Annotated in this window: 242 protein-coding genes, 3 tRNA genes, 1 other RNA gene and 2 pseudogenes (2 of these 248 only partly in view); 113 read left to right on the top strand and 135 right to left on the bottom strand. The window is 61.4% G+C overall.

Going from position 1 to position 220260, the window contains the following annotated elements; translation table 11 throughout:
• Together KBY49_RS03115 and KBY49_RS03110 are read right to left on the bottom strand one after the other, a co-directional pair.
• A protein-coding gene (locus KBY49_RS03115) for a hypothetical protein (RefSeq protein WP_254933296.1) crosses the window boundary here: on the bottom strand, window positions 1–255 show its 5' portion. It extends 69 nt beyond the left edge of the window; the window shows 255 of its 324 coding nt (coding positions 1–255); it begins with the start codon at window positions 253–255; its stop codon lies off the left edge, out of view.
• A 42-nt stretch (window positions 256–297) separates the two neighbouring features.
• Window positions 298–945, bottom strand: a complete 648-nt coding sequence (locus tag KBY49_RS03110; RefSeq protein WP_254933295.1) for a uracil phosphoribosyltransferase — start codon at window positions 943–945, stop codon at window positions 298–300.
• Window positions 946–1020: 75 nt separating this feature from the next.
• On the opposite strand from KBY49_RS03110, the gene KBY49_RS03105 reads away from it, so the two are divergent.
• Genes KBY49_RS03105 through purQ form a run of 4 tightly spaced genes read left to right on the top strand, consistent with a single transcriptional unit; the run spans window position 1021 to window position 3617 of the window.
• Window positions 1021–1515, top strand: a complete 495-nt coding sequence (locus tag KBY49_RS03105; RefSeq protein WP_254933996.1) for a pentapeptide repeat-containing protein — start codon at window positions 1021–1023, stop codon at window positions 1513–1515.
• Window positions 1516–1555: 40 nt separating this feature from the next.
• The gene (cobW, locus tag KBY49_RS03100) at window positions 1556–2680 is read left to right on the top strand and encodes a cobalamin biosynthesis protein CobW (protein ID WP_254933294.1); all 1125 of its coding nucleotides are present in this window, start codon (window positions 1556–1558) and stop codon (window positions 2678–2680) included.
• Window positions 2681–2697: 17 nt separating this feature from the next.
• Complete coding sequence (gene purS, locus KBY49_RS03095; protein ID WP_254933293.1) at window positions 2698–2967, top strand: phosphoribosylformylglycinamidine synthase subunit PurS; 270 nt, start codon at window positions 2698–2700, stop codon at window positions 2965–2967.
• A complete protein-coding gene (purQ, locus tag KBY49_RS03090) occupies window positions 2964–3617 on the top strand; it encodes a phosphoribosylformylglycinamidine synthase subunit PurQ (RefSeq protein ID WP_254933292.1) in 654 nt (217 codons plus the stop codon). The genes purS and purQ overlap by 4 nt, the downstream gene beginning before the upstream one ends.
• A gap of 54 nt (window positions 3618–3671) precedes the next feature.
• On the opposite strand, the gene KBY49_RS03085 is transcribed toward purQ, so the two are convergent.
• The 7 genes from KBY49_RS03085 to psb32 all read right to left on the bottom strand — a co-directional run bounded on the left by KBY49_RS03085 (window position 3672) and on the right by psb32 (window position 8948).
• Window positions 3672–4262 (bottom strand): peroxiredoxin, encoded by a 591-nt coding sequence (locus tag KBY49_RS03085; protein ID WP_254933291.1) that lies wholly within the window; start codon window positions 4260–4262, stop codon window positions 3672–3674.
• Between the two features lie 566 nt (window positions 4263–4828).
• Window positions 4829–4902: transfer RNA gene (locus KBY49_RS03080), tRNA-Met, on the bottom strand.
• A gap of 17 nt (window positions 4903–4919) precedes the next feature.
• Window positions 4920–5882 (bottom strand): peptidoglycan DD-metalloendopeptidase family protein, encoded by a 963-nt coding sequence (locus tag KBY49_RS03075; protein ID WP_254933290.1) that lies wholly within the window; start codon window positions 5880–5882, stop codon window positions 4920–4922.
• Between the two features lie 203 nt (window positions 5883–6085).
• Window positions 6086–6568, bottom strand: a complete 483-nt coding sequence (locus tag KBY49_RS03070; protein WP_254933289.1) for a tRNA (cytidine(34)-2'-O)-methyltransferase — start codon at window positions 6566–6568, stop codon at window positions 6086–6088.
• Window positions 6569–6572: 4 nt separating this feature from the next.
• Window positions 6573–7103: a bifunctional adenosylcobinamide kinase/adenosylcobinamide-phosphate guanylyltransferase gene (gene cobU / locus KBY49_RS03065; protein ID WP_254933288.1), complete on the bottom strand. Its 531-nt coding sequence runs from the start codon at window positions 7101–7103 to the stop codon at window positions 6573–6575.
• Window positions 7104–7118: 15 nt separating this feature from the next.
• The gene (gene pxcA / locus KBY49_RS03060; RefSeq protein ID WP_254933287.1) at window positions 7119–8264 is read right to left on the bottom strand and encodes a proton extrusion protein PcxA; all 1146 of its coding nucleotides are present in this window, start codon (window positions 8262–8264) and stop codon (window positions 7119–7121) included.
• A gap of 6 nt (window positions 8265–8270) precedes the next feature.
• The gene (gene psb32 / locus KBY49_RS03055) at window positions 8271–8948 is read right to left on the bottom strand and encodes a photosystem II repair protein Psb32 (RefSeq protein WP_254933286.1); all 678 of its coding nucleotides are present in this window, start codon (window positions 8946–8948) and stop codon (window positions 8271–8273) included.
• 73 nt (window positions 8949–9021) lie between these two features.
• Between psb32 and KBY49_RS03050 the strand changes: the two genes are divergently transcribed.
• Complete coding sequence (locus KBY49_RS03050; RefSeq protein WP_254933285.1) at window positions 9022–9654, top strand: cofactor assembly of complex C subunit B; 633 nt, start codon at window positions 9022–9024, stop codon at window positions 9652–9654.
• Here the strand turns inward: KBY49_RS03050 and lptC are convergent.
• Entirely contained in the window at window positions 9623–10783 is a 1161-nt protein-coding gene (gene lptC / locus KBY49_RS03045) for an LPS export ABC transporter periplasmic protein LptC (RefSeq protein ID WP_254933284.1), read from the bottom strand. The two genes, KBY49_RS03050 and lptC, sit on opposite strands and share 32 nt — an antisense overlap.
• Window positions 10780–12375 carry a methionine--tRNA ligase gene (locus KBY49_RS03040; protein ID WP_254933283.1) on the bottom strand — a complete coding sequence of 532 codons (1596 nt, stop codon included), beginning with the start codon at window positions 12373–12375 and terminating at the stop codon, window positions 10780–10782. The genes lptC and KBY49_RS03040 overlap by 4 nt, the downstream gene beginning before the upstream one ends.
• A 104-nt stretch (window positions 12376–12479) precedes the next feature.
• Between KBY49_RS03040 and KBY49_RS03035 the strand changes: the two genes are divergently transcribed.
• Window positions 12480–14318, top strand: a complete 1839-nt coding sequence (locus tag KBY49_RS03035; RefSeq protein WP_254933282.1) for an FAD-dependent oxidoreductase — start codon at window positions 12480–12482, stop codon at window positions 14316–14318.
• Window positions 14319–14339: 21 nt separating this feature from the next.
• Here KBY49_RS03035 and KBY49_RS03030 read toward each other — a convergent pair whose 3' ends face one another.
• The 3 genes from KBY49_RS03030 to rpmG form a co-directional block, all read right to left on the bottom strand.
• Complete coding sequence (locus KBY49_RS03030) at window positions 14340–16238, bottom strand: ribonuclease catalytic domain-containing protein (protein ID WP_254933281.1); 1899 nt, start codon at window positions 16236–16238, stop codon at window positions 14340–14342.
• A 146-nt stretch (window positions 16239–16384) separates the two neighbouring features.
• Window positions 16385–16606: a 30S ribosomal protein S18 gene (rpsR, locus tag KBY49_RS03025; RefSeq protein WP_106501788.1), complete on the bottom strand. Its 222-nt coding sequence runs from the start codon at window positions 16604–16606 to the stop codon at window positions 16385–16387.
• 64 nt (window positions 16607–16670) lie between these two features.
• Window positions 16671–16865, bottom strand: coding sequence for a 50S ribosomal protein L33 (gene rpmG / locus KBY49_RS03020; protein ID WP_254933995.1), 195 nt, complete (start codon window positions 16863–16865; stop codon window positions 16671–16673).
• Between the two features lie 112 nt (window positions 16866–16977).
• On the opposite strand from rpmG, the gene pheT reads away from it, so the two are divergent.
• Window positions 16978–19416, top strand: coding sequence for a phenylalanine--tRNA ligase subunit beta (pheT, locus tag KBY49_RS03015; protein WP_254933280.1), 2439 nt, complete (start codon window positions 16978–16980; stop codon window positions 19414–19416).
• Window positions 19417–19435: 19 nt separating this feature from the next.
• Here pheT and rlmD read toward each other — a convergent pair whose 3' ends face one another.
• The gene (gene rlmD / locus KBY49_RS03010) at window positions 19436–20791 is read right to left on the bottom strand and encodes a 23S rRNA (uracil(1939)-C(5))-methyltransferase RlmD (protein WP_254933279.1); all 1356 of its coding nucleotides are present in this window, start codon (window positions 20789–20791) and stop codon (window positions 19436–19438) included.
• A gap of 123 nt (window positions 20792–20914) precedes the next feature.
• Between rlmD and apcD the strand changes: the two genes are divergently transcribed.
• Window positions 20915–21409 (top strand): allophycocyanin subunit alpha-B, encoded by a 495-nt coding sequence (gene apcD / locus KBY49_RS03005; RefSeq protein WP_254933278.1) that lies wholly within the window; start codon window positions 20915–20917, stop codon window positions 21407–21409.
• A gap of 853 nt (window positions 21410–22262) precedes the next feature.
• Here apcD and KBY49_RS03000 read toward each other — a convergent pair.
• Window positions 22263–22835 (bottom strand): DnaJ domain-containing protein, encoded by a 573-nt coding sequence (locus KBY49_RS03000; protein ID WP_254933277.1) that lies wholly within the window; start codon window positions 22833–22835, stop codon window positions 22263–22265.
• Window positions 22836–23311: 476 nt separating this feature from the next.
• Window positions 23312–24790 (bottom strand): DUF3370 family protein, encoded by a 1479-nt coding sequence (locus tag KBY49_RS02995; protein WP_315857004.1) that lies wholly within the window; start codon window positions 24788–24790, stop codon window positions 23312–23314.
• Between the two features lie 293 nt (window positions 24791–25083).
• Here KBY49_RS02995 and KBY49_RS02990 point away from each other — a divergent pair, with 293 nt between their 5' ends.
• Complete coding sequence (locus KBY49_RS02990) at window positions 25084–25275, top strand: sigma factor SigF (RefSeq protein WP_254933276.1); 192 nt, start codon at window positions 25084–25086, stop codon at window positions 25273–25275.
• Here the strand turns inward: KBY49_RS02990 and KBY49_RS02985 are convergent.
• From KBY49_RS02985 to KBY49_RS02960, 6 genes are all read right to left on the bottom strand, one after another.
• Window positions 25223–25912, bottom strand: a complete 690-nt coding sequence (locus KBY49_RS02985; protein ID WP_254933275.1) for a sigma-70 family RNA polymerase sigma factor — start codon at window positions 25910–25912, stop codon at window positions 25223–25225. The genes KBY49_RS02990 and KBY49_RS02985 overlap by 53 nt on opposite strands.
• 141 nt (window positions 25913–26053) lie before the next feature.
• Window positions 26054–26881 carry an ATP adenylyltransferase gene (locus KBY49_RS02980; protein ID WP_254933274.1) on the bottom strand — a complete coding sequence of 276 codons (828 nt, stop codon included), beginning with the start codon at window positions 26879–26881 and terminating at the stop codon, window positions 26054–26056.
• A 3-nt stretch (window positions 26882–26884) separates the two neighbouring features.
• Window positions 26885–27823 (bottom strand): SpoIID/LytB domain-containing protein, encoded by a 939-nt coding sequence (locus KBY49_RS02975; RefSeq protein ID WP_254933273.1) that lies wholly within the window; start codon window positions 27821–27823, stop codon window positions 26885–26887.
• Window positions 27820–28713: a PhzF family phenazine biosynthesis protein gene (locus KBY49_RS02970; RefSeq protein WP_254933272.1), complete on the bottom strand. Its 894-nt coding sequence runs from the start codon at window positions 28711–28713 to the stop codon at window positions 27820–27822. The genes KBY49_RS02975 and KBY49_RS02970 overlap by 4 nt, the downstream gene beginning before the upstream one ends.
• Window positions 28710–29630, bottom strand: a complete 921-nt coding sequence (locus KBY49_RS02965; RefSeq protein WP_254933271.1) for an NAD(P)H-dependent glycerol-3-phosphate dehydrogenase — start codon at window positions 29628–29630, stop codon at window positions 28710–28712. Before KBY49_RS02965 ends, KBY49_RS02970 begins: the two co-directional genes overlap by 4 nt.
• A gap of 33 nt (window positions 29631–29663) precedes the next feature.
• Window positions 29664–30047 (bottom strand): DUF2237 family protein, encoded by a 384-nt coding sequence (locus tag KBY49_RS02960; RefSeq protein WP_254933270.1) that lies wholly within the window; start codon window positions 30045–30047, stop codon window positions 29664–29666.
• A gap of 204 nt (window positions 30048–30251) precedes the next feature.
• On the opposite strand from KBY49_RS02960, the gene KBY49_RS02955 reads away from it, so the two are divergent.
• Window positions 30252–30479 carry a hypothetical protein gene (locus KBY49_RS02955; RefSeq protein WP_254933269.1) on the top strand — a complete coding sequence of 76 codons (228 nt, stop codon included), beginning with the start codon at window positions 30252–30254 and terminating at the stop codon, window positions 30477–30479.
• A gap of 19 nt (window positions 30480–30498) precedes the next feature.
• Here KBY49_RS02955 and KBY49_RS02950 read toward each other — a convergent pair whose 3' ends face one another.
• From KBY49_RS02950 to KBY49_RS02940, 3 genes are read right to left on the bottom strand one after another with little or no spacing between them, the layout of a single operon-like run.
• Window positions 30499–30771: a DUF4090 family protein gene (locus KBY49_RS02950; protein WP_254933268.1), complete on the bottom strand. Its 273-nt coding sequence runs from the start codon at window positions 30769–30771 to the stop codon at window positions 30499–30501.
• A gap of 26 nt (window positions 30772–30797) precedes the next feature.
• Window positions 30798–34433 carry a methionine synthase gene (gene metH, locus KBY49_RS02945; RefSeq protein ID WP_254933267.1) on the bottom strand — a complete coding sequence of 1212 codons (3636 nt, stop codon included), beginning with the start codon at window positions 34431–34433 and terminating at the stop codon, window positions 30798–30800.
• Between the two features lie 3 nt (window positions 34434–34436).
• Window positions 34437–35354: a branched-chain amino acid transaminase gene (locus KBY49_RS02940; RefSeq protein ID WP_254933266.1), complete on the bottom strand. Its 918-nt coding sequence runs from the start codon at window positions 35352–35354 to the stop codon at window positions 34437–34439.
• Window positions 35355–35406: 52 nt separating this feature from the next.
• On the opposite strand from KBY49_RS02940, the gene cobN reads away from it, so the two are divergent.
• Window positions 35407–39150: a cobaltochelatase subunit CobN gene (gene cobN / locus KBY49_RS02935; RefSeq protein ID WP_254933265.1), complete on the top strand. Its 3744-nt coding sequence runs from the start codon at window positions 35407–35409 to the stop codon at window positions 39148–39150.
• 18 nt (window positions 39151–39168) lie between these two features.
• Here cobN and KBY49_RS02930 read toward each other — a convergent pair whose 3' ends face one another.
• The 6 genes from KBY49_RS02930 to KBY49_RS02905 are packed head-to-tail and all read right to left on the bottom strand — an operon-like array spanning window position 39169 to window position 43790.
• Window positions 39169–39708 (bottom strand): hypothetical protein, encoded by a 540-nt coding sequence (locus KBY49_RS02930; RefSeq protein WP_254933264.1) that lies wholly within the window; start codon window positions 39706–39708, stop codon window positions 39169–39171.
• A 29-nt stretch (window positions 39709–39737) separates the two neighbouring features.
• Window positions 39738–40421, bottom strand: a complete 684-nt coding sequence (locus tag KBY49_RS02925) for a PHP domain-containing protein (protein ID WP_254933263.1) — start codon at window positions 40419–40421, stop codon at window positions 39738–39740.
• Window positions 40418–41011 carry a protoporphyrinogen oxidase HemJ gene (gene hemJ / locus KBY49_RS02920; protein ID WP_254933993.1) on the bottom strand — a complete coding sequence of 198 codons (594 nt, stop codon included), beginning with the start codon at window positions 41009–41011 and terminating at the stop codon, window positions 40418–40420. The genes KBY49_RS02925 and hemJ overlap by 4 nt, the downstream gene beginning before the upstream one ends.
• 25 nt (window positions 41012–41036) lie before the next feature.
• Window positions 41037–41315, bottom strand: coding sequence for a hypothetical protein (locus KBY49_RS02915; RefSeq protein WP_254933262.1), 279 nt, complete (start codon window positions 41313–41315; stop codon window positions 41037–41039).
• A complete protein-coding gene (gene uvrC / locus KBY49_RS02910; protein WP_254933261.1) occupies window positions 41312–43285 on the bottom strand; it encodes an excinuclease ABC subunit UvrC in 1974 nt (657 codons plus the stop codon). Before uvrC ends, KBY49_RS02915 begins: the two co-directional genes overlap by 4 nt.
• Window positions 43286–43295: 10 nt before the next feature.
• Window positions 43296–43790: a flavin reductase family protein gene (locus KBY49_RS02905; RefSeq protein ID WP_254933260.1), complete on the bottom strand. Its 495-nt coding sequence runs from the start codon at window positions 43788–43790 to the stop codon at window positions 43296–43298.
• Between the two features lie 72 nt (window positions 43791–43862).
• Here KBY49_RS02905 and coaD point away from each other — a divergent pair, with 72 nt between their 5' ends.
• Window positions 43863–44345: a pantetheine-phosphate adenylyltransferase gene (coaD, locus tag KBY49_RS02900; RefSeq protein WP_254933259.1), complete on the top strand. Its 483-nt coding sequence runs from the start codon at window positions 43863–43865 to the stop codon at window positions 44343–44345.
• Window positions 44346–44355: 10 nt separating this feature from the next.
• On the top strand, window positions 44356–45225 hold the full coding sequence (locus tag KBY49_RS02895; protein ID WP_254933258.1) for a hypothetical protein: 870 nt from the start codon (window positions 44356–44358) through the stop codon (window positions 45223–45225).
• Here the strand turns inward: KBY49_RS02895 and KBY49_RS02890 are convergent.
• The 5 genes from KBY49_RS02890 to dapF are packed head-to-tail and all read right to left on the bottom strand — an operon-like array spanning window position 45222 to window position 50075.
• On the bottom strand, window positions 45222–46478 hold the full coding sequence (locus tag KBY49_RS02890) for a D-alanyl-D-alanine carboxypeptidase/D-alanyl-D-alanine-endopeptidase (RefSeq protein ID WP_254933257.1): 1257 nt from the start codon (window positions 46476–46478) through the stop codon (window positions 45222–45224). The two genes, KBY49_RS02895 and KBY49_RS02890, sit on opposite strands and share 4 nt — an antisense overlap.
• 1 nt (window position 46479) lies before the next feature.
• Window positions 46480–47019 carry a DUF4330 domain-containing protein gene (locus KBY49_RS02885; protein WP_254933256.1) on the bottom strand — a complete coding sequence of 180 codons (540 nt, stop codon included), beginning with the start codon at window positions 47017–47019 and terminating at the stop codon, window positions 46480–46482.
• A gap of 57 nt (window positions 47020–47076) precedes the next feature.
• Window positions 47077–47766: a DUF1995 family protein gene (locus KBY49_RS02880; RefSeq protein ID WP_254933255.1), complete on the bottom strand. Its 690-nt coding sequence runs from the start codon at window positions 47764–47766 to the stop codon at window positions 47077–47079.
• A 25-nt stretch (window positions 47767–47791) separates the two neighbouring features.
• The gene (locus tag KBY49_RS02875; protein ID WP_254933254.1) at window positions 47792–48973 is read right to left on the bottom strand and encodes a cysteine desulfurase family protein; all 1182 of its coding nucleotides are present in this window, start codon (window positions 48971–48973) and stop codon (window positions 47792–47794) included.
• Window positions 48951–50075, bottom strand: a complete 1125-nt coding sequence (gene dapF / locus KBY49_RS02870) for a diaminopimelate epimerase (protein WP_254933253.1) — start codon at window positions 50073–50075, stop codon at window positions 48951–48953. Before dapF ends, KBY49_RS02875 begins: the two co-directional genes overlap by 23 nt.
• A 23-nt stretch (window positions 50076–50098) precedes the next feature.
• Between dapF and KBY49_RS02865 the strand changes: the two genes are divergently transcribed.
• Window positions 50099–50347 (top strand): Hfq-related RNA-binding protein, encoded by a 249-nt coding sequence (locus KBY49_RS02865; RefSeq protein ID WP_254933252.1) that lies wholly within the window; start codon window positions 50099–50101, stop codon window positions 50345–50347.
• Window positions 50348–50380: 33 nt separating this feature from the next.
• Window positions 50381–53035 carry a leucine--tRNA ligase gene (leuS, locus tag KBY49_RS02860; protein ID WP_396099265.1) on the top strand — a complete coding sequence of 885 codons (2655 nt, stop codon included), beginning with the start codon at window positions 50381–50383 and terminating at the stop codon, window positions 53033–53035.
• A gap of 12 nt (window positions 53036–53047) precedes the next feature.
• Here leuS and KBY49_RS02855 read toward each other — a convergent pair whose 3' ends face one another.
• Window positions 53048–53251, bottom strand: coding sequence for a hypothetical protein (locus KBY49_RS02855; protein WP_254933250.1), 204 nt, complete (start codon window positions 53249–53251; stop codon window positions 53048–53050).
• 93 nt (window positions 53252–53344) lie between these two features.
• Window positions 53345–54943 (bottom strand): glucose-6-phosphate isomerase, encoded by a 1599-nt coding sequence (locus tag KBY49_RS02850; RefSeq protein ID WP_254933249.1) that lies wholly within the window; start codon window positions 54941–54943, stop codon window positions 53345–53347.
• 252 nt (window positions 54944–55195) lie between these two features.
• Between KBY49_RS02850 and KBY49_RS02845 the strand changes: the two genes are divergently transcribed.
• Window positions 55196–55894 carry a helicase DnaB gene (locus tag KBY49_RS02845; RefSeq protein WP_254933248.1) on the top strand — a complete coding sequence of 233 codons (699 nt, stop codon included), beginning with the start codon at window positions 55196–55198 and terminating at the stop codon, window positions 55892–55894.
• 19 nt (window positions 55895–55913) lie between these two features.
• Here the strand turns inward: KBY49_RS02845 and KBY49_RS02840 are convergent, their stop codons facing one another.
• The 3 genes from KBY49_RS02840 to KBY49_RS02830 are packed head-to-tail and all read right to left on the bottom strand — an operon-like array spanning window position 55914 to window position 58838.
• Complete coding sequence (locus KBY49_RS02840; RefSeq protein ID WP_254933247.1) at window positions 55914–56750, bottom strand: N-acetylmuramoyl-L-alanine amidase; 837 nt, start codon at window positions 56748–56750, stop codon at window positions 55914–55916.
• Window positions 56747–58480, bottom strand: coding sequence for a PDZ domain-containing protein (locus tag KBY49_RS02835; RefSeq protein WP_254933246.1), 1734 nt, complete (start codon window positions 58478–58480; stop codon window positions 56747–56749). The genes KBY49_RS02840 and KBY49_RS02835 overlap by 4 nt, the downstream gene beginning before the upstream one ends.
• A 13-nt stretch (window positions 58481–58493) precedes the next feature.
• Window positions 58494–58838, bottom strand: a complete 345-nt coding sequence (locus KBY49_RS02830) for a DUF1257 domain-containing protein (RefSeq protein WP_254933245.1) — start codon at window positions 58836–58838, stop codon at window positions 58494–58496.
• Between the two features lie 6 nt (window positions 58839–58844).
• On the opposite strand from KBY49_RS02830, the gene purN reads away from it, so the two are divergent.
• The gene (purN, locus tag KBY49_RS02825) at window positions 58845–59495 is read left to right on the top strand and encodes a phosphoribosylglycinamide formyltransferase (RefSeq protein WP_396099261.1); all 651 of its coding nucleotides are present in this window, start codon (window positions 58845–58847) and stop codon (window positions 59493–59495) included.
• Between the two features lie 8 nt (window positions 59496–59503).
• On the opposite strand, the gene argC is transcribed toward purN, so the two are convergent.
• On the bottom strand, window positions 59504–60568 hold the full coding sequence (argC, locus tag KBY49_RS02820; protein WP_254933244.1) for an N-acetyl-gamma-glutamyl-phosphate reductase: 1065 nt from the start codon (window positions 60566–60568) through the stop codon (window positions 59504–59506).
• A gap of 129 nt (window positions 60569–60697) precedes the next feature.
• Here argC and ribBA point away from each other — a divergent pair, with 129 nt between their 5' ends.
• The gene (gene ribBA / locus KBY49_RS02815; protein ID WP_396099538.1) at window positions 60698–62317 is read left to right on the top strand and encodes a bifunctional 3,4-dihydroxy-2-butanone-4-phosphate synthase/GTP cyclohydrolase II; all 1620 of its coding nucleotides are present in this window, start codon (window positions 60698–60700) and stop codon (window positions 62315–62317) included.
• Here the strand turns inward: ribBA and KBY49_RS02810 are convergent.
• Window positions 62304–62744 (bottom strand): peptidylprolyl isomerase, encoded by a 441-nt coding sequence (locus KBY49_RS02810; protein WP_254933242.1) that lies wholly within the window; start codon window positions 62742–62744, stop codon window positions 62304–62306. The genes ribBA and KBY49_RS02810 overlap by 14 nt on opposite strands.
• Before the next feature lie 84 nt (window positions 62745–62828).
• Between KBY49_RS02810 and mtnP the strand changes: the two genes are divergently transcribed.
• A complete protein-coding gene (gene mtnP, locus KBY49_RS02805) occupies window positions 62829–63749 on the top strand; it encodes an S-methyl-5'-thioadenosine phosphorylase (RefSeq protein WP_254933241.1) in 921 nt (306 codons plus the stop codon).
• Here mtnP and murQ read toward each other — a convergent pair.
• Genes murQ through dnaK form a run of 4 tightly spaced genes read right to left on the bottom strand, consistent with a single transcriptional unit; the run spans window position 63728 to window position 68184 of the window.
• Window positions 63728–64654, bottom strand: coding sequence for an N-acetylmuramic acid 6-phosphate etherase (gene murQ / locus KBY49_RS02800; RefSeq protein ID WP_254933240.1), 927 nt, complete (start codon window positions 64652–64654; stop codon window positions 63728–63730). The genes mtnP and murQ overlap by 22 nt on opposite strands.
• On the bottom strand, window positions 64651–65070 hold the full coding sequence (locus KBY49_RS02795) for a DUF3110 domain-containing protein (RefSeq protein WP_254933239.1): 420 nt from the start codon (window positions 65068–65070) through the stop codon (window positions 64651–64653). Before KBY49_RS02795 ends, murQ begins: the two co-directional genes overlap by 4 nt.
• Before the next feature lie 34 nt (window positions 65071–65104).
• Window positions 65105–66022, bottom strand: a complete 918-nt coding sequence (locus KBY49_RS02790; RefSeq protein ID WP_254933238.1) for a DnaJ C-terminal domain-containing protein — start codon at window positions 66020–66022, stop codon at window positions 65105–65107.
• A gap of 5 nt (window positions 66023–66027) precedes the next feature.
• A complete protein-coding gene (dnaK, locus tag KBY49_RS02785) occupies window positions 66028–68184 on the bottom strand; it encodes a molecular chaperone DnaK (protein ID WP_254933991.1) in 2157 nt (718 codons plus the stop codon).
• A 167-nt stretch (window positions 68185–68351) separates the two neighbouring features.
• On the opposite strand from dnaK, the gene pstC reads away from it, so the two are divergent.
• The 3 genes from pstC to pstB all read left to right on the top strand — a co-directional run bounded on the left by pstC (window position 68352) and on the right by pstB (window position 71155).
• Window positions 68352–69317 (top strand): phosphate ABC transporter permease subunit PstC, encoded by a 966-nt coding sequence (gene pstC / locus KBY49_RS02780; RefSeq protein ID WP_254933237.1) that lies wholly within the window; start codon window positions 68352–68354, stop codon window positions 69315–69317.
• Window positions 69318–69335: 18 nt separating this feature from the next.
• Entirely contained in the window at window positions 69336–70250 is a 915-nt protein-coding gene (gene pstA, locus KBY49_RS02775; RefSeq protein ID WP_254933236.1) for a phosphate ABC transporter permease PstA, read from the top strand.
• 89 nt (window positions 70251–70339) lie between these two features.
• The gene (gene pstB, locus KBY49_RS02770) at window positions 70340–71155 is read left to right on the top strand and encodes a phosphate ABC transporter ATP-binding protein PstB (protein WP_254933235.1); all 816 of its coding nucleotides are present in this window, start codon (window positions 70340–70342) and stop codon (window positions 71153–71155) included.
• A gap of 57 nt (window positions 71156–71212) precedes the next feature.
• Here pstB and KBY49_RS02765 read toward each other — a convergent pair.
• A tRNA-Ser gene (locus KBY49_RS02765) sits at window positions 71213–71299 on the bottom strand.
• A gap of 34 nt (window positions 71300–71333) precedes the next feature.
• Between KBY49_RS02765 and KBY49_RS02760 the strand changes: the two genes are divergently transcribed.
• The 8 genes from KBY49_RS02760 to KBY49_RS02725 all read left to right on the top strand — a co-directional run bounded on the left by KBY49_RS02760 (window position 71334) and on the right by KBY49_RS02725 (window position 77970).
• A complete protein-coding gene (locus KBY49_RS02760; RefSeq protein ID WP_254933234.1) occupies window positions 71334–71702 on the top strand; it encodes a 2Fe-2S iron-sulfur cluster-binding protein in 369 nt (122 codons plus the stop codon).
• Window positions 71702–72607, top strand: coding sequence for an inositol monophosphatase family protein (locus tag KBY49_RS02755; protein ID WP_254933233.1), 906 nt, complete (start codon window positions 71702–71704; stop codon window positions 72605–72607). The genes KBY49_RS02760 and KBY49_RS02755 overlap by 1 nt, the downstream gene beginning before the upstream one ends.
• 37 nt (window positions 72608–72644) lie before the next feature.
• Window positions 72645–73823, top strand: a complete 1179-nt coding sequence (locus tag KBY49_RS02750) for an ATP phosphoribosyltransferase regulatory subunit (RefSeq protein ID WP_254933232.1) — start codon at window positions 72645–72647, stop codon at window positions 73821–73823.
• A 42-nt stretch (window positions 73824–73865) separates the two neighbouring features.
• Window positions 73866–74090 (top strand): ferredoxin family protein, encoded by a 225-nt coding sequence (locus tag KBY49_RS02745; RefSeq protein WP_254933231.1) that lies wholly within the window; start codon window positions 73866–73868, stop codon window positions 74088–74090.
• Window positions 74091–74187: 97 nt separating this feature from the next.
• Window positions 74188–76140, top strand: coding sequence for a molecular chaperone HtpG (gene htpG, locus KBY49_RS02740; protein ID WP_254933230.1), 1953 nt, complete (start codon window positions 74188–74190; stop codon window positions 76138–76140).
• Window positions 76141–76184: 44 nt separating this feature from the next.
• Window positions 76185–76421, top strand: a complete 237-nt coding sequence (gene rpmB / locus KBY49_RS02735) for a 50S ribosomal protein L28 (protein ID WP_254933229.1) — start codon at window positions 76185–76187, stop codon at window positions 76419–76421.
• 93 nt (window positions 76422–76514) lie between these two features.
• Window positions 76515–77048, top strand: coding sequence for a peroxiredoxin (locus KBY49_RS02730; protein ID WP_396099254.1), 534 nt, complete (start codon window positions 76515–76517; stop codon window positions 77046–77048).
• 91 nt (window positions 77049–77139) lie between these two features.
• Window positions 77140–77970, top strand: a complete 831-nt coding sequence (locus KBY49_RS02725) for a metallophosphoesterase (protein WP_254933227.1) — start codon at window positions 77140–77142, stop codon at window positions 77968–77970.
• A gap of 41 nt (window positions 77971–78011) precedes the next feature.
• Here KBY49_RS02725 and csaB read toward each other — a convergent pair whose 3' ends face one another.
• Window positions 78012–79103, bottom strand: coding sequence for a polysaccharide pyruvyl transferase CsaB (gene csaB, locus KBY49_RS02720; RefSeq protein WP_315856986.1), 1092 nt, complete (start codon window positions 79101–79103; stop codon window positions 78012–78014).
• 3 nt (window positions 79104–79106) lie between these two features.
• Here csaB and KBY49_RS02715 point away from each other — a divergent pair, with 3 nt between their 5' ends.
• The 3 genes from KBY49_RS02715 to psaK all read left to right on the top strand — a co-directional run bounded on the left by KBY49_RS02715 (window position 79107) and on the right by psaK (window position 80067).
• A complete protein-coding gene (locus KBY49_RS02715; RefSeq protein ID WP_254933226.1) occupies window positions 79107–79412 on the top strand; it encodes a DUF2499 domain-containing protein in 306 nt (101 codons plus the stop codon).
• Window positions 79409–79741: a DUF3593 domain-containing protein gene (locus KBY49_RS02710; protein WP_254933225.1), complete on the top strand. Its 333-nt coding sequence runs from the start codon at window positions 79409–79411 to the stop codon at window positions 79739–79741. Before KBY49_RS02715 ends, KBY49_RS02710 begins: the two co-directional genes overlap by 4 nt.
• Window positions 79742–79809: 68 nt before the next feature.
• Window positions 79810–80067 carry a photosystem I reaction center subunit PsaK gene (psaK, locus tag KBY49_RS02705; RefSeq protein ID WP_254933224.1) on the top strand — a complete coding sequence of 86 codons (258 nt, stop codon included), beginning with the start codon at window positions 79810–79812 and terminating at the stop codon, window positions 80065–80067.
• 12 nt (window positions 80068–80079) lie between these two features.
• On the opposite strand, the gene KBY49_RS02700 is transcribed toward psaK, so the two are convergent.
• A complete protein-coding gene (locus tag KBY49_RS02700; RefSeq protein ID WP_254933223.1) occupies window positions 80080–81291 on the bottom strand; it encodes an NAD(P)/FAD-dependent oxidoreductase in 1212 nt (403 codons plus the stop codon).
• A gap of 5 nt (window positions 81292–81296) precedes the next feature.
• Window positions 81297–83216 carry a 1-deoxy-D-xylulose-5-phosphate synthase gene (dxs, locus tag KBY49_RS02695; RefSeq protein ID WP_254933222.1) on the bottom strand — a complete coding sequence of 640 codons (1920 nt, stop codon included), beginning with the start codon at window positions 83214–83216 and terminating at the stop codon, window positions 81297–81299.
• Between the two features lie 74 nt (window positions 83217–83290).
• Between dxs and ilvA the strand changes: the two genes are divergently transcribed.
• The 3 genes from ilvA to KBY49_RS02680 are packed head-to-tail and all read left to right on the top strand — an operon-like array spanning window position 83291 to window position 85829.
• Window positions 83291–84889 (top strand): threonine ammonia-lyase, biosynthetic, encoded by a 1599-nt coding sequence (gene ilvA, locus KBY49_RS02690; RefSeq protein WP_254933221.1) that lies wholly within the window; start codon window positions 83291–83293, stop codon window positions 84887–84889.
• A 41-nt stretch (window positions 84890–84930) separates the two neighbouring features.
• On the top strand, window positions 84931–85506 hold the full coding sequence (scpB, locus tag KBY49_RS02685; protein ID WP_396099249.1) for an SMC-Scp complex subunit ScpB: 576 nt from the start codon (window positions 84931–84933) through the stop codon (window positions 85504–85506).
• 35 nt (window positions 85507–85541) lie between these two features.
• Entirely contained in the window at window positions 85542–85829 is a 288-nt protein-coding gene (locus tag KBY49_RS02680) for a YggT family protein (protein WP_254933220.1), read from the top strand.
• Here the strand turns inward: KBY49_RS02680 and KBY49_RS02675 are convergent.
• On the bottom strand, window positions 85826–86290 hold the full coding sequence (locus KBY49_RS02675) for a hypothetical protein (RefSeq protein WP_396099536.1): 465 nt from the start codon (window positions 86288–86290) through the stop codon (window positions 85826–85828). The genes KBY49_RS02680 and KBY49_RS02675 overlap by 4 nt on opposite strands.
• Window positions 86291–86328: 38 nt before the next feature.
• Window positions 86329–86658 (bottom strand): nucleoside triphosphate pyrophosphohydrolase family protein, encoded by a 330-nt coding sequence (locus KBY49_RS02670; protein ID WP_254933219.1) that lies wholly within the window; start codon window positions 86656–86658, stop codon window positions 86329–86331.
• A gap of 58 nt (window positions 86659–86716) precedes the next feature.
• Between KBY49_RS02670 and pyk the strand changes: the two are divergent.
• From pyk to ftsH (KBY49_RS02650), 4 genes and pseudogenes are all read left to right on the top strand, one after another.
• Window positions 86717–88168 (top strand): annotated as a pseudogene (gene pyk, locus KBY49_RS02665) (pyruvate kinase); the annotation flags it as partial.
• A 12-nt stretch (window positions 88169–88180) separates the two neighbouring features.
• Complete coding sequence (locus KBY49_RS02660) at window positions 88181–89410, top strand: ABC transporter permease (protein WP_254933217.1); 1230 nt, start codon at window positions 88181–88183, stop codon at window positions 89408–89410.
• Window positions 89411–89534: 124 nt separating this feature from the next.
• Window positions 89535–89810, top strand: a complete 276-nt coding sequence (locus KBY49_RS02655) for a DUF1830 domain-containing protein (RefSeq protein ID WP_254933216.1) — start codon at window positions 89535–89537, stop codon at window positions 89808–89810.
• Window positions 89811–89877: 67 nt separating this feature from the next.
• Window positions 89878–91815, top strand: coding sequence for an ATP-dependent zinc metalloprotease FtsH (ftsH, locus tag KBY49_RS02650; RefSeq protein WP_254933215.1), 1938 nt, complete (start codon window positions 89878–89880; stop codon window positions 91813–91815).
• On the opposite strand, the gene clpP is transcribed toward ftsH (KBY49_RS02650), so the two are convergent.
• A complete protein-coding gene (clpP, locus tag KBY49_RS02645; RefSeq protein WP_254933214.1) occupies window positions 91812–92402 on the bottom strand; it encodes an ATP-dependent Clp endopeptidase proteolytic subunit ClpP in 591 nt (196 codons plus the stop codon). The two genes, ftsH (KBY49_RS02650) and clpP, sit on opposite strands and share 4 nt — an antisense overlap.
• Window positions 92403–92477: 75 nt before the next feature.
• Here clpP and psb29 point away from each other — a divergent pair, with 75 nt between their 5' ends.
• Window positions 92478–93224: a photosystem II biogenesis protein Psp29 gene (psb29, locus tag KBY49_RS02640; protein ID WP_254933213.1), complete on the top strand. Its 747-nt coding sequence runs from the start codon at window positions 92478–92480 to the stop codon at window positions 93222–93224.
• On the opposite strand, the gene KBY49_RS02635 is transcribed toward psb29, so the two are convergent.
• From KBY49_RS02635 to petN, 3 genes are read right to left on the bottom strand one after another with little or no spacing between them, the layout of a single operon-like run.
• On the bottom strand, window positions 93181–94449 hold the full coding sequence (locus KBY49_RS02635; protein ID WP_254933212.1) for a hypothetical protein: 1269 nt from the start codon (window positions 94447–94449) through the stop codon (window positions 93181–93183). The genes psb29 and KBY49_RS02635 overlap by 44 nt on opposite strands.
• Window positions 94450–94478: 29 nt before the next feature.
• Complete coding sequence (locus KBY49_RS02630) at window positions 94479–94631, bottom strand: hypothetical protein (protein WP_254933211.1); 153 nt, start codon at window positions 94629–94631, stop codon at window positions 94479–94481.
• Window positions 94632–94678: 47 nt separating this feature from the next.
• The gene (gene petN, locus KBY49_RS02625; protein WP_254933210.1) at window positions 94679–94780 is read right to left on the bottom strand and encodes a cytochrome b6-f complex subunit PetN; all 102 of its coding nucleotides are present in this window, start codon (window positions 94778–94780) and stop codon (window positions 94679–94681) included.
• 18 nt (window positions 94781–94798) lie between these two features.
• Between petN and clpS the strand changes: the two genes are divergently transcribed.
• Both clpS and KBY49_RS02615 read left to right on the top strand, forming a co-directional pair.
• Window positions 94799–95155: an ATP-dependent Clp protease adapter ClpS gene (clpS, locus tag KBY49_RS02620; RefSeq protein WP_315856985.1), complete on the top strand. Its 357-nt coding sequence runs from the start codon at window positions 94799–94801 to the stop codon at window positions 95153–95155.
• A gap of 12 nt (window positions 95156–95167) precedes the next feature.
• Complete coding sequence (locus tag KBY49_RS02615; protein ID WP_254933209.1) at window positions 95168–95452, top strand: DUF2103 domain-containing protein; 285 nt, start codon at window positions 95168–95170, stop codon at window positions 95450–95452.
• Between the two features lie 13 nt (window positions 95453–95465).
• Here KBY49_RS02615 and KBY49_RS02610 read toward each other — a convergent pair whose 3' ends face one another.
• On the bottom strand, window positions 95466–95870 hold the full coding sequence (locus tag KBY49_RS02610) for a hypothetical protein (protein ID WP_254933208.1): 405 nt from the start codon (window positions 95868–95870) through the stop codon (window positions 95466–95468).
• Window positions 95871–95942: 72 nt separating this feature from the next.
• Between KBY49_RS02610 and KBY49_RS02605 the strand changes: the two genes are divergently transcribed.
• Window positions 95943–96590, top strand: a complete 648-nt coding sequence (locus KBY49_RS02605) for an NAD(P)H-dependent oxidoreductase (RefSeq protein ID WP_254933207.1) — start codon at window positions 95943–95945, stop codon at window positions 96588–96590.
• Here the strand turns inward: KBY49_RS02605 and KBY49_RS02600 are convergent.
• The 6 genes from KBY49_RS02600 to KBY49_RS02575 form a co-directional block, all read right to left on the bottom strand.
• Window positions 96587–96739 carry a DUF2256 domain-containing protein gene (locus KBY49_RS02600; RefSeq protein WP_254933206.1) on the bottom strand — a complete coding sequence of 51 codons (153 nt, stop codon included), beginning with the start codon at window positions 96737–96739 and terminating at the stop codon, window positions 96587–96589. The two genes, KBY49_RS02605 and KBY49_RS02600, sit on opposite strands and share 4 nt — an antisense overlap.
• Before the next feature lie 18 nt (window positions 96740–96757).
• Entirely contained in the window at window positions 96758–96994 is a 237-nt protein-coding gene (locus KBY49_RS02595; RefSeq protein WP_254933205.1) for a chlorophyll a/b-binding protein, read from the bottom strand.
• Window positions 96995–97233: 239 nt separating this feature from the next.
• A complete protein-coding gene (locus KBY49_RS02590) occupies window positions 97234–97377 on the bottom strand; it encodes a chlorophyll a/b-binding protein (RefSeq protein WP_254933204.1) in 144 nt (47 codons plus the stop codon).
• 80 nt (window positions 97378–97457) lie between these two features.
• Window positions 97458–98114: a DoxX family protein gene (locus tag KBY49_RS02585; RefSeq protein ID WP_254933203.1), complete on the bottom strand. Its 657-nt coding sequence runs from the start codon at window positions 98112–98114 to the stop codon at window positions 97458–97460.
• A 178-nt stretch (window positions 98115–98292) separates the two neighbouring features.
• A complete protein-coding gene (locus KBY49_RS02580; protein WP_254933202.1) occupies window positions 98293–99864 on the bottom strand; it encodes a cryptochrome/deoxyribodipyrimidine photo-lyase family protein in 1572 nt (523 codons plus the stop codon).
• A gap of 20 nt (window positions 99865–99884) precedes the next feature.
• Window positions 99885–100562, bottom strand: a complete 678-nt coding sequence (locus KBY49_RS02575) for a peroxiredoxin-like family protein (protein ID WP_396099534.1) — start codon at window positions 100560–100562, stop codon at window positions 99885–99887.
• Window positions 100563–100771: 209 nt separating this feature from the next.
• Here KBY49_RS02575 and KBY49_RS02570 point away from each other — a divergent pair, with 209 nt between their 5' ends.
• Entirely contained in the window at window positions 100772–102061 is a 1290-nt protein-coding gene (locus KBY49_RS02570; protein WP_254933200.1) for a cytochrome P450, read from the top strand.
• 40 nt (window positions 102062–102101) lie between these two features.
• Here KBY49_RS02570 and ssrS read toward each other — a convergent pair.
• From ssrS to KBY49_RS02540, 6 genes are all read right to left on the bottom strand, one after another.
• Window positions 102102–102284: non-coding RNA, 6S RNA (gene ssrS / locus KBY49_RS02565), on the bottom strand.
• An 18-nt stretch (window positions 102285–102302) separates the two neighbouring features.
• On the bottom strand, window positions 102303–103502 hold the full coding sequence (locus tag KBY49_RS02560) for a 5-(carboxyamino)imidazole ribonucleotide synthase (protein ID WP_254933199.1): 1200 nt from the start codon (window positions 103500–103502) through the stop codon (window positions 102303–102305).
• A gap of 47 nt (window positions 103503–103549) precedes the next feature.
• Window positions 103550–104431, bottom strand: coding sequence for a carbohydrate ABC transporter permease (locus KBY49_RS02555; RefSeq protein WP_254933198.1), 882 nt, complete (start codon window positions 104429–104431; stop codon window positions 103550–103552).
• A gap of 2 nt (window positions 104432–104433) precedes the next feature.
• Window positions 104434–105564, bottom strand: a complete 1131-nt coding sequence (locus tag KBY49_RS02550) for an alanine/ornithine racemase family PLP-dependent enzyme (RefSeq protein ID WP_254933197.1) — start codon at window positions 105562–105564, stop codon at window positions 104434–104436.
• Window positions 105561–106244 carry an NAD-dependent epimerase/dehydratase family protein gene (locus KBY49_RS02545; RefSeq protein WP_254933196.1) on the bottom strand — a complete coding sequence of 228 codons (684 nt, stop codon included), beginning with the start codon at window positions 106242–106244 and terminating at the stop codon, window positions 105561–105563. Before KBY49_RS02545 ends, KBY49_RS02550 begins: the two co-directional genes overlap by 4 nt.
• Complete coding sequence (locus KBY49_RS02540) at window positions 106214–106609, bottom strand: hypothetical protein (protein WP_254933195.1); 396 nt, start codon at window positions 106607–106609, stop codon at window positions 106214–106216. Before KBY49_RS02540 ends, KBY49_RS02545 begins: the two co-directional genes overlap by 31 nt.
• A 185-nt stretch (window positions 106610–106794) precedes the next feature.
• On the opposite strand from KBY49_RS02540, the gene aroB reads away from it, so the two are divergent.
• Window positions 106795–107928, top strand: coding sequence for a 3-dehydroquinate synthase (gene aroB, locus KBY49_RS02535; protein ID WP_254933194.1), 1134 nt, complete (start codon window positions 106795–106797; stop codon window positions 107926–107928).
• On the opposite strand, the gene KBY49_RS02530 is transcribed toward aroB, so the two are convergent.
• From KBY49_RS02530 to KBY49_RS02520, 3 genes are all read right to left on the bottom strand, one after another.
• A complete protein-coding gene (locus KBY49_RS02530) occupies window positions 107925–108620 on the bottom strand; it encodes a DUF429 domain-containing protein (RefSeq protein ID WP_254933193.1) in 696 nt (231 codons plus the stop codon). The genes aroB and KBY49_RS02530 overlap by 4 nt on opposite strands.
• 10 nt (window positions 108621–108630) lie before the next feature.
• Complete coding sequence (locus KBY49_RS02525) at window positions 108631–108972, bottom strand: hypothetical protein (RefSeq protein WP_254933192.1); 342 nt, start codon at window positions 108970–108972, stop codon at window positions 108631–108633.
• Between the two features lie 68 nt (window positions 108973–109040).
• A complete protein-coding gene (locus KBY49_RS02520; RefSeq protein ID WP_254933191.1) occupies window positions 109041–110357 on the bottom strand; it encodes a Rieske 2Fe-2S domain-containing protein in 1317 nt (438 codons plus the stop codon).
• A 64-nt stretch (window positions 110358–110421) separates the two neighbouring features.
• Between KBY49_RS02520 and KBY49_RS02515 the strand changes: the two genes are divergently transcribed.
• A complete protein-coding gene (locus tag KBY49_RS02515) occupies window positions 110422–111126 on the top strand; it encodes an SDR family oxidoreductase (RefSeq protein ID WP_254933190.1) in 705 nt (234 codons plus the stop codon).
• Here the strand turns inward: KBY49_RS02515 and KBY49_RS02510 are convergent.
• The gene (locus KBY49_RS02510) at window positions 111062–112258 is read right to left on the bottom strand and encodes an SAM-dependent methyltransferase (RefSeq protein WP_254933189.1); all 1197 of its coding nucleotides are present in this window, start codon (window positions 112256–112258) and stop codon (window positions 111062–111064) included. The genes KBY49_RS02515 and KBY49_RS02510 overlap by 65 nt on opposite strands.
• A gap of 49 nt (window positions 112259–112307) precedes the next feature.
• On the opposite strand from KBY49_RS02510, the gene KBY49_RS02505 reads away from it, so the two are divergent.
• The gene (locus tag KBY49_RS02505; RefSeq protein WP_254933188.1) at window positions 112308–113117 is read left to right on the top strand and encodes a TPM domain-containing protein; all 810 of its coding nucleotides are present in this window, start codon (window positions 112308–112310) and stop codon (window positions 113115–113117) included.
• A 6-nt stretch (window positions 113118–113123) separates the two neighbouring features.
• Here KBY49_RS02505 and KBY49_RS02500 read toward each other — a convergent pair whose 3' ends face one another.
• The 3 genes from KBY49_RS02500 to KBY49_RS02490 form a co-directional block, all read right to left on the bottom strand.
• Window positions 113124–113846: an endolysin gene (locus KBY49_RS02500; RefSeq protein ID WP_396099532.1), complete on the bottom strand. Its 723-nt coding sequence runs from the start codon at window positions 113844–113846 to the stop codon at window positions 113124–113126.
• 119 nt (window positions 113847–113965) lie between these two features.
• A complete protein-coding gene (locus tag KBY49_RS02495; RefSeq protein ID WP_254933186.1) occupies window positions 113966–115036 on the bottom strand; it encodes a hypothetical protein in 1071 nt (356 codons plus the stop codon).
• A complete protein-coding gene (locus KBY49_RS02490) occupies window positions 115030–115917 on the bottom strand; it encodes a TIGR04168 family protein (protein ID WP_254933185.1) in 888 nt (295 codons plus the stop codon). Before KBY49_RS02490 ends, KBY49_RS02495 begins: the two co-directional genes overlap by 7 nt.
• 46 nt (window positions 115918–115963) lie before the next feature.
• Here KBY49_RS02490 and nadA point away from each other — a divergent pair, with 46 nt between their 5' ends.
• Together nadA and KBY49_RS02480 are read left to right on the top strand one after the other, a co-directional pair.
• The gene (nadA, locus tag KBY49_RS02485; RefSeq protein ID WP_254933184.1) at window positions 115964–116917 is read left to right on the top strand and encodes a quinolinate synthase NadA; all 954 of its coding nucleotides are present in this window, start codon (window positions 115964–115966) and stop codon (window positions 116915–116917) included.
• Between the two features lie 316 nt (window positions 116918–117233).
• A complete protein-coding gene (locus KBY49_RS02480; RefSeq protein WP_396099236.1) occupies window positions 117234–118574 on the top strand; it encodes a hypothetical protein in 1341 nt (446 codons plus the stop codon).
• A gap of 19 nt (window positions 118575–118593) precedes the next feature.
• Here the strand turns inward: KBY49_RS02480 and KBY49_RS02475 are convergent, their stop codons facing one another.
• Window positions 118594–119031: a CBS domain-containing protein gene (locus tag KBY49_RS02475; protein WP_254933183.1), complete on the bottom strand. Its 438-nt coding sequence runs from the start codon at window positions 119029–119031 to the stop codon at window positions 118594–118596.
• 78 nt (window positions 119032–119109) lie between these two features.
• On the opposite strand from KBY49_RS02475, the gene KBY49_RS02470 reads away from it, so the two are divergent.
• Window positions 119110–119664 carry a CDP-alcohol phosphatidyltransferase family protein gene (locus KBY49_RS02470; protein ID WP_254933182.1) on the top strand — a complete coding sequence of 185 codons (555 nt, stop codon included), beginning with the start codon at window positions 119110–119112 and terminating at the stop codon, window positions 119662–119664.
• Here KBY49_RS02470 and KBY49_RS02465 read toward each other — a convergent pair.
• Complete coding sequence (locus tag KBY49_RS02465; RefSeq protein WP_254933181.1) at window positions 119633–120553, bottom strand: NAD-dependent epimerase/dehydratase family protein; 921 nt, start codon at window positions 120551–120553, stop codon at window positions 119633–119635. The genes KBY49_RS02470 and KBY49_RS02465 overlap by 32 nt on opposite strands.
• A gap of 59 nt (window positions 120554–120612) precedes the next feature.
• On the opposite strand from KBY49_RS02465, the gene hisA reads away from it, so the two are divergent.
• The 19 genes from hisA to fba all read left to right on the top strand — a co-directional run bounded on the left by hisA (window position 120613) and on the right by fba (window position 138400).
• Entirely contained in the window at window positions 120613–121380 is a 768-nt protein-coding gene (gene hisA / locus KBY49_RS02460) for a 1-(5-phosphoribosyl)-5-[(5-phosphoribosylamino)methylideneamino]imidazole-4-carboxamide isomerase (protein ID WP_254933180.1), read from the top strand.
• A gap of 136 nt (window positions 121381–121516) precedes the next feature.
• Complete coding sequence (locus KBY49_RS02455; RefSeq protein ID WP_254933985.1) at window positions 121517–121885, top strand: transcriptional repressor; 369 nt, start codon at window positions 121517–121519, stop codon at window positions 121883–121885.
• A gap of 53 nt (window positions 121886–121938) precedes the next feature.
• The gene (locus KBY49_RS02450; protein WP_254933179.1) at window positions 121939–123573 is read left to right on the top strand and encodes a DUF3685 domain-containing protein; all 1635 of its coding nucleotides are present in this window, start codon (window positions 121939–121941) and stop codon (window positions 123571–123573) included.
• 9 nt (window positions 123574–123582) lie between these two features.
• On the top strand, window positions 123583–124149 hold the full coding sequence (locus KBY49_RS02445; RefSeq protein WP_254933178.1) for a thylakoid membrane photosystem I accumulation factor: 567 nt from the start codon (window positions 123583–123585) through the stop codon (window positions 124147–124149).
• Entirely contained in the window at window positions 124149–125546 is a 1398-nt protein-coding gene (gene fumC, locus KBY49_RS02440; protein ID WP_254933177.1) for a class II fumarate hydratase, read from the top strand. The genes KBY49_RS02445 and fumC overlap by 1 nt, the downstream gene beginning before the upstream one ends.
• Window positions 125547–125600: 54 nt before the next feature.
• Entirely contained in the window at window positions 125601–126776 is a 1176-nt protein-coding gene (locus KBY49_RS02435) for a F420-0:Gamma-glutamyl ligase (RefSeq protein WP_254933984.1), read from the top strand.
• A gap of 51 nt (window positions 126777–126827) precedes the next feature.
• Window positions 126828–127883, top strand: coding sequence for a hypothetical protein (locus KBY49_RS02430; RefSeq protein ID WP_254933176.1), 1056 nt, complete (start codon window positions 126828–126830; stop codon window positions 127881–127883).
• A gap of 12 nt (window positions 127884–127895) precedes the next feature.
• Entirely contained in the window at window positions 127896–128369 is a 474-nt protein-coding gene (gene ruvX, locus KBY49_RS02425; RefSeq protein WP_254933175.1) for a Holliday junction resolvase RuvX, read from the top strand.
• 30 nt (window positions 128370–128399) lie between these two features.
• Window positions 128400–128972: a DUF3727 domain-containing protein gene (locus KBY49_RS02420; protein ID WP_254933174.1), complete on the top strand. Its 573-nt coding sequence runs from the start codon at window positions 128400–128402 to the stop codon at window positions 128970–128972.
• Entirely contained in the window at window positions 128972–129481 is a 510-nt protein-coding gene (locus KBY49_RS02415; RefSeq protein WP_254933173.1) for a YqeG family HAD IIIA-type phosphatase, read from the top strand. Before KBY49_RS02420 ends, KBY49_RS02415 begins: the two co-directional genes overlap by 1 nt.
• Window positions 129481–130569, top strand: a complete 1089-nt coding sequence (gene proB / locus KBY49_RS02410; protein WP_254933172.1) for a glutamate 5-kinase — start codon at window positions 129481–129483, stop codon at window positions 130567–130569. Before KBY49_RS02415 ends, proB begins: the two co-directional genes overlap by 1 nt.
• Window positions 130570–130614: 45 nt before the next feature.
• Window positions 130615–131652, top strand: coding sequence for a UDP-3-O-(3-hydroxymyristoyl)glucosamine N-acyltransferase (lpxD, locus tag KBY49_RS02405; RefSeq protein ID WP_254933171.1), 1038 nt, complete (start codon window positions 130615–130617; stop codon window positions 131650–131652).
• A gap of 50 nt (window positions 131653–131702) precedes the next feature.
• A complete protein-coding gene (gene leuB, locus KBY49_RS02400) occupies window positions 131703–132788 on the top strand; it encodes a 3-isopropylmalate dehydrogenase (RefSeq protein ID WP_254933170.1) in 1086 nt (361 codons plus the stop codon).
• Between the two features lie 48 nt (window positions 132789–132836).
• Window positions 132837–133739: a phosphoribulokinase gene (locus KBY49_RS02395; RefSeq protein ID WP_254933169.1), complete on the top strand. Its 903-nt coding sequence runs from the start codon at window positions 132837–132839 to the stop codon at window positions 133737–133739.
• Window positions 133740–134072: 333 nt separating this feature from the next.
• Entirely contained in the window at window positions 134073–134909 is an 837-nt protein-coding gene (locus KBY49_RS02390) for an A24 family peptidase (protein ID WP_254933168.1), read from the top strand.
• A gap of 39 nt (window positions 134910–134948) precedes the next feature.
• A complete protein-coding gene (accD, locus tag KBY49_RS02385; protein WP_254933167.1) occupies window positions 134949–135824 on the top strand; it encodes an acetyl-CoA carboxylase, carboxyltransferase subunit beta in 876 nt (291 codons plus the stop codon).
• Window positions 135824–136201 (top strand): hypothetical protein, encoded by a 378-nt coding sequence (locus tag KBY49_RS02380; protein ID WP_254933166.1) that lies wholly within the window; start codon window positions 135824–135826, stop codon window positions 136199–136201. The genes accD and KBY49_RS02380 overlap by 1 nt, the downstream gene beginning before the upstream one ends.
• Complete coding sequence (locus KBY49_RS02375) at window positions 136198–137298, top strand: Gfo/Idh/MocA family protein (protein ID WP_254933165.1); 1101 nt, start codon at window positions 136198–136200, stop codon at window positions 137296–137298. The genes KBY49_RS02380 and KBY49_RS02375 overlap by 4 nt, the downstream gene beginning before the upstream one ends.
• 52 nt (window positions 137299–137350) lie before the next feature.
• Complete coding sequence (fba, locus tag KBY49_RS02370; RefSeq protein ID WP_254933164.1) at window positions 137351–138400, top strand: class II fructose-bisphosphate aldolase; 1050 nt, start codon at window positions 137351–137353, stop codon at window positions 138398–138400.
• A 104-nt stretch (window positions 138401–138504) separates the two neighbouring features.
• Here fba and KBY49_RS02365 read toward each other — a convergent pair whose 3' ends face one another.
• Window positions 138505–141252: a UPF0182 family protein gene (locus KBY49_RS02365; RefSeq protein ID WP_254933163.1), complete on the bottom strand. Its 2748-nt coding sequence runs from the start codon at window positions 141250–141252 to the stop codon at window positions 138505–138507.
• Between the two features lie 263 nt (window positions 141253–141515).
• On the opposite strand from KBY49_RS02365, the gene thrC reads away from it, so the two are divergent.
• Genes thrC through KBY49_RS02350 form a run of 3 tightly spaced genes read left to right on the top strand, consistent with a single transcriptional unit; the run spans window position 141516 to window position 144088 of the window.
• On the top strand, window positions 141516–142775 hold the full coding sequence (gene thrC, locus KBY49_RS02360) for a threonine synthase (RefSeq protein ID WP_254933162.1): 1260 nt from the start codon (window positions 141516–141518) through the stop codon (window positions 142773–142775).
• Between the two features lie 54 nt (window positions 142776–142829).
• A complete protein-coding gene (locus KBY49_RS02355) occupies window positions 142830–143105 on the top strand; it encodes a MoaD/ThiS family protein (protein WP_254933161.1) in 276 nt (91 codons plus the stop codon).
• A gap of 14 nt (window positions 143106–143119) precedes the next feature.
• Entirely contained in the window at window positions 143120–144088 is a 969-nt protein-coding gene (locus KBY49_RS02350) for a cupin (protein ID WP_396099227.1), read from the top strand.
• 4 nt (window positions 144089–144092) lie between these two features.
• On the opposite strand, the gene ftsH (KBY49_RS02345) is transcribed toward KBY49_RS02350, so the two are convergent.
• Complete coding sequence (gene ftsH / locus KBY49_RS02345; protein ID WP_396099225.1) at window positions 144093–145916, bottom strand: ATP-dependent zinc metalloprotease FtsH; 1824 nt, start codon at window positions 145914–145916, stop codon at window positions 144093–144095.
• Window positions 145917–146003: 87 nt separating this feature from the next.
• On the opposite strand from ftsH (KBY49_RS02345), the gene rpmF reads away from it, so the two are divergent.
• Window positions 146004–146183 (top strand): 50S ribosomal protein L32, encoded by a 180-nt coding sequence (gene rpmF / locus KBY49_RS02340; protein WP_254933160.1) that lies wholly within the window; start codon window positions 146004–146006, stop codon window positions 146181–146183.
• Window positions 146184–146213: 30 nt separating this feature from the next.
• On the opposite strand, the gene KBY49_RS02335 is transcribed toward rpmF, so the two are convergent.
• Genes KBY49_RS02335 through KBY49_RS02325 form a run of 3 tightly spaced genes read right to left on the bottom strand, consistent with a single transcriptional unit; the run spans window position 146214 to window position 148204 of the window.
• Entirely contained in the window at window positions 146214–147068 is an 855-nt protein-coding gene (locus KBY49_RS02335) for a hypothetical protein (RefSeq protein ID WP_254933159.1), read from the bottom strand.
• Between the two features lie 9 nt (window positions 147069–147077).
• Window positions 147078–147455 carry a DUF565 domain-containing protein gene (locus KBY49_RS02330; RefSeq protein ID WP_254933158.1) on the bottom strand — a complete coding sequence of 126 codons (378 nt, stop codon included), beginning with the start codon at window positions 147453–147455 and terminating at the stop codon, window positions 147078–147080.
• Window positions 147452–148204 carry an HAD-IA family hydrolase gene (locus tag KBY49_RS02325; protein WP_254933157.1) on the bottom strand — a complete coding sequence of 251 codons (753 nt, stop codon included), beginning with the start codon at window positions 148202–148204 and terminating at the stop codon, window positions 147452–147454. The genes KBY49_RS02330 and KBY49_RS02325 overlap by 4 nt, the downstream gene beginning before the upstream one ends.
• A gap of 49 nt (window positions 148205–148253) precedes the next feature.
• On the opposite strand from KBY49_RS02325, the gene recJ reads away from it, so the two are divergent.
• Window positions 148254–150155, top strand: coding sequence for a single-stranded-DNA-specific exonuclease RecJ (gene recJ / locus KBY49_RS02320; RefSeq protein ID WP_396099221.1), 1902 nt, complete (start codon window positions 148254–148256; stop codon window positions 150153–150155).
• Between the two features lie 17 nt (window positions 150156–150172).
• Entirely contained in the window at window positions 150173–151534 is a 1362-nt protein-coding gene (locus tag KBY49_RS02315) for a chloride channel protein (protein WP_254933156.1), read from the top strand.
• A gap of 53 nt (window positions 151535–151587) precedes the next feature.
• Here the strand turns inward: KBY49_RS02315 and psb30 are convergent, their stop codons facing one another.
• Complete coding sequence (psb30, locus tag KBY49_RS02310; RefSeq protein WP_254933155.1) at window positions 151588–151695, bottom strand: photosystem II reaction center protein Ycf12/Psb30; 108 nt, start codon at window positions 151693–151695, stop codon at window positions 151588–151590.
• A 78-nt stretch (window positions 151696–151773) separates the two neighbouring features.
• Here psb30 and KBY49_RS02305 point away from each other — a divergent pair, with 78 nt between their 5' ends.
• The 11 genes from KBY49_RS02305 to fmt all read left to right on the top strand — a co-directional run bounded on the left by KBY49_RS02305 (window position 151774) and on the right by fmt (window position 161904).
• Window positions 151774–152142: a YkgJ family cysteine cluster protein gene (locus KBY49_RS02305; protein ID WP_254933154.1), complete on the top strand. Its 369-nt coding sequence runs from the start codon at window positions 151774–151776 to the stop codon at window positions 152140–152142.
• Window positions 152139–152477: a TMEM165/GDT1 family protein gene (locus tag KBY49_RS02300; RefSeq protein ID WP_254933153.1), complete on the top strand. Its 339-nt coding sequence runs from the start codon at window positions 152139–152141 to the stop codon at window positions 152475–152477. Before KBY49_RS02305 ends, KBY49_RS02300 begins: the two co-directional genes overlap by 4 nt.
• 35 nt (window positions 152478–152512) lie before the next feature.
• A complete protein-coding gene (locus tag KBY49_RS02295) occupies window positions 152513–152818 on the top strand; it encodes a TMEM165/GDT1 family protein (RefSeq protein ID WP_254933152.1) in 306 nt (101 codons plus the stop codon).
• A gap of 131 nt (window positions 152819–152949) precedes the next feature.
• On the top strand, window positions 152950–155244 hold the full coding sequence (locus tag KBY49_RS02290; RefSeq protein WP_254933151.1) for an RNB domain-containing ribonuclease: 2295 nt from the start codon (window positions 152950–152952) through the stop codon (window positions 155242–155244).
• Between the two features lie 4 nt (window positions 155245–155248).
• Complete coding sequence (locus tag KBY49_RS02285) at window positions 155249–155893, top strand: flavin prenyltransferase UbiX (protein ID WP_254933150.1); 645 nt, start codon at window positions 155249–155251, stop codon at window positions 155891–155893.
• Between the two features lie 22 nt (window positions 155894–155915).
• The gene (locus tag KBY49_RS02280) at window positions 155916–156392 is read left to right on the top strand and encodes a hypothetical protein (protein ID WP_254933149.1); all 477 of its coding nucleotides are present in this window, start codon (window positions 155916–155918) and stop codon (window positions 156390–156392) included.
• Window positions 156393–156433: 41 nt separating this feature from the next.
• Complete coding sequence (locus KBY49_RS02275; RefSeq protein ID WP_254933148.1) at window positions 156434–156865, top strand: DUF2996 domain-containing protein; 432 nt, start codon at window positions 156434–156436, stop codon at window positions 156863–156865.
• Window positions 156866–156956: 91 nt separating this feature from the next.
• Entirely contained in the window at window positions 156957–158054 is a 1098-nt protein-coding gene (gene acsF, locus KBY49_RS02270; protein WP_254933147.1) for a magnesium-protoporphyrin IX monomethyl ester (oxidative) cyclase, read from the top strand.
• Window positions 158055–158060: 6 nt separating this feature from the next.
• Window positions 158061–159482: a TldD/PmbA family protein gene (locus KBY49_RS02265; protein ID WP_254933146.1), complete on the top strand. Its 1422-nt coding sequence runs from the start codon at window positions 158061–158063 to the stop codon at window positions 159480–159482.
• Window positions 159483–159484: 2 nt separating this feature from the next.
• Window positions 159485–160855 carry a TldD/PmbA family protein gene (locus KBY49_RS02260; RefSeq protein ID WP_254933145.1) on the top strand — a complete coding sequence of 457 codons (1371 nt, stop codon included), beginning with the start codon at window positions 159485–159487 and terminating at the stop codon, window positions 160853–160855.
• A gap of 20 nt (window positions 160856–160875) precedes the next feature.
• Window positions 160876–161904 carry a methionyl-tRNA formyltransferase gene (gene fmt / locus KBY49_RS02255; RefSeq protein ID WP_254933144.1) on the top strand — a complete coding sequence of 343 codons (1029 nt, stop codon included), beginning with the start codon at window positions 160876–160878 and terminating at the stop codon, window positions 161902–161904.
• A 16-nt stretch (window positions 161905–161920) separates the two neighbouring features.
• On the opposite strand, the gene KBY49_RS02250 is transcribed toward fmt, so the two are convergent.
• The 4 genes from KBY49_RS02250 to KBY49_RS02235 form a co-directional block, all read right to left on the bottom strand.
• Window positions 161921–162100 (bottom strand): hypothetical protein, encoded by a 180-nt coding sequence (locus KBY49_RS02250; RefSeq protein WP_254933143.1) that lies wholly within the window; start codon window positions 162098–162100, stop codon window positions 161921–161923.
• Window positions 162101–162163: 63 nt separating this feature from the next.
• Window positions 162164–163414 carry a DEAD/DEAH box helicase gene (locus KBY49_RS02245; protein ID WP_254933980.1) on the bottom strand — a complete coding sequence of 417 codons (1251 nt, stop codon included), beginning with the start codon at window positions 163412–163414 and terminating at the stop codon, window positions 162164–162166.
• 95 nt (window positions 163415–163509) lie between these two features.
• Window positions 163510–163869 (bottom strand): DUF6464 family protein, encoded by a 360-nt coding sequence (locus KBY49_RS02240; protein ID WP_254933142.1) that lies wholly within the window; start codon window positions 163867–163869, stop codon window positions 163510–163512.
• Window positions 163870–163875: 6 nt separating this feature from the next.
• On the bottom strand, window positions 163876–164619 hold the full coding sequence (locus KBY49_RS02235; RefSeq protein WP_254933979.1) for a DUF475 domain-containing protein: 744 nt from the start codon (window positions 164617–164619) through the stop codon (window positions 163876–163878).
• A gap of 62 nt (window positions 164620–164681) precedes the next feature.
• Here KBY49_RS02235 and KBY49_RS02230 point away from each other — a divergent pair, with 62 nt between their 5' ends.
• A complete protein-coding gene (locus tag KBY49_RS02230; protein ID WP_254933141.1) occupies window positions 164682–165410 on the top strand; it encodes a hypothetical protein in 729 nt (242 codons plus the stop codon).
• Here KBY49_RS02230 and KBY49_RS02225 read toward each other — a convergent pair.
• Window positions 165407–165769, bottom strand: a complete 363-nt coding sequence (locus tag KBY49_RS02225) for a hypothetical protein (protein WP_254933140.1) — start codon at window positions 165767–165769, stop codon at window positions 165407–165409. The genes KBY49_RS02230 and KBY49_RS02225 overlap by 4 nt on opposite strands.
• A gap of 120 nt (window positions 165770–165889) precedes the next feature.
• Between KBY49_RS02225 and mfd the strand changes: the two genes are divergently transcribed.
• Window positions 165890–169459: a transcription-repair coupling factor gene (mfd, locus tag KBY49_RS02220; RefSeq protein WP_254933139.1), complete on the top strand. Its 3570-nt coding sequence runs from the start codon at window positions 165890–165892 to the stop codon at window positions 169457–169459.
• Window positions 169460–169527: 68 nt separating this feature from the next.
• Window positions 169528–169704: a hypothetical protein gene (locus KBY49_RS02215; protein ID WP_254933138.1), complete on the top strand. Its 177-nt coding sequence runs from the start codon at window positions 169528–169530 to the stop codon at window positions 169702–169704.
• A gap of 21 nt (window positions 169705–169725) precedes the next feature.
• Here KBY49_RS02215 and KBY49_RS02210 read toward each other — a convergent pair whose 3' ends face one another.
• The gene (locus tag KBY49_RS02210) at window positions 169726–169938 is read right to left on the bottom strand and encodes a DUF6737 family protein (protein ID WP_254933137.1); all 213 of its coding nucleotides are present in this window, start codon (window positions 169936–169938) and stop codon (window positions 169726–169728) included.
• Window positions 169939–169947: 9 nt separating this feature from the next.
• On the opposite strand from KBY49_RS02210, the gene KBY49_RS02205 reads away from it, so the two are divergent.
• Window positions 169948–170571, top strand: coding sequence for a hypothetical protein (locus KBY49_RS02205; RefSeq protein WP_254933136.1), 624 nt, complete (start codon window positions 169948–169950; stop codon window positions 170569–170571).
• On the opposite strand, the gene KBY49_RS02200 is transcribed toward KBY49_RS02205, so the two are convergent.
• From KBY49_RS02200 to KBY49_RS02190, 3 genes are read right to left on the bottom strand one after another with little or no spacing between them, the layout of a single operon-like run.
• Window positions 170548–171930 carry a S41 family peptidase gene (locus KBY49_RS02200; RefSeq protein ID WP_254933135.1) on the bottom strand — a complete coding sequence of 461 codons (1383 nt, stop codon included), beginning with the start codon at window positions 171928–171930 and terminating at the stop codon, window positions 170548–170550. The two genes, KBY49_RS02205 and KBY49_RS02200, sit on opposite strands and share 24 nt — an antisense overlap.
• Window positions 171931–171973: 43 nt before the next feature.
• Complete coding sequence (gene ispG / locus KBY49_RS02195) at window positions 171974–173170, bottom strand: (E)-4-hydroxy-3-methylbut-2-enyl-diphosphate synthase (protein WP_396099213.1); 1197 nt, start codon at window positions 173168–173170, stop codon at window positions 171974–171976.
• A gap of 58 nt (window positions 173171–173228) precedes the next feature.
• Window positions 173229–173933 (bottom strand): uracil-DNA glycosylase, encoded by a 705-nt coding sequence (locus tag KBY49_RS02190; RefSeq protein ID WP_254933133.1) that lies wholly within the window; start codon window positions 173931–173933, stop codon window positions 173229–173231.
• On the opposite strand from KBY49_RS02190, the gene KBY49_RS02185 reads away from it, so the two are divergent.
• From KBY49_RS02185 to KBY49_RS02160, 6 genes and pseudogenes are all read left to right on the top strand, one after another.
• Window positions 173918–175096, top strand: coding sequence for a pyridoxal phosphate-dependent aminotransferase (locus KBY49_RS02185; protein ID WP_254933132.1), 1179 nt, complete (start codon window positions 173918–173920; stop codon window positions 175094–175096). The genes KBY49_RS02190 and KBY49_RS02185 overlap by 16 nt on opposite strands.
• 25 nt (window positions 175097–175121) lie before the next feature.
• The gene (locus KBY49_RS02180) at window positions 175122–176087 is read left to right on the top strand and encodes a putative selenate ABC transporter substrate-binding protein (protein WP_254933131.1); all 966 of its coding nucleotides are present in this window, start codon (window positions 175122–175124) and stop codon (window positions 176085–176087) included.
• A 35-nt stretch (window positions 176088–176122) separates the two neighbouring features.
• On the top strand, window positions 176123–176866 hold the full coding sequence (locus KBY49_RS02175) for a phosphonate ABC transporter ATP-binding protein (protein ID WP_254933130.1): 744 nt from the start codon (window positions 176123–176125) through the stop codon (window positions 176864–176866).
• Window positions 176853–178439, top strand: a complete 1587-nt coding sequence (locus KBY49_RS02170) for a phosphonate ABC transporter (protein ID WP_254933129.1) — start codon at window positions 176853–176855, stop codon at window positions 178437–178439. Before KBY49_RS02175 ends, KBY49_RS02170 begins: the two co-directional genes overlap by 14 nt.
• Window positions 178402–179079, top strand: a complete 678-nt coding sequence (locus KBY49_RS02165) for a GDSL-type esterase/lipase family protein (RefSeq protein ID WP_254933128.1) — start codon at window positions 178402–178404, stop codon at window positions 179077–179079. Before KBY49_RS02170 ends, KBY49_RS02165 begins: the two co-directional genes overlap by 38 nt.
• A gap of 107 nt (window positions 179080–179186) precedes the next feature.
• Window positions 179187–180002, top strand: a pseudogene (locus tag KBY49_RS02160) (sigma-70 family RNA polymerase sigma factor); the annotation flags it as partial.
• Here the strand turns inward: KBY49_RS02160 and KBY49_RS02155 are convergent.
• The gene (locus KBY49_RS02155) at window positions 180003–180758 is read right to left on the bottom strand and encodes a DUF92 domain-containing protein (protein ID WP_254933978.1); all 756 of its coding nucleotides are present in this window, start codon (window positions 180756–180758) and stop codon (window positions 180003–180005) included.
• Window positions 180759–180845: 87 nt separating this feature from the next.
• Here KBY49_RS02155 and KBY49_RS02150 point away from each other — a divergent pair, with 87 nt between their 5' ends.
• Window positions 180846–181217, top strand: a complete 372-nt coding sequence (locus KBY49_RS02150) for a hypothetical protein (protein ID WP_254933127.1) — start codon at window positions 180846–180848, stop codon at window positions 181215–181217.
• On the opposite strand, the gene KBY49_RS02145 is transcribed toward KBY49_RS02150, so the two are convergent.
• Window positions 181214–181984, bottom strand: a complete 771-nt coding sequence (locus KBY49_RS02145) for a 16S rRNA (uracil(1498)-N(3))-methyltransferase (protein ID WP_254933126.1) — start codon at window positions 181982–181984, stop codon at window positions 181214–181216. The two genes, KBY49_RS02150 and KBY49_RS02145, sit on opposite strands and share 4 nt — an antisense overlap.
• Entirely contained in the window at window positions 181984–182427 is a 444-nt protein-coding gene (locus KBY49_RS02140) for a DUF3531 family protein (RefSeq protein WP_254933125.1), read from the bottom strand. Before KBY49_RS02140 ends, KBY49_RS02145 begins: the two co-directional genes overlap by 1 nt.
• Window positions 182428–182480: 53 nt before the next feature.
• Between KBY49_RS02140 and KBY49_RS02135 the strand changes: the two genes are divergently transcribed.
• Together KBY49_RS02135 and hslO are read left to right on the top strand one after the other, a co-directional pair.
• The gene (locus tag KBY49_RS02135) at window positions 182481–183128 is read left to right on the top strand and encodes an ABC transporter ATP-binding protein (protein ID WP_254933124.1); all 648 of its coding nucleotides are present in this window, start codon (window positions 182481–182483) and stop codon (window positions 183126–183128) included.
• A 2-nt stretch (window positions 183129–183130) separates the two neighbouring features.
• Window positions 183131–184051 carry an Hsp33 family molecular chaperone HslO gene (gene hslO / locus KBY49_RS02130; protein WP_254933123.1) on the top strand — a complete coding sequence of 307 codons (921 nt, stop codon included), beginning with the start codon at window positions 183131–183133 and terminating at the stop codon, window positions 184049–184051.
• A 45-nt stretch (window positions 184052–184096) separates the two neighbouring features.
• Here hslO and KBY49_RS02125 read toward each other — a convergent pair whose 3' ends face one another.
• The 7 genes from KBY49_RS02125 to KBY49_RS02095 all read right to left on the bottom strand — a co-directional run bounded on the left by KBY49_RS02125 (window position 184097) and on the right by KBY49_RS02095 (window position 190101).
• On the bottom strand, window positions 184097–184231 hold the full coding sequence (locus tag KBY49_RS02125; RefSeq protein WP_254934061.1) for a hypothetical protein: 135 nt from the start codon (window positions 184229–184231) through the stop codon (window positions 184097–184099).
• Window positions 184232–184308: 77 nt separating this feature from the next.
• Window positions 184309–185397 carry a class I fructose-bisphosphate aldolase gene (locus KBY49_RS02120; RefSeq protein WP_254933122.1) on the bottom strand — a complete coding sequence of 363 codons (1089 nt, stop codon included), beginning with the start codon at window positions 185395–185397 and terminating at the stop codon, window positions 184309–184311.
• 50 nt (window positions 185398–185447) lie between these two features.
• Entirely contained in the window at window positions 185448–186665 is a 1218-nt protein-coding gene (locus KBY49_RS02115) for a hypothetical protein (protein WP_254933121.1), read from the bottom strand.
• A 37-nt stretch (window positions 186666–186702) separates the two neighbouring features.
• A complete protein-coding gene (locus tag KBY49_RS02110) occupies window positions 186703–187446 on the bottom strand; it encodes a CPP1-like family protein (RefSeq protein ID WP_254933120.1) in 744 nt (247 codons plus the stop codon).
• A gap of 22 nt (window positions 187447–187468) precedes the next feature.
• Window positions 187469–187708 carry a hypothetical protein gene (locus KBY49_RS02105; protein ID WP_254933119.1) on the bottom strand — a complete coding sequence of 80 codons (240 nt, stop codon included), beginning with the start codon at window positions 187706–187708 and terminating at the stop codon, window positions 187469–187471.
• Between the two features lie 73 nt (window positions 187709–187781).
• Entirely contained in the window at window positions 187782–189416 is a 1635-nt protein-coding gene (locus tag KBY49_RS02100; RefSeq protein WP_254933118.1) for a peptide chain release factor 3, read from the bottom strand.
• A complete protein-coding gene (locus tag KBY49_RS02095) occupies window positions 189394–190101 on the bottom strand; it encodes a trans-aconitate 2-methyltransferase (RefSeq protein WP_254933117.1) in 708 nt (235 codons plus the stop codon). The genes KBY49_RS02100 and KBY49_RS02095 overlap by 23 nt, the downstream gene beginning before the upstream one ends.
• A 99-nt stretch (window positions 190102–190200) precedes the next feature.
• Between KBY49_RS02095 and nrdJ the strand changes: the two genes are divergently transcribed.
• From nrdJ to KBY49_RS02080, 3 genes are all read left to right on the top strand, one after another.
• Window positions 190201–192582 carry a ribonucleoside-triphosphate reductase, adenosylcobalamin-dependent gene (nrdJ, locus tag KBY49_RS02090; RefSeq protein ID WP_254933116.1) on the top strand — a complete coding sequence of 794 codons (2382 nt, stop codon included), beginning with the start codon at window positions 190201–190203 and terminating at the stop codon, window positions 192580–192582.
• A 12-nt stretch (window positions 192583–192594) separates the two neighbouring features.
• The gene (locus tag KBY49_RS02085) at window positions 192595–193053 is read left to right on the top strand and encodes a hypothetical protein (protein ID WP_254933115.1); all 459 of its coding nucleotides are present in this window, start codon (window positions 192595–192597) and stop codon (window positions 193051–193053) included.
• 91 nt (window positions 193054–193144) lie between these two features.
• Window positions 193145–193229: transfer RNA gene (locus KBY49_RS02080), tRNA-Ser, on the top strand.
• Window positions 193230–193405: 176 nt separating this feature from the next.
• Here KBY49_RS02080 and KBY49_RS02075 read toward each other — a convergent pair.
• The 5 genes from KBY49_RS02075 to KBY49_RS02055 form a co-directional block, all read right to left on the bottom strand.
• Entirely contained in the window at window positions 193406–193816 is a 411-nt protein-coding gene (locus tag KBY49_RS02075) for a HEPN domain-containing protein (RefSeq protein ID WP_254933114.1), read from the bottom strand.
• A complete protein-coding gene (locus tag KBY49_RS02070) occupies window positions 193809–194162 on the bottom strand; it encodes a nucleotidyltransferase domain-containing protein (RefSeq protein ID WP_254933113.1) in 354 nt (117 codons plus the stop codon). The genes KBY49_RS02075 and KBY49_RS02070 overlap by 8 nt, the downstream gene beginning before the upstream one ends.
• 307 nt (window positions 194163–194469) lie before the next feature.
• Complete coding sequence (locus KBY49_RS02065) at window positions 194470–194898, bottom strand: PPC domain-containing DNA-binding protein (RefSeq protein WP_254933112.1); 429 nt, start codon at window positions 194896–194898, stop codon at window positions 194470–194472.
• 72 nt (window positions 194899–194970) lie between these two features.
• Window positions 194971–195237 carry a hypothetical protein gene (locus KBY49_RS02060; protein ID WP_254933111.1) on the bottom strand — a complete coding sequence of 89 codons (267 nt, stop codon included), beginning with the start codon at window positions 195235–195237 and terminating at the stop codon, window positions 194971–194973.
• Window positions 195230–195355, bottom strand: coding sequence for a hypothetical protein (locus KBY49_RS02055; RefSeq protein ID WP_254933110.1), 126 nt, complete (start codon window positions 195353–195355; stop codon window positions 195230–195232). Before KBY49_RS02055 ends, KBY49_RS02060 begins: the two co-directional genes overlap by 8 nt.
• A 44-nt stretch (window positions 195356–195399) precedes the next feature.
• Here KBY49_RS02055 and KBY49_RS02050 point away from each other — a divergent pair, with 44 nt between their 5' ends.
• Together KBY49_RS02050 and KBY49_RS02045 are read left to right on the top strand one after the other, a co-directional pair.
• Window positions 195400–195696 carry a nucleotidyltransferase family protein gene (locus tag KBY49_RS02050; RefSeq protein WP_254933109.1) on the top strand — a complete coding sequence of 99 codons (297 nt, stop codon included), beginning with the start codon at window positions 195400–195402 and terminating at the stop codon, window positions 195694–195696.
• On the top strand, window positions 195680–196045 hold the full coding sequence (locus KBY49_RS02045) for a DUF86 domain-containing protein (RefSeq protein ID WP_254933108.1): 366 nt from the start codon (window positions 195680–195682) through the stop codon (window positions 196043–196045). Before KBY49_RS02050 ends, KBY49_RS02045 begins: the two co-directional genes overlap by 17 nt.
• Here KBY49_RS02045 and KBY49_RS02040 read toward each other — a convergent pair.
• From KBY49_RS02040 to KBY49_RS02020, 5 genes are all read right to left on the bottom strand, one after another.
• Window positions 196042–196770 (bottom strand): NAD(P)-dependent oxidoreductase, encoded by a 729-nt coding sequence (locus KBY49_RS02040; RefSeq protein WP_254933107.1) that lies wholly within the window; start codon window positions 196768–196770, stop codon window positions 196042–196044. The two genes, KBY49_RS02045 and KBY49_RS02040, sit on opposite strands and share 4 nt — an antisense overlap.
• Before the next feature lie 171 nt (window positions 196771–196941).
• Window positions 196942–197298, bottom strand: a complete 357-nt coding sequence (locus tag KBY49_RS02035; protein WP_254933106.1) for a DUF86 domain-containing protein — start codon at window positions 197296–197298, stop codon at window positions 196942–196944.
• Window positions 197288–197623: a nucleotidyltransferase family protein gene (locus KBY49_RS02030; protein WP_254933105.1), complete on the bottom strand. Its 336-nt coding sequence runs from the start codon at window positions 197621–197623 to the stop codon at window positions 197288–197290. The genes KBY49_RS02035 and KBY49_RS02030 overlap by 11 nt, the downstream gene beginning before the upstream one ends.
• Complete coding sequence (locus KBY49_RS02025) at window positions 197620–197835, bottom strand: PIN domain-containing protein (RefSeq protein ID WP_254933104.1); 216 nt, start codon at window positions 197833–197835, stop codon at window positions 197620–197622. Before KBY49_RS02025 ends, KBY49_RS02030 begins: the two co-directional genes overlap by 4 nt.
• A gap of 313 nt (window positions 197836–198148) precedes the next feature.
• The gene (locus KBY49_RS02020) at window positions 198149–198820 is read right to left on the bottom strand and encodes a ParA family protein (protein WP_254933103.1); all 672 of its coding nucleotides are present in this window, start codon (window positions 198818–198820) and stop codon (window positions 198149–198151) included.
• Between the two features lie 74 nt (window positions 198821–198894).
• Between KBY49_RS02020 and KBY49_RS02015 the strand changes: the two genes are divergently transcribed.
• Genes KBY49_RS02015 through KBY49_RS02005 form a run of 3 tightly spaced genes read left to right on the top strand, consistent with a single transcriptional unit; the run spans window position 198895 to window position 199550 of the window.
• Window positions 198895–199083: a hypothetical protein gene (locus KBY49_RS02015; RefSeq protein ID WP_254933102.1), complete on the top strand. Its 189-nt coding sequence runs from the start codon at window positions 198895–198897 to the stop codon at window positions 199081–199083.
• Window positions 199080–199319 (top strand): hypothetical protein, encoded by a 240-nt coding sequence (locus KBY49_RS02010; RefSeq protein ID WP_254933101.1) that lies wholly within the window; start codon window positions 199080–199082, stop codon window positions 199317–199319. The genes KBY49_RS02015 and KBY49_RS02010 overlap by 4 nt, the downstream gene beginning before the upstream one ends.
• Before the next feature lie 12 nt (window positions 199320–199331).
• Complete coding sequence (locus KBY49_RS02005) at window positions 199332–199550, top strand: hypothetical protein (protein ID WP_254933100.1); 219 nt, start codon at window positions 199332–199334, stop codon at window positions 199548–199550.
• On the opposite strand, the gene KBY49_RS02000 is transcribed toward KBY49_RS02005, so the two are convergent.
• The 6 genes from KBY49_RS02000 to KBY49_RS01975 all read right to left on the bottom strand — a co-directional run bounded on the left by KBY49_RS02000 (window position 199538) and on the right by KBY49_RS01975 (window position 202696).
• Entirely contained in the window at window positions 199538–199831 is a 294-nt protein-coding gene (locus tag KBY49_RS02000; RefSeq protein ID WP_254933099.1) for a hypothetical protein, read from the bottom strand. The genes KBY49_RS02005 and KBY49_RS02000 overlap by 13 nt on opposite strands.
• Window positions 199832–199958: 127 nt before the next feature.
• Window positions 199959–200588, bottom strand: coding sequence for a 2OG-Fe(II) oxygenase (locus KBY49_RS01995; protein WP_254933098.1), 630 nt, complete (start codon window positions 200586–200588; stop codon window positions 199959–199961).
• Between the two features lie 233 nt (window positions 200589–200821).
• Complete coding sequence (locus KBY49_RS01990; protein WP_254933097.1) at window positions 200822–201184, bottom strand: hypothetical protein; 363 nt, start codon at window positions 201182–201184, stop codon at window positions 200822–200824.
• Window positions 201181–201429: a hypothetical protein gene (locus KBY49_RS01985; RefSeq protein ID WP_254933096.1), complete on the bottom strand. Its 249-nt coding sequence runs from the start codon at window positions 201427–201429 to the stop codon at window positions 201181–201183. Before KBY49_RS01985 ends, KBY49_RS01990 begins: the two co-directional genes overlap by 4 nt.
• Window positions 201426–202085, bottom strand: a complete 660-nt coding sequence (locus KBY49_RS01980; RefSeq protein ID WP_254933095.1) for a DUF4335 domain-containing protein — start codon at window positions 202083–202085, stop codon at window positions 201426–201428. Before KBY49_RS01980 ends, KBY49_RS01985 begins: the two co-directional genes overlap by 4 nt.
• A gap of 53 nt (window positions 202086–202138) precedes the next feature.
• Window positions 202139–202696, bottom strand: a complete 558-nt coding sequence (locus KBY49_RS01975; RefSeq protein WP_254933094.1) for a DUF3038 domain-containing protein — start codon at window positions 202694–202696, stop codon at window positions 202139–202141.
• 41 nt (window positions 202697–202737) lie between these two features.
• On the opposite strand from KBY49_RS01975, the gene KBY49_RS01970 reads away from it, so the two are divergent.
• Complete coding sequence (locus KBY49_RS01970) at window positions 202738–203289, top strand: adenine phosphoribosyltransferase (protein ID WP_254933977.1); 552 nt, start codon at window positions 202738–202740, stop codon at window positions 203287–203289.
• Here the strand turns inward: KBY49_RS01970 and KBY49_RS01965 are convergent.
• From KBY49_RS01965 to dapB, 5 genes are all read right to left on the bottom strand, one after another.
• The gene (locus KBY49_RS01965) at window positions 203286–203501 is read right to left on the bottom strand and encodes a DUF2949 domain-containing protein (protein WP_254933093.1); all 216 of its coding nucleotides are present in this window, start codon (window positions 203499–203501) and stop codon (window positions 203286–203288) included. The genes KBY49_RS01970 and KBY49_RS01965 overlap by 4 nt on opposite strands.
• A complete protein-coding gene (locus KBY49_RS01960) occupies window positions 203495–204646 on the bottom strand; it encodes an FAD-dependent monooxygenase (protein WP_254933092.1) in 1152 nt (383 codons plus the stop codon). The genes KBY49_RS01965 and KBY49_RS01960 overlap by 7 nt, the downstream gene beginning before the upstream one ends.
• A 10-nt stretch (window positions 204647–204656) precedes the next feature.
• Window positions 204657–204902, bottom strand: a complete 246-nt coding sequence (locus KBY49_RS01955) for a high light inducible protein (RefSeq protein WP_254933091.1) — start codon at window positions 204900–204902, stop codon at window positions 204657–204659.
• Between the two features lie 72 nt (window positions 204903–204974).
• Window positions 204975–205625, bottom strand: coding sequence for a hypothetical protein (locus KBY49_RS01950; protein ID WP_254933090.1), 651 nt, complete (start codon window positions 205623–205625; stop codon window positions 204975–204977).
• Window positions 205625–206500 carry a 4-hydroxy-tetrahydrodipicolinate reductase gene (gene dapB, locus KBY49_RS01945; protein WP_254933089.1) on the bottom strand — a complete coding sequence of 292 codons (876 nt, stop codon included), beginning with the start codon at window positions 206498–206500 and terminating at the stop codon, window positions 205625–205627. The genes KBY49_RS01950 and dapB overlap by 1 nt, the downstream gene beginning before the upstream one ends.
• Before the next feature lie 98 nt (window positions 206501–206598).
• On the opposite strand from dapB, the gene KBY49_RS01940 reads away from it, so the two are divergent.
• Both KBY49_RS01940 and KBY49_RS01935 read left to right on the top strand, forming a co-directional pair.
• Window positions 206599–210612 carry a magnesium chelatase subunit H gene (locus KBY49_RS01940; protein ID WP_254933088.1) on the top strand — a complete coding sequence of 1338 codons (4014 nt, stop codon included), beginning with the start codon at window positions 206599–206601 and terminating at the stop codon, window positions 210610–210612.
• A 24-nt stretch (window positions 210613–210636) separates the two neighbouring features.
• Entirely contained in the window at window positions 210637–211857 is a 1221-nt protein-coding gene (locus KBY49_RS01935) for a cation:proton antiporter (RefSeq protein WP_254933087.1), read from the top strand.
• Here the strand turns inward: KBY49_RS01935 and folP are convergent.
• The 3 genes from folP to KBY49_RS01920 are packed head-to-tail and all read right to left on the bottom strand — an operon-like array spanning window position 211847 to window position 213640.
• Window positions 211847–212689 (bottom strand): dihydropteroate synthase, encoded by an 843-nt coding sequence (folP, locus tag KBY49_RS01930; RefSeq protein WP_254933086.1) that lies wholly within the window; start codon window positions 212687–212689, stop codon window positions 211847–211849. The two genes, KBY49_RS01935 and folP, sit on opposite strands and share 11 nt — an antisense overlap.
• A complete protein-coding gene (gene tpiA / locus KBY49_RS01925; protein ID WP_254933085.1) occupies window positions 212689–213417 on the bottom strand; it encodes a triose-phosphate isomerase in 729 nt (242 codons plus the stop codon). Before tpiA ends, folP begins: the two co-directional genes overlap by 1 nt.
• A gap of 28 nt (window positions 213418–213445) precedes the next feature.
• Window positions 213446–213640: an RNA-binding S4 domain-containing protein gene (locus tag KBY49_RS01920; RefSeq protein WP_254933084.1), complete on the bottom strand. Its 195-nt coding sequence runs from the start codon at window positions 213638–213640 to the stop codon at window positions 213446–213448.
• A 30-nt stretch (window positions 213641–213670) separates the two neighbouring features.
• Here KBY49_RS01920 and KBY49_RS01915 point away from each other — a divergent pair, with 30 nt between their 5' ends.
• Window positions 213671–215410: an ABC transporter ATP-binding protein gene (locus KBY49_RS01915; protein ID WP_254933083.1), complete on the top strand. Its 1740-nt coding sequence runs from the start codon at window positions 213671–213673 to the stop codon at window positions 215408–215410.
• A gap of 39 nt (window positions 215411–215449) precedes the next feature.
• The gene (locus tag KBY49_RS01910) at window positions 215450–215689 is read left to right on the top strand and encodes a DUF6447 family protein (protein ID WP_254933082.1); all 240 of its coding nucleotides are present in this window, start codon (window positions 215450–215452) and stop codon (window positions 215687–215689) included.
• 45 nt (window positions 215690–215734) lie between these two features.
• Here the strand turns inward: KBY49_RS01910 and KBY49_RS01905 are convergent, their stop codons facing one another.
• The 6 genes from KBY49_RS01905 to KBY49_RS01880 form a co-directional block, all read right to left on the bottom strand.
• On the bottom strand, window positions 215735–216745 hold the full coding sequence (locus KBY49_RS01905; protein ID WP_254933081.1) for an ABC transporter substrate-binding protein: 1011 nt from the start codon (window positions 216743–216745) through the stop codon (window positions 215735–215737).
• Window positions 216726–217556 (bottom strand): ABC transporter ATP-binding protein, encoded by an 831-nt coding sequence (locus tag KBY49_RS01900; protein WP_254933080.1) that lies wholly within the window; start codon window positions 217554–217556, stop codon window positions 216726–216728. The genes KBY49_RS01905 and KBY49_RS01900 overlap by 20 nt, the downstream gene beginning before the upstream one ends.
• A complete protein-coding gene (locus KBY49_RS01895; RefSeq protein ID WP_254933079.1) occupies window positions 217556–218440 on the bottom strand; it encodes an ABC transporter permease in 885 nt (294 codons plus the stop codon). Before KBY49_RS01895 ends, KBY49_RS01900 begins: the two co-directional genes overlap by 1 nt.
• A 32-nt stretch (window positions 218441–218472) precedes the next feature.
• Window positions 218473–219126 carry a DUF3386 domain-containing protein gene (locus KBY49_RS01890; protein ID WP_254933078.1) on the bottom strand — a complete coding sequence of 218 codons (654 nt, stop codon included), beginning with the start codon at window positions 219124–219126 and terminating at the stop codon, window positions 218473–218475.
• A gap of 70 nt (window positions 219127–219196) precedes the next feature.
• Complete coding sequence (locus KBY49_RS01885) at window positions 219197–219532, bottom strand: hypothetical protein (RefSeq protein WP_254933077.1); 336 nt, start codon at window positions 219530–219532, stop codon at window positions 219197–219199.
• A 56-nt stretch (window positions 219533–219588) separates the two neighbouring features.
• Window positions 219589–220260: the 3' portion of an ATP-binding protein gene (locus KBY49_RS01880; RefSeq protein ID WP_254933076.1), read on the bottom strand. It continues 366 nt past the right edge of the window; only the last 672 of its 1038 coding nucleotides appear in the window; its start codon lies beyond the right edge, outside the window — the gene reads right to left on this strand; it ends in the stop codon at window positions 219589–219591.

Here is a 220260-nt window from a genome sequence, read left to right as displayed (position 1 = left end):
GACCCTGTGGTGAAGATCGGTGCTCGGCTTGATTTGCCCCTGGGATGGTTCGCTGCCCTGGCCAACTGCCTCAACCTCCCCCAGCCTTGAAAGGCGGAGTTGGCGCCGTGTCCTAACGCCATCTCTCCGATTTTCTGCTTCCGAAAGCAACCACCAGGCAAGTCCTGCTGCACCAATTAGGGCTCCGGCAAAGCCGCTAAGAAAAGCACCTGAATTTCCAGCGCCCGTATTTGAGGTGGAGCCGCGATCGCCCATGGCCACTGATCTTTTCGGCCAGCTTAGGCAGCCATGGACCAATTAACAGCCCATCGATGGCCTGGCAGGTCCTGGCGAATTAAACAGCTGCCCGTGGACGGGGCCAATACCTGGGCTGATTCGCCCCTCCCCGTCTAGGGCGGCATCAATGCAGGCCGTGTAGATGGTCAGATTGCTAAAACGCTCACCAAGACTCTTGAGACCTGGGCTGGAGCAAAGGGCGGTTACTACCCGCAGGCGATCCCCCTCCACGCCAAGGCCTGCCAAACGATTGAGCAGGTCCAGCAATTGCTCTCCAATAGCCAGTTCAGCTGCAAACACGAGCACCCCGGCCCTGGGGTCGATTTCCTTTGGTAGATCCACCTCCATATTTGCGATATGGGCCACCTGGGCCTGGGGCAATACCCCCTGGGCTCCCTGCCAAAGCCCCAGGCCAGTGGGGAAAATGGTGAGGGCATGCAAGGGAACCTGGGGATCAACAATTTCCCCCTCGGCGTCGCCCCATGCCGTCTGCAGGGCAATGGACCGATGGGGCAGCCAATCTCGCAGGGCCTCATAGGTGAGCCAGCGGCCCAATTCGCAGGTGGCACTTGCGTAGACCGCAGGTGGGGTGTTGCGATCCCTCAACACGCTCAGCCAGTGGCCAATCAGGGGATGGGGTGGGACCACCACCCGCAGGGTCATCGCCATGCTTGGCATAACTTGAGTTACCACCGTAAAGGCTTGGCTTTGCCCACCGTTCACCGTTATTGGATGACCTGTCTTATGGGCCTAGTGCTGTGCTGGGTTCTTGGTTCTAGCTGGCTGCAACCGGCCTGGGCCATTACTGCTCCTGAATTGCGCAGTCAGCGCTCCCTCCAGGATCTGCAGCCAGACATGCATGGCCGCAACCTGCAGCAGCAGGAATTTCTGAAGGCCTCACTTGCCGGTTTTGATCTCAGTGACACGGATCTGCGCGGTGCTGTTTTCAATAGCAGCGATCTGCGCGGGGCAAATCTCTCTGGCGCCAACCTGGAGGACGCCGTGGCATTTGCGAGCCGTTTCGACGATGCGGACCTGACGGGAGCCGTGCTGCGTAACGCAATGTTGATGCAGAGCCACTTCAAGGGATCCAGCATCACCAATGCGGATTTCTCTGATGCCGTGCTGGATCTAAATGAACAAAAAGCCCTCTGCCTGAGGGCTGCCGGTACCAACTCCACCACCGGTGTAGACACCCGCGAAAGCCTGGGCTGCCCAATGCCGAAGGCTCCAGCCTGAAGCCCAGCAGATCAAAGCCAACTGAAAGCGACCCGAGCAGATGACCTCCACCTTGAATAGCCCGATCAGCTCGAAGCCGGCCAGGCGTCTGCCAGTCACCGTAGTCACTGGTTTTTTAGGTGCCGGGAAGACGACCCTGCTGCGGCACCTACTGCTGGAGAGCGGCCTGAGGTTGGCAGTGGTGGTAAATGAGTTTGGGGAGGTGGGTATCGATGGCGATTTACTCAGGAGTTGCGGGTTTTGCCCGGAGGAGGAGCTGGAGGGTCGGCTAGTGGAGCTCGCCAATGGCTGCCTCTGCTGCACCGTTCAGGACGACTTTCTGCCCACCATGGAACGCCTACTGGAACGTTCTGACCAGCTCGACGGAGTCGTAGTTGAGACAAGTGGGTTAGCCCTTCCAGTGCCGCTGCTGGCGGCCTTTGCCTGGCCAGAAATCCGCACCAGAACCTGGGTAAACGGTGTGGTGGCTGTGGTCGATGGCGAATGCCTTGCCAAGGGGTCAGTGGTGGCGGATCCCCAGGCCCTCGAGGCCCAGCGCCAGGCCGATCCAAGCCTCGACCACGCCACGGCAATTGGGGAATTGTTCAATGAGCAGCTAGAAGTCGCCGACCTTGTTCTTGTTAGTAGGGGCGATTGCCTCAATGGCGCCGATCTGCAGGCCGTACGACAACAGCTGGAAAACCGCATCAGGCCAGGTACTCCAGTGCTGCCAATGGAGCGAGGTCGGATTGATCCCGAGTTGGTGCTGGGCCTCGGGCGTGGGGCAGGTGAATCAGCCGACAGGAACCATGGCCATGAAGACCACGACCACACCCATGTGGAAATGGAATCATTTGCGTTCAATCTCCGCGCAAGTTTCGCAAGGGAAAAGCTGGAGACATGCATCAGACAAATGATTGCCAACAATTGCCTGATTAGGGCTAAGGGGCATGTCCAGCTCCCCGGAAAGGCAAGACCCTTGCAAATTCAGGCCGTCGGCCCCCGACTTGAGTCGTGGTTTGGACCTGAGCAATCGGAAAAAAACGTTGCCGATCAAGGGAACCCCCCACCTGGCCTGAAGCTCGTGGTGCTGGGTTTTGGGCTCAACCGCAACGAGATTGAGGCGGCCCTGCTGGCAGCGGCCGAGCCCCAAGCTGGTGGCTCCATGGGCTGCCAAGATTTGTGAGTCATCAGGCTGTCCAGATGCCCATCTACAGCGCACGCGTTCAAGTTTCCCTGCGGCCTTCAGTGCTTGACCCTGCGGGAGAAGCAACCCGTGCCGCCGCGGCTCGTCTCGGCGTGGAGGGGGTCAAGTCATTGCGAATCGGCAAGGCAATTGAGCTGGAGCTGGAGGCTGTGGATCGGGATACGGCCCAAAGCCAACTGGAACTGCTTAGCGATCGCCTGTTTGCCAACCCGGTGATAGAGGACTGGCAACTGGAAATCACTGAGCATGGAGATGCCAGCTCATGACCGTTGGAATTGTGGTGTTTCCTGGCTCCAATTGTGACCGGGATGTGCGCTGGGCCCTGGAGGGATGCCTGGGTATGGCAACCCGCTTCCTATGGCACGAACAACAGGATCTCACTGGCATTGAGGCCGTTGTCATTCCCGGGGGCTTCAGCTATGGCGACTACCTCCGCTGTGGCGCCATTGCCAGATTCTCTCCAGTTCTGGGGGCCGTGAAGCAATTCGCCGATGGAGGTGGGCCGGTGCTGGGCATCTGCAATGGCTTCCAGGTGCTCACAGAGATGGGCCTGTTGCCTGGAGCCCTTACCCGCAACAGGAAGCTCCATTTTCTCTGTGAACCCACCTCACTCCAAGTCCAGCCGGGAGGCTGCAGCTGGCTTTCGGGGTATGTCGACAATGAAACAATCAGTCTTCCCATCGCCCATGGGGAAGGCCGTTATCAGTGTGATCCCCAGACCCTCAAGCACCTAGAACAGGAGCAACTGGTGGTACTTCGTTACCAGGACAATCCAAATGGGTCAGTTGGGGATGTTGCCGGACTGACCAATATTGGTGGAAATGTGCTCGGATTAATGCCCCATCCAGAGCGGGCCTGTGATCCGGTAATCGGGGGCACGGGAGGTAAACGGCTACTTGAAAGTTTGCTTGGCTAACTACCCATAAAATAGGGAGGAAGCACATAGGCTCCCTCCCCTGGCGCTGGCCTATCAGTTAACGGCTGAGAAGAAATCCTTGCTCTTAACTGGATCAGGATTCATGGTCTTTTCGCCAGGTTGCCAGTTAGCGGGGCAAACCTCATCGGGATGGGACTGCACGTACTGGAATGCCTGCAGCACCCGGAGGGTTTCATCAACACTGCGACCAACGGGAAGATTGTTGATGGTGCTGTGCATGATCACACCATCGGGATCAATGATGAACAAACCCCGCAGGGCGATACCGGCATCCTCGTCGAGAACGCTGTAGGCACTGGCGATCTCCTTCTTGAGGTCGGCCACTAGTGGGTAGGCAATGTCTCCCAAGCCGCCATTTTTGCGCTCGGTCTGCACCCAGGCGAGGTGGCTGAACTGGCTGTCAACGGATACCCCCAGAACCTCCGTATTGCGGCTGCTGAAATCGGCATAACGGTCAGAGAAGGCCGTGATCTCCGTAGGACAGACGAAGGTGAAGTCAAGGGGGTAGAAGAACAACACCACGTATTTACCGCGGTATTGGGAAAGCTTAATTTCCTTGAATTCCTGGTCCACCACTGCCGTTGCGGTGAAGTCAGGGGCTTGCAAACCGACCAGTCGGGACATGCTCGTACGCGTGGGTTGGATGGATTTTGGAAAACTGGGAGCCGGTCGAATCAGCCAAGCCGAAGTCGGACTGACTACCGATTAATCCCTACACAATTTATCACAATAGGAAAACGGTGACGCGATAGCCTGATGTTGTAGCAGTGGCACGGCCATGGGTTGGGATCCTTCGGTGCTCCGGAAATACAACACAACTGGGCACTTCCGGCTGCTTAGCCAGCTCCGCTCCGAATTAAAGGGCAACCCGCTGGTGCGCCCAAAGGAGGGCCAAAGCGTTGGGGAGGTTAATCGGAGCAAGTCCCTGATTCGAGCCATCGAAGGGCGCTCGGGTGGTTACGGACGTTCAAGGCGTAGTGCCCCTGCTTCAGTTCCCCAGCAGGAGCTTCCCGTAATTCATGCAACCGATCCACAGGCCGATGATGCCGATGGTGGATCCACCAACTTTCTCTCAAGGCTAGGTTCAGTTGAGATGCGCTGAACTAAGGCTGCAGGAGAAATAGAAGCCCAAGATCAAGTCTATGTACTTAAAATCAACCAAAACACCGGATTTCGATCAAACATTTAAATGGCTCGGGGGAGACTTGAACTCCCGACCTTGGGGTTATGAATCCCACGCTCTAACCAGCTGAGCTACCGAGCCGCTGAAGTTCGATTCTATCAGGCGCGAGGTGGCAGGAATTGGAGCGGGTTCATCGCGCCTCTGCCTGGGGGATGGATTTCAAAATGCAGGTGCGGTCCAGTACTTCGCCCAGTACTGCCCATATAGGAGATAAGGGCGCCCTGCTCCACACTCTGGCCAACCCGAACCGAGATGCGGCTGTTGTGCGCGTAGAGGGAAGCACTGCCATCTTCGTGACGAAGAAGCACCTTGTAACCGTAACCACCGTCATCCCAACCCGCAAACACAACTGTTCCGGCTTTGGCAGCGACGATCGCAGTGCCTACGTTGTTTGAGATGTCAATTCCCTTGTGGATCCGCCCCCAACGCCAGCCGTAGCCGGAGCTGAACATGCCCTTGGTTGGCCATGCCCACCCAGTTTCGGAGCTCTCTGCCCCGAAGGGGCGATCAGAATTTCCAAAGGTGGGCAGCTCAGGCCAGCTGATGCCACCACTGCCGGTCGGCTGGAGGCCCAGGATCAGCCGGGGCCGGCCAGGGTAGGCCTGGGCAATCTTAATTTCGCTGCCCACCACAAGCTTTGCAGCATCAAGGCTTGGGTTGAGCTGCAGAAGTTGCTGGAGCGTTACGCCGTAGCGAATGGCAATTTTTTTTAGGTTGTCGCCAAGGCGAACTACAGGACCCTCTTCAACGGGAGGGAGTTCGGCAAGGGGGGGCGTGCGACGCAGCTCGGAGGCATCAACGGATATTAGGCGTCGGATCTGGGCAGATTGCTTTGCGGGAACGACCAGCCAATCACCAGGATTGAAGCGATGGTCAGGAAGAACTTCGTTGAGCTCGGCCAGTTTGCTGGCACTGAGTCGCAGACGGAGCGACAGGTCTTCGATACCTAGGGGCTGGGTCACCTTGACCCAGACCTTGTCAGCACTGGCAGCGGGTAGGGCCGCCAACAGAACCTCAACGGAGGCTTTGGGTGAAGCGGGAGGGGTCAGGGCTCCAACCATGGCCGGCATGGCCACGGAGACTGGAATCAAAACTGATAGACAACTTCGCCAAGGCTTCATACAAATTTCCCCAATGGACAAGACTCAAAGAGAAGCCAAACGCCCTGAGTTGGCGGAACGGTAATCCAATGAACCATATTTCGCAAGAACAAGCAGTTGTGATTGGGCTCAAAAATGGCCACAAAGCCTTTCAGGCACAGGATTTAGGCCGATCTGTTCCCAAGTTGGCGTATGGCCTCAAACAGCACGACCCCTACCGCCACAGAGAGGTTCAGACTGCGCACCCCGCCTGCCTGCACGGCCCTTGACTGGGCCATGGGGATGGTGAGGCAGCAATCGGCCTGCCCGATCAACTCCGCAGGCAGTCCCTCTGTCTCCCTTCCAAACAGAAGCCAATCATCTGGCTCGAAGCAAAAATCGCTGTAGACATCGGTTGAATGGCTGCTGAGGGCCACAAGCCGGCCGCCGCGGTTCTGGCGCACTGAATTTAGATCTCCCCAGCTGGCATGGCTTTGCAGCGACACCAGGGGCCAGTAATCAAGACCTGCCCGCTTCAGCTGGCGATCATCAATGGCAAAGCCAAGGGGCTCCACCAGGTGTAGTTCGGTGCCTGTGGCCGCACAGGTGCGGGCCACATTGCCGGTATTGGGGGGGATCTGGGGTTGAAACAGGACAACCTGGGGCATGGGCTCAGCTCCTGGGCACTACAAATGTGTGGGCATCTAGGTCCAGCGCCCGCCCAGCTACCACCAACCAGGATTGCTGAGCGCGCTCAACAAGCTGCTGCTCCAGCCCGCCCAGGCGATCTCGGAACAGGCCACCGATGGCAGTAGGGGGCACCACCCCCCAGCCCGTCTGTTCACTGACCAAAACCAGCTCCGCCCGGGAATCGGAAACGGCGTTCAGGAGCTCCTGGCAATGGCTGAGCCAGGATCCATCGTCTAATTCAAGGCCCCAGGCAACCCAACTACCTAGGGAATCAACCAGTGCACAGATCTGGGGCGGAAGGGCTAGAAGGGCTTTACTCAATTCAAATCCCACTTCTTGCACCTGCCAATGGGCTGGCCGCCTGCTGCGGTGAATATCCACCCGCTCCTGCCATTTCGGATCGGCGGATGTGGGTTGGAGGCCTGTCGCAACGTAGGTAATAGGAAGACCTGTCTGCCTGGCTAGATGCTCGGCCCACAGGCTTTTGCCACTGCGGGCAGGGCCTAGGACCATGGTCAGAGCCAACCCCTAGCCCCCTCCATTCATATTTCTGAGGGTTGCCACAGAGGATGGGGATACACGGTTGAGATAGCGGAAGATCCAGTATTTGAAAATTGTGGCCAAGACAACCGGGAATGTGGCGATGAAAAGCATGATGAAGTTCTCTTCAGCAGGCAGTCCCAGATGGTGGGCGACACCATCAAGCAAAACGGTCCAACCCTCCGGACTGTGGAATCCAACAAAGATATCGGTAAACAAGATTATTGCGAAAGCCTTGGCACTATCGCTTAAGCCATAGACCAATTCGTCTATAAAACCCCTTAGGACTTGAATATCCTTCTGCCCGAAAACACATACCAGAATAAATCCAACTAGGGCGCCCACATCAGATAACACATTCTTGATTGCATGGGTGCTCTCCTGACTGGCTTCCTGCTGAAGCTCGGCAGCCCGCTTCGTAAGTTCATGTTGCATCTGCTCTCGGGTAGGGAGCGGGTTTCCGGATAGGAGAGCCTCAAACTCCAGTTCCCCCTGGAAATCGCGCAATTTACGGACAGCCCTCTCCTCAAGGTGGGGCTTGGGATAGCTAAGGATTGGTGCGGAAGGGGCAAACTGATCAACAATTGGCGATATAATATATGTACGACTAATTTGCTGAATCAAAACTGGCACTAGGATCAGCAGTAATAATATCCTCAGGGAGACAAGTGTGGAGTCACGCCTGCGCCTGAAGCCTGCAACCACATTCGCTTCAGCTTCCGGATCCAACTGCCTTCTCACCTGATCCATCACCCCAATTAGGCTGCGGGGCAATACCTGGGGTGAGCGGCTAATGGTCGGCAGGCTGCGTGACTGGTTGTCGTACCTGCTGACTACCGCCTCAATCAGTTGGAGTTGACGCAGCTCCTGGCCTGCGAACTCCTGACGGAAAGGCTCGATGGTTACGAGGGCCTGACGGCAAAGGTCCAGGGCTGTGCGAAAGCGCCGCAGCAATTGGGCCTGGGATGCCTTAGGGATCGAGAGTTCCAACTCAGGGCGCACAGCCCGATCGTTGTAATGCTCCAATTCAATGCTTTGAATTAGAAGCGCAGCTTCATAGCCCCGTTCCAGATTATGGCTGAGGTCGCTGGTCTGGGCCCGTCCAAATGCACCTGTCCAATCAGTAAGTCCCATGGGTGGTTAGCGAGAAAAAAACCACCAAGTAAGCATTGGCACGATTGTTCCTGCCACCAACAACACAATGATCCAGGTGAAAGCATTGCTTTCGGAGGTCTCCTCCTTTGAGGGTATGTTTGTAACTTGAACCTCGTTTATGTCAGCTATCGCTGGTTCACCCGGATCCTCGGAACCCTGCAGAACAGTCAAAAGTCTGCCAATGCCATCAAGGCTGCCCTGCCTGTATCGACCACCCTCACGGATCGGTTGACCAAAGGTGGTACGGGCGGTACTGGTTAGGAGACCACTGTTCAGCTGACCCTCAAGGCCAGGAGACTCAACAACTGCAGCGGTGTTGGTTTGGGTTTCAATCAAAAATAGAAGTTGGTTGTCCTCGGCACCTGCCTGGAGCCAGGTCTGCAGTAGCTGATTGGCGAGCTTGTCCAAACTGAGCCCGTAATCCAGGCGCTTAACAGTGATCAGGTGGGCATCCACATGCTCTTCGTTAAATGCCCTCAGGGCATCCGACACATCTGCCCGGCCGGCACGGCTAAGCACATCGGCCGTGTCGATCACCCTCTCCTCGGGCACCACCGCTGGCAGGGACGACACCGACACGGCAAGGGAAGGGGTGGGCAAAAGGAGAATTCCCACAAGCAATCCCAGCAGCGGGGCTAGCCAGGGACGGAGAGAACGGAACACAGGCAGCACGGCAGGCCATTCGTGGTTCTAGTTTGCCGCCTACCGGTCTCCCTGTCTCCCCTAAGTCCTTTCCATGAGCCTGCCAACTCCCGCCAAGGTCTGTCTCGGGGTTGGTTTGGTTGGCCTTGCTCTTGCGGTTACCAACCAATTTCTGGCGCCCAGCCTTGAGCCGCCCCTCGAGCGGGCGGGGGTTCTCGCCAGCTTGCTGGCCGTTTCCCTGCTGGTGGTTTCTGGGCTATGGACAAGGGCAATCCCTGAAGCTGCGGCCAAATTTGAACTGGGTGGCGACCAGGTGTTGGAGATCAAGCCCGAGCTGCCCGACCAGCTGAGGCTCGAATTGGCCTGGGGTAGCCAAATGTTGCTCACCACCTCTGCTGCGGCCTGTCTACTGCTGCTGTGGCGTGGTGAACCCCTACTGCGGCGGGGGCTCGCCATTGATCAAACCTTTATTCCAGGCAGCATTTGTGAGCGGGCCATGGCCACAGGCAGGGCCATTTCCCTGGTGGACCTAAAGCTCTACCCAGGACGGGCTGAGTTCGACGACTTTCTCCCCGGATTGCCCGCAGTGGTTGTCCAACCCATCGGTCAGGAGGGTTTGCTGCTGCTGGGTGGCTGGTCGCCCCGCTGTTTTGGCCAAAGCGACCTGCTGTGGATTGAGGGCTGGAGTGAAAAGCTCAAAGCTCAATTGGAGGCTTTTGTTGCCTAGCAGGGGAGGGAGCAGGGGATTTTGATTTCGCCGGCAGCCTCAATTGGGTATTGACCCGTCCCCCCGGGCTGGTGAAAACCACCAGGCCATCGTCACCAAGGCGACCATCGATTTGTTTGGCCCTTGTGAGCTGCTGATTGGCCTGGCGCTTGAGGGTTACGTCGCCCCTCGCCTTGACCTGGTTGGTCTGCCAATTCCAGAAGCAGCGGTTAGCCCCTATGGAATCGGTGGGTTGCTGCAGGAAGCAAGCACTGGTGACTATGGCGGTCTGGGTGCGGGAATGCAGCTGGAAACCGCCGCCACTGATTCGGGCCTGCTTCATGCTGCCGTTGAAAGGAAGCGCACTGACAATCAGCTCCTGACCCACATCAACGGTGGTTTCCAAGGCGTTTAGTACGGCCCCCTTCTCCGTATCTACCAGGCGCACCGGAGCTGCCAACAGGAGCTTCTGGGCAATGCTGTTGCCAGTTAGGGAAGGAGATGTGAGCCGCTGCTCCTTTTTATTGGCCAGGGAACGAACTCCCACCACCGGTCCCAGGGCCATCAAGTCTCCCTTTGCCGCAAACCAATCAGCCGAGCGAACCTCCAGCTTCAAGGCATTTTCGCCACTGCGTTGCAGTTCGGGCCTGCCCCGAAGCTCCAGCTTGTCCTGGTCAATTAGGAAGCGCAGGCGATTGGCAGTTAGCTGGAGATTGCGCTGGGTGGCAATTGGTCTGTAGTCGAGCTCGAGGAGGTTGCGGTTGGGAAACCAACGGCCCCTTCGGGCCCTAATAGTGAAGGGGTTATTGCCATAGGACTCAAGCTTGATTTGGCCCTCCAGCTGCACAATCTCGCCATCGTTCAGCACGGTGCCTGCCGTGGCATTGAGGCGATAACGCAGCTGGCCGCGGTTAAAGAGCTGGCCCTGAAGATCCCTCGCCTGGGCCACTCGCCGGCCCAGGTCGTAGCGGGCCTCCGGGCTCTGAAGGGCCCAGCTCGGCTGGCCGAGCCTGTCTCGTTGTTCAAGCTTTAGGGCCCGGAAAAAGAAGGGTTGGGCTGGGGTTTCCGGGGTGGAACCAAATTGGCAACCACTAAGGAACAGGCCAGCGGCCAGGCATGTGGTTGCTAAGGAGGTGTGGGAGCTGCTCATAGGGGCCCTTCCAGCTCCAGCCTCTGCATCACCGGTTGGGGTTCCACCAAGGTCAGCTGGGGCTGCAGCAACCCCCATCGTTGGGCTGCAATCCAGGCAGGAGAGCCTTTGCTAGCAATGGGGCCAGCAGCGGCGGAGCTAACCGGGCCACTCCCAAAGGGCGATTGGCCCAGTTGGAGGAGCATGCGCTCTGACATCTCAGGCAGCAGTGGGGCCAAGAGCACCGCAACCCAGCGGGTGGCCTCCAGCACCGCATAGAGATCGTCACCAACTTGAGCCTCTTGGCCGGGCTGCTTCATCAATTTCCAAGGGGCCTGCTCATTCAGGTATCCATTGGCTGCAGTGGCCAACTGCAGAATTGCCTCGGCCGCCCGACGAAAATCCAAATCGTCCAGGGCAGCTCCAACCGTGACACCCGCTGCCAGGGCCGAGATGGCCAAGGGATGGTTTTCCTGGCGGGCGGTTACTGCCGGCGGCACCCCATCTGCAAACCAGCGTCTGGCCATCGAAGTGGTGCGGTTTAGCAAATTGCCAATGGTGTTGGCCAGGTCGTTGTTGACCAGGTCGGTGAGGCGCTGTTGCTGGAAATCGCCGTCATCTCCGAAGGGGATATCCCGCAGGAGATACCACCTCAGGGCATCGCGACCGCAACGCTCAAGCAATACCTCAGGGTCGAGCACGTTGCCCAGGGATTTGCCCATCTTCTGACCCTCCCTAGTCAGAAAACCGTGGCCGAAAACCTTTTCGGGAATTAGCAATCCGGCCGATAGGAGCATCGCCGGCCAGTAGACAGCATGAAAACGGAGGATGTCCTTACCGATCACGTGCAATTGGGCTGGCCAACCGTGGTCGATTACCTGCTCGAGGCAGGGGGTTTCTCCTGGAGCAGATAGGGCCGTGAGATAGCCCAGCAAGGCATCAAACCAGACATAGAAGGTGTGCCCCCCGTGGCCTGGCACCGGAATTCCCCAGGGAAGATTTACCCGGGAAATGGAGAAATCCCTTAGACCCTGGGCTACAAAATTTTGAATCTCCTTGCGGCGACTGGCGGGAGCAATGAAACCTGGCTTGGCAACCAACTCTTCGATCTGTTGCTGATAGCGGGAGAGGCGAAAGAACAGGTTCAGCTCATCGCGCCACTCCAGGGGCTTTTGATGGATGGTGCAGTTGGGCTCTGGCGCCTCAGCTGGATCGTCCTTGAATTCTTCGCAGGCGACGCAATACCAGCCCTGCTGGCGCCCTTCAATCACATCTCCATTGGCCTCAACCCTTGCAAAAAACTGCTCAACAACACTGCGGTGAACTTGATCTGTAGTTCTGACAAAGCGGTCGTTGCTGATCTGCCAGCGTTCCCATAGGTCGCGGTAGCCCGAACTAACCAGATCGCAATGGGCCTTGGGGGTTAGGCCAGCGGCCTCAGCAGTGCGTTGAATTTTCTGGCCATGTTCATCACAGCCGGTGATGAAGGTCACGTCTTCTCCCTTTAGCCGCTGATAACGGGCGATCGCATCACAGGCGAGGGTTGTGTAGGCACTGCCCAGATGGGCCCTGTCGTTGACGTAATAAAGGGGTGTGGTGAGTGTGAAAGACATTCGGCGGATAAGGGGGGCTCGCTGCGCCGCCGGAGCGACCCTGTGCCGGGGCCGGATCCTACCGAGCCTCCTCCTGCCAATCTTGGATGCAAACCCCAGAGACGATGGCCCCGTCCAATAGCAACCAGGAGTCGGCCCAGGTGGTGGTCTGGGGCGGGGGCACCGGCGGAGTAGCTGCGGCATTGCAGGCAGCCAGGGGAGGGGCCCGCACCTTGCTGCTCACCCCGGGGCCCTGGCTGGGCGGCATGGTCAGTGCTGCAGGGGTTTGCGCCCCCGATGGCAACGAGCTAACACCCTGGCAGACAGGCCTTTGGGGTGCATTTTTACGGGCCCTAGCCCACAACGAACCCGAGGGCCTGGATCAAAACTGGGTCAGCTGCTTTGGCTACCGGCCCGCCACCGCCGAGGCAATCCTGCGCCGCTGGTGTGGGGCGGAGGCGCTGTTGCAATGGTGGCCCCAGGTGGAGCTGCGCTCGGTGCGCTCCCAGGGAAACCGGATAAGGGCTGTTGAAATCGTGCGCGATGGCCTGGGCATCGACATAGCCCTCGATGTTCTGATCGATGGCAGTGATCAGGGCGATGTCTGGCCACTCGCCCAGGCCCCATACCGGCTGGGCTGGGAGGCAAAGGAACTCTGGGATGAACCCAGTGCCCCCAGCGCCCAGGCCCTGGCCACAGATCCTTTCTTCAAGGAGCAGCCCGTTCAATCGCCAACCTGGGTGGTGATGGGCCAATTGGCCAAGGAAGAGCCTTCTTCGGGGCTAAACCCCAAGCCCCAGCTACCTGCCCCGTTCGATTCCGCTTCAGAAAATTTCGGCCTGGAGCGCACGATTACCTATGGCCGCCTGCCCGGGGGCCTGGTAATGCTGAATTGGCCCCTGGCAGGAAATGATTGGCACCACCAACTTGGTGATCTGTTCGAATCCGATCCAGCCCAGCGTGCTGAGATCTATGGGCAGATGCGGGCCCACAGCCTCGCCTTTGCAGATGCCCTGAAGGAGGCTTCAGCTGGTTGGCTGCAACTCGCCAACTGCTTCCCCGCAGATGGGCAGGGCCCCGCTGCCGAAGCCCTGCAGGGGCCCTCTGCCCTGGCCCTGATGCCCTATTGGAGAGAGGGAAGGCGGTTGGTGGGCCAAACCTGCGTGCTCGAGCAGCACCTATTGCCGCCCAGGGCTGGATGCTTCATCGCCCCCATGCCCCTTGGTGCCGATGGAACCGTGACCTCCATCGCCGTTGGCAACTACGCCAACGACCACCACTACCCAGGTGGCGACTTTCCCTTGGCGCCGAAAAGTTGCCGCTGGGGAGGGCGCTGGAGCGGCACCCCATTCACGATCCCCTACGGGGCTTTGCTGAGCTCCGAATTCGACAATCTGATGGCGGCCGATAAGTGCTTCAGCTCCAGCCACATGGCCAACGGAGCCACCAGGCTCCAGCCCCTGATTCTCAACATCGGCCAGGCCAGCGGTGCGGCAGCCGCCCTTGCTGTGGCCAAGGGCATTCCTCCAGCCCAACTGCCGGTGCGGGAATTACAGGAGATTTTGATCAACGACCCCACGGCCCCTGCGGCGGTCGTTCCCCTCTGGGATACCCCTTGGCACCACCCCCAGTGGCGAGAAAGGCAGCGCCAGGTGCTGGAGGCCCCTGAGTTGCTGGGGGAAGATGGTCGCCTCCAAACCAGCTACTTCCCAGTTCCAAGCGAGCCTGGTGAATCCGCCTGGCAGGGGGTGATAACGGCCGATGGCTCGGGTGGCTTTGTGTTTGATTGCGATGCCAGCGGTGGCGAAGGCGGAGCTGGAGGCAAAGCCAGGTATCCCCTAATAACTCTTGAGCCCGAATTGCACGATTGGCTCAATGGTCTTGATCGGCCAACCTCAGCAAACCTGGTCGGCTGTCTCAACCCCTACGGGCCCTGGCTCAGGGCATCCCGCCTTGGGACCTAGGCAAGCGTGGTTCCCAGAAAATCAGCGCCGGGCCTCTAGACGTAGTTGATCCCGCAGCGGGTCCACGAGAGATACCTTGAGAGAAACCCCATCCCCAGGGTCACAGCCCTGGGGGCATAGGGCAGCCAGGTCCATGGCTAAGTCCTCCACGTGGACCAGGCCAAGGCCATCCTGGGGCCGCAGCCAACGTAAAAAGACCCCCTGCCATTGCTCCTTGCTGTGGGCATCAAACCAAACCTGTTGCCAGTGGCGGTGATCCTCCCGGGCGATCGATATGCCCTGGCGCACGGCACCATCCAACTCTTTCAAAAGCAGTTCCATCTCCTCGGCAGCCAGGGGTTCAGCCCCCCCCAGCTGGGCCCCTAATTGCCTCTGCACAACTAAATCGCCGTAGCGTCTGATCGGGGAAGTGGCCTGCACATAGGCCGGCAAGCCAAGGCTGAAGTGGGCAGCCGCTTCGGTGCCTGTTAGGCCCCTGCTCAGGCAACGCTTTATGGCTGCATGGCGAACGGGGCCTGGCGGCAACATGTCCAGCTCATGGTCAGGGGGCAACTCAGCAGGGAGCTGGCTTCGATAGGGCATCGCCAAACCTTTCTCCCTACCCCATTCGGCCACGGCGGCGCCGGCGAGAATCATCGCCTCGGCAACCATCGATCGGGATGCTCCCGGTTCAGTGATCTCCAACACCGGCAGGCCCTCCTGCTCGCGGATACGCCCCTCCGGCTGGTCGAGCAATAGGGCTCCCTGGTTAAGACGCCATTGCCTGCGCTTCAGCAGCAGCCCGTGGATAAGCAGTAGCTCCTGCTCCTGGGGTGGGGCCAACTCAATTAGCTCATCGGCATCTTCATAGGTGAGCCGATAGGTGGGTTTAACCCAGCTACGGTGTAATTCAAAGGCCCCAATAGCGCCATCCTCCGCCAATTCCACCGCCAGGCTCCAGGCCGCGCTGCGCTGCCCGCACCTCAGGCTGAACGGACCTGTTGAGAGCTCCAGGGGGAACATTGGCAGGTTCCCCTGTGCCAAATAAAGGCTGCTGCCCCGCCTTCTCGCCTCCAGATCGAGGGGAGAGCCCGGCGCGATCAGCCGGCCCGGATCGGCAACATGGATCCAGAGCTTTAGAGAGCCGTTTTTGCCAGTCTCCAGGGAAAGGCCATCGTCGATGTCGCGGGTTGATTCGTCATCGATGGTGAAGCTGCGCAGACCAGTGAGATCGAGGCGCTCAGCATCACCGGGCTGAACGAGGTGAGCTTGCTCGAGTATTCGGCTTGCCTCCTGCTGGAGCTCAGGGCTAAAACCCAACTCCCAGACACTGCCCTGGAGGGAAGGCAATTGGTGGGGATTCCAAGAACCCAGGTCGACTAGCAGGTGGCGAATGGCACCGCTATCAAGGGGGCAGTGGGCGGCCTTCAGGCCCTGCTTCAGGGGTGCGGGCAACTCAGGCTCCCCAACTCCAGCTGCCCACTGGTGGAGCAGGGCCAGATCAGCCAAAGCACCCGAATCAAGGCAAGCCTGCTCAACTGTTTTACGGGCTGCAAGCTGCAGGTGCCAATCCAGTAGAGCCTTCTCCCGTAGGACCTGGCGCCGGCGCTGCAGGCGCAGGTGGCGGATCTCCTCGAGGGGGATGGGCTCCACATGGCTTGCGCGGGAGCGGAAAAAAAGCTGGTTACCAATCAGCCACCGCCAACAGGCCGCAGCTGATTCAAGGGAATCCTGGCCACTAACCAGCTCGGCCCACTCCCGAAAGGGCAATGGCTCATCGCTGCCCTGGAGGAGAAGCCAGGCCGAAGCACAGTCCCTACTGGAAGGGCATGAATCTCCTGGCTGGCCAATCCATTGGCTGAGGTTGCACTCTGCGGGGAAAGCCCCCAACCGCTGCAACTGCTTGAGGGGCAACTGCTGGTCGCGGCCATCGGTTCCCAAGGCGAGCCTTGCCTTTGATCCAGCAACGGATCGGACAACAGCCAGCTGCTCTCCCTTGAAATCCCGAACGCCAACTAGATCACCAGCACCTATCTGGCTAGCAATCCCATTACCGGGTGACCCTTGCGAAGTGGCCAGGGCTAGACCTAGCCCTCTGGGTTAACGAAGGGAAGCAAGGCAACGATTCGGGCCCGCTTCACAGAGTTGGTGAGGTCCCTTTGCTGTTTCGCAGTCAGGCCCGTGAGACGACGGGGAAGGATCTTGCCGCGCTCGGTGATGAATTTTTTGAGGAGATCGACGTCCTTGTAGTCGATCGGATCACCGGGCTTGATCGGTGAAAGGCGCTTTTTGAAGAAGGAACTACTCATGGCTGAACGGATATGGGGGTATGCAGAAAGGGGTGGTCAAGGCCTGTCGGTGATGCCTGGGCGATCACTTGATCTCCTTGTGGACCGTCGACTTATTGCAGTGCGGGCAGAACTTGTTGAGCTCAAGCCGTTCAGTGGTGTTCCGGCGGTTCTTTTCCGTGGTGTACCTAGAGACACCAGGAGACCGCTTGGCGGGGTTGGACCGGCATTCGGTGCACTCGAGAGTGATCACGATCCGGACGCCCTTGTTTTTAGCCATGAAGGACGTTGCGCCGCTTGTGCGATGCGAAATAACAAGCAAACACCTTACCTCCCAGCCCGTACCCCTCCCTGCCAATCCCTAGGATTTGGAGTCGTCTAAGGCACGGCAGATGCGGGTATCGCTCCAATGGTTGAGGGAGCTGGTGTCGGGCCCGGAAGAGGCCTTTGCACCCGCAGCCCTGGCGGAGCGCCTCTCCATGGCCGGTTTTGAGGTGGAGTCCATCAGCGACCTAGCTGCCCAGGCAGAGGGGGTGGTGCTTGGTTTTGTAACGGGTCGAGAACCCCACCCAAACGCCGACAAACTCAGCGTCTGCCAGGTGGATGTGGGCGCCGAAGAGCTGCTCCAAATCGTCTGCGGTGCCACAAATGTGCGATTAGGCATCCATGTAGCTGTGGCGCTCGTGGGTGCCACCCTTCCGGCAGTAGATCTAAAAATCAAGCCAGCAGAGCTTCGGGGAGTGGCCAGCAGCGGCATGATCTGCTCGCTGACCGAACTGGGGCTGGGAGCCTCAGATGGCATCGCGATTCTCGATCAGATTTGCGAGCAGCTTCCCCCCCTTGGCTCAGCCGTTGGCCCCCTGCTGGGTCTCGACGATCAGGTGCTCGAGTTGGCGATCACAGCCAACCGGCCGGATGGGCTCTCGATGGCGGGCATTGCCCGGGAGGTGGCTGCCCTAATTGGTGGCAAGACCGAAATCCCCCAGTCCAAAAACGAGCTGGTTTCCCAACCCCTTGGCTGCTCCAGCGCCGACCTGAGCGCTATCGAAACGGGTGGCCTATTCAGCATTACTGCCCTAGGGGCAATCACTGTTGCCCCATCACCTGCCTGGATCCAGCAAAGGCTTGAAAAGGCCGGCATTCGCCCCATCAACAACGTGGTCGATGTCACCAACCTGGTGATGCTGGAAACGGGCCAACCCCTCCATGCCTTCGACAGGGCAAGCCTTGCCTCCATCAGTGGTGACACTGCCGAGCCTGGAAGCTTGGGCCTAAGGCGTGCCCAAGCGAACGAGCCCTTCACCAGCCTCGATGGGGAAGACCGCGCCCTCGAGGAGCAGGCCCTGGTGGTGACCTATGGCAATAGGCCCATCGCCCTTGCAGGGGTAATGGGTGGCCTGGCCGAGGCCGTTACCGAAACCACCACAAGCATTTGGCTTGAGGCGGCGATGTTTGATCCCCAGCAAGTACGCCAATCGGCCCGCAGCGTCGGCCTCAGAACCGAGGCCAGCAGTCGTTTTGAAAAGGGATTGCCCCTCGAAACCACCATCGCTGCCGCCGATCGGGCGGTGGAGTTAATGCAGGAAATCTGCGGCGCCAAGCCCGAGGGGAGGTGGCTGCACCGGCGGCCCATGGCCGATCCAGAGCCCCTGATACTGCGGCGAGATGCCCTCCACAACCTCCTGGGGCCGGTGGTGGTGGATGGGGAGAGCCTTGATCTGCCCGACGCCCGTGTTGAGCAGACGCTCTCAGCCCTTGGCTGCTCACTGCAAAACGATGGGGATGACGGATGGCTTGTGGCCGTGCCCCCATCCCGCTCGATGGACCTGGTTCGGGAAGTCGATTTAATCGAGGAGGTTGCCCGTCTGGTGGGCTACGACCAGTTCGCCTGCCACCTTCCCGATCCGATCGAGCCCGGTGGACTCAATTCCCTGCAGCAGGCAGAGCGCCGGCTGCGGCGGGCCCTAACAGCCGCTGGTTTACAGGAAGCCTGCAGCTTCTCCCTGGTGCCCCCCGCGGAGGGCCGCATACCCCTTGCCAACCCCCTTCTTGCTGACTACGGCTGCCTGCGCGATTCAATTCATCCGGAGCTGCTGGCAGCGGCCCGCCGCAACCTGCAAAGCGGCCAGGTCAGTTTTTGGGCATTCGAAATTGGCCAGGTATTCCATGCCGACGACAAGCGCGGCCAGCGAACCCTGCTGGTTGGCCTCATGGCTGGCTCTAGAAGATCCGAATGCTGGAGCACCAACGGCAAGATCGCCCAAAAGACCTACTCCCAGGCCCGTGGCGTGCTGGGTCAAGCCCTGACAACCCTGGCTATTCCCTGCGAGGACAAACCCCTGGCTAGCAATGAACTGCTCCATCCGGGCAGGGCGGCAGAGTTGATGGTTGAAGGCAGACCCGCGGGATGGTTTGGCCAGCTCCATCCGCACCAGGCCGAGGAGGGGGATTTACCCGATGACACCTATCTATTTGAACTGGATTTATCAACATTATTGACTGCTGCCACCAGGAAAAATCGCTGGCAACCGGGCTTCCAGAGCTTTGCCACGGTGCCTGCTTCCGAGAGGGATTTAGCTGTTGTCTTGCCGAAAACCAGCCTGTCTAGTGAACTGATAAGCGTTATTCGTAAGGCAGGCAAACCGCTGTTAGAAAATGTTGAATTGATTGATAGATATGAAGGGGCCCAGGTGGGTGATGGGCTTTGTAGCCAGGCCTTCCGCCTCCGTTACAGAAACCCGGAGAGAACGCTCACCGAGGAGGAAGTGGAAAACACCCAGGCGGCTGTGCTCAAGGCCCTCGAAAAGCATGGAGCCCAGCTCCGTTGCTAGTCAGAAAATTAATTTCCCCCTAACGCCGCCTAAGAATGGCCAACGTCTCAACATGGCTGGTCTGGGGGAAGAAATCAATCGGTTGGATAGACTCCAACAGGTAGTTTTCCTTAACCAGGGAGGCCAGATCCCTGGCCAGGGTTGCCGGATCACAGCTGAGGTAGATCAGGCTTTGGGGAGAATTATCCAAGATAGCCGCCAGTACATAGCCATCCAGACCTTTGCGGGGAGGGTCAAGGAAAAGCACATCACAGTGCACAAGATGTTCAGGTAGGCAGCGACTAACAATTCCAGCCTCATAGGTGGCCCTATCTGCCACATCATTTTCAACCGCATTTACCTTGGCCTGGGCCACGGCTTCGGCGCTTAATTCGATGCCATGGACTGTCCAGCCTGCAGCGGCAATAGGCAAGCTATAGGTGCCAATACCACAGTAGGCATCGACCATTACCCCCAAGGGCAATGGGTCTATGGCCTGGAGTAGTAGGGGGACAATTCTTTCGGCCTGGGGAGTATTGACCTGGAAAAATGTATCGGCAGCAATGCGCAATTCCAGTCCAAAAAACTGCTCACGAAGCCAGCTGCGCCCTGCTATGACCCTGGTTTCAGGACCCATCAGGGTATTGGTGGCCTTTGGCTGAAGGTTGAGGCAAACACCAACCAATTCGGGCCAACGGGCCATCCAGTGGGCAGCCTGAATAGCTAATCCATCCAGGTCATCGTGGCTTGAAACGAGGGTGAGAAGTACCTCGCCTGTGTTGATGCCAACCCTAAGGGCCAAATGCCGCAAACCACCCTCTCCAATGAGATCACAGTCGACGGGCCAGTCGCTGGTTTCGAGGTCGTGCTTTAAAGGGGCAATGAGGCAATCAATGCGCGGATCCAGCACCGGGCATTGATTCATGTTGACGATGCGATGGGTACCGCGACGGTAATAGCCGGCACGAAGTCGACCATCCTCCTGACGCTCGAGGGGAATGATCGCCCTATTGCGATAGGCCATCGAATTGTCACTGCTAAGCAGTGGTAGAACCGGCTCGTCGATGTGGGCAATTCGCTGCATGGCATCAACCACCTTCTGGTGCTTCCAGGCAACCTGCCCCCCATCACTGAGGTGCTGCATTGCGCATCCGCCGCAGTCGGCGGCCAGTATGCAGGGTGGTTTCTGTCGATCGGGCGAAGGCCCATTCACCGTGAGAAGACGGGCAAGCCAATGGCGCTTTGCCTTGTGGGTTAGCTGAACTTCAACCGATTCGCCCTGGAGGGCGTCAGCAACAAACAGGACCTGATCACCAATGCGGGCCACTCCCTGGCCATCGTGGGAAAGCCCGGTGATTTGAACGGTTGCACGGCTGCCAACCACAGGGTTTTCCACTTCGGGCAAATTCTCAGGTCAGGACCTGACCCTAGGCGTTGAAAAGCTGCGTTACACCTTGCCAATCCATCCGTGATTCCTGGGGCAGGGTCGATAGAGTCGTGATCAAGTGTGGCCGGTGCAATGAGTGTCGTTCGGGATCTGATCCTCCAGGCCGATGACCAGCTGCGTTATCCGAGTGGCGGAGAACTGCGCTCGATGGTCGACTTTCTCAGCGGCGGGGCTAGACGCCTGGCTGTGGTGAGGGTTCTCACTGAGTACGAAAAGAAAATCGTTGACGAAGCAGCCAAGCAACTCTTCACCCGCAAGCCCGACTACGTGGCTCCTGGCGGCAATGCCTTTGGCCAAAAGCAGAGAGCCCAGTGCCTCAGGGATTACAGCTGGTACCTAAGGCTTGTGACCTACGGGGTGCTGGCGGGAAGTACGGAGATGATTCAGCAGATTGGCCTTGTCGGGGCACGGGAGATGTACAACAGCCTGGGCGTGCCCATGGCAGGCATGGTGGAAGCAATGCGCACCATGAAGGAAGCAGCCCTAGCCCTATTGGGCACCGAGGAGGCTGCGTTGGCCTCGCCATATTTCGACTACCTAATCCAGGGAATGCAGACCCCCACCTAGGAACACCGCTCAACCCCAAAAGCCCCAGTCGAGCGAGTCTCAGCCGGGGCTTTTTATTGGACACGTTCCGAATCTTACCCAAGACGAATGAGTAGCAAATTGCGTCGCATGGGTCCTGCTGTTGCAGCACCGGTCGAATGTGGCGCCGATCGAATGTGGCGCTGTCCGTCGTGAATCGAACGTGACCCAGAAATGCAAATTTCGCGCAGACCGCCTGCTGCAACCATTCGCAATGTTTCTACCAAATCCAGATCTGGTCTTATTTTAGGTCTTAACTCTTGTCTTGGATAAGACAAAAGATAACAAGAAAACTCCTGAATCCGACATCGATTTCCTGGGCCCATGGATGACTCCCGCAGGCGAAATAGCAGGAAAACCACTGATTACTTGCGTACCTGCATTATCCACAGTGACGCGGCATTGAAAATCCCCTGAAAAATATGGGTCAAGATCGATTTTACTGGGCAATAGCCGCCCATATTTCGCACCCATTCGCTTTGGACAGCTGGTTGGACAATGATCTGCTTTCGCAGCCTGGCGAAACTGATGACGAAGGGGCCGAAAAGCAGGCTTAACGAGTACAGGGCCGTGCAAATGAAATCGCCGATTAATCCTGATCTCACGAGAGCAGTCTAAGACCAGCCTCGGACTACTTATTAGTCTTAACCTGGGTAACCGAGACCCACTTTCAGCCTTCTGGGCCTTGGGACCAATGCCGTCGCCCCACTCCGCGGCCGCACCTACGGAGCCCAGCCATTGATGAAAAGCGAGAAGCCCTGGGGCTCTCTCGTGAGACTTGCCTTGGTCCAATCTGAATCCCTAAGAGGGTCTCAGGAAAGACAGGCAAGCTCGCTTACTCCTTGCGGTAAAGCTCCTTAAGCAGCTGGTATGCCTCGTTCACCTTCCGCATGCCTTCCTCGCTTCCGCCTGAATCAGGATGGGTTTTTAAGGCCAGTTCCCGGTATCCCTCGCGTATTTCCGAGAGGGTGAGCCGATGGCCAGGGGCAGTTGGCAGATTCAGTAATTTCAAGGCACCGTGAAGCGTCATGGTGTGCTCCAGGGTCTGGAAAGATGTGCCCTGCCTTCGTTTTCGAAAGCGGTTCACAAATCTACGAATCAAGGTTGGAAGACGTATCTCCAGTGTTGAGGTGCTGAAGGGATCCTCCAGAACGCCAGCCATCACCATGATCCGTTCAAAGTTGGGAGGGCCCTGCAGCCAGCCAGTCGCAAGAGACTCAATCACAACTGATGCCAGGCTCCAGGTAAAGATTCGACCTTCGCTCTGATCTGATTGGGGCCAAACATCCTTGGCCAACCAGGTCATGGCGGCCTCAATCACGGCTTCATTGGCCTCGTGCCCATAGAGCTCCAGCCAGTGATTTCTTGCCTTGTCAAGGGCCCGTTCAATGGTTTCACCACTACCCATGGGCATCGGTTCGGGGGCATGGGCTGGAGATTGATCCCTTGAATAAAGACTGCGTTTTATCTGGGCAGATTGTTTTCGAACAAAACCAGGCAGGTCAATCCTTGAAGTATTGAAATTTACGTCTGAATTACCATTTGGTAGTTGATTAGAAACACCATCACCCAGGTCAAGGGAAAGGGCACCAGATGAATGGGCAACCAGCACGAGTGAGCCACCCTCATCAAATGCCGAGGATTCAATATCTTCCAGGCCAAGGGATGTTTGTTCATCAAGGGTGTTTGCACCCTGATTTAAGCCATTAGCCGGGTAGCTAAAGCCAGTGGGGCCAGGATCTTGCTCCTCATTAGGCAGTATTTCCAGCAGGAGACGTTCAACAATTGCGCCCCGGCTTCGCAGGCCCCACTCGCTTTTGAATTGATCAATTCTTGCGAGTAAGCCCTCGCTTAGTTCCAGGCTAAATCGTTTACGATCCATTGTTAACGATCTAGTGGGCTTTTTATTAGACGTTGTTGAAATTCTATCGATTCCTGGTAACTATCAATAAGGGATTGGTTAAGACCTCCCGGTACTTGATAGGGGATTTGATCACTCCGCAGCATCGGAGGGGGAGTCAGGGGGGCATCAATGACCGGCAGCCGCATAATAAAGGTCCCAAATTCAGCACTAGCAGGTGGCTGCAGATCAGGCGGAATAATCATTTTCCTCACGTTATTTGTTTCGGTAGCTCTAGCAATTGCAGCCTGCTTTTCCTGTTCCTGAAAAGTGGCAAGTTGTGAGGCTGGAACCACACTCAATAGGTGTCCAGGCGTGGCGTCAGCTGGGTAAACCATTACCACCTTGATTCGGTTAACCTGGTTCGCCCTGAGATAAAGGGATTTAAGTGGAAGACTCTCGCCAGACTTTAGGCCAACATGTATATCTTCATCGCCTTCATCGGTCTCAATTTGAATGGAACCCCGGAAAGCAACAATTGGCTTGGATTTGCCATAGACGACAGGATGGCTCAGGACCAGTTCATAGGGTCCGCTACCCGTTAGATTTAGCGTAACTTCAAATCTTACCCCATAGGTGCCAACATTATTCAGGGATGAATCGATCATTCTTGATGCTAACTGGTTAACTTGAATCTCTTTTGTTCCAAAATTAGTTCTGTCTGTACTAGTAAATGGCACATGCAATGGACCCTGAGTTTCAAGATTATGACTTAAAGAGGCTTGATAGAGATCGCCAATCGCCACTCCTCCAACTCTGGAAAATACCAATTTATTTTTTATGTCATTAACCCTATTGAGATATACCCTGCCAGGAGCCAGCATTCCCTCATCCAGTACGGCAACTATGTCATAGTCGCTGCCGGGATTCTTGGCAGCAACAACCGCCATTTGGAAGGGCCCATCACTCCTGCCTTTGAGCAGGGCATTGGCAATTCCCAGGGAGGGTAGTTCAGTCTTGAATAGGACGATTCGTGAGCGCCCTGGGATTGTAATTTCTTCTGAGAGATTAGAATCTAACTTTCCGCGAAGCATCTGAGTTGCGGTTGCATCCCCAGGCCCTGTGTTCCAGGGCCGTATCCCTAGGGGCTTAACTCCCATGAGATTATTTGCCAAGTAGGGCGCCTCGAAGCTATTGCGAACAGCCCCCGATTGAAAACGTATATGAACGGGTTCATACCCTGGGTTTATTAATATCATTCCTAGCGTCAGTTCACTTCTGCGATCACCGCTAAAACGCTTGTTCTCTGAAGGGAAATACTTGTGATGAAGGTGAATCCCAAACTCCCCATTAAAAGTGTATGCCGAATTGGTTAATGCTGCACCACCCTCGGCCGCGTAGCTAGACCCCGGGGATGTACTAATCAGAATTCCGGGGCCTTCAACCTCCTCGGGTTGGTTGGAGTGCAACACCGGTACTTTGTTGAAACTGCCATTGAGTGGCTGGGCCCTCTGACCGGCCATTAGGGCCACGTAGGCATTCGCTGGGCCTAACTGCATCAAAGGCAGAAATAGGCCGATCAGCAGCAGAAATCTGGAGGTTCTACCTAGACCCATGCGCCTTACGAGTCTCGCTTTAAGTCCGTTCGTTTGTTTGGAGCCCAAATCTCGCCAATTGCAGCGCGGGTTGAGAGCACGACATCCGAGTGCCCATGGGGCTAGGGGATGGTGCCTGGGGGCCATTGCTGGCTTGATTGCACCACCCTCGGAGCATGGCCTCAGCTCGCTAGAACCGTCCAGCATTGTTTGATTTTCCCATGCTCCCCCCATTCGCCTGCTGCAGCAACAGCGACGAAGGCTCCACCAGCTGGCGTCGTCACCAGAGTCGGAAGCTGACGATGCTTACCTTCTGGCGGGATGGCCTGGAGCGGCAATTGGCCGCCATCGATGCCTCGATCAGCACCCTGAAACGGCAAATGGAGCGGGACTCCAGTTCGACCCTGTCTTGAGCGAACCAGTGGTGAGGCCCTTCTTGAGGAGGGCCAATCCACATTTGAGTCTGCGTTGGACCGTCATCGGGCTGATTCCAAGTTTTTCGGCAGTGCGTCTGTAGCTCCATCCCGCCAGGACCACCTGACTGACCACGCTCGCCAACTTGGGCTCCAGTTGGCTAAGCAGACCTAGGGTGTCTATTTCTCCCTCCCTTAAAGGCCCGTCCTCATCACTCCCAAGGGCCTCCAGGTTGATGCCTGGATGACTGTCGAGTGAGATTGTTTTTCGCATGCCTGCCACTTCATCTAGGCGTTGCTGTTCCTTTGCTGTGAGGCGCGATGGATCCCTTTGGCGCAGCTCGACAATCGTTCTGGGGAGTCGAATGGCTGGGGCTCCATCCCGCAGATAGTGGAGCATGGCTCCACGAATGTGGGGTTTTGCAAAGGCTTCGAAGGCAATTTTTCGTTTTGGTTCATAGAGCTCGGATGCTCGCAGCAGTCCCATTAATCCAACCTGGCGGAGATCATCAATTGGTTCAGGCGAGTTGCTGGCATAGAACCTGGCAATCGGTTCTACCAGGGCGATGTATCGGCAGATTCTTTTATTACGTGCCCTGGTGGCCTTCGATGGTTTTTGTTGGGATTGGGTAGTCACTGGTCAGCAGTCCGTTGGCAGTAGTTGGTGTTCAAAAGGAGCGACAATGTTTACCTGTCGTTCCCTTTTCCAACAAGCCGCCCCAACCGCCTTCAGCACAACCGTGAAAACACTGAAGTTTTATTTACCCCGCGGTTCCAGTCACCACCCAGGCGCAACGGCCTCCAGCAGGGCCTGGGGCCCATGCAGAGCCAGCCAGTCCAGATCTGATTTTTCGGTGGCCAGTAGGTAGCCCGCATATCCGAGGGCATTGACACTGAAACCGGCGCAGTGCTCCTGACTGCGGACGACTGTTAGGTACCAGTGGTCGCAGAACAGGACGTTGTGGGAAGCCTTTGGCTGGAGGTCAGACCTGGGATCCCCCAGGCCCAATTGAGCTGCATGATCCAGGTAATGACCCTCCAGATCCCGGTGATCTATCCCCGGTTGACGCCTGCTGAGGGCATATTTCCAGGGCCAGGAAGGGGAGCTGCCCGCGAGTTGGCTGAGCAGGGCCGGCTCAAGGGGGCAGGATTGTTCCCCCCCATGGCGGGGCAGCAGCTGCAGGTGGCGGTGGGGCTGACTGGCGCCTGCCCTGGCGGCACTGTTAAAAAACCACAGCCCATCGGTGTCCCTTGCAACCTGCGCCACCGCCTGCCAGTCGAGGGTCGTAAGCCAGCCGGATTGGGGTTGCCAGTCTTGGCTGATCAGCAACACGTGGGCCTGTTGCACCGGGTACTTGTTGAGGATCAGCCCATGGGAGCTGCCAAGGCGAGCCACCTCCAAATCCTGTTCCCAGGGGAGGAAGGGATTCGGTTTCGGCCCTCCGCTGCTCAGGTGCTTGGGAGTGGGATCCGTAAGCCTGCGCAGCACAAATGGGAAAAAGCCGGGCCCGTCAATTACCTCGGTACCCAGGGGTACCAGGGCGCCGCTGTTGAGCGATCGCTCCGATTGGGAACAGGCCCGTTGCCAGAGGACATTTGCGCGCACGACTTAGCGGGATCCGGATCGCAAGCGGGCAAGGGAGGCACCCTGGTAATAGCTGCCAAGGATTGCGTTGTAGCGCATTCCCTGCTGGGCCAGCTCCTGGGCTCCATGCTGGCTCATGCTTGCCCCCAGGTGGCCATGGGCTTCCTGGGTGATGGCCCTGGTGGCCGCATAGAGGCTTTCCACAATCGCGCCCTGGTAGCTGAGGATCAGGCCAGCGGTGCTGGCGGTGGCCTGGCGGGTTCGCGGCGTGGTGGCTTCAAGGCCTCGATAGGCCTGCCAGCGGGTGTTGTCACCTAGGTGCCAATACCGGTTTGCTGGCCTGGCCATGTGGGCGAGGGCGTAGGAGCGGGCCGCCACGGCCTGGGCCTTAAGGGCTTCAATGGACCAACTGCTAGGCATTTCTGAGCCCACCACCGATTGGATGTAGGTCTCAAGCGGCAGGTGATTAATCACCGAGAGCGAGCCCCCTGAATTGACAATGCGGATTCGCCCCGCATAGGGATTGCCGTTTACAACTAGGGCTGCACCGTCGCTTTGCAACCAGGCCTCTGGGGCCGTGCGACGGAAGAGATCAAGATTCACCAGTTGCCCCGGTTGGCCCCGCTCCAGCAGCTGTCCCCCACGGCCAACTAACTGCCAGCGGCCGGTCGCGCTGAGGTTTGGTTCCTGGCTCGCCGCCAGGAGGGCCACCCGGATCTCCAGGTCGACTGGACTGCCTGCGGATGGTTCTGCCAAACCATTGGCGCTGCGCTGGGCCCGCAGTTGCCTTAATTCCTGGGCGCTTTGATGGGTGTCAGCCGCTGGAGGCGGGGCGGCCATGAAGGCCTCAAGCAGGGCCGATTCCTGGCCCACCTGGGGCCTGGAGGATAGGGACTGGGCCCCGTAGCCCAGACCCAGGGCCCCAAGGGCCAGGGGTATGGCCAGTAGGCCTTGGAGCCTCACTCTGGAGACCCATCCGGAAGGTTCAGTACGCCATCCCAGAGCACATGGCCGCTGCCCTGGATTCGCATCCATCCTGGCGCTGTGGGATTAAGCACCATGCCTCCGGGCCTGCTGGAGCATTGCCAGCCAACAACCTCATTTTCGCCAAGCAATTCCAGCCAGTAGGGAGCCACCAGGGCATGGGCGGAGCCGGTGACCGGATCCTCGGCTATTCCCAGGCCTGGGGCGAAAAAGCGAAGTTGGTAGTTGGCAGCCTTGCCACTGACCGTGGGCCTGGGCAGGGCTGAATGCTGATCCAAGGCCTGCATCAGGACCAGACCCTGGCGCTCTGGCCCGGACAGGGCACCAGCCATCAGCGCCGCCAGGCCATCCGCCTGATCTAGGGGGGCATCCGGGCTAAGTAGACCTACTGAGTAGCCGAGTTCAGATCGCCAGAAAAGTTGTACCTCCCCAGCCAATTGGGATCTGAGTAGCTGGCAAAGGTATGGGGGGCAATCGGCCTCCAGCAATTGGCCATAGGGCAGTTCAATCGCTCCGCTGGGGCTGGCACCTGGGGTTTGCTGGCTGCCTAGGGACGCCCGCAGCTCGCCGCTGAGGGTCTGCAGGGAAGTGGCTTCACCTGGCCTAAGCAGGCCCCAATGCCCCAGGGCCAGGAGTGCCGCCAGGGTGGCGTGGCCACAGAGGGGCACCTCACAGGTGGGTGTGAACCAGCGCAGCCCCCAGGCCACCCCCTTGGGCTCGAGGAAGGCCGTCTCCGATTGGTTCAGGGTGCGGGCTAATCCCTGCAGGATTCGGTCATCGAGAGGGCACTCAAGGCGCACCACCGCCGCTCCGTTGCCCGCGCAGGGCCCCGCTGCAAACGCTTCGATCAGTAGGGCTGGCAGTCTCACTTTTGGGCTTCGGGCTTGAGCTCACGCTCCATCAGGGCCCTAACCGCATCTGCGGGCCTGATCTGGGTATCGAGCACCGCCACAACCTGTTCGCATATAGGCAGCTTCCAGTGGTGGGGCCTGGCCAACTTCAGGGCAGCACGGGCGGTGCGGATGCCCTCAACGGTGGCAGCGATTTCGGCCACGGCCTCCTCCTCAGTGCGGCCCTCGGCCAGGAGCACTCCGCAGCGGTAGTTCCGGCTCAAGGGGCTATTGGCCGTGGCCAGCAAATCTCCCAGGCCGGCAAGGCCATAGAGGCTGCTGGCAGAGCCGCCCAAGCCCTCGATAACTACTCCCATTTCAGCAAGGCCCCTGCAAAGGAGCGATGCCTTGGCGTTGGCCCCTAGACGGAGTCCGTCGGAGATTCCAGCCGCCACGGCGATGACGTTCTTGAGGGCTCCGGCCGCCTCAGTGCCGATTGGATCCTGGTTGGTGTACAGGCGCAGACCTTCACCACTGAGTTGGTCCTGGAGGCGCTGGCCCAGGCTGGCGTCGCTGCAGGCGAGCACGCTGGCGGCAGGCAGGCCCTGCTTCAGTTCTGCAGCCAGGTTTGGCCCACTGAGCACAAGGCATGGCATCGAGCCAAGCGCTTGCTGCCAGAGCTGGCTGGGTGTGGCTAGTTGTTCCAGATCAATGCCCTTACTGCAGCTGATCAGGGGCAGGGATGCAGGCCAGTGGCCCTTCAGCAATTTGGCAAGGGGCTCAATTCCCACCAGGGAAACCGCCACCGCCACCAAATCGCTATTGGCCAGCAGGGGAACGGGGGAGCCCCCATCGCGCCGCGACCAGGAACAAACCTGGTGGCCTTGACGGCTCCAGATGTCGATCAGGGTTTGGCCCCAGGCCCCCCTACCGAGAACGGCAATGCGTAGTCCCATCGGCTGTACGGCCCTGGTTTTAAACCGTTTCCATCATGTCCCTGGACTGGCGGCATGGGACTTCAGGCAATCCAGGGAAATCAAAGCGAGGGCGCTGGCCTCGGTGGCTTCTAGCCGCACAGGTGGTGCCATTCCATCCTCAAATGCCTCTAGCCAGCGGGGTGCACAGACGCACCAGTTGTCTCCGGGCCTGAGGCCGGGGAAGCCGAAATCTGGCCTGGGGGTTGATAGATCGTTGCCCTGGGCCTTGCTGTAGGTCAGGAAGGCCTCCGTAACCACGCAGCAGACACTGTGCTGGCCATGGTCGGTGGGATCGGTTTTACAGAGCCCATCGCGGAACCAGCCGGTCATCGGATTGCAGCTGCAGGTCACCAGGGCGGTACCAAGGACGTTTTGCGGCTCTACTTGGGGGTTCATCAGGGCAGGGGATGGGTGGCCGGCTATGAAACCAGACAGAGACTTGATATTTGGCCCTGGCTAGGGGCTGATCAGCCGATTAAAGCGTGGACCTATCAACAGGGACAGTGGACAAATTGCGACCGGGTGGTTGACGGAATCCGGGGGGGAGGCGTTAAAGGTCAGTGTGCGTGCAACACACGTCTTTTCGCGCAGCACCCATAAATGAGCTGGGAATTCACTGAAGATGCGGCCTTTTTGGCCCTCTGCGACGCCTACAAGGAAAGCGGAGAGACCTCCGCCATGGAATTTCTGGCCCATGGGGAGGGAGCGTTCCATTTCCAGGAGCTGAGCCAGAACGCCGCAGGCGAGGGCCTGGACCTCAGTGATTCAACAGATCTGGAGAAATTCCAGCAAGAAGTGATCGAAGCCCTCGAGGAAATTTGCTCCTAAGGGCTTCTCTGATGCCTACTCAGCCGTAAAAGAAGGCGATTTCCCTTTCCTTAAGTCCGTCCCAGCCGGCAGCCTTGAGGCGCGCATCGAGGTTGGCCTGATCAAAGTGTTTGGATCCGGTCTTTACGACCCGATTGCGCATTGATTTTTTGACACCGCTCCTGGCCCGCTGGCTCTCTAGATCCATCACTTCCCTGTAGAGCTCAAGCATCTCGGCAGGGATAGGGGTGCCATCCAGGTCGAGACCTGCGGCAATGGCCCCATCAACCCCATCCGGTCCTGCGATGGCCATGGCATTTCACTGAGACAGCCCCCAGGCTACGCAGAGAAGTAGCGGGCCTTGCTGTGGAGAGCAACAAGGGCTGTGGTGCTCTGTTCGGGTTCCAGTTGGTCGCTCTCGTCCATGGCAAGACCTATGCGATCGGCCCCAAGCCACAGAAGTTGTTGGCGAGAATCGGCCACATTTGGACAGGCGGGGTAACCAAAGGAATAGCGACTACCTCTGTAGCGCTGGGCCAGAACATCGCGAAGGGCCTTTGGCTCTTCAGCCCCAAAGCCCATTTCAGCGCGAATACGGGCATGCACCCATTCCGCCAAGGCCTCGGCCATCTGGACCGCCAGGCCATGGAAATAGAGATAGTCGGTGTATTTATCCGCCTTGAACAGCTCCTTAGCAAAAAGGGTGGCGCGCTCACCCATGGTTACGGCCTGCATGGGCAATACATCAGTTGGCGTGGGCCTTCCATCTGCGGACAGGCCGGTATCGGCATAAAAATCTGAAATGCAATAGCGATTCCCAGATCGCTGGCGGGGCAATTCGAATCTGCCAAGACAAAGTGATCGATCGGAGGGATCAAATACCTGGACGGAATTTTCTAGCCGACCAGCCGGGAAGTAGCCATAGGCAACCCTTGGCGTAAGCAGCTGCTCACGGCGGCAGCGCCCGATCCATTCCTGCAGGATCGGTTCTGCTTTCTGCTCCAACATGGCCTCATATTCAGGCCGGGATTGTTGGGTTGTTTTGCGCAGTTGCCATTGGCCTGCAAACAAAGCATTTCTATCGAGATAGGCAAAAACTTCATCCAGGGGGATGGCATCTTCCAGGATTATTTTGCTACCCCAGAAGGGGGGATCTAGGGAGGGCTCTGCTGGCACCATTGCCGAACGTTGATTGTTAACAGCTGAGACCTGATCTATTTCTGCTAGAGCGTCGACCTGGGAATCATCCTCGTGCTCATCCGTAACTGTGACATGGGCTTCGATGGCTTCTCCCACCAGAGCTATTTGCTCAGCATTGGCCACAAGAAAGCCCTTTGTATCAAGCCAATTATCAACTGATTTGGCCTCCATCAAGGCATCCATAAAACGCAGGTCAGCAAAGGCGTCCCTTCCGTAAATAACCTGTCCGCCATAGACAGCCCGACAGTCGCCGTTGACAAAGCGAGGCGTTAATGCTGCTCCGCCCAGGATTACAGGAACGGAAATTCCTGCGGCATTAAATGCTTCGAGATTGTCCTTCATGAAGGCCGTAGACTTCACAAGTAGACCACTCATGGCAATACAGTCTGCCTGGTGTTCGAGCTGGGCCTCAATTATCGCCTCGCAACTTTGCTTAATGCCAAGATTGATGACCTGATAGCCATTATTGGTGAGAATAATATCGACAAGATTCTTGCCAATATCATGGACATCGCCCTTAACAGTAGCTATCAAAAACTTACCCTTACCCGAGCTTTGCCCCTCAACAACATCCATGTGCGGCTCCAGCTGGGCAACCGCTGATTTCATTGTCTCAGCGCTCTGGAGCACAAAAGGAAGCTGCATTTGGCCGGAGCCAAAAAGTTCTCCCACCACCTTCATGCCATCCAGGAGAAAGGTATTGATTATGTGTAGTGGCTGATAACTTTCAAGGGCCACATTCAGGGCAGCTTCAAGGCCTATCCGTTCCCCATCAATAATGTGCTGTTTAAGTCTTTCCTCTACGGGAAGATCGGCCAGTGATGGCCCAGAAGCCCTGGCCTCCTTAGCGCTAACCCCCTCGAACAGGGTTGTCAGTTCAGTAAGGGGGTCATAGGTGCAGATGGCCCCCTCACCGGCCTTTGCGTCACCTTCAAACCTGCGCTGGTCATAAATAAGATCGCGGCAAATCTGTTGATCACTCTCGCTGATCTTGCTGAGGGGCAGGATTTTAGCGGGGCTGATAATGGCCGCATCCATGCCGGCCTTGCAGCAGTCGTGCAGGAAAACCGAATTGAGAACAATCCGTGCTGCTGGCGAGAGGCCAAAGCTCACATTACTTACACCGAGTACCACATGAACTCCAGGAAGATGGGTTCGGATGCTCTTAATTGCTTCAATGGTGGCAGCACCATTAAGCCTGTCCTCTTCGATTCCTGTTGAAATTGGTAGGGCTAGGGGGTCATAAAAAATTTCGTGGGCCGGGATCCCAAATTCAACCGCATCTCGATAGGCCCTCTGGGCAATGGCAAATTTTCTTTCGGCAGTTCGGGCCATGCCCTCTTCATCGATGGTGCCAACGACTACACCTGCGCCGTAGGCCTTTGCAAGTTCGAGTACCTTGAAAAAGCGCTCATCACCGTCCTCGTAGTTCGTGGAATTAAGGATGCACTTACCACCTGAGACCTTTAACCCCGCCTCCATCTTCTGCCACTCAGTGGAATCAAGCATCAATGGCAAGTTGACATTAGTTACGAGACGGCTAGCCAGTGCCTCCATATCTGCTTCGCCATCACGACCCACATAGTCGACGTTCACGTCAAGAATGTGGGCATTTTCCTTTACCTGGCTGCGGGCTACCGCCACCAACCCATCCCAATCCTCTGTGTTGAGAAGTTCCCTTACTTTCTTTGAGCCACTGGCATTCAATCTCTCACCAATAATCAAAAAGGAGTTGTCCTGGAGGTAAGGAGTAGTTCCATAGATAGAGGCGGCCGAGGGTTCCACCATGAGCGGCGGCCGGGCATGCTGGGTTTCTGGGGTACGAACGCTTCGTTCTGCTGGCTTAAGCTCTGCGGCCAGTTCCACTAGGGCCCCTATATGGGCTGGGGTGGTGCCGCAGCAACCACCAATTACCTGCACGCCAAGATCTTCCACGAAGTGCATCAACTGCATCTTCATCTCCGTGGGGGTCAGCCGGTAGTGGGCGACTCCACCAACATTTTCAGGCAGACCAGCATTGGGAATACAACTTACTACAAAGGGGCTGTGCTCACTCAGGTAGCGGATGTGCTCCTTCATCTGCTCCGGCCCTGTCGCACAATTAAGGCCCAGCACATCAATGGGGAATGGCTCTAGGATCGCCACTACCGCTGCAATGTCTGAGCCGACTAACATTGTGCCAGTGGTCTCCATGGTGACACTCACCATCAACGGCCTTCTCTGGCCAGTGCGCACAAAGGCCTCTTCAATTCCCTGAAGTGCTGCCTTGATTTGCAGCACATCCTGGCAGGTTTCAACAATAAATAGATCCACATCTCCAGCGATCAAGCCCTCGGCCTGCTCGCAATAGGACGCCTTCATCGCGTCAAAACCAATGTGCCCTAGGGTCGGCAACTTTGTGGTGGGACCCATCGAGCCCGCCACATAGCGGGGCTTGGCTTCGGTGCTGTACTCAGCAGCCACCTGCTTTGCCAGCTCAGCGGCCCGCCTATTGAGCTCAAAGGCCTGATCCTCTAGTCCATATTCAGCCAAGACAATTGAAGCAGCACCAAAGGTGTCTGTCTCGATCACATCAGAACCCACCTCCAGAAACTGACGATGGACTGCCTGAACCGCATCGGGGCGCGTGAAGACAAGATTTTCATTGCAGCCTTCTAGGGACAAGCCCCCAAAATCGTCCGCAGACAGATCCATCTGCTGCAGGGAGGTGCCAGTGGCCCCATCAAAAACCAATACCGGACGCTCCTGGCTGTGGAGCCTCTCTATAAATTTCATGATCTAGTCGCGTAACCGGATTCTAGTAACCCAATGGTCATAGGCGGGATCCCTCCCTTCCGTAATTGCAGTAAGGCGATCGCGGATAGCATCCATGATCGGCCTTTTGCCAGTGAGCTCTGTGGTTTCGACCTTCCTTACGGGAGTGACCTTTGCTGCTGTGCCACTGAGGAATACTTCATCTGCAATGAAAAGTTCGGTTTTATCTACAGCCCTTTCCAACACAGTGATTCCCATTTCCTTGGCAAGCTCGATCACGCTAGCCCGTGTGATTCCCTCAAGGATATCCTGATCAACACCGGGTGTAATCAAGACGCCATCGCGAACAATAAATAGGTTCATGCCACTGGCTTCGCTAATCTTGCCACGACTATTTAGCAGAAGTGCCTCATCAAAGCCACTCATTACGGCCTCGGTCTTTGCCAGGGAACTGGTGATATAGGCGCCACTTATCTTGCCCCTCAGGGGTAGGGAGCGATCCTCTTGCCGGACCCAGGAGCTAATTCTGCAGCTAACTCCCTCGGGGGATAGGTAATCGCCTAGTTCCAGTCCATAGATCAGGAAGTCTGTCTCGATGTTGTGCAGGCGTGGGGCAATGCCCAGGTCGCTTGTGTAGACAAATGGCCGTAGGTAGACAGGGCAGCTCGGTTTATTTGCCTGCAGAAAAATCTCGATGGCGCTATGGATTTTTTCCTCGCTGAGCTCTGTCAGCAGCAGTTGGGCACTCTGGCTCAATCTGCGGGCATGGCGATCAGCCCGGAATAGCAGGATCTCCCTGGGATCGGCAGGATTGGGCAGGGCCCGCATGCCACCGAAGGCTCCCGTGCCGTAGTGGAGGGCATGGGTTGCCACCGAAATGGTGGCCTCGGCAAACGGCACGCATTTGCCACCAAACCAGGCATAGGGGAGGAATTGGTGCATTACTGGGCGCCAGATAACCCGATCTTCTCACTGCAAGAAGCAGGATGGGGGTATGCACCGTCTTGCCAGTATCCCCGGGGCGCTTGATCCGGCCGATGCCGGTGCCTTCATCGAGCAACCCCCTGCCCCGGTGCTGTTGCTCAGCAGTGCGGACACCGATCTGGTCGCCATCGACCGCTTGCTTGCCCAGGAGCCAGAGCTCCTAGCCGACCATCCGCTGAGGGGCCTGAACATCAGCGCCATCTCCCATCCAGCGGTGCTGGACCACTACATCAGCAGCACCGTCAGCCAGGCCCGGTTGGTGGTGGTGCGGCTTCTGGGGGGTAGGGGCCATTGGGGCTATGGCCTGGAGCAACTGCAGCTTTGGGCCCAGGCCAGGCAAAATCGACAGCTGGCGGTTCTTGCCGGCACCCAGGAGGAGGACCAATTCCTTGCCAGCATCGGCACCGTCTCGATTGAGCTAGCCATTGGCCTGGCGGCCTGTTTTCGGATTGGCGGCAGCAGCAACCTCAGGCAGGCCCTCACCTGTTTCAACCAACTCTTGATAGGTGGAGCAGTTGGGATACCCGTTGCCTGCCCACAGGCAGATCCACTCCCCCACGACTGGCGCGATGAGGCCAATACCCGGGTGGGGGTGCTGGCCTACCGATCCCTGCTGGAGGCCGGCGACCAGGGCTTGATGGATGCCCTCCTCGGGAGCCTTCGCCTGCAGGGCCTTTCCCCCAGGGGGCTTTGGGTAAGCGGCTTGAGGGACCCAGCTGTGCAGCGTGGGGTGGCCGACCTGCTGCAGCGCGAGGGCGTTGAGGCCGTGCTCTGCACCACCTCCTTTGCCTCAGTTCAGTTTGAAGAGGCAGCCCTGGGGGCGCCCCTTTGGGAGAGCTTGGGGGTACCGGTACTGCAGGTGCTTTGCAGTAGCCAGAGTCGGGAGCAGTGGCAGGGCAGCAGCATTGGCCTCGGGCCCATCGACTTGGGCTTGCAGGTGGCCCTACCGGAACTGGATGGGCGTGTTACCACCCGGATTGGGGCCTTCAAGGAAAGCCGGCAGACGAGCACCCGCCTGGCTACTGCCATGGTGCGCTATGAGCCCGATCTGGAGCGGCTGCAGTGGATTTCAGCCCTAACGGCAGCCTGGATCAGGCTCCGCCAAACCCCAGCTACAAAGAGGCGCGTTGCCCTGGTGCTGGCCAATTACCCAACCCGCAACAGCCGCCTGGCCAATGGGGTGGGGCTCGACACTCCGGCCTCAACAGCATTGATCCTGGATTGGTTAGGGGCTGCTGGCTACCAAATCAAGGGTCCCCTGCCGGCGGATGGCGATGCCCTGATCCACCAGCTGCTGCAGGGCCTAACCAACGATCCCGAGAGTGGCCATCGTCCGGCGATGGCTCGCTTCGATTTGCAGACCTACCTGGCCTGGTACCAGCAGCTCCCCCCGGAGGGAAGGCAGCGGCTGGAAGCGGTCTGGGGGGCGCCCGAAACGGACAGGGGCCTGGTCACGGGTCCCTTGGCCGAGCCATTTTTTCCAATTCGAGGCCTGGATTTCGGCCATGTGACCGTACTGATCCAGCCGGAGCGGGGCTACGACCGGGATCCAACCCTCAGCTATCACAGCCCCGATTTACCACCGACCCATGCCTACCTGGCCCAATACCTTTGGCTCCGCCAGAGCTTTGGTGCCCATGTGGTGGTGCATGTGGGCAAACACGGCAATTTGGAGTGGCTGCCGGGCAAGGGCCTGGGGCTTTCCAACAATTGCTTTGCGGAGTGGGCCCTAGGCCCCATGCCCCACCTCTATCCATTCATAGTCAACGATCCAGGCGAGGGTTCCCAGGCCAAGCGAAGGGCCCAGGCCGTGATCCTGGACCACCTAACCCCGCCCCTTGGCAGGGCCGGACTCCATGGCGAGTTGCAAACCCTCGAGGCCCTGCTTGACGAGTACTGGGAAGCCCAGCAGCTGGGCAGCGAGAGGGTCAAGGGCCTGCGGATTCGGCTCGATGCACTGCTGGCATCGATGGAACTGCCCCCGCCATCGCCCAGACAGAGTCCTGGGGCTGAGGCTCCTGAATACGAGCTCGACCAGCAACTGGATGCAGCCGATGGCTATCTCTGTGAACTGAAGGAAGCCCAAATCCGCCTGGGGCTACACACCTATGGCCAAACCCCGGGGGCCTCTGAGGCCGCCGAACTTTTGCTATGCCTGGCCAGGGCCCCCCAGCCCCCAGCAATTTTGGGCCTAACCCAGGCATTGGCAGGGACCCTGGGTCTTCAGCTCGATCCCTGGTGCGACCAGGACTCGGACTCCATTACGGCCTCCGATCGGCAGTTGATTGAGAGTTGCTTTGACAGATGCAGCCTCCGGCTGGTGGGGGATGCAGTAGCCCTATTGGAGGGAAGGGCCCTGGAGATTTGCCAGGCCGCCCTCAACGGCGAGACGATCGAACCTGGGGTACCCCCCAGCGCAGACCTGGCGGTAAGCATCCAGCACCTATGCGAGGTGTTGATGCCTCGCCTGCTGGCCTGCGCAGAGGCCGAGAAACAGGCACTGCTAGCTGCCCTAGCTGGGGAGAGGATTGCGGCGGGTCCCTCCGGTGCACCGACCCGGGGCAGGCCGGATGTGCTGCCCACCGGCAGAAATTTTTACAGCGTTGATCTGCGGGGCTTACCCACGGAGGCGGCCTGGGATCTCGGGCGCCGCAGTGCTGAATTGCTGCTCGAAACCCATCTGCAGGAGGAGGGGGAGCACCTCAGCCACCTGGCCCTATCGGTCTGGGGTACCGCCACCATGCGCAACGGTGGTGAGGACATTGGCCAGGCCCTGGCCCTGCTGGGGGTTCGTCCTGTGTGGGATGGCCCCACCCGGCGGATGGTGGACCTGGAACTGGTTCCCCTCTCCCTGCTCGGCCGGCCCCGGGTGGATGTGACCCTGCGAATTTCGGGACTGTTTCGTGATGCCTTTCCCCAACTGGTGGATTGGATGAACCGGGCCACCCAGCTGGTGGCCCAACAGGATGAGCCCGAGAACCAAAACCCCCTGGCGGCCTCTGCTCGCCTGGAGGGGCACAGCAGCCGGGTCTATGGCTCGGCCCCAGGTGCCTATGGGGCAGGCCTGCAGGGCCTAATCGATAGCGGCCAGTGGGAGCAGCGCAGCGACCTGGGAGAGGCCTTCCTGAACTGGAGCGGCTGGCGTTACCAGAGCGAAGCAGGGGGGGCCATCGAGGCAACTGCAGACCGCAGCGGCCTTGAGCAACGCCTGGGCCAGGTGCAGGTGGTTCTCCATAACCAGGACAACCGGGAACACGACCTGCTCGACTCCGACGACTACTACCAATTTCAGGGGGGCCTCAGTGCGGCAGCGGAAACCCTCCAGGGGAAATCGCCAGCCGCCTGGTTTGGAGACCATTCCCGCCATGGCCGACCCAAAATGCACCGGCTGGAGCGGGAGCTCGACAAGGTTTTGCGCAGCCGCGTTTTAAACCCCCGCTGGATTGGGGCCATGCAGAACCATGGCTACAAGGGCGGGTTTGAGATGGCCGCCAGCCTCGACTATCTCTTCGCCTACGACGCCAGCACGGGCCGGGCCCCCGACTGGGGCTACGGGGCCATTTGCGACCAATGGTTAGGCGACCAATCCATCTGTGATTTCCTGAAACGGGCCAACCCCTGGGCCCTGCGCGACATGGCGGAACGGCTGCTTGAGGCCCACAATCGAGACCTATGGCAAGGGGCACAAAAAAACCAGCTGGAGCTGTTGCGCCAACTGGTCTTAGAAAGTGAGGGGCTAATTGAGCAGGCCTGATTTGGCGGACCCGATTAATTAGCCGTTGAGATCCTTGGCCATCTGCTTGAAGGGGTCGATGGCACCTGGCTTCTGCGTGGGACCACGGTTTATTTGCTGCTGAACAGTGATGTCTGCCGCTGCAGCCTCCTGTTCCATCTTGATCGCGGCCGGACCGCCGGTCACGTTCACGCCAACGGCAGAACCTTTTTTGCGTTGGTCGAGTTCGGCAGCAGACATAGTCTGGGCGAAGGTCTTTTTAACCGGCTTGGGTATGCCCGCATTGAGGCTTACCTCGGCTTCTACTGGATTGCTACCAGGCATGCCGTCGGAAAGCTTTTCAACGCTTGCCTCCATCGAGGCAACCTCAGCAACCATCTCCTTGTTGCCGGGGTTATCCACCGTGCCAGGGAAGGTGCGGCGAATTGTGTTGGAGCGGCGCATGAAGTCGACATTGCCCATGCTCCCGGAGGAATCCGCATCTAGGAAGAAGGTTTCCACCTCCTTCTTTGGTTTGGGGGTGTTGTTGTTGGATGAGGTGCCGGCACCACCTTTCAAAAAGCGATCAAACAGACCCATCGACAGCCAGGGGAACGCGTCAACAAACCCTAGCGGCCATCCAGGGCCAATCCATGGGTATCGGTGCCACAACTCATCAAAAGGCCACGTTTGTGCAGATCCGTGGCGATTGCTTCACAGACATGGGGCGTCGGCTGCCAGCTGGGTTGCATTTGGTAGTCGTACCAGGCCTCGGCCCCATCAAAACCCAGTTGGGCAGCAGCCTCAAGCAGGGTCGCAAAGGGCAGTCGATAGCGGGCTGGGTGGGCCAATAGGGCCAGGCCTGAGGCCCCGTGAATGGCGGCCAAAACAGCCCTGGCCTGGAGGGCGGTTCCCACCACTGCGCTGCCCTGGAGGTAGGGGGTCAGGCTTGGGTGAAGGGGATCAAAACCCAGGCCGAGCACATGGACGAGGCAGCCCTCCAGCAGGCAACTGATCTCGACGCCGGTCCAGAGCTTGGGGCCCGGCCCTGTTCCGAGAAATTGGCTTGCTGGCCCGTAGGCGGCAATCGAATGGTGATCGGTGATCGCCAGATGTTCCAGACCCAGCTCTACGGCCTGACTAACCAGGGCCTCGGGACCCAGGCTGCCGTCACTGAAGGTGGTGTGGCAGTGAAAATTGAATCTGCTGGGGCAGCTTTGCCTATCAACCTGGCGCAGAACTTCCGCCAGGGGATGGGGCCGGTTAATTGGTTGCGATTGGCTCGATAGCTCCAATTCCCAATCGGCCTTCATGGGGCGGTGCTAACCAGACGCTCTGCCCTCAGCCGCCGCCAACGGGCATAGAACTGGATGGAGGCGGCCATGAAGACCACCAGGGCCACCACAAACCAGGTGGCAGCCCCCGTGGGGAATTGGTTTTTGAATACCACCAGCATCACCACGATCACCAGCAGCAGGGTTGGCAATTCATTGAGGGCCCTCAGTTGTTTGGGGCTCCACTGACACTCGCCTCGCTGCAACTGGCCCATCAGGCGATAGCAAAACCAGTGGTAGCCCAGTAAGGCAGCCACAAAGCCCAACTTGGCGTGCAGCCAACCCTGATGCAGCCAACCCGGTTGAAGCATCAACAAACCCGCAGCCATGGTTACGGCCACCACCATCCCGGGTGTGGTGATGATGTTGGCCAGGCGCCTTTCCATCAGGGCGTATTGCTCCTGAAATGGGGCCACTAAATGGGGTTCGAGCTCCTCTGCCTCCCGGTGGTAGATGAAAAGACGAACCAGGTAGAACAGGCCCGCAAACCAGACCACCACCCCAACTATGTGGAGGGTCTTGAACCACAGGTAGGCCTCCGGGGGCCAGCTAAAGGCCAACGCAACCATTGCGACGGTGCTCAAGGTAAGTCCCCTAACCGCTAGCGGCAGAACGGCAGGCTCTCTTGGCCACTGCCCGGGCATAGCCCCGATCCACGGGCCCAACGCTGGGACTCAACACCCCATCACGACAGTCGACCAGCAGGCGCTCGTGCTGTCCCCGCTGGTCTACGAGCCGAAGGCTGAATTGGGATGGGCTGATTTCACTGCGATGGATCTCATCGGCGCAAACGGGCCCCACACAAATACCCGGGGCCGTGAAGGCAGGGCCTGGAAGAATCAGCAAAATCAGCGCCAGAATCAGGGCCCTCATGGAGCCACCCCCCGCTCCACGGGGTCATCAGCAAGTTGGTCACTGGGATGGAAGTAGCTCCAAACCTGCTGGGCCAGCGCAGGCCCCAGCCCTGGGGCCTGCGCCAGTTGCTCCATCCCCGCCAGTTGGATCGCATCGATTGAGCGGAAATGGGCGAGCAAATCCTTCACCCGCTTTGGACCTAACCCTGGGATCTCTGAAAGGCGGGAGCGCTTCATTCGCTCCCCCCGCTGTTGCCGATGAAAGCTAACCGCAAACCTATGGGCCTCATCGCGTAGGCGCCTAAGCAGGGCCACACCCATTTGGTCTGGCTCACTTTCAAGCGGTTGCTTCGATCCGGGCACAAAAATCTCCTCCCGCTGTTTTGCCAGGGAGCAGACGACCAGATCTTCATGGAGGTTCAGTTCCCGCAGGGCCTCCATCACGGCAGAAAGCTGGCCCTTGCCGCCATCGATCATCACCACATCTGGCCAATCATTCAGACCACCACCATGCAGGGCCGATTTGGTGGCGCTGCGCAGGACAGCCAAATCGGCGCCCTCCGCCTTCGCCTGGGACCAACGGCGAAAGCGCCTGCGCATGATCTCCGCCATGGCCATGAAGTCGTCGGAGTGACCAGAGCTAATGGAACTGCTCTGTATTTTGTATTTCCGGTAGTGCTGTTTTGCAGGCAGGCCATCGATAAAGACAACCTGGGAGGCCACCGCATCACTACCTTGAATGTGGCTGATGTCGAAGCCCTCAATTCTCCGGGGCGGATTGGCCAACTCAAGCAATTGGGCCAAATCTTCAGTGGCCAGTAGTTGCTGTTCTGCCCCCCGCTGGGCCCGCTGCAATTCAAAGCTGGCATTGCGTTCGACCAGTTCAATTAGGTCTGCCTTTTGGGCCCTTTGGGGCACGGCAAGCTTCACCTTGCGGCCCCGCCGCTCAGCCAGCCAATCCTGGATAAGCCCCTGCTGGGGGAGGGGATGTTGAACAAGTAGTTCGGGGGGGATTTCAACATCATCCACCTGGCTGTAGTGCTCCTCAATCACCCGCTGGAGGATCAGGCCAGGTGCCAATGGTTGGCCTGCAGGGCCCATCGCATCGGCCGTATAGCCCAGGCGCCCAACCAATTTTCCAGCTCGCATCTGGAAGAGCTGGACCGCCGCAACCCGGTCATCGGCCATCAGGGCGACTACATCACGGCTCACCCAGGTATCGCCCAGGCTCATCTTCTGACCTGCCGTAAGGGTATCTAGGCCCTGCAACTGGTCGCGCACCCTGGCGGCCGCCTCAAAATCCAGCCGCTCCGCGTAGGTCTGCATCTGCTCCCCCAGCAGGTCCATCAATTCATCGTTGCGACCCTGAAAAACCATCGCCACCCTGCGGAGGGTGTGGTGATACTCATCCGAGCTAATCCTTTGCTGGCAAACCCCCGGGCAGCGGCCAATATCGAAGTTGAGGCAGGTGCGCTCCCTGTAGAGGGGCTGGGGCCTTTGCCGAAGGGGGAAGACCCGCTTAACCAGGCCAAGGGTGCGCCGCAACAGACCCACATCCACATAGGGACCATAAAAGCGATCGTGGGGGCTGCGATGCCTGCGGCGCCGGGTAATAAAAATGCGCGGATAATCCTCACTCCAAGTAATGCATAGGTAGGGATATTTTTTGTCATCCTTTAGCAGCACATTAAAGTGTGGCTGGTTTTGCTTGATAAGGTTTGACTCGAGGGCCAAGGCCTCGGCTTCACTGTCTGTAACGATGAATTCGATCTCGCAGACCTGGCGAACCATCAGCGAGATTCGAGGGCTATGTTGCTGACTATTTTGGAAATAACTGCGCACCCGATGGCGCAGCACCTTTGCCTTGCCGATATACAGAATGCGATCATTTTGATCGCGCATCAAATAGCAACCCGGCTCCAGGGGAATCTCCCTGAGCCGGGTTTGCAGGTGATCGTTCTGTTGGATAAGGGGCGTCAGTACGGCCATCCAGCCCTAATCAACCCCCGTATTGCCAGCCGGTGCCAGCCAGTTCAAGGGCAGCACCATCTCTGTGCAGGGTGGCGGCCTTCACCTCGCCCACAAAAACAGTGTGGTCCCCATGGGCCACCTGTCCCACCAGCTCACACTCGACGGCGCCCAGGCCGTTATCAAGGATCGGCAGGCCCAACTCGCCCCTTTGATAGGGAGCCGCATCAAAACGTCCGCCAACTCCCTTTTGGGGCTTGAAGAAAACCGCCGCCAGGTCCTTTTGGTCTGCCGCCAGCACGTTCAGGGAAAACTTGCCAGTGCGCTGGATCATTCCGTTGCTGCTGGAATCTGAGCGGACGGCCATCACCACCAGGGGGGGCTCAAAGGATCCCTGGGTGACCCAGCTGGCGGTAAATCCATTGACGTCGTCGCCTTCGGCGACCCCACAGATGAAGACGCCATGGGGGATTTTGCGCAACAGGGTTTTCTTGGCTTCGGCATTCAGGCTGGCTGCTGCGGCCATGGGGATTTCCTCTAGGGGTGGCTTGGGATTACACCGACTGTAGAAACCTCCCCAGCCCCATAGGGTGGGTCCATGCGAGCCCTCTATCCCGGCAGTTTCGACCCCCTAACCCTGGGTCATCTCGATCTGATTGAGCGCAGCGCCAGGCTGTTTGACAGCCTTGAGGTCGCGGTATTGCAAAACCCAAGCAAGATTCCAGCCTTTCCCCTGGAACAGCGGCTGGAGCAGATCCGCCTGGCTACGGCCCACCTGCCAGGGGTCAGCGTGGGCAGCTTTGATGGCCTGACGGTTGAATACGCCCGCCACTGCAATGCCCAGGTGATTTTGAGGGGCCTGAGGGCCCTCAGCGATTTTGAATTTGAGTTGCAGATTGCTCACACAAACCACAGTCTTGCCCCCCTGGTGGAAACCCTATTCCTGGCAACCTCTGTCCAGCACAGTTTTTTGAGCAGTTCGGTGGTCAGGGAAGTGGCCCGCTTTGGTGGGGACGTGCGTCACATGGTGCCGCCAGGAGTGGCGGAAGACCTCAGCAGGCTTTTTAATCGGGGTTCTTAGGTGGGTAGCCATGGCTGAGGCCGCAATCACAGCTCTCGATCAACTCGACCAATTGGAGGAAATCGTGCTGGAGGGCAGCCGCATTCCCTTCAGTGGTGGGCGCTTGGTCAATGAGCAGGACGCCATTGAGGTAATGGACGCCCTGCGTGATTGCATCCCCAAGCAACTGGAGCAGGCCATTGCCCTGATCAGCCAGCGGGATGACTACATCACCAAATCGCGCCAGCAGGCTGAAGAAATCGTTGCCGTAGCTAAACGCGAGCGAGAGCAGCTCACCAGTGCCGCCGCAATTCGCCAGGAAGCCGAGCGCCAGGTGGGCGAACTGCGGGACCAGGCCCGGCAGCAATGTGAACAGCTGTTGGTTCAGGCCCGCCAGCAATCGGCCCAGGCAGAGCAGGAACAGCAGACACGCCTGGCCCAAATGGAACAGCTGTTTGCCCAACGGCGCCAGCAACTGGAGCAGGAGGCTGCCGAGCGCAACCGCCAGTTACACGAGCAGCATGAACGGGGCCGCCAGCAAGCCATGGCCGAGGTTGACCAGATCCGCCAGGAGGGGCTACGGCTACAACGCGATAGCCAGGCCGAGGCTGAGCGTCTCCACAACGACGCCCTGCAATTTCGCCAGCAAACCCAGCAGCAGTGCGATGCACTGGTGGCCCGCAGTCGCCAGGAGGCTGCGGGCATCAGCGAAGGGGCAAACAGCTATGCGGAGCAGGTGCTCGGAGAGCTGGAAGGCCGGCTCCAGGATTTGAGCCAGGTGGTGCTTGGTGGTCGCCAGGAGCTGGTTCGGCTGCAGGTCCCCCAGGATTCGCCCCCTACCAAGACCCAGCAACGCCGCCCCAGGCGCCTGGCCGCCAGCCTGAAACAGCTGGCCGGCTAGGGACAAAGCCCCCCATTGCTGGCAGCCAGCAGCACCTTGCCGATGGTGGTGTTGGGGCTGCCGGCGCCATTGCTGATCGCACTGACGTAGATCGGGCCAGCGCTGCTTTGGAGCACTCCACTGATGGCCCTTACCCCTGTGATCGTGCCGGTTTTCCCGTAAAAATTCCCCTCCAGTGGTGTGCCCACAAACAGGTTCCGAAGGGTGCCGCGGCGCCCCGCTATGGCCATGGAGGCCCCGTAGCTGCGCCAGTAGGGGTGCTGGCCCATCCGCAGCAAAAGGCTCACCACAAACTGACTGGTGACGCGGTTGTCCCTACTTAAGCCGCTGCCATCAGCCACATTCACTCCCTGCATCGGCAGGCCCTGCTGGGCCAGCCATTCCATCGCCAGGCGGCGAGCCTCAGACAAATCCCAGGTGCCGGCTGCCTGCCTCAGCAGCACTTCCGCGGTGAAGTTGTGACTTTCATTGTTGGCCAGGCTCAACAGGGTGAGCATCGGGCCTGACAACTCCTCATGCAGCAGGACCGCTGAAGTAGGCAGGGGATTGCGGGACGAGACCAGGTTCAACATCACCTTGGTGCCGCCCTGTTGGAGCAGGGTTTTTTGGAGCTGGGACTGCAATCTGGCGGGCGGGTTCATCACTGCATCGTTGATGGCGTTGCTCGTGAGGGCAAGGCGGGTAATGGGTGCTCCATAGGCGGCGCTGCGATCACCCTGGCTCCAGGACTGGGGCCACCAGGACTGGGCGGGCTCCTCGGCCAATTCCAACTTGACCAGGGAAGGGATATCGCCGCTACTGCCACCACTACCTAGGGCCAATTTGGCGAACCGCTGCAGCTGGGGCATGGCCAGATCGGGGTCGCCCTGGCCAGTAAGGCGGTAGGTGCCGTCACCCAGGCGCCATAGCTGGGTGGTGAGTCGGTAGCTGGGCCCCAATTTGTCTAGGGCAAAGGCGGTGCTAATCAGCTTCTGGTTGGATGCCGGTAGCCGGGATCTTCTGCCATTGAGATCGGCCAAAAGGCGACCCTGGGGATCGGCAATGGTGATGCTCCATACGGGGCCCTCAGCGCCGACGAGGCTCGCAACCCTCTGCTGGAGGGCAGGACAGCTCACCTGTTGCTGTAACTGGAGCGGCCCAATAAGGGGCGGCAGAGTTGGAGGCAGTATGGAAAATTGGGCGGTGGCAGGCGCACCGAGCAAGGGAACAAGCAGCAGCCCTAGGGCCCACCGGCTGGGACCTGCAATTGCCATTTCAGCGGGCGTTGGTTTGGAGATCAGTAACCGTTCCGGTTACGCGGTAGTTGGTGCCCTCAATCTCGACCGGAGTACCAATTTTTAGGTTTTGGTTGCCAAATACCACTCCCCCACCACTCTTGCGGCCCTGACCCTCGAGCACAAAGCGGGCATCCAGGCTGGCCAGGGATTTCTGATTGGGGTCCTTGGCAGTGACAACGCTGCCATTGGGCTGGACGGCCGTTAGCAGGCGCTGGAGGGGAATCACCTTTTTGACGTCAACAGAGCCGTGGGGTTGGTTGCGAATCACAATCGCCACCCTGCCTTCTTCCCGGGTCTGGGCCATCAACTTGGCGGGATTTGCCACTGGTACTCCGCGCACATCCACACTCACGGTCACGGGAATCAAGCCTCCCGTTGCCTTGGCAATGGCGCCACTGAGCTTGGGGCTCCAGATAACACCGCCCAGGGCCAGGACAACGGCTGCTGCTGCTCCCAGGTCGACAAGGCCCCAACCGGATTTTTGGTTGGGGATCGGCGCGTTGCTCTCAGGGGCCATCCAGGGATGTTGCTTTTGGCGCAGTTTACGGAGCCTGCACAAACGGTCTAGCCCTGACTAGCGGCGCAGGCCCTCAATTAAGGAATCGACCATTTTTAAATTTGCTCCAATTCCCAGGGGCTCGCCCCCAGCCAACGCCAGGGCCTGCTCCTCCGCATCGGGTTTTTGTTTGAAGCTCTCCACCAATCGGTAACCATCAGGGTCCTGTCGGTAGAGCTCCCATTCACCGGGAAATGCCCTGCGTAGTGCTCTGCCATCGAGTGGCAACAGGCTGTAGGCCGCCTGCCACTGGGAGAGGAAACCACGACGCCGTTCCCTCGCCACGCTGCCAATGCCAACCGCCGCATCCTCTAGGGCGCCATTAACGACAACAACCGAGCCAAGATGCTGGCCGCAGACCTGCTCAAAGTCGCTGTAGTCGGGCTGGCCTGGGGCCACGGCCACCAGTAGGCCTGCTGTGGGCCCATCCGATTGCACAAGCCGGTGGCCACGGAAATCGGCCATGCAGTCGGCCAGGTCGGGTCCATCGCGCTTGGCCAGGGCACAGGCCCCCGCATCTGGGAAAAGGAGCTTGGGCGCCAGGCCCTGATCCCGCAGAAAAGCCGCCAGCCGGAGCACCACCGGCAGCAGGCGCAAGCCCTGAAAACGCCAATCAACGGTCCAACGGCCCTTGGGTTCTGCCGTCAGGGCCGCAAGCAGGGCCTGCTGCGCCTGGCCTTCGGCGGCATGCAAATCGGCCGGAAGCATGGATCGGGGCTCGTATGGGCAGACCCTACTGAAGCTCTGCCATGGCTAGCAAAACAGCCTCGGGAACCCTGGCCAGCACAACCTCCGGCTCGGTCAGCCAGGGGCCCAGGCTAATTCGCAGGCCACTGGCGGCTTCGTCCGCCCCGTACCCCATGGCTAGCAGCACCGGGCTGGGACTGGACTTACCACTGCTGCAGGCGGAGCCGCTACTCACCGCCAGGCCCTGACGCCAAAGGGCCCGCACCATCTCCCTACCGGAGATGGGCTGGCCGCTGCGATCCTTCAGTACCAGGCTGATGTGATGGGGCAGCCGCTGCCGGCCAGGCGCTGGCCCGGTCCGCTGCACGCCCGGCAGGGCCTCCAGGGCCTCCATCAGGGAATCGCGAAGTTCCCAATTTTTTGGGGAATTGGCCAGCTGCCTTGCCTTGATCAGCTCTGCCATGGCAGCGGCAAAGCCCGCGGCAAGCACCACCGATTCAGTGCCAGAACGCAATCCAAATTCCTGGGCACCCCCTCCCAAAAGGGGCTTGATTTCCACACCCTGGCGAACCATTAGGGCGCCGATACCCCTTGGACCACCAATTTTGTGGGCCGTCAGGCTGAGCAAATCAATCGGCAACCCATGGAAGTTGACCCCTTGATGCCCAACCAACTGGACTGCATCAGTGTGAAAAAGCACCCCCCCAGCTCGGCACAGCTCGCCAATGGCCTCAATGGGCTGAATAGTTCCCACTTCGCTTTGGCCCCAAATAATTGAGACCAGGCGTGTGGGCGGCGCCAGCAAGGGGTGCAGGGCATTCAGATCCACCAGGCCCTCCCGATCCACGGGTATCTCCTCGACCAGCCATCCCATCGCCGCCAACTGAGCGGCGGCAGAAACCAGGGCGGGGTGCTCAACCGCGGAGATCAGCAGCCTGCCCGGCGCCATATTTTGCGTGGCCCCCAGCAGGGCCAGGTGCAGTGATTCGGTGCCGCCACTGGTGAAAATCAGGGAATGGTCTGCGGCGCCTAGGGCCGAGCAAATGGCCCCGCGACTGCGCTCCAGGGAATCCGCTGCCACCAGGCCAAAGCCATGCAGGCTGGAGGGATTAGCCCAGGCCCCAGCCTGGGCGATGGCCATGGCCTCAAGAACTTCCTTGCCAACGGGAGTGGTGGCGCAGGCGTCGAGGTAGAGGCAGTTGGCTTCAGAAGTCAACGGAACCGACATCGTTGATTTGGCCTATGCGCGCCCTAGTGCGCGATTCAAGGGAATCGCTAGCCATCGCCACCAGATCATCCAGGGATGTTTGGTTGAGCAGGGCCTCGACCCTGGCCCGGGCTTCGGCGGAGGGGCAAGCCTCGGGCTGAATACAGCCATTGGCGCAGACCTTGGAGCAATCGATAGATGGAGCTTCGAGTGGAGGCTCAAGTTTTAGGGGCCCAGGTTTTATGGGCTCAGGCAGGCTTTCCGCAAAGAAATCGGGGGTGATTACGCCGTCAAAAACCGCCTCCGCAGGACCAGTCATGAAAATGTGGCCACTTTCCTGATCCCAATCGATCTCCAGTGGTCCTCCTGGTAGGCCCAGGCGGGCCCGATTTGCCGCCAGGCCCAGCCTGTGGCAAACCACCAGGGTGGCGCAGGCTCCGGTTCCGCAGGCCAGGGTTGCACCAGCTCCCCTCTCCCAGGTGCGCATCACCAGGTGATTTGGGCCGATTACTTGCACAAAATGCACGTTTGTTTTGGCTGGAAAATTGCGGTCAACCTCAAGGGCTGAACCTAGATATTCCAAATCCACAGACTCCACATCCGCCACTGGAATGACCAGATGGGGGTTGCCCATGCCCGCCGCACCTACGGCAAAAGCTTGCTCACCCACCGCCAGCTCCCCCTGGGGTATGCCCGCGGGCCCGATCTCCAGGAGGGTGGGCACTGCCGAGGGATCCACTAAGGGCACCCCCATATCCACCCGGATCAAGCCTTGCTCCTGTAATACGGGCACGATTGGGCCAGCTTGAGTTTCGATAACCCAGGAACGGCCTGGATTGTCTCCATCGCTATCGGCAAGGAAGCGGGCCAGGCAGCGAATGCCATTGCCACACATCTCCGGTTCTGTTCCGTCGGCGTTGAAAATGCGCATCCTCAGCTCGCCAGCCCCACGGGGAGGTACGGCCAGGATCAAACCGTCTCCCCCCACCCCAAAGCGCCTGTCGCAGAGGCCCCGGATCAGTTCAGGTGTCAGACCAAAGCAGAAGTCAGTGCTATCCGCATCGCGGCCATCCAGCATCAGGAAGTCGTTGCCCAGACCTTGGTACTTACTGAACTGGAGCACGATGGGTGGATGGGTACATATCAATGAATCCTATGCAGAGCTTTTTTGAGCGTCGACCAGCCAGCCTCGACACCGACCAGCCCAGCGTGCGCCATATCCAGGACTGGATTCGCCACCAGATTCCCGTAGCAATCCAAATCCATGGCGGTGAAGAGCTCACCGGCACAATTCAGTGGCAGGACCTGCAATATCTGGCCCTCAATCCCGGTCAAGGCAAGCCCCTGATCCTTATCCAAAGGCAATCGGCTGCCTTGATGCGCCCCCTGGGCTGAGCAGCCTCCTATGGCACGATCAAAGCCATAGGCGTGGCCCGTTTTCGGCTCCGCCCCCTTCGAGAGCCTGCAGTGAGCGAAGCGTCCCGATACCAACCCCAGCTGATTGAGGAGCGGTGGCAGCAGCAGTGGGATGCCCAGCAACTGCACCAAACCCCTTCAGAGCCATCGAAGCCGGGGGATAGCTACTACGCCCTTTCGATGTTTCCCTACCCATCGGGGAACCTCCACATGGGGCACGTGCGCAATTACGTGATCACAGACGTGATTGCCAGGGTTGCCCGGATGCGGGGCAAGCAGGTGCTCCACCCCATGGGCTGGGATGCCTTTGGTTTGCCGGCAGAAAATGCCGCCATTGAAAGGGGTATTGAGCCCGGGGTCTGGACAGACCAAAACATTGCTTCGATGCGGGGGCAACTAAAGCGTCTCGGACTCTCAATTGATTGGGATCGGGAAATTGCCACCTGCCACAGCGATTACTACCGCTGGACCCAGTGGCTGTTTCTGCAGTTTTTGGATGCTGGCCTCGCCTACCAAAGCGACGCCACGGTGAACTGGGATCCCATCGACCAAACCGTGCTGGCCAACGAGCAGGTGGATGGCGATGGGCGTTCCTGGCGCTCTGGGGCACTGGTTGAAAAAAGGAAGTTGCGCCAGTGGTTTTTAAGGATCACGGCCTATGCCGATGCCCTCCTCGATGACCTGCCAAAACTGGAGGGCTGGCCGGAGCGGGTTCGCACCATGCAGGCCAACTGGATTGGTCGTTCAACGGGTGCGGAACTGATCTTCAAGGTTTCTGCTGCGGATGGCTCAGGCGACGATAAGCAGATCACTGTCTTTACAACCCGCCCCGACACCCTGTTTGGAGCCACCTATCTGGTGCTTGCCCCTGAGCACCCCCTGGTGGCCCAGCTGACTTCCCCTGCACAGCTGTCGGCCGTTGAGGCCTTCTGTGATTTGGTGAGCCGTGACAGCGACCAGGAGCGCACCGCCGAGGACAGGCCCAAGCGCGGTGTGGCGATCGGTGCCATGGCCGTAAATCCGGTTAGTGGCGAGCCAATTCCAATCTGGATTGCCGACTACGTGCTCGCCGACTACGGCACTGGAGCAGTGATGGGGGTGCCTGCCCACGACCATCGTGACTTTGCCTTTGCAAGCCAATACGAACTGCCAATGCGGCAAGTGGTGATTCCAGAGGAATCGGATCCCCATGACTACCTAGGGGAGGCCTGGGCAGGAGCGGGCGTACTAATCAACTCTGGCCGATTCGATGGGATGGCCACTGCAGAAGCAAAGCAGGCCATCACTGGCGCAGGTGCTGAAGAAGGATGGGGTCGGATAAAAGTGCAGTATCGGCTTCGCGATTGGCTGATTTCCCGCCAGCGCTATTGGGGTTGTCCAATCCCGGTAATCCATTGCCAAGAATGTGGCGTTGTACCTGTACCAGCCAACCAACTACCGGTGGAGCTACCTAGGGATGTGGCCTTTACCGGTAAGGGCACATCACCCCTTGCCCAATTGGAATCTTGGCTAAAGGTTGATTGCCCCTGCTGCGGAAAACCAGCCAGGCGCGAAACAGACACCATGGACACCTTTATGTGCTCCAGCTGGTATTTTCTACGCTATAGCGATCCCCATAATATCCAGCTCCCATTTAGTCGGGAAGCGGCAGACCAGTGGTTGCCCGTGGACCAATACGTGGGGGGAATTGAGCACGCAATCCTTCACCTTCTCTATGCCCGATTCTTTACCAAAGCCCTAAGGGATCGGGGCCTACTCAGCTTTGACGAGCCATTTACCCGCCTACTCACCCAAGGCATGGTGCAGGGCATCACCTTTAAAAACGAAAAGACAGGCAAATACATTGCACCCGCCGAAGTAGGAAATCCAGATGATCCAAGGGATCCGGCCACAGGAGACAGGCTGGCAACCTTTTACGAGAAAATGTCTAAGTCTAAATATAATGGCGTTGACCCCTCCCTAGTAATAGATAAATATGGGGCAGACACCGCTCGCATGTTTATCCTCTTTAAGGCTCCCCCTGAGAAGGATCTTGAGTGGGATGACGCCGATGTGGAGGGTCAATACCGCTTCCTTCAGCGGGTTTGGCGACTGGTAGATGCTGCCAATGAAAGGGGACTGGGCCTTGCCAAGGGGGAGCCAACTGAAATAGCCCCCCATATCCTCGAGAAACTAAACGGCTCGGAGCAGAATTTGCGCCGTGCGGTGCATACGGCCATAGCAGCCATCGGTGAAGACCTAGAGGGCGACTTTCAATTCAATACGGCTGTTTCTGAGTTGATGAAGCTGAGTAATGCCATGGCAGAGAGCCTGGTCGATGCCCGAAGCGAAATAGCCGAAGAGGCTCTCCGCAACCTGCCGGTGCTGTTGGCTCCCTTTGCACCCCACCTGGCTGAGGAGCTTTGGCAGAAGCTTGGCGGGGAAGGAAGCATTCACCTACAGGCCTGGCCCCAACCAGACCCCCAGGCCCTTGTGCGGGACACCATTGAGCTTGTTATCCAGATCAAGGGCAAGACCCGCGGCAGCATTGAGGTGCCCGCAACGGCCGATAAATCAAGCCTCGAGGCATTGGCCCTGGCGAGCGAAATAGCCCAGAAATGGTTGGAGGGGAAATCCCCCAGCCGGGTAATTGTGGTGACAGGGAAATTGGTAAATTTGGTGCCCTAGCCGCATCGATGCCTAGGCAGATGCTGCCAGGCGTTGCCGCATAAGCAGGATCTGGTCATCGATCAGTTCCCTGGCTTCATCGAGATTTGCCGCGCATCCCATCGGATAACCGCTGCGGTGCCGAATTACGTAACGCAGATGGGGTGGGGCGCTAGCTCGAAATCCCACCTGGCAATCGTGGTGGGTCCACTCAGCTAGGCAACTTGGTTCAGGCATCGCCACTGGGGCTAACCCACTTAGCAAATCCCATCCTGGCTAGGACGGCAAGGCTAAGCACCTGGAAGATATGGGTTTCGGCAAATACGCCGCTCAGGCCACAGCCTGAAATTGCAAATCTGCAGGTTTACCCCAATCGCCTTTGGCCGAGTAGCCCCGGTCGTTGGCGCAGAGGTGGCGCAGGATCCAAAACAGGGGTTCTGGGCTGGCGACAGCCAGTTGTTGTTGGAGTTCTTCAACGCTTCGGGGCACCCCATCCGCCAGGGCAGCTTCGAGTTGCTGCTGAAGGCCGAGGATCTCTGCAGCAGCCTTCTTGCCCGCCTCGACCCCAGGCTGGTGGTAGGCGTTCACGTTCACAAGTTCGCCATAGAGCCCCACCGCCCTCTCAAACAGGGCAATCAGGGCACCCAAACTGCGGGCATCAAAGCTGCGCATCGTGATGCTGAGGGTCTGACGTCCCCCTTCCATCAGGGCAGCGCGGGTTCCCTGGAGGAAGCCGTCAAGGAAGTCGCCGGGTCTCTCCCCGTCGATGGCGGGAATATCGCTCGGATCATTCAGGGCCTCGATGAAGGTGACGAAGAAGTTGTCGACCCCATCGCGCAGCTGTTGCACATAGGCGTGTTGATCCGTTGAGCCCTTGTTGCCGTAGACGGCAATTCCTTGGTGAACCTCCGCGCCATCCCGATCCCATTTCTTGCCGAGGCTCTCCATTACCAGCTGCTGCAGGTAACGGCTGAAGACCTCCAGGCGATCGCGGTAAGGAAGCACCACCATGTCGCGCTTGCCCCTGCCCTCGCAGGCCGCATACCAGGCGGCGGCTAGCAGGGCTGCCGGATTGCCACTGATGCTGGCAACCCTGGTGGCTGAATCCATCGTGGTGGCTCCCTCGAGGAAGCCCCGTAGGTCGGCGCCGATCAGGGCAGCAGGCAGCAGGCCCACCGCGCTAGTGATGCTGGTGCGGCCCCCCACCCAATCAAACATGTCAAAACGGCGCAGCCAGTTTTGGGATTCGGCAATTTGATCGAGCTTGCTGCCCAGCAGGGTCACGGCCACTGCCTGTTGGGCCCACTGGCCGCCACGGGCCTCAAGCCGGGCACGGGCCTGCTCCATGCCGATGTGGGGCTCGGGAGTTCCTCCCGATTTGCTGACCACAACCACCAGAGTGGTGGCCAGCCGAGAATCGAGGGCCGCCAGGGTCCGGCTCATGCCCTGGGGGTCAACGTTGTCGAAGAAGTGGAAGGGGAGCCCCTTGCCCTCTTCCTGCAGGGCCCTAATCATCAATAGGGGGCCAAGACCAGAACCACCGATGCCAATCCAGAGCACATCGGTGAAGCTGTGGCCATTGGCCGACTTAATCGATCCGGCAAGAATCTCCTGGCCGAAGGCCTCGAGTCGATCTATCTCCTGGGCTATGTGGTCCCGGCTGGCAGGGTCGGGGGCCAGGCCAGGGTCCCTCAGCCAGTAATGGCCCACCTGGCGCTGTTCATCGGCGTTGGCGATCGAGCCTGCTTCCAGGGCAGCCATGGCTTGGAAAGCCCGGTCAAAACCTGGGCCCAACTCCGCCAGCTGGGCGGAACCCAACTTCATCCGGCTCACATCAAGCCAGAAGCCGAGATTCTCGTCGTACCAAAGCAGCTCGCAGAACCGATGCCATTGGGTTGCCGGACTGGAAGCGTCGAAATCGGCAAGCATCTAGAAGCTGCTTAAAGGGCTCTTTTGCAGGTTAGTCCTGCCCACCTACCCCCACCTCAGCCATAGCCGGCCAAGGGACCGTTCTATGGCGCTGGGACTAGTCGAAAAAATTCCTTAAGATCGCTGAAGCTTTACAAATACATGCGGCTCGGGCGGCGCCACCTTCAAAGCAGGGCCTTCGGGGTGGCGGCAATGGCGCTTGGGCTGGCACTGCTGCCCATAGCTGGCGAGCCAGGATCTTTCCAACTGGCTTTGGATTCCTCCTTAGGGCAGCAGAAAGAAACGACATACGGATTTTCAGAAGTACCCGATCCGGTTCAGTTCACCCCAGCCGAACTTGGGGAACTGGAACGCCGCTACGGCGTCCATGGCTCCCAGACTCGACTGGCCCAGCTTTTTACCAGTGGCATTGACCAGCTCCAGCCACTGCGGACCATCACCCTTGGTCGCATATCTGAACTTCAGCCCCTAATTCGGGCCGAATCAGAGCGACAGAAGGTGAACCCCCTGCTGGTGGCTGCAGTGCTCTTTGATGAGATGCGCCATGCAAAGCCCGGTGAGGACTTGCCCATAGCTGCCCATTCAGGCCTATTCAGCACCCATGGCCCCGCCCAGCTCGGCCTGGGTGAACTGGTGCACCAAGGCTTGCTCAAGCCCAATGCAACCGAGCAGGAGATCAGCAAAGCCCGCGATCAGCTCCTCGACAGAGATAAAAATGTGAAGCTTTTGATTGGAAAATTTGCCCGACTAAGTGGCGAACTCAATTTTCCCAGGCATCGGATGCTCCAGGCCAGTTCAAGCCCTAGGGATGCCAAGGCCCTAGCCACCTTGGCCTATTTACACAACGGCAAACTCGATTACCCCAGGCGCATCCTCAGGGCAATGCAGGATCCTGAGCTCCATGCCGTTATCTACGGCGTCAAGCAATCGCCTGTCTCACACCTGATCTAGGGGCCCCTGGGCTGGGGCCCTAGCAGAGCAGGCCAAGGTTTTGGAGTCGTTCCTGGAGTGCTTGCCAGTTGAAGCTGCGGGGATCTGAACGTTCACCTCCCAGGTCCACATATTTATGGGTGGTGATGTTTTCAGGCCTGATCTGAAAACGAGCCATCCATTCAGCCAAAACCACTGCTAGGGCGTCGTATTGGGCGGCGCTATAGCCGCTGTGCTCGGAATCGTTGTCTTCCCCATCCAAGGGGGTTTCCAAACTGACATGCAGGCCGAAATTATTTATTGAGCCGCCCACATTGGGATTAGTCACCACCCATTGGCCGTTGAAGGCGGAATTACCAGCGCCAAAGGCCCTCTTGGAAGGGTCCAGCAGTTTTATTACTGCGCCATCGCCACCGATTAGGGCGTGATAACTGACCTGGTCGTCGTCCCTTGGGTGCTTGGTAACGAAAGTATTGATCGCTGACGCTATGCCGTAAACGGTCTCATGCAGCACCACCAGCTGGGGTGTGGGATCGACTGGATTACCGAAGGCATCTTGGCGGAAACGTTCTCCGTAATTGCTCGGATCGACTTTTACCCTTCCGGGCGACTGGCGTAGGTCAGCCAGCAGCATATGCAGGTGCTGGCGCTGCTTCTGGTCAAGAACATCGCAGCTGCGGCGCAGGGGCGAGATCCAGTTGGCCTGGACAGGGGCTACGGGGGCAGCCTGGCGCATCGCTGCCGGCAGCTTTGCAAGCGATGGGGCCAGGGAAAAGCTCGATCCGGTATCCCTGGACCACCAAATAATGGTGCCCAGGGCCAGCAGGCCAAAGGAGGCCAAAAAAAGCAGGGGTGTTGGCGATTTTGAGGCGGTCATAGGCCCTGGCCCCTTGGAGGCTGCAGGGTTAACCAACGGCGTCGGGCCTCCAACATTGCCTCGCTCACCATTGGCATGGGAACCAAGCTCCAGCGGCATGGGGCTGGCGGCTGGGGGCTCACTGTCAGTTGGCGCACCCGGCCATCGCGGGCCAAAAGTAATTGGCGCTCACCCAAAAATTCTGGCGCCAAAAGCAGCTCAAGATCCTCAACCTGGCGAAGGCGCTCATCGTCTAAGGCGAGTAATTCATCGCCCACGATCACGCCTGCCTCACTGGCTGGACCGTGGCGTCTGATGCGAGTGACGCTCAATAGGCCATTCGACTGGGCGCACTGCCAACCCAGGTCCAGGTGCTTGCCAGGTTCGGCCTGGAGCTGCAGGCCCACATCCGCCAGGTAATTATCCAGGGAGGGATCGTCAGTGCCGTTTAGCCATTGGGGCAAAAGGGTTTGCAGGTCAGGAGCCAGGGAAGCGAAGGCAGCTTGTAAATCACCCTGCTGGTAGCCCCGACCCCAGCGTCCATGGCTTGCCCAGAGCGCCCGCAGCACCTGGGGCAGGCTGGCGCCTTGGCGACGCAGGTGGAGATCCAACACCAAGGCCACCACCGCACCCTTGAGGTAGTAACTGATCTGGCTATTGGGGGCATCGGCATCGGCCTTGTAGAGCTTCACCCAGGCCTCCTGGCCACTACTCAAAAGGCTCTGGACCTGCCGGCCGGGGGTGAGGAGATAACGGCTCAGGTCGGTGCCCAAATCTTCCAGCAGCGCTTCCTCCGAGCTGATGCCTGCGGCATGGGGCACCAGTTGGTCGAAGTAGCTGGTGATGCCCTCTGCAAACCAGAGGGTGGGAACTACGGCCGCCTCGCCGTAGTTGTAGGGGGTGAGCTCGGCGGGGCGCAGGCGCCGCACATTCCATTGATGGAGGTATTCATGGGCCACCAACTGGAGCAGCTTGCGGCGACCATCGGGCTTGGCCAAGGCCTTGCGGCTGAATTGCAGCACCGTGCTCTGGTCGTGCTCCAGCCCCCCATAGCCCGATTCCGTTAGGTGCAACACGAACAGGTAGGAATCCGCTGCGGGACGGCTCTCCCCCATCAGGGCGCAACTGGCGGCACAGACCTTGGCCACATCTATTAGCCAGTTGGGATCGGCGCTGGTGAGCTCCTGGTCCGTCAGGTCCTTGCCCCAGGTGACCCAGCGATGGGGCACGCCTGCCACCTCAAAATCATGCTGTCGGTGGGGCCCCACCTCAACTGGGCTGTCAATCAGCTGGTCAAAATCCTTGGCAAGCCAATGGCCAGCTCCCTCGGGGAGGGGAATGAAGGAATGCCATCCAGGCGGCAGGCTCAGGCTCAATTGATGGGGATGCCAGCGCTCACCCTCAACCTCCAGGACCACGGCGGCCAGGGCAAGGAAACCGTGGTCGGGGCTGAGGTGACAGGTCCGCACGCTCAGCTCAGCGGCATGCACCCGGTAGGAAATGGCAAGGGGGGCCAGGTGGTCGAGGTCCAGCTGCCAGCGGGAGGGGGTTTGTCGCCGAATCGCCAGGCGATTGCCTGCCTGCCAAACCTCAAGGCCCTCCAGGTGGCGGACATAATCGCGGATCAGGTAGGAGCCGGGGGTCCAGGAGGGCAGTTGCAGGCCCAGGCTGGACTGCCGCGGTGTGACGCTGAGCCGCACCTCCAGCTGCTGCTGCTGGCAATTCTCAAGGTTGAGATGAACGTTTGGCACTGCCGATAAGCCCTCAGGCAGAAACACTCACCTGGCCTGGGGCAAAGGCTTTGCCTGCCTGATCGAGCGCCAGGTGGGCCGCATAGCTGCGGGTTATCTGGGCCAGCAGACGCTGCAGGCCGTGGGCGCGGCTGAGGCGCTGGAGATCGCCAACAAGGGCAAGGGATCCATCTGCCTGACGGCGCCAACCGAGGCAACCCCCTCGCACCAGCTCCAGCTTCAACTCCACCGGCTCCGACTCACCGGCAAAGCCCTCCAGCTGGCCGCCCCAATGGACTTCGTGGCCAAGGGAACGCAAACAAACGGCCAAAAGCTCGGCATCACGCAGGACAGTTGGCAGGATGGAGAGGTGGGACACGGCGCAATGCCCGCTTTTTCAGACCCTAGCGATGATGGTGCCTGCGTCCAGTGGCCGTTGCCACAGGAATGGCCCCTGCTCAGCCGCAAACCTCGACTAGGCGTAATGGCCTCGGGGGCGGGTAGCAACTTTCAAGCCCTTGTTGAATCCTGCGCCGGGGGCTGGGCCAGCATCGATCTATTGGTGGTCAACAACGGGGGCTGCGGAGCCCAGCAACGGGCCCTGGAGCTGGGTATGGCCAACCAGGTGGTGGATCACCGGCTCCATTCAAATCGCGAATCCGTAGACAGGGCCCTGATTGACGCCTTCAAAGCAGCTGCCGTGGATCTGGTGGTGATGGCTGGCTGGATGCGCATCGTCACGCCGGTGCTGATAGGGGCCTTTCCAGAGCGAATTATCAATATCCATCCCTCGCTCCTACCAAGCTTCCGGGGGGTGGATGCGGTTGGCCAGGCCCTGGCGGCTGGCGTAACCCTCAGCGGCTGCACCGCCCACCTGGTGAGTGAGGAGGTTGATGCGGGCAAGATCCTTGTTCAGGCTGCCGTGCCAGTGGATACCGGGGATGACAGGGCCAGCCTCACCGCCAGAATCCAAAGCCAAGAACACCGAATCCTGCCCCTGGCTGTGGCCCTGGCAGCCCAGCGGCTGGGGTACTAGGTAAGCGGCTACGGGTAAAAAGGCAGCAGCGGCAGGCCGCTGGTGGCCTCCAGTCCCGCCATCAGGTTTAGGCACTGGACCCCCTGGCCTGCCTGGCCCTTGACCAGGTTGTCGATCGCCGCCATCACGATCAGCTGGCCCGTGCGTTCATCCACCTGCACCGACAACAGGGCCCGATTGGTTTGACGCACCCACTTGGTGGAGGGGTAGGTACCGACGGGCAACACCTCAACGCAGGGGGCATGGCGGTAGGCCGCCTCCAGCAGGACCCGGCAATCCTCCGCCCGCAGGCCCGGGTCCCTAAGCCGGCAGTAGATCGTGGCCAACAGGCCCCGCACCATCGGCATCAGGTGGGGTGTGAATTGAAGCTGGATCGCCTGGCCCGCAGCCTGGGAGGCGGCCTGTTCAATTTCGCTGGTGTGGCGGTGACCCACCACCCCGTAGGGAGCCACCGCCTCCGATGCCTCGGCCAACAACAAATGCTCCTTGGCCGCCCTGCCACCGCCGGAGGCGCCGGTTTTGGCATCAATCACGATGCCCTGGCTCTCGATCAGGCCCTGTTTGAGGAAGGGAAGTAGGCCCAGGAGGGAGGCGGTGGGAAAGCAGCCAGGGGCTGCCACGAGCTTGGCGCCACGGATGGCCTCGGCATGCCACTCAGGCAAGCCATACACCGCCTGGCCACAGAGCTGGTCATCACTGCGGGGCACCTCCCGCGCCTCAGATGCATAGACCTCCTTCCACTGCTCGAGGGAGCGGTAGCGGTAGTCGGCAGAGAGGTCGACCACCCGCAGGCCCCTCTCCAATAGGGCCGGCACCATCTGGGCCGCCAGCCCGTTGGGAAGGCTGAGAACAACAAAATCAGCAGCAGCGGCAATGGCGGCTGGATCTGGGCTCTGCACCACGGGATCCCCAGGCAGGGGCAGGAAGGGCACCAACTCACTCCAGCGCTTGCCACTGCTCCGTTCTCCCCCCAGGAAGCTCACCTCCAAATGGGGGTGTTGGTGCAGCAATCTCAGGGTCTGGAGCCCTCCGTAGCCGCTGGCGCCAATGACCGCAACGCGCTTGCTTGCCATTGGCCGCAACTTAAATCGAACTTACCGGGCTTTATAAAGGATGATTGCGCAGGGGTCACCGGGCCCAGTGGCTTTCCTTTGACAAGTCCAAGCCCCAGTTCCCCAGCAGTAGCAGCGATCGACCAGGCCATTGCTTTTGATTCCATTGCCGATGCCCTTGCCGCAATTCGCAATGGCGAATCGATCGTGGTGGTGGATGACGAAAACCGGGAAAACGAAGGCGACCTGATCTGCGCAGCCCAGTTCGCCACCCCAGAACAGATCAACTTCATGGCGACAGAGGCCAGGGGCCTGATCTGCCTGGCCATGGAGGGGGAGCGGCTTGATGCCCTGGATCTGCCCCTAATGGTGGATCGCAACACCGACAGCAACCAGACCGCCTTCACCGTGAGCGTGGATGCGGGCCCCGAAAACGGAGTTACCACAGGCATTTCAGCCGAGGATCGGGCCCGCACCATCCAAGTGGCAATCCACCCCCACACCCGGCCTGCCGACCTACGGCGGCCAGGCCACATTTTCCCCCTGCGGGCCAAGCAGGGCGGGGTGCTCAAACGGGCAGGCCATACCGAGGCGGCGGTTGATCTGGCCCAACTCGCCGGGCTCTATCCAGCGGGGGTGATCTGTGAGATCCAAAACGCCGATGGCTCGATGGCCAGGCTGCCCCAACTAGGGGAGTACGCCAGGCGCCATGGCCTAAGGCTGATCAACATTGCCGACCTAATCAGCTACCGGCTTGATACGGAGCGGTTTGTGCGCCGCCAGGCGGAGGCGGAGCTACCCAGCGCCTTCGGCAGCTTTCGCGCCATTGGCTACCGCAATGAGTTGGATGGCAGTGAGCACATCGCCATCGTCAAGGGCCACCCCGAAAAGGCCACTGGCCCTGTGCTGGTGAGGGTCCATTCCGAATGCCTCACGGGCGATGCCTTCGGTTCCCTGCGCTGTGATTGCCGTCCCCAACTGGAGGCTGCCCTGAAGATGGTGGAGACAGCGGGAGAGGGGGTGGTGGTCTATTTGCGCCAGGAGGGTCGGGGCATTGGCCTGATCAACAAGCTCAAGGCCTACTCCCTTCAAGACACTGGCCTGGACACGGTGGAGGCCAACGAGCGCTTGGGTTTTGCCGCCGATCTGCGCAATTACGGGGTGGGGGCCCAAATCCTCAGTGATCTAGGTGTCCACAGGCTCCACCTGATCACCAACAACCCCCGCAAGATTGCGGGCCTTGGCGGTTACGGCCTTCAGGTTGAAGACCGGGTACCCCTGGTGATGAATCCCGGCCAACACAACGCCGATTATCTGCAGACCAAACGCACCAAACTGGGGCACCTTATGGATGGCCCCAATGCGGTTGTGGCCTGGCAAGGGAAGGCTGATGGATTAACCATCGCAGGCCGCATCGACCAGTTGATAGCAACTGCCAGTGCCAAGGGATTTGACCTGGAAAGGGAGGAGCATCCCAGGTTGCTGGCCCTACTGAACCAACCTGGCCTGGCCCTTCTGCTCAATCCTGGGGCAAACCAGGAACCCAGCCAGCTGCTGGACCTATTGCGGGAAATGCTGAAGGCCATGGCCGCCTGGCCCGAAACGGAGCAACTGAGCCTGCTACTCACTCCAGACCGGCAAAGGAGTAGCCATCCCAGTGTTTCCCTGGAACCTGATCAGCGGGGCCTGGCGGAGTGGTCTGCAAAAGAATCCCCCGAGCTCCAAATGGAGCCGGGGGCCTTTGTGCGCTGGAGCGCTACTTCTGAATAGTCAATTTATTGATCTTGGTGCCCTTCTTGATGGCAAGAACCACCTCTAGGTCTCCAGTCTGACCAAACACCGTGTGGACCCCATCGAGGTGGGGTTGGGCGCCATGGCACAGGAAGAACTGGGAGCCGCCGGTGTTTTTGCCGGCGTGGGCCATCGACAAACTGCCGGCCTGGTGCTTGTTGGAATTGATCTCACAATTAATCGTGTAGCCAGGGCCACCGGTACCTGCCATGCCACCGGAGCCATCGCGGCTATTTGGGCAGCCGCCCTGGGCCATGAAACCGTCGATAACCCGGTGGAAGGCCAGACCGTCGTAAAAGCCGGATTCGGCCAATTTCACAAAATTGGCAACGGTGCCGGGGGCCTCGGCCTCAAACAACTCGATTGAGATGCTGCCGGCATCTGTTTCCATCAAAGCTTTGGTCATCGAAGGCGGGCCTTAAACGCCAATTTTATGCGGCCGTGGCGGTCTGAGTTCTTAAATGGGGCATTGGATAGGGCAGTAGCGCGTATGGCCTCAATTGAAAGCGGCTTGGCCGGCCTGGATTTGGGTCAGGCGCGCCTAGGCGTCATCGGTGGCAGCGGTCTCTATGGCATGGAGGGCCTGGAGGACGTGCGCAAGATCAAGCTGAAAACCCCCTATGGCAAACCCTCCTGCAGCCTGCGGGTTGGCCGCATCGGCAACCTGGAGGTGGTCTTTTTGGCCCGCCATGGCCCCCACCACAGCTATACCCCCACTGAGGTGCCCTACCGGGCAAACATCTGGGCCCTGCGTTCCCTGGGGGTGCGATGGATCTTCTCGGTGTCGGCCGTTGGCTCCCTTCAGGAGCATGTGCGGCCCCTCGACATGGTCGTGCCCGATCAATTCGTCGACCGCACCCACGCCCGCCCCCTCACCCTTTTTGGCGATGGTCTGGTGGCCCATGTGGGCTTTGCCGATCCCTTTTGCCCTGTGCTCAGCCGCCTAATTTCCGATGTGGGCGACAGCCTGATGCCCGAGGGCCACCAATTGCACCGTGGCGGCGCCTATCTCTGCATGGAAGGTCCTGCCTTCTCCACCAGGGCTGAATCCGAGCTCTATCGCAGTTGGGGCTGTTCAGTGATTGGCATGACCAACCACACCGAGGCGCGTCTTGCCAGGGAAGCCGAAATTGCTTACACCACCCTGGCGATGGCCACCGATTACGACTGCTGGCACCAGGAGCACGCCAGCGTTTCGGTGGAAATGGTTATCGAAAACCTGAGGGCCAATGCGGCCCTGGCCCAGCGCATCGTCCGTCTTGCCGCCGAGCGCCTAGCCGTTCACCGGCCGCCCAGCACGGCCCACCATGCCCTTCGCCACGCCCTGATGACCCCTAAGGAGCAGGTACCCCGCGCCACCCGTCGGAGGGTCAGCCTGTTCACAAGCCCCTACTGGGGACCAGGGGGCTGAGTTGGGGCCTGCAGCACCTTGCGCAGGCTGGGGCCATGGCGATCTAGGTGCTTCTGGGCCTGCTGAGCATCTAGGCCCGTAAGGGCAATCACCAGGGCCAATTTGACCGAACCGGAGCTTTGCTCGAGCAGCTGGCGCCCCTCAATCCGATCAACCCCGGAAAGATCACTGAGAATGCGCAGGGCCCGATCCTCGAGCTTGGCATTGGTCACCGCCACATCCACCATCCGGTTGCCATGGACCTTGCCCAGCCGCACCATCACTGAGGTGGAGATCAGGTTAAGGGCCATTTTTGTTGCCGTACCAGCCTTAAGGCGGGTGGATCCGGCCAGCAATTCGGGCCCGGTAAGTAGGCGTATGTCGATGTCTGAGGGCATGGCCACCTGATCCCTGGGAACGCAGGCCATGGCAATGGCCAGGGCGCCGATGGCCTTTGCATGGCTCAGACCACCCAGCACGTAGGGGGTGGTGCCTCCAGCCGCTATGCCCACCAGGCAGTCCCCAGGCCCAAACCCCCTAGCCAGCAAATCATCTCGGCCGGCCGCCTCGATATCCTCCAGGCCCTCCGAACTACGCAGCAGGGCAGCTGCGCCCCCGGCCAGGACCCCCTGCACCAGCTCCGGTGGGGTGCAAAAGGTGGGCGGGCATTCGGCCGCATCCAGCACGCCGAGGCGCCCGGAGGTGCCGGCACCCAAATAAAACAGCCTTCCTCCCGAGGCCAGCCGGGCAGAAATGGCCTCCACCGCTGCAGCCAGGGGTGCCGCCGCCGCCGCCAGGGCCCGCTGGGGTTCCAGCTCGTTTTCACAGAACAGCTCTACGAGCTCCTGGCTAGAGAGTTGGCAGAGGTTTTCGCTGGCGGGATTGGCCTGCTCGGTGAGCAGATGGCCCCTATTGATCTCGCTCAAAGCAAACCCTCAAGCTTGCGACGGAAGGCCTCCAGTTCTGAATCCTGTTCCCCCTGGCGATCCAGCTCCTGGGCTTGGTTCGTCTCCTGTAATTGGTTCTCCTCCTGCCACTTGGCGACATCCATATTTCGCTCGGGGGGGGCAATTAGCAGGCGATCCTCTGCCGTTTCGGGCAGAAAACCCTTAGTTACAAGGCGCGCCTCATAGCCGGCTTCACTGCAGAAAAGCTCCATCTCCTCCCGGTCAAGGGGTTCAACAGTGGGCACGGGAAAATCCTGGGCTTCCAGCAGCCCTGCGTAGCGGTCTGCGTCGTCCCTCTCCTCAAACAACAGCACCACGGTGCGGCCGTTTAGCTCAAGGGAGTGGATGCCTTCCTGGTCGCTGCCGGCGTCGAAAAGAAGCACAAATACCGCCATCGAGAGCACTACTACGGCAGAAGTTGCCAGTCTCTCACTGGCGATGCTCCGGCCCGCGGGCCAGCTGTCCGAGGCGCTGGTACAGGGCAGCTTCAGCCTCCCCCAGCTCCTCGGGAACCACGATGCGCACCTCCACCAATTGGTCGCCCCGCTGCCCCCCCCATTCCATGCCGCGCCCCCGCAAACGCAGCAGCCGACCACTCGAGGATCCAGCTGGCACCGTCAGTTTGACTGGCCCCCTCAGCGTGGGAACCACCACGGCACAACCCAGGGCCGCCTCGGCGGGGCTCAGGTCAAGGCTCAGCAGAACCCGCAGGCCATCCACCCGCAGGCCATCCGGAGTGCACACCCGCAGGTGCAGGAAATGGTCGCCACCGCCGGGGGTAACCCCTGCCAGCCGTAGGCGCCAACCATCGCCGGCCATGGCAGGGGTTTTCACCTCAACCGCCGTACCGTCCTGGAGCTCAATCTCAAGACTTGCGCCCTGCAGGGCCTGCTCTGGGCTGAGTTCCACCAGGGTTTCCAGGTCAGTGGTGGCCTGGACAGGCGGTGGTGGTGGCGGGGAAGCGGAAACCTCACCGGGGGGATCAACTGGGTAGACCTGTTGTTCCGGCTCCCGGGTCCGGCGGCGCCGCTCGCCAAATAATTGGTCTAGGTAGTCGTCGAAATCGGGAAAGCCCCTAGCAAAGGGATCGCCACCCCCCTCCGGCCCTGCCTCATCAAAATTGAGCCCCGCTTCCCAGGCATCGCGCCTGGCCGGGTCCGAAAGCACGGCATAGGCCTCATTGACCAGCTTGAACTGCTCCTCAGCCCGGGGATCATTGCCATTGAGATCCGGGTGCCAGCGTCGCGCCTGGTTGCGGAAAGCCCGCTTGAGGCTTGAGCCATCTGAACCTGGCCTGAGGCCAAGAACGGACCAGTAATCCTCAGTTGCGGGAACTTGCTGGACCACGGGCGTCAACCATCACCCCAGGGATCGGCCTCGCGGCGAGGCTGCTGCCGCTCAAACCTTTTTTCGGGATAACTCCTCTCCTGGTACCTGTCCGGCTGGAATCTGTCCTGCTGATATCTGTCCTGTTCATAGCGCTCGGGCCTTGATGGGGGGCGCGACCAGGGGTCACTGGCGCCTCTGCTTAGGCCATCCCGATTCCAGCTGTCCCGATTCCAGTCATCGCGATTCCAGTCATCGAAGTCGTCATCGGAAAACAACTCATCCTTCAAGGAGCCGAGGGTGTTTTTCAAACCCTGCAGGGGGCCTTGCTCGGAACGTCTTTCATTGAGCAGCTTGCGATTTAAGCCAAACAGGGCCTCCTGCAATTGGCTGACGGCAAGTTCCAGGTCGGCCACGGCAGCCTCATCACCACCAGTGGCTCTGCCAGCAGTAACTGCCAATAGATCCTGCACCTCACGCACCGCCAACTCCACAGCGCGCTGCTGGCGTTCAGCCCCATAGGGCCCCAACTCCAGGGAGGCGTCGCGAAGGCGTCTTTCCGCCTGGGCAATCAGGGTTTGGGCACGGTTTTGTCGATCAATTTCACGGCGTTTGCGGCGATCCTCACTGGCCTTCAGTTCAGCCTCCGCCAGTAATTGGGCGATTTCCTCCTCGCTGAGGTTTGAGCCCCCCTGGATCGTGACGCTCTGCTGGCGACCGGTGGTGCGATCGGTGGCCGATACCTGCAGCAGACCGTTGGCATCGATATCGAAGGAAACCTGCACCTGGGGCACGCCCCTGGGGGCCGGAGGTATGCCCGATAGCCGGAAGCGACCCAGGGATTTATTGCCATCTCTCATCTGGCGCTCACCCTGGAGCACATGGACCTCGACTGAGTTTTGGTTGGCCTCGGAGGTGCTGAACAGGTCGCTTTTGCGCACCGGAATTGGGGTGTTGCGGGGGATGAGCACTTTCATCACCCCACCAATGGTCTCGAGGCCCAGCGACAGCGGTGTGACGTCGTTGAGCATCAGATCCCGCAGTTCGCCGGTGAGGATCCCCGCCTGAACGGCGGCGCCAATCGCCACCACCTCATCGGGATTGACCGATTGGCAGGGCTCAAGGGGTATCAGGGTGCGGACCATGTCCTGAACCATCGGCATCCGGCTACCGCCCCCCACCAACACCACATCGTCGATGTCCTCGGCAGCAAAACCTGAATCCCTGAGGGCCCTCTGCACAGGTCGAAGCAGCCGGTCCAGGAGATCGGGGCAGAGGCCCTCAAAGGTGCGCCGCTCCAAGCTGGTTTCAATGTGCAGAGGCCCGTCGGGACCGGTGCCAATAAAGGGGAGCGAGATGGGTGTGCTCTGCACCCCAGAAAGCTCCTGCTTGGCCTTTTCGGCAGCTTCGGTTAGTCGCTGCAGGGCCTGGCGATCGCGGCGAAGATCAATGGTGTGTTCCTTTTGAAAAGCATCGGCCAGCCAGTCGACGATGCGACGGTCCCAGTCGTTGCCACCTAATTGGGTGTCGCCGCTGGTTGCCTTGACATCAAAAACGCCCTGGGCAATGCGCATCACCGAGACGTCGAAGGTTCCGCCGCCCAGGTCGAAGACCAGAACCCGCTTAACGCTGCTGCGATCGAAGCCATAGGCCAGGGCTGCTGCAGTGGGTTCGTTGAGAATGCGTTCGACCTCAAGGCCAGCCAGGCGGCCTGCATCGCGGGTGGCCTGGCGCTGGGCATCGTTGAAATAGGCCGGCACGGTAATAACTGCAGCCTCCACAGGCTCCCCCAGGTAGGTACTGGCGTCATCCACAAGCTTTCGCAGGATGCTCGCCACCAATTCCTCCGGGGCGTATTCCCTTTCTGTGATTGGGCAAACCACCCGCACGTTGCCCTGGTCGTTGGCCCGAACCGTGTAGGGAACCCCCAGGCTGCTGTCCTCGAGTTCATCCCACTGACGACCGACGTAGCGCTTGAGGTTCGCGAAGGTATTGCGGGGATTCAGCACCAGCTGGCGGCGGGCCAATTGGCCGACCAACAGTTCCTGGTCACGGCTGAAGCCCACCACGGATGGGGTGGTGCGCCCCCCCTCCGCACTGGCAATTACCTGGGGGCGCCCCCCCTCCAAGACAGCCACCACTGAATTGGTGGTACCCAGGTCGATTCCAACTATTCGACCCATGAACGCCGTCGCCCCATCAAACAGGCTGTTGATCCTTAAAAATACCGGTCCCCAGCCGTTAAACACGGGTTAATGCGCCTCCGGCGACGGGGTTCGTAAATTCATGGAGTCAGCTGTGGCCTCCAGCCCAGCCCCTCTCCAACAAATCCGAAGCCAAATCCCCTTGCATGAAGCCGGATTTCAGTAATGACGTGAACGCCGAGGCGTTCACCCTGCGTCGCCGCCCACCCAGTGAAAAACTGGTCGACATTGGCTTCAGCCAACTCAGCCTTGCCCTTGCCTCAGGCGTTGCCCTGGTGCTTTTAGGCATATTCCTAACGGTATTTGGCCAGGCAAGGGAAGCGATTGCCCAATTTGGCCTCAATTTCCTGACCACCTCCGACTGGGACCCCGTTAACGACCGCTACGGCGCCCTAGTGGCGATCTACGGCACCCTGGTTTCGTCATTACTTGCCCTCGTAATCGCAGTGCCCCTGGGAGTAGGCACGGCGATCTTCATCACCGAGGACCTGGTCCCCACACGCATCAGGGAGGCCATCGGCCTGATGGTCGAACTCCTGGCAGCCCTGCCATCGGTGGTGCTTGGGCTCTGGGCCATCTTCGTGATGGAGCCCGCAATCAGGCCTGTCCTGAACATGCTCCACAACGTGCTTGGTTGGTCTCCACTCTTTTCAACGGTCCCCCAGGGCCCGGGCATGGCGCCGGCGATTTTGATTTTGGTGGTGATGGTGCTGCCAATAATCACAGCCATATCCCGTGACGCCCTAAACCAGGTGCCGATTGAGCTGAGGCAGGGGGCCTACGGGATCGGATCTACCCGTTGGGGGGCCATCTTCAACGTGATCCTGCCTGCGGCTATATCAGCAATTATTGGCGGGGTGATGCTTTCCCTGGGCCGGGCCATGGGGGAAACGATGGCCGTGACCATGATCATCGGCAATTCCCTCAGCTTCAACATTTCGCTGCTGGCTCCTGGCAACACCATTGCCTCGATGCTTGCAAACCAATTTGGGGAGGCGGATGGCATCCAGGTTTCGGCGCTCATGTATGCGGCCTTAATCCTGATGCTGCTCACATTCGTGGTGAATGTGGCGGCCCAGTGGATCGTTCGACGCCTAAGCCTGCGCTACTGAAACTAACGAGATACCACAATGACATCCAGCACTAACATTAGTTACGCAAATTCGGACCTTTTTGACCGAAGGTCCCTATTCTTCGACCCAAACCTCAAGCGCAACAGGTTAAACGAACTGTTGACAGCAATTGCTGCCACTTTTGCGGCGATCGCTGTATTGCCCCTATTTCTAGTATTGGGTTACGTGCTTGTAAAGGGAGGATCAATGATTCGCCCTTCCCTTTTCCTTGAACTGCCTCCTGAGCTTGGCTTGACTGGTGGAGGAATTGGCAATGCGATTTTGGGTACTTTGATTGTTAGCGCCATTGCCACCTGCATCGCCCTGCCGGTGGGCATAGGTGGGGGAATATTTCTGAGCGAATACTCGAGGGGTGGCTGGTTTGCAAACTTTATTCGTTTTGGCAACGATGTACTGGCTGGCGTGCCCTCGATCATTGCTGGCGTATTTATTTATGGCCTTGTGGTGGTAACAAAGCTCTTCTTTGACCAGAGCTTTAGTGCCATGGCCGGGGGTATTGCCCTTTCGGTGTTGATGCTGCCAACCATCATAAAAACAACCGACGAAGGGCTGAGGCTTGTCCCCCAGGAGTTGCGCTGGGGAGCCTACGGGGTAGGGGCCTCAAAATTTGTAACTATTACCAGAATCACCCTGCCAGCTGCCTTTACACCAATTGCAACCGGGGTGGTTCTAGCGGTGGCTAGGGCAGCGGGGGAAACAGCACCGTTGATTTTCACTACACTATTTTCCCCCTATTGGCCAGATGGTATATTTAACCCAATCGCGACAATGTCTGTGTTGATTTATAACTTTGCAATCATGCCCTACGAGTACCAAAATGCCCTGGCATGGGCAGCCAGCTTTGTATTGGTTGTGATGATACTCGGAGCAAATTTACTTTCCCGCTGGATATCAAAAATGGCTAAAACCTAAGTCATTAGGACCTGCCTTTCTGCCCCATTTCACCAACCTCCTTCCTCCTTTTCCTTCACTACCAATCCGCACCCCAACCAACCAATACCATGACAACCTCTTCGAAACTCGATTCAAATCCAAGCAAATCTGTTTGCATGGCCCTGGAGAATGTAAGCATCTCCTACGGCAAGTTTGAGGCTGTTAAAGGGGTTTACATGGACATCCCCTACGGCGAGGTGACCGCATTTATTGGCCCGTCAGGCTGTGGCAAGTCGACGGTGCTGCGGGGCCTTAACCGTATGAACGATTTAATTCCCGGTTGCACACTCAAGGGCCGGGTGATTTTCGATGGCAATGATCTCTACGATCCCCGCGTCGACCCCGTGGAGGTGCGCCGTCGCATCGGCATGGTCTTTCAGAAGCCCAACCCCTTCCCTAAGACCATCTACGAAAATATTGCCTTCGGTGCTCGCATAAACGGTTACAAGGGTGACATGGATGAGCTGGTCGAGCGCTCCCTGCGCAAGGCAGCCGTCTGGGATGAATGCAAGGACAAACTTAAGGAAAGTGGCCTGGCCCTTTCGGGAGGCCAGCAACAGCGGCTGTGTATTGCTAGGGCAATCGCCACCGAACCGGAGGTGATCCTGATGGATGAACCCTGCTCGGCCCTTGATCCGATCTCAACATTAAAGATCGAGGAAACGATGCATGAACTGAAGCGCAGCTACACAATCATTATTGTTACCCACAATATGCAGCAGGCAGTTCGAGTATCAGACAACACTGCCTTTTTTAACGCTGAGGTAGTCGAAGGGGGCAGTGGCAAGGTGGGCTACCTGGTGGAATACGCACCCACCGAACGAATCTTCAATGCTCCGGCCCAGAAGTCAACCCAAGACTATGTAAGCGGTCGCTTTGGTTAATCGCAGGAGGGCCTAAAAGGACAAAAAAAGCCGGCTGATTAGCCGGCTTTTTAATAACGGAGAGGGAGGGATTCGAACCCTCGATAAAGTTGCCCCTATACAGCATTTCCAGTGCTGCGCCTTCAACCACTCGGCCACCTCTCCAGGGGCAAAATGGGGCAGATGCGAATCTAGCAGCATGAAGCCCTATCACCCGATCACGATCCATTGGCGGCAGACGGGTCGTGTGATTAGCCACGACGTGGCAGATGGCGAGTACATCCTGCGCAGTTTTGAAAACCAGGGAGATCCCCTGCCATTCAGTTGTCGCAATGGCTGTTGCACCGCCTGTGCAGTTCGGGTGCTGGAGGGGGAGATTGACAGCCGCGAGGCACTGGGCCTCTCCCGGGACCTGCGCGCCAAGGGCTATGGCCTGCTGTGCGTTGCCAGGGCAACGGGGCCCCTGGTGGTGGAGACCCAGGACGAGGATGAGGTCTATGAATTGCAATTCGGCCAATTTTTTGGCCGGGGCCCAGTCCGGCCTGGGCTACCCCTTGATGAGGAGTGATGGCTGATCCCACGGAAAATCTGGATGTGGCAGAGAGGCTCAGTGACCGGGCCGCCCGGGAAGCCGGCCTGCCGGAGGCTGAGATCCTGAGGCTCGTGAATATCGCCCGCCAGGCTGCAGAGCTCGGTGGTGAGCAGCTAAGCCGCCACTTTGGCCGGTTAATCCAGGTGCGGGAGAAGGGCGTAGCCGGCGATCTGGTCACCGAGGCGGATCACGCTGCTGAGGCTGCCGTCCTGGCTTTTTTGCAGGCTGAGACCCCTGAATTTGGGATCCTCGCTGAGGAGAGTGGCAGGAGGCCCAAGGACAGCCCCTTCGAATGGTGCATTGACCCCCTCGATGGCACCACCAACTACGCCCACGGCTTTCCATTCTTTGGCACCTCAATTGGCCTCACCTGGGGCGGACTGCCCCTGCTGGGTGCCCTGGCGGTTCCCGCAATGGCCGAATTGTTTTGGGCGGCCCCGGGCCTGGGATCCTGGTGCAACGACCAGCGGCTGGCAGTCAGCGACTGTCACCAGTTGGGCGATGCCCTACTGGCCACGGGCTTTGCCTACGACCGCCGCAGCCGGCTAGACAACAACTACGCCGAATTTGCCTACTTCACCCATCGCAGCCATGGGGTACGCCGCGCCGGTGCCGCCGCCGTGGATTTGGCCTTTGTGGCCGCCGGTCGCATGGATGGCTATTGGGAGCGGGGCCTGTCGCCCTGGGATTTGGCCGCAGGGGTTGTTCTTGTGGAGCAGGCTGGAGGGGTGGTTTCCAGCTACTCAGGCTCTGAAATGCGCCTGGCGGAAGGTCGCCTGATTGCTTGCGGCAGGCTCCTGCAGCCAAAGATTGTGGCTGGACTGGCCGCCTGCAAGCCCCTGCAGGGTTCCAGCTACGGGGCTGCGGAGCTGGATTCATAGGATTGGTCCACACCACCCCTACTTAGTACTGCTGCCAATGGCTCTGCAACCCGCAGCCGGTGCAAAGGATCTCAACCCCAGGGATGTGGAGCTGAATCGGCGCATTGCCGAACAACTGGCAAATGTGTATCGCCTTTGGGGCTACCAGGAGGTGGCTCCACCCTCCTTTGAAAAGCTGGAAACCCTCCAGGCTGGGGGCGCCATCGATGGCCGGGAGGTGGTGCGTCTTTCCAGTGATGAACCGCTTGGTTTGAGACCAGAGCTGACGGCCTCGATTGCCAGGGCCGCCAGCACCCGCATGGCCCAGTGGCCCAGACCCCTGCGCCTCTGGGCCATGGGCCCCATCTTTCGCACCAGTACCACCGAAAGCGGTAGTAAGCGGATCAGTGAACAACTCCAGAGCGGGGTTGAGTTGCTGGGGATTGGTTCTGCGGCCGCCGATGGGGAGCTACTGCGCCTACTGCTGGCAGCTGCTGGCCAGTTGGGGCTAAGGCCAGAGCACCGTCCCACCCTGCTGGTTGGTCACCATGGCCTGCTGGCCGCCCTGTTGGGCCAATTGCCGGAGGAGAAGCGATCGGCGGCCCGCTCAGCCCTTACAAATTTTGACAGCCTCGCCCTTACCCAACTGGCTGAATCAGAGGGCGAGCAAAGACTGCTGACTTCCTTGATGCGTCTGAGGGGAACACCGGAAGCCGTGATCGGGCAGTTGAAGCAGGCGATTGGCCCCAACCAAATAATTGATCAACTGGAATTCAGCCTGGCCCTGCTGGCCCCTGCAGCAGGAAGACTGGGGGTGTCGGTGCAATTGGATCCCAGTTTCCAGCCCCATTTCGATCTCTATGACGGACTGGTGTTCAAGTTGGTGTGCCAAGGGGCAGAGGCCCCCCTAGAGATCGCCAGTGGCGGCCGTTATGACGCCTTGGTGGGCCGCTTTAGCCCTGCGGGTGAAGATGCAGCGGGCATGGGTTTTGGCTTCGCGGTGGAGGCGGTCAGGGAGTTGCTCTATGGGGAAGTGGCTGATCCGATCAGGGAGAAACCAGTGCTAGTCGGCTATGGCCCGACGGTCCCCCTGGCGGCAGCCCTGGATCGGCTGGAGGAACTTCACGCCATGGGGGTGGCAGCTGAGTTGCTGGGTGAGCCGGCGGCCAGCCAGGGGGAGGCCCAGGCCAGGGCGAATGGGCGCAATTCCAGCAGCCTGGAATGGGTCACTGACTAGGATCAAGCTGGTTTTTCTGCCTAAGCAGTACCTGCGATCCCCATGGCCCACACCATCGTGACCAACGTCTGCGAGGGGGTTGCAGATTGCGTGGATGCCTGCCCAGTGGCCTGCATCCACCCTGGCCAGGGGGCTAACAGCAAGGGAACCAATTTCTATTGGATAGATTTCGACACCTGCATCGACTGCGGAATCTGCCTGCAGGTCTGTCCGGTAGCTGGGGCAATCATCCCTGAGGAGAAGCCCGACCTGCAAAAGGCAGGCTGAGATCCGCTTTCGAGCCCAGCTAAAGGCTTCAAATCACGGTGCGGTTTCCTGCCCATCCACCCCCCTTGGCGCCGGGGGCAGGGGCACGGGAATCTGGATGGATCCGCATAACACCTCCGTGCTGCAGGCAGAACAGGGTCAGATCCAGATCCATACAGAGAACATCTTCCCGATCATCAAAAAGGCTGTCTACAGCGGCCATGAGGTGTTCCTGAGGGAGCTGGTCAGTAACGGCGTTGATGCGATCAGCAAGCGCCGGATGGCAGCCATGGCTGGTGATTGCCTGGAGGGCAGCGAGGGCCTGATTTCGATCCGAATCAATCGGGAAGCCAACACCCTCACAATTTCCGACAACGGCATCGGCATGGATGCTGATGAGGTAAAGCGCTACATCAACCAGGTGGCCTTCTCAAGCGCAGAGGATTTTCTCGAGAAATACAAGCAGGAAAGCGACGCAATCATTGGCCACTTTGGACTGGGCTTCTACTCCAGTTTCATGGTGGCCAAGCAGGTGGAAATGGTCAGCCTCAGCGCCAAGCAGGGCAGCGAGGCGGTGCGTTGGAGCTGTGATGGTTCACCCAATTTCACCCTGGAGGCCGCTGAGCGAAATGAGCCCGGCACCGATGTGGTCCTGCACCTGATGGATGAGGAGCTCGAATACATCGAGCCATCCAGGATTCGCACCCTGATCACCACCTACTGCGACTTCATGCCCGTAGCGGTGCAGCTGGAGGGTGAAACGGTCAACAAGCGCGAGGCGCCCTGGCGCAAGAGCCCCCGGGACCTCTCAGGCGACGACTACATCCAGCTCTACCGCTACCTCTATCCATTCCAGGGGGACCCCCTGCTCTGGGTGCACCTAAACACCGATTACCCCTACAACCTCCAAGGAATCCTCTACTTCCCCAAGTTGGGCGGCCGGGCGGACTGGGAGAAGGGAGAGATTCGCCTCTACTGCAACCAGGTGTTTGTTAGCGATTCGATCAAGGAGGTGGTGCCCCGCTACCTTCTGCCTCTGCGGGGTGTGATCGATTCCCCTGATATCCCCCTCAATGTCAGCCGTTCTGCCCTGCAAACAGACAGAAGAGTGCGCTCAATCGGGTCCTTTGTGGCCAAAAAAGTTGGGGATCGCCTCAAGCAACTGCATAGCGATGAACCCCGCCGCTATGCCGAGATCTGGGAATCCCTGGCCCCCTTCATCAAGATCGGCGCCATGGAGGACGACAAGTTTGCGGAGCAGGTGGCCGATCTGGTGCTGTTTGGCACCACAGCAAGGGCCCAGGAGGGTGGTGAGGCCGAACTTGCCAACCCTGATCCGATTCCAACGGATCGCCAAAGGGCCAGTGGCGCCAGTGCTTACACAACCCTGGCGGGGTACCGCGGCCGGCTCGCAGCAGACAACAGCCAGCGGATTCTCTATTGCACCGATGAGGCTGGCCAGGCCGGGCCCCTCTCGCTCTGGACCAGCCAGGGAGCTGAGGTTTTGCTGGCAGACACCTTCATAGACAGCCAATTCATCCCCTGGCTGGAGATGCGCCATGGGGAACTGAAGTTTCAGCGGGTCGATGCCGAACTGGATGACTCCCTGCAGGAAAAGGAGAGTGAGCTGGCCGATGCCGATGGCAAGGACAGCTCCGAGAAGATCCGCGACCTATTCAAATCAGCCCTTGCCAACGACAAAATCACAATTCAGGTGCAGGCCCTGAAGGGTGAAAACTCCCCTGCGGCCCTGATCCTTCTGCCGGAACAGATGCGCCGCATCAACGACATGGGGGCCCTGATGGAGCAGCGCCTACCGGGCCTTCCCGACCACCATGTGCTTTTGGTGAATCGAAAGCACAGCCTGGTTGAGGGTGTGCTGAAGCTGAGTGCGGGTTCCGTGATTACGGGTTCTGGCATTTCCCCCAGCCAGGAACTGGCCAATGGGCTCAGCCGCCATCTCTATGAAACCGCCCGGCTGGCAGTGGGTGGCATGGAGCCCAACGAACTGGCCGGCTACCAGCAGCGCAGCTGTGATCTGATGGGCCAGCTGATGGAGCGGGGCCTTTAGGGGCAAGCACTTTGGTAAGATCGCACCATTAATGGCTGATAGTTATGTCCCGGGTCTGCCAACTCACCGGCAAGCGCGCAAACAACGGCATGGCTGTCAGCCACTCCCACGTGCGCACCAAAAAGCTCCAGCAGGTCAACCTGCAGGAGCGTCGTCTGTGGTGGGCTGAAGGCAAGCGTTTCATCAAAATTCGGGTCTCGACCCGGGCCCTCAAGACCATCCAAAAGAAGGGCTTGGGCCCCTATGCCAAGGAGCTTGGCATTAATCTGGCCAAGATCTGATCGAAGTCAGAATCTTCAAAAACCATGGTTAGGCGAAGGTTTGTAGTTGCTACAGGACTGCTTCTACCCATCTTCATTTTCATAGCAAGCCTGTTGGTCTCTGGCCAGCAGGCTTTTGCCTTGGGAGGAACCCTGCCGGCTCTTCAGCAACCGGCCCCGCAGTTCCGGCTGGCCGGCGTACAGCCATCGGTGGCTGGCGAAGTGAGTGAGGCCATCCCTGCCGAATTGGCACTCGCCGATTTTGCCGGCCAGTGGCTGGTTCTCTATTTCTACCCCCGCGATTTCACCGGGGGTTGCACCATCGAGGCCAGGGGCTTCCAAAAAGACTTGCCCCAGTACAAAAAAATTGGTGCCCAGGTGGTGGGCATAAGTGCAGACGATCCTGAATCCCACGCGGAGTTCTGCAGCAGCGAAGGGCTGGCATTCCCCCTACTTTCCGACCCTGGTGGTGCGGTCAGCAGGTCCTATGGCAGCTGGATTGCGCCCTACTCCCAGCGCCACACTTTTTTAATTGATCCCAACGGCATCCTGAGGGAGCAATTTGTGGCCGTTAGGCCCTCGGGCCACAGCGATGAAGTACTTACCCAGCTGAGGGCACTTCAAGCCGAACCGATTGATCTTGCATAAGGTATTGACCTTGAAAAAACAAATGACCTTTAATCGCCGCTTTCTTCTCAAGGGTCTTTCTTTCACGGTCAAGGCGTCCCTAGCTGGAGCCTTGGCAACCGCATTGGCTGCGACCGTGCAACCGGCCCTCCTGGCCCAGAATGCGCCCCCCAAGGCTGTTGATAGCACCCGTTTCTTCTTTACTGCCGACATGGGCAGTGGCCTTTCAGACCAAAAGGCCAATGGGAACCAAATGGCATTAATCCATGGCCAGCGCCCCGTTGATTTTGTGATTTTAGGCGGAGACAATATCTATCCCGATGGCAATTTGACCCTGGTCGAAACCCATTTCAACAGGCCCTACGCGGCCCTGCTGAAGGCAGGAGTTCCCTTCCATGCCGTACTGGGCAACCACGACATACGCACGGGCAATGGGGACCCCCAGGTTGCCTACAAACCCTTTGGCATGAAGGGCCGCTGGTACACCCTGAGAAAGGGGCCCATTGAATTCTTCATGCTCGACACCAACACCAATGCCCAGTGGCAATTCCAAATGCCCTGGCTAAAAAATGCCCTTGCCAAGAGCAGCGCACCTTGGAAAGTGGTGGTGGGTCACCACCCAATCTATTCAGCAGGTCTCTACGGAGATGACCCCAGCGCCATCGCCAAACTAACCCCAATTTTTGCGAAATACGGAGTTCAGCTGTATCTAAATGGCCATGAACACAACTACGAGCGCACAAAAAATATCAAGGGCACAACCTACATTATTTCTGGCAATGGTGGAGCATACCTTCGTCCAATAGTTGCCAATGAGCGCAGTGTCAAGGTAGCCAGCACCTTTGGCTTCCTTGAGCTAGCCGCAACTCCCTCCCGTCTCCGGGTAGATGCCTGGAGCAGCAGTGGCGCCAAGGTCGACGAGGTTGTGCTGACTAGGCCCTGAGATTCTTATGCCTTGAGCTGTTAGTTAAAACCAGCTTCTAATCAAGCAAACACCTTGCGGTGCTCTTGGGCCTGCAGATGTAGCTCCAAAACCTGGCCAGAGGGCAGGGGCTGATCCAGGGCCTTGCGCCAGCTTTCCAGCAACCGCTCAGGAAAGGCTGGATCTGCCAGGGAATGGCATGGACAGCCCAGATCCTTGGCCGCAGCCGCCACCTTGGGGTCATAGCTCAAGGCCGCCACGGGACACCCTGCCAGGGCCGCCAAAATCAGGCCGTGTAGTCGCATGGCCACAACCAAACCTGCCCCGGCAAATACGGCCATCGCCTCCCTTGGCTGCTGGGGCACCACCTCCCGACTGCGGGCGCCAAGGGCAGGAGGCAGAAGATCTTGCTGCTGGAGGGAGGCCAACAGGCCCTGGTCCTGGTGGCCATGGAAGGCCAGCCAGATCACCTCCCGGTTGCCTGCCTCTGCAAGGGAGGCCAGGGCTTCTAGGTAGGGAAGCCAGCCCGCCCCATCGAGTTGGGCTGTATCGAGCAGGGAGGTGGGCCGCAGACAAACCACAATCGGTCCACCCCGGCCTCGCCACGGTTGGGGCGCCAGGCCCCAAACCGGATCGGGTGCCACTGGGGCGGTTACACCCCAGCTGCCGGCAAGGTCCGCCGATGCCTGATCCCGCCAGCTGATGGCGGCAGCCATGGGTAGGAGCCTGCGCACCAACCATCGGCTGCGGCGGCGGCCTAGGGGGCCGAGCCCCTGCCCCCAGAGCAACACCTGCTTGCCCCTCATTCGGGCCGCAGCAATCAGGGCGCCGTAATAAATCAGGCTTTTGAAGCTGGTGGAATCCTGCAGGAGGCTGCCCCCACCGAGCACCAGGGCGTCCACCTGCCTGAGGGCCGCAAGCACCTGGGCCAGGGAGCGGCGCTGCACGGTTGCCACCCCAAAGCGCTCCTGGACCTGGGTTTGGTCGTGGGCCGTGACTATCGCCCTGGAGCCCTGGGGCAGCTGGGAAAGGGCCACCTCCAGCAGGGCGTCATCACCGAGGTTGTGCTCCCCGTAGTAGCCGCATAGCAAGAAGGTTTTGCCTGGCGCCAAAGCGAGATCCCTGCCCGTAAATTGCAACCATTCCAGTCTCACCGCTTGCACGCCCTCTCCCTGCCCACCTGGTGGATCCACGTTGCCTCGGTGCTCGAGTGGGCCGCCGCGATGCTGGCGGTTCAACGTCTAGGCCAGGTTCGCAAGGAGGGTGGTTGGCGCTGGCTGAGCCTGGCGATGCTGCCGGCCCTAATCAGTGCAATGGCTGCCTGCACCTGGCATTTATTTGATAACAGCACGGAGCTGGAGGGGCTGGTGGTTTTTCAAGCAGCCCTGACTACCCTCGGGAATGGGGCCCTGGCCCTGGCTGCCTGGAACTTGCTGCGCCAACAAATGCAGGTCAAGCCATGAATTCAGCCCAGGCGGCGAATTCCCTAATGGCTTGGCTAGCGGGAATTGATCCCAGCCCCCTATTCGTTATTTCCCTGCTGCCCTACCTGGCCTTTCTGTGGTGGGCTGGAAAGGTAGAAGCCTTTCCCCGCCTAGCAATCAAGGGTTTCCAACTGACCCTGGTGTTTGTGGCCGTTACCATTGCCGCTGCCCTAATCGCCGAGCTGCGTTTCGGCCAGGTATTGGCCAATGTGGATTCCCTCCATGGCGCCGCCGAATCGTTTCTCACCATTTCGAATTTGGTGGTGGCGCTGGGGTTCTCCAGGGCTGTTCAACAGGCCCGGGAATGAACAAGTCTTAAGGATTGTGCCCAGCGGCAAGGACCCCTCTGAGAATGGGGCGTCGGTTTTGTAGCTCCATGATCGCTCCACTTTTGGCTGTGGCCCCTAGCTCCATCACCTGGACGCCCACGGCGGCCCTGGTGATGATCGTTTGCAACGTGATTGCCATTGTCATCGGCAAGGCCACGATCAAGCACCAAAACACCGGCCTGCAGCTACCTAACAACGCCCTCTTCGGCGGATTTAGCCACGGCGCCATGCTGGGCACCCTGAGCCTGGGCCACATCCTCGGCATGGGAGCGATCCTGGGCCTGGCCACCCGCGGCGTTGTCTGAAGCAACCTGGCCCTAGCGCCAGCCCAGGCCATAGGCCAGGGCCTTGAGCCCATAGCGCTCAAAGCGGTAATCAAAGAAAAGGGCAGAGAGATCCTCTGCCCTTTTTGCTTGCAAGCCCGTAAGTAGACGATCCAATCGCTGGTCGGCCACCTGATCGGTCAGACCCAGCCAGGTGCGACGGGCCAAACGTCCACTCAAGCTCCAGCGGCGGCCCAGGGCCTGGCGCAATTGCTGCGGATAGGCCGCCAGCAGTCGATCGGCATTAGTTGGATCAGCCAGGGTTTCCAGCAAGAGGGGAGCCAGAACCCTGGCGCTGGTGAGAGCATGGCGAATTCCCTCACCCCCCAGCAGGTTTGCAGTGCTGACTGCATCGCCAAGGCCCAGCAACCGGCCCCGTTGATGGGCTTCCTGGCGCCCCACGGTGCTGCGGATGCGGCCGCCGTGGCGATCAAGCACCGTGGCCTTCCCCAGGCCAGTGAATTCGATTAAGTGGGCGAGCTCCCGCTGCAGGGGCAACTGCCGTCGACGGGGGTCCACCAATCGGCAGACCCCGAGCTTTAAGCGGTGGTCGGCCATCGGAAAGATCCAGCCGTAGCCCTGCTCCACCCAGGTGCTGCCGATAAAAAAGCTGAGCCGGCTTGACCAGGCCTCCGCCTGCTCGGCTGATGTTTCCAGCAACCACTCAACCCCCAGGCCACTGACCAAGCCGTCTCGGCCCCTGATGGCCGCCTGAGCCGGTTCACCCAGCAGGGCCCGCCGTTCCCCCGTTGCATCGACCACCCAGCGGCTTGTAACCGTGGCGATCTGGCCCGATGGCCCACGCAATTGGGTCAGGACATGGTCGACCTGCTGCTGGCAGCCGAGGGCCTGCCAGCCCAAAAGGATCCGCCCGCCCCAGGCATCTACCTGCTGCACCAACCAAAGGCGCAGCTTGGCGAAGTCCAAGACGGCACCGAGGGGTTGCTCGGCGAGCCATTGGCGCCTGGCCTGCTGGGGCCCGAAGAGCTGCCAGCCATTCCAGCGAGTGGCAATAATTTCAGCTGGCAGGCCAAAACGATCCAGGCTGGCCAGGGGCATGGCCGCACTGCTGAAGGCAGCCTGGCTGAGGTCGGCCAGCCGATCGATCAGCACCACATCAACGCCAGCCTGGGCAAGGCTGCGGGCTAGCTCTGCTCCAGCAGGGCCGGCGCCCACCACCAACACATCACACCGCCGGTCGAGCAAGGGCCCTAAACGGCAACCGCCTGGCGGTTTTGATTACTGAAGGCAGGCTGAAAACGCTGCAGGATCGAATCGGCCATCTGGGCTGGGGTGAGGCCCAGGCTTTGCTTGCTTTGGTCAGGGGTGGCATGGTCGACCAGCACATCGGGAATGCCGATGCGGTAGACAGGCACCAGGACGTTGTGGTCTACGAGGGTTTCCACCACGGCTGAGCCAAAGCCACCGGCGAGGCTTCCTTCCTCCATGGTGACCACCCTGCCGATGCGCTCGGCCATCGGCAGGATCAGGGCTTCATCAAGGGGACGCAGGAAGCGGGCATTGATGACGGCTGCCCGCACACCCTGCTCCTGCAGCAGTCCTGCCGTGGCCATGGCAGGAGCCACCATGGCGCCATAGGCCACGATCAGGAGGTCATCGCCATCGGTAAGCAACTCACCGCGACCGATTTCCAGGGGCTCAAAACCCTCCTCCGCCAGGGGCACGCCCTCGCCTTCGCCCCGGGGAATGCGCAATGCACAGGGGCCGCTGTGGTGAATGGAGGTCACCAACATGCGCTGCAGCTCAGCCTCATCCTTAGGGGCCATCACCGTGAAATTGGGAACGGCCCTGAAGTAGCTGATGTCGTATTGACCCTGGTGGGTTGGACCATCGGCGCCAACGATGCCGGCCCGATCGAGCACGAAGGTGACCGGCAGGTTCTGGACGCCCACGTCGTGGATCAGTTGGTCGTAGGCCCGCTGCAGGAAAGTGCTGTAGATCGCCACAACGGGCTTGACCCCCTCGCAGGCCATGCCGGCGGCCATGGTCACGGCGTGCTGCTCGGCGATGCCCACATCGAAATACTGCTGGGGGCAGGCCTTTTCCAGCAGATCAAGGCCCGTGCCCGTGGCCATGGCGGCGGTGATGCCCACCACGGTGGGGTCCTGTTCGCAGAGTTTGACCAAGGTCTGGCCAAAGACCTTGCTGTAGCTCGGGGGCTTGGGCTTGCTGGAGGGGTAGGCCTTACCGGTTTTCAGATCAAAGGCTGATTGGGCGTGGTAGCCGACCTGGTCGGCCTCGGCAAAGGCATAGCCCTTGCCCTTGGTGGTGGCAACGTGAACCAGCACCGGTCCATCGGTGCGGTGGGCCTGCTCAAAGGTGCGCACCATCTCGGCGATGTTGTGGCCATCGATCGGGCCGATATAGGTGAAGCCCAGCTCCTCAAACACAGCTCCCACCTTGGGTACGGCCAGGCGCTTCATGCTCTCCTTGAGGTTCTTGAGCTCGGAGGGCAATTCACCGTGGAGGAAGGGAAGTTGCTTGATCGCCCCCTCGGCGTTGTCCTGTAAAAACTGGAGGGGTGGGCTGAGCCTCATCCGGTTCAGGTAGGTGGAGAGGGCCCCCACCGGCGGTGAGATCGACATGTCGTTGTCGTTGAGCACCACCAGCAATTTGGTGTGGGGCATATGGCCCGCATGGTTAATCGCCTCCAGGGCCATGCCACCGGTGAGGGCGCCATCGCCAATTACGGCCACACACTTGAAATCCAGGCCGCGGCGATCGCGGGCCAGGGCCATGCCCAGGGCAGCGGAAATGGAGGTGGAGGCATGACCGGCGCCGAAGTGGTCGAAGCGGCTCTCACAACGCTTTAAGTAGCCGGCGACCCCGTCCTTCTGGCGCAGGCTGTCGAAGCTCTTGTAGCGGCCGGTGAGCAATTTGTGGGGATAGGCCTGGTGACCCACGTCCCAGACGACCTTGTCGTGGTCTAGGTCGAGGGTTTGGTAGAGGGCCAGGGTGAGCTCAACCACCCCCAGCCCAGGGCCCAGGTGGCCACCGCTGGTGGAGACCACCTCTAGGAGGCGCTCGCGCACCTGGCGGGCAATGGCTTCCAGTTCAGCGGTGCTGAGGCCGTGCAGCTCGTTCGGATGGCTCAGCTCGCTGAGGTGCATGCAACGGGCCCTTAATTGGCGTGCAATCTAGGCCTTTCGCCCTGCCGGGTTGTACGGATTGCGACACTGGAAGCATGAGTCAGGCCGAAGCCAACTACCTCCAGCGAATCCTGCGGGCCCGCGTCTACGACGTGGCTATTGAATCCCCCTTGGAAGCGGCGCCAAACCTCTCAGCCCGGCTCGGCAACAAGGTGCTGCTTAAACGCGAAGACCTGCAGCCGGTCTTCAGCTTCAAGCTGCGGGGCGCCTTCAACAAGATGGTCCACCTCGAAGCGGCGGATCTGGCCAAGGGGGTGATCGCTGCCAGTGCGGGCAACCACGCCCAGGGGGTGGCCCTGGCGGCCCAAAAGCTGGGCTGCCAGGCGGTGATCGTGATGCCAGTCACCACCCCAGAGATGAAGGTGAAGGCGGTGGCCGCCCGGGGTGCGGAGGTGGTTTTGTTTGGCGACAACTACGACGCGGCCTGTAGGGAGGCCAGGCGGTTGGAGCAGGAGCGGGGCCTCAGCTTTATCCATCCCTTCGACGATCCCGATGTAATCGCGGGCCAGGGCACGATTGCCATGGAAATCCTGCGCCAATGCGCCAATCCGCCCGATGTGATCTATGTGGCGGTGGGCGGTGGTGGCCTGATTGCCGGAATTGGTACCTATGTAAAAGAGCTCTGGCCCCAGGTCCAGGTGGTGGGTGTCGAACCGACCGATGCCGATGCCATGACCCAATCCCTGGCGGCTGGCAAAAGGGTGCGGCTCGATCAGGTGGGCCTGTTTGCCGATGGGGTGGCCGTAAGGGAGGTGGGCGAGCTCACCTTTGCCCTGGCCCAGCGCTGCGTGGATCGGATGGTGACCGTGGACACCGATGCGATCTGTGCCGCCATCAAAGACGTATTTGAAGACACCCGCTCGATCCTTGAGCCGGCCGGAGCCCTGGCGGTGGCAGGCATGAAGGCAGATGTGGCGGCCCAGGGCCTGCAGGGGCAAACCCTGGTGGCCGTGGCCTGCGGCGCAAATATGAATTTCGATCGACTGCGCTTTGTGGCGGAGCGCACCGAAATAGGTGAAGACCGCGAAGCGATGTTGGCGGTGGAGATCCCAGAGGAGGCAGGAAGCCTGCGGCGTTTCTGCACCCTGCTGGGCAAACGAAATCTCTCTGAATTCAGCTACCGCCTTGCCGATCCGAAGGTGGCCCACATTTTTGTGGGGGTGCAAACCAGCGGCAGCGCCGACGAGCAGCAACTGATCACGGATCTCACGGCGGCAGGTTTTCCCTGCCTCGACCTATCCAACAACGAACTCGCCAAACTGCATTTGCGCCACATGGTGGGCGGGCGGCTGCCGGCCAGCGCCTTGAAGGCAGCCGGCACGGAGGGTGGCAATGGGGAGGGCCATAGCGAGGAACTGCTCTATCGATTTGCCTTTCCAGAGCGCCCTGGGGCCTTGATGGCCTTCCTGACCAGCCTGCACCCCAACTGGAATATCAGCATCTTCCACTACCGCAACCACGGCGCCGATGTGGGCCGGATTGTGGTGGGTGTGCAGGTTCCCCCAGCCGAAAGACCGCAATGGCTGAGTTTTTTAACCGGCCTGGGCTACGAATACGTGGATGAAACAGCCAACCCCGCCTACGGGCTTTTTTTGGGTAGCAGCCCAGTTCTTGCAAACGGTGTGCAGGCCTAGGGCCAAAGCCAAATAGCTGCGGTACCGTTCGGCCATTGGCGATGGGAGGGCCGTTGAGTAGTGCTAACCCGCAAGCCCTGGCTGGGCTCTCCCTGCCAGCCCGCATGGAGGCAATCCTCTACTTGAAGGGTCGGGCGATGACCCTGGCTGAGTTGGCGGCGATAGCTGGCATCAGCAGGGAGGAGGCGGAGATAGGTCTGATCACATTGATGGCCGATTACGCCCACCGCGAAACCGCCCTGGAGGTGCGCCAGGAAGGCCAGCGTTACAGCCTGCAACTGCGCGATGGCCTGGGTGACCTGGTCCAAAACCTTTTGCCGGTGGATCTCTCCACGGCGGCCCTGCGCACCCTGGCGACGATTGCCCTGAAAAAGCGGATCCTGCAATCGGATCTGGTGGAGTTGCGGGGATCAGGCGCCTACGACCACATCAAGGAATTGCTGGCCCAAAACTTCATCGAGCGCAAACGCCAGAGCGAAGGGCGTTCCTTTTGGCTGACCCTTAGCGAGAAATTTCATCGCACCTTCGCCGTCAAAACCGATGAAATCCAGCCCCGCTCAAAAAGTGCAAGTGTGGACAAGCCAGAAAAGGAAGGGGACTGGCAGGAGGCTGCCTAGATTCTTAAAACGCTGTTCCTTTCACCCCTAGGTCCATGGAAATATTTGCCCTGTTGCTGAGTGTGCTCAGCCGGACAATGGAGATTTACTCCCTGATCCTGTTGGTAAGGGTGCTGTTGAGCTGGTTCCCAAATCTGGATTGGAGCAACCCCCTCTTGGCAACGGTTAGCTCGATTACGGATCCCTATCTCAATGCCTTTCGGGGTCTGATCCCACCGATTGGCGGCCTGGATATCTCGTCAATTTTGGCCTTCCTAGCCCTGAGCTTTGGCCAGCAACTTCTCGGCAGCGCCAGCGTCAGCTTGCTGGCCAGCAGCCTTTAGCCAAGCAGCTCCTGCTCCAGGGGCAGCAATTCGTCGTCGGCACCGGCACGGGTGCGCACCGGGGCACTGAAACCGCGGGCCTTAACGCTACGGAAAGTGATCGGACCAGGGGTGCCTGAGGGCACGGCCAGGCGCAGGGCAAAGCTCGATTTGCCGGGGGGCACATCGCCAATCGAACCAACCCTGGTGCGGTTCTGGAGCACGGGTTCACCGCTCGAATCCAGGATCAGGGCAAAGACATCCGTATCGGCCACGATCTTTTTAGTGGGATTTGTGACCACCCCCCTCAGGGCGTAGCAACTGGCCCCAGTTGGGCGGCTCAATTCAGGTTGGGCGCCGGCATCCCCCGCAGGACAGGGCTCGAGGGTCACCTCGGCAACAGCCAGCTCCGCAGCCGAGGCAGGAGCTGGCCAACAAAGCAGCAGTAGGGCCAGGCAGCTGGTCAGGCCCGCCAGCAACAGGCGCTTGCTGGGCCCAAGGGTGATCGAGCTAGTTCTCTTCAACGGTTATCGCCACTGCCTGAGATCACGTTACGGGCATCGCGACTGGCCAGTTTGTCGAGATTGGACTGGGCGATTTGGTCGAGGTCTAGGCCCAGCTCTGTGGCCAGTTGGGCCACGTACCAGAGCACATCCCCCAATTCCAGCTTGAGGCTGGCCACCGCTTCGGCCGAAAAAATGCCGCCCTGGTCGCGCAGCACCTTCTTTACCTTGTCGGCCACTTCGCCCGCTTCACCACTCAGGCCAAGGGTGGGGTAGATCGGATTTGCACCGGCGCCGGGGTAGCGGGCGGTTGAGCGGGACTGCTGTTGGTAGGCCTGAAAGTCCATCGAAACGCCTGGGGATGGGAGCCCGGATGGTAGTTTCCGACTTACCGATGACCATCAGATGCCGAAGCCAGATCTGACTCGTCGCACCAAGATCGTGGCCACAATCGGTCCGGCCACCGAATCAGCTGAAATGCTGCGCGAGTTAATCGGGGCCGGCGCAACCACCTTCCGCCTCAATTTCTCCCACGGCGACCACAGCGAGCACGCTGCCCGCATCGCCACTATTCGCCAAGTTGGTGAAGAGCTAGGCATCCACGTTGCGATCCTGCAGGACCTGCAGGGCCCCAAAATTCGCCTGGGCCGCTTTGCCGCAGGCCCCATCACCCTGGCCAAGGGAGATCCCTTCACCCTTACATCCCGGAACGTTTCCTGCGACCAGAGCATCGCCAATGTCACCTACGACAAGTTGGCGGATGAGGTTGTGCCAGGCAGCAGGATCCTGCTCGACGACGGTCGGGTTGAAATGGTGGTCGACCGGGTCGACCAGGGCCTGCAAACCCTCTATTGCTCCGTGACAGTGGGAGGGGTGCTCTCCAACAACAAGGGGGTGAACTTCCCGGATGTGCAGCTGTCGATCCGCGCCCTTACCGATAAGGACCGGGTGGATCTGGAATTCGGCCTGGCCCAGGGGGTTGATTGGGTAGCCCTCAGCTTTGTGCGCAACCCCTCGGACATGCGCGAAATCCGCGACCTGATCCGCAGCCACGGCCATGAAACGCCAGTGGTGGCAAAGATTGAGAAGTTCGAAGCGATCGACCAGATCGACGACATCCTGCCCCTCTGCGATGGCGTGATGGTGGCCAGGGGTGACCTGGGGGTGGAGATGCCCGCCGAGGAGGTGCCGCTGCTACAGAAGGAATTGATCCGCAAGGCCAACAGCATGGGCATTCCGGTGATTACCGCCACCCAAATGCTCGACTCGATGGTGTCCTGCCCCAGGCCCACCCGGGCCGAAGTGAGCGATGTGGCCAATGCCATTCTCGATGGCACCGATGCGGTGATGCTTTCAAACGAGAGTGCCGTGGGCGATTTCCCCGTGGAAGCTGTGGCCACCATGGCCACCATTGCCAGGCGCATTGAGCGGGACTACCCCCACCGGGTGGTTGACAACCACATGGCCTCAAGCATTTCCAATTCGATCTGCCAGGCCGTTGGCAGTATCGGCAGACAACTGAATGCGTCCGCAATCCTGCCGCTTACAAAATCCGGTTCCACGGCCCGCAATGTGAGCAAGTTCCGGCCCAGCACCCCAATCCTGGCGATCACCAGCGAGAAGGATGTGGCCCGCCAGCTGCAGCTGGTCTGGGGCGTCAATCCCCTTTTGGTGGAAGAGCAGGACAGTCCGGCCCTGACCTTTGCGGTGGCCATTGACCAGGCCAAGCACCTTGGCCTGCTCCAGGATTCCGACCTGGTGGTTCAGACCGCCGGCACAGTGCTGGGGGTCAGTGGTTCGACTGATTTAGTTCAGGTGGGCACCGTGGCCGACATCCTGGGTAGGCGCACCTCGGTTTAGTAGGCAGCCATGGCCAAAAATCTGCCCCTGGCTGAAACCGTTGGGATGGCCTTGAGCACCCTCAGGGCAAACCGCTTGAGAAGTCTGCTGACGATGCTGGGCATCGTGATCGGCAACGCATCGGTGATCACCCTTGTGGGCGTGGGCAGGGGTGCCCAAAATCTCGCCGAAGGCCAGCTCAGCAACCTGGGGGCCAACGTGTTGTTTGTGGTGCCAGGCAACAACGACACCCGGCGTCAGGGCATCGACTTTCCCAAAACCCTCGTGCTTGAGGATGCCAAGGCAATCTCCGAGCAGGTGCCGAGCGTCAAAAGGGTGGCTCCCCAAATCACCCTTTCTGAGGTGGTCCAGGCGGGGGAGGTGAGCAGCTCCACCTCCATTGCCGGGGTGACCCCAGAGTTTTTACCGGTCCGCCAGTTCGAGGTGGCCCAGGGACGTTTTTTCAGCAAGGGCGATTTAGAGGGGGCCCGCAACCTGGCCGTGATTGGCCCGGATCTGGCCACCAAGCTCTTTGGCAACAAACCAGCAATTGGCCGCCAACTGCGGATTCGCAACCAACCCTTCGAAGTAATTGGCCTACTCCAGGCCAAGGGTGCCGTATTTGGCCAAAACCAGGATGAGAACGCCTATGTGCCCCTGACCGCCATGGTCAGCCAGCTGTCGGGCAGGGATCCCACCTATGGGGTGAGCCTCAATTTCATCAGTGTGGAAGCCCGGGATCAGGAGAGCACCGGGGCCGCCAGTTTTCAGATCACCAATCTGCTGCGGCAGCGGCACCGGATCCTGCGGGAGGACGACTTTGCCGTGCGCTCCCAGAAGGACGCCCTGACAATTGTGAGCACGATCACCGGTGGACTGACCCTGATGCTGGGGGCCATTGGCGCCGTTTCCCTGCTGGTGGGCGGCATCGGAATCATGAACATCATGTTGGTATCGGTTAGCGAACGCACCGAGGAAATCGGCCTGCGCAAGGCCCTTGGGGCCCGCAGTGGCGACGTGCTGTTGCAATTTCTGGTGGAATCCCTGGTGCTTTCAATCCTGGGGGGCGTGATCGGCAGCGGCCTAGGCATGGGTGCCATTGGCATCGTGGCCGCCGTAACTCCCCTGCCCGCCACAATTGGGGCCGGCACGGTTTTGGTGACGGTGCTCCTCTCTGGCTCGATCGGCCTGTTTTTTGGGGTGGTGCCCGCCCGACGGGCAGCGCGCCTAGATCCGATCGCAGCCCTCCGCAGCCTCTAGGCCAGCCGTGGAGATTGAACCGGCCAAAAACCAAAGAAATGCTGAAAAAGACAAATCTGTGCCAACTGCTACGGGGGCAGTGGTTCTGGTGATGTCTTGATAGGGAGATATTTGGCAATTCATCGTGGAGCTCTTCGCCTGCGGCTACCGCAACGCAACCGATCGGATGGTGATCCTGCGCTGTGTTGGTCCTGAAGAGTTCTTTTTAGAGCGGGTGGTGTTTCCCTTCGACCTGCTCAGTTTTGAATGCCCCAAGAGCGCTGAAATTGAAATTTGGACCCACAGCCTGGGTGGACCAGAACTGGTGGAGCACTTTTTGGCCTCAACCCTGCTCCTGGAGCAACCCCAGCCCAAACCCCAGGAACAAGCCCAGCCCCAACAGCACTGGGTGGCAGCCTGATAGCCGGCTAGCAACTAAAACGGAGGTGGGGCGGCAACGTTACAGTTGTTAAACAAGTCTCTCAGCTATGAACCAGCGCTGGCGCCTGATTGCCCTCTGGGCCCTGCCCCTTGCAGTGGCCGCATTCTTCGGATGGCAGCTCCTCAGCTCTGGTGGAACGGCCCAACTGGGCAGCACCGGAGCTGCTCCAGCCACGGTGGCCCCCCGCAATGCTGCGGTGGCCCGCATGAGCTACGGCCGCTTCCTCGACTACGTGGACGCTGGCCGGGTAACGGCGGTGGATATTTTTGATGGCGGCCGAAGTGCCGTCATAGAGGCGGTAGATCCGGACCTCGACAACCGGGTTCAACGCCTAAGGGTCGACCTGCCTGGCCTGGCCCCTGAGCTGGTCAACAAGCTCAAGGAGCAGGGCATCAGCTTCGACATCCATCCCCCCAAGCCCACCCCACCAGTGCTGGGCCTGCTGGGCAACCTGCTCTTCCCCCTGCTCCTAATCGGCTCCCTAATCCTTCTGGCGCGCCGGTCCAACGGCATGCCAGGCGGCCCAGGCCAGGCGATGCAATTCGGCAAGACCAAGGCGCGCTTTGCCATGGAAGCCGAAACGGGCGTCAAATTTGACGACGTGGCTGGGGTCGAAGAGGCCAAACAGGACCTCCAAGAGGTGGTTACCTTCCTCAAGACGCCTGAGCGCTTCACCTCTGTGGGCGCAAAGATTCCCAAGGGTGTGCTTCTGGTGGGCCCCCCTGGTACGGGTAAAACCCTGCTTGCCAAAGCAATTGCCGGTGAAGCCGGCGTGCCCTTCTTCTCCCTTTCTGGTTCCGAATTTGTGGAGATGTTTGTGGGCGTGGGCGCCTCCCGGGTGCGTGACCTGTTTAAGCGGGCCAAGGAGAACAGCCCCTGCATAATTTTTATCGACGAAATTGATGCCGTTGGTCGTCAGCGGGGAGCTGGGGTAGGCGGTGGCAACGACGAGAGGGAGCAGACCCTCAACCAGTTGCTTACAGAGATGGATGGATTTGAGGGCAATAGCGGCATCATCATCATTGCCGCCACAAACCGGGCGGATGTGCTCGATTCAGCCCTGCTTCGGCCTGGTCGCTTTGACCGTCAGGTGCAGGTAGATGTGCCTGATATCAAGGGCAGGCTTTCAATTCTGAATGTGCACTCCCGCGACAAGAAACTTGCCGATGATGTGAGTCTTGAGGCCATTGCCAGGCGCACCCCCGGCTTCTCGGGAGCCGATCTAGCAAACCTGCTGAATGAGGCGGCAATCCTTACCGCTCGCCGCCGCAAGGAGGCAACTGGCCTAGCTGAAATCGACGATGCCGTTGATCGGATCATCGCCGGCATGGAGGGCAAGCCCCTCACCGATGGCCGTAGCAAGCGCCTGATCGCCTACCACGAGGTCGGCCACGCCCTAGTGGGCACCCTGGTTAAGGCCCACGATCCAGTCCAGAAAGTAACCCTGATTCCCCGGGGCCAAGCCCAGGGCCTCACCTGGTTCTCCCCAGATGAGGAGCAGATGCTGGTGAGCCGCTCCCAATTGCGGGCCCGCATCATGGGTGCCCTCGGCGGCAGGGCAGCAGAAGATGTGGTCTTTGGCTACGCAGAAGTAACCACAGGAGCAGGCGGCGACATCCAGCAGGTGGCTTCCATTGCACGCCAAATGGTTACCCGTTTCGGCATGAGTGAGGTGGGTCAGTTTTCCCTTGAGGCTGGCAACCAGGAGGTATTCCTTGGTCGCGACCTGATGACCCGCAGCGACGGTTCCGATCGACTCGCCAGCAAGGTTGACGATGCCGTGCGGGAGATGGTCCACAACTGCTACGCAGAAACCGTGAGCCTGGTGGCCGCCCACCGCGACTGCATGGATCGGGTTGTGGAACTGCTGATTGAAAAGGAAAGCCTTGATGGCGACGAATTCCGGGCAATCGTCAGCGAGTTCGCCACCATCCCTGAGAAGGAGCGTTATTCACCCCTGCTCAAGGATTCTGCAGCCTCCTAAACAGGCCGCACTGGGCGCTTTTCGATCACCTTGTCGATTAGGCCATAGGCCACCGCTTCAGCCGGAGACATGAAGAAGTCGCGGTCAGTGTCTTCTTCAATGCGGCTGAGGGGCTGGCTGGTGCGGTCGGCCAACTCTTGGTTAAGCTTTTTCTTGAGATAGAGAATCTCATCGGCCTGGATGCGGATATCGCTGGCCTGGCCCCTAGCCCCGCCAAGGGGCTGGTGAATCATGATCCGCGAGTGGGTAAGGCTGCTGCGTTTGCCCCTGGTGCCAGCACAGAGCAGGAAGGCACCCATCGAGGCTGCTAGGCCCACACACACGGTCTGCACATCGGGCTTGATGTGCTGCATGGTGTCAAAGATGCCGAGGCCGTCATATACGGAGCCCCCCGGGGAGTTTATGTACATGAAAATATCTTTTTCGGGATCCTCCGCCTCCAGAAACAGCAATTGGGCCACAACCCGATTGGCTGATTCGGCAGTGACCGGTTCGCCGAGGAAGATGATGCGCTCCCGCAGCAGGCGGGAATAGATGTCGAATGCCCTTTCGCCTCTGCCCGACTCTTCAATGACAATCGGGATCATGGGGCAAGTCTGAAATCTGGCTCGATCTTACTGATCTTGAGCCGCTAGGGTCGTCGGACCCTTAGGAGTACAAGCGTGGGCGTTGCCCTAACCGTTGCCGATAGCAAGCGCGCCTTCCACCAGGCCTTCCCCTATGTGATTGCTCCGCTGCACCGCCGCATGGTGGACGAGCTGTTGGTGGAATTGCACCTGCTCAGCCGGCAACAGGGCTTCCAGGCCGACGCGCTCTTTGCCTGCGGCCTGATCCAGGTATTTGACGGCTTTGCCAAGGGCTACAAGCCCGAAGGCCATCGCCAGGCACTGCTCTCAGCCCTCTGCAGTGCCTCGGGTTTCGATGCCCAGAAGCTGCGCCAGCAGGCTGAATCCGCCATGGCTGCCATGGGTGAGCACAGTGTTGATGCGGTAAAACAATGGGTTGAGCAGCAGGGCAAGGGGGCTCCCCAGCCCCTGGCCTCGGCACTTGCCAGCATCCAGCGGCCAGATTTCCACTACTCCAGGCTGATGGCCGTTGGTCTTTTGTGCCTGCTTGAGCAGGCCCAGGGCGCCGACGCCATGGACCAGGCAGCCCTGCGCAGCTATGCCCACGACCTGGGCGCATCGATGGGCTTGATGCGCGATCGCCTCGACAAGGACATCAGCCTCTATGCCAGCAACCTGGAGAAGATGGCCCAGGCGGTTGAATTAATGGAAGAAACCCTCGCCGCTGATCGCCGCAAGCGCGAACGGATTCTTGAGGAAAGCAAGGCTGGGGCGGCGGCTGCAGCCAGTGGAGAAGCGGCTAGCGAAGGCGATCCCATTGCAAGCGCCCCGACAGCTGGCTGAGTGGTTGGGATGGGACACCTCCCGCGGCCAGCTCTAGCTGCACGGACCTCTGCACGGCGCCCGGCAAATCGGGGGGCAACAGGTTCAGCCGGGCTAGGGCCGCTGGCCTGAGGCGTAGCTCTGTTTGGGTATAGGAGCCAGCGGGATCGGGGCCAGCTTGATCGGGGCCAAGGAAAACCAGGAGCTCGGGGTCTCGGCCCGCTTGGACGAGCCAGCGCCAGCCACCCAACAGGACGCCGTCGCCATTGCGCCACTGGGCCGCAGGCAGGGCAGTGGAGCGGATTGTCGCCGCGGGCGCACTGGGGACTGCAGGTCCGTCGCTCAGGCCTTGGGCCAGCAGGGGTTGGCGCAGGCCCTGGAGAATCTCTGCCCAGGCCCGTCGCTGATTGCCAACGGCCAGGTGCAATTGCAGAGCTGCCTGGAAGGGCCCCTTGGCCACGGGCCTGAGCTGCAGAACAAATGGGGTTTTGCGGATTACGGCGAGCTGGGAAGCGCCGATGCCATAGCGGTCCTGCAGGGGCTGGCGAACCAACTGGCGGTTCAACAAACCATCGAGCAGGATTCCCAGGCCAGGGCCGCCCATTTCGAGCAAAACCTTTGCATCAAGGGGTTGGCTGCTGTTGCTGGGGGAAGACGCCCTCAGGCCATCCACCCAGAGGCCCTCGGTGGCGGTGCTCTCCCCGGAAAACAGGAGCTGGTTACCTTGCAGCTCAAAGCTCATGCAGCCCTGCTGGAAGCGCTGCAACAGGGGAGCCATCGGACCAAGCAGGGCCCCCAGGCCGGCCGGGCGCCAGTAAACGGACTGTTGCTGTTGGAGCCGGCCCAGACAGCGCTGATCCAGGCCCCTGCCCCGCCTTTGCTTGGTGCGTAACTCCCCGCCCAACAGCTTCTGGGAGAGGGGATCTGGAGCTACAACCAGGAGGTCATCGACCCGCAGGCTGTTGGCAGGAAGCTGGCGTTGGGCCTGGCTGGAAAGGGCCGCCCAGGAAATAGCGAGGAAGGGCTGGCCATTGCCGTGTTCAGCCCAGAATTGCCACCACAGACCGGGGCGATTCCAGGCCTGGTTGGCAAGTTGGGGGCCCAGCAATTGGTTCCAAAGGGGCGGCGTAGCCAAGCGGGGCTGAACCGGAAAGCTCTGCAGCAGGGATGCGTGGCCGAGTAGGCGCTCCAGTCCCTGGGCCCTGGGCCTGGGGAACAGGGATAGGGATAGGGCCGGCAAGATCACCAGCAGGCCTACCGCTGCAGAAGTTGCCCTTAGCTGCGACGGGAAGTTGGGCCAGCCTTGCGCCGCCGTCTGTCGCGCCATTCAACTGTGGAGAGATAGATAACTCCGCCGCTGACAAAGACCAACAGCACTACGGCCAGGCCTGAGAGCAGCTGGGAGCTTGAAATGGAGAGCTCAGCCAAAGCTAGGGATCGCCGAAGGAAGGCTCAAAAATCGCGCTGACAGCAGCTCAGAACTTGATGCTGTTGTCGCCATGGCGACCCCAAACAACCATGGCGATCGAGAAGCTGAACAGGGCTGCAAGCGACGCCCAACCAGCGGTAATCAGCATGGTGTCAAACAAAAGCTGATGGCAGCTTACCTAGGCTGGGATCTGGAGCGAGCCCCTGCCTTGGCCATATCCCCCAATTTTGTAGCAGCTGTTCAAGGACGCCAGACTGTTCAAGAGAGAAGCCTGGTGCGGGCCCCCTATCCCAATTTCAAGGTTGTGGTGCTCAACGATGAGGTCAATACCTTTGAGCATGTGGTGGATTGCCTGGTGCGTTACATCCCTGCCATGCAGCCCGACCAGGCCTGGGAATTAGCCCACAGGATTGACCAGGAGGGGGTAGCGATCGTTTGGAGCGGGCCCCAGGAGCAGGCCGAGCTCTACCACCAGCAACTCGGCGCCGAGGGACTCACCATGGCTCCCCTCGAGGCGGCCTAACCGAGGACAGCAATGGGTCGCCTGGTCATCACCCACAGCACCTATGTGGAGGGGCTGATCCCCCTGCTGCAAAAGCTGGTCAAGGAACCGGGGATTGAAACCATCACCCCGGCGGTGATCAGCCGGGTACGAGGGCGATCAATTGGTTTGCGGCTACGGGTATCGGCGCCGATTCGGGGGGGCTACAAGCTGATGGCCCGCCGGGGCACAAGTGCCCAGGAGGTCTTTGTGGTTTGCAACTGGAGTCAGGAGCTGCTACAGGAGCGGCTCAATAACCTGGCGGCCGACGCCAGCTAGGGCCAGCTGATTGCTAGGGCTGGGGTGCGGGGGTAAACGAGCGTTCGTAGACCGCTGGAGTGCGAAAGAGGGCCCAGGCTCCGCCCTCTCGAAACCATGGTTCAACCATCAATTCGAGGCTGTCTGGCTCGATTTGCCAGCGCTGCAGCAGATAGGTGCGGTAGTTGGAGAGGGTTGTTTGGCCTGCCTGCCAATGGACCACGGCAAAGCCTTCCGATCGAACCCGCAACACGCCTTCGCTGGATTCCTGAACCGTTTCCTCCAGGAGAAATGTTCGGAAGTTGGCCAGGGGCTCTGCACTGGCCGCGGGGGTGGTTTCGAGGGGGTACTTGCGCAGGTACAGCTGGCGTGCCTTGGCAAATAGGGGGCTCGGTGCCAGGGAAAGCAGGGAGCCAAAGGCGTTCTGGAAGACAGGCATCGCTAACGGAAGGGTGGTGCAGTCAGGGGAGCCAAGGCCCACAATGACGCTCAAGCATCCCTAGTTCGAGCCATGGCGATCACTGCCCAGCAGCTAAACGAAGCCCTGGCCTGGCGCTACGCCACCAAGGTGTTTGATCCCCAGCGGCAGATCGACGCCAGCACCTGGGCCGCCCTGGAAAACAGCCTGGTCCAGAGCCCGTCTAGCTATGGCCTACAGCCCTGGAAGTTTTTGGTGATAACTAACCCAGCGATGAGGGCTGAGTTGCGGCCCCATTCCTGGAATCAAAGCCAAATCACCGATGGCTCCCACCTGGTGGTGTTTTTGGCCGAGCGCACCATTCAGGCGGCCGAAGCCGATCGCTTGATCAGCTGCATGGCCGAGACCAGAGCGGTGGAAAGTGAATCGCTTGGCTTTTACCGGGAAATGATCGCCAAGGACCTGATCAACGGTCCCCGCAGTCAACAAATTGGCCAATGGGCCAGCAACCAGGTGTATATCGCCCTTGGCACATTTATGGCCGCTGCGGCATTGCTTGAGGTCGATACGTGCCCGATTGAGGGTTTTTCACCCGCCGAATACGACAGGATCCTGAAACTGGAGGAAAGCCCCTATCGCAGCTGCGTGGTCTGCGCAGCGGGCTACCGAGATGCAAGTGATAAGTACGCCAGCCTGGGCAAAGTGCGCTACCCGGCGGGCGAACTAATCGAACACATCTAATAACCTTTCGAAGCAGGGGATCGTCTGCGGCGGCATCGCTCCGAGCAATAGCGCACCTCTTCCCAGACGGCCTTCCATTTTTTGCGCCATTGAAAAGCCCGACCACAGGCCGGGCAAATCTTTGATGGTCGCCCGATGTGATCAGCCATCAGGTAGATAAGTAGCCCTTAGAAACAGAAGGGCAAAAACTGGGTGCGGCAGGCAGCAAAGCCGTCAACCAGAGCTCCCAGGCCAATTTGATGGGCAATACCAGAACCAGTAAGGCCTTCTGTGATGATGCCGATAACTAAGCCCAACATGGCGGCACGGCCATTGAAGAGTTCAACACGCTTGAGCTGTTCCATAAGGATCAGTTCCTCTGCCCGATGCTCAAGCCATTCGCGGCCTGCAGGTGAATTGGTCATGTTTTTTCTCGGATGCCCAGAACGGGTAAGGGTGTAAAAAGAATCAACCAGCTAAATCCGGCTGGCTCAGGGCTGTAATCACCCAAGAGCTAAAAAGCAAAACGGTGATTGCCGCGACCATCAGGATCTCTGAGAAAGGTCGGTGGGGCGGCTAAGTACGTAAGTACTCATGCCACCAAAAACAACTACTAGGCCAATCAAAAAGGCAATGGCAGCGGTGTAATCAGTTTCCACAGCGATCAACCCAAGCCGATTTGGGAAAGGATGCCCTGGCCGGTGAGCAGCTCGGTGCCCAGGCCAATCACGAAGCCGAGCATGGCTAGGCGACCATTCCAGGTTTCAGCGAATTCAACAAAACCGAAGCGGGAGGTGGAATCAGCCATGGGTGTTGCGGATTGTTACGAAAACTGTAACGCATTGTGACAGGCGTTTGCAAGCCAGGGATCCGATGCCCCTGCCAGATTCAGCCAACCCGATCGAAGGCCTCCACCGGGATGGCCGCTGGGGTAAACGCTTCCGAGGCCGCCGAATCCCCAGATTCCGGAGCAGGGTTGATTGAATCAAGGGATTCCAAAACTTGGGGCAACATTGCGGCGTCAAAGGAGAAGCGCCCTGGACCGTTAAACAGCAACGCCAAACTGCCGCCCAGATAGAGCACCACCAGCTCCAGCACGTAAATGTTCAGGCCAGCCGTGAGGATGTGTTGGTAGGCAGCCGTTGCCATGGTGCCGGTGAGGGCCAGGGCTCCAATGGGCGTAAGGAGCCCGAGGATCACAAGCCAGCTGCCAATCAACTCTGAGAAACCGGCGGCATAGGCAAAAAACAGGGGGAAAGGCAGGTGCAACGAGGCCACGTAGGTGCTGGCAAATTGCTGCGGGTCTGCGAGTTTCTCCTGGCCGTGGTGGATCATCATCACGCCGATGCTGAGACGCAGCAGCAAAAGACCGAAGGAAGCAAGTTTTCCTGGGCCTGTCAGGTAGGAGAGGAGGGTTGGCCTGATTCGAGCAAATCCCGCCAAAACGGAATTACGGGGCGAAGGCAGACTCTGGCTCGCTAGCCAGAGGGCGAAGCAGCCCCCCGCAAAGCCCCCGATCAGCTCCAGCAGCAAAGAAGTTGACATTGCAAAAAAGCATTTATGAAATCTTGGCAGGCCAAATTAAGAATCGTGAAGCAGGCGGACCATGGGCGCCCATTCCAGTCAAGCCAGCAACTCTCAGCCCCTAGGCCCAGATCCAAAGCCCTAGCCAGACCCGCCTGGGCCGGCAAATGTAACCAGGTCGTTACAAAGGGTCGGAGCTTCAGGCCAGGTCAAGGCATAGCTGACCTTCGGCCTCCAACCGGGCTGCTCTGCTGCGGGAACTGGAGCGCGAATTGGAGCGCCTGGGTCCAGGACTCCTGGCACCAGCACGCCTGGAGCCATGGCGTTGGTGGATGGCACTGGCCAAGGCCGAAAATCCCTCCTGCTGGCGCAGGGCCCAGATCTTGCTACGGGCAGTAGCTGCAGCTTCTACCCAGTCGACGATCGGCAGTGGGTAGCTGGAGCCCAACAGGCAGCCCACCCGCTCCTGGGTTGGCAGATCCATGGTCCAAGGCCGATGGAGATACACAGCCGGCACCTGGCGCAATTCGGGTATCCAGCGACGGATGAACTGGCCCTGGGGATCGTGGTCGAGGCCCTGCTTGAGGGGGTTGTAGATGCGAATTGAATTGATGCCGGTGGTGCCTGATTGCATTTGACACTGGCTCCAGTGGATTCCGGGCTCGTAATCCACAAACAACCGGGCCAGGTGGAGGCCGCTCTCCTGCCAGGGGAGCCACAGCTGGTAGCTGGCCACCGAAACCAACATTGCCCGCATTCGGAAATTGAGCCAGCCCGTGGCAATTAGGGAGCGCATGCAGGCATCCACAAACGGCAGGCCAGTGCAACCGGTTGCCCAGGCCGTAAGTCGTTCTGGTTCGCTGCTGCGGAGCTGGGCCGTGGCGGGATGGAGCTCGCGGAATTCGAGGCTCGGCTGGCTTTCGAGCTTCTGAATGAAGTGGCAATGCCAGTGAAGGCGCTCGTCAAAGCGCTGTAGGGAGCGGCTCCAGTAGCGGTCCCCGGTCGCATCTGCCAAGCCAGCGCGGCGCTGCCGGGTCTGCTGCACCACCTCGCGCAAAGAAAGGGTTCCCCAGCTGAGGTGCGGTGAAAGACGCGAGCAACTGACCACTGCCGTGCTCGGGTTTGAAAGTTCAGATTGGTAGCGGCGACTGCGTTTAGCCAAAAAACTCTGCAGCTCCCCTATCCCCTGGCTGCGACCGCCCAGCTGACGACCCGGACATGGATCCGGCGCCAGGGCTAACTCCTGGGAGCTCGGTATCGGACCTGGCTCCAGGCCGGAAAGGGTCTCGAGTTGGGGCGGCGGAGCAACCAGATCCTCGGCCATGCGCCCCTCCCAACGGCGTGCCCAGCCCTGCCGGCTTGCCAGCCGTCGACTTACACCGAACTGGGGAATTTCCTGCCACTCGATCGAGTGATGCCGTGCCCAGGTCGCCACCCGCAGATCACGGGCGTAGGTCCAACCATTGCCGGTTTCTTCATGACTCCACAGGCTGGCAATACCAAACTGGCGATGGGCCCGCTCCAAGACCTGCTCGACCTGGCCAATACGCACGACCAGGGGTTGACCAAGGCGGGCCAGGCAATCGCGCAACTCCAGCAGGCTTTCACGGCAGAATTGCCATTGGCGCTCGGAGCTATCTGGCTGCTGCCAGTAGTCGGGCTCCACCACATACAGGGGCAGCACAGCACCCCGCCGACTCGCCTCCACAAGGGGGCGATGGTCTGCGGTGCGCAGATCCCGCTTAAACCACACAACCTGTAGGGGGCCCATAGGGATGCGTACCGACTTGTTCAGCCGAGAAAGGGATCCAGGAAGCTGAGTGGTCTGGCCATGGTTTCGGAAAATCCAAGGATGCCCTTGTCTAGGTAGCTATAGAGAACAGAGTCGTCTGCATCCAGCAGGAAGGTGCCACCCCGCTGGGTTAGGAAGTCGTCGCAAGGCACATAGGTGCGCCAGTGGCCCACCACCTCGGCCATGTTGCGCAACCTGACGGTGGCCAACTCAAAGGGGCGCTGGAAGCCAGTGCCTCCGGCCCGGGCAAAGAACGAACCCTTGATCGGCGGCAGGGGCCCGGCATGGATGGTTTCATCGTCGGCGATGCGCTGGGGGGCTTGGCGATCGCCCGTATAACCGCGCAACACCTCAGCCAAGGTGCCGGGAGAGCCAATGCCGGCACACATCAAAAGTAGGTTTGGCCAGGGTCCACCGATCTGACCCAACCCCGGATACAGCCCCAGGTCACGGTGCAATTGGGGTTCGGCGTCGACAAGCAGTCGATCGCGGGGGAATCCAGTGAACTCGCAAAACCGCTCGGCACCGGCAGCCTGGCCGATACCGATCGCCAACACGGAGATGCCGGCGGACTCCAGTTTCGGCAGCACAGGCACCAGGACCTGGGCGTATTCGATGCTGTCAAAATCCCCCAGCTGGGGAAGAAGTAGCACTAGGCGGCGCCGCCCAGGCCCCATCTCGGCCACGCCAGCCAGACGCTCAAGCAGGGGCGCAGGACCGGGATTGGCAGGGCTGGACATGGGGACAGGTTGCAACAAGGCAGTTCATGTTGGCGCGCCCAAGCGGGCAGTTCGCCGTAGCGATTAGACAACCTCGTAATTGCCCTGGAGGTTGCCTGTTGACAAAAGAAGCCGCCACGCTTCGACCAATGCCAATCACACCTGCTGTGACTGGAATAATCGAAACCCTCTCCTTCCTGCGTGATCCAAATTTCGCCCTTTCGCGCTTTGAGCACTACGGCGATGTCTATGGCACCACCCTTTTGGGGCAGCGCACAGTTTTCATTAGGGGAGATAGGGCCATCCAGGACCTCTTCGCCCAGGGCGATGCCATAGAGGGCTGGTGGCCAGACAGCGTGCGCAACCTGCTGGGCCCCCTATCCCTGGCAAATCGAAATGGGGCCGAGCACAAAGCCCGTCGTCGTGTTGTGGGGCAGCTATTTACTACAGCCGCTCTTAGGCGCTACAGCCCGGCAATCGTGAAACTGGTAAATGAACTCCGGCAAGATTTACTCGCCGAAGCAAATCCCGTGGCCCTGGTTCCAAAGCTGAGGCGATTTGCTTTCAGCGTGATTGCCAGCACGGTTTTAGGGCTCAATGCTGTTGATCGCGAAGACCTTTTCGTTGACTTCGAAACCTGGTGTCAGGGCCTTTTTTCCCTGCCATTTGCCCTGCCAGGTAGTGCCTACTCCCGTGCGCTTCAGGCTCGCCAACGGCTACTTAGAAGACTGTTGAAACTGCTGGGGGAGGCCCAGGAAGCCGCAGCGAAAGGATCTGCCCTCGCCAGCGGTGGGCTCGACCTACTTGCTGGCGGCCTGGATGAAGCTGGCCTCAGCCTGGGCGATGAAGACGTAGCAGAACAACTGCTATTGCTGCTATTTGCCGGCTACGAAACCACAGCTTCATCCCTTAGCTGTCTGCTGTTGAAGTTGCTGGAGCACCCTGAAGAGTTGGCTTGGCTTCAAGAGGAGCTGGCTGAATTGGCCTGGCCTCCGAGCGAAGGGGAGGCCGTAACGGCCTACGACGCAAGCCGAGCCCCAAGACTTGATGCCGTTTTGAAGGAAGTGATGAGGCTTGCCCCGCCCGTGGGCGGCTTCTTTCGCAAAACCCTGGAGCCAATTGTGTTGGCAGATGTGCTGGTCCCGGCCAACAGGGTGGTGCAGGTAAGCATCAGCGCCAGCCATATCCACGGCAACAACGAAGAAGATCTTGGAAACTTCCAGCCCAAGCGCCATTACGACCGATGCAGTTCAGCAACCCTGCTGCCCTTTGGAGGTGGCGAACGGGTCTGCCTTGGCAAGGCCCTGGCTGAGCTGGAAATTCGCCTACTTGCAGTAGGGATTCTCAAGCAGCTGAGCCTGGCATTGGAACCGGAACAGGACTTGACCCTCAGGGTTATTCCCAGCCCTTCTCCCAAGGATGGTCTGCTAGTGCGATCAGGCCCAAGGCCATCCTGATCGCCACCTGAATCGAAGCGGAAATAGCCAATCTGGAAAAGGGTGAACCGCCGTGCCGTTTTGCCCCAGTGTTCGACCTGGCAGAACCAGAAGGGGGGTCAAAGGCGTGGCTCCGTTTCCGGCTACGAGGCCGGTTTACTTTGCCGTCGCTGCAGACCCCCCATGTCGAAAGAGAGTCAGATCAGAAAACTGTGAAAGGCAGTCACCAACACAGCAGTTCATCGCCAGCTTAAACGGCTTTTCAGGAGGCCAAGGGGTGCTCAATAGGCAGGGGCCAAATCGCCCGCACCTGGGCTAGCCGCTGCTGGGCCTGCTCCAGTCTGTGGTCGTGCGAATTGCCATCGAGCACCAAGGTCACATGGCCAAGTTTTCGGCCGGGGCTGGATCCCTGCTTTCCATACCAGTGCACAGAGGCAGCTGGCAAACAGGCCAATTGCTCTCTCTTCTCGGCGTAATCCGATTGGGAATGCTCAAAGCCCAGCAGGTTGACCATCAGGGCTCCGGGCAGCTTCAGGCCCACGGGACCTGGGGCCATACGCGCCACAATTCGGACCTGCTGCTCAAACTGGCTGGTTTGGCAGGCCTCGATTGTGAGATGGCCTGAATTGTGGGTGCGGGGGGCGATCTCATTCACCTGCATTCCCCCAGGCCCATAGAACAATTCCACCGACAGCACTCCCACGTAGTCGAGGGCGGTGAGTAGGGAGGCAGCAATGTTGCGGGCAAAGGCCTGGGCCCCATGGGGCACTGCCGCAGGGGTCAGAACCCAATCGCAAACCTGTTGCTGCTGGTGGGTTTGCACCAACGGATAGCAATGCACCTGGCCGGAATGGTCACGGCAAGCCAACTGGGACAACTCCATGCTGAAGTCGACCAGATCCTCCAAAATCCACTCCTCGGGTTTTACGCCGGCCACCAGGGCATCAAGTTGCTGCTGACTGTGCAAAACCTCCGTGCCCTTGCCGTCGTAGCCACCCGTTGAAACCTTGGCCATCAATGGGAATGTCTTGCCCTCGGGCAAAACGCCATCGGCAGGGAGGTCAAACCAGCGGGGAGTGGGCAGATGCAACCGATCCAGCAGTTGCCGCTGACTGCGCTTACTTACCAAGGGGGCCAGGGCCTCCAGCTTTGGCACAAAGAGAATGCCCGATTCCTGGAGGAGCAGCAGGGAATCGAGGTCTACCCACTCATTCTCAAAGGTGATCGCGCCGCTGCGCAACGCCAGGTTGCGGGTGGCTGAGCTGTCCCTCAGGGCAGCCAACACAACAGAACTCGCCACTGCCGTGGCTGGATCTGCCGCCCCGGGGGTCTGCACATGCACAGCCACACCCAATTGCTGGCCGGCCATGGCCAACATCAAGGCCAACTGACCTCCCCCAACTACCCCAATGGAGTCGTGGACAGCAGAGCTGGGTTTCACGGAAAACAAAAAAGCACCCACGCGGCGCCAATCAACCAGATTCGCATCCCATGCAACGGCCTGTCGGCCTAGGTGAGGCCGCGATCACCGGCGAAGGCAAAGCGAATCAGGCTCAGCAGCAGCACTATCAAAAACAAGGCCAAACCAACGGTGCAGGCATAGCTGATCTCCAGTTCGGAAAAGGCCTGGTCGTAGACGTAATAAACCAAGGTGCGGGTGGAATCGGCCGGTCCGCCCTGGGTCATTAGGTAAACCTCCTCAAAAACCTTGGTGGCCGCAATCGCTGAAATAACAGCCACCAGGGTGATGTATGGCCGCAGCAGCGGCAGGGTGATGTCTAGGTGCTTGCGCCAACCCTCGCTGCCATCAAGCGCTGCAGCCTCGTAGAGATCTGGGGAGATGCCCTGGAGACCGGCCAAAAAGATCACCATGAAATAGCCCAGGCCCTTCCAAAGGGTCACGAACATCACCGCCGGCAGGGCCAGGGCCGGCGAGGTGAGGAAGCCAATGGGGCTGAACTGATCCCCTAAAAGCGCCGCCAACCAACCATTGATCAAGCCGTTTTCGGCGTAGAGCCAGCGAAAGGCAATGGCCGCCACCACGATCGAGACCAACACCGGGGTATAAAAAGCGGCCCTAAACCAGTGGATTGCCGGCAACTTGCGGTTGACCAGCACCGCCAGCACCAAGGCCCCAACCACCACGGGCGGAACCACACCAAACAGATAGAGAAGGGTGGTGCCCACCACCCGAAAAAACATCGGATCGCCCAGCAGCCGCTGGAAGTTGGCAAGGCCCACAAATTTGAGGGGCTCACTCACATCGAGCCCGGTTTGGGTAAAGCTCATCAACAGGGCCATCAGCGCCGGGATCAGCACCGAAATGGCCAAAAGCACAATGGCTGGACCTAAAAAGCCCCAGGCGGTAGCTGATTGGGTACGGGAAGCCATGCTCACCATTCTGCCGGCCCATCTGGGTCTGGGCCCCCCACAAAGGATCGATCCACAAACGGAGAGGTCATCGCCCGCAGTAGGGCGCTGTAGCTGAGTTGAAAACGCTGTTCATCGCCCACCTGCAGGGGCGCTCCTTCACAGCCCACGAGCAGGTGGTCACTGGAGGCCCCCAGGATTGAGATACCCGCAGCGGGCGTCAGGCCGGCCGGGTCAACATCCTGTTCACCTAGGGCCAACAGGGCTCGGTGGGCTGGAGGGGAATGGGCTAGAGGCAACTCCGCGCAAGGGAGCTGGCCTAATTCAGGATCCGAAAGCTGTTTAGAGAAGCTGGTGTGCTGGCGGTGGCCCCAGGGCTCCACGGGCTTGAATTTCGCTTCAATCACCTCAGCCACCAGGGTGATGGCATCGGTATGCATGCCTGGAATCGGCGTGCGACCAAGCGGTTCTCGCCCCAAAAGCAGGGCCTCCCCCAGTCGCAAATGGTTGATCCGGCCCAAATCGGCACCGCTAGCCAACCAGGGCAAATTGGCTGAATTTCCCCCCGAACACCAGGGCAACTGCACCTGGAAGCGACGCTCAAGGGTGTTGGCCAAGCCCGTAAGGACAGCCATGTTGGCCTGATCAGGAGCTACACCGTGCTGACAGCCCAGGTTGGTGCCAATTCCCTTCAGTTCCAGGCTGGGCAACCCCAACACCAGTTGGACCACCTCCTCGAGCTCCTCCACCAGCAGCCCCTCGCGTAGGTCGCCAAGTTCGACCATCAGCAGCACGCCATGGCGCAGCCCCTGGCGCATGGCCGCCGCCGCCAGGGCCTTCAGCACCTTCACCTCGCTATTGCAGCTGATCGCTGCATGGGCCACTACTCGATCCACCTGGCTGAGCAGGGGCGAGCGAATCAGCAGCAATGGCACCGCCAACCCAAGACGGGCCAGGGCTTCGATGCTCTCGATCCGCGATTCACCGATCGAACCCACCCCCGCCGCCACCCAGGTCTGGACAATCTCCGGCAGGCCCAAAGTGGCCTTGCTGACACCGGTTATGGCAATGCCGCGCCGGCCCAGCCGATCCACCAAGGTGCTGGCGTTGTGATGGAGCAGCCCGAGATCAATCTCGAGGCGCAATGGACTCAAACGGGCACGCTGCAGGCACCAGCCAGTTCGGGAAAGGCGCGCAGCACCATCGCCACGAGGCGCTCGGGTCCACGGCTAATCGCATCGGTCACTGGGATGGCCAGTTCTGCCTCATAGAGGGCGATTGCAGCGGTTAGGGCAGCCCTATCCAGGCCCTCATGGTTGAGGGTCAGGCCGATCACCCTGGTGGGAGAAAAGGCCTCAATCAGGCGGATCTCACTGGCCGGGCTGGGCACCGGCAGGAAGGGGAAATCACTGAGTTTTCGCCGGGCCGGGGCATGCTGCAGGATCACCGCTTGGGGCTGACTGCCGCGCAGGATGAAAGCGGACGAAAGGTAGGCCGGGTGGCTGAGGGCCCCCTGGCCCTCGATCACGATCACGGCGGGACGCTCGCTCTGGTATGCCTCGACCACCGCTGCCTCCACCTCCCCTGAGCAGAACTGGGAGGGAATCGCATCGAGGGCGATGCCGAAACGGCCGCCCTGGATTAGGCCGGTCTGGCCGGTGCTGACAAGCAGCGCTGGGATGCCATGGTCCTGGAGGGCCTGCACCAGCAGCGTTGCGGTTGTGCGTTTACCAACGGCGCCATCGGTACCCAGCACGGCAATGCGCAGGCAACTGGCCTGGGCGATGGAGCCATTGAACAGCCTCAGATCCTTGAGCTCGGGGGGGCGCCGCACATCGCGGATTGAGACCTGATGGAGCTGCGATCCTCTGCCGCATAGAGGCCGTTGGCTGGAGCCATGCCATAAATAAACGTATTCAGACTGCTGCCTGGCATTGCGAGGGCCTCAGCCAGGTCGGCCACGATTGCCACACCGTTGGCCACACCGTCGAGCACCATGCCCGCATCCAGGCCAGCGCAGTGGCTGTCAATAACGGCACGGATCTCAAAGGCTTCGCAATGGCGCACCAGTCCGTGGGCGGTTTTGCCATCAAGGCCTGCAAACTGGCCTTCGCAATAGACAACGGCGCCGGGACGCAGCGGAGCCAGCCACACTGCAGCCGAGGGGGTCAGGTCCTGGACCTGAGGTAAAAGTGTCAAAGGAAACCGGGCCGATCCGCCAGCGACTGCGGTGGGTCAAGGGGCGAGCGCTGCCGCAAAGGGAGCAGCGGTCGGCGGTGCTGGAGACAGCGGACCAGAAGTGGCCGCTGATTGGCGTGGTTGCCCAAACCCTAGGCCCAATACCAGGGCTGCCGCCGTAACCTCCAATTCCTCTGACCAGAGCCATGGGCGCCGCAGCCACCATCCGCAGCATCGAGGTGGAGCTGGACGCCAACCCCTACCCGATCGTGATCGGCACGGGCAGCCTCGACCAGCTCGGCGAACGGATCATTGCCCAGGGCATCAAGCCAGGCACCAAGGTGTTGCTGGTCACCAACCCTGTGGTGGAACAGCACTACGGAGCCAGGGCCATGACAAGCCTAGAAGCCGTCGGCCTGCTGGCCAGCTCCCTGGTGATTGAGGCCGGAGAGGACCAAAAAACCCCGGCCACGGTGGCGCTGATCCACGATGCCGCCTTCCAGCAGCGGCTCGAGCGGGGTTCATTGATCGTGGCCCTTGGTGGCGGCGTGGTGGGTGACATGGCAGGTTTTGCTGCTGCCACCTGGCTACGGGGCATTGCCGTGGTGCAGGTGCCGACCACCCTGCTGGCGATGGTCGATGCGGCCATTGGTGGCAAAACCGGCGTCAACCATCCGGGCGGCAAAAATCTGATTGGCGCCTTTCACCAGCCCAAATTGGTGCTGATCGACCCGAGCAGCCTGGCCACCTTGCCGGTGCGGGAATTTCGAGCCGGCATGGCCGAGGTGATCAAATACGGCGTTATCGGCGACAAAGACCTATTTACGGAACTTGAGGCCGTTGCCAGGGCCAACCCCCAGGGCGGCTTGGCAAGCCTTGGGGCCGTGGGTCCCGACCTATTGCAAAGCCTGCTGGAGCGCTCAGCCGCAGCAAAGGCCAAGGTGGTAGCCGCCGATGAGAAGGAGGGCGGGCTCAGGGCAATCCTCAACTACGGCCACACCCTCGGCCATGTGGTGGAAACCCTCTGCGGCTATGGCACCTATCTGCACGGAGAGGCAGTTGCCATCGGGATGGTGGCCGCTGGGGCAGTGGCGCAGACCATGGGCCTCTGGAGCGCCGCCGACCAGGCCCGCCAGATAGCGGTGATTGCCGCGGCTGGCTTGCCAGCTGTCTTTCCGGACCTGGCCAGTGGGGAGGTGCTGAACTGCCTCCAGGGCGACAAAAAAGTGAAGGAGGGAAAGCGGCGCTTCGTGCTGCCCACCGCCATTGGCAAGGTAGAAATCCGCAGTGATGTGGAGTCGGCCACCATCCTCAAGGCGATTGGGGCACCAAAGGCCTAGGCCTGGATTCGCATGGGCAGGCCTTGGCCATCGATCTCTCCGCCAAGGGCCAGGGCAGTTCCCTCGTAAATACGGCGGCAGCTCCAAAGACAGGCCAGGGCATCGAGGATGTCGTCGTCGGCAAGGAGGGCCCGGGGGAAGTTGATGCGAATAGCCCCTGGCACCCCAGGGAAAAGCTGCTCCACTAGGGCCAGCCGTTGGGCCCTGCCCCCCGCGGTGCGCTTGGCCCCAGCCATCGGTTCGCCCCCATTCCATTGGGCAAATGCCAACTCCGGATGCACCTCATGCACCCGATCAAGCCGGCCCTGGTCTGCCCTCAGTAGGCGATCCAGCTGTTCAATTTTGGGCAGCAGGTAGTAGGCCTGCTTGCTCAATTTCTGGCCGCAGGCGGCCTGGGAGCGGCCGCAGGCATCCGGGTAGTCGGCAGCCCCCAGCACGGCCCGCACCGGAGCAGGGAAAACACTGCTGCGCCTAGGGCCCAGCCGCTGCCTGGCAAGGCGATCGCAGGGTCGGGGCCCCGCCTCTGCCAGGCCGATCGGCATGTCTATCGCCACCAGGGGCAATTCAGGCCCACCTTGGTCGATAAAAGCTTCTGCTTCGGCGTGAATAGCCCAGCTGATCTGGCCAGGGGGAGTCGTCTGCACCACCAGCCAGCCGCCGCGGCAGCCATCAACGCCCAACAAGCGCGGCATTAACTGCCCATCAATCTGATGGCGGCGAATCTGCGCACGCCGAATCAGTGGGCGGTGAATCTGGATCCAGGGCCACCTCCAGGGTGGTTAGCAGTAGGGCCAGGGCCGCAGATCGATCCAGCTCCCCACCGCTGACGCTGGCGAGCCATTGGCCGCAGAGCTCCTCGATGTGGCGAAACAAGCCATCGCCCTGGCGCAGGTTTGCCATCCAGCACTCGGCGCTCTCCAGCTCTGCCTCCGGTGGCAGGGAAACCACATAGCGGAGCCCATCGGTGCCCGTATAGGTGAGGTGGCCTTCGGTGTCGAACACCGGCGCCGCATGGGGCGTCATCGGATCGGGCAGGGGGGCCATGGCATCACCCGCAGTAATCACTGCCTAGGGGCGCCCGGAGTTCTTGCCAACCCCAGGGAGCCAGGCCATCAGCAGCGCTTATCCGTTGGATCTGGGCGGTTTCGAGGGGGATGGCCATCTCCCCTGAGTAGGCCCTGCTGCCAGATGCCGCATTGCCGCCACAGTCCAAATAGGAGAAGCAGCCCCACCCCAGCAGCAAGCTGGGCCACCAAGCTGGGTAAGACGCCAACGGCCACAGCTGCAGCCACGCAACCAGCCAGCAGCAGGGGGCGGATCCGGCGCAACCGCTTGAGGGCCCTGGAGCAGACCCGGCAGTGGAGGGTATGGGCCTGGTAGCGGTCCATCAGGGCGTCACGGCCCAGGCGCGGCGGCAGCTCTTGGCCGGGGAAAGGTTCGCCCCCGTAGCGATTCACCCAGTCGTGCAGGGCCCGAACGTAGACATCGGCCGCCGTGGGCAGGAAGCAGGAGCGGGCAAAGCTGGCACTGCCGCCCCGCTCCGCCAAGGCCCTTTCCTGCCAGTGCAGGAAGACCTGGTCGTCTTCGAGGATTGTGTGGTTGGCAAGGTGCTGGAGCCACTGGGGCCGCAGGCGCAGCAGCAGGCCAGGCAGGGGTGAGGCGAAGCGAAAGGGGAACCTGGCAAACAGTCGGCATTCCCCCCGGCGCATCGGCGTGGCGTAAACCACCGTCAGGAAGCGGGCAAATCCCTTGGCCTCCAGGTCGTGCCACATCAGCGCTGGCGCCACAAAGGTGGTGTGTTGGCTGCCAAGGGCACCCCGGCGGGGCCCCTCCTGCCAAAAGGCCGTAAACCCCTCAGGCCCAAAGCTGGTCAATTCCGCCTCCACCGGTGAAGCGTTCTGGCGGCGTCCCACGGTGCGGTGGTGGGTGAAGGGGACATGGCTCACATCGAGCACGTTTTCAAGGAGGGTCAGGGCATCCATCGGCAGATCACGGAAGATGTCCTGCACCACCCAGCCCGGTGCCTCCACCTCCGGCACCAAGGGCAAAGGCACGGCATCGGCATGCTCGGGAGGCCCGGCAAAAACAAACAACAACCCCTGGGCCAGTCGCGTCTCAAAGCGCTTGGCACAGCTGCGTTGGGGAAGGGCTTCGGCCGGCTCCCGCTGCTGGGGAATGGTTGTACAGGCCCCCATGCCATCGAAGCTCCAACCGTGATACGGGCATTCCAATTCGCCCCTGCCATTGATGCGGCCCTCACTTAGGGGCACTAGGCGATGGGGGCAAACATCGGCAAAGGCCTGCCAGCTATCGCCATGGCGATCACACCAGAGCACCAGGTCCTGGTCCAACAGGGTGAAGGCCGTAGGCCGGGTCGGATCAAGGTCGACCTCGTAGGCCACCGGGTACCACTGCTCGCTCCAGCTCAAATCAGAAAGGTTCAGGGGGCTGTCACTCTGCCTAGCCTGAGGCGCTGATTGCGCAAACCGATCAATGCAAAGCCCTGCCGCGTCACCAGTACCTGGATCAACCCTTGCCGTCAGCGGCGCATCGGGCAAAACCGGTTGGCGGGTGGTGCAGGAAGCCCTGGAGCGCGGTTACCGGGTGAAAGCCTTGGTGCGGCCAGGATCCGAACTGCCAGCGGGGCTGGAGGGGGCCGAGGTGGTGCGGCTGGAGCTGCATCAAAGCCAGGCGCTGGAAGCGGCCCTGCGCGGCTGTGATGGCCTGGTGATCGCCACCGGCGCCAGGCCTTCGGTGGATTTACTGGGCCCCCTGAAGGTCGATGCCTTTGGTGTGGCAGACCAAATACGGGCCTGTCGGGCGGTGGGACTGAAGCGGGTGGTGCTGGTCAGTTCACTTTGCGCCGGTCGCTGGCTGCACCCCCTAAACCTGTTTGGCCTGATCCTGGTCTGGAAGCGGCTCGGCGAAAGCTGGCTCGAGCAGAGCGGTATCAACTGGACCGTGATCCGCCCAGGTGGCCTCAAGGAGAGCGAAGCGGAACTGGAAAAGGAGGGGGTTGTTTTCAGCGGCGCAGACCAACAGGAAAGCGACAGCATTCCCCGACGGCTGGTGGCTCGCGTCTGCCTGGATGCCCTGGAAACGCAGGCAGCCATTGGCCAGATTGTCGAAATCACTAGCCGACCCGATCCGGCTGCCCCGAATCTGCAGCAGTGGTTGGCGGCCCAGGTTCCCGGCTGAATAGGGGCTGGAGTGGGGCCTGGTTACGACTAAAGGCAAGCCAGCGGAAATCGCCCAGGGCAATGGGATCTACAAGCCGCAGCAGGGCCTCACGCCGGGGCAGCAGCTCCCCTAGTTCGAGTTGTTGCAGCCCATGCAGACGCTCCGCCAAACCCAGGGCCAACAGCGCCTGCCCCTGGCGGCACTGGCCAAGGGCCTGCCAGCCACTGGCGGCGGCAGCGGCCTCCAGGCTTTCAATACAGATATGGGCGGTGAGGTCCCAGCTGCCGGGATCAAGCAGCGGATCGCCGCTGGCCCGCTGGTCCCGGTAGGCCATCAGGGTGCCTTCACTGCGCGGGGGTGCGTAGTAACGCCAGGCCTCATGGGCGTAGTCGACCACCAGCAACATCCCGGCGCTGAGGGCGGCGGCGCAATCCCCTAGCCAGGGCTCCAGCCCCGGATGGAGCTCGCTACTCCAGCCCTCGCCCCGCTGGGGATTGGCCGGCAGCAGGCCCAGCTGAACCAGCTGACCATCCGCAGCAGGGGAAAGGGCAGGGCCAGGCAGCAACTGGAGCGACGCTTCAGCGTCACCATCCACCAGGCAAACCAACTGCTGACACCACTTGCCATCACTCCAGACAATCCGCTCGACCGCCAGGGCGTCAAGTACCTCATGGGCCAACACCACCCCCTGCACCGGGTCTGCGGCCAGCTCGGCAAAAGTGCTCCAACGCAGGGGTAGGGGGCAGTTGGAAAGGAGTGTCCGCTGGCGCTCGGCCATGCCGGGATTGGGCTCCACCAACACCAGGCTGAGCCGCCCGGCCAAATCGGGCCAGTGGCGCTGCATTTGCCAGGCCAGGTCTAGGGCCAGGCTGCCCTCCCCAGGGCCGGCCTCGACCAGGCCCAGGGGCTGGTCGTGGGGGAATTGCCCTAACCAATCGGCCAACTGCACGGCCAGGAGGCCCGCGAAGTCGGGGCCGAGGGACGGGGAAGTGGCGAAATCCCCTTCTGGACCAATCCGCAATTTGCCAGCGCCATAGGCCCCGTGCTCAGCGTCATGCAGCACCCAATCCATGTAGGTGGCAAATGACACCGCACCGCCCGCCGCAGCGATTCGCAGCCGCAGCCAATCGGGCACTTGGAGTTCAACCACGGTCCATATCCCGGCTCAGACACAATGCTGCGAGCATCGAAGCAGGGGCATGGGTCGTTTAGCCAGGGCATGGGGCCGGCAGTTGTTCGCGCTGGTGGCAGCCCTGGTGCTGATTCTGCCTGGTTTCTGCGGGCCAGCACTGGCCTATGACAACCCGGACCTGCTGCCCGATCACCCAACCCCGGTGATTGATCTGGCGAAAATTTTTAGTGACGCCCAGCGCACCAGCCTGGAGGAGCAGCTCACCAAATTCGAAGCAGAAAATGGCTGGAAAGTGCGGGTGTTAACCCAATACGACCGCACCCCTGGCCAGGCAGTGAAAAGTTTCTGGAACCTGGATGAACGCAGCCTGCTGGTGGTGGGTGATGAAAGGGGCGGCAACCTGTTGAACTTCAACGTGGGCGAGGGCCTATTTGCCCTGATGCCTCGCACCTACTGGGTGGAGCTGCAAACCCGCTTTGGCAACCAGTACTACGTGCGCGACCACGGCCAGGCCGCAGCGATCCTGGATTCAGTGCAAGTGGTGGAGGATTGCCTCGAGAAAGGCGGCTGCCAAGTGGTGCCCGGCCTGCCCAGGGAGCAGTGGTTACTGACCCTTTCCACCTCTGTTGTGGGCGGTCTGGTGGTGGGCTTCGCCGGCTATCCCCGCAAGGAGGGCCGCCGCTTCGAATGGGGTTGGGTCTTGCTGCTCTCGCCCCTGTGGCTGATCATGTTTGGGGCCCTGGGCCTGGGGCCAATCCTCACCCGCACCACAGAGGTGCTGCCCCTACTGCGCAACAGCCTGGCCTTCCTGGGTGGAATTGTGGTGGCCTACCTGGTGGCCCAAAAGACCGTGGGTAAACCAAAGCCTCAGGAATAGGTCGGCCTAAGGAAGCCGCTTCAGGGCCTCAAGGCGGCACTCAATTGATTCGGCCGGCAGGCAGCTGGGCTCAACGGCCACCTGGGCCACTTCACCTCGCAACTGGCTGAGGTTGTCTTCATAGAAGCGCCTGAGATCGTGGAAGCGCCGCACCGGCTGGCCATAGAAACTCCTGCCGGCCATGGTCGGGAAAGAGGCCCATTCCGGTGCCAGCCTGGCCGCCAAATGGGGGGTAAACAGCCCCAGATCAGCCAGGGCCAGGGCGCCGCGCCGTTGGATCAAAAAGATCGCTGCCTGGTCCTGAACCTCCGGCCCAAAGGCAGTGAGCCCCAGGCTGCGGGAGGCCAGTGACCAGGTGAAGGGCATGAATTGATAGGCCCCGGCAGCCGCACTGGCATAGCCGGATTTGCGGATCACCCGATCCGGGTGCCGATCGAGGGAGGGCATCAAGCCGCCGCCAAACATCACCCGATAGCCAACGGCAGTGCCGCCAGCCCAGGTGCCCTCTGCGTAGCGAATGGTGTTTAAAAGGGCCCGCCGCTCGGGGGTGATGGCGAAAAGCCGTGGCGCCGGAGGAGGCAACCGGAACACCAGGCGCTCGCCGGCCTCCTCAGGCTGAGATGCAGACGTCTCAGGTACAGACGCCTCTGACGCGGAAGCAAGGGGGACCGTAAAAGCTGACGCCACCAGTGCGGATAACAACAAACAACTGGTGCGGAGCTTTGGCAAAACAAATAACTCGCAATTAGTTGGCAGGGCCAACAACTTGGCGCCAATTTGCCAAATATCTGTCAAACAGGCAAGTCTTGGATGCCAATAGGTCAATTGGCATGACAGCAAAACGACTGCTACGACTGGCCTATGGCAACTTGAATGATTGTCTGGGCGGCCTGCTCGCAACCGTCTGACGGCAGGGGGGACCGGCTAGCCGCCAGCAGGGGACGATCGAGCTGCCAGTCGCCGCGATGCCACTGCTCCTGGCTCAGCAGGCGGTGGCGGCCATGGCGCTGCAGGGCCTCCTCAAGAACAGCTGCCTCGGCAAAACCGGAGCGATGGACCAGGTGGATCCCCACTCCCTGGCTGAGGGCCTCACAAAAGCTGCTATAGCCGGGCTTGGTGATGACCCTTTCGCACAATCGCATGACCTCCAATGGGCGAATCCCCGGAGGTAACAGCCGGCCGTTTGCCCGGCTCGCCACCAGCGGATCGGTGCTGATGAAAGTATGGCCGGGCCAAAGGTCGAGCAGCTCGGGCCTAAGAGCCATGCCCAACCCCCCAAAACTGATCAAAACGCAGCGAGCCGGATCGGCGGGCAAGCCCAGCTGCGTGGCCAGGGCCGACGCCTCCAGTCGCGGGGTGCCTGCGGTCAAACCCAAGCTGAGTGTTGGCAATCCCCAGGGCATCGGCATCGCCAGGGGGGCCTGGAGCAGAAGCTGGCCCTGGCGATAGAGGGCCAGGGCCCCATCGGCCCAGCCTGAAAACTGGGGGCCCATGGCCCCGTAGATGCCATCCCAGCCAAAATTGGCCAGCCACACCAGCGGCGCCCCGAGCCGTTGGGCCAAAAGGGCCGCCGCTGGCGGCACATCCGCCATCACCAGGATTGGTTCCGCCTGACTCAACAGCCAGTCCACCTCCCTTTCCAGTTGGCCAGGCAGCTGTTGCTCCAGGACCTCCAGGGCCAACAGGGTCGCCACTGGATCAGCCCCGAGGGCGTCGGCCTGGACCACACCCACATCCCACTGGCAATGGCGCCTCTCGAAGGGCACGGGCCCCAGGGCCATGGTTAAAAACGACTCCGGCAAGGAGGTGGAGAGCACCAGCCTCCAGTCGGGCCGCAGCTGGTGCAAGGCCGTCAATACCGCCGCGCTGCGCGAACCATGGCCAAAGCCGTGGCCGCTGATACAGGCCAGGATCAGCACTTGCCTAGAACGCCAGTGGCGACTTGCGGTGCCAGAGCTGGGGATGGGGCAGAAAAGAGCTTCTCCTCATAGAGACACTCGCCCCCCAGGCCAAACCAACGGTGGCTGACATGCACCAAGTGCATGCCTTCAAATTCCACCCAGCTGAAATGGCGCAGCGCCCGACCCTGTTCATCGGTGCCATGGCGAGGCACGGAAGCCGTATTTAGGTAGGCAGTGCCGGCCCGATCTGTGCAAAAAGTCAGACGGTGTCCCTGGCCCCGCCGCAGGACGTGATGCATGTGGCCAAAGACCACCAGGGGCAGGGGCCGCTGGCGTTGGATCTGCTGGACGGCCAGGGCCAGATCCTGATCACCCCAATCACAGGCTGGGGGCTTCCAATCCTTGCCGCAGGGGGATGTGGCATCACTGCCGAGGCCCGTGGGACCGCTATGGCCCAGGAGCACCAGGGGCCATTGGGGGCTGGCCCCCTGGGCGGCGGTGGTGATCCTGTTCACCGAATCCTGCAGAGTGACTGGGCCAAAGGCGGACAGGGCTGCCTGGGAAAGGTGATAGCCGCCGCCGGCCGTAGCTGGCCGCCCACCCACCACGGACAGGCCGGGCAATTCCCGCAGCCGCCAGCCGCAGTGGAGCTGGCCCAGGGCCGCAATTTGGCGCTGCAGGGTTAACCCCGAGGAGTCCTTGCCCGTGTCGTGGTTGCCCAGGATGCAAGCCACCGGCAGGGTCAGCTGGCGCAGCAGGGCAGGGATGCGCTGCTGACCATCGCTGAGGTCGCCGACCACCAGCAACGCATCTGGAGCGAGGGTCTCAAGCAGCGCCTGGTCGGTGTGGTCCCACGCGCCGTGAAGATCGCCCGCAATGGCGATGCGCAAATCAGCCAACCCCGGTGCCTAGGCTGTGATAATCCTGCATCAGCTGGGGATTTCGTTGGTTTTTGCGAGAGGTTCGAACACGGTTCCGGCTGACCTTCCAGGGGCAATAGCGGAGCTGCGAAAGCAACGCAAGGCCATCATCCTGGCCCATTACTACCAAGACGACTCGATCCAGGACATCGCCGACTTCATTGGCGATTCCCTAGAGCTCTCCCGTAAGGCCGCGGCCACCGACGCCGAGGTAATCGTGTTTTGCGGTGTGCACTTCATGGCCGAAACGGCCAAAATTCTCAGCCCCGATAAAACGGTGCTGATTCCTGATCTGGAGGCGGGTTGCAGCCTGGCCGATGCCTGCCCAGCCGATGGCTTCGCCAGCTTTAGGGCCCAGCATCCCGACCACTTTGTGGTCAGTTACATCAACTGCTCGGCGGCGGTGAAAGCCCAGAGCGATTTGATTTGCACCAGCAGCAATGCGGTGTCGCTGGTGCAGCAGCTACCTGCGGATCGGCCGATTCTTTTTGCCCCGGACCAAAACCTGGGGCGCTGGGTTCAACAGCAAAGCGGCCGGGAGCTCACCCTCTGGCCAGGCAGCTGCATCGTGCACGAAACCTTCAGCGAGGAGGCCCTGCTGCGCCTAAAACTGGCCCACCCGGAGGCGGAGGTGCTGGCCCATCCGGAATGCCAGGAGCATTTGCTTGATCAGGCCGATTTCATCGGTTCCACCAGCGCCCTGCTGCGCCGGGCCGCCAGCAGTGAGGCCAGCAGCTTTCTGGTGCTCACCGAGCCGGGGATCCTGCACCAAATGCGCCTGCAGGTGCCCGGCAAGGCCTTTTACGAGGTGCCCGGAGCCGATGGCTGCAGCTGCAATGCCTGCCCCTACATGCGGCTCAACACCCTGGAGAAGGTCTGGAGCTGTTTAGAGACCCTCAGCCCTGCCATCGAACTTGAGGAGGGCCTGCGCCAAAGGGCCCTGGCACCAATCGAGCGGATGCTCGCCATGAGCGCCTAGGAAGCCTTCTCCAATCTTTTGACAATCAGGGCCATCAAGGCCAGGGAGCCGCCAAGGGCCAACAGTAGGCCGATCGTCACGAAGGAAGAATCCATAAATAATTTAACTATCACCAATGGGGCAGCCTCGCAATCGGAGCCGGGCTTTGTCTAGCCGCTCTACACCCGGGACATGGGTAAAGCCGGCCACTTGACGCCGGGAGCCACCCGCTCCCAACGTGGGTGCTTCTGGCTAGCCGGCCGCAGGCTCCCCCGTTTTGGAAACCGCTGCGGCGAGAGCGCCCAAACCCCTTTTGAAGAGGAAAAGGGCCCTGGTGGTGGCCATTCCAGCGGGCCTACTCACCTTTTTGGTGGCCATTGCCCCGCCGATCGGCAATGGGCGCCCCGACGCCGGCGCACCCCTGATCACCGCCGCCGATGGCCAGCCCTTTCGGTACATTCCAAACGACCAGACCTACGCCCTCGATTTCGACCCCCGGGCGGTACAGCTGGATTTATTTGAGGGCTGGGACAGGGAACAGCAGGCCTACGACGACCGCTCAGCCCTGGCCTACATCTCCGGGCCGATGTACGAGCGCCATGTGGACCGCAGGGGCCAGGAAATCACCGTGCCGTTGGGCGACATCAAACTGGGGGATCGGGTCTGGCGGGGCCTAAACCGCACGGCAGCGCGGCAGCGCGCCTTCATTGGCATTCGCCATGACGGCAGCGTCGAATTCGGTTATGGCGAACTGACCCCCGCCAGGGCCCGGGAATTCGAAAGCTTTATTGGTGGCCTGCACAGCCTCTACAACGACTTGGGTAGGCCCCCCTCTGCCTACAAGGGGGCCTACAGCATCTCCATGGGCCAGCAGATTCGCTACTTTCTGCCGCGAATCAGAATGGTGATCGGCCTGCGGCCCGATGGCAGGGTGGAAGTGCTGATGAGCAGGGACGGCCTCACCCTGGAGCAAACCAGGGAGCTGGCCAGAAGCCGCGGCCTCAGAGCTGCCTACCTGCCCGACCACGCCTCAAAAAGCCGCTTCATCATCCCCGGGGTGAAGGGCTTCAGTGATGCTGACGCCAATTGGATCAGTGGCGGGGCCACCAGTTTTGTGCACGTGCCCTACATGCTGCGGCTCAGCCGCCGCCATCAAATCCTGCAGGGTTCGCTATTGGCGGGCATGGCCAGCCGCAGTGGTCCATCCGGTTGCGGCAACCCCTTCCAATGCGGCCAGACCCTCGGCGGCCAATTGGTGGATAGGGCCCTAGCCGGCTTCAACCGGTTGATGGAAAAGGGGGTTGATCCGATCGCCCGGCTGATCTGGGCACCCAAGGGCAAGGGTGGAAGCAACAGCGACAGGGCCCCCTTCCGGGAGACACCAATCAGCGCCGACCCCCTTGCCCTCCGTCAGCAGCAGCAAGAGGCGACCCAGGGAGCCGACTACCAGAAACCAAATAAAGAACTAAACCTGCCCGCGGATTTGCCACCACCACTGCTACTTCCAGATGGATATGGCCTAACTGAACCAGCGGAGCCGGCAGCAGCAACAGCTCCTGAGGAGAGTGGCGACCCCAATGGGGAAGGTGCAAGCCAGCCGCCGACGGCACCGCCACCACCAACCGTGGGCTCGGTTAAACCCGGGGCCCCTGCCGCACCGCCACTGCCACCGCCCTAGATCAGCCTGCAGCCATAGCTCAGCCGGCCGCCGCTAGGGCCCGAACCACATCGCCGCGGGTGAGCATGCCCACGGGATGTTTTTGGTCGTCAACCACGATCAGCCTCTGGGTACTGCGTTCGTGCAGGAGTTTGGCGGCGGCGGGCAAGCCCAAATCAGACAGACAGGTGTGGGGCGAATGGCCCATCACATCACCCACGTTGTTGCCAAGCACCTGGTGAACCTGCTTGTCCCACTGCAGGGGATTGCGCAGGTAGATCACGGAATCGAGCAGCAACACATAGGGGCCGGCGTCAAAACCGCTTTCACGGACCATTAGGTCCTGTTCGGTGAGTTCACCGACCAACTGGCCATTGGCATCCACCACCGGTAGGCCACTGATGTGGTGATCACTCATCAACTGCACAGCTTCCTGCAGGGGGCTCTCGGCCGTGACCGTCAGCACGGGGCTCGACATCACGGCAGATACGGGCTGTTGCACCACGGGCAAAATTGCTGAACTGCAAGCATTCTGGGGGCGAGCCTGAGGTTTCGAATGGGGCCATGCCGCCTACGCCAACTTGCCGATGGACTCACCATTGGCCGTGCCGTTGTGGGCTTGCCCCTGCTAGTGGCCCTGGCCATGGGCCAGCAATCCCTGGCCTGGTGGCTCCTGGCCCTCGGCGGACTCAGTGATGCGGCCGATGGCTGGCTGGCCCGCCAGGCGGGTGGTGGCTCGACCTGGGGTGCCCGACTCGATCCCCTCACCGACAAGATCCTGATCTCCGCCCCCCTGCTCTGGCTGGCGGCCAGTGGGGCACTGCCCCTCTGGGCGGTGTGGCTGTTGCTGGCGCGGGAACTGCTGATTTCAGGGTGGCGATCCGCCCAGAGCAGTGGCGGACCCGCCTCCCTGGCCGGTAAGGCCAAAACGATCCTGCAATTTGCGGCGCTGCTATTACTGCTCTGGCCGAACAGCTGGGGCATGGGCCTTGGTCTGGCTCCCCAGCTGGGCGTAGGTCTGCACGGCCTCGGCTGGTGGCTGTTTTGGCCCTCCCTAGGGCTGGCCCTCAGCTCGGCAATTAGTTACCTAAAAGCAGGGAATCGCCGCTGAAATCAGGGGTTGTGGCTGGGCGCTTGGCGTAGTCGTTTTGGTAGCTATCGGCCAGACCGCGCTCCAGGTCGTAGGCGGGCTGCCAGGCCAATTCCCTTTGCAGCCGATGGATATCGGTAAGGAAATGGGCAATCCGCAGGGGGAAGGCCTTACGGGCCTTTGGGTCCAGGGCAGATGGATCAAAACTGCGTATATCGACAGACTCGGGATCCTTGCCACAGGCCCTGGCTGCCGCAAAGACCAGGCCCCGGAAGGTCACGCCCTGGGCGCCACTGCAGTTGTAAATCCGGTTGCTGGCCGCATCCACATCGATGCAACGGGCCATCGCCACCGCCAGATCGGCCACATGGCCCAGCTGGGTGATGGTGCTGCCATCTCCGGGAAGGGGGATCGGCTGGCCATGGACGATCCGATCAAAAAACCAGGCCTCAACAGGGTTGTAATTGCCCGGGCCATAGATGTAAGTGGGCCGAAAGCTTGTGAAGGCAATGCCCTGGCTGCGCAACCAGGTTTCCGTTTCCTGCTTACCGGCGTGGCGGCTGGCCGGATCGGTGGGGCTGTCCTCGTCGAGGGGCCAGAGCTCACTGTCGGCATAGACCCCCGCCGAGCTGACATACACAAAGCGATGGCTGGGGGCACCGGTGCGCTCAATCACCGCCCGGGAATCCTCGAGGCTGCGGCCGGAGCTATCGGCGATCACATCAAACTGCCGGCCCTTGAGCTGGTCGAGCGACTCAGAGTCGGTGCGGTCCCCCACCAGGTGCTCCACCCCCTCTGGAGCGGCCTTCTTGCCCCGGGTAAACAGGGTTAGGGAATGGCCAGCCCGCAGCCAATGGGCCACCAGAGGCTTGCCCACAAAGCGGGTGCCACCCATCACGAGAATCTTCATCGGTTAATGGGGCGCCAGCGGCCGCGCAAACTGGGCGCCATTCAAGACCGCCGCCGCCCATGCAGATAATTCCCGCCATTGACCTGCTCGATGGCCAATGTGTACGCCTGCACCAGGGCGACTACGGCCAGGTGACCCGCTTCTCCGACGATCCGGTGGCCCAGGCCCTGAGTTGGCAGGAGCAGGGGGCCCAGCGGCTGCACCTGGTGGATCTCGATGGCGCCAGGAGCGGCCAAGCCAGCAATGACGCCAGCGTCAAGGCAATCACAGCAGCCCTCTCGATTCCGGTCCAACTGGGGGGTGGGGTCAGAACGGTGGCGCGGGCCCAGGAACTACTTGCCTACGGCCTCAGCAGCGTGATTTTGGGCACGGTGGCCCTGGAGCAACCGGAGCTGGTGGAACAGCTGGCCGCCGACCACCCCGGCCAAATAATTGTGGGCATCGACGCCAACAACGGCAAGGTCGCCACCCGCGGCTGGATCGAACAAAGCCATACGGATGCAACCGAGCTGGCGCAACGCTTTGCCAACTCAGGCATTGCCGCGATCATCAGCACCGACATTGCCACCGATGGCACCCTCGCCGGGCCAAACCTGGGGGCCCTCAGGGCCATGGCGCTTGCCAGTGCGGTGCCGGTAATTGCCTCCGGTGGGATCGGCAACCTGGAGCACCTGCTCTCCTTGCTGGCCCTTGAACCGCTCGGGGTAACCGGGGTGATCGTCGGCAGGGCCCTCTACGACGGCCGAGTCGACCTTGGCGAAGCCCTGCAGGCCATTGGCGATGGCCGTCTGCAGGATCCCCTCAGCCCATTGGAAGGGATGGCCTAGCAGGCCCCTGGCCGATTGGCATAGCAGGCCCTTGCCTGTTGACCTATAACTAAAAAAGTTAAGCAAGGCGGGTCGCGTGAGCACCGGCACCCCCCAAGATGTCCATGAGGTGTACCGGCGCTGCCGGGACCTGGGCATGCGCCTGAGCCGCCAGCGCAAGCTTGTGCTCGATTTGCTTTGGAGTGGCAAGAGCCACCTGAGTGCGAGGGATATTTTTGAGCAGCTCAATAGCATTGATCGCAATATTGGCCACACTTCCGTTTATCAAAACCTCGAGGCACTCCAATCCGCAGGGGTGATTGAGTGTCTTGACCGGGCCAATGGCCGCCTCTACGGCTACCGCAGCGACCCCCACAGCCATCTCACCTGCCTGCAAACAGGGGCGATCCAGGATCTGGATGTGCAGCTGCCTGCGGAACTGCTCGAACAAATCGAAGCCCAGACAGGCTTCGCCATCGAGGGCTACACCCTCAGCCTGAGCGGCAGGCCCCGCCAAAGCCCCTAAATCCCAGCCAGCCCCCCTGGAGAAAAGGGCTCGCCCTAGGTAGCTTTGGTCAATTGGAAGTTTCTACCAACGTGCCATCGCAGCTGTTGCTGTTCGCTGAGCCGCTCCTTCGAGAAGGCCTGGTGCGCCTGCTGGAGCGCTCGGCTGGCGATTTCAAGGTGGTTACGGCTGCAGACCAGCTAGAGGGTGCTCCAAAACTGGTGATCTGGCAGGCAGGGGCCAACCAGCACCTAGAGAACCTGGGCGAGGAGCTCGAAGCCCTCAGGCTGCGCTGGAAGCCCGCCCCCCTTCTCCTTTTGCTGGCCAGTGGCCACGGCCACCCCACCAACAACCTGCTGCAGCTGCCAGTGCAGGGCCTACTGGAGGCCCCTGAAACAACCACCCTGCTGGAGGCACTGACCACCCTGCTCCAGGGCGGCCGGGTGGTCAGCCTGGCCGATGGCCCCTTGCCAGAGTGCCTGCCAATTCCTGCGGGCGTGGGCCTGGGCCACCGTTTGCTGCTGGGAGGTCTGCAGCAAATAGACGCGGATCTGCTGGCCTGCCAGCGCCTGCTGAATCCACCACCTACGGGCTTGGTGAGCCTGTTGGTGCTCCAGGGCAGGCTGCGGGAATTGGCCAGCGCCCGCCAATTGTTGATCGTGCTCTGGGGGCCCATCAGTTCGCTTGTCAGCGCCTATCCGGCAGCCCTCGCTCCAATCCCCAGCCGCCCAACCCTGGGGACCCAGCTCACCCTGGCCCAGCCAAATGCCTCCGGCATCTGGCAAACCCTGCGCAGCCGGCTGGAGGCTGGGGTCCGCACTGAGCTGGCCAATGGCAGCGGCCAGTTGCTAGCAATCGAGGGCCTCACTCCCCAAAGGCGTAGGGATTTACTCCTGGCCCTGATTGAGCAGTGCGCCCTGTTGCGGGAGCGCCTGCTGGCTGAAAATCTCCATGGGCAGGAGCTTCAAGAACGCTGGAATGGCCTCCAGCTCGAACTGCGGCAGCAGGCCCTGCAAACCACCGTGAGCCCCTATGTGCAGCTGCCCTACGGGGGCGGCATGCAATCCGTGGCCGAAACCCTGATCAGCAGCACCGAACTGGCTGGCGCCGACCCGGAGCTGCCTGCCCCCCTGGCCATGCTCGGTGCCCTGGTTCATGGCAATCCCCTGCTAACAGAAGGCCAACTGGTGGCCATTGATGAACCGAGGGCAGTGCTGTTCCTTGAGCAGTTGCTCAGCAATTGGTTGGTGCGCAGCGCCGAATTGGTGAGCGCGGAATTGCTTTCCTGCTGCTCAAGCTGGCCCGAATTGCGCCGCTACCTGCTGCAGCCAAACCTGCTGGCGACCCGCCAGCTCGAGCGGCTCCGCAACCAGCTCAATGCCCAACAACGTTGGCTCAACTGGTATGGCCGGCCGGTGGCCCTCTACGAGAGTCGCCGCAACCTTTTCATCCTGCAGGCCAAGGCCATAGGTACCCTTTCGCTCACTGAGCCCAGGGATGGGGAGCTGCGCCAACTGGGCTGGCTCCAGCAGCTAGTAACCCTGGCCCTGGAGAGCCGCGACGCCCTTGCACCCCAGGTTCAGGGCCTGATCAAGGGATTGGGAGATTTGCTGGTGGTGCTGCTCACCCAGGTGATGGGGAGATCGATTGGCCTTGTGGGCAGGGGGATACGCCAGGGCCTGGCCAGAGGCCAAAATGGCGCCAACTGAAAGGCTGCTTTGAACCTGTTGCCCAACCTGGGTTGGTGGCTGCCAAGGGCCCTGCTGGCCCTAATCATTGCTTTTCAGGTTTGGGGTTCCCAGCCCGCCCTGGCTGCCCTCACCACCAACAGCTACGACGGCAACATTTACGCCCTTTATGCCGGCAACGGCTCCCTGGTGCCCCCCCGCAGCAGCCTGGCCCAGGCCATGGCCGACCAGCGGCCAGCGGTGGTGGTCTACTACCTCGACGACGATGCCGAGAGCAAGCAATTTTCCCCGGTTGTCTCGGAACTGCAGCGCCTATGGGGCAATAGCATCGAGTTGATACCCCTGGTCACCGACCCACTCCAGAACCGGCCCGAGCTGGGCCCCACTGATCCTGCCCACCACTGGAAAGGCCAAATACCCCAGGTGGTCGTATTCGATGGCCAGGGCAAGGTGCGCTTCGACGCCAGTGGCCAGGTGGATGTGGACAGCATCAATGGGGTAGTCAGCGAGATCACCGGCATTGCCCTGCCCGAGGGGGGCACAAACAGCAGCACCGTGAGCTTCAACGAACTCAACTCCGAAGTGGTGAGCAGATGATGGCTGGGTTGGGGCCCGATGGCGGCATGCGGCGCGAAACAGACAGCATGGGGGCCATTGAGGTGCCCTCAAAGCACTACTGGGGCGCCCAAACCCAACGCTCGATCCACTTTTTTCCCTTCGGCCAGCTGATGCCCCTGGAGGTGGTGCATGCCTTCGGCCAGCTAAAGGCGGCCTGCGCCGAGGTGAATCGCGATAAGGGCAAGCTCAGCGCGGAAATTTGTGCCCTGATTGTGGCCGCCTCAGAAGAGGTGGCGGGCGGAAAACTGGATCGGGAGTTTCCCCTGAAGGTGTGGCAGACGGGCTCTGGCACCCAAACAAACATGAACGCCAACGAGGTGATCGCCAACCGGGCGATCGAGGCCTCCGGGGGCGTGCTGGGCAGCAAGAGCCCCGTGCACCCCAACGACCATGTGAACCTGAGCCAATCGAGCAACGACACCTTTCCGGCCGCCCTGCATGTGGCCGTGGCGATCGAGCTGGAACGCAGCCTCATCCCGGCGGTGGAAGCCCTACGGGCTGTCCTGGCCGTCAAGGCGGAGGCCTTTGCTTCGATCATCAAGATCGGCCGCACCCACCTGCAGGATGCCGTGCCCCTGAGCCTGGGCCAGGAATTCGGCGGCTATGGGGCCCAACTGGATATGGGCCTTGGGACCCTGCGCCACTCCCTGCCGCAGCTCTACCAGCTGGCCATTGGGGGCACGGCCGTAGGCACCGGTCTCAATGCCCCAAGCGGCTTTGGAGAGGCGGTGGCGGCAAGGCTGGCCGAACGGATTGGACTGCCCTTCACCAGTGCACCAAATAAGTTTCAGGCCCTAGCCGGTCAAGAGGCCCTGGCCGCCACCCACGGGGCCCTGACGGTGCTGGCCGGCTCCTTGATGAAGATCGCCAACGATGTGCGCTGGCTCGGTAGCGGACCCCGCTGCGGCCTCGGCGAACTGGTAATCCCGGAGAACGAGCCGGGCTCCTCGATCATGCCGGGCAAGGTCAATCCCACCCAGTGCGAAAGCCTGACCATGGTGGCCGTGCAGGTGATTGGCAACAACAGTGCTGTTCAAACAGCAGCCAGCCAGGGCAATTTTGAGCTCAACGTTTTTAAACCCCTGATCGCCCACAACGTGCTGGAGAGCATCGAGCTGCTGACTGGCGCCTGCGAAGGCTTTAGGGCCTTTTGCCTAGAGGGATTGGAAGCGGATATTTCAAGAATCGAACGGCTGCTCAACCAGAGCTTGATGCTGGTGACTGCCCTAACCCCGGCCATTGGCTACGACCGGGCCTGCGGCATTGCCAAGCATGCCCATAAACACGGGCTGAGCCTCAAGGAGGCCGCCCTGGTGCTGGGCGAAATCAGTGCCGGGGAATTTGACCAGTGGGTAAAGCCTGAGCTGATGGTCTGAAGAAGGTGGGGCTGCCATTACGCTCCGGCGGTTAACGCCCCGCCGGCCTTGTTGCTGAACCCCCTGCTTTCGGTCCTCCTCCTGGCCGCCCTGGCCCTGGGCCTGACCCTGGTGTGGCTGGAGCTACGCCATCGGCTGCGGCCCGCCTCGCCACTGGAGCTGAAGGCCCACGATTTCAGCGTTCAATCCAGCCCCCAGGGGGTCACGGTGCAGGGCGAAATCACGATCAGCAACCCCCATCGACGGATGGAGGTGATGGTGCCTGAGATAGCAGTGGAGCCCGTGCTGCTTGGCCAGGGTGATCTGCGTGATGTGATTATCAAAAGCCGGGTTGTGGCCCTCCACCCCGACGAGGAAACACGGCCCGACAATTACTGGGCGGCCTACATCGTTAAGGGCCGCAAAAGCACCAGGGCCAGGATCGAGATCCAGCTCAGCACAGATCCAGGCCTATCCCTGGAGCGCCTCGTAGACAGCCTCTGGCTAGATCTCCACTGGATCAACTACGGACCATTCGGCCGACTGAATCGCCGGGATGGCTGGCTTGTGCCCCTGCGCCAGCCCGAAACCATCAATGCCGCCAGCGCCCAATGGCGCAAAGGCGATAACTGCCAGGTTCTGCCCCTGCGTACCCACCTGCTTGGCGTACTCGACAGCCCTGGGGAAGTTTTGAGCCGTTACGCCAGCGACCTGATCCAGCCAGGGGATGTCCTCACGATTGGTGAAACCCCCCTTGCCGTGATGCAGGGCCGCTACCACCACCCTGCCACCGTGGAGCCCTCGGCCCTGGCCCGCCTGCTTTGCCGGGTGTTCCACCCCACCAGCAGCCTGGCCACCGCCTGCGGACTGCAGAGCCTGATCGACGTGGAAGGGCCTGCCAGGGTGCTTGGGGCCTGGTTAATAGGCACAGCCCTGAAGGCCCTGGGATCCAAGGGCTGGTTCTACCGCTTGGCCGGAGACCAGGCCCGCCTGATCGACGACATCACCGGCACCACTCCCCCCTACGACCAGACGATTGTCCTTGGACCAGAACAGCCCGCCGCCTTCTGCGCTGAGATGGCCCGGGCCCTGGGCGTGGCCGTGGCCGTGGTTGACGTAAACGACCTGGGCCGGGTCAAGGTTCTGGCCGCCAGCCCCGGCTGCGATGAGGCCCTGCTGCAGCGGGCCCTGCGCCCAAATCCGGCCGGAAACGCCAACGAACGCACACCCCTGGTGCTGGTGCGCCCATAGCGCCGGTCTGGCCGCCCTAAAGTTGCAGCGAGAGCTACCACTGGACCCGCCATGGCAGCTGAGCCCCAACCCATACCAACCAGTTGGCGTCTGGAGCCCTTGGCGGGCTGGCACCTTCCCCTGCTGAGCGACCCGGCCTTTGTACCCCTGCAGCCGGTCCTGCAAAGGGCGGTGCTGCTGGGGCTGCCGGAGCGCCTGATCCACGCCCTGACCGCCCGCCAGGCAATAGCCCCGGTGGTGCTGGTGGCCTTCAGTCACAAGGACCCGCTCGGATTAATCATCACCAGACGTCTGAACCGCAGCGGCAGCTGCTGGCAGGTCCAGCACCTGCGCCTGGCCAGTCCGGCAGGGCAGCAGGACCTGGGCACAACCCTGCTGAGGGAGGCCATTCACCGGGCCAAAGATGCGGCTAGCTGGATTGCCTCCGCCTCCAGCCTCGATAGCCAGCGGCTGGCGATGCTGAGGGAGCAGGGATTCCAACCCCTGCGCACGGACCAGCTCTGGTGCTGGCAAGCCTCCGGCGCCACTGCCCCCGGCTCCACAACCAGCCCCGCAGCCCCCAGTTCCCTGGGGGAGCTGCAACTTCGGACCCTCAATCCCCGTAGCGGTGCCCTGCTTTGGCTCCTGGAGCAGGCCGCCAATCCAGCCCAACTGCGCCAACTACTGGATCGGCGGGTAGAGGATCTGCTCGATCAAAGCCATGGCAAGGGCTGGATGTGGGTGGATCCCAGCCGCAACCAGGCCGTAGCCGCCGTCCGCTGGATTGGGGAACACGCCGGAGGTGGCCATGACGTGGAGCTCACGGTCCATCCCGGCTGGGAACACCTGATTGGCGATGGCTGCGAGCAGCTGCTCCAGATCGCTAGCCAGCGCCTGGGCAGTGGCGAGCCCCTTTGGCTGCGCTCTGATGTGCGCGACCAGGGCCGTCAGCATTGGCTCGAGCAGCAAGGTGCCCAACAGCATGGTGAAAGGGTGTTGATGGCCCGCAGTGTCTGGCGCCGCCAGGAGCATCCAGCCCAGGCCAAGGTTGGGAAGGGACTGGAGGCGGTGCTGGGCCAACTGCAACCCCAGCGCAGGCCCATGCCCACACCGGTGGCCCCCCGCTAGGACTTCAGCCCGATGCCCAATAAATCCGAGCCCTGTTCCGCCCTTGCCCTCGACGTGGGCCGCAGGCGCATTGGCCTGGCTGGCTGCGATCCCCTCGGCCTGACCGTGACACCCCTGGCGCCCCTGGCCCGGGGAAAGTTTGCAGCCGACCTCCTGCGGCTAGAACGCCTGGTGCAGCAGCGGCGGGTCCGGGCCCTGGTGGTTGGCCTACCCCTCGACAGCGCCGGCCAGCTGACGGAGCAGGCCCTCCACTGCCACCGCTATGGACAGCGCCTTGCCAGCCATTTCGCCCTGCCACTGGCCTGGGTGAATGAGCACTCCAGCAGTTGGGCTGCGGCCGAGCGCCATGGTCTCCATGGCGACAGAAGCGGGGCCCTAGACAGTGCGGCGGCTGCTTTGTTACTTGAACAGTGGCTGGCCGACGGTCCGGCAGCGATGCTGGTTGCGGACATTCGCGGCACAACGCCCGCCCCTGATCCATCCTGAGTAGACAGACTGCCCCGATTGGCACCTTTAATGACAAACGACAGTTCGGCGAACGACGCTTCATCCATGGACAATTCCGGTGATGTGCCAACTCTTTTAGTGAGCGATACCAGGGGGCGCCAACTGCTCTGCTTCCTGGAGCAATTGATCCCCCTCGATGGCCACGACTACGTACTGCTAACGCCGGTAGACACCCCGGTTTGCCTGTTTCGCCTCGAAGACGATGCGGATCCCGAGTTGATTGACACGATTGATGCCACCGAACCGATCCTGTCGGTGGCCGATGTGGTGCTGCAGGAGCACGACCTGACCCTGGTGCGTTCAGCCGTGACCCTCACCGTCAGCGGTGAACTGGACGAACCCGAGCCCGACGAACTCAGCGACGAAGAAGACGATGAGGACGACACCGAAAGCTACGAACTACTCGTGAGCTTCCTGGTCGACGAGGAGGAATACGGCCTCTACATCCCCCTGGATCCCTTCTTCGTGGTCGCCCGGATTGATGGCAATGGTGCCCTGCTGGTCGAAGGCGAGGAATTTGATCGGGTGCAACCCCGCATCGAAGCCGAATTAGCTGAGCGGGAGGGGGAGGGGGATTTCTGATGCTGCGGGAGCTGCTGCGGCCCAACTGGTTGATGGAGTGCACCCTGGCGGAATTGCCGATTGAGGCCCTCCAGGAGCGGGGCATCAAAGCCCTGGTGCTGGATGTCGATCGCACCCTCCTGCCCAGGCACCACGGTGTGGTGCCAGCCAGCGCCCAGCGCTGGCTGGCAGAGGCCAAGCAGCATTTCCCGATCCACCTGCTCAGCAACAACCCATCGCGTCAGCGAATTGGTTCAGTGGCCCAGCTGCTGGATCTGCCCTTCACCACCAGTGCCGGCAAGCCACGGCGCACCGCCCTACGCAGGGTGCTCGCCCAGCTGCAAATACCGGCCAGCCAGGTGGCGCTTGTGGGTGACCGGCTATTCACCGATGTGATCGCCGGCAACCGACTGGGCCTGTTCACCGTGCTGGTGAAGCCCATCGATCCGGAGGGGCGCCCCTGCCAGCGGGATCGACTGCAAAGATTCGAACTGCGCATGGCCGCCCTGATCGGCACTGGCCTGGGCTGATGCGGACGGGCTCCAGGGGCCGGCGCCGGGTAATCAAAGTGGGCACCAGCCTGCTGCGGGGCCAGAGCAAACGCAGCACCGCCGAGGTGGTCGCTGAACTGGCGGCCACGATGGCCCAGCAACAGGCCCAGGGAGACAGCCTGGCCCTGGTGACCAGTGGGGCCGTGGGCCTCGGTTGCATTGCCCTGCAGATGGCCAAGCGCCCCACGGAGTTGGTAGCGCTCCAGGCGGCGGCGGCCGTGGGCCAGGGCCGCCTGATGGCCATGTATCAGGAAGCCTTTGGCCGCGATGGCCTGGCCGTGGCCCAAGTGCTGCTCACCAGGGGCGATCTGGCCTCCCGCCGGCGCTACCAAAACGCCTGTCGAACGCTTGAGCAGCTGCTCAGCTGGGGGGTGCTGCCGGTAATCAATGAAAACGACACCCTGGCCAGCGACGAATTGCGCTTCGGCGACAACGACACCCTCTCTGCCCTGGTGGCTGTCGCCATCGGCGCCGATGAATTGATCCTGCTCACCGACGTTGACGGGCTCTACTCCGGCGATCCCCGTAGCGATGCCAATGCAAAACCAATCCATGAGGTGCTCAACCTCAGGGAGCTTGAGCAATACGGCCAAGGGGCCACCGGTGGGGGCCAATGGGGCACGGGGGGCATGACCACCAAAATTGCCGCCGCCCGCATCGCCACCTCCAGCGGCATCCGGGTGCACCTGGTCGATGGTCGCGATCCAGCCGTTCTCAAGGCCCTCTTTGCCGGCGAACGGCTAGGCACCGTCTTCCAGCCATCGGCGACGCCCCTGCCAGATCGCAAGGGCTGGCTGGCCCACGCCCTGATGCCCCAGGGGACCCTCCAGCTGGATCCGGGCGCGGAAACTGCGGTTTTAAAGAAAGGGGCCTCCTTGTTGGCGGTGGGAGTGATTGGGGTAGAGGGCCAATTCGGCAGAAGTGATGCCGTGCGCCTGATCAGCGCCGACGGACGGGAATTGGGTCGGGGGCTCAGCGCCCTAGACAGCGAAGAGCTGCGCCAATGCATGGGCAGGGCAGGCATTGAGGTGGTTCACCGCGACCAGTTGGTGATCAGCCCCCGGTAGGGACACCTACGATCCGGCCCAGCTCCGTATCGCCCTTCGCCCGCCATGCGCTTCAGCGACCTGCTCGCTCACCTCGGCGAGGTGGGTGATGCCAGCCCCAGGGATTTGGGGAGCGATCCCGAGCTGGTGGGAGCCCAGGCCCTAGATCAGGCGGTTGCCGGTCAACTCGGTTTTCTGGAGCGGGGCAATGCCCTAGCGGCAGCCCTGGAGGGCACCAAGGCTGGGGCCGTGCTGCTGCCCCTAGACCCAGAGCTTCAAAGCCAGGCCAGCGCCCAGGGCCTGGCCTGGGTGGCCCTCAAGGATCCCCGCCTGGGCTTTGCAGAAGCACTTGATGCCCTATATCCGCGCCAGCCCAAGGCCCCTGGGATCGATGCCACCGCTGTCGTGGCGGCCAGCGCCCTGGTTTCCCCCACGGCCCACATCGGTGCCCGGGTGGTAATCGGCGAGCACTGCCAGATCGCTGAGGGCTGCATCCTCCACCCCGGCGCGATCCTTTACGAAGACGTGCAGCTGGGCCCAGCCTGCGAGATCCACTCCGGCGCCGTACTCCATCCCGGCAGCCGCCTGGCGGCCCAGTGCGTGGTGCATTCCAATGCAGTAATTGGCAGCGAGGGATTTGGTTTTGTGCCCACGGCCCAGGGTTGGCGAAAAATGCCCCAGACCGGCCTGGTGGTTCTAGAAGAGGCCGTTGAGGTGGGCTGCGGCACCACGATCGACAGACCTTCAGTGGGGGAAACCCGAATCGGCGCCGGCAGCAAGATCGACAACCTGGTGCAAATCGGCCATGGGGTGGTCACTGGCAGGGGCTGCGCCCTGGCCTCCCAGGTGGGGATTGCCGGGGGCGCCAAGTTGGGAAATGGCGTGATCCTGGCCGGCCAGGTGGGTGTGGCCAACCGGGCCGTGATCGGCGATCGGGCGATCGCCTCCTCAAAATCCGGCATCCACGGCGAAGTCGCCCCCGGCGAAGTGGTCAGCGGTTACCCCGCCATCCCCAACCGCCTCTGGCTGCGCTGTTCAGCCACCTTCAACAAACTCCCCGAGATGGCCAAGAGCCTGCGCCAGCTCCAGGCACGCCAGGGCTGATCCCCTAGCCTCGCCAGCTGCATCAAACCCCTGAGCCAGGCCACTCCGCCATGACCAGCCGCTTCCGGATCACCCTGCTCCCCGGCGATGGGATCGGCCCAGAAATCACGGCCGTAACCCGCCAGCTCCTCGATGCGGTGAGCAGCAGCCATGGCTTTGAGCTCGTCTACAACGAGCAACCGATGGGGGGCGCCGCAATCGATGCCACCGGCGAGCCCCTACCCGAAAGCACCCTCGCGGCCTGCAGCGAATCCGATGCGGTGCTTTTGGCCGCCATTGGCAGCCCCCAATACGACAGCCTGCCCCGCGAGAAGCGCCCCGAAACTGGCCTTTTGGCCCTCCGCTCTGGGCTGGGGCTGTTTGCCAACCTCAGGCCCGTAAAAATCATTCCCTCCCTGGTCGATGCCAGCACCCTCAAACGGGAGGTGATTGAGGGGGTCGACTTGATGGTGGTGCGCGAGCTCACCGGCGGTGTCTACTTCGGCACCCCAAAGGGTCGAATCGAGGCCGATGGCCACGTGCGGGCGTTTAACACGATGGCCTACTCCGACTACGAAATCGACCGGATTGCCAAGGTGGCCTTCGAGCTGGCCGTGGTACGCAGCGGCAGGCTCTGTTCCGTCGACAAGGCCAACGTGCTGGATGTGAGCCAGCTCTGGCGCGACCAGGTGGAGGCCCTCCACAGCAACTCCTACCCCGCCGTGGAGCTCAGCCACATGTATGTCGACAACGCAGCCATGCAGCTGGTGCGGGCCCCCAAGCAGTTCGACGTGCTGCTCACTAGCAACCTCTTCGGCGACATCCTCAGCGACGAGGCCGCCATGCTCACCGGCTCGATCGGCATGCTGCCATCGGCCTCCCTGGGCAGCGGCGGGCCTGGCCTGTTTGAACCGATCCATGGCTCCGCCCCCGACATTGCCGGCCAGGACAAGGCCAACCCGATGGCGATGGTGCTCAGCGCCGCCATGATGCTGCGGGTCGGCCTGCAGCAAGAGGCCGCTGCCACGGCCCTAGAAACAGCAGTCGAACGGGTGCTGGCCGCTGGCTATCGCACGGGCGATTTGATGGCAGCGGGCTGCACCCAGCTGGGCTGCACGGCCATGGGCGAGCAGTTGCTGGCGGCCCTGGCGGGGTAGGCGCCGGCGACCTGCCAAACTCGCGAACAGTTTCGTTGATCTCTGCGCATGTCGAAGCGTCATCCGGTTGTTTCTGTCACCGGTTCCTCTGGCGCAGGGACCAGCACCGTCAAACGCGCTTTTGAGCAGATTTTTAAACGCGAAGGCATCACCCCTGCGGTGGTGGAGGGCGACAGCTACCACCGCTACGAAAGGGGCCCGATGAAGGAGGCCATGGCCTCAGCCCTTGCTAAGGGTGAAAACTTCTCCCACTTCGGCCCAGAAGCAAACCTGTTCGACAAGCTCGGAGAACTCTTCCGGGTCTACGGCGAAACCGGCAGCGGCCAAAAGCGCTACTACCTCCACTCCCTAGAGGAGGCCGCTGAGCACAATGCCCGCCTCAGCACCAACCTGGAGCCCGGCCAGTTCACCCCCTGGGAGGAAATCCCCTCCGGCTCCGACCTGCTCTTCTACGAAGGTCTCCACGGCGGCGTGAGGGGAGATGGCTACGACGTGGCCGCCATGGCCGACCTGCTGGTCGGTGTGGTGCCCGTGGTCAACCTCGAATGGATCCAGAAGATCGCCCGCGACAACCAGGAGCGCGGCTACTCCGCCGAGGCCACGGTCGATACGATCCTGCGCCGCATGCCGGATTACATCAACCACATCTGCCCGCAGTTCAGTCTCACCGACATCAACTTCCAGCGGGTGTCAACGGTGGACACCTCCAACCCCTTCATGATCAGGAACATTCCGAGCCCGGATGAATCCTTCGTGATCGTGCATTTCCGCAAAGGGGCCAGGGAAAAGTGGGGTATCGACTTCACCTACCTGCTCGACATGATCCACGATTCCTTCATGTCTAGCCCCACATCGATCGTGGTAGATGGCGGCAAGATGGGCTTTGCCATGGAACTGATCCTCACTCCCGTCATTCACAGGATGATTGAAGAGAAGAAGAAACTTTCCTAGGAAGCCCTAATCTGGGCAAACGCCTACATGGGTGAGGTCTATTTCCTTCCCCACTTCCACCCCTTCCTTCCGCATTGCGGGCACGGTGCCTACAGCCGTTCCCACTTTGCGATGGGATCAAATAAATAGTCAGCTGGTATTGCAGGCTTGCCGCAGGGTACTCATTGAGTACAAGCTGAATTGTCCGGGGGGCCCAGAGCCCACGGGTGTGGTTCTCAACCCTCCGGGCTTGGCAGGGCGTGTTGTGTTTGCAACGCCGGTGCTTCTGCCGGAAGAGCAGTTTGTGGCCATTGATTGGCTACGGGCCCGCCCCCAGCGCCCCATCCGAAACCGATGAATGATCCGGCCCTAAACACCCCACTGCTGCCATTGGTGGCCGCCGTTTTAGGGGCCTGCTTTGGCAGCTTTCTGAACGTGGTGGCCTGGCGCCTACCCCGCCAGGAATCAATCGTGCTGCCCCCCAGCCATTGCCCCCATTGCGGCACCAGGTTGCGCTGGTGGCAAAACATTCCCCTGCTGGGCTGGCTGCTACTGCGGGGCCACTGCGGCTATTGCGCCGCCCCCATTTCCCTGCGCTATCCCCTGGTCGAGCTGCTGAGCGCCGGCCTCTGGGTGGCCATCAGCCAATCCCAGCCGGTGGTTATGGGGCCCCAAGCACCAGCCCTGGCCCTGATGCTGGCCGGATGGCTACTGGTGAGCTGGCTGATTCCCCTGGTCTTGATCGACCTCGATCACCTGTGGCTGCCGGAACCCCTCTGCCGTTTTGGCCTACTGCTGGGACTGCTGACCACGGCGGGCCTGGGCTGGAGCCAGGGCGGTGCAGTGGGCGCTCGGTTACTGAGCCATCACCTCTTGGCGGCGGGCCTCGGCCTGGTGGGTTTTGAGCTGGTGAGTCGGGGGGCTCAGCGCCTTCTGGGCAAACCAGCCCTGGGTCTGGGTGATGCCAAATTGGCCGCCCTTCTGGGGGCCTGGCTGGGCCTGGCTGGCCTTGGGGCCACAGTGCTCCTGGCGGTTTTTGGCGGTGCCTTGGTGGGGGGTCTGGCCCGAATCAGCGGCAAACTCGGCCCCAAGGAACCCTTTCCCTTTGGCCCTTTCCTGGCCGCAGGGGGAATAGTTGTCTGGATAGGCGGCCCGCAGTTTTGGCTCGGCCTATGGGGGATGGTGGGCTAGGGGCGCCTAAATTGAATTGATCCCGAGGCCTCCATACCCTTGTCGCTATTCGACTGGTTTGCCGATCGCCAAAAGAATGCCCCCCTGGTGCGCATCAACCAGGAGGTTGAAGAGGGCGATGGTCTCTGGAGTAAGTGCCCCGATTGCGGCACGGTTGTCTACCGCAAGGACCTGCTGGCTAACGCCAGTGTCTGCAAAAACTGCGGCTATCACCACCGCATCAACAGCGAAGAGCGCATCCGCCTGATCGCTGATCCAGGCAGCTTTGAGCCCCTTGATACCGAGTTGTCACCCACCGATCCCCTGGCCTTCAAGGATCGCCGTAGCTACGCCGATCGCATCCGCGACAGCCAGCAGACCACGGGCCTCAAGGATGCGGTAACCACGGGCCTGTGCCTGAGCAGCGGCCATCCCCTCGCCCTTGGCGTAATGGATTTCCGCTTCATGGGCGGATCAATGGGCTCGGTGGTGGGTGAAAAACTGACTCGCCTTATTGAAAAGGCAACCTCCCGCCGCTATCCCGTTTTGATCGTCTGTGCCTCCGGTGGGGCGCGAATGCAGGAGGGCATGCTGAGCCTGATGCAGATGGCCAAGATTTCCGGTGCACTTCAGCGGCACCAGGCAGCCGAATTGCTCTATTTGCCGCTGCTCACCCACCCCACCACCGGCGGGGTAACGGCCAGTTTCGCCATGCTCGGCGACCTAATCCTGGCCGAACCCAAGGCCCTAATTGGCTTCGCTGGCAGGCGGGTAATTGAACAAACTTTGCGCGAGAAGCTGCCGGAGGGCTTCCAAACCGCCGAATATCTCCAGGACCACGGCTTTGTCGACGCAATCGTGGCCCGCACCAGCTTCAAGGCCACCCTGGCCTCCCTGCTGAAAATGCACGGCAGTCGCCAACTGGTACCCGCCTGATGGCCAAATTGCTTGCTAGCGCCCTTTTAGCCCTACTGCTGCTACTGGGATCCGGCAGGCCCGCCTGGGCCGGACCAGTTAATTGGCAGGAGCTTCCCGCCAGCGATCAAGGCCAGCAGTGGTGGGATAGCGGCAGCCTGCGCAACACAAAAGACGGCTACATATCGGTGTTGAGCCGCTTCCTGCCAGCCACTAAGGAGGGGGAAAAACCCCGCATGGGTGATCTCTATGTGATGGAGATCGACTGCGGCCAGCAGCTCTACCGCGACACATCCGTCAATGGCCTGCCCCAATTCGGAGCCCAATGGCTGCCGGCGGCAGGGGACAGCCTGATCAACGGCGTAATCGAAGCCTCCTGCGCTGCCCTGCCGGCATGAGCGCCCCCTTGAAAGTTGCCGTTGCCGGCCTCGGCTTTGGCGAAAAAGTGCACCTGGCTGCCCTTAGGGCCTGCCCCGACACCGAACCCGTGGCCCTATGGCACCCCAGGCCAGAGCGGCTGGAATCCGCTTGCCGGCAGCAGGAACTACCTGGCCACAATGATTTCGATGGCCTGCTGGCCGATCCGGCCGTGGAAGCGATCGTGATTGCCACGCCACCGGCCCCGCGCTTTGGGCTCGCCCGCCGGGCCCTGGAGGCCGGCAAGCACCTGCTACTGGAAAAACCCGTTGGCCTAAACAGCCAGGAAGTGGCAGAACTGCAGCGGCTGGCCATCGGGCTAGGGCTCACGGTGGCGGTGGATTTCGAATATCGGGCGGTACCGCTGTTTCAGCAGCTTGCGGCCCTGGTCAAATCCGGTGCCCTCGGGGAGCTTTACCTCGTCAAACTCGATTGGTTGATGGGCAGCCGAGCCGACGCCAGTCGACCCTGGAACTGGTATTCCCAGGTCAGTGAGGGGGGAGGCGTACTGGGGTCCCTGGGCACCCATGCCTTCGACACCCTGCACTGGTTGGTGGGCCCCACCAGCAGCCTGCGCAGCCAGCTCCACACGGCCATCCGCCAGCGACCGATTCCAGATGCCCAGCCATCCGGCCCTGGCGGCCAGATGGCCACGGTGGACGCGGAAGATATTGCCCTGGTGCAAATGGAGCTGGAAACCTGCCAGGGCCATATGGTTCCGGCCCAACTGAACCTCGGGGCCGTCACCCGCCAGGGCCGGGGCTACTGGATTGAGCTCTATGGCAGCGAGGCGACGGCCGTGCTCGGATCGAGTAACCAGGCCGATTACGTGCATGGATTCGGCCTCTGGCTAGCCCAAAACGGAGAGCCCCTTCGCCCCCTGGAAGCCGATCCCGCCCTGCGCTTTGGTCGCGCCTGGGAGGACGGGCGCATCGCCCCAGTGGAGCGCCTCCAGGGCTGGTGGAGTGCCGCCATTAGGGAAGGGCGACCGATGGTGCCAGGGCTGGGGGAAGCATTCCTGAGTCAGAGGTGTTGCGACTGGTCCCGCAAGGGCTTTGGCGACACCCAGACCCTTTAGGGGCATCCCGTAGAGTCGCCGCCAGTTCCCTCCTGCTCCCAGAGGATTTCCTATGGCGCTCGTACCGCTTCGGCTGCTGCTCGACCATGCCGCAGAAAACGGCTATGGCATTCCTGCCTTCAACGTAAACAACCTGGAGCAGGTCCAGTCGATCATGGAGGCTGCCCAGGAGACCGACAGCCCGGTCATCCTCCAGGCTTCCCGCGGTGCCCGCCAGTACGCAGGTGAAAACTTCCTGCGCCACCTGATCCTGGCCGCAGTTGAGACCTATCCCGACATCCCGGTGGTGATGCACCAGGACCACGGCAACAGCCCCGCCACCTGCTTTGGCGCCGCTGCCAACGGCTTCACCTCGGTGATGATGGACGGCTCATTGATGGCCGATGCCAAGAGCCCCGCCAGCTACGAGTACAACGTGGCCGTCACCAAGGAAGTGGTGGACGTGGCCCACGCCATCGGCGTCAGTGTGGAGGGCGAACTGGGTTGCCTCGGTTCCCTGGAAACCGGCATGGGTGAGGCCGAAGACGGCCACGGCTTCGAGGGCAAGCTCGACCACAGCCAGCTGCTCACCGACCCCGCCGAAGCGGCTGACTTCGTCGCCAAGACCAAGGTAGATGCCCTGGCTATTGCCATCGGCACCAGCCACGGCGCCTACAAGTTCACCCGCAAACCCACCGGCGAAGTGCTGGCCATCAGCCGCATCGCCGAAATCCACAAGGCCATCCCCAACACCCACCTGGTGATGCACGGCTCCAGCTCCGTTCCCCAGGAATGGCTGGACATGATCAACAAGTTCGGAGGCGCCATCCCAGAGACCTACGGCGTGCCCGTAGAAGAAATCCAGGAAGGCATCCGCAACGGTGTGCGCAAGGTCAACATCGACACCGACAACCGTCTGGCCTTCACCGCCGCTGTCCGGGAAGCTGCCGCCAAGGATCCCGCGAACTTCGATCCCCGCCACTTCAACAAGCCTGCCCGCCAGTACATGAAGCAGGTGTGCCTGGATCGCTACCAGCAGTTCTGGTGTGCCGGCAACGCCAGCAAGATCAAGCAGCGCGACATCAACTACTACGCCGGTCTCTACGAGAAAGGCGCTCTTTGATCAGACGCAGGCGGGCAGTTCGCAAACGGGCAGTTCGCAAATTTGAGTTTCGGGGGCCTAAGGGCCCCCTTTTTTATGTCCCCACTGGTGGGGGAGCACCCGGGCTAAAGCCTGCTGGCCAAGCGCTTAAGGGCATCCTGCAAATTGCGCTCCATCACAAAATTGACCCCATCGGTCACCACCACCCGCACCAGGGTGGGCAACTCATTGTTTTTAGATTGCAAATAGATCGGCTCCACATACAAGAGCCCCTTACCCACGGGCAAAACCAGCAGATTGCCGTGGATCAGCTTCGAACCCACCCGGTTCCAGAGCCCAAATTGATAGCTAATGGCCGGATCCTGCTCGATCAGGGCTGAAATCTGTTGGGGCCCGAGCAAAAGGCGCTGTTGGGGGAAACGCACCAGGCGGGTCTGGCCGTAGTGGGGCAGGTCGTTGCGGGCGGCCAACCAACCCACCATGTTGGCGCGCTTGAGGGGTGAGAAGGGCAGCAGCAGCACAAATTCAGGGTTGCTCTGGCCCGGCAACTGGATCGTTACGTGATAGGGACGCACCGGGGTATTGCTGGATCCATAGATCTCCAGGGGCACCGACCAGACGTCGTCACCGTTGTAGAAGGTGCGCACGTCGGTGACGTGATAACGAAGTAGGCGCTCGGCCTGGATATTGAATTGGCTCTGGGGCACCTGGATATGGGCCAGGAGCGGTTTGGGCATGGCCGTTAAGGGCTGAAACAGCTCCGGGAAGGCGCGGCGCCAGGTGCGCAGGATCGGATCGGCAGGATCACTCACATAGAGCCAAACCCTGCCGTTAAAGGCATCCACCACCGCCTTTACGGGGTTGCGGAAGTAGCGAATTCCCGCCGGGTTCGGATCGGAATAGGGATAGCTGCGGCTAGTCGTAAAGCCATCGAGCATCCAGTACTGGTGCTGACCCGCCACGTATCCCGCCCCCTGCTCCACCCGGGCAGTTACGAGATAGGGCTGGCTTTCAAAGCGCAAAAATGGAAATAGGGCAGCAAGCCGCTGGTTCACCTGGCGGCGAATCAATAGCTTGGATTGGGGATTGAGCGAACCACTAGCCAACAGGCGCGGTTCCCCCAGGTAGCTCGCCACCAGCAGGCGCCGCAGGGGCGTTCCAATCGGCACACCCGCTTCGCCGTCGTAGCGGGTGTAGACATTCAGATCCCCATCCGGGTAGTCGAACTCCCGCACCTGGGAGGGGGCGATCACATAGGGGGCCTTGGCCGAGGCGAAATAGAGCTGGGGGCGGCCCACCGGCAAGACCTCCCGGGCACGGCCATTGCTGACCCCAAGCTGGGGGATGCCTTGAACCTTGCCCCCCCGGCCCAGGTCCCTTACGAAATAAAGGGGCAGACCATCGGGCCCGGCTGCATTTACGGCCGAGACCGTAAAGCCATAGCCATGGGTAAAGACCAGGTGGCGGTTCAGCCAGGTATCTGAGCCACTCGGCAGGGCAGCCGTATCGAGCTCCCGGGCAGAAATCAACACCTGCTGGGAGCCATTGCGCTGGGGGTCGCCGAGCAGGGGATAGCGGTCGACCGCCGCAGAGGGAAAGCTGTAATAGAGGCGAAGCTGCTGCAGCTGCCGATTGGTGGCAAGTAGGGGTTGGCTATCCCAGAGGCGGATATTGGCAATGGTGCCGGAGGCCTGCTTCAAATCCCCAGGCGTAAGCCTTTGGCGGGGCTCAAACACGCTGCTGTGCATGGTCGAGAGGCCAAATGCCTCCCGGGTGGCCCTGATGCTGCGCTTGAGGTATGGCGTCTCCAGCAACAATTCCCGCGGCTGCACCACCAGGCGCTGTACCAGGGGGGCCACCACCCCTTCGGTGATCGGCACCAGGGCTGCCGCGGTGGCCAAGGGCACCAAAATTCCTCGCCGCAACCAGCCCCCAGGCAGGGGCACCATCAGGCCACCGGCGGTGAGGGCCAGGAGCAGGGCCAACAGCAGGCGCAGGGGCAGGCGCACGTGCAGATCGACAAAACCAGCCCCACTGGCCACCCCACTGCCCTCCACCATCAGGGCGAAGGGGGCAAGCGCCGTGCCCAGGGCGGCGGCCAGGGCCAGAAGGGCCAGCTGGGGCTGCAGGACCTTTTTCTGGGCCCTACTCAGCCCCACAAATGCCAGTTCGGAGAGGGTTTTGCCCTCTGTGAAGGTGAGCCAGAGGCAAGCAGCAAAACCCACCAGTCCCTGGGCCAGCAGCACGCTCAAAAACAGGCGAAAGGCGGGCAATTGCAGCACCGTGAAGCTGATATCCAGACCCGTAATCGGATCGGCCTGGCCAAAGGGCACAGCCAAAAGGGCAGGCAGCCAGAGGCTCCAACCCCGGGCCAGGGCCGTCGCTGAACCGGCCAGGGCCGCCGCCAGGGCAATCCGCAGGGTCGTTAGCGGCCACCGCAACAGGGGCAGCACCAGGCCGGCCGCCAAACCCACCAGCAGCAGTGGGGGCAGGTCGGCGAGCACCGGGATGCCAGTGATCACCTGGCCGCTAAAGGGTGCCGCAATCAAATCCTGGGCCTGCACCATCAAATAGGTGAGGCCACCGGCCAGAAGGGCAAGCAGCAGCAGAAGCAGCCCGATCAAGCCCAGGCGCGCCAGGGGGAAAAGGGGTGAGTTGGGAAGTTGCTTACGAGATGCCTCGAGCCGTAATCGCCAGCAGCGCTGCAGCTGCCGCAGCTGCAGGGGAACCCCTAGGCCCATCACCAGGACAAAGGCGCTCAGCTGCAGCAGCCAGCGGCGCAAAAGCATGCCCTGGGCCTGGAATTCACTAAACCACTGCCACTCAATACTGAGGCGTCCTGCCAGCACAAACAGGCCCAAGGCCAGCGCCAAACCAAGGCAAAGCCAGGCAAGAGGCGCAATGCCAGCAAGCGCAGTGCCGGCCCCGGAGCGGACGCCTAATCGGGGGGACTGCCGAGGAGCCAAGGAAATGCCTGCAGCGCTTCTGTAGCCGACCCTAAGCAGGAGCTGCGTCTGCGCAAGGGGCAGCCGCAGCGCCCTAGCAAAACCATCCAAATAAATCCCGATGTCGAAGGTCGGCTTTTAGCAGGCGGATCAAAAGTCGCTGTTAAGGTCTGGTATCGCTAGGCGTGACCGTGACAGCCACCCTTTCTCGCTCCACCTTCACTGGCTTGCGCTGCAAGGAATGCGGCCATCCCTACGAGGCAACGGCCCGCCACGTCTGTGAAGACGTCTGCTTTGGCCCCCTGGAGGTCGTCTACGACTACGAGGCGATCAAAAATCGAGTCAGCCGCGCCACGATCGAAGCCGGCCCCGCATCGATCTGGCGCTACAGGGATTTCCTGCCCATAGAGGGCGATCCGATCGATGTGGGCACTGGTTTTACCCCCCTGCTGAAGGCCAACAACCTGGCCAAGCGCCTTGGCCTCAAAAGCCTTTACATCAAAAACGACGGCGTAAACATGCCCACCCTCTCCTTCAAGGACAGGGTGGTTTCGGTGGCCCTCACCCGCGCCAAGGAGCTGGGCTTCACCACGGTGAGCTGTGCATCCACGGGCAACCTGGCCAATTCCACGGCTGCCATCGCCGCCCACGCCGGCCTCGAGTGCTGTGTGTTTATCCCCAGCGACCTGGAGCTGGGCAAGGTGCTGGGCACCCTGGTTTACAACCCGACTCTGATGGCGGTGCATGGCAACTACGACCAGGTAAATCGCCTCTGTTCAGAGGTGGCCAACACCTTTGGCTGGGGCTTTGTAAATATCAACCTGCGTCCCTACTACTCCGAAGGTTCCAAAACCCTTGGCTATGAGGTGATCGAGCAGCTGGGCTGGCAATTGCCTGACCACATCGTGGCCCCCCTGGCTTCTGGCTCCCTGTTCACCAAAATCCGCAAGGGCTTTGATGAATTCATCAAGGTGGGCCTGGTGGAAGAGAAGTCCGTGCGCTTCAGCGGCGCCCAGGCCGAGGGCTGCAGCCCCATCGCCCAAGCCTTTGCCGAGGGCCGCGATTTCATCACTCCGGTGAAGCCCAACACCATCGCCAAGTCGATTGCGATTGGCAACCCCGCCGACGGCCCCTACGCCATCGACATCGCCAATAAAACCAAGGGCACGATTGCCGCCGTCAACGACGACGAAATCATCGAAGGAATCAAGTTGCTGGCCGAAACCGAGGGTGTGTTCACCGAAACAGCCGGTGGCACAACTATTGCCGTGCTGAAAAAGCTGGTGGAACAGGGCAAGATCAATCCCGATGAAACCACCGTGGCCTACATCACCGGCAACGGCCTCAAAACCACTGAAGCGATTGCCGGCTCCATTGGTGAGCCCTACCTAATCGAAGCCCAGCTCGACAGCTTTAAGGCCGCCTGGCAGAAGGCCCAGGCAAGCCATTAGGACCAAGCTGCTGATTGACCCCACCTGCCTCCAATTACGCCCTAACTAAAACCAATGGCCGTTCAGGTTCTGATCCCCACCCCCCTCCAGAAGTTCACCAACGACGAGGCCAGCGCCGAACTCGAGGCCACCAGCGTGGACGCCCTGCTGGATGCCCTGGAGGCCCGATACCCCGGCATCAAGGGCAGGCTCTGTGACGAGGCGGGCAAGCTGCGCCGCTTCCTGAATGTCTATGTAAACAGCGAAGACATCCGCTTCCTCGATAACCAGGCCACCCCCCTGGCCGATGGTGATGAGGTGAGCATTGTGCCCGCCGTAGCTGGGGGTTGAGGAAGCCAATTCCTATGGCAGATCCTGGTCCCCATCCGATGGTGTGTTCGGCAGCGATCCACCCCAACAATGACAGCAAGGCGCTGCTGTTCGATTACCGCCAGGCCGCCAATCCGGTGCGCCGGGGCCTGAGCGATCCAATCCCCTACCACTCCTGGGGGCCCGAGCTCCATGCTTCAGGCTCCAGCGCCATCCTGCCCCTCGATCTCAGTGCCGAGCTTGGTGCGGCTGGACCGGCCACCAGTCCAGGGTTAGCGGCCCACTTCATCCGTCTAGATGCCGGCGAGGCGGTAAAAGCCGCCGCCAATGCCACCAGCTCACTGTTCTTTGTGCTCTCCGGCAGTGGTCGGTGCGGACGCCCCGGTGAGGCCAAAAGCGAACCTGTGTGCCTGAATTGGAACCAGGGTGATCTGTTCGTGCTGCCGGCGGGGGCGGCGCCCCTACTGGAAGCAGACAGCACCAGCGTTTTGTACTGGGTGCACGACGCTCCCCTACTCAACTACCTCGGCGTGGTGCCGAGCCTGCCCAGGTTTGAGACCACCTATTACCCCGGTACCTGGCTTAAGGAAGAGCTCCTCAAGCTGGCGGCCGATCTCAGCAGCGCCCGCAGTAATCGCCTCAGCCTGCTGCTTGCCAACAGCGACCTGCCCAACACCCGCACGGTCACGCACGTGCTCTGGGCGATGTTTGGCATGGTGCCTGCCGGCGCCAGCCAGGCCCCCCACCGGCACCAATCGGTGGCCCTAGATCTGATTACCGAGTGCGAGCCAGGCTGCTACACCCTGGTGGGCACGGAGCTGGAGGCCGACGGCTCCATCCGGGATCCAAAGCGGATCGATTGGCAGGCCGGAGGAGCCTTCATCACTCCCCCTGGCCACTGGCATGCCCATGTGAATGAAAGCGGCAGTACTGCCTATCTCCTCCCCATCCAGGATGCGGGCCTGATGACCTACCTGCGCAGCCTCGATATCCGCTTCGCCTGAGCCCTCAAACTCCAACCACCACCTGGGCCAAGGCCTCGTGCTGCCCTAGCAAGGCGCGAAATGAATCACCCTCAATTGTTTCCTCCTCGATCAAGCGCTCAACCAGGGCGTCCATTAGGGCGCGGCGCGGGGTGAGCACGGCCAGGGCCTGCTCGAGGGCACCTACTGCTAGTTGACGCACCTGGCCATCTATTCGGTTGCCGGTTTCCCTGGAGTAGCCAGGCTCACTCCTCAGCCAGTCGCGGCCCAGGAAAACCTCAGCCCCATCCCCCTCCAGGGCCACCGGACCCAGGCTTGAAAAGCCGTAGCGAGTAACCATCTCCCGGGCGATGCGCGCCACCATCTCCAAATCGCTGGAGGCCCCCTGGGTCACCTCAGCAGGTCCAAAAACCATGATTTCCGCAGCCCTGCCCCCGAGGGCCACCACCATGCGGGCCCGCAGGTAGGCCTTACTGATCAGTCCCGAATCGAGGATCTCCTCATCCGGCATCGTGCGGGCAAAACCACCGACCCCGCCGGCGCGGGGCAACAGGGTCACCTTGTCGAGCTTGTCGGCGTGGGGCACCAGGCTGGTGAGCAGGGCATGGCCCACTTCGTGGTAAGCGATAAGCCGCTTTTTGGCACTGTCCTGGAGCGGTGAAGCCGCCAGACCCATGGTGATCCGCTCCAGGGCGCCATTGAGGGCTTCGGCGTCGATCGACTGCCTGTGCCAACGGGCCGTGAGAATCGCCGCCTCATTGAGCAGGTTGGCCAGATCTGCCCCGGAAAAGCCCGGGGTGCGGCTGGCCCAATCGGCCAGGGAAATCTCCTCAGCCAAGGGTCTGGTGCGGGCATGAACCGCCAGGATTGCTTCCCTACCCCTGCGATCTGGCAGGTCGACATGGATCCGGCGGTCAAATCGACCCGGCCGCATCAGGGCCGTATCGAGCACGTCTGCCCGGTTGGTGGCCGCCAGCAGGATCACACCGGAATTGTCTGCAAAACCGTCCATTTCGGTGAGCAGCTGGTTGAGGGTCTGCTCCCTTTCATCGTTGCCACCGCCAATACCGGCGCCCCGCTGGCGGCCCACCGCATCAATTTCGTCAATAAAGACGATGCAGGGTGCCTTGGCCTTGGCCTTGCGGAACAGATCCCGCACCCTTGAGGCGCCGACCCCCACGAACATCTCGACAAATTCCGAGCCGGAAATCGAGAAAAAGGGAACGCCCGCCTCACCGGCAATCGCCTTGGCGAGCAGGGTTTTACCCGTACCTGGCGGGCCCACCAAAAGCACGCCCTTGGGGATCTTTGCGCCCACGGAGGTGAACCGTTCAGGCGACTTCAAGAAGGTGACCACCTCGGCCAGCTCCTCCTTGGCCTCCGAGATACCTGCCACATCTTCAAAGCGAACCGGCACCCCGCCCTCTGGCTGCACGCGGGCCTTACTGGTGCCAAAGCCCATGGCCCGGTTGGCCACCTGGGCGGAACGGCGGATCAGCAGGGTGAGGCCACCAAGCAGCAGCAAAACAAGCAGGCCGTTTCCCACCAGACCTGCCACGGCCGCATCCTGGCGGTCGTCGCGGACGGTGAGGGGCACTTTTGCCTGCTGGGCCGTGCGCAACAGCACCTGGTCGTTGCTGAAGACGGGCACGCTGGCCCTAAGGCCATCGCTGAAGCGCACCTGCACCTCCCGTTGCTTCAGGGACAGCTCCAGATCCTTTACCTGGCCCTGGCCAATCGCCTTAATCAGGCTGCTGTAGGAGACCTCAGCGGGGTTAGCCGGCCGTTGAAGGGGGCCCTTCGTTGCGGGAGGGGAGCCATTCGATACAGGAGAAAGGCTGCCGCTCACTGGAAAGAAACTTTGAGCGGAGCTTAGCGATTTGACGGATGGCCATGCTGCAGCGGAAGATCATTGCTTGGTTGCTGAATAACTGGGATGGCTGTACCCAAGAAGAAAACGTCGAAGGGCAAGCGCAACCAGCGCCATGCCACCTGGAAAGGCAAGGCCGCAGTGGCAGCCCAAAAGGCCCTTTCGATCGGCAAGGCCGTGCTTAGCGGCAGAGCCCAAGGCTTTATTTATCCGATGAAGGACGGGGACGACGACGGCGAAGGCTGAAGCACTTATTTCTGAAATTCAGTTAGGGAACTAGCTGATCGCAGTGCAACGCCTCCGTCCATCCAATTGGGCGGAGGCTTTTGCTATGGCAACTAGCGGATCCTGGTAAAGAATCGGCGGCAGCGAGGCCAGGCTGGAGCGCACCAGGGCATCCAGTTCGGCTGGAGCTAGCCAAGCACCCCCGCGGCGGCGCTGCCTTGCCTCGGCTTGAAAGCGCCAACGGCGCACCGAGCTCCAGCTTTCGGGGCGCAGCAACCAGAGTCCATCACAACTATCGAAGAGGGGCCCATAGGCCCCCAGCTGCCTGTCCCAGTGGGGTATCCAGGCCGCCTCCTGCTCGCCTATGGGCTCCAGGCCTGGGGCTGGAGCGAGCCCCACCAACGCACCAAGATCCGCCAGTCCCCCGGGGCCGAGGGGGCGGCAGCCCATCAGCCAACCCTCCAGGATCAGGGCTTGGGGTCTCTGGCACCCGGGTCGCCCAGGCAAGGGTTCCTGAGAAAAGGGCAGCCGGTCACCGGCTCCGACCCGCAGGGTTTTATCAAAGCGGGGGAGTTGCAGGGGGCCGCCCCTGCGCCACACCGATAGGCGCTCCAGCAACAGGCCCACATCGTGGCTGCCGGGGGGCACCCGATTTACCCCAAAGGGATTGCCGGCCATGGCCTCCAGCCGCTGCTGCCAAGGCAGGTAGAGGTCGTCGATCGAGGCCACGGCCAACTCCAGGCCCATGCCGCTGGCCAGCTGGATCAGTTCGGCGCAAAAACTACTTTTGCCTGCCCCCACCGGACCATTTAGGGCCAGCAGGGGGCTTCTGCCAGCGGCCACCGCCTGCTGCAACGACAACAGCATGGGCCTGGCGAATTGCTCAAGCAGCAGGGGATCAATCACCGACGGAGCTCAAGAGCCGAGTTTGAAGGCCTCCAACACCACCGAATAGACAAAACCGATCCGGAAGTTGTCGCAAAGAATCCAGCCGACCGCTGGTGATCGCCCCACAAGTCGGCCCCGCAACCTGACGATCAGCTCAATCGCCAGCACCAGAGCCAAGACCAGGAAAGGCCTGCCACCGGGGAAATAGGGCAGCAACCAGGCCGTCAGGTTGTTGCCCAGGTATGAACCCAGCAGCAGGGCCAACAGCACACCACTGCGGAAGCGCCAGCTGCCCTGCAAATTGCCCAGTAGCCTCTCCCCCAGCAGGGTGGTGAGCTGCTGAAAGCGGGTGGGCTGCAGGCGGGGTGCCTTGCTGGGTTCGGGGGTTTGGGCCAGCGCTATCACCTCAACGACTGCAGATAGGAGAGCGTGATCCGGCCCTCCTGACAAGCCGGGCCCCGCAACACCCTGGCACCGGAACCAAGTTGGTCCACCACGGCCACCGCCATAGCAAAGCTATCTAGGGGTTCGAGGCGGCCGTAGTGGCTCAAGCTCACCAGGCAGGGAACCCCAGCTGCCTGGGCCGCCATCAATCCCGCCCGGGAATCCTCCAGGGCCAGGGCCTGGCCCGGCTCCAGATCCAACCTCGCCAGGGCCTGGGCATAGGCCTCCGGATCCGGCTTTTTGCGGCTGACGTCTTCGCCGCAGATCCAAAAATCGAGCCATTGCTGGTCTTGGTGCAGCAACTGGGTAGGCAGCAACTGGGCCACAAGTGCCCGCACCGCCACCCGCCCACTGGTGGTCACGAGCACCTGGCGCAGCCCCGCCCCATGGGCCTCCTCCATCAGGGCCCTAACCCCTGGCCTCAGCTCCAGGCAACCCCCGGCCACCAGGTCGGCGTAGTGGGTTTGCTTGCTGGCCTGGAGGGCCCTGACCCGATCCGCCGCCGGCGGCTGGCCCTCCAATTCCGCCAGGGCTGCCGCGATCCTCTCGGCCCCACCCGTGGTCGCCAAATGCCTGCCATAGGCCCCGGGATCCCAATGCAAGGGCAGCCCGGCATCGGCAAAGGCCCGGTTAAAGGCAAGGCGATGGCCGTCCCGCTCGGTCTCGGCGAGGGTGCCATCCACATCCCAAAGCAATGCCCCCAGGGCCATGGCAGCAGCACCCCAGACGCCAAACTAGGGGGAAGGTCGCCCGTTCCCGTTGCTCCCTGCCCTCGCTGAGCAACGCTGGCACCTCCCCGAGGCCCTGCCCCAACAGGAGGGCTGGGAGGCGGAGCTCAATTCCCAGGAGCAGCCCCTACCCGAATCCCTAGTTGCCCTGCTCTGGCGGAGGGGGTTTCGCCAGGCCAAAGCGATTGCTGAGCTGCTGGATCCGCCGGCCGCCCCCGCCGCCAAGCGGCACTTTCCCGACCTTGCCGTGGCGATCCAACGGCTGCAACTGGCCTGCTCCAGCGGCGAACGGCTGGCCATTTGCGGCGACTACGACGCCGATGGCATGACCAGCACCGCCCTGCTGGTGGGGGTTTTGCAGCGATTGGGCGCCCAGCCAGTGGCTGCCATCCCCAGCCGCATGGAGGAGGGCTATGGGCTCAATGCGGCGATGGTCGAGCGGCTGGCCGGCGAAGGGATCAGGCTGCTGGTAACGGTGGATAACGGCGTCTCGGCCCTCGAGGCCCTGGAGCGGGCCCAGGCCCTTGGGGTGGAGGTGATCCTCACCGACCACCACACCCTGCCCGATCCCCTGCCCCCCCACCTGGCCCTGCTCCATCCGGAGTGCACCCCCGCAAAATCCCCCTATCGGGGCCTGGCAGGGGTGGGCCTGGCCTACGTGCTGGCCGCCAGCCTTTGCCAAAGCCTTAAACGCAAGGACGGCCTCCAGGTGGCCAGTCACTTGTATTGCATCGGCACCATTGCCGACATGGCGCCCCTGGTGGGGGTCAACCGGCGCTGGCTGATGGATGGCCTGCCCCAACTGGCCCAGAGCCCCCTGGCCGGTCTCCAGGCCCTCCAACAGGTGGCAGGCCTGGAGGAAAAACAACTTGATGCCCAGGCCGTGGGCTTCCAAATCGCCCCAAGGATCAATGCGGTGGGGCGCCTGGGCGATCCCCAGCTGGTGGTGGAGTTACTCACCACTGAAGATCCCAACCAGGCCCTGGCCCTGGCCCGGGAGTGTGAAGCCCTCAACCGGCAGCGCCGGGATCTGTGCAGCGCCATCGAAGCGGAGGCCATGGCCCTGCTTGAAGCCGATGGACCGGCCCGCACTCCCTTCCTGCTACTTGCCCAAAACCATTGGCACCACGGCGTAATTGGCATCGTTGCCGCCCGCCTTAGCGAACGCTTTGGTCGGCCGGCGGCCCTGCTGGCCGGGGAAGGCAACGGTCGCATGAGGGCCTCCGTGCGGGCCCCCAGGGGATTTGCCGTGGATAGGGCTCTGCAGGCCTGTGCGCCCCTGCTGGAGCGCTTCGGCGGCCACCCCGCCGCCGGCGGCTTCACGGTGAAGGCGGAATCGGTGGCGGCCCTCCACGAACAGCTCAACGGCCTTGCGGGCCTATGGCTGCAGGAGAGCGGCGCAGGGCTGCCCATCGAACCGGAGGCCCTGCTCGACTTCGAGGCAATTGATCGGGATTTCTATCGACAACTCCAGAGGCTTGAACCATTTGGCATTGGCCATCCCCAACCCCTGTTTTGGAGCGCCGGCTGCCGCCTGGTATCGCAACGGCTGCTGCGGGGCGGACACCTGCAACTGGAGCTAGCCCAGGGTGAGCGCACCATCCGGGCCATGGGCTGGGGCTGGCAGGGCCAGGCGGATTTGCCGGCGCTCCTGGATGTGGCCTTCCGGCTCCGGCTAGACAACTGGCAGGGCCAGGAGCGCTTCCAACTGGAGCTTGCTGGCGTGAAGGCCAGCAGCGGTTGGGAGGGAACCCCCGAGTTGGTTTTACGGCGGGGGGCTCACACCTATTGGTGCAGTCGCCAGGGGCAGGGCTGGGTGGTGCGCAATGCCTCCGGCCAGGAAATCAGCCCCGAATCCGCTGGCGATCAGCCCCACCCCTACGTAAGCTCGCTGCTACAAGAAGCTGCCATGGCCTTGGGTTTGGTGGCCTAGACCTCCAAGAAATAGCAATGCCCCCTAGCCCAGCCTTTCCTGGCGGATCCGCCAGCCCGGGCAGTCCAGCTAGCAAAGGGCCCCTAATCACCCTGTTGCAGCTGCTGGCATTGGGGGCCCTTGTGGGCCTGGCCTGCCTGCCCCTGAATCTGGTGGATGGCTGGCAAGCCGCGATGCTGCACCGCCTGCCGGGCTTCACCAATCAGTCCTGGGAACTGCCAACCCTGCTGATGGCTGTCGCACCGGTCGTGGTGATGCCAGCCCTGCTCTGGCTCCAGGCCGGCCCGATGCGTCGAGGGGCGGGATCGGGGATCCCCCAAACAATTGAGTGCCTGGAGAACCCCAGCTCCACCGACGAGCTGATGGGCAGCAAACCGCTGATTCAGCGCCTGAGCCTCTGGACTGCCGCCAGCCTGGCCCTGATGCCCATGGGTCGGGAGGGGCCCGTGGTGCAGGTTGGGGCGGCGGTAGCCGTGGCCCTACGCAAGCGCTTCCCGAGGCTTCTGGCTGGATTGCCGGATGGCTCCCTTCTGGCCATTGGCGCTGGGGCTGGCCTGGCGGGGGGATTCAACAGCCCCCTGATGGGAGCGGTGTTTGTGTTTGAGGAACTCACCGGCCGCTTCCAGGCCAAGGTGCTTTGTGCCTCAGCCCTGGTATGCGCTGTGGCGGCCTTGATCAGCAACCTCACCGGGATTCCGATCTTCATCCTCAGCACCATCCAAACCCCCGAACCTGAGGTCCTGCAGTTACTTTTTGCCCTGCCGGTGGGGTTAGTGGCCGGTGGCTTGGGGGGCCTTTTTGCCAAGTTGTTGTTGAAGAGCACAGCTTGGTTGCGGCCCCAAGTACTGCGCCAACCCCTGCGCTGGGGCTTAATTCTCGGCGCTGCCCTGGCCCTGATTGCCGTGGTCAGTGGCGGCAGGAGCGGTGGGGATGGGGAGGCCCTAATGGGGCTCCTACTCAGCGACAGCGGACCGATCCCGGTGCCGGGTTCTCCCCTGGACATCTTTGGCTGGCTGCTGCTTTTAGCGGCACGCATCGTGGCCCCAATCCTGGCCCTGGCAGCTGGCATCCCCGGGGGCCTAATCGATCCGGCCTTTGCCATTGGCTCGGTATTTGGCAGTGGCAGCTTCGAGTTGCTTGGGGGCAATGCCCAGTTGGGCCTAGCCCTTGGCATGGCAGGGGCCCTGGCTGGAGCCACCCAACTGCCCCTAATGACAATCCTGTTCTCCCTGCGAATGCTGGGTGATCAGCAGTGGTTGTTTGGCCTGCTGATCAGTGCCTTCGTGGGGGCAAGCGTGGGCCGAAAACTGCAACCAGAGGCCATCTACCACGCCCTATGGGGCCTGGGCAGAAGCCCCCTAGCCGAAAAGAAGCCATGAAAAAGCCCCAATCCGCAGGGGGATCTGGGGCAACAGCTAAAAGAAAATCGGGCTCAGAGGGCGCCGCGGCGGAAGAAGAGCACAAAGATCACCGCCGGGCCAGCCAATGTGATCAGGGCAAGGGATGCAAAGTTGGCGATCAGGTGAATGTCGATGCCCATGGCAATACCCAAGAAAAGCTCTTGGGCACATCCTAGGGGCCAAAGTGGCAGTACCACCGGGCCCTCAGCCCCCCTGTGATGGCTTGTTACAGCGAAAGATGGCAGTGCATTAGCCAGTGCGGGGCCTGTTGCCGCCTGGATCCAAGCCAACGGCCAGAGGCCCTGGATGCCCTGGAACCGGGCCAACGGGAGCTCTACCTTTCGATGGTTGGCGCCGATGGCTGGTGCATCCACTACAACAGCGGTGCCCGCAGCTGCGGCATCTACGAGCAAAGGCCCGATTTCTGCCGAGTCAGCAACCTGGTGAACCTGTTTGGAGCACCTGATCAAACAAGCAACGGCAATGACCTGGCAATCGCCTGCTGCAAGCAGCAAATTCGCAGTGAATACGGTGGCCGTGGCAGGGTGATGAAGCGTTTTTTGCAGGCAATTCGCCGCCACCCATGAGCAGCGATACCTCAACCAACGCCGGCAGCTGGGGAGCGGCCTTTTTAACCACTTTCACGACGGTGTTTCTGGCCGAGTTGGGCGACAAGACCCAATTGGCGGCCCTACTGCTTTCGGCCCAATCGGGCAAACCTGTGGTGGTCTTTGTCGGGGCCTCCCTGGCCCTGATCTGCTCCAGCCTGGTGGGGGTGCTGCTGGGCCGCTGGCTGGCCAAGGTGATGCAGCCCCAGCAACTTGAGCGCCTGGCCGGAATCCTGATGGTGGCCCTGGGCCTCTGGCTAGGTCGACAGGCCGTAGTGGCCCTGGCCCCCGACCTCAGCATCCACCTCACCTAACCCGCACCCCCCCTCGGAGGCAAAGCCCCATTCCCATGGATATCGCCCTGCTGGCCTCCACATTTGTGACCGTGTTCCTGGCGGAATTGGGCGACAAGACCCAGCTTGCCATCGTCACGATCAGTGGCACCTCGAGCCGTCCTGGTGCCGTTTTTGCCGGCAGCTCTGCCGCCCTTGTCTTCGCAAGCTTGCTGGGGGCTGCCGCCGGTGGCTCCCTCTCCGCCGTGATCCCCACCAATGCCCTTCAGTTGGCCGCCGCCTTGGGCTTCCTGATCATTGGCATCCGCCTAATTCAGCGCTCTACTGCTGAGGAAACTACCCAAGAAGAAATCAAGCCCTAGGGCCTTCTTTCCAGGGCCGCCATGCTCTTAAGATGACCAGTAATGGCCAGGTGGCCGTGGGCATCGCTCCGAGCCCAGACCACCAGCCCGATCCGCCCCTGGATCCGCCGCCCGCCAAGTAGTCAAAACCGATGAAGTTCACGGTCGCCGACCTGCTCGACCAGCTTCCTAGCGAAGAAGCCCTTTCCCTAACCAAGCTTGAAAAGGCCCTGGGCCTTAGCCAAAAGGCCGAAAAAAACCAGCTGCGCATTGGCCTTGATGGCCTAATCAAGCTTGGCCTGATAGAGGAGGGTGAAGCCGGCATCAAGCGCCTTGAAGCCCCTGACTTCGTTACGGCCCGGCTGCGCTGCTCCAGCAAGGGCTTCTGCTTTGCCCTGCGTGAAGACGGCGGCGAAGACATCTACATCCGCGATCACCAGCTCAACCACGCCTGGAATGGCGATCGGGTGCTGGTCAAGGTGACCCGCGAGGGCGGCCGCCGCCGTTCCCCTGAGGGGGGCGTGCAGTGCATTCTTGAGCGCCGCACCGTCTCCCTGTTGGCCCAGGTGGGTCAGCAGGAAAACCGCCTGGTGGCCACCCCCCTCGATGACCACCTGCTCACCAGCATTGAGCTGCCTGAGGCTGACGCAAAGCACCTGGACCCCGAACTAAAAAGTGTGGTGGAGGTCCATTTGGACCGTTACCCGGTGGGCCAGTTCTCCCCCCTGGGCCATGTTTCGCGCAGCCTGCCGGTGAATGGCGGCGAAGCGGCAGACCTCGATCTGCTGCTCACCAAGCATCACCTCCATGGGCGACCAACCGCCCCCCGGGCCACCCTCAAGACCCTCGCTGCCAGTGAGCGCACTGACCTGACGGCCCAGCCCACCCTGCTACTGGAGGCCTGGTCGGGCAAGGAGTGCCCCTCCCTGGCGGCAATTCATCTGGAGGCCCGCGATGCCGGCTGGACCCTCTGGGTCCACAGTCCTGCGGTGGCAGAAAGGCTGGGCATGGGGTCGCCCCTCGATCTCTTTCTCCGTGACCAGGGAGAGGCCCTCTGCGTGGGACGCCAATGGCTGCCCCTATTGACCAGCGCCCTCGCCAAGGCCTCCGCCTTCAAGGCAGGTGAGAAGCAAGAGGCCCTATCGGTGGCACTGGAGCTCAGCCCTGAAGGCGAGCTTGAGCACTACCGCTTCTGCCGCAGCCTGGTCAAGCCCGTGGCCCAAGTTGACCTGGCGGCCCTCGATGCCATGGCGGAGCGCAAGGCCAAATCCCGCACCGTGCCGGCTGCCCTCAAGGCCATCAAGGACCAACTGCCCCAGCTAGAGAACCTGGTGGCCCTGGCCGCTCTGCTGCGCAACAGGCGCATCGCCCAGGGCTCCCTCGACCTGGACTTGGCCCTGCCCGCCATTGAAAGCCTGGGGGATTTGGCGATTCCCGGCCCAGATAGCCAGCAAAGGGGCTGGTTTGTGCAACTGCCTGAGCACCACCCAGCTGCCCTGCTGCGCGAATACGTCTTGGTGGCGGAGCGGGCCCTCGGCCAGCACCTACTGGGACTCGAACTGCCGGCCCTTTTTGCTACCAATGCCGCCGCGGACCCCGCCGATCTCAACGACGTGGCTAAGGCTGCCTTGGCCCTTGAGATAGCCCTGGAGCTAAGTGAGGAAGGAAATGCCAGTGCCAGCGAACTCGCCCAGGCCTTCCGTCAAACCGACCGCAGCCGGGGCCTCCAACAGCAATTGCAGGCGGCCTTAAAGCCCGTAGAAATCGGCGACACCCCTGGCCCCCACGCCCTCGCTGGCCTAACTGGAGAGGAAGCGGCCCTAGCGCCTTGGTGCTCCCCAGCCCTCCACTACCTGGACCTGTGGAACCAACACGTGCTGGTGTTGCTGCTTACTGAAGGCAAGGACCGCCCCAGCGTGCGCCACAAGACTTCCGTCGACCTGGCAGCCGATGGCTGCCTGGGCGCCATTGATTGGCCCCTGCTCGCCCCCAGTGCCCTGGTGCCCTTCAAGGACGCTCTCCAACAGGGCTTGGTGCAGCGGCTCAACACCCGCCGCCGCTTCATGGCCGAATTGCACCGCGACCTGCTGGCAATGGTGCAGGCCCGCCAAGCCGAACCGCTGGTGGGCCAAGTGCTACCTGGGGTGATCAGCGGCGTGCAGAGCTACGGCTTCTTTGTGGAGGTGCCCCCTTCCCAGGTGGAGGGGCTGGTCCATGTGAGCTCCCTCAAGGACGACTGGTACGAGTACCGCTCGCGTCAAAACCGCCTGGTGGGACGCAAAAACCGCCGCACCTTCATGCTCGGCGATGCCGTGGAGGTGGAAATCCAGAAGGTTGATGCCCTTCGCCACCAGATCGACCTGGCCGTACTGCTGCCCGAGGGCGAGGACGAAGATCAGGATCAGGACCAGGAGTTCACTCCGATTGCCGTGCTGAGCGAGGCCTAGGTCCATGGCCAGCGCGGACCCCATCGTCCTGGCGATTTCTGGGGCATCAGCCCAACCGCTGGCCCAGCGTGCCCTGCAGCTGCTGCTCCAGGCTGGAGAAACCGTGGAACTGGTCACCTCGAAGGGGGCGATGGTGGTCTGGCAGGCCGAAATGGGGGTAAGGGTTCCCAGTGATCCCGTGGCCCAGGAATCCTTCTGGCGCGAGCGCACCGGCACAACCACGGGCACCCTGCACTGTCATCGCTGGAGTGACCAATCGGTCGGCATTGCCAGCGGCAGCTTCCGCACCAAGGGGATGGTGATTTTGCCGGCCTCGATGGGGAGCGTCGGCCGAATTGCCTCCGGAGTCGCCCTCGACCTGCTCGAGAGGGCCGCCGATGTGCACCTCAAGGAGGGCAGGCCCCTGGTGATCTGCCCCCGGGAAACCCCCTGGAACCTGATCCACCTGCGCAACCTCACTGCTCTTGCCGAGGCGGGGGCCCGGATCGCCCCGCCAGTACCAGCCTGGTATCACCAGCCCCAATCAATCGATGACATGGTCGATTTCCTGGTAATCCGCGTGTTTGATGTGCTGGGTTACGACCTGGGTGAACTGAAGCGTTGGCAGGGTCCCATCGCCCACCCAGACTCCACCACACAAGCCCCCTAGCCCTAGGCACCACCACCCCGCCTTGTTTCTGCTGCAACGCCTGCTGCTGATCCCCCTGCTCACCCCCCTATTGGTGGTGCTGCTGGTGGGCGCCATCAACCCCAGGCCCATGGTGTCGTTGCGCCTGCTGATATGGAGCTCACCGGCCCTGCCAATTGGCATCTGGATGGGCCTGGCGGCCGCAGGCGGAGCCGGTCTTAGCGCCCTGGCCTCAGCCCTGGCCCTGCAAACCGCCCCAGCCCAGATCCGTCGATCTGAAGACGGGCCTCGCCCCCCTCGGGAAGCCCCACCCTGGCCTGATATCACAACCGGACCGGTCAGGCCCCCAGGTGATCCTGCCCCCACGGTCGCCGTGCCATTTCGGGTGATCCGCAGGGGGACCGCGGCCGCAACGGCGTCAACCAAAGCCGCAACGGCGTCAGCCCCTGTTGGTTCAGCACCGGCCAGGGCAGAAAGTGGTGAAGACAGCTGGGGCCAAAACCTCAGCGACGACTGGTAAGCCAGCGTAAAATTCTGAAACGATGTACGAGGTATGACCAGGTGAGCGATTCAGCCAGTCCAGCCCCGGCAAGCCCCGCCCCAGCAAGCCCAGCCGTAAAGGTCAAGCCACCTGCTCCGGAGGACGAACCCTTCGCCACCTTCGTGCCCGAGCTACTGCTGCCGGCCCTGGCCAAGGAAATCCAGAGCTACGGCGGACCCGCCGCCGAACTCAGTTTTGAGCAGGGCCCGATGCCAGTGGTGGGGTCGGATTGCTGGATGTTGAAGGGCAGCCTCCCAGGAGAGCGCCGTTTCTGGCTCTGCTTCACCAGCGACAACATCAACTCGGCCAAAACCGTTGCCATTGCCGAATCTGGAAGCGAACCCAGCCTGCTGGAGTCGTTCTTGATCGACGAGAAAAAAATGAGCTTGGCCCTGCTGGTCTCCCGGTTGGTGCAAAGGCTCAATGGCCAGAAGTGGCTGGGCCCCAACTAGCTGGCCCCAACTAGCTGGCCCCAACTAGCTGGGCCCGCACCAACAGGCGCTCCCACTACCATGGATCAACTGCCTGAACTCGCAAAGCGCGATGGTGCCTCCTTCCGCCACAGCTGAAGCCGTAACCCCTGGGGTCACCCAGCTAGCCGACGGACCGGCGGTAAAGGATCCCGCCAAGGACACGATCCTTACCCCCCGCTTCTACACCACGGATTTCGACGCCATGGCGGCGATGGATCTGCGGCCAAATGAGGTGGAACTGGAGGCCATCTGCGAGGAATTTCGCAAGGACTACAACCGTCACCACTTCGTGCGCAACGAAGAATTCGACGGAGCCGCTGACCAACTCGACCCCCAGACCCGCCAGGTCTTCGTCGAGTTTTTGGAGCAGAGCTGCACCTCAGAGTTTTCTGGCTTCCTGCTCTACAAGGAGCTCAGCCGCCGCATCAAGGACAAAAACCCCCTGCTGGCTGAATGCTTCGCCCACATGGCCCGCGATGAGGCGCGCCATGCCGGCTTCCTAAATAAGTCGATGGGTGATTTCGGGCTCCAGCTCGACCTCGGCTTTCTTACCGCCAACAAGGCCTACACCTTCTTCAAGCCCAAGTTCATCTTCTACGCCACCTATCTCTCTGAGAAAATTGGCTACTGGCGCTACATCGCCATCTATCGCCACCTCGAACAGCACCCCGAAAGCAAGATCTTCCCTATCTTCAACTTCTTCGAAAACTGGTGCCAAGACGAGAACCGTCACGGCGACTTTTTTGATGCCCTGATGAAGGCCCAGCCCGACACCGTGCGGGGCCTGCGCGCCCGCCTTTGGTGCCGCTTCTTCCTGCTGGCAGTTTTTGCCACCATGTACGTGCGTGACGTGGCCCGCAAGGATTTTTACGGTGCGCTCGGTCTAGATGCCAGGGAATACGACAAGCTCGTTATTGCCAAAACCAACGAGACCTCAGCCCGGGTATTTCCTGTGGTGCTGAATGTGGAGCATCCGAAGTTCTATACCCGGCTTGAGCGCCTGGTGAACAACAACGAGGCCTTGGCAGCAGCCGACGCCTCCGGCGCCGCAGCTCCGATCAAGTTGCTTCGCAAATTGCCCTTCTGGGCAGCCAACGGTGTTGAGATGGCCAAGCTGTTCCTGATGGCACCCATCCGCAGCGACCGCTTCCAGCCCGCCATTCGCTGATTAGTAGTGTCTACAACCAATCCCGCCACTTGCTTCGACCCCAGCTGGCGCCTAAGGCTGGAAAGCCTGCTCTCCGCCGGTAGTGGCGCCGGGGCTGATTTAGTGGAGGTGTTCATGGAACGCACCGACCACCTCGGCATGCTTGCCGAACAGGACGCGATCACCAGTGTCAGTCCGGCCTTTGGCATGGGCGCAGGCATCCGCGTATTCCGCGGCGAGCGGGATGGCTTTGTCAGCACCAACGACCTCTCGGAAGCTGGCCTGCTCAGCGCCCTTGACCAGGCCCTTGGCATGCTCGGCCTATTGCGCAGCAGCCATGCCAGTTCAGGCTTTGACGGCCTGCAGGACCTGCGCGATTTCGGGCTCAGCAAGGCCGACTGGCTGGAGCGTTGTCCGCCCCTGCTGGATGCCACAGCCAAGTTGCTTGAGGGCACGGCCCGCCTTGAAAAACACGGCGACCATCTACAGGCCCGCCGAGGCAGCTACGCCCGCGATTGGCAGGAGGTGCTGGTGGCCGCCAGCGATGGCACCTTTGCCCGTGACATCCGCCTGCACCAATCCCTTGGCCTAAATGTGCTCGCCGCCGATGGTGACCACCGGGCCGGCATGGGTCGCCGCTACGGCAGCTCAGGCCGTCCGGATGAATTGCGCCAGTGGGATGCGGATGCTTCGGCCCAGGAGGTCTGCTCAAGCGCCGCATCGATGCTCTACGCCGACTACGTGGAAGCGGGCCAAATGCCCGCGGTACTTGCCAACCGCTTCGGCGGAGTGATCTTCCACGAGGCCTGCGGCCACCTGCTGGAGACCACCCAGGTGGAGCGGGGCACCACCCCATTTGCCGACAAGGTAGGCGAACAAATCGCCCATGAAGCCGTGACCGCCATCGATGAGGGCCTCAGCGATGGTTCCTTTGGCTCCCTCTCGATGGACGACGAGGGCATGGAACCCCAGCGCACCGTACTGATTGAAAACGGTGTGCTCAAGCGCTTCTTGAGTGATCGCGCCGGCGAATTACGCACCGGCCATAGCCGCACCGGCAGCGGCAGGCGCCAGGGCCATTCATTTGCAGCCGCCAGTCGGATGCGAAACACCTTCATTGCCGCCGGCCCCCATAGCCCCGAGCAGTTGCTCGCTTCGGTGGAGCGGGGTCTCTACTGCAAATCAATGGGTGGCGGCAGCGTCGGACCGACGGGCCAGTTCAACTTTGCGGTGGAGGAGGGCTACCTCATTGAAGGTGGTCAATTGACCAAACCCGTTAAGGGAGCCACCTTGATCGGCGAAGCCAAGGAGGTGATGCCCCGCATCTCGATGTGCGCCAACGACCTGGAGCTGGCCGCGGGCTTCTGCGGTTCGGTGAGCGGCAGCATCTTTGTGACCGTGGGCCAACCCCACATCAAGGTCGATTCGATCACCGTGGGGGGCCGCTAAACATGAACGAATCAGAATCAATTCAAGCCCCATCCCTACGGGGCCGCCTCGAAGCCCTGGCCCAAAGCAATGGGATCAGCCGCTGGGATCTGGGGGCCTCCTGCAGCACCGACACCTCGGTGCAGGTGGATCGGGGCGAAGCCAAGCAAATGAAGGGGGCCCAGCGCAGTGCCATCACGGTGCGGGTTTGGAATGGCGATGGCCTGGTGGGAATCACCAGCACCTCCGACCTCTCCGAGCCTGGCCTGGCCAAGGCGCTTGCCGGGGCCCGCGATGCCAGTGCCTTTGGCAACCCGGACGACATACCCGCCTTCTCCCCCCTGGCGACGGCCCCCTTAGCTCCCCTCGAGCAACCGATTCAGGAACCGATCTCGATCCTGACCATGCTCGAGACCCTCAAAGGAGCTGAGGCCAAGTTGCTCGACTCCCATGCCGCCATTGGCACGGTGCCCTACAACGGCCTAGCCCAGCGCAGTAGTGAGCGGATCTACCTCAATAGCGATGGGGCCTGCCGCCAGCAAAAACTGACAACGGCCAGCCTCTATCTCTATGCCAGGGCAGAGGAAACTGGCCGCAAACCACGAAGTGCTGGGGCAGTGCGCCTGGCCTATGGCGCCGGCAGCCTCGACATCGAGGGCTGTATCCAGGAGGCGGCCGAGCGCACCATCTCCCACCTCAACTACCGGCCAATTGAAACTGGCCACTACACCTGTGTGTTCAGCCCGGAAGCATTCCTGGATTTGATCGGGGCGTTTAGCAGCCTGTTCAATGCCAGGGCGATCATTGATGGCGTGAGCCTGAGCAACCAAGAATCGGTTGGTGAGCAGCTGGCTGTGCCCTTTCTCTCGATCACGGACAACGGCCTCAACCCGGGCAATGTGGGCGCATCGGCCTTTGATGGCGAAGGCACCCCCACCGCCGCCTTGGCCCTGCTCGAGGCTGGGGTGATCCGCAACTTCCTCCACTCCGAGGCCACGGCCCGCCACTTTGGGGTGAACCCCACGGGCCATGCAGGCATGGGCGCCAAGGTGTCCGTGGGGGCTGATTGGTTTGAGATTGGACCCACCCCGGGCAGCGGTGGTGGCCAGCAGGGCCTCAACCAAAACCAACATCAATCTCCCCTGGTGGTAATCGATTCGCTCTCGGCCCTCCATGCCGGGGTCAAGGCGAGCCAGGGTTCCTTTTCCCTGCCCTTTGATGGCTGGCTGATCAAGGATGGCGAGAAGCACTCGATCGAAGCGGCCACCGTCGCCGGTGACATTCGCACCCTGTTGAAGAGCCTGGTCGGTTTTGAGGGGGCGGCCAAGGTGACCCCCGATGGCCTGTGCCCCCAGGTGTGGGCAGAGGGTCTTTCGATCACCGGCGAGGCCTAGGGCCAGCCCTGCAGCGGCCCATGGACGTTCTCTTCTGGGGCACCCCCGCCTATGCCGTAGCCAGCCTGGATGCCCTGGCAGCAGCCGGTCACCGCATCTGCGGTGTAGTGAGCCAGCCCGATCGCCGGCGCGGCCGGGGCAAGGATTTGGTGGCTTCTCCGGTTAAGGCCCGGGCCCTCAGCCTGGGCATTCCTGTGTTCACCCCAGAGCGCATCCGCACCGATCTCGACTGCCAAAGGCAGCTGGCGGAGCTGGGGGCAGCCATCTCTGTGGTGGTGGCCTTTGGCCAGATTTTGCCCCCCGAGGTTTTGGCCCAACCGCCCCTGGGCTGCTGGAACGGCCATGGCTCGCTTTTGCCCCGCTGGCGGGGAGCGGCCCCGATCCAGTGGTCGCTGCTGGAGGGGGATCAACAAACCGGGGTCGGAATCATGGCCATGGAGGCCGGGCTCGACACCGGGCCGGTATTGCTGGAGAGGGCCATCCCGATTGGCCTGCTCCAAAACGCCCAGGAATTGGCCGCCCAACTGGCGGAGCTCACGGGGCAATTATTTGTGGAAGCCCTGCCATCGATAGAAGCGGCGGGAGCTGGCCCGGAGGCCGAAAGGCTGGGGCGCCTTGGGGTGGTGCCCCAGGAGCAGGCCACCATGACCTATGCCCGCATGTTGGCCAAGGCTGATTTCATGGTTGATTGGGGTCGGCAGGCCCTGGCCATCCACCGCCAGGTGATGGGCCTCTATCCAGGAGCCACCACCAGCTGGCAAAACAAGCGCTTCAAGGTCCAGAGCAGCGAACCCATGATCCCACGCCTAATCGAGCAACTGAGCCCCGAGGTCCAACCGCTGCTGGGGCGCTACGGCAGCAACAGCAGCAACAGCGACCAAGATCAAGCCGGAACGGTGATCGCAGTGGAGGAGGGGCTCGGCTTAGTGGTGGCCACGGGTGGCTGTCCGATCCTGGTGCGCTCAGGCCAACTGGAGGGCAAGGCCGCCTCTAGCGGCCAGAGCATGGTCCAGCAGCTGGGTGCCAAAGCCGGCGATCGTTTCGACTAGCCAGAGATCGCTTCTATTAGGTGGGATCTTTGCGCTGCAGGGCATGGAGACCCTCAAGTTGGTTGTGGACGGATTTGAGCTGGTCGCGGATGTGCTCACTATTGGAAATCCGCTCAAGGGAAAGCAGCATCGATTCAATCTGGGATTTGCAATCGATCAGCACGCGGCACTCAGGAGATCCGGGCTCGTAAAGCATCTAGAAGGGGCTGCAATCGTTTCCATTCTGGGGCGCTCGGGCGGTGGCCCCATGTACGGATTGCTACCAATTGGGCCGAGCTGGCCGGGCGCTACCCCGGGCCTTGGTCGGCGGGCGGCGGGAACCGGCCCCCGCACCAGAGCCCCCAGGGCGCCTGCCCTTGCCCCGGCCACCGCTGAGGTCGAGGGGAGCGGCCCTGAGCACCTTCGGTTCAAAACCGGGCACTTCCTGACGGGGCAGGGCCGTACCAATCAGCCGCTCGATCGCCCGCAGCAACTCACATTCCTCTGCCGCCACCAGGGAGATGGCATGGCCGTTGTGGCCGGCCCGGCCAGTGCGGCCGATGCGGTGCACATAGTCCTCGGCCTGGTTCGGCAGGTCAAGGTTGACCACATGGGGAAGCTGGTGAATATCAATCCCCCGGGCAGCCAAATCGGTAGCCACCAGCACCCGCAACTGGCCGCCCTTGAAGTCGGCAAGGGCGCGGGTACGGGCACCCTGGCTCTTGTTGCCATGGATGGCCGCAGCCCCAATTCCCTCCCTCACCAGGCGCTCGGCCATGCGGTTGGCGCCGTGCTTGGTGCGCGAAAACACCAGCACCTGCTGCCAGTCGTTGCTGCGAATCAAATGGCTGAGCAGATCCCCCTTGCGATCCATGTCGCAGGGATGGAGCAAATGCTCAACAGTGGCTGCCGTGCGGTTTTCGGGGCTGGCCTGGAGCTGCACTGGCTGGTGCAGGAGCCCGGTGGCCAGCTTGCGAATTTCGCCGGAAAAGGTGGCTGAGAAAAGCAAGTTTTGGCGCTTGGGCGGCACCAGGGCCAGGATCTTTTGGATATCCCGGATGAAGCCCATGTCGAGCATCCGATCCGCCTCATCCAGCACCAGAATCTCCACCCGGTCCAGGCGCAGGGCCCGCTGCTGATGGAGGTCCATCAGCCGGCCAGGGGTGGCCACCAGGATGTCGGTTCCCTTCTGGAGGCGCGAGATCTGGGGATTCACCTTCACCCCACCGAACACCACATCACTGCGGAGGTCGAGATAGCGGCCGTAGGCCCGCACGCTTTCGGCCACCTGGGCCGCCAGTTCACGGGTGGGGGTGAGCACTAGGGCCCGCACGATGCCGGCCTTGGCATGGGGGCCGTGGCGGAGCCGCTCCAGCATCGGCAGGGTGAAGCCGGCGGTCTTGCCGGTACCTGTTTGGGCGGCAGCCATCACATCCCGGCCAGCCATCACAGCGGGGATGCACTGGGCCTGGATCGGTGAAGGCTGGGTGTAGCCCTTCTCCGCTACGGCTTTAAGAATTGGGGCACCCAGGCCAAAGGCATCAAAGGAGGAAGCCTGGCCCTCGCCAAAAGCAGTTGAAGCAGATATGGATTGGGTAATCGCCGCAGAAGCGTTGTCTGTTAAGCCTAGGGGCCATCAGGCCGGGGCCTGTAGTGGCCGCAGCTGGTGCAGGGCCCGTCGGGAAAGACGGCACAGCGCAACAGGGGGCTGCGGGCGTTGAAGTGGCAGTCCGGATTGCCAATCACCCACTGGTTTTGCCACCAGAGGGCATCCCTTGGCTGGACCTGGGCCTTCACCTGGAGAGCCACCGTTGCCAGCTCATAACTACCGTTGCACAGCTGGTAGCGATGGCTGCGCTGTAGCACCAAAAAACTGCGCTGATCTATCACCAGCCAACGGCCAGGATGGGGCACCTCCGCCAGCGATTCAACCTCGATCGATTCCAGCAAACGGTCACTGCCGATTTGGCGCAGTTCGATCTGCAAAGGGATCTAGGCCTCCTCCAGGCTGGGGTTGCGTTGGGAAAACCCCCAGGCAAATAGGGCGGCCACCACGGCCAGCAACGCCCATTCCGGCGGATCGAGGTCCGGCAGGATCAGGCGAGCCAAGAGGCGCAGCCCCACAAAACCCACCGCCAAATAACCCGCCGTTTCCAGGTGCCTATAAACCTCGAGCCAGCGGATAAACAGCTCCGCCGTCAGGCGTAGGGCCACCACCCCAATCACCCCACCGGCCATCACCAACACGATTCGATCGGTGACCGCCACCGCTGCGGCCACACTGTCGAGCGAAAAGGCCAAATCGGTGACAGCCAAGGTGACCACCACCGATCCCAGACCCGAGCGCAAGCCCTGGGCTGGAACCGGATCGGCCCCCTCAGCCCCCTCGGCCCCTTCCTCCTGGTTGCCTCGCCAGACCTTGAGCAGATGGCTGCCACACAGCCAAAACAGATAGCCGGAGGCCAGCAGCTGCAGGGGCCAAAACTTCAGGACCCATTGGGCCGCCACGATCAGGGCCAAACGAAACACCAGGGCCAGGGCCAGACCGAGGTTGAGGGCCTGGCGCTGGGTCTTCGGCTCCTTGAGGGAGCGGGCAATGGCAGCAAGGGCTATGGCGTTGTCGGCGGAGAGCACCGCCTCCAGGGCCACCAACAGGGGGAGCAGCAACAGCACTTCGCTCCAGCGATCTGCCTGCTCAATTAGGGGGCTTATGGACTGGATCGACTCCGCTTCCAAATTGCTGCAGAGCGTCCAATAAGGCGCCACTCTAGGAAGCCTGTATGCCAAGACACGGGCCCATGCATCTGGAGGCCGAATTGGTCCACGCCGAGCCCGGCCAGCGGATTGTGCGGGTGAGCGCCTACCAGGGCAGCACGGTGCTGGGCCGCAGCCTGGGGGAAGGGGTCACGGCAGAAGAGGCTGAGGATCGGGCCCGGCAGAGAATCCTCGGCCTATTGGGGCCCCAAAAAGAACCGATCCCAGAGCCGATCCAGATCCCAGAGCCGGTCTTGAAGCCGGAGCCTGTCACAAAACAGGAGCCCATTGCAAAGCCGGTAAAAGAGTTGTTGAAGGCGCCAGTGGCTACGGCACCCAACGACGAATCCGCCAGCAGCGAGCCTGAGGATTGGAGCAGTGAATTGGCCCGGCTCGATCTCCAGCTCCAACGCCTCGGCTGGGGCCGAGACGAGGAGGCGATTTACCTGGAGCGGGCCTTTGGCCATCCAAGCCGCAACCGCCTGACCAACTTCGGCGACCTCATGGCCTACCTACAGGCCCTAGAGCCGATGGAGCCGGGCCAAGATCCGGCATCCGTGCCCGTGCCATTGCGGCGGAAAGATCTGCTTGACCAGTGCGACCAGCTGCTGCAGCAATTGCAATGGGATGCGGGCCAAGGCCGGGCATTTCTGGAGCAACACTTCTCCCTGACCAGCCGCCAGCAACTCAATGACAGCCAGCTGCTGCAATTCAACATGCTGCTGGAAAGTGAACTAATTGAATCCAGCAATCAACCTGGGGGAAACTCCTAATCCCGGCCTCCCTGAGCTTCGTTGCACCATCTGATTGTCATCCAATATTGAAATGCTTCATTGACCACTTGCCTGGTCCACCGCTCACATTTAGTGCTGTCATTGGCATAGCGACTCCAAAGAAAATCCGCCTGCCCATCCAACCGTCCAGTTTTGACAAGGCCCCCTAGGAGAACGGAATTAATAACATCTGCGGGCCTTTCGGCTGGCTTCTCCCTAAGTGAGGTCGCCATTAGTTCTGCAACTTCCTGTTCAAAACTTTCTATGATCTCGACCAAAATCAATCTATCTTTTTCATCGATTCCCTTTAATCGGGATTTCAAGGTCGAGAGGAGTTCGTTCTTTACTGCTTGATCCATATCAGGGAGGTGGGCCTAGAAAGTCTTGGGAGCGCCCTGCCCTGGGCGATGCCATTGGCCCGTGCTGCCCCAATGCAGGCCAGCCTATTGCCAAGATCAAGGGCGATTGAGCCCCCTCCCATGCCCCTCTCCCCCCTGGTGCGCCAGCTGCAGCAGGTGCCCCTCACGGCGGAGGTGCTGGAACGCTGTAAACGCCCTGAAAGACTGCGACTTAGCGGCGCTGGACGGTTGGCGAGGGCCCTGATCAGCAGTGCCCTGGCCGGCAGTGCGGAGGCTCCCTTGCTGGTGATCGTGCCCACCCTGGAGGAGGCCGGCCGCTGGGCGGCCCTGCTGGAGCTGATGGGCTGGGGCAGCAGCCAGCTGTATCCCACCAGCGAAGGATCCCCCTACGAACCCCTTGATCCCACCAGCGAAATCACCTGGGGGCAGCTGCAGGTGCTCAGCGAACTAATGGATGGGGAGGGCGGCAAGGCAGCCAGTGCAAAACGCTTTGCAATCGTGGCCACCGAAAGGGCCCTACAGCCCCACCTACCCCCACCGGCGGCCCTCTCCTCCCAATGCCTGAGCCTGCGCAAGGGCGATCTAATCGATCTCGACCAGCTCGCCGCCAGCCTCACCCGCCTGGGCTACGAGCGCGTACCGACGATTGAACAGGAGGGCAGCTGGAGCCGCAGGGGCGACATCGTCGACCTGTTTCCGGTGAGCGCCGAATTGCCGGTGCGATTGGAGCTGTTTGGCGATGAGCTGGAGAAGTTGCGGGAATTTGATCCGGCCAGCCAGCGCTCCCTTGATGCCATTGAGGTGGTGAGGCTTACCCCCACCGGCTACGGCCCCCTGGTTGCCGATGTGTTGAGGGAATCACTGCCCAGCAATCTGGAGGCCCTGCTGGGGGTCCAGGCCACCGAACAGCTGCTGGAGGGGGGCACCCCGGAGGGATTACGGCGGCTTATGGGCCTGGCCTGGAGCCAGCCAGCCTCCTTGCTGGATTACCTGCCCGCCCAAACCCTTATTGCGGTTGATGGTCGCCGCCATTGCCTCGCCCACGGCCAGCAGTGGTTTGAGCACGCCGCTGAGCAAGCGGATGAATTGGCCCAGGAGCATCCCGGCCTGCCCACCTGCCTGCACCTGGAACCAGGCCAGGCCCTAGCCCAGCTGGATGCCTACGGCGGCTTTGACCTGGCCGAACTGCATGAAACCGACAACCACGCCAACAGCTTCGATTTAGCCAGTCGCTCGGTGCCCTCCTACCCCAATGCCTTTGGCAAGTTGGCCGGCCTGGTGAAGGGCTTCGTGGCGGAAAGGGCCCGGGTGTGGCTGCTGTCCGCCCAACCCTCGCGGGCGGTGGCCCTGCTGGAGGAGCACGACTGCGTAACCAGGTTTGTGCCCAACCCGGACGATCGGCCAGCCATTGAGCGGCTGATGGAGCAAAACACCCCGGTGGCCTTGAAGAGCAAGGGCACCGCCGAACTGGAGGGGCTGCAGCTGCCGGCCTGGAAGCTGGTGCTGATCACGGATCGGGAATTCTTCGGCCAGCACTCCCTGGCCGCCAGCGGCTATGTGCGCAGGCGCAGCAAGGCGGCGAGTCGCACGGTCGATCCCAACAAGATGCAGCCCGGCGATTTCGTGGTGCACCGCAACCACGGCATCGGCAAATTCCTCAAGCTCGAAAAACTGGCGATCAGTGGGGAATCCCGCGACTACCTAGTGGTGCAATACAGCGATGGCCTGCTGCGGGTCGCCGCCGACCAACTCGGCAGCCTCGGCCGCTATCGGGCCACCAGCGATGCGCCCCCAGACCTGAACAGGATGGGCGGCACCGCCTGGACCAAGGCCAAGGAGCGCGCCCAGAAGACGATCCGCCGGGTGGCGATGGATCTGGTGAAGCTCTATGCGGAGCGTCACCAGGTGGCTGGTTTTGCCTTCCCCCCCGATGGCCCCTGGCAAAACGAGCTCGAAGACTCCTTCCCCTACGAGCCCACCACCGACCAGGTGAAGGCGATCAGCGATGTCAAGCGCGACATGGAAAAGGCCCAGCCGATGGACCGGTTGGTCTGCGGCGATGTGGGCTTCGGCAAAACCGAGGTGGCGATTAGGGCGATCTTTAAGGCCGTCACCGCCGGCAAACAGGTGGCCATGTTGGCGCCCACCACGGTGCTGGCCCAACAGCACTGGCGCACCCTCTCGGAGCGGTTTGCCCCCTATCCCCTCAAGGTGGCCCTACTCAATCGCTTCCGCACCACCAGCGAGCGCAAGGCAATTCTCGAGGGCCTGGAGGCCGGCAAGGTGGACGTGGTGGTGGGCACCCACCAGCTGCTGGGCAAGGGCACCAACTTCCAGGAACTGGGGCTGTTGGTGGTGGATGAGGAGCAGCGCTTTGGCGTGAATCAAAAGGAAAAGATCAAGGCCCTCAGAAAAGACGTGGACGTGCTGACGCTCTCGGCCACACCGATTCCCCGCACCCTTTACATGAGCCTCTCGGGTGTGCGGGAGATGAGCCTGATCACCACGCCGCCACCCCTAAGACGGCCGATCAAAACCCACCTCTCCGCCCTCGATGAGGAGGCGGTGCGCAGCGCCCTGCGCCAGGAATTGGACCGCGGCGGCCAGGTGTTTTATGTGGTGCCGCGGGTGGAGGGCATTGAGGATGTGGCCGCCCAGCTGCGCAGCATGATCCCCGGCCTGAAGCTGCTGGTGGCCCATGGCCAGATGGCAGAGGGGGAGCTGGAATCGGCCATGGTGGCCTTCAACGCCGGTGAAGCGGACGTGATGCTCTGCACCACGATCGTGGAGAGCGGGCTGGATATCCCCAGGGTGAACACGATCCTGATCGAGGACGCCCACAAATTCGGCCTCTCCCAGCTCTATCAATTGCGCGGTCGGGTGGGGCGCAGCGGCATCCAGGCCCACGCCTGGCTGTTCTATCCGGGCGATGCCTCCCTAAGCGAAGCGGCCCGGCAACGGCTCAGGGCAATTCAGGAATTTGCCCAACTGGGTTCTGGATATCAGCTGGCCATGCGCGACATGGAAATCCGTGGGGTCGGCAATTTGCTCGGGGTGGAGCAGAGCGGCCAGATGGAAACCATCGGCTTTGACCTCTACATGGAGATGCTGCAGGAATCCCTTGCCGAGATCCAGGGTCAGGACATCCCTTCCGTAGACGACACCCAGATCGATCTGCCGATTACGGCCTTCATCCCGGGCGATTGGATCACCGAAAACGACGAAAAGATCGCCGCCTACCGGGCCGCCGCCGATTGCAGCAGCAAGGAGGCCCTGGTCGAACTGGCCGCCGCCTGGGTGGATCGCTATGGCGCCATTCCGGCACCTGTGGCCTCCCTGCTGATGCTGATGGAGCTGAAGCTGGTGGCCAAGCGCTGTGGCTTTGCCCGCATCAAACCCGACAAGCCCAACATTGCCCTGGAAACACCGATGGAGGAGCCCGCCTTCCGGCTGCTGCGCCAGGGCCTGCCCCAGCACCTGCATGGCCGCCTGGTCTACCAGCCCAGCTCTGGCACCACCGCCAAGGTGCTGGCCAGGGGCCTGGGCATGTTGCCGATGGAAAAACAACTCGAACAGCTAATGGAATGGCTCAATGCCATGGCCGCCCAAATTCCAGGGGCCGATGGGCTCAACGAAAGTCAGCGACTGGAGGCGATCAAGGCCAAGAACGAAGCTGTCCTGGCGGTGTAAGGGGGCCGATATCCACCACTTTGCGCAAACTACCGTTACATTTGTGAGAAGTTCTGTAACGGGCCGCCATGGGTGAGGTGATCGACTTGGGTTCAGGCCTTGCAAGTGGATTCAGCGGTCTCAGCCTGGTTTCGGCCCTGGTCAGCCTCGGGGCGATCGGTTGGTTTGCCCTCACCCAGGAAGGGCCCGGCAACGACGACGACGACTCTTCCCCCGGTGGCGGGCTGATGCAGCCGGTCGCCTAGGGCTCCTCCCGGGCTCCAAAATCAATCCCCCCCATTCTGTTGGCGGTAGGTGGCTGGCACCAGCACCAGAAACAGCCACCACCACACCAAAATTGCCGCGGCCACCGGAGCCGTAACCCACCAACGCTGCCAAAACAGCCAGCTGGCCGATCCCACCCCCAGACCGGTCAGGACAATGGTCCAGGGCTGACACCACCAGGGTTTCTCGGCCCACATAGAACCATTTTCAGCCATTTAGCCCCTGTGATCCAGGACCCATCTTCCAGGCGCCAGACCCTTCTTGCCCACAACTCAGGCATTTGGCAGGGCAGCTTCATCCGCCTTGATGGCCGTTGCCAGGAGCGGGAGCGCTTCACCAGCCACCTGCTGGTGACGGAACAGGCTGGCCAAATTGAAGCAGCCCTGACCAACCGGCTCACCGGTTCGGTGCGCTCGATGCGCTTTGCAGAGCCGCCGGTCGAAATGCAGATCAGCCCAGGGGGCCATTGGAGCCTGGGGCCGGATCGGATTGGAGCCTGGCCCTGGGTGAGTGAGCTATGCCTGGTGTGGGGCCAGCAGCGCCGCCGCATCGTGCTGCGCTGCGCTGCGGAAAAACTTGAGTCGGTGGTACTGGTGTTGGAGGGCAGGCCAGGAGAGATGCTGCCAATTCCAGCTTCACCGCTGAATTTGACCCCAACTCAGCTGGATGGTCAGTTGGTTATCCAGGCAGATCAAAGCGAACACTTCAAGATCAGCTTTCCTGCCCATCGACGGTTTGGCGAGGCCCAACACGTGGCCCTGCTCTGGGAGCCCGAGCCCGGCGTGGCCCTAGGGCTGGCCAGGCACTACGGCGCCAGCGGCCAACTACTTAGCTATGGGCTTGGCTAGGGCCTTTGGATTAGGTAGGGCAGCTGGCACATTGGCGCTGGCGGGGTTGTAGCTGGCCCCAGGGGCTAGGCCAGCGCTAGTTGCGGTGGCGCTGGCGGCCCGTAATTGCTTGACCAGGGTGTTCTCTGCGACCCGATATTGGGGATCCTTGCGGGTGCCCAGGTCCTCCAGCTTCATCCGCTGGGCTTCCTGATCGGTGAGCTTGGCATTCACATCTGGGGCGATGCCGTGTTTGTGGATGTCACGCCCACTGGGGGTTAGGTATTTGGCGATGGTCACGGTCATGCCGGAGCCGTCGGAGAGCCCCCGCACCGATTGCACCAAACCCTTGCCGAAGGTTTTCTGGCCCACCAGCAGGGCCCGGTGGTTGTCCTGAAGGGCTCCAGAGAGAATTTCACTGGCGCTGGCCGATCCCTCATTCACCAGGATCACCATCGGCTTGGTGGTGAGGGCCCGGCCCGTGGCCCGCTTCACATCCTGGATGCCATCGCGGGTTTTAGTGGAAACGATCGTGCCCTCGTTGAGCCACTGGCGGGCGATCTCCACGCTTGCCACCAGCAGGCCACCGGGGTTACTGCGCAGATCGAGCACATAGCCCTGGGCCCCTTTTGCCTCCAGGTCTTGGAGGGCCAGGCGCATGTCCTTGGCGGCAGTTGCCGTGAACTGCTTAAGCCGGATATAGCCCACCTTGCTCCCTTCGGTGCCGGTGTTGATCTGGTGCTCCACCGCGTGCAACTCGATGCGCTGGCGGGTGAGGGGCACCTCAAGCAATTGACCCTTGCGCCTGAGGGTGAGGGTCACGGTGGTGCCGGCCTGGCCGCGAATCAACTTGACCGCGTCCTCGGTGCCCATGCCCTTGGTGCTCTTGCCATCAATGGCTGTGATCACATCCTTGGGCTGGACCCCCGCCTTAGAAGCTGGCGATCCATCTATCGGGGAGATCACCACCAGGTTTTTAGTCTCCTTATCCAGGCTCAACTGGATGCCCACCCCGGAAAGCTCCCCGGAGGTGTCGATCTGCATCTCCTTGAATTCCCTGGGATCTAGGAAACGGGTGTAGGGGTCATCGAGGCTGGCCAGCATGCCCCGGATTGCCTCGTAGGCCTCCTTGGGGGTGCCGTAGTTCTTGGTGAGCACATCGCGGCGCAATTTGCGCCACTGTTCCGGCGTGTACTTGCCGTTGATATCCAGGTAATCGCGGAAAACTATCTGCCAGGTCTGGTCGATTACCTCCTTGGGGCTATCGCTAATCAGGGCAGCTCCGCTGGGGGCCAGCAGGGGAGGTATCGCCACCGCAGCCATGGCACTAACCGTGCCCACACCCACCAAAACCAGCAGCCTGCTGCGTCCACTGGCCATGCGGTGAGCCCCCAAGCTCTTTTACTCAACTCAAGCTAGCGACCTAGGGATCAAACCAACGGCCGTCTTCCTTAATCAGGGCAATTAGGGCCTCAACGCCCTCGGCCTCGGGCACCCGCCGGATCTCATCACGACCGCGATATAGGGAAATGGTGCCGGGAGTTTTGCCCACATAGCCGTAATCGGCATCAGCCATCTCACCTGGTCCATTGACAATGCAGCCCATCACGGCGATGTCTAGGCCCGTTAGGTGGGCAGTGGCGTTGCGCACCACATGCAGCACCTCCTCGAGGTTGAAGAGGGTGCGCCCGCAGCTGGGGCAGGCCACGTATTCCACCATCGTCTTGCGCAGCCCTAGGGCCTGCAGAATCGAGTAGCAGACGGGGATTTCCTTCTCTGGGGCCTCGGTGAGGGATACCCGGATCGTGTCGCCCAGGCCATCGGCCAGCAGGGTGGCAATGCCCGCCGTGCTTTTGATGCGGCCGTAATCGCCATCGCCGGCTTCCGTAACCCCCAGGTGGAGGGGGTAATTGAAACCCTCGGCATCCATGCGATAGGCCATCAGGCGATAGGCCGAAAGCATCACTGGCGCCCGGGAAGCCTTCATCGAAACCACGATGTTGTGGAAGTCGAGCCGATCGCAGATGCGAATGAATTCCAAGGCCGACTCCACCATCCCTGCCGGGGTGTCGCCGTAGGCAAACAACATCCGCTCCGCCAGGGAGCCATGGTTCACGCCAATGCGCAGGGCCTTGTCCTGGGCCTTGAGCAGGCTGACCAGGGGTTCGAAGGTGGCGGCGATCCGCTCGCCAATCTCAGCGATTTCCTCCTCGGAGAAGGAAGTGCGGTTTGGATCTGGCTTATCGAAGACAAAAAGCCCCGGATTGATCCGCACCTTGTCGACGTGCTGGGCCACCTCCAGGGCAATCTTCATGCCGTTGTGGTGCACGTCGGCCACCAGGGGCACCGGCTGGTAGGTGTCTTCCAGCTTTTGGCGAATCTCCTTTACCGCCTTGGCATGGGCCAGGCTCGGCACGGTGAGGCGCACGATCTCGCAGCCAGCCTCATGCAGGCGGCGGATTCCGGCCGTTGCACCCTCGATGTCAAGGGTGTCCTCGTTGATCATCGACTGCACAACCACCGGGTGGTCGCTGCCAATCCAGACACTTCCCACCCGCACATTGCGGGTTTGGCGGCGATGGATGACCGTGTCGAAGCGGGGATCGTTCTCCCAATCCATGCTGCCGCCCATCACTAAGACACCAGTTGCTGGATCAAGCCTGTCACAAAGGGGCTGGCTACTGACTAATTCGCCTGGCAAGCCTGGCCAGATCGCCAACCGTTAGCGAACGGGGTTTTCCCTCGAGCCTTGAGGGATTGCGCAATAGATAGGAGGGATGGAAAAGGGGCATAAGGGCCCTACCGCCCAGCAGCGGGCCCTCACCTGCCAGCCATTGGCCCCGCAACTGGCTAATCCCCGCCTTGATGCCCATCACTGCAGCAAGGGCGGTGGCACCAACCAGGCCAATTACGGCAGGATTCACCAGGCTGATCTGCTGCTCGAGCCAGGGCCTGCAGGCCTCCAGCTCGGCGGGTTTCGGTTTACGGTTTGCGGGCGGGCGGCACTTGAGCCCATTGCAGATGTAGAGGTCGTGGTCGCGATCAAGGCCCACTTCGGCCAGCAACTGATCCAGCAGCAGACCCGAACGCCCCACGAACGGCAGGCCCGTGGCATCCTCCTCGGCCCCGGGGGCCTCGCCAATCAACATCAGCCGGGCCTCGGGATTACCCCGGCCCACCACCACCTGCTGGCGGCTGGCCGCAAGGGAGCATTGCTGACATTCGCCACAGGCCAGGGTCAGCGCCCCAAGATCGGGCAGCCCATGGTTTGGCAGCAGATGGGAGTTGCTGGTCATGCCTTCAGGATGGGGCAGGATGGGGGTATTACAGCTGCCGCGCCGGCCGTAGCCGGGCCTTGGAATCGCCGATGCAGGATCGGGCACTGCTTTCCCCAAGGGCCCAGGCGCTGCAGCCCTCGCTGACGCTGGCCATCGCCGCCAAGGCCAAGCAGCTGCGCGCGGATGGCCGCGACATCTGCAGCCTGAGCGCAGGCGAGCCGGATTTCGAAACCCCCGCCTTTATCCGTGCCGCAGCGGCCCAGGCCCTGGAAGAGGGCCAAACCCGATACGGACCAGCCGCTGGGGAGCCGGCCCTGCGCGAAGCAATTGCCGCCAAGCTCAGCCAGGAGAACCAGGTGGCCACCAAGGCCGCCGAGGTGCTGGTCACCAATGGGGGCAAGCAGGCCCTGTTCAACCTTTTCCAGGTGATCCTGGCCCCGGGCGATGAGGTGTTGCTGCCCTCCCCCTATTGGCTGAGCTACCCGGAAATTGCCCAGCTGGCCGGAGCCTCGGTCAAATTGCTGCCCAGCGATGCCGACCAGGGCTTCCGACTTAGGCCCGAGCAGTTGGAAGCGGCGATCACCCCGGCCAGTCGGCTGCTGGTGCTCAACAGCCCCTCCAACCCCACCGGCATGGTCTTGGGCCGGCCGGAATTGGAGGCCCTAGCTGCGGTATTGCGCCGCCACCCCCAGGTGTTGGTGGTGTGCGACGAGATCTACGAATTCCTGCTGGCCCCTGGCCACAGCCACCACAGCTTTGCGGCGGTGGCCCCGGACCTGGCGGATCGGATTTTCACGGTGAATGGTTTTGCCAAGGGCTGGGCGATGACCGGCTGGCGCATCGGTTGGCTGGCCGGCAACAGGGAGGTGATCGCTGCGGCCACGGCCCTACAGAGCCAAAGCACCAGCAATGTCTGCACCTTTGCCCAATACGGAGCCCTGGCCGCCATCACCGGCTCCAGGGATTGCGTGCAGCAGATGGCCGCCGAATTCAACGGTCGCCGGGCCCTGCTCTCCGAGCGATTGATGGCGATTAGGGGCCTGAAGCTGCTGGCGCCGGAGGGGGCCTTTTATGCCTTCCCAGATGTGGGCGAATACGGGCTCGATTCGATGACCCTCTGCAATCGCCTGCTCGATGAGGTGGGCTTGGCGGTGGTGCCAGGGGTGGCATTTGGCGACGACCGCTGCATTCGTCTTTCCTGTGCCGTTTCACCTGCGACGATCAACGACGGCCTAGATCGCCTCGAGCGCTTTCTGGTCGGCCTCTGACCCCCAGCTTTTTAGAACCGCCCCGATGAATCGCCTACCACTGCCCGTCTGGCGCCTGGGCCGCGCCATCCTCAGCGCCACCGCAGCAGGTGTTGCCCTGGCAACGGCCCCGGCCCTGCTGCCCCTTTCCCCCCAAGCCCTGGGGATCAGCCCCGCGGCGGCAGAGGTGCAGAAACCGGTGTTGCGCATTGGCGCAATTCCGGATCAAAACCCAGAAAAGCTGAACCGGCTCTACGGGCTTGTGGCAAATGAATTGGGCCAACAACTCGGCGTGGCTGTGCAATACGTGCCCGTGACTGACTACGCCGCTGCCGTGAGTGCCTTCCGCACCGGCCAGCTTGATCTGGTGTGGTTTGGCGGCCTGACCGGCGTGCAGGCAAAACTGCAAAAACCCGGGGCCAAGATGGTCGCCCAGCGGGATATTGATGCCCAGTTTTATTCGGTCTTTATCGCCAATAGCGGCAGTGGCCTAAAGCCGATTAATTCGGTGAAAGGGCTGGTTGAACTGAAGGGAAAACGCTTCACCTTTGGCTCGGAAAGTTCGACCTCAGGGCGGCTGATGCCCCAATACTTTCTGATGCAGGCGGGGGTCAAATTGACTGATTTCGCCGGCGGTGCCCCCGGTTTCAGTGGCAGCCACGACGCCACCATTGCCCTGGTGCAAAGCGGGGCCTATGAGGCCGGGGCAGTCAACGAACAGGTGTGGAAGTCCAGCCTGCGCAGCGGCAAGGTAAATCGCAAAAAGGTGTCGGTGATCTGGCGCACCGCCCCCTACGCCGACTACCTCTGGTTGGCCCAACCCAACCTCGATAAAAGCTTCGGCAAGGGCTTCACCAACAAGCTCGCCAAGGCGATCATTAGCTGGCGATCCAGCGATCCAGAACAGAAGCAGATCCTGAATCTCTTTGGCGCCCAACAGTTCACCAGCGTGAATGCGGCCGAATACAGGCAAATTGAGGCGGTGGGCAGGCAGATCGGCAAGATCCGCTGAAACAACATCCGCTGAAACAAGAGCCCCTGAAAACAGTGAAGGCCCTGCTGGAGCTCGATCAGATCGTGGTTAGGGGCCGCCAAAGGCCCCGCCTCGACCACATTTCCCTGGTACTCCAGCCGGGGGAACGGGTTGCCCTGATCGGCCCCAGTGGCGCTGGTAAAAGCAGCCTGCTGGCGGTGGCCAATGGCCTGCTGGCCGCCCAGGGCGGTCGGGTGGTGTGGCTCGGTGAGGAGCGCTCCAAAAGCCCCCACAGAAGAAGGCGCCAACAGGCCCGGATCGGCACCCTCTGGCAAGACCTGCGCCTGATAGAGGAGCTGAGCGTCCAACAAAACATCAATGCCGGGCGCCTGGGCCAATGGGGCTGGCCCCAGGCCCTACTAAATCTGCTGCTACCCATCGAAACCGAGGCCTGCGCCGCCGTATTGGGACGGCTCGAGCTCGACCCTGCCCTGCTATGCCAGCCGGTATCTGCCCTCTCCGGGGGCCAACGCCAACGGGTTGCCCTGGCCCGGCTACTGCGCCAGGACCCCATGCTGTTGCTGGCCGATGAACCGCTGGCCAGCCTCGATCCCCGCCTGGCCGACGAACTGCTCCAGCTGCTTTTGGAGCAGGCCCAAGCCCCAAGGGGCCTGCTGATGAGCCTGCACCGGCCTGACTTACTGCACCACTTTGATCGGGTGGTTGGGCTGCGCGATGGCCAGCTAGTGGTGGATCAAAGCGTGGCCAGCCTGGGCAGCCACCAGCTCGATGGGCTCTATGCCGGTGCCTCCAATTAGGTACCTGAAGACCGGGGCGGCGCCCCTGTGGGTACTGGCACCGGCCCTGGTGCTCATTCCCCTGGCGTTGTTGCTGCCCCAGCTGGTCCACGGCGGCGGCTGGGAGCTGGTGGGCCAATTTGCCTGGGCGGCCCTGCATCCATGCCTGGATCCCCAGGTGCTCCTGGCCCAACTGCAGGGGCTAGGTACCACCGCGGGCATGGCCCTATTGGGCTGGGCCGCCAGCCTGGTGATCGGGCTGATCTTGGGGATCGCCAGTTCCCGCCGGGTATGGCTGAGCTGGTTTGGCAGTGCCTACCCGGCGGAGCTACTGCGCAAGCTGGGGGCCCTGCCGCGCTCGATCCATGAGTTGTTGTGGGGTTTGCTGCTGCTGCAACTGCTGGGGCTCCATCCGGTGGTGGCGGTGGCGGCAATTGCCATTCCCTTTGGGGCCCTGGTGGCCCGGGTAATCAGCGACCAACTCGATGCCCTGCCGATCGCCAGCCTGGAGGCGCTCAGCAGTGGTGGGGCCTGTGCCCCAGCAGCCCTGCTCACCGCCCTGGGACCTCCCCTGCTGCCCCAATTGCTCAGCTATGGGGGCTACCGGCTGGAATGCGCCCTGCGCAGCGCCACCTTGCTGGGGGTCTTTGGCCTGGGGGGCCTGGGCACCGACCTACGGCTGACCTTGCAGTCGCTCAACTTCCCCGAACTGTGGAGCGGCCTGTGGCTGCTGCTGCTGGCGATGGTGGCCCTAGAAGCACTGGTGGGATTACTGCGGCGACGCTGGGCCATGCCCCAACGGCTAGCCCTCAAGCCAGCCCGGATCGGTCGCCAGGGCCTGGAAATTATTGGCGCCGGCCTGGTGCTGGTGCCCGTGCTGATCGCCGCCGCCTGGGCCCTGCAGGTTTCCCCCCAGGATTTGGGGAAATGGCAGCAGCTGCCGCCCATGGCTCCGGCCGACTGGCCCGCCCTGCTGGCCCTGCCCTGGCCCCAACTGATTGGCAACACCCTGCTGCTGACCCTGCTGGCCTCGGCATTGGCCGTGGGGGTGGCACCCCTGCTGCTGTTGCTAGTGGCCCCCTGGCCCTGGGCCCAGCTGGCGCTGCGGGCGCTCTGGCTAATGGGACGGCTCTGGCCACCCCCGCTGACGGCCCTGCTGCTGTTGTTTTTGCTCAAGCCGGGGGTGATTACCGCGGCCCTGGCCCTGGGCTTCCACAACCTGGGCATCCTGGGCCGGCTGCTGCTGGAGGCCAGTGAAACCAACCTCTCCGGCCAGGAAGCATTGCTGGCGGCAGGCACTCCACCCCGAATGGCGCTGCTCTATGGCTCCTTCAGCGCCCTGGCCCGGCCCTACCTGGCCTATGGGGCCTACCGCAGCGATGTAATCCTGCGGGAATCGGTGGTGGTGGGCCTGGTGGGGGCAACCGGTTTGGGCAGCCAGCTGCTGGAGGCCCTGAGCTCCTTTGCCTGGGACCAACTCCTGGCCCTGATGGCGGTCTATGCCGTTTTGACCCTGCTGGGGGAAGATCTCAGCGACCGCGCCCGCCGCCAGTTGCATGCAAATTCCCAAGAAGCTGGTGGTGCTTGGCGATAGCGGCGTCCATGGCTGGGGGGATCCGCTGGAGGGGGGTTGGTGTGAACGGCTAAGGCGCCACTGGATGGAGCTGCCCGCCGCACCGGTGATCTACAACCTGGGGGTTCGGGGTGATGGCCTGGAGCGCCTGGCCGCCAGGCTCATTGATGAGGTGGGCCGCAGGGGGGAATTGCGCCGCCAAACTCCCCAGGGAATCCTGCTGGGCATCGGCCTCAACGATACCGCCCGAATCGGCCGCATTGACGGGCGCCCCCAACTGGATCCCGAGGCCTTTTTATTTGGCATGGGCCAACTGCTGAACCAGGCCAAGGCCCTGGCGCCAGTGCATGTGATCGGCCTGACACCTGTGCTGGATCAGGCGATGCCCTACGCCGGGGTGCTCTGGTACGGGCTCGACTCGATTCGCCGCTACGAAGGCCTGCTCGAGGAGGCCTGCCTCGAGGCAAATGTGCCGTTTCTGCCAATGCTCGATGGCCTGTTGGCCGATCCGGACTGGCCCCAGTGGCTTTGCAGTGATGGCCTCCATCTCAACAGCGATGGCCACGGCCAGGTCTATGGGCGACTGCAGCGCTGGCCGGCCCTTTTGGAGTGGGCCGAGCTGAAACCCCTAAACCTGCCAACCTCCACCCGGGGTTGGTAGATCCCCAAGGCTGGTAGATCCCCCAATCCGGTGAGAGCGATTCCACGGGCTGGGTGAGGGGGGAGGAGGGGGTTTCTGGGGAAGGTGAAAGCAGCGATGCCCAACCCATGGCCCAATCCAACCTCCTGCAAGCCAACCCCGAGCAAGCCAACCTCGAGCAATCCACTCTGCATTCATCAAACCGCCAATGGCTGAAGGCCATGGCCACAGCCTCTGAAGATCACCTCCGCCTGCATTGGCGCAATGCCTTGGTGACGAACAACCTCGCCCTGGTCAAGCAGGTAGCCCATCGCCAAAGCAAGCTCACCGGCAGGCCCTTTGAAGACCTGGTTTCAGCGGGCAACCTGGGCCTAATTCGGGCCGTGGAAACCTTCTCCCTTGGGCGCGACGGTGCCCTGAGCTCCTTTGCCGTGCCCTTTATCCGCGGCGCAATCCTGCACGACATCCGCGATCGGGAGCAGCCGATCCACACCCCCCGCCGGATGCGGGAACTGCACCAGAGGGCCTGCCGGATGCTGCGGCAAAAGGGCCAGACCAGCCCAAGCCCTACTAGCGAAAGCCTGACCAGCCCAGACCTGGCCGAGGCCCTGGGCTGCCGGGTGGAGCAATTGCAGGAGGCCCAGGCGGTGCAGCTGGCCCTCCAGGTGCGCAGCCTCGATGCCCCCTTGCCGGGCTGCGGGGAGGATCCAGCTGAGGGCAGCTGCTTGCTGGATCAAATTGCCGCCACGGTGCCCCTCGAGCCCGACGGCGAAACCGCAGCCCAACAGGCCTGGCTCAAGCAAAAGTTGGCGGAGTTGGAGCCCCTCGATCGCCACCTGCTCGAGGGCCACTGGCTCGATGGCCAGACCTGGAGCGAACTGGCCCAGCTGCACGGCCTGGAAAGGAAACAGGCCCAGAAGCGGGGTGAGGCTGCCCTGATGCGCCTACGCAGCAGCCTGGAGGGGGAGCTGGAACAGCAGGGCCAAGCCGATGGCCAGCAGCGCGGCGATGGCCGTTTGCATCCCATTGACCAGCTCATTACTGAGCCAGGCGAAGCGGCGCTGGAGGCTCGCCCCAATCAAGCTTTCGATCAGGGTTGCCAGCAGACCCACAGCCGTAACGAGCGCCCAGGCCCTGCCGCCGGGCACCAGAGCCAGGGCGGCCATAACCAGGGCCATCAGGGCCGATCCCACCAGGCTGGCGGCCGTGCCCTCCAGGCTGATTGCCCCCTCGGTGCCGGGGGAAACAGGCCTCCAGGTGGTGATCAAGATGGTGTGGCGACCCCAGCGTTTTCCAATTTCACTGCCAAAGGTGTCGGCCAATTTGGCCGCAAAACTGGCCGCAAATCCCAGCAAAAGCAGGGGGCGCGCCGGGGCCGGCAGCAGGGCATATGCAATGGCCAGAATCGCCCCGGTGGCAGCCGATCCCCAGACGTTCTCCGGACCGCGCTTACCGCCCCTGGCCTCGGCCAGGCCCAGGGCGGCCTTGGTGCGAAATCCCAGCTTAGTTACGGCTGAACCAAGGGCCAGGTAAACCACCACCGCCAACCAACCACGGGGACCCAGGCCCGTCCAGAGCAGGGTCCCGAGGATGCCGGCATGCACCCAGCCGGAGCGGGTTAGGAGCGGCAGGCGCTGGGCCCAGGCAATTAGGCCGCCATTGACCAGCAGGGCGATCAGGAGCGGATGGGATAGGACCATTCAGGGCAGTTGTGTTGCACAGGTCTAAGCCCGATGGAGAAAGGGGCCTTGGGCAGCAGATAATCGCCCCATGACGCTGCTGCCCTGATGGTGTTTAACAGTAAGGAAACATTCTTCCTGGACCTGGGCAGCGAAGGGGCCCAACCGGCCAAGGTCGCCATCAAGGAAGAGGTGGCGATCCAGGAAGAGGCAGCGATCGATGGAGCTGCTGCTAAAGCAGCTGCGCCCAGCCCTGCGCCAAGCGCAAGCCCTGCGGGCAGCTCCAGCTCCAGCCAAACAACTGCCGAGGCCATTGCCGCAGAGTTGCGCGCTAGCCAGGAGGCCCTACCTCCCCCCAGCAACATCACCTTTGCCCCGGATTGCCTCAATCCAGCCAATGCCGTGCCCACCCGGCGGCGCAAAGCAGGGGCCAATCTCAATGGCTTCCGGGACATGGGCAAAGGCCTGTTCAAGCCCTAGAGAGCGGCTCTCCAGGCAGATAGCTGGGCCGCCGCTGCCACGGCGGCTGTAGATGTGCGCAAAATCGTTGGCCCCAGGCTGACGGGCTGCCAGCCATGGCTGATGGCGCATTCCTGCTCCAGGGGGCTCCAGCCCCCCTCCGGCCCCACCGCCACGGTGATCTCCTGGCCCATTTGGCACTCCTGATTGGCCAGGTGGCCAAGGGCTGCGGCCAACAAGGGCAAGCCCTCGGTTCTGGTGGTGGGCAGCAGCCTCAAGCCGGGCCTGGGAGCGGCAAAAAGCGCCACTGCCCGCTGCTGGCAGCCCAGCTGCGGCAGCCAAAGCCGCTCACATTGCTCGGCCGCTTCCCGCAGGATTGTCTGGTGGCGTTCGTGGCTACGCAGCTCCGGCGCCGTGCTGCGCTCGGCAATCACCGGGGTGATGCAATCAATCCCCAATTCGCAGGCCATCCGTAGCAGCAGCTCCCCATCCCGTTTGGGCCAGGCCACCACCAGCTCCAGTGGCCAGCTGGGGGCATCCAGCTGCTGCAGGGGTGCATCGAGGGGCTGCTCGAGCTGGGCCAGGCCCTCGGCCGTAAGGGCGGCATGCCAGAGGCGGCCAGCACCATCCACCAGGGCAAAGCCATCCCCCTGGCGCAGGCGCAAAACCCGACGCAGGTAGTGGAGCTCGCTCTCCAGCAGGGGCAGCTGATTAAGGGCTAGGGAGCTGCCAGCCAGGGCCCCCAGCCGGGCCGGAGGAACCAGCAGCCGCCGCCGTTCCTTGGCCACTAGCTATCAAATACGGATTCGGGCTGCTCCTCAATCGGCCAGTCGTCGTTGAGGCCGCCCACCAACAGCTCCTCGATCTCCACCATGTCGCGGTTCAGCTGGCGGAGGGCGTTGATCAACACGTCGAGGCCAAAGCCGTCGCTGGTGCCCAGGTCTACCCAGCAACGGGCCCAGGCGTCCTGATATTCCATCGGACCCATGTTGTGCATCAGGGCCGGCATGGCCGCCTCGGCGTCTTCCTGGTCGTAGGCCATCCAGCTGAGGTCGGCCCCCTCCTCATGGACCTGCAGGGCTTCGGCGTTGAAGGCGCCGCACTTACCCAGGAAAAACCAGCTGTCGAAAGCGGTCTCCACATAGCCCCGCTCACCGCCCCCGGGGGGGTTGGCAAAGCGCAACCAAAACCAGCAATTGAAGGGATCGAAATCGCGGAAGCGCACCTCCATGGTCGATCGGTCTGCAGTGGGGATCGCCCTATCAAACCAGGCATGCTGGGTGAATGATTGAGCTGCGTGGCATCACCTACCAACCAGCCACCTGCAGCACCCCGGTGCTTCAGGGGCTCAACCTGGCCCTGAAGGAGGGCCAGCTGGGCCTGGTGGCGGGTGCCAGTGGCTGTGGCAAAACCACCATGCTGGAGGTGATCTGCGGCCTGGCCGAGGCCGATCAGGGTGAGGTCTGCTGGCAGGGGCAGGCGCTTAACGGCCGCCAACGGCGCTGGCTCTGCGGCCTGGTTTTTCAATTTCCAGAGCGCCACTTCCTGGGGCTGAGCGTGGGCCAGGAGCTGAAGGTGGGTCACCGCCGGCTCAGCGCCGATGACGCCAATGCGGTGCTGGAGTTGGTGGGGCTGGCGGGGTTGTCGCTGCAGCAGCCCCCCGAACAGCTCAGCGGCGGCCAACAGCGGCGGCTGGCCCTGGCGGTGCAGCTGCTGCGTAACCCCAAGGTGCTGCTGCTGGATGAACCGACAGCAGGCCTCGACTGGGAAGTGCGGGGCGAAATCCTGGCCATGCTGCAGGCCCTAGCCAAGGAGCGGGCCGTGTTGGTGGTCAGCCACGAGCCGGATTTATTTAGGGGCCGCATTGATGCCTGCTGGCGCCTGGAGACGGGCCAGCTCAATCCTTACGATGCCCTGGTCAGGGATAAATAGCGTTGAGCGACCAGCTGTTGCGGGCCACCGCCGCCGGGGGCGGGATCCGATTGGTGGCAGTTACCACCACTGAAGCCAGCCGGCAGGCCCGGGAGCGCCATGGCCTTTCATTTTTGGCTACGGCCCTGTTGGGTAGGGCGATGACCGCCGGCCTGCTGCTGGCCAGCTCGATGAAGGTGGCCCACGGCAGGGTGAATCTGCGGATCCAATCCGACGGCCCCCTGCGGGGCTTGATGGTGGATGCCGGCCGCAACGGCACGGTGCGGGGCTACGTGGGCACCCCAGCCCTGGAGCTTGATTTGGTCGATGGCCCGGGGGGCCTGGCCCAGTTCGACTTCAAAACTGCCACCGGCACCGGCTATCTGCATGTGGTGCGGGATCTGGGGGAAGGGGAGCCCTTCAGCTCAACGGTGGAGCTGGTCAGTGGCGGCATCGGCGAAGACCTCGCCTCCTACCTACTCCATTCCGAACAGACCCCATCTGCGGTGTTTGTCGGGGAGCAAATCGACAGCCAGGGGGTGCGCTGCAGCGGCGGCGTGCTGGTGCAGGTGCTGCCAAAGGCCGCCCGTGAACCGGCCCTGGTGGCCCTGCTAGATGCCCGTTGCCAGGAGGTAAGTGGCTTCAGCCAAAGGCTTGCCAACAACGCAGACAATCTGCAGGCATTGCTGGAAGACATCTTTCCCGACCTGGATCCCCAGCCCCTGGAAACCGCCGCCACCCGCCAGCAGGTGCGCTTTGAGTGTCCGTGCAGCCGCGACCGCAGCGTCGCGGCCCTAATGCTGTTGGGCCGCAGCGAGCTCAGCGCCATGCTCGCCGAAGACGGCCAGGCGGAGATCATCTGCCATTTCTGCAACGAGCATTATCTAGTTGGGCCAGAGGAACTGCAGGAGTTGATTGATGGGCTAACCACAGATGTGGATTAACTACCGATTTGGCTTAACAGCCGATTTGACCTAGCTAAATCCCCATCAGGGGAGGGTGAAACCGGACTGGAGGTTCTTCAAATCCAACATCACCCAGGTCACCCAAACCAGCAGTGCCACACCCCCCGAAACCGCAGCTGCACCACCGGCAAAGCGCAACAACACCTGCATTCCACTCACCTCCTTCACAGACCCACTCCACGTTTCGCTCCATTTTGACCTGCAACGGACCCAGCTGAGGGCTGCAGGGGCCCTAGTCAGTAGCTGTAGTTAGCCACGAACAGGCTGGCGTCACTGGAGGGCTGGGAGCCGGGCTGGTAGGTGCCAAGGCTGGCCTCACCGTTGGCCCTAGCCCTGGCCAGCAGTGCCTGCTGACCCGCCACCAGATCGCTTCCTGCCCAGCCCTGCAGACAGGAGTGCTGCAGCGCCCGGCCGAAGGAGAAGCCCAGGTGCCAGGGGGCACCCGCCTGATGGGCGGCCCGGTTTATCTCGTTCAGGCAAATGCTGGCGTCCTCCTCCGCCAGGCCACCAGAAAGGAAAAGGATTGCCGGCACCGCCGCTGGCACCGTGCGAGCCAACGTCCGCAGGGTGAATTCACCCACCTGCCCAGGCGGAGGACTCTCCGGGCAATCGGCACCGGCCGTGGTCATCGAGGGTTTGAGCAAGCTGCCCTCCAGGAACACCCCATTGACCGCCAGGGCCCGATAGACGGTGCGCAGCACCCACTCCTGCACCGCCGCCGTAGTGGCGATGTCGTGGTCGCCATCCATCAGGATTTCCGGCTCCACAATTGGCACCAAACCCTGCTCCTGGCAGGTGCGGGCGTAGCGGGCCAGGCCCCAGGCGTTTTCACGCACCGACAGTTCCGATGGACAACCGTCGGAACTAATCCGTAAAACTGCGCGCCATTTGGCAAATCGGGCACCACGGGCGTAATAACGCTCGGCCCGTTCCGCCAGGCCCCTTAGCCCCGTGCACCAGGTTTCACCGGGCAGGGCTCCGGCCAAGGCCTCAACCCCCAGATCAACCTTGATGCCAACGCGGATTCCCTGGTCCCGGAACAGATCCACCAGGGGGCTAGGGCCAGCTCCTGCGGTCACCGTCGAGTCTTGGAAGAGGGTTTCCTCGTAGAGAATCACCCCAGAAATGTGTTCCGCCAGACCCGGTGTGGTGGCCAAAAGGGTCCGGAAAGCGCGGCGATTTTCTTCGCTGTTTTCAACGCCAATCGCCTCAAAGCGTTTGCCAATGGTGCCGGTCGATTCATCGGCGGCCAACAGTCCTGTGCCTGGAGCAGCAAGGGCAGCGGCCGTCTCGGCCAGCTCCTCGCGATAACGGTCAAGGCTCATGGGAAATCCAAGCCATATCCAATTGAAGTATCAACCTAGGCGCGTTCCGCTCAGCCAACGGCATGAACATAGAAGAAAACATTCGTCAAAACAAAAACAAGGGGCAGACCAATCTCAAATCCCGTCTCAACACGGTTCACTAGCAGCTTGCTTTCACCACCAAAGCGATTCACCAGGGATATGAAATAGCCAATGAATAGCTCGGCCATCATGAAGAAGAACAGAAACAGGGTGTATTGATCGCCAATTGTGAAATAGGGAACCCGAGGTATTGAAGTGGCAATGATCAGCTGGTAGGCAAGGGTGGTGAACAGCAGGCTGCTGACAAAGGCAATTCGATCGCCAATGGCGTCGATCGGAATAGCCAGAAAGAAGATACTGGTAAAACTAAGAACGGCCAAGGGAATAAATATCTTATACAGATAAAAATCACTCTTTCTGCTGACGTCGACCTCCAGCCTGAGCATGGAGAAAATATCGTCTCCATGGTCAGGTTCGTCATAGTCGAACACCCGACTTTCAAAACGCGTCACATCCCATTCAGTGATATCAAAACCCTTACTTACACTGAGATTTTTACCATCATCAATAAAACTTATGATATCTCGGTCCCAGGCAAAAGAGGAAATCTCTGCCACCAGCTTTTGCTTATCAAAGGGGAAGCGGTGCAGGTCGAAATTTGAGGCAAGCTTCACCTGCAATCTGCGGGTCAGCTCAGCTCGACCATTGCTGAAGATGGCCAAATTAAAATCATCCCCCTCGGTCGCACCCAGCTCATTGATGAAGGTGATTTGGGGGTCCCAGTGGGTTTTCAGAAAATCATGGGCCTCATCGTTGGCATAAACTCGCTCTGCCTCGCCAGGGAGGAGCTCCTTAGCAAGCCTGGGGTCACACCAATTGGCATCCAAAAAAGCATCCAAAATGAAATAATTTTCATTTGGCTCAATTTTGGGAATTTGATCAACGTGTAAATCCACATCCACCTTGAGGGGTTGCCCAGGTACTGCTATTGGTGGGGCGAGCGGATCCACACCAATCGCAGCAATGGGAAAGCAATTAATTAGGGAATCTATCTTTTTAGCAGATTTAAACTTTTCAGCCTGGTTGGCAGCAGGCAAGGCTGTAGCTGGCTTTTTCGCGTTAACAGCCGAATTGGCAGCCAGGGCTGAAACGCCTAGGCCCGCACATAGGCTCAAGCTAAAAACAAATATCAGAAACCTTCGAATTTGCGCACTTACCTTGAACCAAAGCCGTGAACGTAACGCCAAAGGGCCCAAGCAACATTGGCCCCAACCTAGGCGCAGTTCAAATGACTATCAACAATGCGCCAAGAAGGAGCATCACCAAAGCCGGCAAACTCTGCAGCTGCAAAGGTCCAATTGCTAGGCCCTGGGGCGAGGCCGTATTGGCAATTAATGGATCCGGCAGGGCGGCAACCACCAGGGCATTGAGCAGGCCCCCCAGCAGCAAGCCCACGGCCAAAAGGCCAAATCCCCAGAGCACGGCGGGCAAGAAACGCCGATTGCGGCGCTGCAGGCTTACCACCGTGGTACCCGTGGCCACGGCCAACAGCAATTCGGCCGGGGCCCCAGGCACAAAAAGGATTAGGGAGAAGAGCACGGCAAAAACAGCCACCGGCAACCAGAGCTCCAGGGGCTCGGTGGGCAGGGCCAGGCTTGGCAGCGAAGGCATACCAGGCATCGCTGGCAAACCTGGCATCGATGCCTTAAACGCCGGCACCTTAAAAGCGGGAACCTTCAGGCCACCCCCCTTTAAACCAGGCACCTTCAGGGCAGGCCCTTTGGCGGTCACGGTTGCCTGCTCCCGCTGGGAAGCTGTCTTGGCCGCACTGCTCACCTTGCCCTGTTGGCGCTCCTTGAGCCGATCCATCAGCACGCTGTCGTAGGCCGCCTCTATCCGGGAACGGGCCATGGTGTCGTCGCCCACCTCGGCCAGGCGGGCCTGCTTGGCCTCCTGCACCACATCAAAGCTGGCATCTGCAGCTACGCCCAGCCGCTCGTAGGGGCCCAAATCGGAGCGTTGATTCATTAGCTAAGAGCCTAGAGGTGGCTTAGAAGAGCGGCTCGCTGCTTTGGAAGCCGGCATCCTGCTGGAGCGCCCGGCGGCGCAACTCAGCCTCGGCGGCTGGCAGGCAGTGGCGACGCTTGAGCAGGGGCATTTGGGGGGGCAGGTGGCTGCCCTCACGCATTTCGATGGTGCCTGGGTTTGCACCCTCCAACTTGGCCTGGAAATTGACGTAATCGCAGCCCCCGTCAGGGCGGGGACGCACCAGCCAGATAGGCTTCGGCATCGCTGTGATGATTTATTAAAGTCAGTCTGGCGCGGCGAGAGCAACACCGCGATTAGGCCTACAGGGCGATGGGCTAGAGGGCGATGGGCTCGACGCCACTGACCACCGGGGCCACTGCGCTCAAGCTGAACTCAGGATGGTCCTCGGCCAGCTGGTTGAGGTTCCAGTCGTTCTTAAACAGCAGCACCGGCCGATCCCAGGCATCGCGCACGGTCTTGCAATTGAAAATGCGACCGACCTGCTCCAGGGCCGGCCAACCGCCGGTTACCCAGCGGGCCACGCTGAAACCCAGGGGTTCGAGGCGGGTTTCCACTCCATATTCGTTTTCCAGCCGGTACTGGACCACCTCCAACTGCAATTGGCCCACCGCCGCCAGGATCGGGTCGCGCTTGCTTTGGTCGGTGTCATAGAGCACCTGCACCGCCCCCTCCTCGCGCAGCTCATTCACCCCTTTTCGGAAGCTTTTAAAGGCCGAGGGGTTGGGATTGCGCAACCAGGAAAAAATCTCCGGACTGAAGCAGGGGATCCCCTCGTATTCCACCTTGGGCCCCACATAGAGGGTGTCGCCAATGGCAAACATGCCCGGATTATTTAGGCCGATCACATCGCCCGGATAGGCGTCTTCCACCACCTCCCGATCCTGGCCAAACAGCTTCTGGGGCCTCGATAGGCGAATGGTCTTACCGCTCCGGGCATGGCGCACGCTCATGTCCTTTTCAAACTTGCCGCTGCACACCCGCACAAAGGCGACCCGGTCGCGGTGGCGGGGGTCCATGTTGGCCTGCAATTTGAAGACAAAGCCACTGAAATCTGGGCTGAGTGGGTCCACATCGCCGCTGGCCGATGGCCTGCTGCAGGGCCGTTGGGCCAGTTCCAGGAAGGCATCCAAAAACGGCCTCACGCCGAAGTTGGTCATGGCCGAACCAAAGAAAACCGGGCTTAGCTCGCCCCCATGCACCAGCTCCAGGTCGAGGTCGGCACCGGCTCCATCTAGCAACTCCAGTTCCTCAAGGGCCGTAGCCAGCAGTTCCGGTTCCACCAGTTGGGCCAGTTCCGGATCCCTGGCATCCAGGCGCCGCTCTTCACTCTGCTTGCCCCGCTCGGCCCGCTCAAACAGCACCACCTCCTTGCTGCGCCGATCAATCACGCCGCGGAAGCGGTCACCGCTGCCGATCGGCCAATTCACCGGCCAGCAGGCCAGGCCCAGCTCCTGCTCAATCTCATCGAGCAGCTCCAGGGGTTCGCGCCCGGGCCGGTCCATCTTGTTGATGAAGGTGAAGATCGGGATCTGGCGCATGCGGCAGACCTCAAACAACTTGCGGGTCTGGGGCTCCAGGCCCTTGGCCGCGTCCTCGAGCATCACCGCGTTGTCGGCGGCGGCCAGGGTGCGGTAGGTGTCCTCCGAAAAGTCCTGGTGGCCTGGGGTGTCGAGCAGGTTGATCGTGGTGCCGGCGTAGTCGAACTGCAGCACCGTGGAGGTAATCGAGATGCCCCGCTGCTTCTCGATCTCCATCCAGTCGGAGGTCACCTTGCGCTGTTCGCCCTTGGCCTTTACGGCGCCAGCCTGCTGAATCGCCCCCCCGTAAAGCAGCAGCTTTTCCGTAAGGGTGGTCTTACCCGCGTCGGGGTGGGAAATGATCGCAAAGTTGCGCCGCCGGGCTACCGCTGCGGCCAGCTCGGCTGATTCAGGGCTGGACAGGCTGGTCATCGGACCAGCCTGCCAGGCGCCCCCACACCTCCAGGTAGCGATCCCCCAACTCGGCCACCTGCAAACCCACCAGGCCCGCCTCCCGCAACTGGGTCCGCACCTCTTCGGCCGTGAAGGCCGCATGCAGGGAGGCCAGGTAGTCGCGCCGCAAAAGCGCCGCACCCGTGCCATCCAGCTGGCCCAGGTGCAGCTCCTGGAGGGCCAGGGCCGCCTCGGGGCTGGCCGGCCTACGCAAATCCTTGACGTAGACCGCCGCCCCCGGACAACCCAGCTGGCCCAAGGCCCGCCAGAGCACCTGGGGGTCGTGCAGATGGTGCAAAAGGCTGTTGCTCAGTAGGCCGCTGAAGCCCCCAGGCAGGGCTGGATCGGGCAAAACGGCCTGCACAAACTGAATCCGGCCCGCCCGCTCCGCCGGAATGGCCGCCAGCGCCTGCCGGCCCAGCTCGAGCATCGCCCCGGCACCATCCACCGCCAGCACCGAAGCCGAAGCAAAGCGTTCCGCCAGGCGAAAACTGATATTTCCGGGCCCGCAGCCCAGGTCCACCAGCCGATCACCCAGGCCCCCGGGAAAGAAATCGGCCAGCCGATCCACAAAGGCCTGGTCGCTGCTGGCGAAATCGGCGGCGCCGTAGGCCAGGGCCTGCTGGCGGTCGTCCATCAATTCAGGCTCGCAGGTCCGTTGCACCGAGGCCGCGCTGGGGTTGCGCTGTGGATAGTGGCAACGAATGGTTGCACACCCCATCAGTGGCGTTATGGTTCGGCACACTGATCCGCCATACCCCCTATGACCATCTCCACCACCCCCGCAGCGGCCCTAGCAGCAGAAGCCGCCTACGCGGCTCCGGCGGGCACCCCGGTGGGCGGAGATTTTCCGGCGACGGCGCCAGCTGCCAACCCGGTTTTTTACCGCACCTACAGCCGCAAAACCCCCAGCGGCAGGGAGAGCTGGCACCAGGTGGCCGAGCGCAACCTCGAGGGCCTGCGGGTGCTCGGCCACCTCAACGAAGCGGAAGTGACCCTGCTGCGGCGCATGCAGCAGCAGCAAAAGGCCCTGCCCTCGGGCCGCTGGCTCTGGATTGGTGGCACCGAGTGGATTGAGCGCCACTACAACTTCTCCGGCGCCTACAACTGCACCTCCACCAACCTGGTGGATTGGGAAGCCTTCGGTCTGATGATGGACCTGGCGATGATGGGTTGCGGCACCGGCGCAATCATTGAGCCCCACCTGATCAGTCGCCTGCCGGCCGTGCGCAACCGGCTGGTGATCGATGCAGTCACCGACATCGGCGCCACCCCCCCTGGCCAGCGCCAGGAGCACACCAGCACCAACATCACCACCAACGGTGGCGTCAACCTGGTGACGGTCAAGGTCGGTGACACCCGCCGCGGCTGGGTCGACAGCTACCAGCTACTGCTTGAGCTGTGCAGTGATGAGCGCTTTGGCGAAAATGGCCAGGGCGATGAGGTGCACATCAGCATCGACCTCTCCGATGTGCGGCCCGTGGGCGAAACCCTCAAGGGCTTTGGCGGCATGGCAAACCCCGTCAAGCTGAAGGATCTCTACGGCCGGGTGGCCCAGCTGCTCAACAGGGCCATCGGCCGCCAGCTCACCTCGGTGGAGTGCTGCCTGTTGATTGATGAGGCCGCAGTCACGATCGTGGCGGGCAACATTCGCCGCAGCGCCGGCATGCGCCAGTTCAGCGCCGAAGACAACAGCGCCGCCGGCGCCAAGGAAAACCTTTGGCAGCAGGACAGCGAGGGCAATTGGCGCATCGATCCCGAGCGCGATGCCCTGCGCATGGCCAACCACACCCGGGTGTTCCACACCCGCCCCTCAAAAGAGGTGGTGCATGAGGCCGTGGTCAAGCAGTTCCAGAGCGGTGAAGGGGCAATCCAATTCGCACCCGAGGCCATCGCCCGCTCCAATGCCGACCTGCTCAGCACCCCCGAGCTGCGCACCGAGTTCATCGACATCTACTGCGACCAGGGCCGGGAACAGGCCGGCCGTTGGCTGACCACCCACCACCCTGAAATCAGCCCCGCCGAACTGGAGCACCGCCTGGGCCGCTATGGCCTCAACCCCTGCGGTGAAATCCTCGGCGCCGACTTCCACTGCAACCTCGCCGAGATCCATCTCAACCAGATCGATCCCGCCGACCACCAGGCCCAGGCCGATGCCTTCAAGGCCGCAGGCCTGGCCGTGGCCTGCCTGCTCAACCACCGCTTCGATGTGGAGCGCTACCGCCAGAGCCGTGCCTGGGATCCGATCGTGGGCGTGAGCTTCACCGGCCTGTTCGACTTCTTCGTGCATGCCTTTGGCACCCCCTGGTTGAAGTGGTGGGAGGCCGGCCGCCCCGAAACCGAAGAGGGGATGGCCTTTAAGCAGCAGGAGGCTACCTACCTGGGCCGCTGGAAGGAGATCGTCAACGAAGCGGTCTGGGAATACTGCGACCGCCAGGGCCTGCGCCGCCCGAACCGCTGCACCACGGTGCAACCAGCCGGCACCAAGAGCCTGCTCACCGGTGCTTCACCCGGCTGGCACCCCCCCAAGGCCCAACGCTTTATTCGCCGCATCACCTTCCGCAAGAACGATCCGGTGGCCCTGGCCTGCCTCGATTACGGCTACTCGATCGTGCCCTCCCAATCCGACAAGGACGAACAGGGGCGTCTGCTCAACGATCCATTTGATCCCCGCTGCACCGAGTGGCTGGTGGAGATCCCCACCGAAGTGAGCTGGGCCAATATTCCCGGCGCCGATGCGGTGGAGATCAACAACTTCTCCGCCATGGCCCAGTTCGATTTCTACATGCAGGTGCAAAAGCACTACACGGCCCACAACACCTCTGCCACCGTTGAGTTCCGCGAAAACGAAATTGAACCCCTGGCAGAGGCCATCCACCAGGCCATCGACAAAGGAGAGGGCTACATCTCGGCGGCCCTGCTGGCCCGCTTTGATGCCAATGCCACCTTCCCCCGGCTGCCCTTCGAGCCGATCGATCACGCCACCTACCTCAGCCTCAATGCCGAGGTGGCTGGGCGCCGTAGCTGCCCAGACTTCTTTGAAGCCCTGCAGCGCTACGACCGCGGTGAACTGGTGGAAGCGGGTCCGGCCGGCTGCGACTCCGATAAGTGCCTGCTGCCCCTGGCTAAACCCAGCGGCAACTAGGCATTAGTGGCGATGCCGGCTTCGCTAAAAACTGGCCTGGGCGTCGTTGCTTTGGCCCTATTGGTAGGTGGTTGCCAAAGCTGGTTGCCCTGGAATAACCAGGGCAATGGCGGCAGCCCAGGCCAGGGCAACTGCCGCCTTAGCCCTGAACAGCTCAACACCCAAACCAAGGGCCTGGCCCTGCAGCAAAAGGCATTGGCGAGCATCAAGGCCGAGGCCTTCATTCCGCCTACCAAACCGACTGCCATCGATCCGGCCCTGGCTGAGCGCTACACCCAGGAGGATCGGGATCTCGATGAACAGCGCTATCAAACGGCCTTGCTCGATTGGCAGCAATTAAATGCCGAGCGCTATCGGCTATGGCTTGCGGACCACACCCGCCGCGAACGGCAGCTGGAATTGGGCCTCCAGGCCAAAGCCCAAAAACTGCGCCAACAGGGCTGCCCCCCCGTGCCACCAGCCAGCCCTTGATCGCGGAGCACCGCATGGAAGGAGAACCACTTGGGCGGAGCACCGCATGGGAAAATGGTTTAGTTGCCGATTTGCTCGGTAACGACCCCCTGGAGAGGTGGTCGAGTGGTTGATGGCTCTGGTCTTGAAAACCAGCGGAGTGAAAGCTCCCGCGGGTTCGAATCCCGCCCTCTCCGTTTTTTTTTTACAGTTCCCAAAGGGTCTGGCAAGTCCGCCTAAACCCTTGGCCCTTGATGCTGCCTTGTCGTTCGCAGGAGATACACCCCCGCAAACGATTGTTCCAGGCCCACGGATTAGACCAGCCCGAGCCATTGCCCGTGGATGACGTTGGTGGGGATGCCGTAGTAGGCCATCAGGTGCTTACCTCCGGGGAAACGGATCCAAGCCGAAGCAGAAGCGCCTGGCGCAGGCGGCTGGCGATCTCCTTGAGCTCCTCGAGTTCCTCTATGGATGTGTCGAAACCTGGGTAGCGATTCATTACACCCGATTCTGTTAAGTCCTCCAGTTCGTCTTCATCCCAGCTCCAAGCAGGATCTACAGCATGAAGCGCAAAGGATAGGCCAACTAAATCATGTGTTTTTCGGAATGTCTGCCCCAGTTGAAGCAGGCGTGCTTTCATGAGCTTTTCGATGCATTGCTGTAGGTGATAAACATATCCATCGCGCATGCGAGATCTGATCTGAGTTATATCAACATCAGTCCATTCCCAGTCTCCCTCGGCCTTAGCGATCCACTCATCAACCAGAGGGTTGTGTTCAGCCATGCAACACCTCCCCATGGTCCAGCGCCTCGCGAATGATTGGATCACCCCAGCGATAACGAGATTCGATATCTTCGGGACGCCAGATCACCAGATCCACTCGAAAACCTGGTTTGCAGGCCCTGCGGATTTCACGGCTCTTTGCAAATGGCCTGCCTTCGTATGGCATCACCACCAGAATGTCGGCATCCGAATGCAAGCCGGCATCACCTCTGGCCTGGGATCCAAACAGGATCACCTTTTCAGGGGCAAACTTTTCCACTAACTGCCTGGTGAACGCCTCAAGCCCATCACGCGTGACAATGCGAACGCTTCGCAGGTCTTCCGAAAGAAGGCTGGATTCAGGCATGTTCCACCTCCACAGATTCGAAGGCCTTCCGCGGGCGCTCTTTTTGGCACCATAGGCCGAGCCATTGCCCGTGGATCACTTTGGTGGGCGCTCTGTTGGCAGCCATGCAAGATTCACACCCATACCGACTTCGACGGCCTTGGCTGAGGAGTTTCTGATTACTTGAGCGGCGCAGGCTTTCTTCTCGATCCCAGTGTGCTGATCTGGTAACTGGCTGAGTCCTCCTTGATTCCATCTAGATCCAACAGCAATCGACACGTCCTCCACTGGAAAGATCGCGATGGCAACGGCAACATCGAAGCGGATATCAGTGGCGGGGCTTGCTGGCTGCTATTTCTGGAGGCCGCCGGGTGATCTGGAGCTCGGCGTAGCCAGTTGCCGGATCCAGCTCCCTGCTGAACTGCCACTCGGGCAGCAGGCCAACTACTAGTTCGGCGGTGGTGCGTAACAGCGAGCCGCTGCAGAGGTGACCGCCGATCAAGGTGCCGCGGCTGTCGGCGATGGCGATGTGTAGATGGGAACCATCGATCGAAAGGGTGCCGGCCAGGCTGAGGATCTCCAGGTCGCCATGGATCACGGTGGCTTGGGACGCTCCCGCCAAGCGCAGCTGGGCCACCGACAGGCTGCCGATGGCGCTGATCAAACAGCCTGCCTGTTCCTGTTGAGCGCCCATCCAGGACTCCAGCGCAAGGCGCAGGTCGTCGCCAGGCATCAGCCGCAATGGAACAACCCTCATGGGCCAGGCGCCGATGTTTCACCCGGATGAAGATGCCCGCCTAAATGCCCCAGGCAGCCAGCGGCCATGGATTTAGGCCGCTGCAGACCGACGCTTCTGGGTGGCGTAGACCGCTGCTCCACCAGCCGCAAGCACCAAGCCACCGCTAATGGCCAGGAACACCAGGGTCTGCAGCATTAGCAGCAAGATCCCTACGGCGGAGCCAGTAACGATCTGCACCCTGGCCTTGATCAGCAGGGTCAACAGCAGCAGCACGGAGGCCTTAAGGGAAAGCACCTTGGCCGTGGTGAACGGAAAAAACGGATTTAAAAACACAAACAAACCCTCACTTTCACCCATGCTGGCGCATTGATCGGGCAGCGGCGGCTCGCCACCGGATTAAGTGCACCACCTGCCGGTAATGGCGCTGGGGCAAAGCCGTGATCAGGGGCTTGAGGGTCCCTGGCTGCAAGAACATCCACCCTGCCTACAGTTCACTAAAGATTCTCGCCAGGCACTGCAATGGCTGAAAGCACCCAACAGTTGCTCAGTTGCATCCGCGAGCACAGTTCGCAGATGCGAGAGCTGTTCGGTGTGCGCCGGCTGCGGCTGTTTGGCTCGTGGGCGCGGGGTTCCGCTGGGCCGGAGAGTGATGTGGACTTGCTGGTGGAATTCGAGGTAGTTGCCAGCGCCAAATGCTTTTTTGGCTTGCAGTTTTTTCTGGAAGACCTCCTCGATAGTCCAGTGGACCTAGTGAGCGAAAAGGCTCTGCGCAAAGAGCTGCGCCCCATGGTGGAAGCCGATGCCATCACCATCTGAGCAGCGCCCACCAAGAGACTGGCTGCTCTACCTCCAAGACATGGAGGGATTTGCCTCCCGTGCCATCAGTTACTGCGCTGAGCTCAGCCAGAACGACTTCGAGGGCAATCCCCTTGTTCAGGATGCTGTTCTGAGGAATATCGAGTTAATCGGAGAAGCAGCCACCCGAATACCGCCTGAGGTACGGGAGTCAAATCCGGGAATTGCCTGGCGGCAAATCGTGGCCATGCGCAATCAGTTGATCCATGGCTATCTGGGAATTGATTTGGAGATCGTTTGGGATGTGGTGACGGTGGAGCTACCGGCTTTGCTTGAGCAATGCCAGAAGCTGCGTAGGAAGCTGCCTTAGCTGGGCCTGCTGAACCAGCGGGCTAGGGCCGAAACGTCGTCATTGCCGTGGCCTGCTGCCAGCAGCTCGTCTTCTAGGGAGGCCACCAGTGCGCTCACGGGCTGCGCCAAGCGCTGGCCCAGGGCCATGGCCTCTGCAACGGCGGCGTAACTACCGGCAACAAGCACCTGGTTGACCGCCTTGGCCTGCTGACCTGCCCCCACCGGCCCCAGGTGGCTTACACGAGCGCCCACAACCTCGAGCACGGGACGGGCCCGCTCCAGATCGGACGCGTCACCACCCACCAGCACAGACAGGTTGCCGGCCCGGGCCCCTTCCGTGCCACCGGTCACCGGGGCATCCAAATTGGCCACCCCCAGATCGGCCAGCCGCATCGCCAGCGATTGGCTAGTGGCCGGGACGATTGTGGAGAAGTCGATAACCAGGCTGCCGGGGCGTAAGCCAGCGCTGGCAGGAGCTCGCTCTGGATCGCTCTGGTGAGAAAACAGCACCGCCTCAGCTGCCGCGTCGTCGCTCACGCAGAGACAGAACAGCTCGGCCGTCGCTGAAGTTGCCGCTGGACTGGTCGCCAGCAGCGCCCCCTTTGCCACCAGGGGTTGCTCGGGGCCCGTGGTGCGGTTGTACACAGTTAACGGAAAGCCTGCCGCCAAAAGGTTCGAGGCCATCGGCGCCCCCAGGGCACCGAGACCGATCCAGCCCAGGGGCGGCCTCTCAGATCCGGTCACACGTTTACGCCAGGTTGAACGGGGTTAGCCAAGCAGCTCGGCATTAGTTCATCCATCTAGATCGCTGAGCAGCTGGGTGCATTGGGTCAGAAGTGCGGGAAGCACCGCTTCCAGGCGCAGTGCAGACGGGCCGGTTGAGCTGCTCATAGCGCCAGGCCTATCTGGTATGGATCAACTCTCCTCACGTTGCAGGCTGTCAATCAATGCACAACAGGTGGCACACAATGATGAGAGAGATTTTTGAATGACGCCCCAAACAAGTGCATCATCAACCCTGTCGTATTCATGGGCGAGCTTATTGCGAAAGCCGATGATTCTCACAGCCTGATCAATGCGGGCAAAAACGTCACTGTCGACCCGAGAAAGATTGTTGAGAGCTTCGCCAATGGTGATGAACTCCCTCTCAACGGCAGCACGGATTAGACGGCTATTGCAGTAGTCATCGAAACTTATACCCTCGACCGCGTCGGCAATGGCGTCTGCAGATTCGACGACAGCCATGAGCAGCACCCTGGAATCACGCCGCATAGAGCAACTGCTTAGAGGCGTCGATGTCGGCCTGCACGATGGGATTGCGCCTGGCTGTTGCCATGACCAGATCCACAGCAGTGCCAAGGCTGCCTGTGAGCTGTTCTTCAAGCCCGAAGTAGGCATCGACAAGCTCGGTTGGTTCTAGCGGTTGGAATTCCACCAGCAGGTCGATGTCGCTCTGCCCTGGGCGGTAGTCGGGGCGCAGCATCGAACCAAATAAATAGAGCCGTGAAACTTGGTGTTGGCTGCAGGCTGCAGTAATGACAGCGAGTTGGGGCTTGGTGAGCGGGAGCGCTCCCATGTCTTGATCGTGCTGGCTCATAACCCCAACCCCATTTTCTCGGTCTTGCTTGGCACAGTCTGGCCCGCCTGGCCCATTTTCGGTAGCCGCGCCAAGCCATGTCGGATCTCGGCTTCGTTCATGGCCGTGATCGCCAGGTCATCTGGATCGACAGCATTGGCCCAGGCCAGCACCTGTGGATTTGGGATGGGTCGCATCAACTCTGAGATCACGTTGGTGTCGAGCACGATCACTCCGCAGAAACCCCATCTGCTGCATCAAAAACGGCCGGCATTGCCAAGGACCGGCGGCGGTCTGGCAACTCCAACTCAACTCCTCCCAGCTGGGCAAAGTGCGATCGGATGCGGCTTCCCAGCCCCCGGCATCTTCCTCCATGGAGTGGCCATTGGTCTTTGGGTGTTTCCTAAAAGCTGATCCAGCCCTGGGCCATGGCCCATTGCAGACCAACCGTGCCGATCAGGCCACCCACCAGGGCTCCAGCAAAAGCAAGAATTCCAATCGGTGTGCCAACGGCCTGACTAGCTGGGGCGACAGGTGTGGGCGGACCTAGGCGCTCAGCGGCAGCGGACTGATGCTCCTGCTGGCGACGGACAAGGGCTTCGAAATCAGGCATTCAATTTCCTCGGCTATGGATTGATAGGCCGACCAACCGGCCATGCGTCGAGGGTCTGCCCGACCCCGGTCATCGGTAGCTGAGAAAACAGGTATTCCCTGGCTTTCAGCCTTGTCGAAGGCAGCCAAAAGCGGCACCTCCGCCGCCAAAACCGTCAGGCCAAATGCTTGCAATGCGGCCCTGGCCTCCTGGGCAGCGCGCTGTTGCCGCACATCCACCTTCACCAACACAACCGCATGGGGCACATCAACCCTGCGGAGCAACTGGGCCAATTCAACGGTCAACTCCACGGCCCGGGCCTTCGGTGAAGTGGGAAGCAGCACCAGATCCGAGCCCACCGCCAGATGCCGCAGCTCCTCTTCATCGCTACTGGCCTGGCCGTCTGTGATCACCACATCAGCAGAACGGGTCGCCTTTGCAGCCGCCTCCACTGGCACCACCACAAAGGGCAGCTCACCGCGGATGCCATAGGCCAAAGCTGAGCGATTGCGGTCGGCATCAACAACGCAAACCGAACGCCCCCTCTCAGCCCAAACAGTGGCCAAGTGGATGCTGGTGCAGGTCTTGGCGACCCCTCCCTTCTGACCAGAGACGGTGATGAACACCGCAAATCAACAACTAAGGGGAAGATAGTCGGATCAGACCTGATTTTTCTGTAAATACGGTCACGCCCCTAGCCATGCAGCCAGAAAGGATCGAGAAGTTAGGGCGATTTGCCCTTAGGGGCCTGCGGATTGGCGCCAGCACCTTCTCGATCATTGAATTGCTGAGCTCAAACTGGAGCACCGGCATATGCTCAGGCCTGGCATGGCTGATCTTTGTCCAGGTCGAGCGCAGACTCGGACCGCCAGCGGAAGAGACCCCATGAAATCCAAATCCTGGCAATCACGCCTAGCCACCACAGCTGCCTTGACCCTGCTCTGCACTGGCTGTGGCAGCAAAAGCGTGGGCCTCGATGAGCGCTGCGCCGACCTGGCAAACCTGGGCTATGGCAATCCTGCTGGCATCGAAGCGTTGCTGAAGGCCGCCAATCAACCAACAACCGGCTCCCCAGCCAGCCAACGCCAGCGGGCCATGGCCCTATGCGTCAGGATTGCCGGCTAAGCCCCAAAGAGCATGCTGCTTCTCGCCCTTGTGCTGGTGGCATCCACGCCAGCCCCAGTGATCTCGCCACCAGCTAGCCAGGGGCTTGATATAAGCATCGACGACCTCGCTGGACCCGCAGGCCCAGGCCCCATCAAGCCCAAGCACCATGGCTGGGAGGTGGAACCGGGCTGGGGCTGGGGCCCAAGCTGGGGTGGCATCGACGATGGCTTTCCCGACTATTTCTTCTGAGCAATCACCCTTAGCTGGTTAATTGGGTGTTCAGCAGATTTACGCAGCAGCTCCCTTTCGAGCATGGTGATCCGCATTTCCCGCAAACAATACTTGCAGCCGCCGGTGGTTTGAAGATGCTTTTCAGGCGTAATGGAAATCTGCTTAACAGGATGGATATTGCACTTTATTTTAACCGGTGATTTATAACTTCTATAGACTATTTCACCATAGTCGTAGTGATCGCCAAAGCGCGAAATGGCACGCTCTAAAAATAATTCATGGCTAATTGGATTGCCCATGGACCCATGCCCAGCAGAAACGCCCTAGCCCCCGGAGGGAATCGGACCATAGCTTGGAAGCATAGAGGCCGGCAGTTGGGAATGCCTTTTGTTACACACAAGCCTTTGGTTACACACCAGTCTTTTACTACTGGCTGACCTGGCCGAGCCTTTGCACATAGCCATCCAATGAACCCACATTGATCCAGCCGGTGGCGATCAGCTTGGTGTGCTCCTGGCTGACCCGGCCCCTATGCACGTGCGACATGCCCGCCGGGAAAATCGCCATCTGGCCCTGCACCGCCTCCACATGGTGCTTCTGCCAAAGGAATTCGGTGCCCCCATTCTCCAGCGAATTGCAGTAAAGAATCCAGGCCAGCACCCGCCGAATCGGTTCGGTGGCATCGTCGGCGGTGGTCCAGTCGCAGTGCCAATTTTTAAAACCTTCCCCCGGTTTATAGCGCTGCAGATTGAAGATTGGATTTACAAAAAGCGAGCGCTCAGGGCAAACCTGCAGGAACTCCCGCCGCTCGGCTAAGTACTGCTTTAGGCAACGGGAAACGGCCAACATGATCGCGTCGCTTAGACCATGGGCCTCCGGGTCGCTGCGATCCAGCCACACCAGGGAGATATCGGTGGAGACCTTGTCTGGGTTGGTCACGCCGCCACCAAAGCTGGCCCCGGAGGTGTGCAGGTCGCTGCGCAATTCAAAAAAATCGGCTACCCGCTGGCCCAATGCCGCCAGATCGGGGTCTTGATAGGTGGCAATCAGTTGCATGATCCACGCCGGGGCTAGCCCAGGCAGCCGGGATGGTTCAACCTAGTCAGCCATCCAACCCCCTTCCATGGTTCCCGAGAACCCCAGCCGTCCGCCCTGGCTGAACTGGTTGTTTCTATTGATCTTTCTCTGGAGCAGCTACCAGTTGGCTGGCTTCTGGTTCGAAAAGCTGCAGGGATAGGCATTGGCTACACAAAACTGCCAAGCAATTTGGCAATCAATCACTCCCCAATTTATATACGGGGCGGCAGGAAAGCCCTGACAACTCTCACTATCCCAGCCACCACTAGCGCCAGGGCCCCCACTGCCACGGCCACCAGCAGCACCACCGCCGCCACCTCGAGGATTCCCAGGCCAAACAACTGAATGCCGCGGATCACATTGGCCAGGGCCTTACTGAGCAACAGCAAGGTGTCGAAGCGCTGGGGAAGCTGCATCAGGGCCGCCACTAAACCCCCACCAACCGCCGCCAGCAGCAGACCCGAGCCAGCTCGCCTCCAGGGGGGATTGGGGCGGCGCTTATTAAAAACCCTGCGCTCCCCCTTGCCGGCCCTTGCCGTTCGCTTTTTGTTGCGGGGCAAGGGAGAGCGGGTCATGTCTCAAGGCTGTAGCCAGCACCGCGCATCCAGCGTTCAAATTCAATCAATACGAGCTCGTTGGGGCACTCAATCAACGACAAATCGCCAACCGTGCAATCGCCCTGGCCGCCGTGGTGCAGGGAAATATGGAAGCCATCTCCGCTCAGGCCGCACACCTCCGGATCACTGCGCACCACCACCCCCAGGTTGGCGCCCAGGCCTGCAACGCGAATGCGCAGTTGGGACCAACTCATCACTGTCATTCTTTAAGTGTGGGCAGGGAGGCAAAAACGTCAAGTCCTGGGGAGCTCTTGCCGGCGGCAGGGCTGGAGCCGGCCGGGGCCGCCGACTGTTTGGGCTGGGGCTGCTTGGGCTGGGGCAGCATTAGGCCAAGCGCCGCAGCCAGGGCCAGCACCACCGCACCCCCGATCGGGGCCGCCAGCCGTTGGGGCAACGGGGTGCGCCCAAGTACCTCCCTGGCCTTGAGGGGCAGGGGGGGCGCAATCTCAAGTTGAACCAGCACCCGGGGGTCGAGATGCACCTCATCGAGCACCCTGACCAGATCGGCCAATTCGGCGTCGTCTAGCTGGAGCTCCAGCGGCGGCACATCGCTCTGGCTACTGCGCAGTTGCAGAAGGTGGCCGCTTCCGCCAGCAGCGGGACCCACCGCCACCGGCTGGGAGTTGTCGCCAAAGGGCCGGGCGATGCCACTGACCAAATGGCGGGCGTAGGGCAGCACCACCTGCATCATCGCCACCAGGTGCTCCTTGCGGCCCTCCAGCTCAGGCCGACCAGCCCATTCCAGGCTCCAGCCCGTGATGATGCCCAGGCTGTCTGCCCCCTGGTTGGCCGACACATCGGGCAGTCCCTCCAGCCTTAGGCGACAACTGACCTGGTCGTAGCGAAGGGTTTGCTTCATGGTTGCTGGGCTCTGGGGCGGGTATGGGGAGAAATCCTGTTTGTCATGGCCAGTTAGGCGGCCGCATCCAGCAGGCTGGACTTAAGGCGATCAAAACCCCCGGCCCCCGATCCCAGGGCCAAGGCCTGAATCAGCTGGCGGCACTGGGCCATGCCCTGCTCCCGATTCAGCAGCTTTTGAACCCCACCACGGCGCAGATTCATCCGTTCGCGCACCAATTCGGATAGCCGTCCGTGGAAAATCTCCCAGCGCTGGGCCAGGAGCTCGGGCGCTTCAGCCTGGGAAAGCAGGCTGCGCACCAGCGGATAGAGGCGGTCGGCCATGCCACAGAGGATGCGAATCAGGGCATCGCTTTCGGTGCTGTTGAGCACGCCGCGGCGGGTGTTGCGGCGCAGGGGGTTATGGCAACGGCTTTTCCAGAGCTCGACCCGGTTGGGGAAGAGATCCTGAAAGCCCAGATGCTCGCTCATCCACACCAGGGCCTCACCGCCGTTGTAATCAAGGGCTTCCAGGCTGAGCAGCAACAGATCGAGACGCTCCAGCCCGCGCCGAGACAGGGCTCGGCGAGATAGATCTTGGGCAGTTTGCGGAGCCAAGTAGTCGTGGGGCATGGCTGCGATGATGCCAGCAATTGAGCCCCAGCGTCACGCCCATGGCCATTCCGGTATCCGTTGCACGGACTGAGCTGGATCTGCGCCAACTGGTGCGAGATGTGCCCGACTTCCCCAAGCCAGGCATTTTGTTCAGGGATCTCACGCCTCTGATGCGCCATCCCGAGGGCTGGCAGGAGGTGATTCGTCAGCTTTCAGAGCTCTGCGACCAGCTCCAACCCGACCTAATCGTGGGCATCGAAGCCAGGGGCTTCATCGTTGGCACGGCCCTGGCCACTGCCGTGCGCCTGGGCTTTGTACCGGTGCGTAAACCAGGCAAATTGCCCGGCGCCGTCACCGGCGTGGACTACGCCCTCGAATACGGCTCCGATCGCCTGGAGATCAGTAGCGACGCCCTCAGTGGTGGCGAAAAGGTGCTGGTCGTCGACGACCTCCTGGCCACCGGCGGCACGGCCGCCGCCTGCGCCGAGCTGGTGACAGCCGCAGGGGGCTCCCTATGTGGCTTTGGCTTTGTGGCCGAATTGGCTGCCCTAGATGGGCGCAGCAAATTGCCCGCCGGCAAACCGGTCACGTCCCTCTTGATCTACAGCTAAGGGGAGGCCTCGGCCTGCCAGCTGAGCACCTGCCCAAACTGGTCCAGGCTGATCAGGCCAAACCGCCAAAGCACCACCGGCAAGGGGGCCTGCTCCAGCTGCGACTGCTTGAACCCCAGGGCCAGGGCGCCTTCGCTCAAGCCGATTTGATGGCGTAGGTAGCGCACCAACTCGGCGGCAGGTGGGGGCTGGGGAGAGCTGCTGATCACCATCGCAACTGACAGGGGCCATGGGTCATTGCCCCCAGGCTCAACCGCCGCAGGGGCGCCAGCCGCGCCATGGCAGCCAGGGCCAGGCGCCGTAGGGGCAAGAGCAAATTAGAGCGATTTGAAAACAGCCGCACTAGAAGGTCTGTGGCGATCAAGGTGAGCAGCAGATCCGGCCAACGGCGTAGGGCATAGGCAGAAGCAAGCCTTTGCACTCGGAGCCGGCCAGCGGCAACCCTCCTGGCCTGGCGATGCAGTTCGGCCACATCCCGCCAGCAGAGGTTGAGGCCCTGGCCCCCGACGGGATGGCAGCGATGGCCGCTTTCCCCCACCAGTACGCAGTTTCCCCGGTGCAGGCGGTGGGCCAGTTGCCAGGCCACGGGGAAGGCCCGGGGCGAATCAAACAGTGCATCGGGCTGGAAACGATCCGGCAGGGCTGAGGCCAGGGCGTCCAGGAAGCCCCCATCACTGAGGCTCTCAAGCTGGCGGCATCGAGCCGTCGGGGCGCTCCAAACCGCCTGCACCTTTCCACCACCAAGGGGCAGCAGGGCAAAGGGTCCCTCGGGCCGAAGCAACTCCCAGGCCTGGTCTGCTTCGCTGCCGCGCAGGCCCACCAGGGCTGATAAACAATTCTGGCGATAGCTCCACTGCCATTGGCCGATCCCGAGCCCTTCCCTGGTGGGCGAGTGGGGGCCATCAGCAGCCACAAGCAAATCAGGTTCAGCCTGCAAATCAGCCGCCTCACTACCCAAGGAAAGGGTGATGGCTGGATGGCAGGCAAGTTGATCGAACAAGACCTCCATCAAGGGACCGTGCTGGGCGATCCAACCGAGGGCCGCACCGGGTTGCTGGGCAAGGCGGCGTCCCAGATCAGGCAATTCAAAAGTGACCTGGGCTCTGGCGCCCAAGTCTTGTAATTCCAGGTGCCTAAAAGGCACCATCACGGCCTCGAGCTGGGTCCAGAGGCCCAGATATTCCAGTAGCCGCCGGCTCGAATGGCTAAAGGCGTAGGCCCTGCTGCGGTCCAGCAAGCGGGCCCGATCTAATGGGTCAGAAATGGCCACTAGCCAGCCGGCATCAGCCAGGGCTAAAGCAGCCAGGGCACCGGTCGGGCCGGCGCCCCTAACTAAGGCTTGAAAAGGTTGAACCAAAGTTCAATTTTCAGCCGATACCTAGCAGACCGCGGGTGAAAGATTCACCGCCAAGGGCGAATTCAGTTGCGAGCAGGGCGATAAAGCCGAGCATTGCCATGCGGCCATTGAGCTTTTCAGCGCGCTCGTGGAAACCCCAGCTGCTCTCAGCAGCCACCACTTCCATGCGGGGCTCGGCAGCAAAGGCGTTGAGGCGGCCGCCGTCTTCGGTGGTCACCTGGGCTCCGCGGATCACGGCGGGGGTGGATTGAGTCACTGGAACCTCGTAACGGGTTGTGACGGAATTGTAACGCAATATTGCGGAAACCACAACAAGTTGCCCATCAGCTCAGCGCAGCCGACGCAAGCAGAGCTCCTCAAAGGCAGGCTTCAGCAGGAAGGGGTACTCGCCAACCCAGAGCTTCAACTGGGGCAGCCAGGCATCAGTGAGGGCCCCCACCCGGGAAAAATCATTGCGCTCACTTAAAACCAGCACCCTCACCAGCATCCCCTTGCGCAGCACTTTGTGCTTCTTGTTATTGAAGGGGAAGCGCACCTTGCCCAGGTAGCCCTCCTCGTCCTCCAGCTCCAGGGTGAGCCAGGCACGGCGGTTTTCCACCAACTCCAGCCGCCCCTGTTTATTGGCCTGCTCCCTTCGCTCCTCCACCACATCGGTGGTGTACATGTCGCCGATCTCACCCTCAAAAATCGCCGCCGCCGGATAGCGGCGCAGGGTGGCGTTTTTCTGGCCCGCCTCCAGGATTGGTCCCCAGAGCAAGTAGAGGGCGAACACCACGCCCACCACCAAAAAGGCCGAGCCGAATTGGCTAGAGAAGAGCAGGGTCTGGCTAATCAACAGGGTGATAACCGCGCCGATCACCGAAATCAAGACCCGCTGCAGCACCTTTTCCGGATTACCCGTACAGGCATTGAATTGCGGCCCCGTAGCCACCGCCGGAATCAGCCTGGACAACTCACCTGGGCGCAGGGGAATCAGCATCAGATCAGCCGCTCCAGGCCATACACCAACCCGCCCAGACTGCGCACCTTGCGCACCGTGAGCAATACCCCGGGCATGTAGGCCGAGCGTTCAATCGTGTCGTGGCGCAGGGTATACGTCTCACCGGGGGCACCGAACATCACCTCCTGGTGGGCCACCAGACCCGGCAACCGCAGCGAATGGAGCCTCAGGCCGCTCTCCCGCTGGCCGCCGCGGCAACCCGCCAGGGATTCGTGCTCCTCCACCTGCAGGGGATTGAAGCCCTTGCCCAGCTCCTCCATCAGCTCGGCTGTCTTGATGCAGGTGCCACTCGGAGCATCGGCCTTGCGGTTGTGGTGTAGTTCCGTCAGCTCGGCGAAGTCGTAGAAGCGGGCCGCCGCCGCCGCCGCCTGCTGCAGCAGCACCATGCCCACGGAGAAATTGGGAATCACGGCGCCCCCAACCCCAGATTTTTCGGCAAAGGCGGCCAAATCAGCCAACTGCTGGGGGCCGAGACCCGTGGTGCCAATCACCGGATGCACTCCATAGGCAATCGCCGACCGGGTGTGCTCATAAACCACCTTCGGGTGGGTGAAATCCACCAGCACTGCCCCGCCGCCGGGCCCGCTTTGACGCACCGCTTGGCTGGCCTGACAAAGACAGCCCTCCAGGTCGGCGGTTACGGCCACCTCCAGCTCGCCAAGCCCCAGCTCCAAACCCAGATCTGCACCCTCCTTACCGGGGGTGGTGTCAACCGCCCCCACCAGGCTGCAATCGGCCGACTGCAGCACCGCCTTCACCACCTCAGCGCCCATGCGACCGAGGGCACCTGCCACCACCACTGGAATGGGCGCCGGCCTGGATTGGGGGTCGCTAGCTAGGGAAAGGCCGGCCATCACGGATTAACCATTGCTGTTGAGCCTATGGGGACCACGCCCCGTGAAGCCTTAAAGCTTCGTAAGCTCGTCCGAACAAGAAAAGCCCGTCAGCGCTGATGTTCACGCAGGTCCGCTCCTCCAACCGCCGGGTCAGCCCGGCCGAAGTGAATGGCCGATCTGTGATGAAGGCCGTCTATGTGGTGCTTGAACCCCAGTACCAAAACGCCCTCACCCAGGCGGCCACCTCCCTCAATGATCAAAACGGACCCCTGGCCATTGAGCTCAGCGGCTACCTAATCGAGGAACTGCGCGATCCACAGAACTACGCCGATTTCTGCGCCGATGTGGCCGCAGCGGACGTGTTCATCGCCTCGCTGATCTTCATCGAAGACCTGGCCCAGAAGGTGGTGGAAGCAGTAGCGCCCCACCGCGACAGGCTCAAGGCGGCAGTGGTGTTCCCCTCGATGCCGGAGGTGATGCGCCTCAACAAGCTCGGCACCTTCTCCATGGCCCAGTTGGGCCAGAGCAAGAGCGCCATTGCCAGCTTCATGAAAAAGCGCAAGGAGGCCGGTGGTGCCGGCTTCCAAGACGCGATGTTGAAGCTGCTCAACACCCTGCCCACGGTGTTGAAGTATCTGCCGGTGGAAAAGGCCCAGGACGCCCGCTCCTTCATGCTCAGCTTCCAGTACTGGCTGGGCGGCACCCCGGACAACCTCCGGAATTTCCTGCTGATGCTGGCCGATAAATACGTCTTCCCCAGGGTTGGCAGCGGCGAAGGCAGCAACCGGGCGGCCGTTGAGGTAGCAGAGCCGGTCGTGTTTCCCGATCTAGGTATCTGGCATCCCCTGGCCCCGGGGATGTTTGAGGATCTCAAGGAATACCTCAACTGGAACTCCAGCCGCAGCGACCTCTCCGAGAAGGCGCGCAGGGGTCCGGTGATCGGCCTTGTGTTGCAGCGCAGCCACATCGTCACCGGCGATGAGGCCCACTACGTAGCAATCATTCAGGAGCTGGAATATCGGGGCGCCACGGTTATTCCGGTGTTCTGCGGTGGCCTCGACTTCACCAAACCGGTAAACGCCTTCTTCAAAGATCCCCTCAACCCCGACCAACCGCTGGTGGATGGGGTTGTCAGCCTCACCGGTTTTGCCCTGGTGGGCGGCCCAGCCCGTCAGGACCACCCCAAGGCGATCGAGGTGCTCAAGAGCCTCAACCGCCCCTACATGGTGGCCCTACCGCTGGTGTTCCAAACAACCCAGGAATGGGAAGAGAGCGACCTCGGTTTGCACCCCGTGCAGGTGGCCCTCCAAATCGCCATCCCCGAGCTCGATGGCGCCATCGAACCGATCGTGCTCAGTGGCCGCGACGACGCCACGGGCAAGGCCCATACCCTCCAGGACCGGGTCGAAGCCATTGCCGAGCGGGCCATTCGCTGGGCATCCCTTCGCATCAAGCCCCGCTCAGAAAAGAAGCTGGCCATCACCGTCTTCAGCTTCCCCCCAGACAAGGGCAACGTCGGCACGGCCGCCTACCTAGATGTGTTCGGCTCCATCTACCAGCTGCTGCAGGGGATGGAGGCAAAGGGCTACGCCATTAAGGACATGCCCGCCAACTCCAAGGAGCTAATGGAGGCCGTGCTCAGCGATCCTGGGGCCCTCGAGGGCGCTCCCGAGCTGGCGATTGCCCACCGCATGGGCGTCGAGGAATACGAGCGCCTGACCCCCTACTCCAAACGGCTGGAGGAGAACTGGGGCAAGCCCCCAGGCAACCTCAACTCCGATGGCACCAACCTGCTGATCTACGGCCGCCACTTCGGCAACGTCTTTGTGGGGGTGCAGCCGACCTTCGGCTACGAAGGCGACCCAATGCGGCTGCTCTATTCACGCAGCGCCAGCCCGCACCACGGTTTTGCCGCCTACTACACCTATCTGGAGAAGGTCTGGGGCGCCGACGCGGTGCTGCACTTCGGCACCCACGGCTCCCTGGAGTTCATGCCTGGCAAGCAGATGGGCATGAGCGAAACCTGCTACCCCGATTCCCTGATCGGCTCCCTGCCCAACCTCTACTACTACGCCGCCAACAACCCCTCCGAGGCCACCATCGCCAAGCGGCGGGGCTATGCCTCCACCATCAGCTACCTGACGCCCCCCGCGGAAAATGCTGGCCTCTACAAGGGCCTTAAGGAGCTGGGGGAACTGGTGGGTTCCTACCAACAACTGCGTGAAAGCAGCCGGGGCGTACAGATCGTCAATGCGGTCGTGGAAACGGCCCGCCAGTGCAACCTCGACAAGGACGTAACCCTGCCCGAGGTCGATGCTTCTGAGCTCGACCTGGATGGCCGCGACTCCGTGATCGGAGCGGTGTACCGGCAGTTGATGGAGATTGAAAGCCGGCTGTTGCCCTGCGGCCTGCACACCATCGGCAAACCCCCCACCGCCGAAGAGGCGATCGCCACCCTGGTGAGCATCGCCGCCCTGGAGCGCCAGGAAGAGGGTTATCGCTGTCTGCCCGGCCTGCTGGCCGAGAGCCTGGGCCGCAGCATCGACGACGTCTACAAGGGCAACGACCGCGGGGTGCTCGCCGACGTGGAGCTGAACCGCACCATCACCGAAGCCAGCCGCAGCGCCGTGGGTGCCATGGTTCGGGCCGTGACCGGCGCCGATGGCCGCGTAAACCTGGGCAAGCGCATGGGCCTGCTCAGGGCGCTGTTCGAACGCCTCGGCTTCAAGCGGAAGTCGGCCTGGTTTGGCGCCTGCCGCAAAGCCGGCTTCCCGGCGGTCGACCAGGTCGAGCTCGACAACTTGTTTGGGTACCTGCGCTTTTGCCTAGAGCAAATCTGCGCCGACATGGAGATGGAGAGCCTGCTGCGGGCCCTCGACGGCGAATACGTGTTGCCTGGCCCTGGCGGTGACCCGATTCGCAACCCCGGGGTGCTTCCCAGCGGCAAAAACATCCACGCCCTCGACCCCCAATCCATTCCCACCAGAGCTGCCATCGCCGCCGCCAAGTTGGTGGTTGATCGCCTGATTGAGCGCCAAAAGGCCGAGCAGGGCACCTGGCCAGAAACGATCGCCTGCGTGCTTTGGGGCACCGACAACATCAAGACCTACGGCGAATCCCTGGCCCAGATCCTTTGGTTCATCGGCGTGCGGCCCGTGCCCGATTCCCTCGGCCGGGTCAACAAACTTGAACTGCTCTCCCTTGAGGAGCTGGGCCGGCCCCGTATCGATGTGGTGGTCAACTGCTCGGGGGTATTCCGCGACCTGTTCATCAACCAAATGGCCCTGATCGACCAGGGCGTGAAGATGGCCGCAGAAGCGGATGAGCCCCTGGAGCTCAACTTCGTGCGTAAGCACAGCCAAGAGCAGGCCGAAGCCCAGGGCATCTCCCTGCGGGACGCGGCCACCCGGGTCTTCTCCAATGCCAGCGGCAGCTATTCATCAAACGTGAATCTGGCGGTGGAAAACAGCACCTGGGAAGAGGAAAATGAACTGCAGGAGATGTATCTCTCCCGCAAAACATTTGCCTTTAATGCCGACAATCCTGGCGAAATGAACCAGAATCGTGAAGTGTTCGAATCGGCCATGAAAACCGCCGATGTGACCTTCCAAAACCTGGATTCAGCCGAAATTTCCCTCACCGATGTGAGCCACTATTTCGACTCCGACCCCACCAAGTTGATTGCTGGCCTTCGCGAAGACGGCAAGGCTCCCACCAGCTATATCGCCGACACCACCACCGCCAACGCCCAGGTGCGCTCCTTGAGCGAAACCATTCGCCTCGATTCGCGCACCAAGCTGCTCAACCCCAAGTGGTACGAGGGCATGCTCAACTCCGGCTACGAGGGGGTGCGTGAGGTGGCCAAGCGGCTCAATTTCACCCTGGGCTGGAGTGCCACCAGCGGCGCCGTAGACAACTTTGTCTACGAGGAAGCCAACGAAACCTTCATCAACGACCCGGAGATGCGCAAGCGGCTGATGGAGCTCAACCCCCACAGCTTCCGCCGCATCGTTGGCACCTTGCTGGAGGTAAACGGCCGGGGCTATTGGGAGACCTCCGACGAGAACATTGCCCAACTTCAGGAGATCTATCAGGAAATTGAAGATCGCATCGAAGGTGTCACTAGGTAGGTCTTGGCCGTAGCCGTCTCACCCTTGGCAACGTCGCTGGTGGCCGTTGCCTTAATAGTTGTGGTCGCCCAACTTTTGGGCGAGCTAGCCCAGCGCTGGCAGCAACCCCGGGTGATCGGCGAGATCGTCGGCGGAATTGTGCTGGGACCCAGCCTGCTGGGCGCCGTGGCCCCAGACCTAGAGGCCCATCTTTTTACCCCTGAGGTGCGCAGCCAGCTGGACCTGTTGGGTCAGCTGGGGCTGGTGTTGTTCATGTTTTTGATTGGCCTGGAGCTAAATCCCAAGCTCCTGCAGGGGCGGATCCCCCTGGCCAGCCGGATCACCAGCGTGGGTGTGCTGCTGCCCCTGGGCCTGGGGGTTTGCCTGGCGATGGGATTTGAGCAGTGGCAACCCCAGCTGCTGCCTGGCGACCGGGCCCTCAGTGGCGCCCTGTTCATGGGCACCGCCATGGCAATCACCGCCTTCCCGGTGCTGGCAAGGATCCTCAAGGAGCGGGGGTTGATGAACCAGCCCCTCGGGGCCCTGGCAATCACCGCAGCGGCCCTCGAAGACGTGGTGAGCTGGGTGCTGCTGGCGGTGGTGGTGGCCATAGCCCGCTCCAGCTCCTGGGCCGGCGTACTTCTGCCCCTGGTAGGCACCGCCGCCTGGAGCTGGTTGCTGCTGGTGGGCCTGCGGCCGCTGAGACGCTGGCTCGAGCACCGCTACCGCCAGGGCCACCAGCTGGGGCCCCTGCTGCAAACCAGTCTGTTTGGCGGGGCCCTATTCAGCGCCGCGGTGACGGAATGGATCGGTGTTCACGCCATCTTTGGGGCCTTCCTCTGGGGCCTGGCCATGCCCCGCTATGAACCGCTGCGGCGGCGCCTTGAACTGCGCCTGGAGGCCGTGGTCCTCCAGCTGCTGCTGCCCCTGTTTTTTGCAATTAGCGGCCTGAGCACCAGGATCGGCAGCCTCAATTCAGGCCCGCTTTGGACAGCCGCCCTGCTGGTGCTGGTGCTGGCCGTGCTGGGCAAGTTTTTAGGGGCGTGGGCCATGGCCCGGCTCAGTGGCATCGAGCCCAGGGAGGCCCAGGCCCTGGGCTGGCTGATGAATACCCGCGGCCTCACCGAATTGGTGATCCTCAATGTGGGCTTGGGGCTGGGGGTGATCAGCACCGAACTATTCACGATGGGGGTGCTGATGGCCCTGGTCACGACCGTTATGACGGGCCCCCTACTCAGCAGGCTGGGCTACGGCCCTACGGGATAGGACCCGCAGAACTAGGGCCCTTGAGGGCATCGGCCATCCGGGCGATCTGCACGATCGGCCCCACATCGTGGACCCGCAGGATCTGGGCACCCTTGCCAATCACCTGGGCGCAGACGGCTGCCGTGCCCCAGAGGCGGGCCTGGGAGCGCGGTTGGTTGAGCACATCGCCGATAAAACGCTTGCGGGAGGGGCCCACCAACAGAGGGAATCCCTCCGCCACCAGCAGCTCCAGGCGCCGCAGCAATTCCAGGTTGGCGTCGGTGCCCTTGGCGAAACCAAGGCCAGGATCCCAGATCAGGGCAGCCTCTGAAATCCCCGCTGCCAGGGCCTCGTCGGTGGCAGCGCGCAAAGCATCCCGCACCTCAATCACCACATCCCCGTAAACCCCAAGCTGGTCCATCGAACTGGCCGTCCCCCGGCTGTGCATCAACACGTAGGGACAGGCCGCCTGGGCCACCACAGCCAACATCGCCGGATCCCGGCGGCCACTGGCGCCCCGCACGTCGTTGATCCAGTTGGCGCCCCCGGCCAGGGCTTTTTCAGCAACCGCCGCCGAAAAGGTATCGACTGACAGCAGGGCCTGGGGATGGGCGCCGCGGATCGCCCCCAGGGGGCCTGCCAGCCGTTGCCACTCCTGCTCGGCATCGAGTTCCACGGCGCCGGGCCGGGTGCTTTGGGCGCCCAGGTCGAGCAGGTCGGCGCCCTGGCCCAGCAGGCGTCCAGCCTGTTTCAAGGCGGCGAGGGGCGATTCAAAGCGGCCGCCATCACTGAAGGAGTCGGGGGTGAGGTTGAGCACCCCCATCACGGCAGTGCGCTCACCCCAGGAGAACATCAGCGCCCGTAGTTGGCGATACGCCCAAAGCCAACCGGATCAAGGGAGGCTCCACCCACCAACACCCCGTCGATGTCGCTTTGGGCCATCAGGTCGTCGATGGTGGCGGGGGTGACCGAACCTCCGTATTGCACCACAACCTCCGGGTTACCCACCCAGCCGCGAATCAGGCCACAGATCCGGTTTGCCTCCTCGGCCGCACAGGTCTTGCCGGTGCCAATCGCCCAGATCGGCTCATAGGCCACGATCAACCTTTTGGCATCCACGGCGTGGAGTCCCTGCTCGATTTGGCGGTGGATCACCCTTTCGGTTTCACTGGCCTCGCGCTGGTCCAGGCTCTCGCCCACGCAAAGGATCGGGATCAAACCGTGCCTCTGGGCCGTGCGGGCCCGCAGGTTGATCTGCTCGTCCGATTCGCTGTAGTACTTGCGGGGTTCGCTGTGGCCCACGATCGCGTGGCTGACGCCGTGTTCCACGAGCATCGGGGCTGAAATCATGCCGGTATAGGCGCCCTTCTCCTCCCAGTGGACGTTTTGGCCGGCTACCGCCACCCCGGCCCCATCCAAATGGCGCGAGAGGGTGGGAATGGAGGTAAAGGGGGGAGCGATCACCACCTGCCGATCGTCGGGCAGGTCGGCAATCAAAGGGCGGAAGGTGGCAGCAAAAACCCGCGTCTCAGCGCAGGTCATGTGCATCTTCCAGTTGCCCGCAATGACAGCCTTGCGCACTGGAACTCCTCAGTCGTATTGGGGCAACTTAATGGTCGGCGGGAATCGGGGTCACCAGCAGCTCCCGTCCATCAATCTCTACGGCGTCTCCGAGGCATAGCTGGCGACCACGCCGGGTATCGATTGAGCCATTGACGCGCACGTCGCCCCGCTGGATTCGCAACTTGGCTTCCCCACCGGTGCTAACCAGGCCCTGGAGCTTCAGAAATTGATCAAGTTTCAAGGCCAGAGCAGCGCTGATAGCGTTTCGGGCATGCTCGCATCCCCAACGGCCGGCTTCGGCAGCCTGCTGCCGCTGTTGAAGCCCCATCGGCGTCGACTTGCCGCTGGCGGGGTCTGCATGCTGATCTTTGTGGCCTGCTGGCCCCTGCTGGCCTGGCTGGCTGGCCAACTGATCCCGGCGATCGGGGCGGGCGATCTGGGCACCGTGGCCCGCTGCATTGGCCTGGCATTGGCGGTGTTTTTGCTGCAAAAGGCCGCCCAATTTGGCCAGGACATCCTCCTGGCCGGACCCGCCCTACGGGTGAGTCAGGAGCTGCGGCGCAGCCTGTTTGCCCGGCTGCAAACCCTCCAATTTGGGGCCTTAGAAAAGCTCTCCGCCGGCGATCTCACCTACCGGCTCACGGAAGACGCCGACCGGGTCGGGGAGGTGATCTACAAGACGATCCAGGACACCACCCCCAGCGCCCTGCAGCTGGTGGTGGTGCTCGGTTACATGGTGTGGCTGGATTGGCCCCTGGCCCTGGCCACCCTGCTGCTGGCCCCGCTAGTGGCCCTGCTGGTGAGCAGCTTTGGCGCCCGGGTGATGGGGGCAGCCGAGCGCAGCCAGAAGCAGGTGAGTGAACTGGCCGGCCTCCTGGGGGAAGCAATCAACGGCCTGCCCCTAGTTAGGGCCTTTGCCGCCGAACCCTGGCTGCAAAAACGCTTCGATACGGAAATCAACCTGCACCGCCAGGCCCGCTATCGCACCTTGAAACTGCTGGCCCTCCAGCATCCGGTGGTGGGATTTTTAGAAGCGGCCGGCATCCTCAGCGTGCTGTTGATTGGGGCCTGGCGGATTCAGGCCCAGGGCCTAAACAGCCAGGGCTTCAGCAGCTATGTGGCGGCCCTGTTGATGCTGATCGATCCAATTGCCCACCTAACCACCAACTTCAATGAGCTCAAACAGGGCCAAGCATCCCTAAATAGGCTCAGGGCCATCGAAGCAGAGCCCGTAGAGCCCCCCGACAGGGCCAATCCAGAAGCCTTGGGGGCGGTGCGCGGGGAGCTGCTGCTGGAGGGGGTGTCCTTTGGCTACGAGCCCAGCCAGCCCGTCCTGAGGGGTGTGGACCTGAAGGTGGAGCCGGGCCAGCTGGTGGCACTGGTGGGTCCATCCGGAGCTGGCAAGAGCACCCTGTTTTCGCTGCTGCTGCGCTTCAACACCGCCCAACGGGGCCAGGTGCGGATCGATGGCCATGATTTGGCCTGCCTGCGGGCACGGGAGCTGCGCCAGGCGGTGGCCCTGGTGCCCCAACAGAGCAGTGTGTTTTCAGGCACGGTGGCGGAGGCCATTGCCTTTGGCCGGCCCGCCAGCGCCGCAGAAATTCGCCAGGCAGCCCAGCTGGCCAACGCCGCAGGCTTCATCGAAGCCCTGCCCCAGGGCTATGCCAGCAGGATTGAGGAGCGGGGCCTCAATTTTTCAGGGGGCCAACTGCAGCGCCTGGCCATAGCTAGAGCCGTGCTTGGTAACCCGGGGGTACTGCTGTTGGATGAGGCCACCAGCGCCCTGGATGCGGAGGCAGAAGAGGCGGTGCAAATGGGGCTGAAACAGGCGATGGCCGGCCGCACGGTGCTGGTGATCGCCCACCGTTTGGCCACGGTTCAGCAGGCCGACCAAATCCTGGTGCTCGAGCGCGGCACGATTGTGGAGCGGGGTAACCACCGGCAGCTGATGGCCGCCGGTGGCCGCTACCGGGAGCTGTGTGAGCGCCAGTTCATCCATCTACAAAACTGATCCCCTGCCCTATCTTGAGCACACGCTAATTCCCCCTCCTTGGACAACTCCAACCCCGCCGGCCAAGACAACCAGCCCCCAATTCTGACCTTCGAGGGCAAGCGCTACGACCTCGCCACCCTTCCCGATGAGCTAAAGGAGCTGGTGAGGGGCATGCAGGTGGCCGATGCCCAATTGCGCATGCACGAAGACACCCTGAAGGTTTTAGCAGTTGGCCGTCAGTCCATGGCGATGCAGCTAAATGAGCGCCTCAAAGATGTAGAGGCACTCCCCGAATAGGGGTCACTTTTAGATACCTGGCAAATTCTAGTGCTAAAAAACTACCTAACTAACTACTTGCTTTGCCTCAGCGAGCACGGCCTTGGGAATCTCCAATCCCAGGGCCTTTGCTGTTGACTCGTTAACAAGTAGCTCGGTTTTAGTTAGGGGCTCAAAGGGGAGTTTGGCGGGTGATTCACCCTTCAGAACCTTAATTGCCAATTGGCCTGCGGCATAGCCATCGTCAAAGTAGGCCCAGCCAATTGTGGCCAAACAACCGGGCAACTTGATGTCATCGGCATCAACTGAATAGACGGGGATCTTATTAGCCGCGCCCACCTTTGTGATCGAGGCGAAGCCCTGAATGGTGGCGTAATCGCCGATTTTCACAAATGCCTCCACCTTCTTTTGCGCCAGCACCTGGGCGGCCTGGAGCACCTCCCCTGAATTGGCCACAGATTGTTCCACCACGGTGATGCCCCGCTTGGCGGCCTCCTGCTTAAGGATCTCGGCTTCGTAGGAGGAATTGGGTTCACCCGGGTTAAAGATCAAACCCACGGTTTTGAGGTTGGGATTAAAGGCCCGGGCCAGGTCAAGCTCCCTACCCACCGGATTGGTGCCAATTGTGCCAACCACATTTGGTCTGTGCTCGCCCACCCCGCCTGGGGGGGTGCCGGCACCAGCTCCCCAAGGATTGGAGCAGTAGCAAAAAATCACCGGCGTGGTTTCCGGTGCCACCTTCATGGCCGCCTGCAGGGGTGGGGTGCCCACGGCCAAGATCATGTCGACCGGCTCGCCCACGAATTGCTTCATCACAAGGGTGGTGTTTGGCAGTTCGCCGGCGGCATCTTTCTGGATGAAATTGACCGTTTTGCCGGGCAGGTATCCGGCCTCCGCCAGGGCAGCCTCAAAACCCTTGCGGGTGAGGGTGGGGGGCGGCGCATCAACCATCTGCAACATGCCGATCGTCGGCCCCTTCACCTTGGGGGTCCCCAGGCGGCCGCAGGCGGCCAGGGCGATGGTGCTGACGGCACCGGCCCCCATCAGGCCAAGGAATTCACGCCGTTGCAGGGCCATCGGGATGGGTTTGGCTGGTTGATTTCACTATGGCCGAGCCATAGAGGGCCCGCAACGACTCCTCGCTCAAGCTCCGGCGCTGCTCCCCATTCCAATCGCCAATCAGCTGGCCGTCGTGGAGCATCACCAACCGATCGCCATGGCTTAGGGCCTGCTTGAGGCTGTGGGTAACCATCAAGGTGGTGGTGCCCAACTGGCACACCAATTGCTCGGTAAGGCCAATCACGGTGGCTTCGGCCCGGGGGTCAAGGGCGGCGGTGTGCTCGTCAAGCAGCAGCAAATCGGGGGATCCCAGGGTGGCCATCACCAGGCTGAGGGTCTGGCGCTGACCGCCCGAGAGTTGACCCACCGGTTCATCGAGGCGGTCGGCCAGGGGCAGGCCCAATCCAGCCAGCAGGCTTCTGTAGCGACGGCGATCGCCGGGGCTGGGATGGAGCCCTAAAAGCCCCTGCAGGCTTAGGGCTGGGCGGTGACGCCTTTCGGCCAGGCGCAAATTCTCAGCAATGCTCAAGGTGGGGCAGGTGCCGTCGAGGGGGTTTTGCATCACCCGGCCAATCCAGCGGGCACGGCCGTGGTCGGGCAGGCGCTCCAGGGGGCGCTCCCCCAGGCGAATGCTGCCGGCCGCGGCTTTAAGGGTGCCGGCCACCAGGTTGAGCAGGGTGGATTTACCCGAACCATTGCTGCCAATCACCACCACAAATTGGCCCCGGGGGCAATCCAGCGAAAAATCCCTAAACAGCTGGCGCCACTCGCCACCGGGCAGGGGGTGGCCCCAATCGAGCTCCCTGATGCTCAGGCCAGCCGCTGCCATTACGAGCCCCTGCCCTGGTCCGCCAGGCCAGGAATGCGCAGGCGACCAAAGGCCAGGGCAAACAGCAGCAGTGCGGCCGTGGTCAGCTTGAGGTCGATCGGATCGAGGCCCAACTGCAGGGCAATCGCAATCAGGGCCCGGAACAACACCGCCCCCAACACCACCGCCACAAGGGCCATCGAAAAGGAACGGGGCCGCAAAACCGATTCACCAATGATCACCATGCCCAGGCCCAAGATCAGGGAACCAATGCCCATGGTCACGTCGGCAAAGCCCTGGTAGATGGCCACCAGGGCACCGGATAGGGCCACCAAACCGTTGGCAGCCGCAATGCCCAAGGTGAGCCCGCGTCCCTGGTTGATGCCATTGGCCCGGGCCATGGTGGCGTTGTTGCCCAATGCCCTCAGGGCCAGGCCGAAATCGGTGGAAAGCAGCAGGGCTAGCAATAACCCCAGGCCAAGCACCACCAGGCTGAGGGCAATTGCCCAGTTGTCATCGAGGCCGGGGATCAAATCCGGCAGCTTCAAGATCCCGGCTGGGGTATCGGTGAGGGGAATGTTGGAGCGCCCCATCAGGCGCAGGGTGATCGAATACAGCCCGGTGGTGGTGAGGATGCCGGCAAAAAGATCGTTCACCCCCAGGCGGGTGTGGATCAGGCCCGTAAGCATGCCGGCTAGGCAGCCGCAGGCCACCGCCGCCGCCAGGGCCCAGGGCACGGAGATTCCCTGGCTGATCAACATCGCCGCGGCCCCGCCACCCAGGGCAAAGGAGCCATCAACCGTGAGGTCGGGAAAATTGAGGACCCGCAGGGTCAGGTAGGTGCCCAGGGCCAGGCCCCCATAGGCCAAACCCTGGTCGTAGGCGCCAAGCCAAAGGGAAAGCATTGGCGCATTGTGACGCCAGCCCGCCCCCTGAACTAGGCCAGGGGCGCCAAGTCCTCGAAATGAAACTCCTGGCGGCCGGCCGGCACTTCGCCATGGGCCTCGGTTTCGACCACGCGTCCACCCAACACCCAGGGGCCACTAGGGGTGAGGGGTACAAAGGTGTCGGTGAAGCGACTCTTTCCGCCCTTGAGCTCACCACTGGTGGGATCGGCGTACTGGCTGGTGTAGGTGTGGCTCAAGTAGCCGCTGCCGGTGTCGGTGGTGCTCTCGGTGAAGATAGTCACCACGGTGCCGTGGATGTGACGGTGCACCATCGTGACCACATCGCCCTTGATGCGGTAGCGGTCGCCGCTGTTCTTGCCGCCCACGATTACCTCAGTTCCGACCGCGTCGGTGTCGCCGGCCGTGAAGGTGTTCTCGCCGTGGGTCTGCTCAAAGGAGCGACGCACCCGGTGGATGGCCACCTCCCACAGCTGGGAGGCCACGGCCTTTTTAATTTCTTCGTCGTCGATGCCGCCAACCTGGGCCTTGAGATCGGCGCCCACCTGGAAACTGGCCTCCGCCCGTTGGTCGCCCTGCTCCCAGACGCAACGGCCCTGGTAACCACCAAAACCGGGTTCCCAGGTGTAGCGGTTTGAGTAGGCGGCCTTGAAGGCTGCGGTGCAATCGCTACCGGCGACGGTCATGGCGGAAGTATCCCGGTCGAGAAAGCAAGTAGCCACCCTACTGAGCCCTGGCCGACAACTAGCGCTGAATTCACCAAGGCTGGGGCCGGCGGCCCTCTCGCCCCTCAGGGGGCGGGCCATAGCCAGGCCTGGGGGGAGGTTCTTCCCTAGGCCTCCCCAGGCCAAAGCGGGCTCTGGCAGCCCCAATCTGCCGACGAAAGCGCTCCCGTTGCTCCCATTCCCGATCCCTCTCTTGCCGATGGCATTCCTGTAGGGCGTGGATGTTGCGGGCCGCATCCACACAGCTAAAGGAGATACGGACCAGCTGAAGAGCCTCAAGCAACTTTTGTTGTTCAAGTTCCCTGAGAACCTGGAACGCCCTCTGGTCCTGGCAGAGACCTGGCAAAGGTGCAATTAAGGAAGCCAATATCAATGATCCGGCCAGGGCCGGACGGCAACAATTTGGCAATCGAATGCCCATCGCTAAGCCCGCTCCAGGGGCTGGCAGCTACCCCAAAAACATGCGCAAAGACCACCCCCCTCTGCTGCCGAGATGGGATTCAATAGGAGGTCGCCCCCATGGACCAGGGCAATCCTCTTGGCGATGGCCAAACCGAGCCCGCAGTGACCCTCCCCCCTGCGTGCGCGATCTAGGCGCTGAAAAGGTTCAACGGCCAAATCAAGTTCCTGATCTGGAATGCCTGGGCCGCGATCAATCACTTCGATCGCATAGGCATACGGATTCAGCAAAATAAGGCGCAATAGCAATGGAGCTTCGCCATATTCGAGGGCGTTGTCGATAAGGTTGCCAATGGCACGGATGAGGGCTATCGGCTGCACTAAGGCTTGGATTTCGTCAAGTTCCAGCCGCAAATCCTGGCCGTCGTAGTGGGCAGATAGCTCCTCTAGCAGTTGGTGCAGTGGAACCTCCACAAATCCTTCCCGGCTACCTGATCCCGCGAACAAAAGGAATTGCTGGGTAATACGCCCAAGGGCATCTAAATCTGCTCCCAGCTTTAGCTGGGCATGGGAATCCAGGCAAAGTAACGAGTCGCCTGGTGCTGAACCACCCTGCAGCCTTAACCTCAGGCGGGTAAGCGGACTATTCAAGTCGTGGGCTATACCCGCCAGCATCGTCTGTCGCTCCCTCTCACT

This window comes from Cyanobium sp. WAJ14-Wanaka, assembly GCF_024345375.1.
Lineage (GTDB): Bacteria > Cyanobacteriota > Cyanobacteriia > PCC-6307 > Cyanobiaceae > Cyanobium_A.
Note: the sequence above shows the minus strand (reverse complement) of the source record. Positions and strands in the feature narration are given on the sequence as shown.

Coding starts and splice junctions, on each gene's coding strand:
- KBY49_RS03105 (WP_254933996.1), top strand. CDS start 1,021: ATGGGCCTAGTGCTGTGCTGGGTTCTTGGTTCTAGCTGGCTGCAACCG.
- KBY49_RS02940 (WP_254933266.1), bottom strand. CDS start 35,354: ATGCACCAATTCCTCCCCTATGCCTGGTTTGGTGGCAAATGCGTGCCG.
- KBY49_RS02875 (WP_254933254.1), bottom strand. CDS start 48,973: ATGTCGGTTCCGTTGACTTCTGAAGCCAACTGCCTCTACCTCGACGCC.
- uvrC (WP_254933261.1), bottom strand. CDS start 43,285: ATGGCCGTACTGACGCCCCTTATCCAACAGAACGATCACCTGCAAACC.
- KBY49_RS03050 (WP_254933285.1), top strand. CDS start 9,022: ATGAGCCTGCCAACTCCCGCCAAGGTCTGTCTCGGGGTTGGTTTGGTT.
- KBY49_RS02745 (WP_254933231.1), top strand. CDS start 73,866: ATGGCCCACACCATCGTGACCAACGTCTGCGAGGGGGTTGCAGATTGC.
- rpmF (WP_254933160.1), top strand. CDS start 146,004: ATGGCTGTACCCAAGAAGAAAACGTCGAAGGGCAAGCGCAACCAGCGC.
- KBY49_RS02110 (WP_254933120.1), bottom strand. CDS start 187,446: ATGAATCAACGCTCCGATTTGGGCCCCTACGAGCGGCTGGGCGTAGCT.
- KBY49_RS02300 (WP_254933153.1), top strand. CDS start 152,139: ATGAGCAGCGATACCTCAACCAACGCCGGCAGCTGGGGAGCGGCCTTT.
- KBY49_RS02995 (WP_315857004.1), bottom strand. CDS start 24,790: ATGGCCGGTCAGAGGGCCCAGCCACTCAATGGCAGTTTCAACAAAGTA.
- purQ (WP_254933292.1), top strand. CDS start 2,964: ATGACCGTTGGAATTGTGGTGTTTCCTGGCTCCAATTGTGACCGGGAT.
- KBY49_RS01900 (WP_254933080.1), bottom strand. CDS start 217,556: ATGGCAGCGGCTGGCCTGAGCATCAGGGAGCTCGATTGGGGCCACCCC.
- KBY49_RS02470 (WP_254933182.1), top strand. CDS start 119,110: ATGGGGCCATGCCGCCTACGCCAACTTGCCGATGGACTCACCATTGGC.
- aroB (WP_254933194.1), top strand. CDS start 106,795: ATGGGCGCCGCAGCCACCATCCGCAGCATCGAGGTGGAGCTGGACGCC.
- KBY49_RS02180 (WP_254933131.1), top strand. CDS start 175,122: ATGAATCGCCTACCACTGCCCGTCTGGCGCCTGGGCCGCGCCATCCTC.
- KBY49_RS01980 (WP_254933095.1), bottom strand. CDS start 202,085: ATGAAGCAAACCCTTCGCTACGACCAGGTCAGTTGTCGCCTAAGGCTG.
- pstC (WP_254933237.1), top strand. CDS start 68,352: ATGAAGCCGGATTTCAGTAATGACGTGAACGCCGAGGCGTTCACCCTG.
- KBY49_RS02850 (WP_254933249.1), bottom strand. CDS start 54,943: ATGCTTGCCGATTTCGACGCTTCCAGTCCGGCAACCCAATGGCATCGG.
- KBY49_RS01890 (WP_254933078.1), bottom strand. CDS start 219,126: ATGACCGTCGCCGGTAGCGATTGCACCGCAGCCTTCAAGGCCGCCTAC.
- acsF (WP_254933147.1), top strand. CDS start 156,957: ATGGTGCCTCCTTCCGCCACAGCTGAAGCCGTAACCCCTGGGGTCACC.
- clpP (WP_254933214.1), bottom strand. CDS start 92,402: ATGATCCCGATTGTCATTGAAGAGTCGGGCAGAGGCGAAAGGGCATTC.
- KBY49_RS03040 (WP_254933283.1), bottom strand. CDS start 12,375: ATGTCTTTCACACTCACCACACCCCTTTATTACGTCAACGACAGGGCC.
- htpG (WP_254933230.1), top strand. CDS start 74,188: ATGGATCCGCATAACACCTCCGTGCTGCAGGCAGAACAGGGTCAGATC.
- KBY49_RS02050 (WP_254933109.1), top strand. CDS start 195,400: ATGGCTGAAAGCACCCAACAGTTGCTCAGTTGCATCCGCGAGCACAGT.
- scpB (WP_396099249.1), top strand. CDS start 84,931: ATGGGAGGGCCGTTGAGTAGTGCTAACCCGCAAGCCCTGGCTGGGCTC.
- fumC (WP_254933177.1), top strand. CDS start 124,149: ATGGCTGGGTTGGGGCCCGATGGCGGCATGCGGCGCGAAACAGACAGC.
- KBY49_RS02415 (WP_254933173.1), top strand. CDS start 128,972: ATGCTGCGGGAGCTGCTGCGGCCCAACTGGTTGATGGAGTGCACCCTG.
- KBY49_RS02680 (WP_254933220.1), top strand. CDS start 85,542: ATGGAAATATTTGCCCTGTTGCTGAGTGTGCTCAGCCGGACAATGGAG.
- fba (WP_254933164.1), top strand. CDS start 137,351: ATGGCGCTCGTACCGCTTCGGCTGCTGCTCGACCATGCCGCAGAAAAC.
- KBY49_RS02070 (WP_254933113.1), bottom strand. CDS start 194,162: ATGCCTGAATCCAGCCTTCTTTCGGAAGACCTGCGAAGCGTTCGCATT.
- KBY49_RS02505 (WP_254933188.1), top strand. CDS start 112,308: ATGGGTCGTTTAGCCAGGGCATGGGGCCGGCAGTTGTTCGCGCTGGTG.
- KBY49_RS03075 (WP_254933290.1), bottom strand. CDS start 5,882: ATGGTTGGAGCCCTGACCCCTCCCGCTTCACCCAAAGCCTCCGTTGAG.
- KBY49_RS01915 (WP_254933083.1), top strand. CDS start 213,671: ATGCTCGCATCCCCAACGGCCGGCTTCGGCAGCCTGCTGCCGCTGTTG.
- KBY49_RS02465 (WP_254933181.1), bottom strand. CDS start 120,553: ATGAAGATTCTCGTGATGGGTGGCACCCGCTTTGTGGGCAAGCCTCTG.
- KBY49_RS02060 (WP_254933111.1), bottom strand. CDS start 195,237: ATGGGTGAAAGTGAGGGTTTGTTTGTGTTTTTAAATCCGTTTTTTCCG.
- KBY49_RS02015 (WP_254933102.1), top strand. CDS start 198,895: ATGCAGCCAGAAAGGATCGAGAAGTTAGGGCGATTTGCCCTTAGGGGC.
- KBY49_RS02395 (WP_254933169.1), top strand. CDS start 132,837: ATGTCGAAGCGTCATCCGGTTGTTTCTGTCACCGGTTCCTCTGGCGCA.
- KBY49_RS01905 (WP_254933081.1), bottom strand. CDS start 216,745: ATGGCCCTGCAACGGCGTGAATTCCTTGGCCTGATGGGGGCCGGTGCC.
- cobW (WP_254933294.1), top strand. CDS start 1,556: ATGACCTCCACCTTGAATAGCCCGATCAGCTCGAAGCCGGCCAGGCGT.
- KBY49_RS02030 (WP_254933105.1), bottom strand. CDS start 197,623: ATGAGCCAGCACGATCAAGACATGGGAGCGCTCCCGCTCACCAAGCCC.
- KBY49_RS01995 (WP_254933098.1), bottom strand. CDS start 200,588: ATGCAACTGATTGCCACCTATCAAGACCCCGATCTGGCGGCATTGGGC.
- KBY49_RS02600 (WP_254933206.1), bottom strand. CDS start 96,739: ATGGCTGATCACATCGGGCGACCATCAAAGATTTGCCCGGCCTGTGGT.
- leuB (WP_254933170.1), top strand. CDS start 131,703: ATGACCAGCCGCTTCCGGATCACCCTGCTCCCCGGCGATGGGATCGGC.
- KBY49_RS02795 (WP_254933239.1), bottom strand. CDS start 65,070: ATGGCGGTATTTGTGCTTCTTTTCGACGCCGGCAGCGACCAGGAAGGC.
- KBY49_RS02810 (WP_254933242.1), bottom strand. CDS start 62,744: ATGACCAAAGCTTTGATGGAAACAGATGCCGGCAGCATCTCAATCGAG.
- KBY49_RS02155 (WP_254933978.1), bottom strand. CDS start 180,758: ATGGTCCTATCCCATCCGCTCCTGATCGCCCTGCTGGTCAATGGCGGC.
- KBY49_RS02085 (WP_254933115.1), top strand. CDS start 192,595: ATGCCGGCTTCGCTAAAAACTGGCCTGGGCGTCGTTGCTTTGGCCCTA.
- KBY49_RS02315 (WP_254933156.1), top strand. CDS start 150,173: ATGCCCCCTAGCCCAGCCTTTCCTGGCGGATCCGCCAGCCCGGGCAGT.
- KBY49_RS02005 (WP_254933100.1), top strand. CDS start 199,332: ATGCTGCTTCTCGCCCTTGTGCTGGTGGCATCCACGCCAGCCCCAGTG.
- KBY49_RS02930 (WP_254933264.1), bottom strand. CDS start 39,708: ATGGGTCTGTTTGATCGCTTTTTGAAAGGTGGTGCCGGCACCTCATCC.
- KBY49_RS02575 (WP_396099534.1), bottom strand. CDS start 100,562: ATGGGGCCTGGGCGGCGCCGCCTAGTGCTACTTCTTCCCCAGCTGGGG.
- KBY49_RS02840 (WP_254933247.1), bottom strand. CDS start 56,750: ATGACCGCCTCAAAATCGCCAACACCCCTGCTTTTTTTGGCCTCCTTT.
- fmt (WP_254933144.1), top strand. CDS start 160,876: ATGGACGTTCTCTTCTGGGGCACCCCCGCCTATGCCGTAGCCAGCCTG.
- rpmG (WP_254933995.1), bottom strand. CDS start 16,865: ATGGCTAAAAACAAGGGCGTCCGGATCGTGATCACTCTCGAGTGCACC.
- KBY49_RS02555 (WP_254933198.1), bottom strand. CDS start 104,431: ATGGCTTCCCGTACCCAATCAGCTACCGCCTGGGGCTTTTTAGGTCCA.
- KBY49_RS02525 (WP_254933192.1), bottom strand. CDS start 108,972: ATGGCCCCCCTGCCCGATCCGATGACGCCCCATGCGGCGCCGGTGTTC.
- KBY49_RS01990 (WP_254933097.1), bottom strand. CDS start 201,184: ATGACCCGCTCTCCCTTGCCCCGCAACAAAAAGCGAACGGCAAGGGCC.
- pheT (WP_254933280.1), top strand. CDS start 16,978: ATGCGGGTATCGCTCCAATGGTTGAGGGAGCTGGTGTCGGGCCCGGAA.
- KBY49_RS03110 (WP_254933295.1), bottom strand. CDS start 945: ATGGCGATGACCCTGCGGGTGGTGGTCCCACCCCATCCCCTGATTGGC.
- KBY49_RS02350 (WP_396099227.1), top strand. CDS start 143,120: ATGGCAGATCCTGGTCCCCATCCGATGGTGTGTTCGGCAGCGATCCAC.
- KBY49_RS02750 (WP_254933232.1), top strand. CDS start 72,645: ATGGCTCTGCAACCCGCAGCCGGTGCAAAGGATCTCAACCCCAGGGAT.
- coaD (WP_254933259.1), top strand. CDS start 43,863: ATGCGAGCCCTCTATCCCGGCAGTTTCGACCCCCTAACCCTGGGTCAT.
- dnaK (WP_254933991.1), bottom strand. CDS start 68,184: ATGGGTCGAATAGTTGGAATCGACCTGGGTACCACCAATTCAGTGGTG.
- KBY49_RS02215 (WP_254933138.1), top strand. CDS start 169,528: ATGGGTGAGGTGATCGACTTGGGTTCAGGCCTTGCAAGTGGATTCAGC.
- KBY49_RS02165 (WP_254933128.1), top strand. CDS start 178,402: ATGCAAATTCCCAAGAAGCTGGTGGTGCTTGGCGATAGCGGCGTCCAT.
- KBY49_RS02670 (WP_254933219.1), bottom strand. CDS start 86,658: ATGGACTTTCAGGCCTACCAACAGCAGTCCCGCTCAACCGCCCGCTAC.
- pstB (WP_254933235.1), top strand. CDS start 70,340: ATGACAACCTCTTCGAAACTCGATTCAAATCCAAGCAAATCTGTTTGC.
- KBY49_RS02890 (WP_254933257.1), bottom strand. CDS start 46,478: ATGGCAATTGCAGGTCCCAGCCGGTGGGCCCTAGGGCTGCTGCTTGTT.
- KBY49_RS02035 (WP_254933106.1), bottom strand. CDS start 197,298: ATGCGGCGTGATTCCAGGGTGCTGCTCATGGCTGTCGTCGAATCTGCA.
- KBY49_RS02605 (WP_254933207.1), top strand. CDS start 95,943: ATGGCGATCACTGCCCAGCAGCTAAACGAAGCCCTGGCCTGGCGCTAC.
- KBY49_RS01965 (WP_254933093.1), bottom strand. CDS start 203,501: ATGGTGATCAGCAGCTCTCCCCAGCCCCCACCTGCCGCCGAGTTGGTG.
- KBY49_RS02100 (WP_254933118.1), bottom strand. CDS start 189,416: ATGACCAGCCTGTCCAGCCCTGAATCAGCCGAGCTGGCCGCAGCGGTA.
- KBY49_RS02590 (WP_254933204.1), bottom strand. CDS start 97,377: ATGGCTGATTCCACCTCCCGCTTCGGTTTTGTTGAATTCGCTGAAACC.
- KBY49_RS01975 (WP_254933094.1), bottom strand. CDS start 202,696: ATGCCCCACGACTACTTGGCTCCGCAAACTGCCCAAGATCTATCTCGC.
- KBY49_RS02660 (WP_254933217.1), top strand. CDS start 88,181: ATGGCCAAAAATCTGCCCCTGGCTGAAACCGTTGGGATGGCCTTGAGC.
- KBY49_RS02455 (WP_254933985.1), top strand. CDS start 121,517: ATGCGCCTGAGCCGCCAGCGCAAGCTTGTGCTCGATTTGCTTTGGAGT.
- purN (WP_396099261.1), top strand. CDS start 58,845: ATGCCCGCTTTTTCAGACCCTAGCGATGATGGTGCCTGCGTCCAGTGG.
- KBY49_RS02530 (WP_254933193.1), bottom strand. CDS start 108,620: ATGCCGCGCTTGTTGGGCGTTGATGGCTGCCGCGGCGGCTGGCTGGTG.
- dxs (WP_254933222.1), bottom strand. CDS start 83,216: ATGCACCTCAGCGAGCTGAGCCATCCGAACGAGCTGCACGGCCTCAGC.
- KBY49_RS02615 (WP_254933209.1), top strand. CDS start 95,168: ATGGGTCGCCTGGTCATCACCCACAGCACCTATGTGGAGGGGCTGATC.
- KBY49_RS02595 (WP_254933205.1), bottom strand. CDS start 96,994: ATGACCAATTCACCTGCAGGCCGCGAATGGCTTGAGCATCGGGCAGAG.
- KBY49_RS02120 (WP_254933122.1), bottom strand. CDS start 185,397: ATGAGCCTTGACCGTTATCGCGAGGAGCTGGCCGAGACGGCCGCTGCC.
- KBY49_RS01985 (WP_254933096.1), bottom strand. CDS start 201,429: ATGACAGTGATGAGTTGGTCCCAACTGCGCATTCGCGTTGCAGGCCTG.
- KBY49_RS02325 (WP_254933157.1), bottom strand. CDS start 148,204: ATGGCCCTGGGGGCATTGCTTTGGGATGTGGATGGCACCCTCGCCGAG.
- KBY49_RS03000 (WP_254933277.1), bottom strand. CDS start 22,835: ATGGGTAGTGGTGAAACCATTGAACGGGCCCTTGACAAGGCAAGAAAT.
- purS (WP_254933293.1), top strand. CDS start 2,698: ATGCCCATCTACAGCGCACGCGTTCAAGTTTCCCTGCGGCCTTCAGTG.
- KBY49_RS02965 (WP_254933271.1), bottom strand. CDS start 29,630: ATGGGACTACGCATTGCCGTTCTCGGTAGGGGGGCCTGGGGCCAAACC.
- KBY49_RS02285 (WP_254933150.1), top strand. CDS start 155,249: ATGGCCAGCGCGGACCCCATCGTCCTGGCGATTTCTGGGGCATCAGCC.
- lpxD (WP_254933171.1), top strand. CDS start 130,615: ATGCGCTTCAGCGACCTGCTCGCTCACCTCGGCGAGGTGGGTGATGCC.
- nrdJ (WP_254933116.1), top strand. CDS start 190,201: ATGACCATCTCCACCACCCCCGCAGCGGCCCTAGCAGCAGAAGCCGCC.
- pxcA (WP_254933287.1), bottom strand. CDS start 8,264: ATGGGACTTACTGATTGGACAGGTGCATTTGGACGGGCCCAGACCAGC.
- KBY49_RS02580 (WP_254933202.1), bottom strand. CDS start 99,864: ATGGGCCCCCTACAGGTTGTGTGGTTTAAGCGGGATCTGCGCACCGCA.
- KBY49_RS02895 (WP_254933258.1), top strand. CDS start 44,356: ATGGCTGAGGCCGCAATCACAGCTCTCGATCAACTCGACCAATTGGAG.
- KBY49_RS01895 (WP_254933079.1), bottom strand. CDS start 218,440: ATGCTTTCCCTTTGGCTTGGCGCCTACGACCAGGGTTTGGCCTATGGG.
- KBY49_RS02390 (WP_254933168.1), top strand. CDS start 134,073: ATGAATGATCCGGCCCTAAACACCCCACTGCTGCCATTGGTGGCCGCC.
- KBY49_RS02475 (WP_254933183.1), bottom strand. CDS start 119,031: ATGTCGAGCCCCGTGCTGACGGTCACGGCCGAGAGCCCCCTGCAGGAA.
- KBY49_RS02295 (WP_254933152.1), top strand. CDS start 152,513: ATGGATATCGCCCTGCTGGCCTCCACATTTGTGACCGTGTTCCTGGCG.
- KBY49_RS01950 (WP_254933090.1), bottom strand. CDS start 205,625: ATGCTGATTCCCCTGCGCCCAGGTGAGTTGTCCAGGCTGATTCCGGCG.
- KBY49_RS02955 (WP_254933269.1), top strand. CDS start 30,252: ATGAGCTGGGAATTCACTGAAGATGCGGCCTTTTTGGCCCTCTGCGAC.
- KBY49_RS02855 (WP_254933250.1), bottom strand. CDS start 53,251: ATGCCTGAACCAAGTTGCCTAGCTGAGTGGACCCACCACGATTGCCAG.
- KBY49_RS02055 (WP_254933110.1), bottom strand. CDS start 195,355: ATGTTCTTGCAGCCAGGGACCCTCAAGCCCCTGATCACGGCTTTGCCC.
- KBY49_RS02375 (WP_254933165.1), top strand. CDS start 136,198: ATGAGCGCCCCCTTGAAAGTTGCCGTTGCCGGCCTCGGCTTTGGCGAA.
- folP (WP_254933086.1), bottom strand. CDS start 212,689: ATGTTCTCCTGGGGTGAGCGCACTGCCGTGATGGGGGTGCTCAACCTC.
- hemJ (WP_254933993.1), bottom strand. CDS start 41,011: ATGGTTGCGTTGGCCTTTAGCTGGCCCCCGGAGGCCTACCTGTGGTTC.
- KBY49_RS02305 (WP_254933154.1), top strand. CDS start 151,774: ATGGCTTGTTACAGCGAAAGATGGCAGTGCATTAGCCAGTGCGGGGCC.
- mtnP (WP_254933241.1), top strand. CDS start 62,829: ATGGCCTCAATTGAAAGCGGCTTGGCCGGCCTGGATTTGGGTCAGGCG.
- KBY49_RS02515 (WP_254933190.1), top strand. CDS start 110,422: ATGCAAAGCCCTGCCGCGTCACCAGTACCTGGATCAACCCTTGCCGTC.
- KBY49_RS02880 (WP_254933255.1), bottom strand. CDS start 47,766: ATGCTTCCGGCCGATTTGCATGCCGCCGAAGGCCAGGCGCAGCAGGCC.
- KBY49_RS01940 (WP_254933088.1), top strand. CDS start 206,599: ATGTTCACGCAGGTCCGCTCCTCCAACCGCCGGGTCAGCCCGGCCGAA.
- cobU (WP_254933288.1), bottom strand. CDS start 7,103: ATGGTCCTAGGCCCTGCCCGCAGTGGCAAAAGCCTGTGGGCCGAGCAT.
- KBY49_RS02000 (WP_254933099.1), bottom strand. CDS start 199,831: ATGGGCAATCCAATTAGCCATGAATTATTTTTAGAGCGTGCCATTTCG.
- KBY49_RS02260 (WP_254933145.1), top strand. CDS start 159,485: ATGAACGAATCAGAATCAATTCAAGCCCCATCCCTACGGGGCCGCCTC.
- KBY49_RS02755 (WP_254933233.1), top strand. CDS start 71,702: ATGGCTGATCCCACGGAAAATCTGGATGTGGCAGAGAGGCTCAGTGAC.
- dapB (WP_254933089.1), bottom strand. CDS start 206,500: ATGGCCGGCCTTTCCCTAGCTAGCGACCCCCAATCCAGGCCGGCGCCC.
- KBY49_RS02185 (WP_254933132.1), top strand. CDS start 173,918: ATGCAGGATCGGGCACTGCTTTCCCCAAGGGCCCAGGCGCTGCAGCCC.
- ruvX (WP_254933175.1), top strand. CDS start 127,896: ATGCCCAATAAATCCGAGCCCTGTTCCGCCCTTGCCCTCGACGTGGGC.
- KBY49_RS02610 (WP_254933208.1), bottom strand. CDS start 95,870: ATGCCTGTCTTCCAGAACGCCTTTGGCTCCCTGCTTTCCCTGGCACCG.
- KBY49_RS02045 (WP_254933108.1), top strand. CDS start 195,680: ATGCCATCACCATCTGAGCAGCGCCCACCAAGAGACTGGCTGCTCTAC.
- KBY49_RS02915 (WP_254933262.1), bottom strand. CDS start 41,315: ATGAGGGCCCTGATTCTGGCGCTGATTTTGCTGATTCTTCCAGGCCCT.
- KBY49_RS02420 (WP_254933174.1), top strand. CDS start 128,400: ATGACAAACGACAGTTCGGCGAACGACGCTTCATCCATGGACAATTCC.
- petN (WP_254933210.1), bottom strand. CDS start 94,780: ATGCTGATTACCGCTGGTTGGGCGTCGCTTGCAGCCCTGTTCAGCTTC.
- KBY49_RS03070 (WP_254933289.1), bottom strand. CDS start 6,568: ATGCCCCAGGTTGTCCTGTTTCAACCCCAGATCCCCCCCAATACCGGC.
- ilvA (WP_254933221.1), top strand. CDS start 83,291: ATGAGTCAGGCCGAAGCCAACTACCTCCAGCGAATCCTGCGGGCCCGC.
- rpsR (WP_106501788.1), bottom strand. CDS start 16,606: ATGAGTAGTTCCTTCTTCAAAAAGCGCCTTTCACCGATCAAGCCCGGT.
- proB (WP_254933172.1), top strand. CDS start 129,481: ATGCGGACGGGCTCCAGGGGCCGGCGCCGGGTAATCAAAGTGGGCACC.
- cobN (WP_254933265.1), top strand. CDS start 35,407: ATGCACCGTCTTGCCAGTATCCCCGGGGCGCTTGATCCGGCCGATGCC.
- KBY49_RS02225 (WP_254933140.1), bottom strand. CDS start 165,769: ATGGATCAAGCAGTAAAGAACGAACTCCTCTCGACCTTGAAATCCCGA.
- KBY49_RS02075 (WP_254933114.1), bottom strand. CDS start 193,816: ATGGCTGAACACAACCCTCTGGTTGATGAGTGGATCGCTAAGGCCGAG.
- ispG (WP_396099213.1), bottom strand. CDS start 173,170: ATGGATTGGGAGAACGATCCCCGCTTCGACACGGTCATCCATCGCCGC.
- KBY49_RS02355 (WP_254933161.1), top strand. CDS start 142,830: ATGGCCGTTCAGGTTCTGATCCCCACCCCCCTCCAGAAGTTCACCAAC.
- ftsH (WP_254933215.1), top strand. CDS start 89,878: ATGAACCAGCGCTGGCGCCTGATTGCCCTCTGGGCCCTGCCCCTTGCA.
- clpS (WP_315856985.1), top strand. CDS start 94,799: ATGGCAGCTTACCTAGGCTGGGATCTGGAGCGAGCCCCTGCCTTGGCC.
- KBY49_RS02905 (WP_254933260.1), bottom strand. CDS start 43,790: ATGGCCGCAGCAGCCAGCCTGAATGCCGAAGCCAAGAAAACCCTGTTG.
- KBY49_RS02290 (WP_254933151.1), top strand. CDS start 152,950: ATGAAGTTCACGGTCGCCGACCTGCTCGACCAGCTTCCTAGCGAAGAA.
- KBY49_RS02430 (WP_254933176.1), top strand. CDS start 126,828: ATGGCAGCTGAGCCCCAACCCATACCAACCAGTTGGCGTCTGGAGCCC.
- mfd (WP_254933139.1), top strand. CDS start 165,890: ATGCCCCTCTCCCCCCTGGTGCGCCAGCTGCAGCAGGTGCCCCTCACG.
- KBY49_RS02950 (WP_254933268.1), bottom strand. CDS start 30,771: ATGGCCATCGCAGGACCGGATGGGGTTGATGGGGCCATTGCCGCAGGT.
- KBY49_RS03035 (WP_254933282.1), top strand. CDS start 12,480: ATGGCCCCGTCCAATAGCAACCAGGAGTCGGCCCAGGTGGTGGTCTGG.
- KBY49_RS02990 (WP_254933276.1), top strand. CDS start 25,084: ATGCTCCCCCCATTCGCCTGCTGCAGCAACAGCGACGAAGGCTCCACC.
- metH (WP_254933267.1), bottom strand. CDS start 34,433: ATGAAATTTATAGAGAGGCTCCACAGCCAGGAGCGTCCGGTATTGGTT.
- KBY49_RS02710 (WP_254933225.1), top strand. CDS start 79,409: ATGAATTCAGCCCAGGCGGCGAATTCCCTAATGGCTTGGCTAGCGGGA.
- KBY49_RS02230 (WP_254933141.1), top strand. CDS start 164,682: ATGCATCTGGAGGCCGAATTGGTCCACGCCGAGCCCGGCCAGCGGATT.
- KBY49_RS02105 (WP_254933119.1), bottom strand. CDS start 187,708: ATGCCGAAGCCTATCTGGCTGGTGCGTCCCCGCCCTGACGGGGGCTGC.
- hisA (WP_254933180.1), top strand. CDS start 120,613: ATGCAGATAATTCCCGCCATTGACCTGCTCGATGGCCAATGTGTACGC.
- KBY49_RS02140 (WP_254933125.1), bottom strand. CDS start 182,427: ATGGAGGTGCGCTTCCGCGATTTCGATCCCTTCAATTGCTGGTTTTGG.
- KBY49_RS02885 (WP_254933256.1), bottom strand. CDS start 47,019: ATGGCCCCTGAGAGCAACGCGCCGATCCCCAACCAAAAATCCGGTTGG.
- lptC (WP_254933284.1), bottom strand. CDS start 10,783: ATGAGCAGCTCCCACACCTCCTTAGCAACCACATGCCTGGCCGCTGGC.
- KBY49_RS02200 (WP_254933135.1), bottom strand. CDS start 171,930: ATGGCCAGTGGACGCAGCAGGCTGCTGGTTTTGGTGGGTGTGGGCACG.
- KBY49_RS02925 (WP_254933263.1), bottom strand. CDS start 40,421: ATGAAGGCCGATTGGGAATTGGAGCTATCGAGCCAATCGCAACCAATT.
- argC (WP_254933244.1), bottom strand. CDS start 60,568: ATGGCAAGCAAGCGCGTTGCGGTCATTGGCGCCAGCGGCTACGGAGGG.
- psaK (WP_254933224.1), top strand. CDS start 79,810: ATGATCGCTCCACTTTTGGCTGTGGCCCCTAGCTCCATCACCTGGACG.
- KBY49_RS02380 (WP_254933166.1), top strand. CDS start 135,824: ATGGCCAAATTGCTTGCTAGCGCCCTTTTAGCCCTACTGCTGCTACTG.
- KBY49_RS02865 (WP_254933252.1), top strand. CDS start 50,099: ATGAATCCTATGCAGAGCTTTTTTGAGCGTCGACCAGCCAGCCTCGAC.
- KBY49_RS02135 (WP_254933124.1), top strand. CDS start 182,481: ATGATTGAGCTGCGTGGCATCACCTACCAACCAGCCACCTGCAGCACC.
- KBY49_RS02585 (WP_254933203.1), bottom strand. CDS start 98,114: ATGTCAACTTCTTTGCTGCTGGAGCTGATCGGGGGCTTTGCGGGGGGC.
- KBY49_RS03085 (WP_254933291.1), bottom strand. CDS start 4,262: ATGTCCCGACTGGTCGGTTTGCAAGCCCCTGACTTCACCGCAACGGCA.
- KBY49_RS02960 (WP_254933270.1), bottom strand. CDS start 30,047: ATGAACCCCCAAGTAGAGCCGCAAAACGTCCTTGGTACCGCCCTGGTG.
- KBY49_RS02210 (WP_254933137.1), bottom strand. CDS start 169,938: ATGGCTGAAAATGGTTCTATGTGGGCCGAGAAACCCTGGTGGTGTCAG.
- pstA (WP_254933236.1), top strand. CDS start 69,336: ATGACATCCAGCACTAACATTAGTTACGCAAATTCGGACCTTTTTGAC.
- rpmB (WP_254933229.1), top strand. CDS start 76,185: ATGTCCCGGGTCTGCCAACTCACCGGCAAGCGCGCAAACAACGGCATG.
- KBY49_RS01970 (WP_254933977.1), top strand. CDS start 202,738: ATGGCCATTCCGGTATCCGTTGCACGGACTGAGCTGGATCTGCGCCAA.
- psb30 (WP_254933155.1), bottom strand. CDS start 151,695: ATGGGCATCGACATTCACCTGATCGCCAACTTTGCATCCCTTGCCCTG.
- KBY49_RS02760 (WP_254933234.1), top strand. CDS start 71,334: ATGAAGCCCTATCACCCGATCACGATCCATTGGCGGCAGACGGGTCGT.
- KBY49_RS02250 (WP_254933143.1), bottom strand. CDS start 162,100: ATGCTTTACGAGCCCGGATCTCCTGAGTGCCGCGTGCTGATCGATTGC.
- KBY49_RS02065 (WP_254933112.1), bottom strand. CDS start 194,898: ATGAGGGTTGTTCCATTGCGGCTGATGCCTGGCGACGACCTGCGCCTT.
- apcD (WP_254933278.1), top strand. CDS start 20,915: ATGAGTGTCGTTCGGGATCTGATCCTCCAGGCCGATGACCAGCTGCGT.
- KBY49_RS02150 (WP_254933127.1), top strand. CDS start 180,846: ATGGTGTTTAACAGTAAGGAAACATTCTTCCTGGACCTGGGCAGCGAA.
- KBY49_RS02010 (WP_254933101.1), top strand. CDS start 199,080: ATGAAATCCAAATCCTGGCAATCACGCCTAGCCACCACAGCTGCCTTG.